The organism is Pseudotabrizicola sediminis (assembly GCF_004745575.1).
GTDB lineage: Bacteria > Pseudomonadota > Alphaproteobacteria > Rhodobacterales > Rhodobacteraceae > Pseudotabrizicola > Pseudotabrizicola sediminis.
Genome location: NZ_RPEM01000007.1, coordinates 57,072 through 270,073, shown reverse-complemented (window position 1 = coordinate 270,073; position 213,002 = coordinate 57,072). Strand labels below are relative to the sequence as shown.

The window sequence follows — 213,002 nt, the reverse complement described above, 5'->3', positions numbered from 1 at the left end:
AATTCTACAAATGCACCCCGTCAAAAATGGGGGGATTACCCAAATCGATGCGTGATCTCGCGAATGCTGATCTTGTCCGGTTCACCATTATCAGAGTGGACCAGTTGGAGGTGATTTTAGAACAACTGCTTGATGAAGTGTGACTGCATTTGGAACAGCACTGTAGCGCATAGAGGACCGGCAACTTCGGTCGAGCACCGCAGCTCTTAGAAAGTTTCAGCACCCATTGCTTTTTCGAAACACAAACTCCGGCAACACTGTTTCCCATTCACTTCTTTTTATATAGGCATGAAAGGCCTTGTCACTGTCTGCCTTGCGCCATCGGACGATGGCTCCAACTTTGCCGGAAACGAGGTATGTGCCTTCGGGCGGTGCCCAGTTTCCCGCCATCCGGCCCAGCACGCGGCCTTGCGCATCAAGGATCATCCATTTTCTCTCGCGCCGTTCCAGGGTGATCTTGTCGTCGATCTCGGCCTTGTTGATGGCGGCGCGGGATTCGCTCGTGTCGACGACGCGCCCGGCATAGGAAAGATCGACCGAACTCATATCTGGCAATTGGTATAGGTCAGGCTCGGGCAGGTCGGAAGGTTGGGGGGCCTCTACTTGTCGCAAAAGCTCACTGTCGCTGTCAGCGTGGACGAACGCGTGGGCACCGCGGGTCACCACAGAAAGGCTGCGGCGCGCGCGCGTCATTGCGACGTAGAACAGTCGCCGTGGAGCCTCGCCGTCCTCCCCCTTGGAAAGCGCTTGCCAGCCGCCGTTCAGGATCACCACATGGTCGAACTCCAGGCCCTTGGACCGATGCGCCGTGAGCAGCAAAAGGCCGCGTTGCGTTCCTCTGACGGCCTGCGCCCATTCGGCAAGCCATTCCAGCGCGTCGGGAACCGGGATCGTCTTGGGTCCGAGCTCGCGTGCCAGATCCGCGACGCCTTCCGCGATCAGGTCGACCCAGCGCGTCTGCCGCTGCTGATTGAGGACATCAAGGATGTCCTGGATCGTGAGCATCGCCGTGGGTTTCTGCCGCAAACCCGCCACCAGCTTTTGCATCTCTCGCAGCCGCCAGATGCTGGGGAGCTTTTCATTGGCCATCTCGATCTGCAGGCCCAGTTTTTCGGCATAGGCCCGCACCGGCCCAAGCCGCCGCCAGTCGCGCGAGATGATCGCCGTGCGCGACCAAGCAAAATCCGGGTCCAGACGCGAAAGCCGCACCAGCTCGTCCACCGTTGCGACCCCTTGGGCAACGTCATCGCCGGCCACGTCAAGAAATTGCACACGACCGCGCCCCACAGGATCGTATGTCGCCATCACCCCACCGCCGGGGTGGAGGCCGCGGACCTTGTCAACGGTGATCTGGTGACCGGCTTTCATGCGCTCCTGAGCAGCCTCGATCACCTGGTTTGCAGCGTCTATGATGTAGCGGGTCGAGCGGTAGTTTTCGGTCAGGAACTTGGGTTTGGCGCGATAATCCTCTTCGAAGCGGCGGATGAACGAGACCGAAGCTCCGGTGAATGCGTAGATGTTCTGGTCGTCGTCTCCGACGGCAAACAGGCTGAGCCGCTGGTCGGGATCATCGAGAGAGCGACCGGCCACGGCAGCAATCAGGGCATATTCCTCAGGTCCGATATCCTGATATTCGTCGACCAGAATCCACCGATAGCCTTGGATCAAAGCCTCGCGCTGCGCCTCGGCCTCGGCGCGGCTGAGCCCTTCACCTGTGATCAGCCGCACGGCATCCCGGAGGATGGCGTCAAAGTCGCGGGTTTCGGTGGTCCCGCCCGCAAAGCTTGCCCCCACCAGTCGCATGGCCAGGGCATGACAGGTCGAAACGGTAACCCAAGCGGCATCTTCGCCGACAAGATGGCGCAAGCGGGCACGGATCTCGGCTGCGGCGTGCCGGTTATAGGTCAGGACCAGAATGCCCTGTGGGTTTTCGCGCCGGACGCGCAGCAAATAGGCGATCCGGTGCACCAGCACCCTTGTTTTGCCCGATCCAGGTCCGGCCAGCACAAGGACGTTGGTCTCCTCGCGATCATCGGCCACAATGTCTTGCTGGGCGGGGTTGCCAAGATCGTCGACGATCTGCTTCCAGGCCCGTCCTGTGGTCTGTCGCCGGATCTCGACGCCGCGCCCGGGCATCCAGCGTCGCAGGAAACGATCTTGGTCCAGTGTAAAATAATCCCGAGCGAGCGCCTGCGCCTCGTCGATCCGGTCCAGCCCTTTTTCGGCATAGGCGGCCATGACATGGGTTTGCAGCGTCTGCTCGCGGTAATGCTCTTGTAGAGGCAAGAAATCCTTGGCCGAAAATGAGGCCCTGTCGGGTTTGAGATGTATCGTCATCGCCGAACGGAAGACCGTCAGCCCCTTGCCAAGCGTCATCACCTGCTGTTCATGCAGCCACAGAAGCGCGCGCTCCATCAGCTTAGTCATGTCCCTGACGCCTGACGTCTTGATGACCGCGTCCCCGTTCAGTTCGGCTATGAGATGTCCAAGTGTCGTCTCGACCTGAATGTCCTTGCCCCTCGTGCCGGTTGGCACCTTGGCGATCAGAAATTCGAGCAGGCGCTCAGCTGCTGTCCATCTTAAAGCCGCCGTCTGGTCCACAGCCCGCCATGAGCGCTGCAACACAACCTCAAGCGTTTTGGAAGAGAGCTTTCTCAGCCGGATGTTGCCTTGGCCGCCGTCTTCGTCGCGCCCGTCTCTCTCAATACTGCGCAGCAGGCGTTCAAGTATGTGCGGACCAGCACCCGCATTCCCCATCTCTCTCAGCTTCTGGCTGGCAACGGTGAGGTCAAGCTGGCCGCCGCCACCCGTATCGGCGTCTGGGGCCATCTCTCGCATTGTGCCGATCAATGCGCCTTCCAGGGACCGCGCCGCCGCGAAACGCTGGCGAGAGGCGTGCTCAATCCCGACATGTATCTGGACTGTGATGGCAATATCATTCCTAGCCAGTCCCAGCGTTTCGAGGTCTGCCATGGCCTTGGCAAGCGCACGATGAGTAAGACCTGCGACCCCGGTCAATTCATCGGTCGAAACGCCTTGATCCGGGGCGGTGTTCATCAGGTGGCACACGATATCCATAAGTTGCTTGCGACGAGCGTTGGTGATCTGCGCTTGTTCGAGCCGGGCCGCCGCCTCCTCCAGTGTGCGCACCATCAGGGACGACGCGAAGACCTGCACCCGGTTCTCTTCGCGAGAAACCAAGGTTGCCTCTTCCAGCCAAGAGACAGCGGTTTTGACCCGCGTGTCATCCGTTGCGCTGTCACGAAGAAATTCGCGGTCTTTCTCCTCGCGAACAATTTCTCCTGCGGTTGCGACCACCTTGCCACCATTTCGGCCATTCTCGTCGATGCGGCGCAGTGCCTTGTGGATCGCGCCGATCTCGTGCCGCTCAAGTCGCGAACGAGCGGTGAGAGTAAACTGCCGCTCGACGTCATCGGTGTGATACAAAAGCACGCAATCAGCAGGCATCCGGTCGCGCCCGGCCCGACCCGCCTCTTGCAGGTAATTTTCCAACGATCCGGGGATATCGGCATGGACAACCAAACGGATGTCCGGCTTGTCGATCCCCATGCCAAAAGCGTTCGTGGCCGCGATCACACGCAAGTCGCCCACACGGAAGGCTTCCTGCACGAACCGCTTATCATCGACCGTCAGCCCTGCGTGAAAATGTGCCGCCGCCAGGCCTTGTGCCTTGAGAAACGTCGCCACCCGCTCGGTCTCTGACCGCGTGGCACAATAGACAACCGCGCCAGAGCGCCCCTCGGGGAGGCGCTCCTGGATAACCGTCAGAATATCCCCAATCTTGCTTTCTTTCCCCGTCGCCAGCACTGAGAATGACAAGTTCGTCCGTGACGTGCCGCCGTCGAAGAGGACTAGTTCGACGCCAAGTTTCTGTTGGAAATGATCAATTATGTCGCGCACAACCTCGGGCTTGGCCGTGGCTGTCAGGCAGAGGATCGGAGCCGGCGGCGCGTCACCCGAGAATTCGCGGATAAAGCGACCGATGTAGCGATAATCGGGACGGAAATCGTGACCCCACTTTGAGACGCAATGCGCCTCGTCAAGCACCCAGAACCCTACTTCGCGCTGCTGCAGAACCGAACGCACCGAAACCGAGCGCAATTGTTCGGGCGATATCAAGAGGATTGCCGCCTGACCAAGCCTGACGCGGTCGAGGGCCTCTTGCCGTTCGGGCATCGAGAGCATGCCATTGATCGTCACTGCCGAAGAAATGCCCGACCGCTCCATCCCCTGGACCTGATCGGCCATCAGGGCAACGAGGGGCGAGATGACCACGGTAAGCGCGCCGGTCTTGTCGTAAAGGCTCAGGGCAGGGACCTGATAGCAGACTGACTTGCCTGTTCCAGTCGGCAGGATGCCAAGGACATGGGAATGGCCCATCGCCTTTTCGACGATGACCTCTTGCAGCGGCCGACCCTTGGCATCGGCAGGCTCGGGGCGGAAGGCAGGAAAGCCGAACCACTTCTGCAGCGCTCCTTTCGGGTCGTTCATCGCCGCGCACCAAGTGCAAGACGGCTTGCCACAGTTGGTGTCACGCAACTGGCGAACGATCAGCGCGGCCTGCGGAAAGGATGCCCGCACCCAAGGCGGCATGACAGATTCTCCGCCGGAGACCGAAATCCAAGCGAGGGCATAGGCCATCGGCCAAGCCATCTGCGCATCCTTCAGCGTGTCCAGCACAGGACCGACCTGGGCACCACAAGCCTGACCTTCCAGGATCTTGCGGATCGCAGCCAGGGCTACCTGCCGATCAGGCGCATTCGCGTTGCGAATCTCCTGAAAAACCGCATCGAAGCCATCGGAGCGATCCGTTCGCGTTACAAGGTGGTGCCACGCCAGAAGCATGTCGGGAGGCTGCCCTTGGAGGGCATCAATTTGGTTGGTGAGCACGTCGAAGACCATGCGGGCATCCAGCTCGGGGTCATTCACATGTCCGGCCTGCAAGCGCCCATCGTGGTGATGCTTTACGAGATGATGATAAGGATTGCGCGGAAAGGCCAACGGGTTGAGCCAAAGCGTATCGATGGGTGCCATCATCTTGCTACGAAGCGTCGGCCGTGAGGCCAGCAACTGCTCTATGTCATGGCGCAGGATATTGTGGCCTATGACATAGCTTGTCTTCTCAAGGGCCAATTCCAGCCTGTCGAGCGATTGCTGCAGCCTTCCTTTGCCCGCAACGACTGCCGGGCCAGAACCATAGCGAACGGCGGCCAGATCAAAGATTTTTGCAGTCCTGGGATCGACCTCCAGATCAACTGACAGGCACTGCTCCAGCAGGAGCGGTCTGGTCTCGGTTTTGGGACGCAGGAAGCTAAGAAAAGCCATGTGGTCCAGTCACATAATTGACGGTTAACACTTTGGTAAGGCAGACGTTAACACACGGCAACATAATTGCCCTCTGCACGTTACGAGAATGCAGCTAGCTATCGGACAACTTTTTCATGTCAGCATTGTGGTTGACACTTCAGTTGCGACCAAGAACGGCTGGTCTTGGAACTGGGGTGTGTGATTTCACCAGTTCTTTAATCAGGCCGGCCGTGTGTCGGTAAGGTCAATTAGTAAAAGACGGTTTGCGCTGAGATTAAGCTCCGGCAGCGCATCAATGACCTTCGCCTTGGCCGCAATCGTGACATCGCCATAGCCGTCACTCGCCGTCTTTCCGGGGTGGCCCTGGATTGCATCCAGCACCCGGACTGAAGCGCCCAGTTCAAGACCCTGCGTCTTGAAACGGTGGCGCATTCCATACGAGGGCTGAACGCCATCCGGAACCAGATCAAGCTCGTTCAGCCATTGCGACAACTTACCCGCAGTGCCACGTGCCCCAGCAAGATATCGACCGGGTGTTTTTGCATTGTGAAACAGAGGTCCATCTTTCGCTGTCCGCACGAAGTCAGAGAATCCACACGCGATGACCTGGCGATGAAGTGGCACGTCGCGGTATTGACCGGTCTTTACCGAACCTGCCTCGGGCGTAATGCGCAAGATCCATCGTCCACCTTCTTCGCGCACGTCCTCCTTTCGAAGTTGCGTAATTTCTGTGACTCGAGCGCCTGTGAAGGCACAGAGCAAAGGAACCCACCGCTTCGCCGCGGTTATGTGAGGACTTTCTCGGTTTGACGGGTTTGAGGTTTCTAAAGGCATGTGGCTGATGGAGGCGCGCAGAACCTGTTCGGCTTCAGCGCTCGTATAACCCTTTTCACGGGACTGCACCTTTCGTGGCACCTCTTGGCGCACGGTTTGGGCTTCATTGGTTGGCAGATGTTCGTTTTCAAAGGCCCACCGCAAAATCGCGCTAACAGCAGCGAGATGCTTGTCAGAGACCGTTTTCGGCGACTTCCCCGATTTCATCAACGCATCGCGCCAGTCTAGCAGATTGCGTCTTGTGATTTTGCGCGCGTCACCGTGTCCAAGAAACTTGATGAGCGCCACGATCACGCTTTCCCAGTTGGCACCGCCGTCCTTGTGCTTGCCGATGGCCTGGCGAGTCGCGATGTAATCTCTGAAAAGTTGCAAAAGCGGAATAGCGGCAACGGCTTGAAGCGGGTTTGCAGGTTGCTTTACGACCGGGTCGGTAGGGGTGTCACGGAAGTTCCCACGATCCCGATCCAATGTGCGTGCAAGCCCATCTATTTCGGCACGCATGAACTTGTGCGAGAGATCACGCCATTCGGACGAGCCAGGAACCACCGTCAACTCCTGGTCTGAAACGAACTTCTGGACCGCCAATTCGACAAGGCGTGTATCACCTGCATACAATCCGGCTTGAAGGGCTGCGAGCCGACGTGCCCGCAGCTGATGATCGAAATGTCGGGCACCAGCTTTGAGTTCAAAGTCTGTTGACACGTTGAAGACGGCGACCGGGCCCCGACTTGGATCACCCTCGCCGGCCTCGATACGTTTCATCGCGCGCTCGTGTTCAGCCTCAATTTCTTCAGGTGTCGGCATCGATGCGCGCTTTTGCTCGTCGTGCTCAAGCAAAATTGTATAGTGTTGCCAGACGGCATGCTCCTGAAGTTCCGGCGTCAGCGCGCGGAGAGGTGGCTCTAGCTCTATTGGTGCGGGAAGGGGCAACGACCCAGCAGCGCGGGCTATCTGAGCCTGAAGTCTTGCAACAGCAGCTGCGTGTTTTTGGTCTGCCACACGCAGGTCACCGCCGAGTGCCTTGGTCAATTGGGTCTTGCCGGAAAAGTAGGATCTGAGGACCTCAGGAATGGAAACTCGCGCCCAAAAGCGACCGTTTTTTCCTTCCAATGGCGACGTTTCGCAGCCATTCCAAAACCCCATTCTGGCACCTGTTCTGGCACTTAGAATGGCACCAAGGTCATGAAAGCAAGGGGTTTCTTTGAGATCAATGGGTTGAATGGTGCTGTGAGAGAGGATTGAACTCTCGACCTCTCCCTTACCAAGGGAGTGCTCTACCACTGAGCTACCACAGCATCGGCGCTTTCCAACCGGTTTGGTTGGTGCGTGGCGGGTGATTAGTCGCAAACGCGACAGGGTGCAAGCCCCTTTTCCGGGCTTCTCTGGACCAAGTCTGTCGCCTGCGCTATAGCGGCTGCGATGACTGAGAAAAACGCCAGAACCAAGAGCGGAACCGCGCCTTTGCGCGGGGCAGAGTTGCGCGCTGCGCGGCTCAAGGCTGCGCTAAAAGAGAATATGGCGCGGCGCAAGGCGCAGGCAAGGCAGCGCGGGGCCGGGGCCGGCGAAGGCACGGCGGATCTGCACGCAGAGCCGCAGGATGACGCAGACGTAGGTGCCCTTGCAAAAACGGCCGCAGGGCTCGGGGTGCAAGATCACACGGGGGCAGGCTCCGGCGTCGAATTCCGCCCGGATGCGCTGTCGGGCGACAAGTCACAGCCGGACACCGGTTCTGCCACCCTCAGACAGCCTGACACCAGGTCTGGCACATAAATTCGGCCGGGCATCCGCTCCGGCGCACAAACACAAAGGGGCGCAGGCCCCGGTACGTACAGAAAGTAGGACAGGCATGGATTCGATTCTGGTCAAGGGCAATGGCCCACTCAACGGGGTGATCCCGATTGCGGGGGCCAAGAATGCCTGTCTCACGCTGATGCCGGCCACGCTGTTGTCCGAGGAACCGCTGACGCTGACCAATGCGCCGCGCCTGTCCGACATCCGGACCATGACCCAACTGCTGGAATCGCTGGGATCAGAGGTGGCCAGCCTGCAAGGCGGTCAGGTGCTGGCGATGTCGAGCCATGCGATTTCGAACCACACCGCCGATTACGACATCGTGCGCAAGATGCGGGCGTCGATTCTGGTGCTGGGCCCGATGCTGGCCCGCGACGGCCATGCCATCGTGTCGCTTCCCGGGGGCTGCGCCATCGGCGCGCGGCCGGTGGACCTGCATCTGCAGGTGCTGGAGGCGATGGGGGCGGAGCTGGACCTGCGCGATGGCTATGTCCATGCCAAGGCCATCGGCGGGCGCCTGCGTGGCGCGGTGTTCGACTTTCCATTCGTCTCGGTCGGGGCCACCGAGAACGCCCTGCTGGCGGCCACGTTGGCCAAGGGCACCACGGTCCTGACCAATGCCGCGCGCGAGCCGGAGATCGTCGATCTGGCGCGCTGCCTGCGTAAGATGGGCGCGCAGATTGATGGCGAGGGCACCAGCACGATCACGATCCAAGGCGTCGACCGCCTGCATGGTGCCACCCACCCCGTGGTGACCGACCGGATCGAGCTTGGCACCTATATGCTGGTCCCCGCGATCTGCGGCGGCGAGGTGGAATGTCTGGGCGGCACGCTGGAGCTGGTTGGCGCGTTCGCCGAAAAGCTGGATGAGGCGGGCGTGTCGGTGACCGAAACGGCGCGCGGGCTGAAGGTCAGCCGCAAAAATGGCCGGGTGTCGGCGGTCAATGTCACCACCGAACCATTCCCGGGCTTTCCTACCGATCTGCAAGCGCAGATGATGGCACTGCTCTGCACCGCCGACGGCACCTCGGTGCTGGAAGAAAAGATCTTCGAGAACCGCTTCATGCATGCCCCCGAACTGATGCGCATGGGGGCCAAGATCGACGTGCACGGCGGCACCGCCACCGTGACCGGGGTCGAAAAACTGCGCGGCGCGCCGGTGATGGCCACCGATCTGCGGGCATCGGTCAGCCTGATCCTTGCGGGTCTGGCGGCGGAAGGCGAAACCGTGGTCAGCCGGGTTTACCATTTGGATCGCGGCTATGAACGGGTCGAAGAAAAGCTGATGGCCTGCGGTGCAAAAATCGAACGGATCAGTGACCGGCCATGACAGATGCCCGCTATGAGGACGGTGATGAAGTCCCCCTGCGTCTGATCGCGGCGGAAGCCGCCGATCTGCCGGTGATGGCCGCCCTGCTGCAGGATGCGGTGTTCCCGATCACCGAAATGCGCTTTGATCCCAAGGCGCGCCGTTTTGCCCTTCTGGTCAACCGCTTCCGCTGGGAAGACTGCCCCGCGGCGGAGGCGGCAAAGCGCCCCTACGAGCGGGTGCGCAGCCTGCTGGTGGTAGAGGATGTCCTGCGTGTACGTACATCCGGCATCGACCGGACGGACAAGGACACCATCCTGTCGCTCCTGACGCTCGACTTTGCGCCCGGTGCCGATGGCATGGGCACCATGACCCTGACGCTGGCCGGCGACGGGGCGATCGCCATCGAGGTCGAGGCGGTGAATCTGCGGCTGGACGATGTGACCCGCCCCTATGTCGCCCCCTCGGGCAAGATGCCCGATCACGGCTGACCCCGGCCCTGACACCTGCGCTGAGCCCCCCCGGGGCCGCACCCCCCGCGCCGGTTCTGCCCGGTTTCCGGGCGCCATGCTCTTGCAAACCCGCCCCGTCACCGCTTGCAGCCCGGCGAATCCCGCGCTGCGGGTTGGCAAACCGGCGGATTGCCGCTGAGGCAGCCATCGCGCTGGGCGCCCGCACCGCGCTGATGGAGGAACTGGCGGGCCTCGATGCACAGCGATCCAAACTGATGGCGCTCCGGGGCAGGGCGATCCTTGACGACGCCCAAGCCATCCTGACCCGCGCCGGTGTGGCCGAGATCACCACCCGCCTGCGCCATGGCGATATCGTGGACACCGTGGCCGAGGTGGAACAGGACGCCGGCATGATCCTGATCGGCAAACGCGGCGAGGCGGCTGATTTCGCCAAAGGTCACCTCGGCTCGAACCTCGAACGCATCGTGCGCGCCAGCCACAAGCCGGTGTTCGTGGCCTCCCGCGCGTTCAGGCCGATCGAAAAGGTGCTGGTTGCCTATGATGGCGGCGCATCCGCGATGAAGGCGGTGGATCACATCTCGCGCTCGGCGCTGTTTGCGGGGCTGTCGGTGGTCGTGGCCACCGTGGGCAGTCCTTCTGCCGAGGTGAAACACCGCCTTGAAAACGCCCATGCCCAGCTTCGTGCCGCCGGTCTGGCTGCGGAGACGAAGATTGTCGAAGGTCAGCCCGAAACCGCCCTTGGCAAGCTCGTCGATGCCGAAGGCTTCGACATGCTTGTAATGGGCGCCTATGGCCATTCGCGCATCCGCAGCCTTGTGATCGGCTCCACCACCACTGAAATGTTGCGCTCCTGCAAAGTGCCTGTCGTGCTGGTGAAATAATCCCCAGCTAAGCTCAGACTCCGGGCCGCAAGACCAAAGACCATTGGCCCAGCCAATGGTCTTTTCCTTTTCCGGTGTCCCGGCTGGCCGCCTGTCATCAAACCTTCACTGGACCGACCCTATCGCTTCCATTATTCCCGAATAATGGAATCAAACCGCGCCGCCCATGCCTTCGCCACCCTTGGCCATCCCGGTCGCCTCGCGGTGTTCCGGCTGTTGATGCGCTTTGCCCCGCGTGGCGTGCGCCCGACCGAGATTGCGCAGGCCCTGAACCTGCGCCCCAACACCCTGTCGCACCACCTTGCCGACCTCACCGCCTCGGGCCTGGCCACGGTCGAACGGCAGGGCCGGTCGCTGTTCTACGCGGTCGATCTTGAAACCGCCGAAGGCTTGATCGGCTATCTCGCGCTCGATGTTGCCCGCGCCCGCCCCGATCTGCTCGTCTCCCTCCGTCACGCACATGAGGATATCATGCCCATACTCGACACCGATTTTGACGTGCTCTTCATCTGTTCGGGCAACTCTGCCCGCTCGATCTTTGCCGAGGCGCTGCTGCGCGACCTGGGAAAGGGCAAGTTTCAGTCCTTCTCTGCCGGCACCCGCCCCAATTCGGAACTCAACCCCTTCGCGCTCGATGTCCTGCAGCGCAACGGCCATGATGTGTCCACCCTGCGCTCCAAACATATTTCGGAATTTCAGCAGCCCGACTCGATCGTGATGGATTTCGTCTTCACCGTCTGCGACTCCGCCGCTGCCGAAGAATGCCCGCCCTGGCCCGGCCAGCCGATCACTGGCCACTGGGGCCTGCCCGACCCGGTCAAGGCCACTGGCACCGACGCCGAAAAGGGGCTGGTCTTTGCCCAGACCTATGCCGCACTGCGCCGCCGCATCGCCGCCTTTGTCGAACTCCCGTTCGGGCAACTCAGCCGCATGTCGCTGCAAACCCGGGTCGATGCCATCGACGCCGATGACCTGACCTCACAGAAAGGCTGATCCCCATGCCCCGCATCGCCCTCAATGGCCTTGGCCGGATCGGCAAACTTGTCCTGCGCGACCTGATCGACACCGGTGCCGGGGGCGAGATCGTGCTGATCAACGACCCCACGGGCGACGCCGAACAGCACGCCCTGCTGATGGAATTCGATTCCGTCCACGGCCGCTGGCCCACGCCGGTCCGCCATGAGCCGGATGCGCTGATCCTGAACGGCCAGCGCATCCGCCTGACCCATGAAAAGACGATTCAAGACCTACCACTGGCGGAACTGGGCATCGATCTGGTGATCGACTGCACCGGCGTCTTCAAGACCGCCGCCAAAATCGCCCCCTATTACACCGCCGGGGTGAAAAAGGTTGTCGTCTCTGCCCCGGTCAAGGACGGCGGCGCGCTGAATCTGGTCTACGGCGTCAACCATCACCTCTACGATGGCAGCCAGACCCTGATCACGGCCGCCTCATGCACCACCAACTGCCTCGCCCCGGTGGTCAAGGTGATCCATGAAAATCTGGGGCTCAAGCACGGCTCGATCACCACCATCCATGATGTGACCAACACCCAAACCATCGTCGACCGCCCGGCCAAGGATATGCGCCGCGCCCGCTCGGCCCTGCTGAACCTGATCCCCACCACCACCGGCTCGGCCACCGCGATCACCCTGATCTACCCCGAGCTCAAAGGCCGGTTGAACGGCCACGCCGTCCGCGTGCCGCTGCTGAACGCCTCGCTCACCGACTGCGTCTTCGAGGTGGACCGCCCGACCACGGCGGAAGAGGTCAACGCCCTGTTCAAAACCGCTTCCGAGGGCGCGCTCAAAGGCATCCTCGGCTATGAGCCCCGCGCGCTGGTGTCGTCGGACTACACCAACGACCCACGCTCAGCGATCATCGACGCGCAATCGACCATGGTGATCAACGGCACGCAGGTGAAGATTTACGCATGGTATGACAACGAATGGGGCTATGCCTGCCGCTTGGCAGACATCACCCGCATGGTGGCCAACACGCTTTGACCCCATCGCCTCCGGCTGCTCCCTCAACGTCATCCACAGTGTCGGACAAGCTCTGTTTCATTCATCTGTTCAAAAATATCCCGGGGGTCCGGGGGCTGGCCCCCGGACCGACACCAACCGAAAGCACCACATGTCCGCCATAAACCCCCTGCGCGCCTACGCCTCCGTCACGGCGGCCTACTGGGCCTTCATGCTGTCGGATGGCGCGCTGCGCATGCTGGTGCTGCTGCACTTCAACGGGTTGGGCTTCTCGCCCGTGCAACTCGCCTGGCTGTTTCTGCTTTATGAACTGGCAGGCATTGTGACCAACCTTTGCGCGGGCTGGCTGGCCGCGCGCTTTGGCCTCGCGGCCACGCTTTATGCCGGGCTGGCGCTGCAGATCGGCGCGCTGGCGGTGCTGGCGCAGCTCGATCCGGCGTGGACCATCCCCGCCTCGGTCGCCTTTGTCATGGCGGTGCAGGGGGTGTCGGGGGTGGCCAAGGATCTGGCCAAGATGTCATCCAAATCCGCCGTCAAGCTGCTGGCCCCCACCACCGACGGCGGGTTGTTCCGCTGGGTGGCGGCGCTGACCGGGTCCAAGAACGCGGTCAAGGGGCTGGGCTTCTTCATCGGTGCCGCCCTTCTGGCGCTGGCCGGGTTTCAGGCGGCGGTCTGGGGCATGGCCGCCGTGCTCCTGGTGATCCTGATTGCAGTCGTCCTGTTCCTGCCCGCGGGTCTGCCGGGCCGGATGAAGGCTGCGGAAGGCTGGGGCGGCTGGCGGTCGAAAGACCCTCGCGTCAATCGCCTCAGCCTCGCCCGCCTGTTCCTGTTCGGCGCGCGCGATGTCTGGTTCGTGGTCGGCATCCCGATCTATTTTCAGGCCGTGCTGTCGGACGGCACCGCCGAGGGCCGGCGCGAGGCGTTTTTCCTCGTCGGTGGCTTCATGGCGTTGTGGATCATCGCTTACGGCGCGGTGCAGGCCTTTGCCCCGCGCATCCTTGGCGGCAAGGGCCAGTCAGAAGCACAGGTGACGCAAAAGGCGATCTTCTGGGCGGGCCTGTTGGTGCCGATCCCCTTTGCTCTGGCTGCTCTGGCCTATGTCGCGGGCGAACCCGCGCCGTGGCTGACCGCCACGCTGATCGCGGGCCTGCTGCTGTTCGGCTTTGTCTTCGCCATCAACTCTTCCGTCCATTCCTACCTGATCCTCGCCTTCGGCGCGGCCGAGCGGATCACGCGGGATGTGGGCTTTTACTACATGGCCAATGCGGCGGGACGGCTGACCGGCACCTTGCTGTCGGGCGTCAGCTACCAGATCGGCGGCCTGCCGCTGTGCCTTGCCACCGCCGGGGGGATGGCCGGGGCCGCCTGGATAGCCGCGCGCAGGCTCAGAACGGGCTGAACCTTCAGCCTCTTACACCAGCCGCTCCACCTCTTTCGCGGCGCGCACGAAGTCGGCGAACAGGGGGTGGGGGGAGAAGGGCTTTGATTTCAGCTCCGGGTGAAACTGAACCCCGATGAACCAGGGGTGGTCCTTGACTTCGACAATCTCGGGCAGCTTGCCGTCCGGCGACATGCCCGAGAACACCAGCCCGCAGGATTCCAGCTGCTCGCGGTACTGCACGTCCACCTCATAGCGGTGGCGGTGCCGTTCCTCGATCACCGTGCCGCCATAAACCTCGGCCACCTTCGACCCGACCTTCAGATTGGCAGTGTAGGCCCCCAGCCGCATGGTGCCGCCCTTGGCATCCCCGTGCTTGCGCCGCACCGTGTGGTTGCCCTGCACCCATTCTTTCAAATGATAGACCACCGGGGTAAACCGTTTCTTCCCGGCCTCATGGTCAAACTCTTCCGACCCGGCATTCGGCAACCCGGCCAGATTGCGGGCCGATTCAATCACCGCCATCTGCATGCCAAGACAGATGCCCAGATAGGGGATCTTCCGCTCGCGCGCGAATTGCGCCGCCTTGATCTTGCCTTCGGTCCCACGCTCGCCAAAGCCGCCGGGCACCAGAATGGCGTGGAAATCCTGCAGATAGGGGGCGGGGTCTTCGTTCTCGAAGATCTCGGCGTCGATCCATTCCGCCTTGACCCTTGTGCGGTTCGCCATGCCGCCATGGGTCAGCGCCTCGGCAATCGACTTATAGGCGTCTTCCAGCTGGGTGTATTTCCCGACAATCGCCACCCGAACCATGCCTTCGGCATTGTTCAGCCGGTCCATCACGTCTTCCCAACGGGTCAGGTTCGGCTTGGGCGCGGGAGAAATTCCAAACGCATCCAGTACCGCCTGATCAAGGCCCGCGCGGTGATAGGCCAGCGGGGCCTCGTAGATCGTTTTCAGATCATAGGCCGGGATCACATGCTCTTTGCGCACATTGCAGAACAGCGCGATCTTTTCACGCTCCTTGTCGGGGATCGGGTGTTCCGACCGGCAGACCAGCACATCAGGCGCCAGACCAATGCTCTGCAATTCCTTGACCGAATGTTGCGTCGGTTTCGTCTTCAGCTCGCCGCTGGCCGCCAGATAGGGCAGCAGCGTCAGGTGCATCAGGATCGACTGGCCACGCGGGCGTTCGTGGATGAACTGGCGGATGGCTTCAAAGAACGGCAGGCCCTCGATATCGCCCACCGTGCCGCCGATTTCGCACAGCATGAAATCAACCTCATCCGCGCCGATGCGCAGGAATTCCTTGATCTCGTTGGTGACGTGGGGGATGACCTGAATGGTCTTGCCCAGATAATCGCCGCGCCGTTCTTTCTCCAGCACGTTGGAGTAGATCCGTCCCGAGGAAATCGAGTCTGTCGCGCGGGCATGCACGCCGGTGAACCGCTCATAATGCCCAAGGTCCAGATCGGTTTCGGCACCATCATCGGTGACAAACACTTCGCCATGTTCAAACGGCGACATCGTTCCGGGGTCGACGTTCAGGTAGGGGTCCAGCTTGCGCAGGCGGACCGTGTAGCCCCGGGCCTGCAACAATGCCCCAAGGGCCGCCGAAGCCAGCCCCTTGCCAAGCGATGACACAACGCCGCCAGTGATGAAAATATAGCGTGCCATGTGCGGCCCCCGTGTTGTTCTTCGCTGTTATTCGCTGCGATTCGATGAATGGGAATCGCAGCACCACGGGACCAAAGCCTTATCCTAGGCAGCAGTCCTTTGCAACAGCACCGCTAGATGCTGTTTTGACAGGTCGGGCCGCGACAAGAGATGGTGGTATCAGTTGTCGGCGCGGGGCGGGGCCAGCGGCGCGTCGGTCGGTGCGGGGGGCAAAAGGTCGCTGCCCGCCGGTACTGCCGGCACATTGGGCCGCGCCGATGGTGCGCCGATCTGGTCCACCACCGAGTTCGATCCCGCCTTTTGCGCGGCCAGAACCGTGAGGGTGATCGAGGTGCAGATGAACAGAATGGCCAGAATCCACGTCACCTTGCCAAGGGCTGTCGCCGCAGCCCGGCCCGACATGGCACCACCGCCGCCACCACCCATGCCAAGGCCGCCGCCTTCGGACCTTTGCAGCAGAACCACGCCAACCAACAGGAGGGCGAGGACAAGGTGGATGGCAAGAATGACGTTTTCCATGGGCGTTCCCGAAGCTGACGCGCCTATCTAGGCTGATGGGGGGCGGCGCGCAACCCCTACACCGTTGGCGCAGGGTGATCCGTCGGATGCCTCTGGCGGGACCATTCCGGAAAAGCGGCAATGCAGCGCCGCGCGCAGGCGGCAGGGACGAAACGCCAGGGTCGGGCCATGACAGACGATTTCCCTGTTTCCCTGCGCGGCCCTTGCGTCTATAGCACAGACGGTTTTGGAACCGAGGAGATCAGCATGGCCAATGTGGTTGTCGTGGGCGCCCAATGGGGCGACGAGGGCAAGGGCAAGATTGTGGACTGGCTGTCCGAACGCGCCGACATCGTCGCGCGCTTTCAGGGTGGGCACAATGCGGGCCATACGCTGGTCATTGATGGCAAGGTCTACAAGCTGTCGTTGCTGCCAAGCGGCATCGTGCGCGGCGGCAAGCTGAGTGTCATCGGCAATGGCGTGGTGCTGGACCCTTGGCATCTGGTGATGGAAATTGCCAAGCTGCGCGATCAGGGCGTCGATATCTCGCCCGACAACCTGCTGGTGGCCGAAAATGCGCCGCTGATCCTGCCGCTGCATGGCGAGTTGGACCGGGCGCGCGAAGGCTCTGTCGGCGTGGCCAAGATCGGCACCACCGGGCGCGGCATTGGTCCCGCCTATGAAGACAAGGTGGGCCGCCGTGCCATCAGGGTGGCCGATCTGGCCGATGCGGCCACGCTGGAACTGCGGGTGGACCGCCTGCTGGCCCACCACGGCGCTCTGCGCCGCGGTCTGGGGATGGAGCCGGTGGATCGTGCCGCCCTGCTTGCCGCGCTGCAAGAGATTGCGCCGCAGGTGCTGCCCTATGCCGCCCCGGTCTGGAAGGTGATGAACGATTCGCGCCGCGCCGGAAAGCGCATCCTGTTCGAGGGGGCGCAGGGCGCGCTTTTGGACATCGACTTCGGCACCTATCCCTTTGTCACCTCGTCCAATGTGATCGCGGGGCAGGCGGCCACCGGCGTGGGCCTTGGCCCGACGGCGATCGATTTCGTGCTGGGCATCGTCAAGGCCTATACCACCCGCGTCGGCGAAGGCCCGTTCCCGGCGGAACTGTTCGACGCCGATGGCGAACGGCTGGGCGAGCGGGGCCATGAATTCGGCACCGTCACCGGGCGCAAGCGCCGCTGCGGCTGGTTTGACGCGGTGCTTGTGCGCCAGACCTGTGCCACCTCTGGCGTGTCGGGAATCGCGCTGACCAAGCTCGACGTGCTCGACGGGTTCAAGACGCTGAAAATCTGCACCGGCTATGAGCTGGACGGGATGCAGCTGGACTATCTGCCGACCGCAGCCGATCAGCAGGCCCGCTGCACCCCGATCTATGAAGAGATGGAAGGCTGGTCTGAATCGACCGCCGGGGCGCGGTCCTGGGCGCAGCTGCCCGGTGCTGCGATCAAATACGTGCGGCGGATCGAGGAATTGATCCAATGCCCGGTCGCACTACTTTCTACCTCACCCGAGCGGGACGACACCATTCTGGTGACCGATCCCTTTGCAGACTGACGGGCGCATCTAAACCGGATGAGGATGGCATGGCACTGAGTTACAAGGCGCGGCGGCGGTTGTCTTTGCTGGTTTTGCTGGTGGGCCTTCCGGCCTATGTGGTGGTGGCGGTCACGCTGGTGAACTGGATGGACCGGCCCTCGATTCTGGTAGAGCTTGGCATCTATGTCGGGCTTGGGCTGCTGTGGATCTTGCCCCTGCGCCCGGTGTTCATGGGGGTGGGGCAGCCCGACCCCGATGCCACCCCACCCACAAACGACCTGCGCGACTGAAACCGCCCCTAATGAACAGGCGGGCTGCACCCGGTGCAGCCCGCCTGTGGCTTAGTACCAGTCAGCTGCGCGGTCAGCCGGCGATCTTGCGGGCATGCGCCAGAAGCGGCGATGCATCGCTGATGGCGAACTGGCCACGGCGGCTGCGTTCGATCACGCCTTCGCGCAGCAGGATGCCAAAGCTGCGCAGCCCGTCTTCACGCGAGACGCCCTCGGTGGCGGCCCCGATGTGGCGCATCAGCTGGGGGCGGGTGAAACTGTCCAGCCCTTCGACACAGGCAATATAGGCCGCAGCGGCTTCCAGCAGCTCTGGCAGATCGGTCGCGCCAAGCCGTTCGGCGAAATCGGGAAACCCGATGTCTGCTTCAAACAGATTGTCGGCATCTTGATCGGCGTCATAAGCGTCATCCGCCACGGCCTCGATGGCAAGCGCTGCCGAAGACATCGGCCGCCGCGGCCGCACCGGAACAACCGCCGCCGCTGGCGCGCGCGACACGTCGGCAGGGCGGTCGATCCGCTGCGCCGAGACCAGAACCAGCGGGGCCGGACGCTCGCCCTGCGGGGCCGGGGCGGCGGCGGTGGGGCGCATGACCTTGGCCAGATCGTCGCGGTAGGCCCCCATGCGGGCGCGGCCGTTCTCGGCCAGCGTGCTGCCGGTGGCCCGACGCTCGGCGATCGTCGCGGCGACGGCGGCTTTCAGATGGGCAATGGCCGACCGGCGGCGCTTGGTGTCGGGCACTTCCATCTGGGTGCTGGCCTCTGCCATCAGACGGCTGACCGCCACTTCTTCGGCGGGGCGGTCAAGATGATGGCCGATTGCACCCGCCTGGGCGGGTCCGGCGGCAGCAGCATCCGACGCCTCGGCGTGCGGCTCCCGTTCCAGCGCGGCCAGTTCCGCCGTCAGGGCGGCTTCGGCCTCTTGCGACAGGGCGGCGCGTGCGGGTACCGCCGTAAGGCCTGCCACCGGCGCATCAACGCGGCGGATCTTGATCACACGGGCGCGGGCACGTTGCAGTTTTTCAACCGAGACCGGGGTGCGCGATTCGGCTTCGGCAGCAAAGTCTGACGCAAGCTCTGGCACCGCAGGGCGCGCCCCCACAGTGGGCCGCAGCGGGCGCACCGGACGGATCGGGCGCACGGGGGCCGCCACCGCAGGCGCGGTGTCAGGGGCCGCTGCGTCGGCCTGCGCGTCGTCATCCGCAAGGTCGGCCTCTGGTGCGTCAGCGCTGGTCAGATCTGTCGCCGCAGCCTCATCTGCCACGTCAGAAAGCGGCTGCAACAGGGCGTCGTCTTCTTCTGCCTCAAGCTCTGGCTCAAACGCTGTCTCATGCGTTGCCGCAGACTGTGCTTCAAACGCGGCCCCCGCCAGTGCGGCAACATCGTCTGTGTCGTCGTCATAAACATCGACCGTTGCGACAAGCTCCGTCACTGCGTCGTCCAGGTCGTCCTGCGACCCGGCATCTGCGACTGGCTCCGCCTCGGGCGCTGCCTCGGCTCTGGCCGCTTGCGCGTCGACCAGGGTGCCAAGGCTGGCAAGCAGCGCGTCATCCGCCTCGGCTTCTGCCATCGCCGAGCTGCGCGCCATATCCGGCGCCTCTAGCGTCACCGCCTCATCCGGGGCAGCTGTTTCGGCAAGCACGCTGGCGAAAATGTCTTCATCAAAAGACTCACCATCGGCGAACTCGGCGGGGGTTGCGGACCTCGCCACCTCATCGCTGGCCTCCACCATCTCTGGTTCGGACAGATCATCGGCACCATCCGGCAGCTCCGCTGGCGCGGCGTCCTGCGGACCGGCGTCCACATGGGCGACCGCATCCAGCGCCATCAGGTCGGCAAGGTCGTCTTCGTCCACCCAATCCTCTGCGTCATCCTCTGCCGGGACAGCAGGCGGCGCAGGTGCGATGGCTGCGTCAACGGGCAGATCGTCCGGCACCTCATCGGCTTCGATGCTCTGCTCTTCGGGCGGCAGGTCGTCGGTCAGGATCTGCGCATCCGCCGTCACCGCGTCCTCTGGCAAGACATCTTCGAAGGCTGCAAGGTCGGTCAGCGGTGTCGCGTCGGCGTGCTGGTCTTCGGTGAAATCATAGGTGAAATCATCCTGTGCAAGCGCCAGCGGGACGGCCAGCGTGACAACGGGGGTCGCCTCCCGGCTTTCCGCCGCGGCCTTGCGCAGGCGGGACAATTTTTCGGCCACCGTGCCCGCCGCAGGTTCTGCACCGGTCGAAGCTTCGGTCTCAACCCCGGCCAGCGTCGGCGTTGGGCGCGGCACCGGGGCTGTGCCACGCGCCGGCATTTCGACCACAGGCTGCGGCGCGACCTGCGCCGCGACAGACGCGCTGTGCGCGGGGGCTGCGGCAGTGCCAGGCTCTTCGGCGCGCAGGATCACGCCATTCTCCTGCACCTTCGCCTCAACCCGGCGCTGGATTTCACGTTCGGCAATCTTGTGCAGCATGGCGGCATCGGGCTGCGGCGGTTCGGCCCCGAAGTAACGATCTCCGGCGGCCAGATCGCGGAAATACTCCGCAATGGCCTTCATCGTGTTGAACGGGTCTTCAAAACCCTCCAATGTACAGGAGAAGGTTCCATAAGAAACCGTCAGGATTTTACTCGCACCCATCATCAGACACCGCCTCTCGCACATATCGACATGTCTTCTTGACCCTGCACTTGTTCGAATCCATGGACAGATCAGGGTGTTTTGAAGGATTGATTGTGGCACGCATCCCGGTGGTTTGCCTCAATTTGAAAGACAGTATCCGCATGAATCCAGTTATAGTGCAATCCTCGGGCGGTATCACGCTTGTGGGCGGTGCACCTGTTTCTGCCGCATTGTTTCGAATTTCGCAGCAAAGGGCGCCGGTGATTGTGGCGGCCGACGGGGGGGCGGACCGCTGTCTGGCCCATGGTGTGCAGCCGCAGGCGGTGATCGGCGACATGGATTCCCTTTCGGACTCGGCCCGCCTTGTGCTGGCGGACCGGCTGCACCCGATTGCGGAACAAGACACCACCGATTTTGACAAGGCGCTGCGGTCCATCGACGCGCCCTTCGTGATCGCCCTGGGCTTCATCGGGGCGCGGGTGGATCATGGGCTGGCGGTGCTGACCACGCTGGTCCGCCAGCGGCGCCCCTGTGTTCTGCTCGGCCCGCAGGATGTGGTATTTCATGCGCCAACGCGGCTGCGGCTTGCGCTGCGCCGGGGCGACCGGTTCAGCCTCTATCCGCTGGGCAGGGTCACCGGCACCAGCACCGGGCTGGACTGGCCGATCGACGGGCTGGACTTTGCGCCCGACGCGCGGGTCGGCACATCGAACCGGGTCAGCACCGGGCCGGTCAGCCTTGAACTGTCGGGGCCGGGGATGCTGTGTATCCTGCCGCGCGGCCGGCTGGATCAGGCCTTGGCGGCGCTGGCCGACACCGCACGCGCCGACAGCCGTTCGCGGTAGATGATGTACAGCCCCGATCCGGTGATCACCGCAATCCCCGCCCAGGTCAGCGCGTTGGGGAAATCGCCAAAGATCCAGTAGCCAAGCGCCACCGCCGCCACAATCTCCAGATAATGCAGGGGGGCCAATGTGGCCGAAGGCGCGAACTTCAGCGCATAGGTCATGCACATGTGGCTCAGCGCCGCCCAGAAGCCGACCCCGAACAGCCACAGCCAGGCGTTGCCCTGCGGCATCACCGGGTCAAGCTGCCACCAGCCAGTGCCATTGGCCAGAACCATCACCGGCAGGCACATCAACAGGCCGGTCCATGACGTGTGGAACTGCATCGCCACCGGATGCATGAATCCCGCCACCTGCCGCGTCGACAGCATGTAGAACGCAAAGAAAAACGCCGTCCCCAAAGGCCACAGCGCCACATAGCCAAACGCCGCCAGCGACGGCTGGATCACCAGGAGCGCCCCCGCAAAGCCCACGCAAGACGCCGCAATCCGGCGCGGTCCGACCTCATCGCCAAACAAAAGACGGCCCAGAATCAACAGGATGAACGGCTCGACAAAGGCAATCGCCAGCGCATCGGCGACCGGCATCACCGAAATGGCGGCGACAAAGCTGAAGGTCGACAGGATCAGAAACACCGACCGCAGACAGATCAACCCCAGCGCCCGCGGGGTCAGACGCAAGGTGATGCCCATGGCCAGGATGATGGGCGCCATCAACGCCCCCTGCACCACAAACCGCGCCGTCACGATCTGCCCCACCGGGATCGTGTCCGATGCCAGCTTGGCCGATACATCCAGCAGCGGCGCCAGCACGCAGAACGCCAGCATCAGCACAACGCCGGGAAGGATACGGTCGGGGTGTCGGGTCATCCCCATGGGCTAGCGCGCCCGTTGTGTGCCGTCCATGACAAAAGCGACACCGGGTCAGGGGTTTTTGTGCAGGTGGGACGGGAAGGGGTATCCGCCTCAGAACCCCGTCAACGCCGCCATACGGTCATGCGCGGGGATGGCGCGCATCTCAAGGCGTGTCACACTCACCGTATCCTTGCATACCAGCGTCAGCTTTTGCATCGCGGCCTCGGTCAGGGGCGGTGCAAACAGCGTGTCGCGGATCAGCATCTGTTCGGCTTCGGTCAGGTCGATGATTTCGGGCCTACCTCCGCCTTCGGCCCCTTCGCTTTGCACCGTGACAAAGGTCAGCGGGGCGACGCGGGCCAGTTCGGATTGTTCCACCACAAGAAACAATGCGCCGCCGGTCAGCCGCCGCCCGGCGCCGATGCGGGTCAGGAGTCCACGGGCGCGAAACGCCAGCAGGTCGGCCAGACGGTCGCGCGTGGCATCGTCCAGCAGGGTCGCGCGGGCAGCGGGTGTGAGTCGAAGAAACCGCATTTCGACCGCGTAAAGCACCAGCGCCATCAGGGCAGGGGCCTGCGCAATCGCCAGCGCCGAGTCGCGCCAGATCAGCGCCATCCCGGCAAAGGGCGCAAGCGCTGTCAGATAGCGCAGCAACTCGATCTCGAACACCACCCGCGCCTTCATCCGCCAGCCCGCGCCCCGTGGCCAGACAAAGCTGCGGCCCAGAAAGCGGCGCGGAATCTGGCGGAACTCAAGCGCTGCGCGGTTCTTCATGGTTTTCGGGGTGATGATGAACATGGCACAAGTCTAGCGCGCCCGTTTCGCGCGTCGAGCGGCGTCAGGGCGCCACATCGACAGTGCCGCTGGTGCGGATCACTTCGGCAATCTGTGCCAGCTGGCTGCCCAGCGGGTTGGTCTTGCGCCAGACGAGGCCAATCGTCCGCGTCGGGCGTGGGCTTGGCAGGCGCGCCACCGATACCGGGGCCAGGCGGGTTTCCACCGCCACCGCCATCTGCGGGATCAGCGTGACACCAATGCCTGCGCCCACCATCTGCACCAAGGTGGTCAGCGAACTGCCCTCCATCAGGTCGCGCGGCAGGGCTGATCCCAGCTTGCAAAAGGAAATCGCCTGTTCGCGAAAACAATGCCCTTCCTCCAGCAACAACAGCCGCATCTCGCGCAGGGTTTCCGGATTGGGCACGGGTTTATCGGCATCGCTTTGCGGGCGGACCAGAATGAACTCTTCATCAAACAGCGGGTATTCCGTCAGCCCCGGTTCCGACACCGGCAACGCCACCAGCGCCGCATCCAGCCGCCCCTCGACCAGATCCTCGACCAGCCGCTGCGTGATCGCCTCGCGCGGGCGCAGGTCAAGCCCCTCATAGCGCGCGGTCAGATCCTTCATGATGCGCGGCAGCAGGTAGGGGGCCACGGTCGGGATCACCCCGATCCGCAACCGCCCCGTCAACGGGCCAAAGGAGGCGCGGGCAAGATCGCCCAGCTCTTCCACCGCCTGCAAGATCACCCGCACCCGCAGCGCGAATTCCGTACCCAAGGGCGTCAGGCTGATCTGGCGCGGCCCGCGTTCGATCAGCGGTGCGCCCAGAATATCCTCCAGCTCTTTCATCTGGATCGACAGGGCGGGCTGCGAAATCGCACAGGCCTCGGCCGCGCGGCCGAAATGGCTGTGTTGCGACAGGGCGTCGAAATAGCGCAGATGTTTCATCGACAGGGCTTTCATAAGAAAAACATATAGGGATGATTAGAAAATGCAAATTCTAATTATGGAACCGCCATGTTAGAGAGATTCTAATCAGCGTGGGTTCGACCTTGGGGCGATTCGTCCCGCAGGTCCGCGGTCCGGCTGTGCCAGCGACACAAAAGCGGAGAAGCGACATGGATGGAAACGATATCAAGTCGGGCGGCAAATGCCCGGTGATGCACGGGTCTTTGACCACAACGGCAGCCACGATGACCGACTGGTGGCCAAAAGCGCTCAATCTCGACATCCTGCACCAGCACGACACCAAATATGACCCGATCAAGGGCTTCGACTACCGCGAAGAGGTGAAAAACCTCGACGTGGCAGCCCTCAAGGCCGATGTGCATGCGCTGATGACGGACAGCCAGGATTGGTGGCCGGCAGACTGGGGCCATTACGGCGGCTTGATGATCCGTCTGGCATGGCATTCGGCCGGAACCTACCGTCTGGCCGATGGCCGGGGCGGTGGTGGCACCGGCACCATCCGCTTTGCGCCGCTGAATTCGTGGCCTGACAACGCCAACCTCGACAAGGCCCGCCGCCTGCTCTGGCCGATCAAGAAGAAATACGGCAACCAGATCAGCTGGGCCGATCTGATCATTCTGTCGGGCACCATTGCGTATGAATCGATGGGTCTGAAAACCTATGGCTTCAGTTTTGGCCGCGCAGACGTCTGGCACCCCGAAAAAGACATCTACTGGGGCGCCGAAAAGGAATGGCTGGCCCCGTCCGAAACCCGCTACGACGATGTGAAAAATCCCGCCACCATGGAAAACCCGCTCGCCGCCGTGCAGATGGGGCTGATCTATGTGAACCCCGAAGGCGTGAACGGTGTGCCAGACCCGGCCATGACGGCGTTGCACGTGCGCGAAACCTTTGCCCGCATGGCGATGGATGACGAAGAAACCGCCGCACTGACCGCAGGTGGCCACACCGTCGGCAAGACCCATGGCAACGGCGACGCCGGTGCGCTGCAGGCCGCCCCCGAAGGCGCCGACATTGTCGAAGGTGGCCTTGGCTGGATGAACAACACCAGCCGTGGCGTGGGCCGCAACACCGTCACCTCCGGCATCGAAGGCGCATGGACCACGCACCCCACCAAATGGGACAACGGCTATTTCGACCTGCTGTTCGGTTATGAGTGGGAGCTGAAGAAATCTCCCGCCGGGGCCAACCAGTGGATGCCGATCAACATCCGCGAAGAAGACATGCCGGTTGATGTGGAAGATCCAAGCATCCGCGTGATGCCGATCATGACCGATGCCGACATGGCGATGAAGGTCGACCCGATCTACCGCGAGATCTGCGAGCGTTTTGCCGCCGACCACGCCTATTTCAGCGACACCTTCGCCCGCGCCTGGTTCAAGCTGACCCACCGCGACCTTGGCCCGCGCACCCGCTACATCGGGCCGGACGCGCCGCAGGAAGACCTGATCTGGCAAGACCCGGTCCCCGCAGGCACCACCGGCTATGACGTGGCGGCGGTAAAGGCTGCCATCGCAGCCTCTGGCCTCTCGGTGTCCGACATGGTCAGCACCGCATGGGATTCCGCCCGCACCTATCGCGGGTCAGACCTGCGCGGCGGGGCCAATGGCGCCCGCATCCGTCTGGCACCCCAGAAAGATTGGGAGGGCAACGAGCCCACCCGTCTGGCCCATGTGCTGTCGGTGCTGGAACCCATCGCGGCCCAGATCGGCGCAAGCGTGGCTGACGTGATCGTGCTGGCAGGTTCCTACGGTGTGGAACAGGCGGCGAAAGCGGCGGGCTTTGACGTGACGGTGCCCTTCACCCCCGGTCGTGGCGATGCCACGGCAGAGCAGACCGATGCCGCGTCCTTCGACGTGCTGGAACCTGTGGCCGATGGCTTCCGCAACTGGCAGAAGAAAGACTATGTCGTCAGCCCCGAAGAGCTGCTGCTCGACCGTGCCCAGCTGATGGGCCTGACCGCTTCGGAAATGACCTGCATCTTGGGCGGTATGCGGGTGATCGGCACCAACCACGGTGGCACCGCGCATGGCGTGTTCACCGACCGGGTGGGGGCGCTCACCACCGATTTCTTTGTCCACCTGACCGACATGGCGTGGAAGTGGAAACCGGCGGGCAACAACCTCTATCACATCACCGACCGCAAGACCGGCGATGTGAAGTTCACCGCCACCCGTGCCGATCTGGTGTTCGGCTCCAACTCCATGCTGCGCGCCTATGCCGAGGTCTATGCGCAGGACGACAACGCCGAAAAGTTCGTGCACGACTTCGTTGCGGCTTGGGTCAAGGTGATGAACGCCGACCGCTTCGATCTGGCCTGATTGGAAAACAGGCATCTGAACACCGGCCCCCCGCAGGCATCCGCCTGCGGGGGGCCTTTTTTCTTGCCCAAGGCTGCAAGGACTGTCACGCAAGCGCCCTATAGTCTCGGCAAGGAGTGCCCCCCATGCGTCTGGTCAACCGCACCTTCGACGAGCTTTCCCCCGGTGACACGGCGCAACTGCGCCGTCTGATCACGCCGGATGATCTGTATGTCTTTGCGGCGTCTTCGGGCAATTTCAACCCGATGAACCTGCCCAACGGCGATCTGGATGGCGACGGCAAGCCCGAACAGATGGCGGCGGGTATGTTCATTGCCTCGCTGGTTTCCGCCGTGCTGGGCACCCACCTGCCGGGTCCGGGCACACGGTTGCAGCACCAGACCCTGACCTTTCACGCCATCGCCCATGCCGGGGATGAGCTGCTGTGTCAGGTCACCGTGCTGGAAAAGATGGAAGGTGGCACCGTCCGCCTCAAAACCGAAGTGACCCGCCCGGCCGACGCCGCCCTGATCCTGACCGGAGAGGCCACCGTGCTGGCCCCGCAGATCCGGTTCGACCGCGACAACCAGCACATCCCCGGCCTGATCGTGCAGCGCCACCGCCATTTCGAAGCGCTGATCGACCGCGCAAGGCCCTTGCCCGCGCTGCCCACCGCCGTGGTCTGCCCCGATGATGACAATTCCCTTGGTGGCGCGATGCTGGCCGCCACGCAGGGCATCATCTCACCGATCCTGATCGGCCATGCCGAGGCCATCCAGGCCGCCGCCCGCGCCATCGGCGCCGACCTGACCGGGGTAGAGATCATTGACGTCCCCGGCGACGATGTCGCCGCAGCCGCCATGGCCTGCCAACTGGTGCACGAAGGCCGCGCTTTGGCGGTGATGAAAGGCCATCTGCACACCGATGACCTTTTGCGCCCCATGGTCGACCGCGATCATGGCCTGCGCATGGGCCGCAAATTCACCCACGTCTTCCTGATGGACGTGCCCGGCCTGCCAGAGCCGGTGATGGTCACCGACGCCGCCATCAACATCGCGCCCGACCTGATGACCAAGGTCGACATCATCCAGAACGCCATCACCCTTGCCCTGTCCCTGGGCATCGACCCGCGTGTCGGCGTGCTGTCGGCGGTGGAAACCATCAACCCCGCGATCCAGTCGTCGATCGACGCAGCGCTGCTGTCCAAAATGGCCGAACGCGGCCAGATCAAGGGCGGGCAGGTCGAAGGCCCGCTGGCCATGGACAATGCGGTGGACATGGCCGCCGCCCGCACCAAGGGGCTGACCGGCGGGGTGGCGGGCCGCGCCAACATTCTCGTGGTGCCCGGGATCGATGCGGGCAACATGCTGGCCAAACAGCTGGCCTATATCAGCCATGCCGAAGGTGCCGGGCTGGTGCTCGGGGCGCGCGTGCCCGTCATCCTGAACTCCCGGTCGGACAGTCCCATGGCGCGGCTCGCCTCCTGCGCGGTGGCGGCGCTGCACCATTTTGCGGGCAAGGCGTAGGCGGGGTTCACCCCGCCTTGGCCAGCCCGTGGCGCGGAATGCCCGCTTGTGACCTGCGCAGCAACGTCATGACGTTTGCCATACGCAAACCATACCCGCGCCAGCCGCGAAACATACGCCGCTGCAACCGGGTGCGGCCACTCCGGGGTAGGGCGGGGTTCACCCCGCCGCCCCGCCGCTTCACCCCGCCGCAGGGGTAAAATCAAACGCCATCAGATGCCGATAGCGCTGCCCCGGCTCCAGCCGGGCCGAGGGGAACTGCGGCCGGTTCGGGCTGTCGGGAAAGCGCTGGGTCTCCAGCGTGAACCCGGTAAACGGCGCAATTGGCGCACCGTCCTTGCCCGGCAACCCGCCTGCCAGAAATGCCCCGGTGTAGAACTGCACGCCCGGTTCCGTCGTCCAGACCTCCATCCGCCGGCCAGACTCTGCGTCCACCGCCTCGGCGCAAAACCGCAAAGCCTCGCCCCATTTCGGCTCCAGCGGACCGGTCAGACACCAGTTGTGGTCAAACCCCATATCCGACGGCAGCTTCGCCCCGATCTTGCGCAACGCATTGAAATCAAACGCAGTGCCAGCCACCGCCCGCACCTCGCCGGTGGGGATCAGATCGGCGTCCACCGGCGTGTAATGCGTGGCCCCCAGCCGCAAGTCCTGCCCCATGACCGACCCCGACCCGGCCATGTTGAAATAGCTGTGGTTCACCATGTTCACCACCGTGGGCGCGTCGGTCTGCGCCTCCATCGCGATCCACAGCCGGTCGGCGTCGTCCAGCCAGTAGCGCACCTGCATCGACAGCCGCCCCGGATAGCCCATGTCGCCATCCGGCGACTCGGCGGTCAGCGTGACCGCGCGGTCGGACAGATCCGCAAGCTCCCAGATCATGCGGTCAAACCCCGCGCGCCCGCCGTGCAGATGCTTGGCCCCCTCGTTCTGGTCCAGCTGCACCGCGCGCCCGTCCAGCACAAAGCTGCCGCCCGCAATCCGGTTGGCATAGCGCCCGCAGGTCGCGCCCAGATAGGCCTTGGTCGCGACATAGCCCGCCGCATCCGCGTGCCCCAGCACAATGTCGGCGCAGACTCCGGCGCGGTCCGGCACCCACAGCTCTGTCAGCCGCGCGCCGTAAGGCGTCACCCGTGCCTGCACGCCGCCCGCACGGCCCAGCACAACCGCCCCGACCTCGACCCCGTCCACCTGTCCGAAAGGTTCCATCGTCATCCCATTCCCCCAAGGTCCATCCGCTCATGCCTCTGGCAGATCCGCCATCAGCCGTGACAGGTGATGCGCCAGCACCGCCACATTCGGCGGCTGCAGGATTGACAGGTGATCGCCGGGCACGTCAATCACTTCAAAGCCCGATGCCGCGACCGGTGCCCAGCCAAGGCCGTCCTGCGCGCTTTCGGGGCTGTCGAAGATGTTCGCCTCGGCCCGGAAAATCGTCAGCGGGCGGGTGATCGGGGTGACCTCATAATCCTGCACCGCCAGTTCCGCCGCCACCATGAAGCGGTCCACCGACATCGGCGCGGCCTCGCCGTGTTGCTGCAACCGTAGTCGCAGCTTCTTGACCCGGTAAGCCACATCCGCCCAGCGGTTTGCCACAATCCCCGCCAGATGCGACGGCCCGCGCAGCAGCAACTGGCGCAGATGCACACCCGCCCGCGCCCGGCCCGAAAGCCGTGTCCGCCCGCCGGGACCGGCGCTGTCGAACATCGCGATCACCCGCACCTCGCGCCCGGCGCGGGTCAGCTGCTGTGCCAGTTCATAGGCGACATAGCTGGCAAGCGACACCGCCGCCAGACTGATCGGCCCGTGGGGGAATGTGTTCATGATTTCATCGGCATAGGCGCGCGCGGTTTCCTGCACACCAATCGGTGTATCTTGCGCCAGCAACCCCACCGTCAGCCCGAACACCGGCTGATCCGGCCCCAAAGCCTCGGCCAGCGGGCGGAAGTGTTCCTCATTCCGGCCCAGAACATGCACGCCGAACAGCGGAGGCTGGCTGCCCTCGGGCTGGATCGGGATCAGATAGCGAGGCCCCGACCGCGCCGCTGCCAGCGCAAGGGCAAGCGCGCGCGGCGTCGGGCGGCGGTGCAGATCGGCCACGCCAAGCCGATGGCCCAGTGCCGCCTCGATCCGGCCAATCAGCTGCACCGCCAGCAGGGAATGCCCACCCAGATCGTGAAAATCATCCTCCGGCCCCACAGCCTCCAGCCCAAGGGTCTGCGCCATCAGCTCGGCAATCTGTCGCGTCACCGGATCGTCGCTCGGCATGGCATCGGCGGTCAGCGCCACCGCTGGCACCGGCAGCGCGCTGATGTCGATCTTGCCGCCCGGCGTCCGCGGAAAATGCGCAACCGGCACAATCGCGGGCACCATATGCGGCGGCAGCCGCTTGGCCACCGCGGCCCGCAGTGCCACTGGATCGGGCAGGGGCTGGCCGTCTGCTCCCGCCACCCAGACCACCAGCCGCGCCGCTGGCGTGCCTGCCCCCAGCACATGCGCCAGCGCCCGGCCCACGCTGTCCTCCACCTCCAGCGCACGCTCCACATGGCGCAGGTCGATGCGAAAGCCGCGCAGCTTGACCTGCCGGTCGCGCCGCCCCAGAAAGGCCAGCGCCCCATCGGGTCGCCAGCGCGCCATATCTCCGGTGCGGTAGATTCGCCCGGCCCCCAGAAAGCGGTCCGGCCCAAACGCCTCGGCGGTCTGGGCCGCATGGCCGATATAGCCATCGCTGACCGCTGGCCCACCGATCCACAGCTCGCCCTGTGCGCCGCGCGGCGCCGGTGATCCGTCCGGGGCCAGCACATAGGCGCGGGCATGCGCTGTCGGGCGGCCGATGGGAATATCCTCGCCCGCCGTTGCCGGTCCGGGTTCGTGCAGGGTGCAGGTGATGGTGGCCTCGGTCGGGCCATAGCCGTTCATCCAGCGCGCCCCGCGTGTGATCCGCTGCCAGGTCGCCAGCGCGCGCGGGCTGATTTGCTCGCCCCCCACGATCACCAGCCGCACCGTTGGCGGCAGCTGCAACCCGTCGCGGGCCATTTCGTCCACCAGCACATGCCAGAACGCGGTCGGCAGGTTCAGTACGGTGATGTCACACCGCGCCACCTCTTCCAGAAACACCCCGACCGACCCGGCCATGGCATCTGTGCGCAGGACCAGCTTGGCCCCTGCCAGCAGGGTGGGGATGATTTCCTCGATCGACACATCAAAGGACAGGCTGGCAAACTGCAGCACCCTGTCCGACTGGGTCAGGCCGAAAGCGGCGATCATGGCGCTTGCATGGGCCGACAGCGCCCGCATCGGCACCTTTACCCCTTTGGGCACGCCGGTCGAGCCCGAGGTATAAATGACATAGGCCAGCCGGTCGGGGTCGGGCGGCAGGAAATCTGGCACCGGCGCGCGCACCTCCGGCGCATCTGGCGACAGCACCCGCACACCGGCAAAGACCGCCTCGGGACGCGCGATCATCAGGCGCGCACCGCTGTCGTGCAGCATATGGGCGATCAGGGCTTCTGGATAGGCCGGGTCCAGCGGCAGAAAGGCCGCCCCCGCCCGCAGCACCGCCAGCATGGCAATGATGAACTCAGGCCCGCGCGGCAGGCAGATCGCCACGATCTGCCCCGGTCCGGCCCCGGCCTGCGCCAGCCGCCCGGCCAGATCTTCCGCCCGGGCGTTGAGCGTCAGATAATCCATAATGTCATGCTGTCCCACCATCCGCAGGGCCGAGGCACAATGGCGCTGTCGCGCCATGTCGGCAAAGCGCAGGGCGACGCAAGGGTCAGCCGGGGCCAGCGCCCGGTCGGGCTGCGCCAGTGCCATCAGCGCCGCCTGTTCTGCGGGTGGCAGCATCTGCAAATCGGCCAGCGGCGTCGCAGGCCCCGCTGCAGCAAACGCCTCCAGCAGCCGCGCCATGTGGTCCAGCATGGCCTGCGCCTTGCTGTCCGGCACCACCGCCGGGTCATGTTCCAGCATCAGCAGCAACCCGGCATCTCCGTAGGCCGACAGCGTCAGGGGCAGGGCCCCTTCCTCGCGCAGCTCCACCCGCCGATGGGCCCAGTCCGGCCCCAGCCGCCGCATGGTTTCGTTCAGTGTGGCGCGTTCAAACATCACCATCGACTCGAACAGCTGCTCCGTGCCGGGCACGCCGCACCAGTGGCGGATGTCGGTCAGCGCCGCATGCGCGTGCCCGCGCAGTGCAAGGGCGTCCTGGCGCAACCCTGCCAGAAAGCCATCCGTCGCACGCGGCGGGCTGATCTGTACCTTCACCGGCAGGGTGTTGATCAGGCAGCCCACCGAACGCTCGGTGCCCGGCACGATCTGCCGGCCCGACCGTGTGGCCCCGAACACCGCCGTGCACTGCCCGGTCCAACGCGCCACCACCATGCCCCAGGCGGCGTGAACCACCGTGGCCAGCGTGGCCCCTGCCGCCCCGGCCCGTGCGGTCAGCGCCGTGGTCAGATCCGTTTCCAGCCGCCGCTCCAGCACGCGCTTGCGCGCCGTGCCGCTGTCGCAAACATCTTCGGTCAGCGGGTTTGGATGATCAAACCCATCCAGATAGCTGCCAAAGAACGCCTGCGCCGCGGCGGTGTCCTGCGCGGCAAGGCCCTTGGCATAGCCCAGAAACCCCACCGTTGGGGCAGGGGGCAGGGCGCGGCCCTTCAGCGCGGCAAACACCTCGTCCAGCACGATGGCCATGCTGCGCCCGTCGATCATGGCGTGATGCACGGTCCAGACCATCACCGCCTGCCGGGGCCCCAGTTGCGCCAGCAGCACCCTCCAGGCCGGAGCCGCCTCCAGATCGACGCCCGCTTCGCGGTCGGCCTCCAGAAATTGGTCCAGCATACCCGCCTTGCGCCGTGCAGGCAGGGCAGACCAGTCCTCAACCGTCAGCGCCACCTCGATCCTGTCGCGCAGCACCTGCACCGGCACCACCCGTCTGCGCCACAGAAACGACAGCCGCAGCGCCTCGTGCCGGGCCGCCACCTGTGCCCAGGCCGCGCGCAGGGCCCCGGCCTCCACCACCTCGTCGTCCAGGTGCACGACGATCTGTTCCAGATTGACCCAAGGCCGCCCCGCCAGCACGCTTTCATACACCATACCCAGCTGCAGCGGGGTCAGCGCATGTTCCAACTGTGCCGCTGCGGGCGAGAGCGGCCGTGTCATTCCACGCCCCCCCGGAACAGGGTCAGCAGTTCGGAAATCGCCACATGGTCCATCCCGATGGCCCCCGCCGCAATCAGCCCGCCCAGCAGCAGAAAGGTCAGGTCATGCGCCGCGTCCCAGGCCCCGTGCCGACGCGCCAGCCAGATCAGCAGCGGATAGACCGCAATCGCCGCCAGTGCCTGCCCCACCAGCGCGCCCACCAGCCCCAGCCATTCGGCGCCGATGATCAGCCCGCAGACCAGAAACAACGCCCGCGCCGCCGTCAGCAGGAAATAATTCCGGCTGTCCCCCGCCGCCAGCGCCGCCTGATCATAGGTCATCCCGATCACCGACGGTATCTGCACCACGGCGATCAGCACCAGAATGGCCCCTGCCGCCGCATAGCGCGGGTCGTAAAGCAGATCCACGATCCACTCGCCGCCAAACGCCATCGCTGTCAGCATCCCCATTGTCAGCGATGTCAGCCCAAAACGCAGCTGCCGCAACCGCGCGAAATTCGCAGCCGACGCCCCGGGCGGCCGTTCGCGGTACAACGGAATCAGGATGCGCCCGCCAATCGTCTGGCCCAGAAGCATCGGAAATGACGCCAGAAAAAACCCGATGTTATACAGCCCCAGCTGCTCCAGCGTCAGGTATTTGCCCAGAATCGCCTTGTCGCCCTGCGCCACCAGAAAGCCGCAGGCGGTGGACAGGAACAGCCAGAACCCGAAATGCAGCAGATCGCGCGCCGCCGCAGGCTCCCAGGCCAGCCGGCTTTTCGGGCCGGGCAAGGCAAAGCGCACCAGCGCCAGCCGCGTGCCCGATGACACGATCCACCCCGCCACCAGCGCCCAGACCGATTGCGTGGCCCAGGCCAGCGTCACCATGAACACCAGCCCCACGGCTTGCGAGATCAGATCCAGCGCCGTCAGCCGCCCCAGCCGCAGATGCCGCGCCGCAGTGTCCACCCGCGTCGGCTCCAGCCCTTGCAGCAGCAGCGAAAACCCGGCCACCGGCAGGATAAGTGCCAACTGCGGCTGGCCGTAGAACAGCGCGGCGGGGTAAGCTATGGCCGCCGAGGCCAGCCACAAAACCGCCCCCCGCACGACCTGTATGGTATAGGCGGTGTTCAGAAACGCCGGATCATCGCCACGCCGGTGCTGCAGAATTGCCGGATGGGTGCCCATGTCGGAAAACATCGTCAGCCCGACAATGAACACCGACACCAGCGCCATCAGGCCAAAGGCTTCGGGAAACAGCAGCCGCGTCAGGATCAGGTTCGACGCCAGCCGCAGCGCCTGACTGCCGCCATAGCCCAAGGCGGTCCAGGCCGAGCTGCGCATCGCGCGCGCCGACAGCCCGTCGCCGCGGAACCGTGTCATGACCGGGCTCATCACAGTGCAAACCTTGCGAAATGTCTGGTGGCGGCCCGCCCCCCGGCAACCACGCTCGATTTCGTTAACCTTGCCCTAAAGCAGTGCTCCGCTTCAAGCCCCCGATTTGGCAACGGTGTTTTGCCACATATGCCCCCGCAAGGCTTTGCCTTGCCTTAACCGATCCATTGGCCTGATTGCCCAACCGGTGCTGCGCAATGGACGGCCCGCAAGCCCTTCGGCTTTTTAGGCTTCAAACCGGCGTCACGGTGCGCACTGTCCTTTGCCCCATCACCTGTTCCCAAATATAGGGGGGGCCGCGAAGCGCGGTGGCAGAACCCCCCTCTTTCCTGGCAGCCCACTACATCCTAAAAGCCAACCCCCTGAAATCAAGCGACCTGCACCCTTGTAACTCAGGCGGAAGTCTCATCCCCGGCCCTTCCACGGCACCAGTTTTTTCTCGGCCATCCGCATCAGAATGTCGATGCCATAGCCGATGATTCCGATCAGGATGATCCCCATCACCACGATGTCGGTCAGTTGGAATTTCGAGGCTGCGATGATCATCATCCCCGCGCCCTTCTGCGCCGCCACCAGTTCGGCCGCCACCACCGTGCCCCAGCACACCCCCATCGCCACCCTTGCCCCGGTAAAGATATCGGGCAGGCTGTTGGGGATGATCACATGCCGCAGGATCTGCGCCTTGCTCGCCCCCAAGGAATAGGCCGCGTGGATCTTGGACAGCTTCACGCCCGAGACGCCAGACCGCGCCGCGATGGTCATGATCCACAGGGCGGCAAGGAACAGCAGCACCACCTTCCCGGTCTCCCAGATCCCGAACCAGATGATCACCAAGGGAATCAGCGCCAGCGGCGGCACCGGTCGCATGAACTCCACGATCGGGTCGAACCAGCCGCGGAACCAGCCCGACAGCCCCATCGCATAGCCCAGCGGAATGCCCACGATGGACCCCAGCACAAACCCCGCCATCACCCGCGCCAGCGACGCGCCCAGATGCCCCCAGAGCGAGGTGTTCTGATAGCCGTTGGTCGCGATTTCCACAAAGCGCGCCACCACCGCCTCGGGCGCGGGCAGCCAGATCGGTTCCATCTGCATGCCCTTGGCCGCCTGAAAGTTGAGCGATCCGCGCGGGGTCAGCGTGACCGTGCCGCCGGTCACGTTGACGCGGTCATCTATCGCAATCGGCTGGCCGTTGACGGCCACCACTACCGCGCCCTCACCGTCATTCTCGACAGGGCGCAGAAGCACCGACCGCCATTCCTGCACCACCGCTGAATCCCCTTGGGCAAAGCCGCTGCCCTGCGGCACCTGAGGCTCCACCGCTGTTTCGCCCGCCGCATGCACCGTTATCCGCACCTCGGCCTCGGCCTCGGCGCCGTCGGGCGCGCGGGCGGTGTAGGTGAACCCGGCCTCTCCGGAAAAAGGCCCCGGAACATGCAGGGGCACGATGCTGGACCCGGTGAATGCCCCCCAGATCAGGAATACCGACAGCACCGAAATCACGCTGGCCACCCGGTCGGGCTGGATGGCGGACTCGTCGCCGAAGGTCACGGTTTTGAGCGAGGTAAAGTCATGCCGGTTGCGGTGGCGTTTGATCCGGCCCCAGACCAGCATCGAGACCACGAAGATTGTCACATAGAACACCAGAACCATCATGCGGCGCTGTCCTTCTTGCCCATGATTTCCTCTTCCATGCCCCAGATCATCGACAGGATTTCCTCGCGCGTTTCCGAAAAACCGTCAGACTTCTTGACCTCACGCAGGTCCGTATGCACCCCGCGCTCGGCAAAGGGCAGTTTGTATTCGCGGAATATCCGGCCCGGTCGCGGGGCCATCACCAGCAGGCGTTCGCCCAGAAGCAGCGCCTCTTCAACCGAATGGGTGATCAGGACCACGGTCTTGCCGGTTTCCTTCCACAGCTTCAGCACAAGACCTTGCATCTTTTCCCGCGTCAGCGCGTCCAGCGCGCCAAGGGGTTCGTCCATCAGGATCACATCGGGATCATTGGCAAGGCAGCGGGCCAGCGCCACACGCTGCTGCATGCCTCCCGACAGTTCATACACCGCCTTTTCGCCGAAATCATGCAGGCCGACCGTTTCCAGCAGATGGTCTGTGATGCGGTCACGCTCGGGCTTGGCCATGCCCTTCATCCGTGGGCCAAAGTCGATGTTCTGACGCACGTTCATCCATTCGAACAGCGCACCTTGCTGGAACACCATGCCGCGTTCGGGGCTGGGGCCGGTCACCCGCTTGCCGCCCAGCACGATCTGGCCTTCGGTCGGGGCCAGAAAGCCCGCAAGGATGTTCAAGAGGGTGGTCTTGCCGCACCCCGATGGCCCGAGCACCGACAGAAGTTCACCCTGTTTCAGGTGCAGTGAGACGTTTTTCAAAGCCTGCACCGCCGCGCCACCCGGCAGGTCAAAGCGCATCGAGATGTTGTCGATGATCAGTCCGGACATAGGCCCTCCGGGAAAGTGACGGGCGGCCCGATCGGGGCCGCCCAAAGGGGCTTACATGCCGTTTGCGGCGGCCAGCGGTGCGGTGTTGACCGTGGTGTCATAGCTTGGCAGCGCCGCCGGGATCGAGCCTGCGCCGACAAAGACCTCGGCCACGCCTTGCATGAACGACTGAGCGCCGCCGCCCAGCCATTTTTCGGACAGTTGGTCTTCGACAGTGGGGAAGACAAAGGTGGCGATGGTCTCGGACGTGCCGGCTTCATCCATGCCGGAATCGCCTGCGATCACCGGCAGCATGGTGGCCTGATTGGCGCTGTCGGCCCACATGGCGTTGGCATCGGCGGTCACTTTCAGGAATTTTGCCACCAGATCAGGGTTTTCCGCGACAAAACCGGCGGGGGCCGAGGTCACGTCAAACACCAGAATGCCAAGTGCTTCCTTTTCCGCGCCGGTCAGCAGGACATTGCCCGACTCTTTGGCGCGGCGCAGGCTGCCACCCCACCCGCAAAACATGTCAACCGAGCCTTGGGTAAAGGCGGCCGCTCCATCCGGCGGGGCCATGTCGATGATCTCAAGGCTGGCCAGATCGACGCCGAAATGGTCCATCTGCTTGAGGAAGCCGTAATGCGCGGCGGTACCAAGCGGCAGGGCCACCTTTTTGCCCGCCAGATCAGCGGCGTTGTCCTTGTCGATTTCCAGCACATTCTGCACGACGCAATTGTCATTGTCGGCATAGGACACGGCCACGTCGAGGATCTGCAGATCCTGCCCTGCACTGGCCGCGACCACGAAGGGCGGCACGCCTTGGCTCACCGAAAAATGTACATCGCCCGCCGCCATCGCGGCCGACATGGCGGTGCCGGTATCAAAGGCGACCCAGTTCACCTTGACGCCCATTTCAGCATCATAGGTGCCCTGCACCTTGGCGTATTGGAACGGCATCGGCCATTCCATGAAATAGGCGACCGTCACTTCTTCCAGCGCCATGGCGCTGGTGGTGCCTGCCAACAGGGTCACTGTCGCGGCGGCGCTTGTCAGTGTCTTGCGGAATGTCATCCTTGGTTTCTCCATGTTGGGTTATAGTTTTTGTTGTCTTGCCCTCATTGGTCGGGGCGGCTTTGTGTCTGTCCAGCGGCTTGACCGGTGTTCAGGAAAACGGAAGGTCTGCTTCCACCATAGCCAAGTCATCGCTGTCATGATCTTTGCCCTGCTTTGGCCTTGGGCAAAACGATTCTGTAACTGGCGCTATCGGGGTGATGCGTCTGGCCCTACGATTGCCTGCGGCAAAGGCGGATGCTTGGGCAAAGGCCGGTCGCATCGCGGCCCGGCACGGGTATTGTCACAGAAAGGCACGGTCCATGGACAGCTACAGCAGCAATGATATCTCAGCGGTGGTCGAGGCGGACCGCGCCCATGTGTGGCACCATCTGAGCCAGCACAAGCCCTATGAAACCGTTGATCCACGCGTGATCATCGAAGGCAAAGGCATGCGGGTCTGGGATGCGCGCGGCAAAGAGCATCTGGATGCAGTGTCGGGCGGGGTCTGGACGGTGAACGTCGGCTATGGCCGCGAGAGCATTGCCAATGCGGTGCGCGATCAGCTGATCAAGATGAACTATTTCGCCGGGGCCGCAGGGTCGGTGCCAGGCGCGCGCTTTGCCCAAAGGCTGATCGAAAAGATGCCGGGGCTTTCGCGGGTTTATTACTCAAACTCCGGGTCCGAGGCGAACGAGAAGGTCTACAAGATGGTGCGCCAGATCGCGCACAAGCACCATGGCGGGCGGAAGTGGAAGATCCTGTACCGTGAGCGGGACTACCACGGCACCACCATCGGCACGCTGGCGACATCCGGGCAGGCGCAGCGGGCGGCGCAATACGGGCCTTATCCCGATGGCTTTGTGATGGTTCCGCATTGTCTGGAATACCGCAAGCAATGGGACGTGGAAAACTACGGGTTGCGCGCCGCCGAGGCGATCGAAGAGGTGATCCTGCGCGAAGGCCCCGATACGGTGGGCTGTCTGGTGCTGGAACCGGTGACGGCGGGGGGCGGGGTCATCGTGCCACCGGCGGGGTATTGGGAGAAGGTGCAGGAGATCTGCGCCAAGTATGACATCCTTTTGCACATCGACGAGGTGGTGTGCGGCGTGGGCCGGACGGGAACGTGGTTCGGCTATCAGCACTATGGCATCAAGCCCGATTTCGTGACGATGGCCAAGGGTGTCGCCTCTGGCTATGCCGCGATTTCCTGCACGGTGACGACAGAAGCGGTGTTCGAGTTGTTCAAGGACGACCCCACCGACACGATGAGCTATTTCCGCGATATCAGCACCTTTGGCGGCTGTACGGCGGGGCCTGCGGCGGCGCTGGAAAATATGCGGATCATCGAGGATGAGGGGTTGCTGGACAACACCACCGCCATGGGCGCGCGGCTGATGGGCAACCTGCGCGCTTTGATGGACAAGCATGCGGTGATCGGTGACGTGCGCGGCAAGGGGCTGTTCTGCGGGGCCGAGCTGGTGGCGGACCGGGGCAGCAAAGAGGCGCTGGATGAAAAGCGCGTGCAGGCGGTGGTGGCCGATTGTATGGCGCAGGGGGTAATCATCGGGGCGACCAACCGCTCGGTTCCGGGGCTGAACAACACGCTGTGCCTGTCGCCCGCGCTGATCGCGACCCCCGATGACATTGATCAGATCACCGATGCCATTGATCAGGCCCTGACGCGGGTGTGCGGCTGAGGCGTTTTCAAGAAAATTGACTCCTCTGCCCTGAAGAAGGGCAGAGGACACTGTTTTCATGTCGTTGTCGCCTTCGCTCCGCCTCCGGTCTGCGATCAGCGTGGGAAGCGTTTGTGAAGGCAGCAAATACGAGGGCGGGCTTGACCTTTGGATGGGCACGGCGTTTCTGGTCTTACCGTTATTAAGGCCAGATCATGCCCATTCCCGCCGAAGCGTTTTTCCTCCCGCCCGGAACGGCTGGCACCCTGCAAAGCCGCATCCGGTCCATGGTGGTGCAGGGCGTGCTGGCGGGGCGGTTGCGGCCCGGAGACAAGATGCCGTCGTCGCGCGGGCTGGCGCTGCATCTGGGGGTCAGCCGGATTACGGTGACCCTTGCCTACGCCGATCTGGTGTCTTCGGATTACCTGTCGGCGCGGGGGCGGTCGGGGTATTTTGTGTCGGACACAGCCCCCCGCGCGCCGGAGTTTCCGTCATCGCCAGCGCGGGATGAAGGGGTGGATTTTGCCGCCCTGACCGGGGCGCGGTACTCAAAGCTGGCGCGGCTGGCCAAGCCCGAGGACTGGGAGCGCTATCCGTTTCCCTTCATCTACGGTCAGGCCGACCCGGCGCTGTTTGATCATCAGAACTGGCGGGCCTGCGCCTTGCGCGCGTTGGGGCGGCGCGATTTCACGGCGCTGACCTCGGACTATTATGAACGCGATGACCCGATGTTGATCGAGCATGTCTTGCGCAGCATCCTGCCACGTCGGGGAATTGCGGCGCGGGCGGACGAGGTGCTGCTGACCATGGGCGCGCAGAACGCGCTTTGGATCGCGGCGCAGGTCTTGTTGGGGCCGGGCAGGCGCGCGGTGATGGAGAACCCCGGCTATCCCGGCCTGCGCGCCATTCTGGGGCCGTCGGGAACGGACGTGCTGGTCGTGGATGTGGATGAGGGCGGATTGCCGCCGGAGCGAGTGCCTGCGGGCGTGGATGTGGTGTTCACAACCGCCTCGCACCAATGCCCGACCAACGCCACCATGCCGGTCGCGCGGCGGGTGGCGCTGCTGGAGGCGGCAACGCGGCAGGGCTTCGTGATTGTAGAGGATGATTATGAATTCGAGATGTCCTACCTCAAACCCGTGGCCCCGGCGTTGAAGTCCTTGGACCGGGAAGGCCGGGTTGTTTATGCCGGGTCGTTTTCCAAGTCGATCTTTCCGGGCCTGCGGCTGGGGTATCTGGTGGCCTCGCCGAGTTTCATCGCCGAGGCGCGGGCGTTGCGGGCGATGGTGCTGCGCCATCCGCCGGGGCATATCCAGCGGACGGTGGCGTATTTTCTGGCTGATGGCCATTACGACGCGCTGATCAACCGGATGCGGGTGGCGTTCCGCCGCCGCCGACAGGTGATGGAAGACGCCTTGGCCGACCAGGGGTTGAACATGGTGGGGCAGGGCGGCTTTGGCGGGTCCAGCATCTGGATGCGGGCGGCGGACGGGGTGGATACCGAAGTTCTGGCCGCGCAGCTGCGGGGCGAGGGCGTGCTGATCGAACCGGGCCGGGCGTTTTTTCACCCCGACCGCGCCAGCCGCCAGCATTACCGGCTGGCCTATTCGTCCATTGCGCCATCCCGCATTCCCGAAGGCATTGCCCGGATTGCGCAGGCTTTGGGGCGGATGCGATAGGTGCGCGGTCTGGACTTAAAGGCGCAGACCCTCTGGCCCTAAGCCGGGTATGTCGGCCCCGCTAGACTGTCCCAAAGATCCCCCTGCAGGAGCCGGACCGATGCGCATGACCACAGAAGAAGCCTTTGTGAAAACCCTGCAGCGCCATGGCATCGAACATGCCTTCGGCATCATCGGCTCGGCTTTCATGCCGATTTCCGACCTGTTCCCGCGCGCCGGGATCACTTTCTGGGATTGCGCGCATGAGGGCAGCGGCGGGATGATGGCCGACGGCTACACCCGTGCGTCGGGCAAGATGAGCATGATGATCGCGCAGAACGGGCCGGGGATCACCAATTTCGTCACCGCCGTGAAGACCGCCTACTGGAACCACACGCCGCTGCTGCTGGTAACGCCACAGGCCGCAAACAAGACCATCGGGATGGGCGGCTTTCAGGAAGTCGAACAGATGGCACTGTTCAAGGATATGGTCTGCTATCAGGAAGAGGTGCGTGACCCCAGCCGCGTGGCCGAGGTGCTGAACCGCTGCATCCTGCAGGCCAAGCGCCAGTCAGCCCCGGCGCAGATCAACATGCCGCGCGATTTCTGGACTCAGGTGATTGATATCGACCTGCCCGAAGTGGTGGAGTTCGAGCGGCCCGCCGGGGGGGAAGCGGCAATTGCGCAGGCCGCGGCGCTGCTGTCAGAGGCGAAGTTTCCGGTGATCCTGAACGGGGCCGGTGTGGTGCTGGGTGGGGCCATTCCGGCCAGTATGGCGCTGGCCGAACGGCTGGATGCGCCGGTCTGCGTCGGCTACCAGCACAACGATGCTTTCCCGGGGTCGCACCCTCTGTTTGCCGGGCCGTTGGGCTACAACGGGTCCAAGGCCGCAATGGAGTTGATTTCTGAGGCAGATGTGGTATTCTGTTTGGGTACTCGGCTGAACCCGTTTTCAACGATCCCGGGATACGCGCTGGACTATTGGCCGAAAGCGGCCAGGATCATCCAAGTCGACATCAACCCGGATCGGATCGGGCTGACGAAACAGGTAACGGTCGGTATTGTCGGCGATTCCAAAAAGGTCGCCGAAGCGGTTTTGGCGCAATTGGCCATCACCGCCGGTGACCATGGGCGCATCGAACGCAAAGCGAAAATCGCACAGGTGAAATCGGCGTGGGCGCAGGCGCTGTCGTCGATGGATCATGAAGAGGATGATCCGGGAACGTCATGGAATCAGCGGGCCCGCGATGCCAAGCCTGACTGGATGAGCCCGCGCATGGCCTGGCGCGCGATTCAGTCTGCGCTGCCGCGCGAGGCGATCATCTCCAGCGACATCGGCAACAACTGCGCGATCGGCAACGCCTATCCCACATTCGAATCAGGGCGGAAATATCTGGCACCGGGGCTGTTCGGGCCTTGCGGTTATGGACTGCCCAGCATCGTTGGAGCCAAGATTGCCTGTCCCGATGTGCCGGTGGTCGGCTTTTCCGGCGACGGGGCCTTTGGCATCGCGGTGACGGAACTGACCGCGATTGGTCGGCCCGAATGGCCTGCGGTGACCATGGTGGTGTTCCGCAATTACCAATGGGGCGCGGAAAAGCGCAATTCGACCCTGTGGTATGAGGACAACTTCGTGGGCACCGAACTGGATGAAGGCGTGTCCTACGCCGGGATCGCGCGGGCCTGCGGGTTGCAAGGTGTGCAGGCGCGCACGATGGAGGAATTGCGCGACGCGCTGACGCAGGCTTTGGCGGATCAGAAGGTGGGCAAGACCACGTTGATTGAAGCGATGATCAATCAAGAGTTGGGCGAGCCGTTCCGCCGTGATGCGATGAAAAAGCCGGTAGAGGTGGCGGGGATTTCCAAGGATGACATGCGGCCGCAGGTCGCATGATCCCCTTTGGGCTGACCGGGGCCGAGGCGGCGCTGGTCGCCGCCGGCATGGTCGTGGCGGGCTATGTGCGCGGCTATTCCGGCTTTGGCTTTGCCGCTTTGGTGATGCTGTTTGCCGCCTTGGTGACCGACCCGTTCCCCTTTGTCCCGGTGGTGATCCTTGCCGATATCTTCATGACCGCCGGGCAGGCGCGCGGGATCTGGGCGCATATCGACTGGCGGCGTGTGGCGGGGTTGTTCGCGGGCTGTCTGGTGGGCGTGCCTTTGGGCGTGGCGGCGGTGCAATGGGCCGGTGCAGATCTGGGGCGGGCGGTGCTGTCGGTGTTCGTGCTGATGATGTGCGGGCTGCTGCTGGCGGGCTGGCGCATCGGGCGGCAAGGGGATGGCGCACATGTCGGTGTGGGGGCGGTGTCGGGCCTTGCCAATGGGATGGCGGTGGGGGGCTTGCCGGTGGCGGTGTTCTTCACCGCGCAAGGGGTGGCCCCGGTGGTGTTTCGGGCGACGGTCATCGCCTATTTCACCGTGCTGGATTTATGGTCGTTGCCGGTGCTGTGGCAGGCTGGTCAGATCACCCGCGACAGTTTCATCGCGACGGCCTTCGGTTTGCCGTTTATGCTGATCGGGTTATGGCTTGGCGGGCGGCGCTTTGCCAGCACCAGCCCGCAGGATTTCCGGCGCTTTGCCATCCTGCTGCTCACGGGGCTGTCGGTGGCAGGGCTTTTGAAATCGGTGATGTGATGCTTCTGGTGGTCAATTCGGGCTCGTCTTCAGTCAAGCTGGCGGTGTTTGCCGGCATGACGCTTTGCGCACAGGCGCAGGTGGAACAGATCGGCAGTGGCGGCCCGGCGGATCACGCGGCGGCCCTGACACTGGGGCTGCAGCGGCTGGCGGTGCCTGCGGCTGAGCTGCGGGCGGCCGCGCACCGGGTGGTGCATGGCGGGGCAGGGCTGACCCAGACCTGCCGCATCACGCCAGAGGTAGATGCAGAGATTGCGGCTTGCGCAGGGCTCGCCCCTTTGCACAACCCGCCCGCCTTGGCAGGCATGCGCGCCGTGGCGCGGCTGTGGCCCGCGATGCCGCAATATGCGGCGTTTGACACGGCATTCCATGCAACCAATCCGGAGGTGGCGACAGCCTATGCTTTGCCGCTGGCCGAGCGGCAAAAGGGGCTGCGGCGGTACGGATTTCATGGGTTGTCATACTCCGCAATTGTTCGAAATGTGCAAGAATTTACGGAAAAACCACAGCCAAAACGCATGCTTTCGTTCCATTTGGGCAATGGCGCATCTGCTTGCGCTATTGCCGACGGTCGGTCGGTCGCCTCCAGCATGGGGTTTTCGCCGCTGGATGGGCTGACCATGGGAACCCGTCCCGGCGGGCTTGATCCAGCGGTGGTGCTGGATCTGGCTGCACGCTACGGGATTGATGGCGCCGGGGAAATGCTCAACCGCGCCTCGGGGCTGAAAGCGCTGGGTGGCAGCAACGACATGCGCGCCCTGCACGCGGCCGGCACGCCGGAGGCGAGGTTTGCCATTGATCATTTCTGCTATTGGGCGGCGCGGCATGGGGCATCGCTGTGTGCCGCGCTTGGCGGTCTGGATGCGATCACCTTCACCGGCGGGATTGGCGAGAATGACGGTATCATCCGTTCCAAAATCGTGAACCAGCTTGCCTTTCTGGGGGCGGTGCTGGACGGTGAGGCCAATGCGCGAGGGGCTCCGGCCCTGCATGCGGCGACATCCGGCGTCGCGATCTGGACCGTTCCCGCCGATGAAGAACGCCAGATTGCCTTAGAAGCCGGGGCCGTCATGCGGCAAGAGGAGGGGCTGCGATGAACCAACCGCGTCTGAACACATCGCCCCATGTCTCTGATGAGGTTCGCAAAACCACCTGCTATATGTGCGCCTGCCGCTGCGGCATCAATGTGCATCTGAACAGCGGCAAGGTCACTTATATCGAAGGCAACCGCGACCACCCGATCAACAAGGGCGTGCTGTGCGCCAAGGGGGCTGCCGGGATCATGCAGGTCACCGCGCCCAGCCGCTTGCGCACGCCACTGCGCCGGGTTGGCCCACGCGGGTCGGGCGCGTTCGAGCCGATCAGCTGGGACGAGGCGCTGCAGACGGCGGTGGACTGGATGCGCCCGTTGCGCGAGACCGCGCCGGAAAAGCTGGCGTTCTTCACCGGGCGCGACCAGTCGCAGTCTTTCACCGGTTGGTGGGCGCAGGCTTTCGGCACGCCCAACTATGCCGCGCATGGCGGGTTCTGTTCGGTCAACATGGCGGCGGCGGGGATCTACACCCTTGGCGGCGCGTTCTGGGAGTTTGGCGCGCCGGATTGGGAGCGCAGCAAGCTGTTCGTGCTGTTCGGCGTGGCCGAAGACCATGACAGCAACCCGATCAAGATCGGCATCGGCCAGATGAAGGATCGCGGCGCGCGGGTGATCGGGGTCAACCCGATCCGCACCGGGTACAACGCGGTGGCCGATGACTGGATCGGCATCACGCCGGGCACCGATGGCTTGCTGATCCTGTCGCTGATCCATTGCCTGCTGGAGGCGGGCAAGGTGGATCTGGAATATCTGGCGCGCTTCACCAACGCGGCTTACCTGATCAATGAGGCGGCAGGCCCGGAGAAGGGCCTGTTCGTGCGCAACGCCGAAGCGCAGCCTTTCGTGATCGACCGCCGCACTGGCATGCCTGCCCCGTGGGAGGCCAAAGGCGTGCAGCCCGATCTGGGGGCGGTGTGGCAAGGCCATCGCACGGTGTTTCAGCACATGGCGGAACGCTATTTGTCGCCGGACTATGCGCCCGAGGCGGTTGCGGCGCGCTGTGGCGTGACCGCGCTGCGTATCAGGCAGCTGGCAGCGGAACTCGCAAGCGTGGCCTTTGATCAGGCCATTGAAATCAAACAGCCTTGGGTCGATTTCCGGGGCGATGCGCATGACACCATGATCGGCCGCCCGGTCAGTTTCCACGCCATGCGCGGCATTTCGGCCCATTCCAACGGGTTCCAGACCGCCCGCGCGCTGCATCTGTTGCAGATCCTGCTGGGCGCGGTGGAAACCCCCGGCAGCTGGCGGATGAAGCCGCCCTACCCGAAACCGATGGAGGCACATCCCACCCCGCATTTCGTGACCGTGCCCGGCAAGCCGCTGTCGGGCCCGCATCTGGGCTATGTGCGCGGGCCGGACCAGTTGGCGCTGCTGCCCGACGGCAGCCCGGCGCGGATCGACAAGGCGTTCTCGTGGGAAAACCCGTTTTCCGCCCATGGGCTGATGCATATGGTCATCCCCAATGCACATGCAGGCGATCCGTACCGGATAGATACGCTGTTCCTGTACATGGCGAACATGGCGTGGAATTCTTCGATGAACACCGCGCAGGTGATGGAAATGCTGACAGCGCAAGAGCCGGATGGCAGTTATACCATTCCGCGCATCATCTATTCCGATGCCTATGCGTCGGAAATGGTGGCCTATGCCGATCTGATCCTGCCCGATACGACCTATCTGGAACGCCACGACTGCATCAGCATGTTGGACCGCCCCGTGAGCGAGCCGGATGCGGCGGGCGATGCGATCCGCTGGCCGGTGGTGGAGCCCGACCGCGATGTGCGCGGGTTCCAATCGGTGCTGCTGGATCTGGGGGCAAGGCTGGGCCTGCCGGGGATGGTGAACGACGATGGCACGGCGAAGTTCAAGGATTACGCCGATTACATCGTGAACCACATCCGCCGCCCCGGTGTCGGCCCGCTGATGGGCTTTCGCGGCAGTGGCGATGGTGAAGGGCGGGGTGCGGCCAACCCTGACCAGATGGCGCGCTACATTGAAAACGGCGGGTTCTATCAGGCGCATGTGCCGGCGGAGGCTGCGTTTTTCAAGCCGTGGAACAGCGCCTATCAGGATTGGGCGGTGCAGGTCGGGCTGTTTGACACGCCGCAGCCCTATCTGTTCAACATCTGGTCCGAACCGATGCGCCGCTTTCAGCTTGCCGCCGAAGGCCATGGCGCGGTGCAGCCCCCGGATCATCTGCGGAACCGCCTGAAGCTGGCGATGGACCCTTTGCCGGTGTGGTATGAACCCTTTGGCGATGCGGCAGAACCATTTGGCTTTACCGTCCATGCCCTGACCCAACGCCCGATGGACATGTATCACAGCTGGGGCGGCCAGAATGCCTGGCTGCGGCAGATCCGGGGGCATAACCCGTTGTTTGTGCCGGCAAAGCTGTGGCAGCAGCATGGGTTTTCTGAGGGGGATTGGGCACGGGTGACTTCGCCCACCGGGCAGATCACGGTGCCGGTGGTGCAGATGGCGGCGCTGAACGAAAACACCGTCTGGACATGGAATGCGATCGGCAAACGCAAAGGGGCGTGGGCGTTGAGTGAGGGGGCGACAGAGGCCAAGCAGGGATTTCTGCTGAATCATCTGATCTCGGAACTCTTGCCAGCAAAGGGGGACGGCATGCGCTATTCGAATTCCGACCCGGTAACCGGGCAGGCGGCGTGGTTCGATCTGAGGGTGCGGATTGAGCGGGCAGAGCCGCCGCAGATGGGGGAAAGCCTGCCCGCCTTTGGTGCGGTACCGCGTGTGGTACCGGAAGGGAGCAAGCGATGACCTGTCTGCCGGGAAGATCCGAGCGTACGCTTGGGCTGGTGATCGATCTGGATACCTGTGTCGGCTGTCAGGCCTGCGTGACTGCCTGCAAGGGCTGGAACGATCAAGGGTATGGTGTGCCATTGTCGGACCAGAACCCTTATGGTTCAACACCTTCCGGCACGTTCCTCAACCGGGTGCACAGTTATCAGGTGCAGCCTGCCGACGCGGCCCCAATGATTGTGAACTTCCCGCGGTCCTGCCTGCATTGCACGGATGCTCCGTGTGTTACCGTCTGCCCCACGGGGGCCAGTTACAAGCGGGTCGAGGATGGGATCGTGCTGGTGAATGAGGACGCCTGCATCGGCTGCGGCTTGTGCGCCTGGGCTTGCCCTTACGGCGCGCGGGAAATGGATGCGGATGCCGGGGTGATGAAGAAATGCACGCTTTGCGTCGACCGGATCTACAACGAGAACCTGCCGGAGGAAGACCGCGAACCCGCCTGCGTACGCACCTGCCCGACCGGCGCGCGGCATTTCGGCGATCTGGCCGACCCGCAGAGCGCGGTCAGCCAGCTGGTGGCGGCGCGGGGGGGCTATGATCTGATGCCGGAACAGGGCACGCGGCCTGTGAACAAATACCTGGCCCCGCGCAAGAAGGACCGGCCTGATAAGGCCAGCCTGCTGGCACCCTTGCTGGACATTCAGGCGACTGGCTTTGCCGGATGGCTGGACCGGGTTTTGGGGAAAATCTGAATGAATCCGGCACCCTCTGTCATCATCTTCACCGTTCTGTCCGGCATGGGCTTTGGCTATCTGGCACTGCTGGCCACCGTGCATGACTACAGTGGCATCGCGGCGTTCTGGCACTGGTTTGTCGGCTACGCGCTGGCCAGTATCGGGCTTGCCGCGTCGGCCTTTCACCTTGGCAATCCGCAGCGGGCGTGGCGGGCGTTCACGCAGTGGCGGTCCAGCTGGCTGAGCCGCGAGGCGTGGGGGGCGGTGCTGACGCTGCTGGCGTTGGCCCCTGTCGCGCTGTCGGATTGGCTGCACCTAGGTCTGCCGGGCACCTTTGGCTGGCTAGGGGCGGGGCTGGCGGTTGTCACCATTGCCGCCACTGGCATGCTGTATGCCCAGATCCGTGCCGTGCCGCGCTGGCATCACTGGACCGTGCCGGTGCTGTTTTTGGCCTTTGGCGCTGCGGGTGGCTGCCTGCTGGCTGGGTTGCGGATGCCATCATTGCTGGCCCTGCTGGTGCTTGGCGGGATGATGGCGCTGCACTGGCGGGTGGGGGATGGCGCATTTGCCCGCGCAGGCAGCACGCTGGGCACGGCGACCGGGCTTGGAGGGCGGGGTCAGCTGAGCGTGTTTGAACCGGCCCATACCGCTGGCAGCTACCTGCTGCACGAGATGATCTTTGTGGTTGGCCGCCGGCATGTGCCAAAACTGCGCGCGCTGGCGCTTTTTCTGAGTGTGGTCTTGCCGTTTCTGGCCATGCTGCTTTTGCCGGGCAGATACGGGCCCTATGTTGCGGTGCCGCTGCATCTGCTGGGGGCATTTGCCCAACGCTGGCTGTTTTTTGCCCAAGCAGAGCACGTGGTCGGCCTGTACTACGGAAAACGATAAGCGCCCTTGCGCGGTGGCGGCGGGTAGACCATGCTGCGCCCGCAGTGAGTTCTGATGGAGGGCGCACTCTGAACGCTATGGATGGCACTGGTTTGGCTGAAAACACCGCCGAAGCATTGCTTCTGGCGCTTCCCGACATTGTCGCGGATCTGGCAGAGGCCGGTGTTCTGGGCCGTGGGCTGGAGCCCGCCCAAACCGCGATCCAGCAGGCTTTGTCCGGTATGTCAGCTGCGCTGTGCTGCGCGCTGCGGCTGACCATAGAAGACAGGGTCTGGGTTTCGGGCCAGACCAGCGATTTTTCAGCGGTCCAGATTTCCCATGGCAGCGTGCTTCTGGATGGGGTGCCGGAAACCCTGCCCGCGGCCTTGCGCCATGGGCTTGGTGCGGTCTTGCGCACGATTTCGGCGCTCTATCTTGCAGGTCAGCCCGGGGCCGAGCGGCAGATGGCAGCACAGCAGGCTACGACAAAGATCGCCCGGCGCGACAGATTGCTGCGCATCATGTTTGATCTGTCTCCGGTCGGGGTGGTGTTGATCGACTATGCGACGGGCACGATCATCGAGGCCAATGCTGCCTTCACCGGGTTCGGCAACTGGAACCGCGAGGCTTTGATCGGCACGACCATCCGGTCATTGGTGGTTGCCGAGCATGAGAGTGTCATCGACACTGCCGTTGCCGCGTTAGAGGAAGGCGGGCAGTTCGGGCCAATGGATCAGCAGTTTGTCCGGCCCGACGGATCAAGTTTCCCGTCGGTTCTGCGCGGTCTGATGCTGAGCGCAGGAAACGGAAAGAAAGCGGTCTGGTTGCTGGTCGAAGATGTGAGCGCGCTGCGGGCGCAGTTGGCAGAGGTGCAGGCGGTGCGGGACGAGGCCGTGCGCGCGCGGGCGGAGCTGCATACAGCGGTGGAGGCGCTGCCGCATGGGTTTATGCTTTTCGATGCCGATGACCGCATTGTCATGGTCAATTCCCAGATGTCGGAAGTCTATCCGGAACTGGCACCTATGCTGGTTCCCGGCGTGCGCTATGAAGATCTGCTTCGGGCTGGTCTTGCCCTGGGCCGGTGGCCCGAAGCCAAGGGTCGCGAGGATGACTTTACCAAAGATATCATGGCTGCACGGAATTTGCCGGTCTATGACGATACGGTCGAATTGCTGAATGGCCGCATGATGCGTGTGGTGGATCGCCGGACACCGTCCGGCGGGCGCGTTGGCCTTCGGATTGATGTGACGGCCGAGCGTGACAACCAGCGCCGGCTTTCACAGGTGATCGAGGGCTCGCAGGCAGGAACGTGGGAATCAGACTTTGCTACCGGGGAGAACCTGATCAACGAACGCTGGGCGGAAATGCTGGGCTGGACCTGCGCAGAGCTGGCACCGACCACCGTCACCTCTTGGCGGAACCTGCTGCACCCCGATGACAAGGAGATGGCCCTCGCAAATGTCGCCCGCGTCAGGCAGGGCAAGACGGACCGTTTCGACCAGGTGTTCCGGCTGCGGCATCGGACGGGCCATTGGGTCTGGGTGCAATCGCGCGGGCAAGTGTCCGTGCGCGATGAACGCGGGGTTGCGATGCGGATGTCTGGTGTGCATTTCGATGTCTCGGCGCTCAAGGCGGCTGAAAAGCGTCTTGAACAGATCATCGAAGGCGCAGAGGTCGGCACTTGGTACCATGACATGATTCAGGGCCTGTGCCATGTGAACGACCTCTGGGCCGAGATGCTGGGCTATACGCTGGAAGAGCTTGGGCCAGTGACCGATGCTGTCTGGAGAGGCCTGCTGCATCCGGATGACTGGGTCCGGCTGAACCAGAACATGCAGCGGCGTTTTGCGACCGAAACGACCAAGTTCACCGACGAGTTGCGGCTGCGCCACAAACACGGCCATTGGGTTTGGGTGGCATCGCGCGGGCATGTCACCGCCTGGGATGCGCAGGGAAACGCGACTGCCACATCCGGCGTGCATATGGATATCAGCGACCGCAAACGGCTTGAAGTTGATCTGGAGGCAGAGCGCGATTTTCTGTCGACCCTGATGGAAACCTCGGGTTCGGGGATTCTTGCGGTGGATGACACGTCGCGGATCGTGTTTTTCAACCGCGAAGTACAGCGCATCCTGGAAGTGCCGGGCGAGGCGTTGTTGAACCAGATTTGTGACCCGATCAGACTGCGGCTGCATGATATGTCTGGCAACGTCTTGCCGTTTTCCGGCCTGCCATGCCAGCTTGCGCTGAACTCGGGTGATATGGTCCGTGATCTTAGGCTGCGGGTAAGATTGGCGGACGGTCGCGCAAAGGTGCTTTCCGTGAACGCGGCGGTCTTGCCGGAGGCTGGGATCGAGGCCAGAGTGGTGTGTACGATCACCGATGTTTCGGCGGCGGCGCAGGCCGAAGACAATCTGCGCGCCGCGATCCATCGCGCCGAAGACGCAAGCCGGGCGAAATCGCAGTTTCTGGCCAATATGAGCCACGAGTTGCGCACGCCGTTGAATGGCGTGCTCGGCATGGCAGAACTGTTGGCCGAAGGTGTCCGCGACCCCAAACAGGGGGCGATGCTGGATGCAATCCGCGAATCCGGGGTGCATCTGCTGTCGGTGGTGAATGACATTCTGGATCTGGCAAAGATCGAAAGTGGAAAGCTGGTTCTTGACCTGGCCCCGCTGTCGCTGCGTGATCTGGCCACCCGGATCGAAGCGATGCACGGGGTGTCGGCGCGCGGCAAGGGGATTGGGCTGAAGGTCATCCTTGGCGCCGGAACCGGCAAGATGCGGATGGGGGATGCGACCCGACTGTTGCAGGTGCTGCACAATCTTGTCGGCAACGCGATCAAATTCACCGAGTCCGGGTCGGTGACGATCACGATCGAGGAAGTGGCGGCCCATGCCAGCGCGCTGCGCATCCTCATTTCCGACACCGGAATCGGCATGAGCGAAGACCAGACGGCGATTGTCTTTGATGAATTCACCCAAGGCGATGAATCCATCACGCGGCGGTTCGGGGGCACCGGGCTGGGGTTGCCCATCGTGCGGCGGCTGGTATCCTTGATGAAGGGTGAGGTTTCGCTGGTCAGCACCTATGGCAAAGGCACGACCGTGACGCTCACCCTGCCGATGCTGCCGGTTGAAAGCACGCCGCAGGGGGCCGGCCCGATGCAGGACTTGCCGGATGTCGCAGGGCTGCGTGCCCTGCTGGCCGAAGACAATTCTACCAACCGGCTGATCATGCGGGCCATGCTGAACCGACTGGGCATCGCCGTGACGCTGGTATGTGACGGGGATGAGGCGGTGGACGCCTGGGGGCCGGATCAGTTTGATCTGGTGTTGCTGGACATTTCCATGCCGCGCAAGGATGGGCTGACCGCCTTGTCAGAGCTGCGCACCAAGGCAGGCGACGCTGGCTTGCCGCCCATTCTGGCGGTAACAGCACATGCGATGGCGCAGAACGTGGCAGATTACCGGGCGGCTGGCTTTGCCGAGGTTGTGACCAAGCCTGTTTCGCTGCACGCTTTGGCCCACGCCATTCATCAGACGCGGCGACCGGTTGCAAACCTGCTCATTCCCGCGGCACGTTTGCACTGATCCCTGCCTCTTTGCCTATTCCTTTGGCGTTGGTCGACCTGCGAACGATTGCTTGTAGCGAATCGGCGTTGGGTTTTACCGTATGGTCAAACAACAAAACCAACAGGGGGTGACTATGATGATCGGCATGAAACGGGGTGTCTCGCGGCGCGGATTGATTTTGAGCGGCGGGGTACTTGGCCTTGGCGCGGCCTTCCTGCCGCGCGCAGTTCTGGCGCAGGAACCGATGAAGGTTGCAGGCATCTACACGGTGCCGGTCGAGCAGCAATGGGCCGGGCGCATTCATCAGGCCGCCGAGGCTGCCAAGGCGGCGGGCGTGGTTGATTACACCTATACCGAGAATGTGGCCAATACCGATTATCCGCGCGTGATGCGCGAATATGCTGAAAGCGGCGTCAAGCTGATCGTGGGCGAGATTTTCGGGGTGGAGGCCGAGGCGCGCGAAGTCGCGGCAGAATACCCCGAGGTGGCGTTCCTGATGGGGTCGTCCTTCATGCCAGATGCGGCGGCCAACCCCAATCTGGCGGTGTTTGACAATTATATTCAGGACGCAAGCTATCTGTCTGGCATCATCGCAGGGGCGATGACGACCTCGGGCAACATCGGTCTGGTCGGTGGTTTTCCGATTCCGGAAGTGAACCGACTGATGCATGCCTTCATGGCCGGTGTGCGCGAAACCCGGCCGGATGCCAGGTTCCAGGTGACCTTCATCGGATCATGGTTCGACCCGCCGAAAGCCAAGGAAACTGCCTTTGCGATGATCGAGGCCGGGGCCGACATGCTTTATGCCGAACGGTTTGGCGTGGCCGATGCGGCGATGGAGCGCGGCGTGCTGGCGATCGGCAACGTGATCGACACGCAGGCGGACTATCCGGAAACGGTTGTCGCGTCGGCTTTGTGGCATTTCGAGCCGACGTTCGAGGCGGCGATGGCGGCGGTGACTGCAGGCAGCTTTACGGCGGAAAACTACGGCGTTTACAGCTACATGCAGGCGGGGGGATGTTCGTTGGCACCGCTTGGCACGTTCGAGGGCAAGGTGCCTGCGGCGGCGATGGACCTGGTGGCGGCCCGGCAGACCGCGATCATGGATGGAAGCTATACCGTCGCAATTGACGACAGCGAGCCGAAATCATCGTGAGCCCAACCAAAACAGAGGCGGAGATTGTTCTCCGCCTTGACCAGATCACCAAGCGCTTTGGCAAGCTGGTGGCGAATGACGCCATCAGCCTGACGCTGCACCGGGGCGAAGTTCTGGCGCTTCTGGGGGAAAACGGCGCGGGCAAGACCACGCTGATGAACATCCTGTTTGGTCACTATCTGGCGGATGCGGGCAGCGTGACCGCCTTTGGTCAGCCCCTGCCTGCCGGGCAGCCCAAAGCGGCACTCGCAGCAGGCATCGGCATGGTGCACCAGCATTTCACGCTGGCAGACCAGCTTACGGTGCTGGAGAACATCACGCTGGGCACCGAAAGCCTTTGGTCGTTTGGGCGGGGGCGCGCGACTGCCTTGGCAAAGGTGCAGGCGCTGAGCCGCGATTTCGGGCTGGCGGTCGACCCGCACGCGCGGATTGCCGATCTGTCGGTGGGCGAGCGGCAGCGGGTGGAGATCCTGAAAGCCCTGTACCGCGAAGCGCGCATCCTGATTCTGGACGAGCCGACCGCGGTGCTGACCCCGCAAGAGGCCGAAGCGCTGTTCCAGACCCTGCGGTTGGCGACCGCGCGCGGGCTGTCGGTGATTTTCATCAGCCACAAGCTGCATGAGGTGATGGGGCATTCGGATACCTGCGTCGTGCTGCGCCATGGCTGCGTGGTGGGGCAGGTGGCCACCCGTGACACCGATCGCCACGCTTTGGCCGCGATGATGGTGGGGGCCGAGATGGCCGAGGCGACGGTGGCCCCGGGTGTGCCGGGGCCGGTAAGGCTGTCGCTCAGGAATGTGCGGGCGGGGCCCCTGCGCGAGGTGACGCTTGACCTGCGGGGCGGGACGATCACCGGGCTGGCGGGCGTTTCGGGCAACGGACAGGCGGCACTGGCCGATCTGATCGGCGGCGGGCTGCTGCCAGAGGCGGGGGTGATGCTGGTGGATGGCACGGCCTTGCCCAAATGGTCGCCGCGCGCGGCCATCGCGGCGGGCGTCGGGCGCATTCCCGAAGACCGCCACAAGACCGGCACGGTGGCCGATTTCACGCTGGCCGAAAACGCGGTTCTGGAAACCTATGCCACCCGCTTTGCCCGCGCGGGCTTTGTGGATTGGGCAGCTGTAAGGCGGCATACCGAAACCCTGATCGCAGGCTATGACGTGCGCTGCCCGGGGCCCGAGGCACGGATCAGGCTTCTGTCGGGCGGGAATATGCAAAAGCTGATCCTTGGCCGGGTGATGGAAGAAGCCCCCGGCATCCTGATCGCCAATCAGCCGGTGCGGGGCCTGGATGTGGGGGCGATTGCCTATGTGCACGGGCGGCTGGTGGCGGCGCGCGATGCGGGTGCTGCAGTGCTGCTGATTTCCGAGGATCTGGACGAGGTGATGGGATTGTCTGACGTGATCCATGTCATCAGCGAGGGGCGGCTGTCGCCCGCGTTCGCACGCGGGGCGCTGACGCAGGGCGAGCTTGGGTTGTGGATGGCGGGCCACGGGTTCGGGCAGGGGCTGACCGATGCGGCTTGAGCCTGTTGCGAACCCCACCCTGCTGCGCCAGCTGGGATTGCCTGCCCTTGCCTTGGCCGCGACGGTGCTGGTTGCAATGGGGCTGGCGTTGCTGGCCGGGGCAAATCCCTTTGCGGTGCTGGGCCAGATCCTGACCGGGGCGCTGGGCTCACGGCTGGCGGTGCTGGAAACGCTGAACCGCGCCACACCGCTGATCTTTACCGGGCTGGCGGTGGCGGTGGCCTTCCGGGCCAAGCTGTGGAACATCGGGGCCGAGGCGCAGCTTTACGCCGGGGCCATCATCGCGGTTTTGCTGGGGACGGGTGCCCTTGGTGCGCCTTTTGTGCTGCCGGTCAGCGCGGCTGTGGCGCTGCTGGCGGGGGCTATGCTGCTCTTGGTGCCGGTGCTGTTGAAGGTACGGCTGGGAGTGGATGAGGTGGTGACCACCTTGCTTTTGAACTTCATCATGGCGCTGTTTGTGAGCTACCTGCTGGAAGGCCCGCTGAAAGACCCGATGGGCATGGGCTGGCCCAAATCCCCCGCGCTGACCCCCGATGCCCGCCTGCCGCGCATCGTGGACGGGTTGCGGCTGCATTGGGGCTTTGGCATTGCGCTGATTGCGGCGGTTATCGTCTGGGTTGTTCAAACCCGCACCACACTGGGGTTCGAGATGCGGGCTGTCGGGTCCAACATCCGCGCCGCGCGCTTTGCAGGCATGCCGGTGAACGCGGTACTGGTGAAAACCGCGCTGCTGTCGGGTGGGTTGGCGGCCTTGGCCGGGTGGTCCGAGGTGGCGGGGGCCAAGGGGCACCTGTCTTTGGACCTCTCGCCGGGATTCGGCTATACCGGGATCATCGTCGCCATGCTGGCGCTGCTGCATCCGCTGGGGGTGGTGGTGACCGCGCTGTTCGTGGCTGGGGTATTTGTGGGGGCCGATGCCATGAGCCGGAGTGCGGGGGTGCCGACCTATATCGCTGATATGCTGCTGGCGGTGGCGCTGTTGTTCATGGTGCTGGGAATCGCGCTGACCAAGGTTCGGGTGGTGCGGGGATGATCAGCGGTCAGGGCTTTTGCAAACCGCCGGGGGGGGTTGGTGCCCCCCAAGGCAAGTGGTTTTTCGAACCGACGGCGAAACCACTGGGCTGCTTCCGCGGAGTATTTTTCAAGGGTGCAAGCCATCAGAGCCTTTCAGGAGAATGGGTGTGATTGAAATCCTGATCTCGGCCAGTTTCTGGGCGGCGGTGCTCCGCATCGCCTCACCGCTGATCTTTGCCACCATGGGCGAGCTTATCTGCGAGCGGGCCGGGGTTCTGAACCTTGGGATCGAGGGGATCATGGTGATCGGGGCCTTTGCCGGGTGGATGGCGGTCTATCTGGGTCTGCCGCTATGGGGCGGGGTGGCGGTGGCTTTCTGTGCTGGGGCGCTGTTCGGACTGCTGCACGGGGTGCTGGTGGTGCCCTTTGGCCTGAGCCAGCATGTGGTGGGGCTGGGGGTGACGATGCTGGCCACGGCAACCGCCTATTTCGCCTATCGGCTGGCCCTCCCACAGGTGACGACCCCGCCAAAGATCGTGCCGTTTCAAAGCTGGGAGGTGCCGGTCTTGTCGGACATTCCGCTGCTGGGGCCGGCGTTGTTTGCGCAGACGCCGCTGACCTATGCGGCTTTTGCGTGTGCCGGGCTGGTGGCCTTTGTGCTCTACCGCACGCCATTGGGGCTGGCGGTGCGGGCGGCGGGTGAGAACCCGGCGGCGCTGGAGGCGCAGGGCGTGTCGGTCACCGGTGTGCGCGTCGGGGCGGTGATGGTGGGATCGGGGCTGATGGCGGTGGGGGGCAGTTTCCTGACCCTGTCGGCGTTTTCGTCATTTTTCTTCGAAATGGTCAACGGGCGCGGCTGGATCTGCATTGCTCTGGTGGTGTTCGGGGCCTGGCGGCCCGGCAAGGCGGTGCTGGGCGCGCTGCTGTTTGCCGGGTTCGATGCCTTGCAGATCCGGTTGCAGCAGACGCCTATCGGCGCGGTGGTCCCCTATCAACTGTTCCTGATGTTGCCCTATGTCCTGTCCATTCTGGCGCTGGTGGCGATGTCGCGCCGCGCGCAGGTCCCTGCGGCGCTGATGGTGCCCTATGCCAAAGGAGAGCGCTGATGTTTGATCTGATCGTCAAGGGGGGCACCCTGCCGGATGGCACAGTGGCCGATATCGGCATCAAAGGCGACCGCATCGCCGAGGTGGGGCGGATCGAGGCAGAGGCTGGGACGGTGATCGACGCCACCGGCGATCTGGTCAGCCCGCCCTTTGTTGACCCCCATTTCCATATGGATGCCGTGCTGTCCTATGGCCTCCCCCGCGTGAATGCCTCGGGCACGCTGCTGGAGGGGATAAGCCTGTGGGGGGAGTTGCGGGCGCAGGCATCGGTGGACGAGATGGTGGCGCGTGCCCTGCGCTATTGCGACTGGGCGGTCAGCATGGGGTTGCTAGCGATCCGCACCCATGTCGACACAACGCCCGACCATCTGCGCGGGGTGGAAGCGATGCTGCAGGTGCAACGGACGGTCGCGCCATACCTCGATCTGCAACTCGTGGCCTTCCCGCAAGATGGCCTTTACCGCAGCCCGACGGGTCGGCAGAACCTGCTGCGCGCGCTGGATATGGGAGTGGGCGTGGTCGGCGGCATCCCGCATTTCGAACGCACGATGGAGGAAGGGGCCGACAGCTTGCGCGATCTGGCACGCATCGCGGCAGAGCGCGGGTTGATGTGGGACGTGCATTGCGATGAAACAGATGATCCGATGAGCCGTCATGTCGAGACCATGGCGCGCGAAGTGACGCGGCACGGCTTGGGCGCGCGGGCCGCGGGGTCGCATCTGACATCCATGCATTCGATGGACAATTATTATGTGTCCAAGCTGATTCCGCTGATTGCGGAAAGTGGCATGACGGCGATTCCGAACCCGTTGATCAACATCACCCTGCAGGGGCGGCACGACAGTTATCCCAAACGGCGCGGGCTGACGCGGGTGCGGGAGTTGCAGGCGGCGGGGGTGACTGTCGGCTGGGGGCAGGATTGTGTGCTGGACCCTTGGTACAGTCTTGGCACCGCAGACATGCTGGATGTCGCCTTCATGGGCCTGCACGTGGCCCAGATGACCCACCCCGAAGAGATGGCACGCTGTTTCCGCATGGTGACGCAGGACAATGCCAGAATCATGGGCTTGCACGATTACGGGCTGATGCCGGGCAGTCTGGCATCGCTGGTGGTGCTGGATGCCGGCACCCCGGTCGAGGCGCTGCGCCTGCGGCCCGACCGTCTGGCTGTGGTGTCCAAAGGCCAAATCGTCGCGCAAAAGCAGCGCAATGACACGCGGCTGGCGCTGCCGGGGCGGCCGGAACAGGTCCGGCGGCGGCATGATGGCACGCGGGCCTGACCGGCGAACGGGCAGAAGCGCCTAAAATGCCGTGTGAATTGCGGTGCAGCTAAACGGATCCTTTAGGCTTTCGGCGCTACCTCTGGGCTTGCAGAGGGTTGCAGCCGCCCCTCTTTCGCGGGTCAGAGGGTCAGGTAAAGATGCGCACGATCGAACTTGTCGCAAGAGTGACGCCGGATTCGGCGCAGGCCCTGTGGTACGACCTGGATAGCAGGTATGACCCAGCGGGGCCCAAGCCCGACATCACCATTGATGCCTCGGCGGTCCGGCATCTGAGCTCTGCCGCTTTGCAGGTGCTGCTTGTCGCCCAACAGCGCGCACAGCGCGATGGCGGCGCTCTGACACTCACTTCTGTTTCGCCCGAATGCCGCGATTGCCTTCGTGTCATGGGTGCACTTTCCCTGATCAAGGAGGATAAGGCATGAGCCTGCGCATTCTTGCGATTGATGACTCCCTCACCATGCGCGAGATGCTCCGGCAAACCCTGACGGAAGCCGGTTTTGACGTGGTGCTGGCGGAAGACGGCATTGACGGGCTGACGCAACTGCCGGATGTCGCGCCGGATCTGATTCTGACGGATCTGAACATGCCCAACATGGACGGATTTGGCCTGATCGAAGCTGTGCGCGCCGGGGATGTTGCGCCGCGCGTGCCGATTCTGGTGCTGACAACGGAAAGTGCGGCAACGCTGAAAGAGCGTGCGCGTCAGGCCGGGGCAACCGGCTGGATTACCAAGCCTTTCGACGAACACTCGCTGGTGTCAACCATCCGCCGCGTCGCGGCTGTGTGAGGGCATAATGGCGGGTGCGATTGATCTGAAGGATATTTTCTTTGTCGAGGCGGAAGAATTGCTGTCCGCCCTGGAAGAAGGGTTGCGTGCCATCCAGACCGGCGCGCAAGAGGCTGACACCGTAAATGCCGTGTTCCGGGCGGTGCATTCGATCAAGGGCGGGGCGGGTGCCTTCGATCTGAAGCCATTGGTCAACTTTGCACATCGGTTCGAAACGGTGCTGGATGCCCTGCGCGGCGGCCAGTTGCAGCCAGAACCTGCCTTGCTGGGGGCCTTGTTGCATTCCAGCGACCATCTGGCCGATATGATCAACGCGTCGCGCAACGGGACAGAGACCGACCCGGAGCTGGATCAGCGCGTGATTGTCGCGCTGGAAGCACAGGCGGGCATGGGCGGCCACAAGGAAGAAGAGGCGTTCGTCTTTGAACCTCTCGCGCTCGATGGTCCGTTCGGCATGGATCTGTCGGCCTTGCCTCTGACCAGTCTGTTGCGCAAGGTCACGCTGACCTTCCGTCCCCATTCCGGGGCCTTTGCCTCGGGCCATGATCCGGCCTTTTTGCTGCGCGACCTGTGCGGCACCGATGAGGTTGAGGTCGAACTGGATCAAAGCGCCTTGCCGGTACCGGGCGGATTTGACCCCGGTCAATCCTATCTGGGCTGGACCGTGACCTTGCAGACAGAACGGTCTGACAGAGAGATCCTTGCGATTTTCGATTTCATCGAAGGCAATTGTGATCTAACCCTTGAAGCTGAGGCGGAAACGCCGCCAGACCCTGATGGTCCCCTGCCAGAGACAAGCCTTGCACCGTCGGCACCGGTTGTCGTTGCAGCAGCGCCGGTGGCGGCTCCGCCAAAACCGGTGGCCCCGCCAAAATCACCTGACGCCCCAGCTGCAGCTTCACCGCAGCCGGCCTCTTCTGCACCAAGTGCTTCGACCGGCCCGCGGCCGACCATCCGCGTCGACATTGACCGTGTTGACAGGCTGGTCGATATCCTGGGCGAGTTGGTGATCCATCAGGCCATGCTGACGGAAGCCATCGAACAATCCCCCGGCTTTGGCTCTGTCGAAGTGGACCGCAGCCTCGATCAGCTGCGCCAGCTGTCGCGCCAGATCCAGGAATCTGTCATGGCGATCCGGGCCCAGCCGGTCAAGCCGCTGTTTGACCGGATGCACCGCATAGTGCGCGAAGCGTCGATGGCGGCGGGAAAATCCGCGCGTCTGGTGACCGAGGGCGAAAGCACCGAGGTGGATAAGACGATCATCGAGCGTCTGGCCGATCCGCTGACCCATATGATCCGCAATTCTGTGGATCACGGGTTGGAAAAGCCCGCGCGCCGGGATGAAATCGGCAAGCCGACCGAAGGTGTTGTAAAGCTGTCTGCCGCACACCGGTCTGGGCGGATTGTCATCACCGTTCAGGATGACGGGGCCGGCATCGACCGTGACAAGGTACGCCAGATCGCCATCGAAAAAGGGCTGGTTCCGCCCAATGCAGAGCTTTCGCCGCAGGAAATTGACGCCCTGCTGTTCCTGCCGGGGTTTTCAACGGCGACTGAAGTGTCCGCCCTGTCCGGTCGTGGCGTTGGCATGGATGTGGTCCGCTCCGAGATTGCCGGCCTTGGTGGCCGGGTGGGGATTGCGTCGGTGCGCGGCCAAGGCACGACGCTGACGATCAGCCTGCCGCTGACGCTTGCCGTGCTGGATGGCATGGTGTTCGAGGCGGCGGGGCAAACCCTCGTACTGCCCGTCTCGACCATCATCGAAACGCTGCGCCCCGACATAATGATGCGCCACACACTGGGCAGAACCGACTCTGTCCTTGATGTGCGTGGACGCTGCCTGCCGCTGATTGATGTCGGTGCCGCGCTTGGATTTCGGCGCACGCTCAAGCCGGGCGAGGGGGAAATCGTCGTCGTGGTCGAACGTGGTGATGATGGCGCGATCGCCCTGATGGTCGACGGCATCCGCGATCAAAGGCAGGTGGTCATCAAGGGGCTGGAGGCCAATTATGGCCAGATCCCCGGTATCGCGGCGGCCACTGTGCTTGGCGATGGGTCTGTCGCTCTGATTGTTGATCCCTCCGATCTTGCCGCCATCGGCCCGAACCCATCTCGCCCCAATGTTTTCCTAGCAGCGGAATAAGCTCATGCGCTCCTCCGGTTTCGCCACCGATCCCGATATCAGAGAACTGGTTGCCTTTCGGACAGCCGGGCAGGATTTCTGCATCGACATTCTTTCGGTCCGTGAAATCCGCGGTTGGAGCCGGCCGGCGCTGCTGCCACATGCGCCAAGCTATGTGCAGGGGGTGATCAACCTCCGGGGGGCCGTGGTGCCGATCCTGGATCTGGCCAGGCGGCTGGGTTTGGAGCCGATTGAAGACAAGGACCGCAATGTCATTATCGTGGCCGCAATCCAGAACAGGACGGTCGGTCTTCTGGTGGAAGCGGTGACCGATATCCTGGGGGTTCCCGCCTCTGGCATTCAGCCGACACCCGATCTTGCGTCCGAAGCCACCCGCAGCATGCTGCGCGGCGTGGTTGTGCAGGACAGCCGGTTGATCCGCTTGCTGGATGTCGCACAGCTGTTGCCGCCGGCCGATGACGCGGCGGCCTGAACCCATGGGGGCTTCCTTGCAAGCGGATGCAGATGTGCCACTGGATGATCGGGATTTCTCGCGCATTGCCCAGATTGTGCACTCGCTTGCCGGCATTGTTCTGGCCGATGCAAAGCGCCCTTTGGTCCATTCGCGGCTGATAAAACGGTTGCGTGCCCTGAACCTGTCGGATTTTTCAACCTATGCAGACTTCATCTCTGCCGATGGGAATGAAGCAGAACGTCAGGCGCTGATTTCAGCTGTCACCACCAATGTTACCTCCTTCTTTCGCGAACAGCATCATTTTGACGCTTTGGCATCAACCATTTTGCCGCCGCTGATCGCGAAGGCGCAGGCTGGCGCGCGGGTACGCCTGTGGTCCGCCGGCTGTTCCAGTGGTGAGGAGCCCTACAGCATCGCGGCCACGATCCTTGCGGCCTGCCCGGATGTGCACCGCTATGATGTGCGCATTCTGGCGACAGATATTGATCAGACGATGATTGAAAAGACCCGGCGCGCCATCTATGCGAGCGACTCTGTGCAGGGCCTCTCGGCCGAGCAGTCCCGCCGGCTTTTTGACCATCCCGCAGCTGGGGATGAACTGCGCATCGCTGAAAAGGCGCGTCGGCTGGTTTCCTGCAATCCTTTAAATTTGCAAGATAAATGGCCGATCAAGGGGCCGTTTCAGGTGATCTTTTGCCGCAATGTTGTGATCTATTTCAACCAGGTCACGCAAGAACGGCTGTGGCAGCGTTTTGCGGACCTACTGGCTCCGGGCGGGTTTCTGATGATCGGCCATTCTGAGCGCATCACCGGTCCTGCCCTGTCAGAATTCGAAACTGACGGCATGACAACCTATCGTCGCCGCTGAACAGCGGCATTGAATTGACCTGACAAGGGGGCTCAAATGAAGCGGGAAGATCTGAAAGTGATGGTGGTCGATGACACGGCGGTCAGTCGCGGTCTGATTACACAGGCGCTGGACTGGATGCAGATCGAGGGGTATCGCACCTGCGCTGACGGGGATGAGGCCTTGCGCTCGCTGGTGCAAAAGCCGGTTCATCTGGTCATTTCAGATTATCATATGCCCGGCCTTGACGGGCTGGGCCTGCTGGAAGGAATCCGGCGCACCCGGGGGATTGAGCGGCTTGGATTCATCCTCGTGACAGGCCGGGCCGATGCCACGGTCGTTGCCAAGGGGCGGGCCCTTGGCATGAATAACATGATCACAAAGCCCTTCACCCGAGAGGGGATGCGTGACTGCATTGAAAAGGTGGTAGGCCCCATTTGATGTCTGATCCAACCGGCATTGAGCCAGAGATCAATCCGGTCTTTGCCAGCGAGAGTTCTGCCCTGAGCGGACGGCTCGCGGTGCTGCGCAGTGGAAAGCATCTGCTGCGCATTACCGAAACCCTGCGGGCGATCGAAGCTGTGATGCTTTGCACAGATGGCATTGATGGCACTGTCGTGGCAGATCTGAAAGGAACCAACAGGTCTCGCCTGCAATCGCTGGATCTGATGATCCAGGAACTGACAGGCTTGTCTGATATCTTGGTCGGGATCGCATCGCGGCTGCCCGATGAGCCTGACCAGCACATCGATGTGCTGGTAGACCTGCCGCGTTTGCAGACCTTGACCCATGCTTTGCGCCATGGGCAGCAGCTGGCGACCACGCCACAGATCGTCCTGTTCTGATCGGCTCCGACTGTGTGCCGGCACCGTTTTGTAACGGTGCCGGTCGTCAAAACAGCACAATTTCGGTACGCGGAACAGGCACCACTGCCACCTCTTTCACCGCTGTCGTCGGCATCTTCATCTGCTGCACCTGGCCAGACACCGGCCAGACGCGGATCTTGCGCCCATGGTCACCGCCCAGGCTGCCGCCAAGGTAGCGAATGTTTTCCCGTCGCAGGAAATCTTCCGCAAAGCGCCCGTTCGCGGCACCGATATCAGTCAGCCCGGGAACCATACGCCCGCCGCCAAACAGCTTGCCTTCAAGCCGGTCACGCCGCGCGCCGCTGCTGATCAGGCTGTTGATCAGCAATTCCATGGCGTTGAGCCCATATTTCATGGCGTTGCGGTCATTCGGGTCATTTCCGGGCAATAGGAAATGGTTCAAGCCACCTACGCCCGCCACTGGGTCGCGCAGGAAGGCGGCGACACAGGACCCCAGGATGGTGGACAGCACATCCTGAGGGTCGGATGAGATGATGTATTCGCCTTGAATGACAATCCTAAGCCGTTCGCCGGTCTGCATCAACTGATCCCCCTGTTTGAAATGTGTGGCCCGGTCTGACCCGACAGCCGCAGGAGGGCGGCGGCGATTGCGGAAAGCGGGAGGATCTGATGGGCAGCCCCGAGTTCGCGCGCGGCACCGGGCATTCCGTAGACGACCGAACTTGCCTGATCCTGGGCAATGGTATGCCCCCCGGCACGGCGGATCTGCAGCAGCCCTTCTGCCCCATCGCGTCCCATTCCGGTCAGCAGAGCGGCAACCGGGGCAGGGCGCAGTTGGGCAGCTGACAGGAACAGCGGGTCAACCGCCGGGCGGTGCCCGTGCACCGGTGGGGCCTCTGTCAGCCGTATCGACACGACCGGGGTTGCGGCCAGGCACAGATGCATGTTGCCGGCGGGCGCGATGTAAATCTGGCCCTGGCGCAGCAATTGTCGGTCCTGCGCCTGAACGACGTCGGCAGCGCAGACACGGTTCAGCCCGGCGACAAAGCCTTCGACAAACCCCGGGCGCATATGTTGCACCACGAAGGTGGGCGGGCAATCACTGGGAAACTCTGACAGCAGCGTGTAAAGCGCTTCGACCCCCCCGGTCGACGCGCCAATGACGATGATGCGACCGCCGCTGTTGCGGGTGTTTCCCGTAGGACCATTTGCACTGGACGGATCAGGCAGCACGCATTACCTCCCGGCGCGACGGGGTGCCATTCAGGTTAAAACTGGACAGAAGGTCAGAAAGCTCATCGGCCTCCTGCTTCAAAAGAGCACTGGCCGCTGTGGATTCTTCAACCATGACGGCATTTTGCTGGGTCACCTTGTCAAGAACTGCAACCGCGGCGTTGATTTCCACCAGGCTGCTGGACTGATCTTGCGCGGCCTGCGAAATTTCCTGAACGATCGAGCTGATTTCTGCCACGTCGGAGACAATCGCCTCGACCGCGCGACCGCTGTGGCCGACCAGCTCGGCCCCGGTGCCTACCTGGGCTTCAGAGGTCGAGATCAGGGTTTTGATCTCTTTGGCGGCCTCGGATGAGCGTTGCGCCAGGGCCCGCACTTCGGCCGCGACGACGGCAAAGCCTCGTCCAGCCTCGCCCGCCCGCGCCGCCTCTACCCCGGCGTTGAGCGCCAGAAGGTTGGTCTGAAAGGCAATGTCGTCAATAACCGAAATAATCTTTGAAATCTGGTGTGACGACTGTTCGATGGCGGCCATAGCCCCGATCGCCTGCCGCACCACACCGCCGTTGTTATGCGCTTCGTCATGTGCCGATTTAACCTTGGTGCCGGCTTTCAGCGTGCCTTCGGTGGCAGAGCGCACATTGGTGGTCAGCGTGTCCAGCGCGGCAGCCGTTTGCTCCAACGTTGCCGCCTGGCTTTCGGTGCGGCGCGACAGGTCGGCTGCAGCGCTGGAAATGGTGTCGGCACCACCAAGGATCGAGGCCGCAACCTCGGCCACGCGCGACAAGGTGTCGGACAGGCTTTGGGCAGCCTGATTGCAGTTCAGCCGCAGGCTTTCGTAATCAGGCGGAAAGTCTGTATCTATCCGCGCTGTCAGATCACCTTGCGCCAAGGCACCCAGCGCATCCCGCAGCGCTTCGACCACGTTTTGCTGTTCGACGGCACGGGCCTGTGTCGACCGTTCGGTTGCGGTGCGGAACTGGGTTTCTGCGGTCTGATCCGTGCAGATGGCGACAACCCGCTGCGCTTCGCCGCGCCGGTTACGAATGACGTTCAGATTGCAGATCACGAAGCGGTCGCTGCCATCGCGCGCAACCCTGTGGTGGAATTCTGTAAGGTGACCCTGCGCGATCGTGCGGCTCAACACATCCTCGGCCTGTCGCCTCCCTGCCTTGAACAGCTGGCCGAGATGCTGACCGATGAGCGCGTTGCGGTCGTATTGATAGGTGGTTAGCCCCACATCATTCATGCTGAGAATATGGCCATCCAACCCGATTTCCAGCACGGTCTGGACCGAATTGACAGCGGCAATGATCGCGTCGGAGCGCCGCCGGTCACGCACGTTTTCCCAGGCCACCACATACCCTGCCCGCGAGCCGTCATCTTCCTCGACCGCAGAGACCGACAGGGCAAACACCTGTCCCCCTATCTGGATGTCCGAGTCCATCCTTGCAGCCGGGTTTGTCAACATGGACATGTTGGCGGCATGATTGCCATGGAACACCGAAATATTGCGCCCGATCAGCCGGTCCGGGTCAATGCCGGGGAAGCGGGCCTGAAGATCGGTGAGGTTGTCGCGAAACAGCGAGATCAGGGCGTCATTGATGTAAAGCAGCGTGCCTTGGGCATCCGCGATCATCATCGCTATGCTGGTTGTGGCAAAGGCCTTGCCTTTGAACAGCATTTCCACCCGGTTGGCATCGGCGGCGGCCTGATCCTGGCGAAAGACTTCCAGCCCGCGGGCCAGTTCGCCGACTTCATCCCGGCGGTTCAGAAAGCGGATTGCCACAGGTTCGCGTGCCATCATCGACAAGGTTGCTTGGGTCAAGAGAGACAGCGGTCGTGCGATCCAGTGGCCAATGGCCAGTCCGACACCGAGCGCGGCAAGCCCAAGCACTCCCAGAGCCAGCAGCGTGCGCAAGCTGGCCTGTCTGACCGGGGCCGCGACCCGCGCCTCTTCGAATTCGGTTATCACGGCCCAACCTGCGCCAAAAGCGGAGACGGGCCGGTATGCTGCGAGCACGGTTTCTCCGGAACTGTCGGCGGTGCTTTCCATCACCCCGGTCTCGCCACGCTGTGCCGCCAAGATCTGTGGGGTTTGAGGGGGCTGCCGACCTTGCACAAGCTCGTCCCCGCGCTTCATCCAGTAAGTGCCATTGGTGCCAAGCAACGTGAACCGGTAGGTCTCAGCATCCTGACCATCATTGCTGACCAGCCCGGCCAGCAGGTCGGACGGAATCTGGATCGCCAGGACACCGATCTTGCGTCCGGCACTGTCGACCACGACATGGGCCAGAAACCCGGCGGGCGCCCCGTCGGCATAGGCATAGGGGGCCAAATCCTCGAACACGAGACTTGGCCGCGCTGCATCCGATGCGCGGCGGAAGGCCGCGCCGAGCGGCGTATTGGCCAGATCACCGCTCAGCGCATTCAGGCCAAGGTCGCCCGCTTTAGTTGCTGAATATACCAGCGTTCCCTCGGCATCAAAAAGGTATACGTCGTAGAATCCATGTTCGCGGCGCAGGCTGCGGTAATAATCGTGTACTTTGGCATGGGTCTGGCCGTAGGCGCTGCGGTCCATCCTGTAGTCGAAGGTGTCGCGAGCGGTGCCTGATGCGCGGTTCGGATCTGTATAGGCGCGTTTGAGAAAACCCGCGGCGTCGGGCTCTGCGGCGCGCAGTGTGACCGACAGCTGCTGGATACTGTCACGGGTCTGTCTGGTATCGGCCACCGAACTGACGGTCCGCCCGGCCGCGTCAAACCACGTATCGACCCGTTGCGCAGCCCGTGCCGTCGCCGCCTCCATCCCTGTGATGGCCTGAGTGATCAGGGCCTTGCGCATGTCGGTCAGGACAAAGCTGGCGTAGCCTGCCAGAAGCGCCAGCATTGACAGGAAAAAAACTGCCGGAAGAAGGATCGTGAGACGGGTTCTTTTCATGTGGTCACTCCGGCCAGACAAGACCCCTGCATCCGGCTGATGCAGGGTCCCGCTGTCGGGCAGAGTGGCCTATGGCCTCCTAAGCCTTCCCTAACGCCGAAACTTCTAACGATTATCCGGAGAGAAGAGCTGCAGGGCCGCCTTGGCGATCTGGCTGGCCGAGGGCAGGGTCGCCGCATAGGCCGGGCCGGTGGCGATGAAACTGTCTTCCGCCGTCACCCGAATCAAAGAGGGGTGGCCGGCCAGCAGGGTCATCACCGCCTCGGAGAGGTTGCCCGACCGGCGGCACTCATCCACCACAAGAATGCGCCTCGCCCCCTGCACCGCTGCCAGCAGCGCCGCTTCGGGCAGGGGGGAAATCCACCGCAGGTCAATGATCCTGCACGACACTCCTTCTGCCATCAGGATCTTGCGGGCCTGATGCGACAGCATCACGCCATTGCCATAGGTCACGATGGCAAGCTCTGTGCTGTCCCCATCCACCCCGACTTCGCCAAATGTCAGACGCTGGCCGGGTGCGGGATAGGTCTGCATCCACAGCCCGTCGCCGGGGGCATGCAGATCGCGCGCGGGGTAAAGGGCTATGGGTTCGACAAACACCACCACGCGCTGCTCTTCGGCGGCAAGGCGCGCGCATTCGCGCAGCATCAAGACCGCCTCGTCGCCGCGCGACGGGCAGGCGACGATCAGGCCGGGAATGTCGCGCAGAACTGACAGCGAATTGTCATTGTGGAAATGCCCGCCAAACCCCTTTTGATAGCCCAGACCGGCGATCCGCAGCACCATCGGGTTGGTGAACTGACCGTTGGAAAAGAACGGCAGGGTGGCGGCTTCGCCCCGGATCTGGTCTTCTGCATTGTGGAGATAGGCGAGGAACTGGATTTCGGGGATCGGCACGAACCCGTTCTGCCCCATCCCGATGGCCAGGCCAAGGATGGATTGTTCATCCAGCAGCGTGTCGATCACCCGCTGGCTGCCAAAGCGCGCCTGCAGCTTTTGCGTAACCCCATAAACCCCGCCCTTGCGGCCCACGTCCTCGCCCATCAGCACCGTCTCGGGCCGGTCGAGCATCAGGTCTGTCAGCGCCCAGTTGATCAGGCGGCTCATCGGTTGGGGGTCGGCCATGGCTTTCACGTCATTGCCAAACGCCTCCACTCTGGCCTCGGGGCTAGGGCCGTTGCGGGGCGCGCGCAGGCGCGAGGGCGGAGTGATGCTGGCCATCACCTGCGCTGCGGTGTGCAGCCGGGGACGCAGGATGGCCTCCTCTGCGCGCCGTACCACCTCATCATTGGCCGATTGATACAGGGACAGGGCTTGATCCGGCGTCATCACCCCGGCCTGATCCAGCAGACGCACCGCGTGCAGCAGCGGGTCGTTCGCCTCATCCGACTCGACCTCGGCGCGGGGCAGGTAGGTGGTTGGCACATCGGCCCCGGCATGACCGTAAAGCCGCACGGTGCGCAGGTGCAGGATGGCAGGCTTTTTCGTGCGGCGGATGGTGTCTGCGACCGCCTTGGTGACGGCATAGGTATCGTACAGGTCCAGCCCGTCTGCCGCGTGATAGGCGAGGCCCGGGCGGGCGCGCAGCACAGCCTCCACCCAGCCGGGTGGGGATTTGGTGGAAATGCCGATGCCATTGTCTTCGCAGACAAACAACAGCGGCAGCGGCGCGCCCTGCCACGCCGCCCAACCGGCGGCGTTCAGGGCCCCTTGCGCCGTCGAATGGTTCAGCGAGGCATCGCCGAAGCTGCACATCACTACAGACTCCGGGTCCATGATAGCATGCTCGGGCCGGTGTTTGCGCATCAACCCGAGCGAATAGGCTGCACCCACCGCTTTCGGCAGATGGCTGGCGATGGTCGAGGTTTGCGGGGGGATCATCAGCGCACGGCTGCCAAGCACCTTGTGTCGCCCGCCGGAAATCGGGTCATCGCTGGAGGCTGCGAAGGACAGCAGCATGTCCCACACCGGGTCTTGCCCCGGCACGGTCAGCGCGCGGGCAATCTGAAAGGCGGCGTCGCGGTAATGCAGCAGCGCCATGTCGCCTGCGCGCAGGCCAAGGGCGACGGCGGCCATGCCCTCATGCCCGGACGAGCCGATGGTGTAGAACCCCTGACCCGCCCGCTGCATCACCCGCGCCTGCCGGTCCAGCGCCCGGCTGAGGCAGGCCGCGCGGTACGCAATCCTGGCCTGATCTGGCGAAAGTGGCCCCTGTGGTGCGCGGCCCGTAGGCAGATCGCCCGCCGCGACCCGCCGCAGGAAATTGTCGTGTACGATGTCAGCGCGGTCCATGCTTTTCCCAGGTATCAGCGTGTCACGCCCTTGGGGCGCAGTGTGTAACGAGGGGTGGGGTCAGAAAAACGCCTGCAACCCGGTGATGGCGCGGCCCAGGATCAGGGCATGCACATCATGCGTGCCCTCATAGGTGTTGACCGTCTCAAGGTTCACCATGTGGCGCATGATCTGGTAATCTTCCTGAATGCCGTTGCCGCCGTGCATGTCGCGCGCCCAGCGGGCGGCGTCCAGCGCCTTGCCGCAGTTGTTGCGCTTGATGATCGAGATCATCTCGGGCGCGGCATTGGCCTGATCCAGAAGCCGCCCGACCTGCAGACAGCCCTGCAGGCCAAGACTGATCTCGGTCATCATATTGGCCAGCTTCAGCTGAAACAGCTGGGTCTGCGCCAGCGGCTTGCCGAATTGCTTGCGGTCCAGACCATAGCTGCGCGCGGCATGCATACAGAACTCGGCCGAACCCATCACCCCCCACGCGATACCATAGCGCGCGCGGTTGAGGCAGCCGAACGGGCCTTTCAGCCCCTCGACGTGGGGCAGCAGGGCATCCTCGCCGACCTCCACATCCTTCATCACGATCTCGCCGGTGATGCTGGCCCGCAGCGACAGCTTGCCGCCGACCTTTGGCGCGCTCAGACCCTTGGTACCGCGGTCCAGCACAAAGCCCTTGATCTTGCCGCCATGCGCCTCGGACTTGGCCCAGACCACAAATACATCGGCAATCGGCGCGTTCGAAATCCACATCTTGGCGCCATTGAGCACGTAGCCGTTGGCGGTTTTCTTTGCCACGGTCTTCATGCCCGCAGGATCAGACCCGGCATCAGGTTCGGTAAGGCCAAAGCAGCCGATCCACGCGCCGCTGGCCAGTTTTGGCAGATACTTCTGCCGCTGCGCTTCGGTTCCGTAGGCATAGATCGGGTACATCACCAGGCTCGACTGGACGCTCATCATGCTGCGATAACCGGAATCCACCCGCTCCACCTCGCGCGCCACGAGGCCGTAAGCAACGTAAGAGGCCCCCAGCCCGCCATATTCCTCGGGCACAGTGACGCCCAACAGGCCCATCTCCCCCATCTCGCGGAAGATCTCGGGGTCGGTGGATTCTTCGCGATAGGCTTTGATCACCCGCGGCTGCAGCTTTTCCTGCGCGTAAGACCGGGCGGCGTCGCGCAGCATGCGCTCTTCCTCGGACAGCTGATCATTCAGGCGGAAGGGATCTTCCCAGTCGAACCGGCCCAGTTCAGGGGCATCTTTGGCTTTCAGCTTCGGGGTATCAAGGCTCATGGCATCCTCCGGTTCGGGGCAGTGTGGCACGGGTTGCGGTGGGGCGAAAGGTATTGGGTTTGTGCATGACCCGGTGGTGTGCTGCAACGCTTTCTGGGGCGCTGCCCTCCACGCCAGCTGGTCTCTCGGACCAATGGCGAAATCAATTGGCTAACCCCGGAGCAGTTTTGAAAGCTGCAATTTCTAGACAGCCTGCCGGGGCAGTGCGCCTCTTATTGCTCAGATCGGCAACGAATGCTATCGAAGCATTGTCACTGGTTCATGAGGAAAACGCATGATCGGCCCGCGTCGTCTGTTGCCGTCAATGCCTGCCCTTCTGGCGCTGGAGGCGGTGGACCGGCTTGGCACCGCATCTGCGGCGGCGGCAGAGCTGTCGCTGACCCAAGGGGCGGTCAGTCGGGCGCTGCAGGGGCTGGAGGGGCAGTTGGGCGTGGCGCTGTTCATCCGGGAACGGCAGCGGCTGCGGCTGACACCGGCGGCACAGGATTATGTGCGGCATGTGCGGGTGCATCTGACGGCGCTGTCGCAGGCATCGTTGCGGCTGCGCGCCAATCCGGGTGGCGGCGGGTTGTCGCTGGCGATCCTGCCGGCGTTCGGGGTGCAATGGCTGGCACCCCGCTTGCCGGACTTTGCCCGCAGGCACCCCGGGGTGACGGTTAACCTGTCCACCCGGCTGCGCCCGTTCGATTTTGCCGCTGAGGGGTTTGACGCCGCCATCCATTTCGGACGTGCCGACTGGCCTGGGGCCGACCATTTGCTTTTGCTGGAGGAAGAGGTGCTGCCGGTCTGCGCCCCGTCGGTCATGGCCGAACCTGTTGCGGCGGTCGAGGCGCTGTTGACCCTGCCCCTGCTGCAACTGGAAAGCCGCCCCGGAGCCTGGGGGCGCTATCTGGCGCAACAACGTGTGCCGGGACAACGCCCCGTGGGGATGGTGTTCGATCAGTTCGCCACCATGACACAGGCGGCAATTCACGGCATGGGCGTTGCCCTGTTGCCGCTGTTCCTGATCAGCGACGCGCTGCAAGAGGGCAGGCTGGTGCCCGTATGGCCCGCGCGCGGGCATGGTTTGGGCAGCTATTATCTGGTCTGGCCAAAGGATGTGCCCCCGCGCCCGCCGCTGCTTGCCTTTCGGGAATGGATTGCGTGTCAGATCGGGTGAACTTGTGCAATTGCGCACAGACTCCGTGTTTAAATCTGGCTTATCTGAAGACGCCTTCGGGCTAATATATTCCCCAAGCCCCGCGTCGGGGCAACAGGAGGCCAAGATGACCACCATTCCCGGACTTCACCACGTCACTGCCATTTCTGGCGCACCGCAACCCAATGTCGATTTCTTTACCGGAACGCTTGGCCAGAAGCTGGTCAAGAAGACCGTCAACTTTGATGATCCCGGCACCTATCATCTGTACTACGGCGACGGGGCCGGCAGCCCCGGCACCATTCTGACCTTTTTTCCCTTTGCCGATTCCGGTCCGGGGCGGGCAGGGCCGGGCATGGCCTCGGCCTATGCCTATGCCATCCCGACGGCTCAGTTTGACCGGATTACCGATGACCTCGCCGTGGCGGGACACACCTCCGCCGGTGCCGGGTTGCGCTTCGGTGAACGGTTCGTCACCCTGCGCGACCCGGATGGCGCGCCGGTCGAGCTGATCGAGAGCACCGAGGCAACGGATATGCATGGGTTCCACTCCGTTACCCTGTGGGAGCGCGATCCGGAGCGGACACTGCGCCTGCTGACCGATGTGTTCGGCTATCAGCACGTCGGCACCGAACAGGATGGCACCACCGAGCGCCACCGGCTGATCGTGCCGGGGGCTGAGCGTGGACGGGTTCTGGATGTGATCCGGGTTGCCGGGGCGCAACCCGGGCGGCAGGGCGCGGGCACCATCCACCATGTGGCCTTTCGCGCGCGCGATGATGCGGAACAGCTGGACTGGATGGAACGGCTGGCCCGTGCCGGTCACCGGACCACCCCTGTGACCGACCGGCAGTATTTCAATGCCATCTACTTCCGGGAACCGGGCGGGGTGCTGTTCGAGATTGCTACCGACCCGCCGGGGTTCGCGATTGATGAGCCTGCGGACAGTCTGGGCCAACAGCTGAAACTGCCGCCGCAATACGAACCCATGCGCGCGCGGATCGAACGGGTGCTGCCGCCTCTGCGGGTGCGCGCGTGATCGCGCATCTGCCGATCGGCGCCGCACAGGGGCTGGTCATGCTGCACGGGCGTGGCGGGTCGGCGGCGGATATCCTGTCGCTGCTTGACCACGCCGCCTTGCCGGGCGTGGCCGCCGTTGCGCCAGAGGCACCGGGAAACAGCTGGTGGCCCAGCAGTTTTCTGGCCCCTGCCGCCCAGATGCAGCCCTTTGTGCAGCGTGGGCTGGCCGAGGTTTCGGCAGGCGTGGCGCGGCTGGAACAGGCGGGCCTTGCCCGCGCGTCGATCTGGCTGTGCGGGTTCAGCCAAGGGGCGTGCCTTGCGCTGGAGGCTTATGCCCGTGAGGGCGCGGGGCTTGCAGGCGTGTTCGCCTTTTCCGGCGGGCTGGTCGGATTGGCGGATCAGGGTGATACTGATCCGGCGCTTTCCGGCCATACAGGCAAGCAGCTGGAATACACCGGCCAGCGAGAGGGGCAGGTCTGGCTGTCGGTGCATCAGCGTGACCCGCATATCCCGCTGAAACGCGCCGAGGACAGCGCCGCTGCCCTGCGCCGCATGGGGGCGGCGGTGAAGCTGCAGATCTATCCCGGTGCCGGTCATGCCGTGATGCGCGAAGACATTGCCGCTCTGCGCAGGCATCTGAACGGCTAAGGGGCCAACCTGCCCCTTTTACTTTGTCAAAATCAGCTTGCCCTGCCGCGTGATGCGCAGAGAATAGACCATGCCGTTCAACAAGATACGCGCCTCGCGCCCGCCTTCGGTCAGGACCGTGGCGTCATGCAGCGGGATCGCCTCGGCAATTCGGGTCAGATCTGTCATCGCGTTCATGCGCGTCCCTCCAGCCGGTCAAGCATCGTGCCGATCAGATCGTTGGGCACAAAACCGGCCAGAGACTGGCGCAGAAGTTCAGCAAGATCCGGCGCAACCGGGGCTTTTTGGGCAAGGTGTGGTGTCATGATGGGGCTTCCTTCGGACAGGGATCAATCTTTGCGATCATGGTCATGGCTGGCCCGTCCGGACTGGCTGTTTGAATACCTTACTAAAATACTTTGAAATGTAAAGCCTCGTCCCGAAGATTTTTCAAATCGGCTGTTGAACCGGGTCCCAACCTGCTACATTCCAACCTGACACCGCGAAAAGGATCGTGCCATGGCCGAGCGCAAACTGAAACTGTCGCCCCTTGATCCGGTCTGGACCCGGGTGTGTGATGAGGCCGAGATGGCGATCAAGGATGACCCGCTGCTCGGCGGGTTGATCCATTCGTCCTTGCTGCACCACCCGACGATGGAACAGGCGCTGGCCTACCGTTTTTCGTTCAAGCTCGCCTCGCCCGAAATGGGTGAACAGATTCTGCGTGAGATTGCCGATCAGGCCTACCGCGATGACCCCGATCTTGGGGCTGCCGCGCGGGCTGACCTTATGGCGGTTGTCGACCGCGACCCGGCCTGCCACCGCTATCTGCAACCGATCCTGTTCTTCAAGGGATATCAGGCGGTGCAAGCCTACCGCATTGGCCACTGGCTCTGGACCCATGGGCGGCGCGATCTGGCCTATTTCGTCCAGATGCGGGTGAGTGAGGTGTTTGGCGTCGACATCCACCCGGCGGCAAAGGTCGGGCGCGGCATCATGATCGACCATGCCCATTCCATCGTCATCGGCGAAACGGCTGTTGTGGGCGACAATGTGTCAATGCTGCATTCGGTCACCCTGGGCGGCACCGGGAAAGAGGATGGCGACCGCCACCCCAAAATCGGCAATGGCGTGCTGATTGGCGCAGGCGCGAAAGTTCTGGGCAATATATCTGTCGGTGACTGCTCGCGCATCGCCGCAGGCTCGGTGGTGCTGCAGGATATTCCGCGCAACAAGACGGTTGCCGGTGTTCCCGCCAAGATCGTCGGTGAAGCAGGGTGCTCGCAGCCTTCGGTGTCGATGGATCACAATCTGACGGGCTGCCTCGACTGCGGTTGACGATGGCGCACATGAAAAAGCCCCCGGATGCAGCAGCATCCGGGGGCTTTTTGTTGCGACATCGTCAGGCCAGCATGGTCATCGGGTTTTCCAGCGCCTCGATCACCGCTTTCAGGAAAGCGGCCCCAAGCGCGCCATCGATCACCCGGTGATCGACCGACAGGGTCATCGACATGACGGTGGCAACGCCAATCGTGCCATCCGCCTTGACCACCGGCTTTTTCACTCCGGCACCGACCGCAAGAATCGAGCCGTGCGGCGGGTTGATGACGGCATCGAAGTTGTCGATCCCCATCATCCCGAGGTTCGAGATCGCAAAACTGCCGCCCTGATATTCATGCGGGGCCAGCTTTTTGGTCTTGGCCCGTCCGGCCAGATCCTTCATCTCGGCGGACAGGGCCGAGAGCGACTTCTTGTCGGCATCGCGCAGAACCGGGGTGAACAACCCGCCCTCAATCGCAACCGCAACCGCCACATCCGATGGTTTCAGCTTCAGGATCCGGTCACCGGCCCAGACTGCGTTGCAGTCTGGCACAGCTTGCAGCGCCTGCGCGCAGGCCTTGATGATGAAGTCATTGACCGACAGCTTCACCCCGCGCGATTCGAGCGATTTGTTCAGCGTGGCCCGGAACTCCATCAGCGCATCCAGCTGCACCTCGCGGCGCAGGTAGAAATGCGGGATGGTCTGCTTGGCCTCGGTCAGCCGGGCGGCGATGGTGCGGCGCATGCCGTCCAGCGCCACTTCGGTGAACTCGCGGTCAGCGTACATTTTCAGCACGGTTTCCGTCGACGGGCCGGTAGGCATTGCACCCTTGGCCGGGACTGCCGCAGGGGCCGCTGCCGGGGCAGGGGCCGCGGTGGCGGCTTTGGGGGCCGCCTGCACGCCTTCGACATCGGCGCGCACGATGCGGCCATGCGGGCCAGAGCCCTGGACCGCGCTCAGGTCCAGACCCTTTTCCTTGGCGATCCGCCGCGCCAGCGGTGAGGCGAAGACCCGCGCGCCCGAGGCCGGAGCGGGAGCCGGTGCTGCAGCGGCGGCCGGTGCCGCAGCGGCGGGAGCCGCTGCCGGGGCAGCCTCTGCCGGTTTGGCCGCAGATGGTGCCGCTACGGTGGCAGAGGCATCCTCTCCCTCTTCCAGCAGCACGGCGATGGCGGCGTTTACCTTCACCCCCGCCGTGCCTTCGGCCACCAGCAGCTTGCCGATGGTGCCCTCATCCGTGGCCTCGAACTCCATCGTCGCCTTATCGGTTTCGATCTCGGCCAGGATCTGGCCGGATTTCACCACATCGCCCTCTTTCACCAGCCATTTGGCCAGCGTGCCCTCTTCCATCGTCGGGGACAGCGCGGGCATCAGAATTTCGGTTGCCATGTTGCGCCCTCCTTACCGGTAGCAGACAGATTTCGCCGCGGCAGCGATTTCCGCCGGGGTGATCAGCGCAAACTTTTCAAGGTTCGCGGCATAAGGCATCGGCACATCCTTGCCGGTGCAGGTGATGACGGGGGCATCCAGATAGTCGAACGCGCGCTGCATGATCGTCGATGCCATGTGGTCGCCGATCGACCCCACAGGGAAGCCTTCCTCGACCGTGATGCAGCGGTTGGTCTTCTGCACCGATGCCAGCACCGTGTCGTAATCAATCGGGCGCAGGGTGCGCAGGTTGATGATCTCGGCCTCGATCCCGTCCTTTGCCAGAACCTCGGCGGCAAGCAGCGAATGCGCCACACCGATGCCGAAGCTGACGATGGTCACGTCGCGGCCCTCACGGATGATCGACGCCTTGCCGAACGGAATGGTGAAATCTGGGTCGGTCGGCACATCAAAGCTGCGACCGTACAGAATTTCATTCTCAAGGAAGATCACAGGGTTCGGATCGCGGATGGCCGATTTCAGCAGGCCTTTGGCATCGGCGGCGGAATAGGGCATGCAGACACGCAGGCCCGGAATGGCGGCATACCAGGCCGCGTAGTCCTGAGAGTGCTGCGCGCCCACGCGGGCGGCGGCCCCGTTCGGGCCACGAAACACCATCGGGCTGCCCATCTGGCCGCCCGACATGTACAGCGTCTTAGCGGCAGAGTTGATGATATGGTCAATCGCCTGCATGGCGAAATTGAAGGTCATGAATTCGACAATCGGGCGCAAGCCGCCCCAGCTGGCACCGACCGCGATGCCGGCAAAGCCGTGTTCAGTGATCGGGGTATCGACCACGCGCTTGGCACCGAATTCATCCAGCAACCCCTGGGAAATCTTGTAGGCCCCCTGATATTCGCCGACCTCTTCCCCCATCAGGAAGACGTTGGGATCACGGCGCATTTCTTCGGCCATCGCTTCGCGCAGGGCTTCACGGACGGTCATGGTCTTGGTCGGGCCTTCGGGCAGGTCGGTGTGCGGCCAGCCCTTTGCGGCCACCACCGGCGCGGGTGCCGGATCTGCCGCTTTTGCAGGCACCGAAGCCGGAGCTTCGGCAGCGGGGGCCACAGCCTCTGCCACCTTCGGCGCGGGCGAGTCGCTGACGGTTTCACCGTCTTCCACCATGATCGCAATCGGCGTGTTCACCTTCACACCGGCTGTGCCTTCGGCGATCAAGAGCTTGCCGATGATCCCTTCATCGGTTGCCTCAAACTCCATCGTGGCCTTGTCGGTTTCGATCTCGGCCAGAATCTGGCCTGATTTCACCGCATCGCCTTCTTTCACCAGCCATTTGGCCAGAGTGCCTTCTTCCATCGTCGGGGAAAGCGCGGGCATCAGTACTTCGGTTGCCATGTCGTGTTCCCCCTCAGGCGTAGATGTCGGTCCAGAGTTCCTCAACCGGAGGCTCTGGGCTGTCTTTGGCAAATTCGGCGGACTCGTTGACCTGCGCCTTGATCTCTTTGTCGATGGCCTTCAGGTCTTCGTCGCTGGCAAGGCCGCCTTGCAGCAGCAGGTCGCGCACGTGCTCGATGGCATCCTTTTCACTGCGCATTTTCTCCACCTCTTCGCGGGTCCGGTATTTGGCCGGGTCGGACATCGAGTGGCCGCGGTAGCGATAGGTCATCATCTCAAGGATATAGGGGCCTTGGCCCGCGCGGCAGGCGGCAACCGCCTTTTCGCCGGCCGCCTTCACGGCCAGCACATCCATGCCATCCACGGCTTCGCCCTTGATGCCATAAGCCGCACCGCGTTCCCACAGCGATGGTGACTTGGTGGAGCGTTTGACCGACGTGCCCATGGCGTAGCCGTTGTTTTCGATCACGAAAATCACCGGCAGGTTCCACAGCTCGGCCATGTTGTAGGTCTCATAGACCTGGCCTTGGTTGGCCGCGCCATCGCCGAAATAGGTGAAGGTCACGTTGTCATTGCCCAGATACTTGTCGGCAAAGGCCAGACCAGCGCCCAGAGGCACCTGCGCCCCCACGATGCCGTGGCCGCCGTAGAAATGCTTCTCTTTCGAGAACATGTGCATCGAGCCGCCCTTGCCCTTGGAATAGCCGCCGATGCGCCCGGTCAGTTCGGCCATGACACCCTTGGGGTCCATGCCGCAGGCCAGCATGTGGCCGTGGTCGCGGTAGCTGGTGACGCGCTTGTCACCCTCTTTGGCCGCCGCTTCCAGCCCGACCACAACCGCCTCTTGCCCGATGTACAGGTGGCAGAATCCGCCGATCAGGCCCATGCCATACAGTTGACCGGCCTTTTCTTCGAACCGGCGGATCAACAGCATCTCGCGGTAGTATTTCAGCAACTCTTCCTTCGAGGCGTTCGGCCTCTCGGCTGGTTTCTTGGCGGCCATATGCGGCACCCTCCCGTCAGTGGCTAGGATAGTTTAGTGTTAAACCATCCATAGCCTATCGGGTTTTGTTGGGCAAAACAAAAAATGCGCGCCGAACGGCGCGCTGGGCTGGGCGTGTCTGAGGATCAGTCCTTAAATCAGCGGATCACGATTTCATCGGCGCGCACGTAACCCAGCACATCGCGCACCTGTTCATCAAGCAGATCGACATCCAGATAGCGGTCCGACAGGCGCGCGGTCAGGTTGCTGATCTTGGCCAGATCCTGATACAGACGGTCCCGTTCCACCCGCAGCACCTCGGCCTCGGCGCGGATCTGCACCTGACGCAACACCCCGTAATCGCCCTGCACGGCGGCAAAGGTGAAATAGGCCCCCAACATGAAGGCCATCAACAGATAAAGAATGCCGCCAATCGGCAGGCGGGTGCCCTGTGCCGTCATGTCTCTGCCCCTTCAGGCCGTGTTTTCCGGCCTTGCCTCAGACATGGCACATCTGATTCGCAAAAGGAATCCCCCAAGAGGGGAATTCCGATCACGTTTGCCGCAAGCGCAATCAGCCCGCGACCGATGCCGCGTGGATGCTGGCAATGGCGTTGCCAAGTGCGGCGTCGAAATCGGCGTCAGATTGCTGCGCCGACAGGCCTTCGGTCAGCGCCCGGCTGAAGCTGGCGATGATGCCATGGTTGCGCGCCAGAATGGCATTGGCGGCCTCGCGGCTGTGGCCACCGGACAGGGCGACGACTTTCAGCACGCGCGGATGATCGACCAACGGCGCATAGAAATTGTCTACCGACGGCAGCGACAGTTTCAGCATCACCTTGCGATCCGCCGGCAGGGCGTCGAGGTGTTTCAGGATTTCGTCTTGCAGCATCGCCTCGGCCTCCGGCTTGTCGGCGATGGAAATTGTCACCTCCGGCTCGAGGATCGGCATCATGCCTGCTGCCGCAACCTGATCGCCCACAGCAAACTGCTGCGTCACGATGGCCGCGATTCCCTTGGCATTGGCGGCATTCACCACCGACCGTTCCTTGGTGCCAAACACGCCCAGCCCCTTGGCGCGTGCCAGAAGCGCATCGAGCCCCGGCATCGGTTTCATCAGTTGCACGCCGTCGGCTTCCGCCTCCAGCCCTTTGTCGATCTTCAGGAAAGGCACCACGCCGCGCTTGTCCCACAGGAACTCGGCGGTCGGGATGCCGTCGATGTCGCGGTCCATGGTCTGTTCGAACAGGATGGCCCCCACCACCTTGTCGCCGGTGAACGCAGGCGATTTGATGATGCGCGACCGCATGGCGTGGATCATGTCATACATCGCCGCCTCGCCAGAATAAGCGTCCTCGGCCACGCCGTACAGCTTCAGCGCCTTTGGCGTTGACCCCCCGGACTGGTCCAGTGCGGCGATAAACCCGTTTCCCTTGCCGATCTGGTCAGCAGCCTGCGCGAATGTCATGTCAATGATCCTTTGAAAACGCCATTGGGCTTTGGATAGCCGCAAGCCATACGTCCCGCAATCATGGTGGCGCTAACAGCTTGAACTCCGGTCAGAAACGGCGCCGTTCACGACATCAGCGCCGCCACACCGGGCAAGGCCTTGCCCTCCATCCACTCAAGGAAAGCCCCGCCTGCGGTGGAGATGAAGGTAAAATCCTCCGCCGCCCCGGCCTGATTAAGCGCCGAGACCGTATCACCGCCGCCCGCCACCGAGATCAGCTTGCCCTCACGCGTCAGCGCCGCCGCCGATTTCGCCGCTGCATTGGTGGCCGCATCGAATGGTTTCAGCTCGAACGCACCCAGCGGGCCGTTCCAGATCAGGGTTTCGGACGCCTCGAACACCTTCACAATGGCCGCCACACTCATCGGCCCGGCGTCAAGGATCATCGCGTCGTCAGGGCAGGCATCGGCCGCCACCACATCATGCGCGGCATCGGCCTTGAACTCCCGCGCCACCACCACATCCACCGGCAGGTGGATGGTGCAGCCTGCAGCCTTTGCCTTTTCCAGAATCTCCAATGCAGTTTCGGCCATGTCGCGCTCGGCCAGCGATTTTCCAACTTCGATCCCTTGCGCCACCAGAAAGGTGTTCGCCATGCCGCCGCCGATCACCAGATGATCGACCTTGCTCACCAGATTGCCCAACAGGTCCAGCTTGGTCGAAACCTTGGCCCCGCCGACCACCGCCACGACCGGGCGTTTCGGCGTGCCAAGGGCTGCTTCCAGCGCCTTCAGTTCCGCCTCCATCAACCGGCCCGCTGCCGAAGGCAGCAGGCGGGCAAGCGCCTCGGTCGAAGCATGGGCGCGATGCGCAGCCGAAAACGCGTCATTGACAAAGATATCACCCAAGGCCGCCAATTCAGCCGCAAAGGCCGGATCGTTCTTTTCCTCACCGGGGTGAAAGCGGGTATTTTCCAGCAGCACCACATCGGCCGGACCAGCACCGGCGATGGCCTCTGCCGCCACAGCACCGGTGCTCTCGGCGCTGAACACCACCTTGCGGCCAAGGCTTTCCTGCAGCGCGCCCGCGATGTGCGACAGGCTCATCCCCGGCACCACCTTGCCCTTGGGCCGGTCGAAATGCGCCAGCAGAACCACCCGGCCACCGCGCGCGATAATATCCTCGACCGTGGGCCGGATTTTGTCGATCCGGGTGGTGTCGGTCACGCGACCGGCCTCCATCGGCACGTTGATGTCAACGCGGACCAGCACCGTCTTGCCCGCAAGACCGATGTCGTCGAGTGTTTTCCAGCCCATGTGGGACTCCCTGTCGAAATGTCGCCCCCTGTTTCCGCCGGAAAGCCGCGCAGGTCAACCGATCTGCGCACGCCCCCCTTTCCATATGCGGCCCCGGCGATTAGGTTCCGGGCCAGACAACAGCAAGGAGCCAAATCCGATGGCCGAGATCAAAGACCCCGAAAACACCATCATCCTGACCCTGAAAGACGGCGAAGTGGTGATCGAACTGCTGGCCGACGTGGCCCCCAAGCATACCGCGCGGATGAAAGAGCTTGCCCGTGCGAAAGCCTATGACAACGTGTGCTTCCACCGCGTCATCAACGGCTTCATGGCGCAGACTGGTGATGTGGCCAATGGCAACATGGAGGCCAATTTCAATCTGCGCCGGGCTGGCACGGGCGGGTCTGATCTGCCGGACCTGCCGGCGGAGTTTTCCAAACTGCCGCATGACCGGGGCACTTTGGGCGCGGCCCGCAGCCAGAGCCCGAATTCGGCCAACAGCCAGTTCTTCATCAACTTTGCCGACAATCATTTCCTGAACAACCAGTACACGGTCTATGGCCGGGTGATCTCTGGCATGGAACATGTGGACAAGATCGCCAAGGGTGAGCCGCCGGCGAACCCTGACCGGATGATCACCGTGCGGGTGGCTGCCGATGTCGCGTGATCGTTTCATCGCGGGCGGGCTCTTCGCCCTGGGCCTTGCGGTTGTCGGCGGCTATGCCGTCAGCCAGATGGCAACGCCGGTGATGGCGCAGGCCGAAGACGGACCGGGGCCGAACCTGGTGATCGAGGTTGCAGGCAGCACCAGCGGGCAGATCGTGATCGACATGCTGCCGGACGTGGCTCCACAGCATGTGGCGCAGATCACGGCGCTGGCGGCCGAAGGGGCCTATGACGGCGTGGTGTTCCACCGCGTCATTGATGGCTTCATGGCGCAGACCGGCGACGTGGAGAACGGCAAGGCCGGTGGCGATCTGTCGATGGCGGGGATGGGCGGGTCGTCGCGCCCAGACCTTCCGGCGGAGTTTTCCGACCTCAGCTTTGAACGCGGCGTGGTCGGCATGGCCCGCAGCCAGAGTCCGGATTCGGCCAACAGCCAGTTCTTCATCATGTTCGCCCCCGGCGAGTTTCTGAACGGCCAGTATACGGTTGTGGGCCGGGTGATCGAAGGCATGGAGGTCGTTGATGCCATCAAGAAGGGCGATGGCGGCAATGGTGAAGTGTCCGACCCCGACCGGATGGAACGTGTGACCGTCGCGCAGTAAAGGCCCGTCGGTGCTTTGGTGTAACACGGGGTTTCCCCTGTGTTACACACCCCGCTCTTGTGGATTATCAAGGGCTTGAGATTTCGATTTCATGAATTTTTAACGGTTGGCCCGCACCGGGTCGCGCGGGCCGCTTGTCTTTCCCAACAGGCTGCCCGATGATCCGCCCCGATCAACAAAGGGGCTTTTCCAGTGGACACCGACATGCAGCGCCGTCTGGCGCAGATGCTTCATCACCGCTCTGCGGGGTTGCAAAAGGGCGATCCGGTGTCGCTGCCGCTGACCACATCCACCAGCTATCACCTGCCAGAGGTGCAGGGCGCGGCCTTTATTTATGGCCGCAACGGCACGCCGACCTGGGAGGCGGTGGAGGCGCAGCTGGCACTGCTGGAGGATGCCGAAACGGTGACCTTCCCCAGCGGGATGGGGGCGATTTCAGCGGCGCTGTTTGCCAGTCTGCGCGCGGGCGAGCGGGTGATCCTGCCATCGGATGGGTATTACGTGACGCGGGTGTTGTCCGAAGGGTTCCTGACGCCTCTGGGTGTTGACGTGGTGCAGATCCCGACGCTGGACTATGCATCGGCCGATTTCACCGGGGCGGCGGTGGTGTACCTTGAAACCCCGTCAAACCCCGGTCTGGATGTGGTGGACATTGCCGATGTCTGCGCCCGCGCCCATGCGGCGGGGGCCATTGTGATCGTGGACAACACCACGATGACCCCGCTGCTCCAACGCCCGCTGGACCTTGGGGCCGATCTGGTGGTCGCCGCCGATACCAAGGCCCCGGCGGGGCATTCCGATGCGTTGTTCGGGCATGTGTCCGGGCGCGATGCGACCCGCATGGCGCGGGTGCGCGACTGGCGGCGGCTGTCGGGGTCGGTGCCCGGCAGCATGGAGGCTTGGCTGGTGCACCGGGGGCTGGAAACGCTGGAGGTGCGGTTGGAGCGGATGTGCGCATCTGCCGCCGTGATTGCCGGGCGACTGGCGGAGCATGACGCGGTGCAGGCGCTGCGCTATCCGGGGCTGCCGCAGGACCCGTCCTATGCGCTGTCCGCGCACCAGATGCAGGGGTTTGGATTCCTGATCGGCATGACGCTTGAAAACGCCACCGTGGCCGAACGGTTTCTGGAACGCTGCCTTTATCTGGTGCGGTCCACCAGCTTTGGCGGCACCCATTCGGCGGGGGAACGCCGGGCGCGTTGGGGCGACAAGGTGCCCGAAGGCTTTGTCCGCCTGTCGATCGGGGTGGAGCCGGTGGAGGCGCTGTGGAGCGCCATGGCAGAGGCGCTCAGATAAGTGCGATCAGCCGCGCCGCCTCGTCACGCGGGGCGGTGAGGGGCGCGCGGTCCTCGCCGGGGTAGAAGCGCGCGCGCACAGCCGTAGGCATCGGGCGCGGGGTCTCCACCAGCACGCGCGGGCCGATGCGCTGTGCTTCGGCCTGCCAGTTGCGCGCAAGCGCGATCTGCCCGGCCTTGCTGGCCCCGTAAGCCGCGCCGAATTTCTGGCCTGCCACCGGATCGTCGAAAAACATCGCCGTGCCGGTTTTGGCGCGCAGCAGCGGATCGACCATGGTGATGAGGAAAGCCGTGGCGCGCAGGTTTGCGGCGATGGATTTATCCAGATCCTTCATGTCGATGGAAGGTGCCGGCGCAAGTGCGGTGGCATGCACCGCCGTATGCGCCCAGAACTGCAAGCCACCCCAGCGGTCATGCAAGGACCGGCACAGGTGGCGCATCGCGTCCTCATTGGTCACATCCATCGGCGCGAGGGTCAGGCTGCCCGCGCCGGGCAGGCGGGCCTGCTTGACCCGGTCATCCAGCTCTTCGAGGCCCCCCACGGTGCGCGCGACCGCCACCACATGCCAGCCGCGCAGGGCAAGCTGTTCGGCCATAGCCGCGCCAAGGCCGCGCGAGGCACCGGTGATGAGGGCGAGTTTTTCGGTCATGTGCGGTCTCTGTTGGCTATTGTCGGAGCGGGGGTTTCACACCCCCGCACCCCCGTGGGATATTTACGAACAGATGAAGGGAGGAGGCAGAGGTGCAGTCTACTCGGCGGCTTTCATCTCGAACCCTTCGGCGATCTTGTCTGACGGGGTGACGGGGTAGTCACCGGAGAAGCAGGCGTCGCAGAATTTGGGGGCGGCGGGGTCGCGGCCCGCAGCCTCTCCGGCGGCGCGGTATAGGCCGTCGAGCGAGATGAATTTCAGGCTGTCGACGCCGATCCAATCGCGCATCTCGTCCTCGGACATGGTGGCGGCGAGGAGCTTGCCGCGTTCGGGCGTGTCGACGCCGTAAAAGCAGGGCCAGGCGGTGGGCGGCGAGGCAATGCGGAAGTGGACCTCTGCTGCACCGGCATCAAGGATCATGTCCTTGATCTTGCGGCTGGTGGTGCCGCGCACGACCGAGTCGTCGACCAGGATCACCCGCTTGCCCTTGATCAGGGCCCGGTTGACGTTGAGTTTCAGGCGCACGCCCATGTTGCGGATGGATTCGGTGGGCTCGATGAAGGTGCGGCCCATGTATTGGTTGCGGATGATGCCCATGGCATAGGGGATGCCCGACTGTTGGGAATAGCCGATGGCGGCGGGGGTGCCGGAATCGGGGACCGGGCAGACCAGATCGGCGTCAACGGGGGCTTCGATCGCCAGTTCCATGCCGATGCGGTGGCGGGTTTCATACACCGACTGGCCACCGAGGATGCTGTCGGGGCGGGAGAAATAGACCTTCTCGAAGATGCAAAAGCGCGAGGGGGCGGGGTGGAAGGGGCGCGAGGAGTCGATCTTGTTGCCTTCGATCACCACCATCTCGCCGGGGTCGATCTCGCGCACGAAATCGGCACCGATGATGTCGAGCGCGCAGGTTTCCGAGCTGAGCGCCCAGCCGGAATCCCCGATGCGGCCGAGGACCAGCGGGCGTACGCCAAGCGGATCGCGGACGCCGATCAGCTTGGTGCGGGTCATGGCGACGACCGAAAAGGCGCCTTCGCAGGCGCGCAGCGCGTCCTTGATGCGCTCGGACAGGTTCTTCTGAATCGAGCGCGCCATCAGGTGGATGATGCATTCGGAGTCGGACGAGGATTGGAAGATCGAACCACGCTCGATCAGCTCGCGGCGCAGGGCGGCGGCGTTGGTAAGGTTGCCGTTATGCGCAATGGCGCAGCCGCCCATCGAGAACTCACCAAAGAACGGCTGTACGTCGCGGATGGCGGTGGCCCCCTTGGACCCGGCAGTGGAATAGCGGACATGGCCGATGGCAAGCTGGCCGGGCAGGGTGTCCATCACATCGGCTTTGGTGAAGTTGTCACGGACATAGCCGAAGCGGCGGGCGGAGTTGAAACCGTGGTCGGGGTGGTAGGCGACGATGCCGCCCGCCTCTTGCCCGCGATGTTGCAGGGCGTGCAGGCCAAGGGCGGTGAAGTTGGCCGCATCCGAGACGCCGATGACGCCGAAGATCCCGCATTCCTCCTTCAACTTGTCATCATCGAAGGGGTGGGACAGGAAGGGGCGCATGGGGGCTGCTCCATCTATGTGTGATGGGCCACCCTTTACGGCATGGTTACGCCAGTGTCACGTGCATTGCAGCAGAATGGCGTTGCCAATTTGCTGCAATGCAGCGGGTCAGTTGCCGGTGGGGGCGGCTGGCGGCGTGGTGGCCGGGGCTGCGGCCGGGAGAGCGCAGGCGGCTGTCAGGTCGGTGTAGCGCTGCACGATCCAGCCCGGCGCATCTTCGGGAATGGAATTGTCGATATTGGTCTGAAAGCTGGCGAAAACCCGTGCAGAGCGCGAGTCGTCGACCATGGGAATGGTGTTGGCCGCCACCGCGCGATCGTAGACGATGAAGGCCACCGCCACCAGCACAACGCCGCGCGCGACGCCGAACAGGAAGCCCAAGGCCTGATCGATGCCGCCGATGGCGGAGCGCTGGACGAAGCTGGAAAACAAAGGTGTGAACAGGGCGGCGATCACCAGACCGATGGCAAAGACGGCGGCGAAGGCCCCGATGATCGACAATTCGCAGCTGTCGCCCAGAAACTCGCCGACAACGGGAAGTTCGCGGATCAGTGGCTGGGCGGCGGGGGCGAAGATGAAGGCCAGAACGGCGGCCCCGATCCAGCCCGCGATGGCCATCGCCTCGCGCACAAGGCCGCGGGAATAGGCAAGGATCGCTGACAGGACGATGACGCCCGCCACGATGCCATCAACCAGGGTAAAGCCTTCCATCATCCGCTCCTTTGTGCGCGTCAGCCTGCGCCGAACATCTCGCCGACAAAGGCGGTCAGATCGGGCATCTCGCGCAGACGCATATCTGTTCCGCCCGCGGTTTTCGACCCCGTGGGCAGGGTGGCTTGCTGAAAACCAAGTTTCGAGGCCTCTTTCAACCTGTTTTCGGTCTGCCCCACCGGGCGCAGTGCACCCGATAGCGAGATTTCTCCGAAAAGCACCATGTCTGGCGGAATTGCCACATCCTCGCGCGCGGAAAGCAGCGCCGCTGCCACCGCCAGATCGGCGGCGGGTTCGTTGACGCGCAGGCCCCCGGCCACGTTCAGGAACACATCCAGCCCGGTGAAGGGGATGCCGCAGCGTGCCTCCAGCACCGCGAGAATCGTCGAGAGGCGCCCTGAGTCGAGGCCGACCACGGTGCGCCGGGGCGTGCCGAGGGTAGAGGGGGCGACGAGGGCCTGAATTTCTGTCAGCACCGGGCGGGTGCCTTCGATGCCCGCAAAGACCGCTGATCCGGGGGCGGGGCGGTCGCGGTCCGACAGGAACAGGGCTGAGGGGTTGGTGACTTGGGCCAACCCATTTCCGGTCATCTCGAACACGCCGATTTCATCCGCTGGGCCGAAGCGGTTCTTTACAGCGCGCAGGATTCGGAACTGGTGGCCGCGCTCGCCTTCAAAATACAGCACGGTATCGACCATGTGTTCGACCACGCGCGGGCCTGCGATCTGGCCCTCTTTGGTGACATGGCCGACCAGCACCACCGCGACGCCGCGTTTCTTGGCGAAAGTCACCAGCTCATGCGCCGCGGCACGGACCTGAGAGACGGAGCCGGGCGCGGCCTCGACCGTGTCCAGCCACATGGTCTGGATCGAATCGATGATGGCAAGCGCCGGGCGTTCGGCGTCCAGCGTGGTGAGGATATCGCGCAGGTTGGTTTCGGCCCCAAGGCCCACGGGCGCATCCTGCAAGCCCAGACGCTGGGCGCGCATGCGGACCTGCGCTGCCGCCTCTTCGCCGGAAATATACAGGATTTTCAATCCGGTGCGGGCGAAACTTGCAGCGGCCTGCAACAGAAGGGTGGATTTGCCGATGCCGGGGTCGCCGCCGACAAGGATGGCCGAGGCGGGCACAAGGCCACCCCCCAGCACGCGGTCCAGCTCGTCAATGCCCGATGAGGCGCGGGGCGGCGGGTCTTCCTCGGTGGCGAGGTCGGTCAGCGGAATGGTGCGGCCCTTGTGCCCCAGCGATTTGGGGCCGGCCGACAACGGGGCCTCTTCAACAATGGTATTCCATGCGCCGCAGGCGTCGCAGCGGCCCTGCCATTTCTTGTGGGCAGCGCCACAGGCGGTGCAGGTGAAGCTGGGGGAGGATTTGCTCATGGCCTTGCCTAGCGCGGAAGCGGGGGGCGCTTCAAGCCTTGCGCTTGGTGAGGGGCAAGGGCCATCAGCGCGCGCGATGCGACAGGATCAGGCTGAGCAGGATGCAGGCGGTGAACAGATAAAGCCCCCATGCGACCTCGACCGTCGCCAGCCCGACGCCCTTGACCACCACGACATAGAGCGCGATCAGGAACACATCTGCCATGGCGAGTTTGCCCAAAATCCGCAGCGCAGGCAGGGCGCGGGGCGACAGCAAGCCGAAGTCCAGCAGCGCCAGCCCCGCCGTCTTGGCCATCGGCGCAAACACCGCCATGACCGTCACCAGCAGCGCAAGCGCCACATCGCTGGCCCAGAGCGATTGCAGCCCTGTGATGACCGAAATCTCATCCAGCCCGAACAGGGGCAGCAGCCCCGCGCGCAAGAGCGGGGCGAACCACGAGACCGGAAACAGGACCAGCAGGGCAAGGTTAAGCCATTTCATAATGCTCTTGGTCGCGCTCTGGTCCTGCCGGGTCAAGTGCGGTTGTGCTGGATAGGCTGGGGCCCGCGCGCGTTGCCCGGGTCATAGCGGCAGGTCATAGCCCAGCAGATCGCGCAAAACGGCCACGCCGGTGGTCAGCGTCAGGGTGATCAGCATGGTCACCACGATGCTGTTGGTGATCAGCAGCAGCGGTTCGTGCCATTTCGCCTGCCGCCCCCAGGACGACACCAGCCAGAACCAGCCGATGACTGACACCACCCGCCCCGGCAGCACCAGCGCGGGCGCAAGCGGTGCGGGCCACAGCATCCAGACCAAATAGAGCGCCACGCCGCCCATCAGCACCAGCCCCCGGCGGTCACCGATGCGCCAGGTGGTGTAGGCAGACAGGGCGATGGCCAGCGGGGTGATGGTGATCAGGGTCTGGACGAGGCTGCGCCAGACCGAGGGCTGATCAAACAGAAAGGAGAGATCCGCCTGAAACACGGTGCCCATCTAGCGGATGGCGTTGATCGGGCCGGTGGCGCGGCCATGGATGAACTGTTGCACGTAAGGGTCTGTGCATGCGTCCATTTCCGACACGGGGCCGGTCCATTTGATGCGGCCATCATGCAGCATTGCAACATCATCAGCGATGGCGCGGACCGAAGACATGTCATGCGTGATGGTCATCGCCGTTGCCCCCATTTCCACCACGATTTCGCGGATCAGATCATTGATCACCCCGGCCATGATCGGGTCAAGCCCGGTGGTGGGTTCGTCAAAGAAGATGATTTCAGGCTCGGCGGCGATGGCACGGGCAAGGCCCACGCGTTTCTGCATGCCGCCCGACAACTCGCCGGGGTAAAGGTCGGCCACTTGCGGACCAAGGCCAACGCGGCGCAGTTTCTCAAGGGCGATGGCGCGGGCCTCATCCTTGGGGCGGCGGGTGGCACCGCGCATCAGGCGGAAGGCGACGTTTTCCCAGACGCGCAAGCTGTCGAACAACGCACCGCCCTGAAACAACATGCCAAAGCGGGCAAGGAAAGCGTCGCGTTCCGCGCGGCGCACATCCTGCCCGTCAAGCGTGATGCTGCCGCTGTCATGGGGCACCAGCCCAAGGATGCATTTCAAGAGCACCGATTTGCCGGTGCCCGACCCGCCGATGATGACCATGCTTTTGCCCGACGCAAGCGTCAGGTCAACGCCGCGCAGCACGTGGTTGGTTGTAAAGGACTTTGTGACGCCGGACAGGGTGATCATGAGGTGAAGAACATCTCTGTCAGCAGGTAATTGGCGGCGAGGATCAACACGCTTGCGGCGACCACTGCCGCCTTGGTGGCGCGGCCCACGCCTTGCGCGCCGCGACCCGAGGTCATGCCATGATAGCAGCCCATCAGCGCGATGATGAAGCCGAACACCGCACCTTTGACGAGGCTGGAACCGATATCCCACGGCTCGAGAAAGTCGACGGTGTTTTTCAGATAGGTGACGGAGGTGAAATCCAGCCGCGTCACGCCGACCAGCCAGCCGCCCATGATACCGATGGCATCGCCGACGCCAACCAGCACCGGCACTGTCAGCGTGGCGGCCAGCACGCGCGGCACCACAAGGTATTTCATCGGGTTGGTCGATAGGGTGGTCAGGGCGTCGATCTGCTCGGTCACCTTCATGGTGCCAAGTTCCGCCGCGACGGACGAGGCGACGCGGGCCGCGACCATCAGGCCGCCAAGCACGGGCCCAAGCTCGCGCACCATGCCGATGGCGACGATGGAGGGCACAACGCTTTCCGCATTGAACCGCGCGCCGCCGGAATAGATCTGCAGGGCCAGCGCTCCGCCGGTGAACAGAGCGGTCAGGCCGACGACAGGCAGGCTGAACCAGCCGATCTGCAGCATCTGGGTACCGAGTTCGCGCCAGTAGACCGGCGGTCGCAGCAGGTGGCCAAGGATGCTGGCGGCAAACAGCGCCACGCGGCCGATGGCGGCAAGGGCAGCGAGACTGGGCCGACCGATACCGCGCAGCAGTCCGGTGGCTGGGTTCACGCCCCGCCCTCCTGATAGCGGCGGGTGTAGCGGGGGCCGAGCGAGGTCAGGATCTCATAGCCGATGGTGCCGGCGATGTCAGCCAGATCATCGACCGTCTGGTGCGGGCCGAGGATGTCGAGGCTGCGTGGCACATAGGACAGATGGCTGATGTCGACCGTGATCAGGTCCATCGAAACGCGGCCCACCAGCGGGCAGGGCGTGTCGCCATCCCAGAGCACGGCGTTGTTCGACAGCGCGCGCAGCAGCCCGTCGGCATAGCCGCCCGAGACGGTGGCGATCATGGCGGGGGCATCGGCAACCCACCCGCAGGCATAGCCCACCGACTCGCCGGGCTGAACGATACGGGTCTGGATCACCGGCAAGGACAGGGTGACGACGCGGCTTGCCCCTTCATAGGGGCGCCCGCCGTAAAGGCCGATGCCGGGGCGGGTGAGGTCGAAATGGTATTTCGGGCCGAGCAGAATGCCCCCCGTGGCCGCGAGCGAGCGCGGCACGCCGGTGCCATCGGTCATGGCGTGGAAGGTGGAGAGCTGCAGGTCGTTGAGCGCATGATCCGGCTCATCTGCGCAGGCCAGATGCGACATGATCAGCTCTGGCCCGGCTTCGAGCAGGTAGGGGGCCACCGCCTCCCACTCCGCCTCTTCCATGCCGAGGCGGTTCATGCCGGTATCCAGCTGAACGCCGAAGGGCAGGCCGGGCAGCGATTCCAGATGCCGGGTGACCTGATCAATGCTGTTGAGCATCGGGCAAAGATCAAGGTCGTGCACCATTTCGGTGTCGCCGGCCATATGGCCCGACATCACGCAGATCTGCGGCCCGGGGCCAAGCGCCTGACGCAGGGCGGCACCTTCTTCCGAGACGGCAACGAAAAACCGCCGCGCCCCGGCCTGCGCCAATGCGCGGGCCACACGGGTGATGCCAAGGCCGTAAGCGTCGGCCTTGACCACGGCAGCGGTCTGCACGCCAGAGGAAGAGGCACGGTCCAGCGCGCGCCAGTTGGCGGCGATGGCGTCAAGGTCGATGGAGAGTGTCGCTGTTGTCATGGGGGTTTGTTGTCGGATCAGGGGTTACGGTCAAGCGGAAAAGGCGGTTCCGGCGGAAAGGCGGCGGGCTTGGGGGGCATCGAGCCCCCCGCGCCCGCTGCTGCCGCGGGGCGGGTCTGATACGGGGTGCGGGCGGGGAGGGCGGGAGCCTCCGGCGGGAGTATTTGGGAAAGGTGCAACCCTGAGAGACAGGGGGCTGGTCCGGGGATCAGTAACCGGGGCCGTCGCCCTGCCAGGGTTTGGCAAGGTTGCCAAAGCGGGTGAAGCGGCCTTCAAAACTGAGGTCGACCGAGCCGATCGGGCCGTGGCGTTGTTTGCCGATGATGACCTCGGCCTTGCCATGGACCTGTTCCATGATTTGCTGCCAGGCGGCCATCTTTTCAAGCTCGTGGTCGCCGGGCTTTTCGCGCTCTTTATAATATTCGTCGCGGTAGACGAACATCACCACATCGGCATCCTGTTCGATCGAGCCGGATTCGCGCAGGTCTGACAGTTGCGGGCGTTTGTCTTCGCGGCTCTCGACCTGGCGCGACAGCTGCGACAGGGCGATGACGGGGATGTTGAGCTCCTTGGCGATGGCCTTGAGCCCTTGGGTGATTTCCGAAACTTCCTGCACCCGATTGCCTTCGGAGCTTTTGGCCGAGCCTTTCAGCAGTTGCAGGTAGTCGATCATCAGCACATCCAGCCCATGGGTGCGCTTGAGGCGCCGCGCGCGGGCGGCGACCTGGCTGATCGGCAGGGCCGGGGTGTCGTCGATATAAAGCGGGCAGGATTCCAGCTGCTTGGCGGCCTCGACGAAGCGGCGGAATTCGTCTTCGCGCATGTCTCCGCGGCGGATCTGCTCAGATGGCACTTCGGAGGCCTCGGACAGAATCCGGGCGGCAAGCTGTTCGGCGCTCATTTCCAGGCTGAAGAAGCCGACCACGCCGCCTTCGACAGCACCTTCATGGCCATCGGGTTTGCGGCCGCGCTTGTAGGCCTTGGCGATGTTGAAGGCGATGTTGGTGGCGAGCGAGGTCTTGCCCATCGACGGGCGGCCGGCGAGGATCAGAAGGTCGGATTCGTGCAGGCCGCCCAATTTCTTGTCCAGATCGGTGAGGCCGGTGGAAATGCCCGCCAGGCCGCCGCCGCGCTGATAGGCGGCGTTGGCCACGTTCACCGCATCGGTGACGGCCTTGAGGAAAGACTGGAACCCGCGTTCGGCCACGCCCTGTTCGCCCAGCTTGTACAGCCGCTGTTCGGCCTCGACGATCTGTTCGCGCGGTTCCGACGCCATGTCGACCTTGGCAGCCTTAGCGGAAATGTCTTTGCCCAAAGCGATGAGTTCGCGGCGCACGGCAAGATCATAGATCATTTGCGCGTAGTCGCGCGCCGCATAGGCGCTGATGGCTGCCCCGGCCAGACGCACAAGGTAGGCGGGCCCGCCAAGTTCTTTCAGCCCGTCATCATCCTCGAAGAACGGCTTTAGTGTAACCGGGCTGGCCAGTGCGTTCTTCTGGATGCGGGCGGCAGATTTCTCGAAGATGCGCTGGTGGACAGGATCGTAGAAATGCTCGGCCTTCACGGTGCTGGCGATGCGGTCGTAAACATCGTTGTTGGTCAGGATGGCACCCAGAAGCTGTTGTTCGGCTTCGGTATTATGCGGCAGGGTGTCGGTGGTGATGTCGGGGGCGGCGGGGGAAAGATCGGTTCTGATCTTGGCGACTTCGTTCATGTGTTGCCTCGTGCCCCCCGGATGAAGCCTGCGGTGTAGCCTGCCCGGTGGTGTGGGGGCAAGCCGGGATAAGAGTGTGGACAACCCCGTCTGCCGCCACGAGTGTCCGCAACAGGTGGTGGGGGCAAGCGCTGTTGCCACGCTATGTAGCATGACTCCGGGGGCGCTGTCACCGGGCCACGATTCGGACGCCAGGTTGTGCGCAAATCATCCCCCGTTTGTGCACGGGGTTATCCACAGCGGGTTTCCGCTTCGGCAAAAACCCGCCGGAGATGAGGCGTGCACAACCGGTGGGGCGCGCCTCAGGTCTTGCGGGCGTCCTGCCAGGCGCGGGGGGCTTTCAGGAACGCCTCCACCTCGGTCAGGTTGTTGGTGTCGAAGGTGCCCTGATCGCGGGCCTCAGCCAGCACATCCCACCAGGTGCACAGATGGTGCAGGGCCACCCCATGCTCGGCCAGACGCTCCTCGGTGCCGTCAAAAATGCCGTAGTAGAAGATCACCGCGGTGTGGGCACAGGTGGCCCCGGTGTCGCGGATGGCATCGACGAACGACAGTTTCGATCCACCATCGGTGGTCAGATCTTCAACCAGCAGCACGCGCTGGCCCTCAGACATGACGCCTTCGATCCGGGCGTTGCGGCCATAGCCTTTGGGTTTCTTGCGCACATAGGTCATTGGGAGCGCCAAGCGTTCCGCGACCAGTGCGGCGAAGGGAATGCCGGCGGTCTCGCCCCCGGCGATGTTGTCAAACGCCTCGAAGCCTGCGGCGCGCATCACGGTGACGGCCATGAAATCCATCAGCATCGACCGGATGCGCGGATAAGAGATCAGCTTGCGACAGTCGATATAGGTGGGGGACGGCAGGCCTGAGGCCAGCGTGAAAGGCGTGTCGGTGTTGAAATGCACCGCCTTGATCTCCAGCAGGGCGCGGGCGGTCAGGCGGGCGATTTCGTCGCGCGGGGGGAAGCTGGTGGGAATCATGGCGGCAGTCCTTGCTATGGCACGTCAGGCTTCCACGGCCCAGTGGACGGGGAAGCCGGGGTTGAACACGGTGACGGGGCCGGCCTCGGTATATATCTTCTCGGGCCAGGTTTGGGGGGCATCGTGGCGCGCTAGGCGCAGGGATGTGTCGTTCACCGGCAGGCCGTAGAAGGCGGGGCCATTGCGGCTGGTGAAGGCCTCCAGCCGGTCCAGCGCGCCCTCTTCCTCGAACACATGGGCGAGGAGCGGCATGGTATTGGTGGCCGTAAAGCAGCCCGCGCAGCCGCAGCCGGTTTCTTTTGCGGCATCGACATGCGGGGCGGAATCGGTGCCGAGGAAGAAGCGACCAAGTCCGGAGGTAGCGGCGGCGCGCAGGGCGAGGCGGTGCTTTTCACGCTTGGCCACCGGCAGGCAGTAGTAGTGTGGGCGGATGCCGCCGACCAGCAGGTGGTTGCGGTTCAGGATCAGGTGATGGGTGGTGATGGTGGCACCCAGATTGGGGCCGCCCTCGCGCGCATAGGCCACGCCTTCCTCGGTGGTGATGTGTTCCATCACCACGCGCAAATCTGGCAGGCGGCGGCGCAGCGGGTCGAGCACGGTGTCGATGAACACGGCTTCGCGGTCGAAGATGTCAACGTCATGCGTTGTCACCTCGCCATGCACACAAAGCGGCAAGCCGATCTGCGCCATTTTTTCCAGCACCGGCATGACCTTGTCGATATTATGCACGCCACCGTGGGAATTGGTGGTGGCCCCGGCGGGATAGAGCTTCACCGCCTTTACCAGACCCGAGGCATGGGCGGCGGCGACATCGCCTGCGTCGGTGCTCTCGGTTAGATACAGCGTCATCAGCGGCTGGAAGGCAGCGCCTTCGGGCAGGGCCGCAAGGATGCGGTCGCGGTAGGCGCTCGCCTGTGCGCCGGTGACGACCGGGGGCACGAGGTTGGGCATGATGATGGCGCGGGCGAAGTGGCGCGCAGATTCGGGCAGCACCCCTTGCAGCATCGCGCCATCGCGCAGGTGCAGGTGCCAGTCATCGGGGCGTATGAGCGTCAGGGTCTGGGTCATGCTGTCCGGTTACCGCAAAGGCAGCATGGTTTCCAGAGGGCAGTTGCCGGTGCGGCAGCCGCCCTCTGCGAGAGCAGGATCAGAAATCCCAGTCGTCATCCGTGGTCGCCACGGCCTTGCCGATCACATAGCTGGAGCCCGATCCCGAGAAGAAATCGTGGTTTTCGCTGTCAGGCGACAGGGCGGCGAGGATGGCGGGGTTCACCTGTGCGGTCTGTTCGGGGAACAGTGGCTCGAACCCGAGGTTCATCAGCGCCTTGTTGGCGTTGTAATGCAGGAACGTCTTCACATCCTCGGTCAGGCCCACCTCGTCATAAAGCTCCGCCGTGTAGCGTTCCTCGATGGCATAAAGGTCGAACATCAGCGAGAAGGCGAAATCCTTGGCCTCATCCCGTTCGGCTTGGGAAACGCGTTCCAGCGCGCGCTGGAACTTGTAGCCGATGTAATAGCCGTGCACGGCCTCGTCCCGGATGATCAGGCGGATCAGGTCGGCGGTGTTGGTCAGCTTGGCGCGGCTGGACCAGTACATCGGCAGGTAGAAGCCCGAATAGAACAGGAAGCTTTCCAGGAATACCGACGCCACCTTGCGTTTGAGCGGGTTGGCCCCGGCGGCGTATTCGTCCAGGATCAGCCGCGACTTGGCCGCCAGATGCGGGTTGTCTTCCGACCAGCGGAACGCCTCGTCCACTTCCGCCGTCGAGCACAGCGTCGAGAAGATCGACGAATAGGACCGTGCATGCACCGCTTCCATGAAGGCGATGTTGGTCAGCACCGCCTCTTCATGCGGGGTGGCGGCGTCCTGCATCAGGGCGGGGGCGCCGACTGTGTTCTGGATGGTGTCGAGCAGCGTGAGGCCGGTGAACACCCGGATCGTCAGTTGCTGTTCCATCGGGCGGAGCGTCGCCCAGCTTTGGATGTCATTCGACAGCGGCACCTTTTCCGGCAGCCAGAAGTTCGACGTCAGGCGGTTCCAGATCTCTAGATCCTTGTCGTCCTGCAGGCGGTTCCAATTTACGGCGCGGGGGGTGGCGCGCAGGGTGGTTTGCATGTTCATGGTTTTGGTCCTTTCACAAGCTGCATGAGACGCAGCCCTGCACTTCTGTCCCTTCAAGGGCCATCTGGCGCAGGCGGATGTAATAGATGGTCTTGATGCCCTTTTTCCACGCGGCAATCTGCGCACGGTTGATGTCGCGCGTGGTGGCGGTGTCGCGGAAGAACAGGGTCAGCGACAGACCTTGGTCAACGTGCTGGGTCGCTGCGGCATAGGTGTCGATGATCTTGTCGGGGCCGATTTCATAGGCGTCCTGATAGAATTCGAGGTTTTCGTTGGTCATGAAGGGTGCGGGGTAATAGACGCGGCCCAGCTTGCCCTCTTTGCGAATCTCGATCTTCGATGCGATCGGGTGGATCGAGGAGGTGGAGTTGTTGATATAGCTGATCGATCCGGTGGGCGGCACTGCCTGCAGGTTGCGGTTGTAAAGCCCGTGTTCCATCACATCGGCCTTGAGCGCTGCCCAGTCGGCGCGGGTAGGAATGGTGATGCCGGCTGCGTCAAACAGGGCGCGGACGCGATCCGTTGCGGGCAGCCAGTCGGCAGAGGTGTATTTGTCGAAGAAGGTGCCCGAGGCATAGGTCGAGTTCTCGAACCCCTTGAAGCTGGCCCCCCGTTCGCGCGCGATCAGGTTCGACGCCCGCAGCGCGTGGAACAGCACGGTGCAGAAATAGATGTTGGTGAAGTCGATACCTTCTTCCGACCCGTAATGGATACGCTCGCGGGCGAGATAGCCGTGCAGGTTCATCTGGCCCAGACCGATGGCATGGCCTTCGTCATTGCCGCGCCGCACCGAGGGCACCGCGTCGATGGCCGACATGTCGGACACCGCGGTCAGCGCACGGATCGCGACTTCGACCGTTGTGCAGATATCGCCGCCATCCATCGTGGTGGCGATGTTCAACGACCCGAGGTTGCACGAAATGTCGGTGCCCAGGTGGTCATAGGACAGGTCTTCATGGAAGGTGCTGGCCTCGTTTACCTGCAGGATTTCGGAACACAGGTTCGACATGCTGATCCGCCCGGCAATCGGGTTGGCGCGGTTCACGGTGTCTTCAAACACGATATAGGGATAGCCGGATTCGAACTGGATTTCCGCCAGGATCTGGAAGAAATCGCGCGCCTTGATCTTGCGCTTCTTGATGCGCGGGTTGTCGACCATTTCGCGGTACTTCTCGGTGACCGAGATTTCCGAAAACGCACAGCCATAGACGCGCTCCACATCGTGGGGCGAGAACAGGTACATATCCTCGTTCGCCTTGGCCAGATCAAAGGTGATGTCGGGGATCACCACGCCAAGGGACAGCGTCTTGATGCGGATCTTCTCGTCGGCATTCTCGCGCTTGGTGTCGAGGAATTTCAGGATGTCGGGGTGGTGGGCGTTGAGGTACACCGCGCCGGCACCCTGCCGTGCGCCAAGCTGATTGGCGTAGGAGAAGCTGTCTTCGAGCAGTTTCATCACCGGGATCACGCCCGACGACTGGTTCTCGATGCCCTTGATGGGCGCCCCCGCCTCGCGCAGGTTGGTCAGCATCAGCGCGACACCGCCGCCGCGCTTGGACAGTTGCAGCGCCGAATTGATGCTGCGCCCGATGGATTCCATGTTGTCTTCCAGCCGCAAGAGGAAGCACGAAATCAACTCGCCGCGCTGGGCCTTGCCGGCGTTGAGGAAGGTGGGCGTGGCGGGCTGGAAGCGGCCAGCGATCATTTCCTCCATGAAGCGCATGGCCAGCGCCTGATCGCCCTTGGCCAGCGTCAGGGCGACCATCACCACCCGGTCCTCGAACCGTTCGAGATAGCGCTGCCCGTCGCGGGTTTTGAGCGTGTAGGAGGTGTAGTATTTCAGCGCGCCCAGGAAACTGGGGAAGCGGAACTTTTTCGCATAGGCCGCGTCGAAAATCTGACGCAGGAAGGCGGCCGGATAGGCATCGAGCACCGGGGCCTCGTAATAGCCCTCAGTGACAAGGTAGCCCAGCTTTTCCTCAAGGCTGTGAAAGAACACGGTGTTCTGGTTCACATGCTGCAGGAAATACTGGCGCGCCGCCATCTTGTCGGCGTCAAACTGGATGCGGCCATTTGCGTCATACAGGTTCAGCGTCGCGTTCAGCGCGTGGTAATCAAGTGTGGCGGGGGCGGCGGTCAGGACGCGGTCAAGCATTGGTCTCTCCAGAATGTGGCAAGCCCGGACCTGATCTGGGCAATTTCGGTGTCGGTTCCGGCCAGTTCGAACCGGTAAAGGCAAGGGACGCCGCATTTGGCGGCAATGACGGGGCCGGCATGGCCAAAATAAGTGCCGAAGTTGCGGTTGCCCGCACCGATCACCCCGCGCAGATGGGTGCGCGCGGAAGGATTGTTCAGAAAGCGGATGACCTGCTTTGGCACCGCGCCCCGCCCCGTGCCGTCCGAATAGGTCGGGCAGATCAGGACGAAGGGTGCATCAGGCGCAGGCATCGGGTCAGACGGGCTGGTGGGGATGCGCAGGGCGGGCAGGCCCAGCCGGTCGATCATCCGCGCGGTGTTGCCCGAGCCGGAGGAATAATAGACCAATTCTGCGGGTCGCGCCGCCATGGGTTCAGCAGAGTGCGCTGATCTTGTCGGGGCGGAAGCCCGCCCAATGATCGCCGCCCGCCATCACCACCGGCACCTGACGGTAGCCAAGGGCCGACACGCGCTCCAGCGCGTCGGCATCCTGCGACAGGTCGATGATGGTGTAATCGACGCCCAGATTGTCGAGCGCCCGGTAAGTTGCCACGCATTGCACGCAAGCCGGTTTTGAATAGACGGTGATGGTCATTGCCTGTCCCTTTTTTGCCTGTTTGAGGCGGGGGCAGGGGCGACACCAAAGCTTGACCCAAAGGCCCTGCGAGGTGCACGCCACCGGGCCCACCGCCCGTGTGTCTGTTCCTGTTCAGGCAGGTCTCCTGGCTTACGGCCCGGCCCTTTGCCCCGCCTTCCCGGCCATGAGGGCCAGTGACATCTGGGGCAGGCTTGCCGCCTACAGTTGCGGGGGCAGCGCCGGCATGGACCGGCTTCCCTTTTCATCCCTTTCTCGTTGCCGAGTCGGGGACACCTGAACATCTGCATATAGGGGCTAGGGGTGCTGGGCTGTCAATATCTTGTTTATGGTTGACAGCTATTCTATTCCGCCGCCAGCGCGGGTGTGGCTTGGGGAACATAGTTGAGGATTGGCCCCAGCCAGCGTTCCACCTGGTCCACCGGCATCTGCTTACGGGCAGCATAGTCCAGAACCTGATCCTGTTCCACCTTTGCCACGCCGAAATAATAGGCCTGCGGATGGCCGATATAAAGGCCGGACACGGAAGACCCGGGCCACATCGCCATGCTTTCGGTCAGCCGGACGCCGGTGGCGGCTTCGGCATCCAGCAGGTGGAACAGCGTGGTTTTCTCAGTATGGTCAGGCTGCGCCGGATAGCCTGGGGCCGGGCGGATGCCGCGATAGGGCTCGCCGATCAGCTCGGCAGGGGCGAGAGATTCGTCCGGTGCATAGCCCCAAAGCTCGCGCCGGACCATCTCATGCATCCGCTCGGCAAAGGCCTCGGCAAAGCGGTCGGCAAGGGCCTTGACCAGAATCGCGTTGAAGTCGTCATTGGCGCGTTCAAAGCGTTCGGCGATGGTAATCTCCTCGATGCCTGCGGTCACCACGAAGCCACCAACATAGTCGGGCGTGCCCATGGGGGCCACGAAATCGGACAGCGCCACATTGGGGCGGTCGTCGCGCTTGGTGACCTGCTGGCGCAGGGTGTGCAGGGTGGCAAGATCGGTGCTGCGCGACTCGTCGGTGAACAGCCGCATGTCATCGCCCACCGCATTGGCGGGCCAGAAGCCCACCACGGCGCGGGGGCGGAACCATTTTTCCGCGATGATCTGCGCCAGCATGGTTTGCGCATCGGCAAACAGCGCCCGGGCAGCGGTGCCCTGCGCCGGATCGTCAAGGATCTTGGGGTACACGCCCTTCAACTCCCATGTCTGGAAGAACGGTGTCCAGTCGATGTAGCGCGCAAGGTCGGCCAGATCCCAGTCCTCAAAGACCTTGGTGCCGAGGAAAGATGGCGCGGGCACATGATAGCCGTTCCAGTCCAGCCTCAAAGCATTGGCACGGGCGGCGGCCAGCGGCAGGCGCTTCTTGGCCAGTTCCGCCCGCGCATGGCTTTCGGCCACCTTTTCATATTCCGCGCGCAGGGTTTCCACGTAAGACACGGTCTGATCGGGCGACAGCAAGGCCGACACCACCCCCACCGCCCGGCTGGCATCGGTGACATAGACGGTCTGGCCGCGCGCGTATTTCGGGTGGATTTTGACCGCCGTATGCACGCGGGATGTGGTCGCCCCGCCGATCAGCAGCGGGATATCGAACCCCTCCCGCTCCATCTCGCTCGCCACATGCACCATTTCGTCAAGGGATGGCGTGATCAGGCCGGACAGGCCGATGATGTCGACCTTTTCCTCGCGCGCGACCTGCAGGATCTTGGCCGCAGGCACCATCACGCCAAGGTCAATGATGTCGTAATTGTTGCACGCCAGCACGACGCCCACGATGTTCTTGCCGATGTCATGCACATCACCTTTCACCGTGGCCATCAGCACCTTGCCAGCACTTTCGCGCCCGGTGCCGCCGTTCAGGCGCTTTTCTTCCTCCATATAGGGCAGCAGCACGGCCACGGCCTGCTTCATCACGCGGGCGGATTTCACCACCTGCGGCAGGAACATCTTGCCCGCGCCAAACAGGTCGCCCACCACATTCATCCCCGCCATCAGCGGGCCTTCGATCACATGCAGCGGGCGGGCGGCTGCCAACCGCGCCTCTTCGGTATCGGCGTCGATGAATTCGGTGATGCCGTTGACCAGCGCATGTTCCAGCCGCTTTTCCACCGACCAGTCGCGCCATTTCAGATCGCGTTCCTTGGCCTCGCGCGCGCCGGTAGATTTGAAGCGTTCGGCAATCTCTAGCATCTGCTCGGTGGCTTCCGGCGTGCGGTTCAGCACCACATCTTCGCAAGCGGCGCGCAGATCGGGGTCGATGCTGTCATAGACCGCCAACTGCCCTGCGTTGACGATACCCATGTCCATCCCCGCCTGAATGGCGTGGTAGAGGAACACGGCATGCATCGCCTCGCGCACCGGGTCGTTGCCGCGAAAGCTGAACGACAGGTTCGACACGCCGCCCGAGACATGGACATGCGGCAGATCGGTGATGATCCGCCGGGTGGCATTGATGAAATCGACGCCGTAATTGTTGTGCTCCTCGATCCCGGTTGCCACGGCGAACACGTTGGGGTCGAAGATGATGTCTTCGGGCGGAAAGCCGATGCCGGTCAGCAAGGCATAGGCGCGGGTGCAGATCTCGACCTTGCGGTCTTCGGTATCGGCCTGACCCTGTTCGTCAAAGGCCATCACCACCACGGCGGCCCCATATGCGCGGCACAGGCGGGCCTGATGCAGAAAGGCCGCCTCGCCCTCTTTCATGCTGATCGAGTTCACGATGGGTTTGCCCTGCACGCATTGCAACCCGGCCTCGATCACCTCCCATTTCGAGGAGTCGATCATCACCGGCACGCGGGCGATGTCGGGTTCCGCCGCGATCAGGTTCAGGAAGTCGATCATCGCCTGACGCGAGTCGATCAGCCCTTCATCCATGTTCACGTCGATGATCTGCGCGCCGTTCTCCACCTGATCCCGCGCAATATCCAGTGCGGCAGTATAATCGCGGTTGGTGATCAGCTTGCGGAACTTGGCGGACCCGGTGACATTGGTGCGTTCGCCCACGTTCACGAAGGCGATGTCGCGGGTAAGCGTGAACGGCTCCAGCCCCGACAGGCGCATCAGGGGCGGCTGTTCAGGGATGGCGCGGGGTGGATATTTGGCCACGGCTTGGGCAATGGCGCGGATATGCTCGGGCGTTGATCCGCAGCAGCCGCCGACGATGTTGAGAAGGCCGTCGCGGGCAAATTCTTCGATCTGGGCCGCCATGAACTCGGGCGATTCGTCGTATTGGCCGAATTCATTGGGCAGCCCGGCATTGGGATAGGCGCAGATCAGCGTGTCGGCGGCGGATGAGAGTTCCGCCAGATGCGCGCGCATCTCTGCGGCCCCCAGCGCGCAGTTCAGCCCGATGGTCAGGGGGGATGCATGGCGCACCGAATGCCAGAAAGCGCTTGGCGTCTGGCCCGAAAGCGTGCGGCCCGACCGGTCGGTGATGGTGCCCGAGATCATCACCGGCAGGCGCACCCCGCGCTGCGCAAACGCCTCTTCACAGGCAAAGATCGCGGCCTTGGCGTTCAGCGTGTCAAAGATCGTCTCGATCAGGATCAGATCGGCCCCGCCATCGATCAGCCCGCGCAATTGCTCGGCATAGGCCATCCGCAATTGGTCAAAGGTAACAGCGCGGTAGCCGGGGTTGTTCACATCCGGGCTCATCGACGCGGTGCGGTTGGTGGGGCCAAGGGCACCCGCGACAAAGCGCGTGCGGCCATCGGTCGCCGTGGCGCGGTTCAGCGCTTGCCGCACCAGTCGCGCGCCGTGGAAGTTCAGGTCGTAAACCAGATGCTCCAGCCCATAATCCGCCTGCGCGATGGAGGTGGAGGAAAAGGTGTTGGTCTCGACGATATCCGCTCCGGCCATGGCATAGGCGTAATGGATATCCTCGATCGCCTGTGCTTGCGTCAGGATCAGCAGGTCGTTGTTGCCCTGTTGCGGATGGGGTTTTTCCCCGAACATCGGCGGGTGGCAGGCGCAGCCCGCACCATGCGCCGTGAACTCGGCCTCGGCAAAGCCAAGGCCCTGAATTTGCGTGCCCATCGCGCCGTCAAGGATCAGGATCTTGTCCCGCGACAGGGCGGTGATCTGGTCGAAGACGGGGGATCTGACGGGCGTGGCGGTGGGCATGGCGTTCCGATCGAATGGCAAAGGGCACGTCAGGGATGCCATCCGACACTTTATGCCGCGCTGCTGCGTGACGCCAATTCATATTCCGTTGGAAGATTATGCACCGCGTTCATATTCCTGCCCGTGCGCCTACCGATCCGCTCAGGTCTTGTGCGGCAGGGTCGACGGTGCCCCCCCTTCAAACCGGTTGCCGTTGGTATAGTCGCACGGCGCTTCCTGCATCTGCAGATGCAGGCCGGTGCCGGTGTAGGGGTGGGCGCGGGCGACATCCTCATCAAAGTCGATCCCCAGACCGGGGGCCTCGGGCGGCAGAATGTAACCGTTTTCCCAAGTGATGGAATTGCGGATCAGCTTTTGATGAAAGGCCCCGCCGGTTTCAATCGTTTCGGCCATCAGCAGGTTGGGAATGGAGGCCGCCAGATGCACATTCGCCGCCCATTCGACCGGCCCGGCATAAAGATGCGGGGCCATTTCGGCGTTGAAGACCTCGGCTATGGCGGAGATCTTCTTGGCCTCCCAGATGCCGCCCACACGCCCCAATGCGGGTTGCAGGATCTTCACCCCGCCGTGGCGCAGCAGGGCACCGAATTCGGCCTTGGTGGTCAGCCGTTCGCCGGTGGCGAGCGGGATGCGCACAGCGCGCGCCACTTCGGCAAATTCCAGCAGGTTGTCTGGCGGGATTGGTTCTTCGTACCAGAGCGGATTGTACGGCTCCAGTTCACGCCCCAGCCGGATCGCGCCCGCCGTGGTGAACTGGCCGTGGGTGCCGAATAACAGGTCCACCCGGTCGCCCACCGCTTGCCGGATCGCGCGGCAGAAGGCAACGGAACGCGAGATGTCGGACATTGCGGGCTGATGCCCGCCGCGCAGAGTATAGGGTCCGGCGGGGTCGAATTTGACGGCTGTGAACCCCATCTCGATGAATCGCACGGCAGCCCCTGCGGCGGCGTCGGGGTCGACCCAGAAGTCGGGGTTTTCATTGCCCGGTTCAGGGTAAAGATAGGTATAGCTGCGGATGCGCTGGTTTATCCTTCCCCCCAGAAGCGCCCAGACCGGGCGGTTGCGGGCTTTGCCGAGGATATCCCAGCAGGCAATCTCCAGCCCCGAAAACGCGCCCATCACCGTGGGGTCGGGGCGCTGCGTGAAGCCTGAGGAATAGGCGCGGCGAAACATCAGTTCGATGTCTTCGGGGGAGGAGCCTTCCATGTGGCGGGCGAACACATCCTCGATCACCGCGATCATCGCCTTGGGGCCGACGGTGGAGGCGTAGCACTCGCCGTAGCCTGTGATGCCGCAGGCGGTGGTGAGTTTCGGAAAGATCCAGTAGCGCCCACCCCAGCCCGGGAAGGGTGGGGCCACGACGAAGATTTCAAGGTCAGCGAGTTTCATGCAAGCGATCCTTTTGCGGCAAGCGCCGGGGGGTTTCACACCCCCCGGACCCCCCGTGGGATATTTGTGAACAGATGAAGGGTACGGGCAGGACTGGGGCAGGGCAAAGGCGTTTGCGACATGTTATGCCGCAAACGGGCGATCTGGCGGCTGCGGGCGGCGCAGGCGCGGGCCGAGGACGTGCAGCGCGATGCAGGCCAGCATCAAGGTGGCGGCCAGCAGGAAGGGGGCACCGGGGGCGAAGACCGGAGCACCGGGTGCGGTGAAGGCGCTGAAGGTGGCGGTCATGATCAAAGGTGAGGTGATCATGGCGATGGCATTCAGGCTGGCCAGCACGCCCTGCACCTCGCCTTGCGCGTCCGCAGGGGCGGCGCGGCTGGCGATGGCCTGCAACGCCGGGGTGACGGCGCCGCCAAGGGCGGTCACGGGCGTGATCATCAGGGCGATGACGGGCGAGGTGACGAGGCCGAGGCCGGTCAGCGTGACCACATCGACCCACATGCCGTAATGCGCGGCCCGGTGCTCGCCAAAGCGGCGGATCATCGGGCCGACCAGCAGGGCCTGACCCAAGGCATAGCTGATACCGTAGACAGCCAGCGACACGCCGACCATCTGCGTGCTCCAGCCAAAGCGGGCCTGGCCGTAATAGGCCCAGATCGCCGGGTAGACATTCATTGAGATGCCGAGGATCAGGAAGCACGCAAGGGTCAGGCGCAGGCCGGGCAGGCGGCTGACGGCGCGCAGCGCGCCCAGCGGGTTGGCGCGGCGCAAGGAGAACGGGCGGCGGGTGGCGTCGGTCACGGTTTCGGGCAGGACCAGCAGGCCGAAGATCAGGTTGGCGAAGGCAAGCCCTGCTGCGGCATAGAACGGCGCGCGGGTATCCACCCCCGCCAATAGCCCGCCGATCAGCGGCCCCAGCACGAAGCCCACACCAAAGCCCGCGCCGATCAGCCCAAAGCGCGCGCCGCGCTGATCCGGCGGGGTGATGTCGGCGATATAGGCGGTGGCGGTCGAATAGGTGGCCGCCGTGATCCCCGCCACCAGCCGCGCGATCAGCAGCAGCCAGATCGTGGGGGCCACCGCCATCACAAGATAGTCGATGCCCATGATCAGAAGCGAGACCAGCAGCACCGGGCGGCGGCCGAACCGGTCGGACAGCGAGCCCAGGATCGGCCCGAACAGGAACTGCATCACCGCGTAAGATGTGGCCAGCACCCCGCCCCAGAGCGCTGCGTGGGCAAGATCCTGCCCGGTGACCGCGCGGATCAGGTCGGGCATCACCGGAAAGATCAACCCGATCCCGATGGCATCGAGCGTCACCGTGGCGAGGATGAAGGTGAGCGCGAGCCTTGGGGCGGGGGTCACGGGGTGGCCCCGGTGGACAGGGCGATCTGGTGCAGGCGCTGGGCCAGCGCCTCGGGGCAGGCGAAGAACGGCGAATGCGAGGCGGCCAGAGTTGTGCGCTGCGCCTGCGGCACCGACAGCTCCATCACCGCCTGATACTCGGGTGGGATGGCGCGGTCATCCGTGCAGCGGATGTAGTGGCGGGGCAGGGACTGGCTGCGCGGGGTTAGGGTGAGCGCGGTTTCCTGCGGCGCAATAGGTTGCGGCGTCAGGCACAGGCTGGCCAGTGCCTGCGCCTGCGCGTCGCAATCGTGGTAGAACAGCGCATCGGTCTGGGCGGGGTCGAAGCTGAAGGTGCCAGCGGCTTTGTCGATGCGGATCGCCGGGGCCAGCGGCTGGCGCGGGCCTGCGCGGCGCATGTCGCCCAGCGTCATCCCCGACACGGGCGCATAGGCGCAGAGGTAGACCAGCGCGGCAATATGGGTCGGGTCGGCTTCGGCGGCTGCGGTGATCGGGTAACCGGCCATGGAATGGCCGACCACAATCGTCGGGCCGGTCAACGCGGCGCAGATCGCCTGCGCATAGGCGTCCAGCGTTACCGCGCTTGCGGGCGTGTGGTCGCGGCCATGGCCGGGCAGGTCGATGGCGCGGGCGTTATGGCCAAGTGCCGCAAGCGCCGGGATCACCCGGTGCCAGCACCACGCCCCGTGGCAGGAACCGTGGATCAGCAGGAAGTCAGACATGGCCGATACTCTCCAGAAACGCGCTCAGGGCGGTGGCATAGCTGTCAGGCTGGTCCAGCATCGGCAGATGACCCGCGCCACGAATCAGCTGGAACCGGCTGCCAAGGATCAGATCGGCGGTTTCCTTGACCAGATCGGGCGGGGTGGCACCGTCACTGATCCCGGCAATGGCAAGGGTCGGCAGGGTCAGCCCCGCAGTCGGCGTGTAGAAATCGGTGCCCGCAATCGCCGCCGCCACGCCCATCCAGCCTTCGGGCGGGGTGGCCAGCAGCATGGCACGACGCTGCGCAAGGTCGGGCAGATCTCGCCAGTTCCGGCCTGACCAGCGCGCCATGGTGGCATCGGCGATACCCTCCATCCCGCCTGCGCGCACCGCATCAATCCGCGCCTGCCATTGTGAGGCAATCCCGATCCGCGCGGCGGTGTTGCACAGCACCATGCCGCGTACCAGATCCAGCCGCTTGACCGCCAGCCCCTGCGCGATCATCCCGCCGACCGAATGGCCGACCACCACCGCGTCGCGCAGGCCCACCTGCGCCATCACCCGTTCAACATCATGGATCAGCGCACCCATGGCATAGGGGCCCTGCGGCACATCCGACAAACCATGCCCGCGCATGTCCAGCCGCAGGATGCGATGCCGGGGCAGCCGCGCCACGACGCCATCCCAAAGCCGCAGATGGGTGCCAAGCCCGTGCAGCAGCACGACCGGGGCCGCACTTTCCGGCCCGGAAAGCTCCATGTTCAGCCGCAGGTCGGGAAAGAACACCAGCGCCATGGCTCAGCCGAACCGCGCCAGCGCGTCGCGGAACAGCGAAGGATCAGCATTGCCGCCGCTGGCCACGCAGATCACCGGACCCTCCGTGTCCGCAACCAGCGCCGCCGCCAGTGCCACAGCCCCGCCGGGTTCGAGCACGATGCGCAGATGGGTGAAGGCAAGGGCCATCGCCTGCAACGCCTGATCATCGGTTACGGCGATCCCCGGCCCGGCCAAGCGCTGCAACACCGGGAATGTCAGCTCTCCCGGGCTGGGCGTCAGGATCGCATCGCAGACCGAGCCGGATGTGCTTGCGTTGCGCAGGCGCGACCCCGCCACCAGCGACCGGGCCATGTCGTCAAACCCGACCGGTTCCACCGTGCGCAGCCGCAGGCCCGGAGCCTGCGCCTCCAGCGCCAGCGCGATCCCCGCCGAAAGCCCGCCCCCGCCACAGCAGACCAGCACATCGGCGGCGTCAATGCCCACAGCGCGGGCCTGATCTGCAATCTCCAGCCCTACCGTGCCTTGCCCCGCAATCACCTGTTCATTGTCAAACGGCTTGATCAGCACCAGACCGCGTTCGGCACACAGCGCGGCGCCTATAGCATCGCGGTCCTCGGTCGCGCGGTCATAGAGCACCACCTCTGCCCCGTAAGCCTTTGTATTGGCAACCTTCACCTCTGGGGCATCGGATGGCATCACCACCACCGCCGTCAGTCCATGCTTTGCTGCGGCCAAGGCCACGCCCTGCCCGTGGTTGCCCGAGGAATAGGCCAGCACACCGCGCGTCGCCGCAGGCAGCGCCGACACCGCCGACCATGCGCCGCGGAATTTGAACGAGCCGGTCACCTGCAGGCACTCCGCCTTAACAAAAATCCGCTTGCCAAAAGCAGCATCGAGCAACGGCGCGTTCAGCAGGGGCGTCAACCGCGCATGCCCTGCCAACCGTGCCGCCGCCGCCTCGATCATCGCAAAATTCATGCGCAGGCTCCCAGAAAATCGTGGATCACCGCCACCGCCTCGGGTTCATCCAGAAACGGAATATGCGCGCGGTCCGGCACTTCGGCAAAGATCATGTCAGGGCGGCGACGGCGCATTTCTGCCGCCGTTTCCATCGACAGCAAGTCAGAATTCGCCCCCCGGATCAGTGCCAGCGGCAATCCGGCGCAGGCGTCGAACAGCGGCCACAAGTCCACCGCTGGCCCCTGAAACGCCGCCAGAAACGCGTCGCGCAATGCAGGGTCATAGGTGATGCGCAGGCCATCTGGCGTCTCAACGTAATGCAGCTTTGCCTCTTCCAGCCAGCGGCTGGCTGGCACAGCCGCAAATCCCGGCATCACGCCGGGCAAGGCTGCTGCCAGCGCCGCATGGGTCCGCGGTGCCGGATTGCGCCCGACATAGTCGAAAATCCGCGCAAGCCCCGGCTGGTGAATCTCTGGCCCCACATCGTTGAGCAACAGTCCCGCCACACGCGGTCGGGCCACCGCCGCCAGCATCATCCCGATCAGCCCGCCGCGTGAGGTGCCGATGACCGCCGCCCGATTTACCCCCAGATGGTCGAGCAACGCCAGTGCATCAGTCGCCTCCACCGGCACGGTATAGGTGCCCACCCCGGTCCAGGCGCTTTCCCCGCGCCCCCGGTAATCCATCCGGATCACCCTGCAGGGCGGCAGGTGCGGCAGCATGTAGTCGAAATCCCCCATGGTCCGGGTCAACCCGGGCAGGCAAAGCACCGGCATGCCCTCGCCCCGGTCATCATAGGCCAGACGCGCGCCATCCGGTGCAGTGAAAAACGCGGTCATGGGCAGGCTCCTTGGGTCCATCGGGGCAGGCAAATCCCCCGCAGCAGATAAAGCCCAAGCGCGCCTTGCCTGCAAGTTCCCATCCACCGCGCACCCCCCCACGCCCTTCATTGCACCTTTCCCAAATACTCCCGCCGGAGGCCAATACAGATGCCGCCAGCACCCCCGGCCGTCGCCGCGCGCCGCCGGACCGCACAAGGCGCGGCAAATGGGGTGCTTGCCCCGGTGGCCCCGGTTGCCTAAACCCGCAGCACAACAAGGCAGGACAATATGGCACGCACACCCATTGTGACCGAGGACCGCGCAAAATCGAAACAGGTCAGCGCCCTTGGCGGGCTGCTGCCGTTTCTGCACCCCTACCGGCCCCTTCTGGTATTGGCGCTGCTCGCGCTGATCCTGACAGCCGCTGTCAGTCTTGTGTTGCCGTTGGCGGTGCGCCGGGTGGTCGACAATTTCAACGCCGATGTGGTGATCCTTGACCAGTATTTCGGGGCGGCCATCATCATCGCCGGACTGTTCGCCTTTGGCTCTGGCATGCGCTACTACCTTGTCACCCGGTTGGGTGAGCGGGTGGTGGCCGACATCCGCCGTGCGCTTTTCGACCGCGTGCTGATGCTGTCCCCCGCGTTTTTCGAACGCATCATGACGGGCGAGGTGCTCAGCCGTATCACCACCGACACCACGCTGATCCTGTCGCTGCTCGGATCATCGGTCTCGATTGCGCTGCGCAACAGCCTGATCCTGCTGGGCGGGCTGGTCTTGATGCTGCTGACCTCGGCCAAGCTGGCGGGGCTGGTGTTGCTGATCGTGCCGGTGGTTGTGGTGCCGATCATCATTCTGGGCCGCCGGTTGCGCACCTTGGGGCGCGAGAATCAGGACTGGATCGCCAATTCCTCCGGTTCCGCCTCCGAGGCGCTGTCTTCGGTGCAGACGGTGCAGGCCTTCACCCATGAAAGCCAGACCCGCGCCGCTTTTGCCGAAGTGACGGAGAAAAGCTTTGCCTCGGCCAAGACCCGCATCGGCACCCGTGCCGTGCTGACGATCTTTGTGATCTTTCTGGTATTCACCGGCATTGTGGGCGTGCTGTGGATGGGTGCGCGCGATGTGCGCGCCGGGGCCATGACAGCGGGGGAACTGATCCAGTTCGTGATCTACGCCATCATGGTGGCCGGATCGGTCGGCGCGCTGTCTGAAATCTGGGGTGAACTGCAGCGCGCTGCCGGTGCCACCGAACGTTTGGTGGAACTCTTGCACGCCACCGATCCGGTGAAAGACCCGGCCCAGCCAAAGGCGCTGCCGCGCCCGGTGCGGGGCGACATCCGGTTTGATGCGGTAACCTTCCGCTATCCGGCCCGGCCAGACACCTCGGCGCTGGACGGCATCTCCCTGCATGTCCGCCCCGGCGAGACGGTGGCGCTGGTCGGCCCCTCGGGCGCGGGCAAGACCACGATCCTGCAACTGCTGCTGCGGTTCTATGATCCGCAACAGGGTGCCGTGCTGCTGGACGGGGTCGATCTGCGCGATCTTGACCGCACCGATTTCCGCCAGTCGCTGTCGCTGGTGCCGCAGGACCCGGTGATCTTTGCCACCTCGGCCCGCGACAACATCCGCTTTGGCAAACCGGACGCCACCGATGCGCAGGTAGAGTCCGCCGCCCGCGCCGCCGCCGCGCATGAGTTCATAAGCCTGCTGCCGCAGGGGTATGACACTTACCTTGGCGAACGCGGCGTCATGCTGTCAGGCGGGCAAAAGCAGCGCATTGCCATCGCCCGCGCCATCCTGCGTGACGCGCCGGTGCTGCTGCTGGATGAAGCCACCTCCGCGCTCGACGCCGAATCCGAACGGCTGGTGCAATCGGCGGTCGAAACGCTGGCGATAGGCCGCACGACTTTGGTGGTGGCGCACCGGCTTGCCACCGTCAAACGCGCCGACCGGATCGTGGTCTTCGATCAGGGGCGCATCGTGGCGCAGGGCAAGCATGACGATCTGGTCGCCGAGGGCGGCCTTTACGCCCGCCTCGCGCGCCTGCAGTTCACGGACGGCGCGGCCTGAGGGGGAAAGCCCGCAGACATTTTCCCGCCGATGGCGCGCCACCGTCATTGTGCTTTGATCTGAACCCGCCATAGGGTTGCCCCAACGGTCGCGGCACCCGCCGCGCGGACCGCAACAGGATGACAGGAGATACCGATGGGTGTGTGGAGTTTCGTAAAGGACGCGGGCAAATCGCTGTTCGGCGGCAAGGCCGAAGCGGCCGAAATGCCGGAGCCAGAGGCGCTGAAAGCCGAGATCAAGGATCTGGGTCTTGACACCACCGGGCTTGATATCAAGGTCGATGGCGACAAGGTCACCGTCGAAGGCAAGGCCGTATCGGCAGAGATGAAGGAAAAGGTCATCCTCGCCGTCGGTAATGTCGCCGGTGTTGCCTCGGTCGAGGCAGAAGACGAGGATGACGGCGCAGAGCCTGTGTTCCACACCGTGACAAAAGGCGAAAACCTGTCGGTCATCGCAAAAGCCCATCTTGGCAATGCCAACCGCTACATGGAGATTTTCGAGGCCAACAAGCCGATGCTCCAGCACCCCGACAAGATCTATCCCGGTCAGATGCTGCGCATCCCTGCCTGATCCGGCCCGAGGCCGATGGCACAAGGCGGCCCCGGTGGGGCCGCCTTTTTCCTGCCCTCTGTCGGTTGCCGACAGCGCTTTGACGTTGCGTTTTCACCGCCCGCCAGCGCTTGGCAAACCGCCCGTTTGCCCACATTGTAGGCCACAGGGAAAACAGGCCCCCCATCAACGGGGCTGCAGAGGGACCACAGGGGAGGGGACCAATGGAAAAATTCGTCACGCGCGAGGATATCGCCGCGACCGAGGCCGAGATGTCATGGGCAGACCGCCCGGTGGCACGCACGATGTATGACTGTATCAGCACAACAAAGGCCGCGCATGGTGCCCACCCCGCCATCAGCTATCAGCTGCTGTCGGGGGCCGATACCAAACGCGAAACCCTCAGCTGGGCCGAATTGCACGGCCAGGTCACCCAGGCCGCCAACCTGTTCCGCAGCCTTGGCATCGGCCCAACCGATGTGGTGGCCTATGTGCTGCCCAATGCGCTCGAAACCGCCGTCACCCTGATCGGCGGCGCGGTGGCGGGCATCGTCAACCCGATCAACCCGCTGCTGGAACCCGAACAGATCAGCGCCATCCTGCGCGAAACCAAGGCCAAGGTCGTCGTCACCCTGCGTCCGTTCCCCAAGACCGATCTGGCGCAGAAGGTGGCGCAGGCCGTGCGCCATGCGCCAACGGTGAAAACCGTGCTCGAGGTCGATCTGGTGCGCTACCTGTCGGGTGCCAAGAAATACATCGTGCCGCTGATCCGGCCCAAGAATCCCACCAGCCATTCCGCCAATGTGCGCAATTTCACCACCGAACTGGCCCGCCAGCCCGCCGACCGCCTGACCTTCGCCGATGAGAAGCATGACCGCGTCGCCGCCTATTTCCACACCGGCGGCACCACCGGCATGCCAAAGGTGGCGCAGCACAAGGTGTCGGGCATGGTCTACAACGGCTGGCTGGGGGCAGAGCTGTTGTTCAAGCCCGATGATGTGGTGATGTGCCCGCTGCCGCTGTTTCACGTCTTCGCCGCCTATCCGATCCTGATGAGCATGATCACATCAGGCGCGCATGTGGTGTTCCCGACGCCCGCAGGCTATCGCGGTGACGGCGTGTTCGACAACTTCTGGAAGCTGATCGAACGCTACAAGGCCACCTACATGATCACGGTGCCCACCGCCCTGTCGGCGCTGATGCAGCGCCCGGTGGATGCCGATATTTCCAGCTTGCGCAGTGCGTTTTCCGGCTCGTCGCCGCTGCCGGTAGAGCTTTACAACCGCTTCAAGAAGGAAACGGGGATCGAGATTGTCGAAGGCTACGGGCTGACCGAATGCACCTGCCTTGTGTCGATCAACCCACCGGGCGGGGTGAAAAAGATCGGCTCGGTCGGGCTGCCGTTTCCCTACAGCCATGTCCGCATCCTGATCCAGACGGCCGAAGGCTTCCGCGAATGCAACGTGGATGAGGTCGGCGAGATCTGTGTCGCCAACCCCGGCGTGTTCGAAGGCTCGACCTACACCGAGGTTGACAAGAACAAGGATCTGTTCGCCGAAGGCCGCTTTCTGCGCACCGGCGACCTGGGGCGGATCGACGCCGATGGGTACCTGTTCATCACCGGCCGCGCCAAGGATCTGATCATCCGTGGCGGCCACAACATCGACCCTGCGATCATCGAGGAAGCGCTGATGGGGCATGAGGCGGTGGCCGTGGTCGGTGCCATCGGCCAGCCCGACGCGCATTCCGGTGAATTGCCGGCGGCCTATGTCGAGCTGGTCAAAGGCTCCACCGCCACCGTGGCCGACTTGATGGAGTATGCCACCAACCACATCCACGAACGCGCGGCGCTGCCTAAACACATCGAGATCCTGTCCGAGGTACCCAAAACCGCTGTGGGCAAGGTCTTCAAACCCGACCTGCGCCGCATGGCCATCACCCGCGTCTATGACGAGGCGCTGGCCAAGGCCGGTATCCCCGCCACCGTCGCCATGGTGGCCGAAGACAAGAAGCGCGGTCTGGTCGCCAAGCTGAGCAAGACGGGCGAGGTCGAGAACGCAAAGGTCACCGAGGCGCTGGGCGGGTTCACCAGCCCGTGGGACTGGGCGGCGTAAGGCACCGGTGCTGTCGGCGCGCATCCGTCAAGGGCGCGCGCCGGATCCCTTCAGTGCGACAGGACGCAAACAGAAATCGCTGCCCGAAAGCGGGTATTGGGCGAACCCCGCACCCCAGCCCATTTTCAGTCCCATAATATCCCGGCAGGACCGGGGGGCAGACTTTGGAACAAACCACGCGCGGGAAAAACCCCTCGCGCGGACCCTATCAGACCCCCCGGTTCAGCCGGTGGAACAGATGGGTAAAGGTGGCCGCCCCCAGCACCGGGATCAGCAGGTTGACCAGTGGCACCGACAAGGGCGCCGCCATCAGCGTGCCCGCCAGCCAGACCTTGCCCCAATGCTGCTTGCGCAGCGCCTTCGCCCTCTCCCGCCCCAGCCGCCGCATGGCGACCAGCGTGAAATATTCTCGCCCCAGCAGCAGCCCGTTGACCGCCCAGAACACCACCGGAATGAACGGCCCGGCAAAGGCATAAAGGATCAGCGCCAGTGCATTGACCGCGATCAGCAGGGCAAAGAAATTCGCTGCATCCACCAGCGCGTCGCCCAGCGGAATGCGGGGGGCGGGCGGCAGGGCGGGGTAGTGCCGGTCTTCCACCGCTTGCGCCACATCTTCCAGAAACAGCCCGGTGAAGGCCGAAGCCACCGGCATCATCAGAAACACCGACAGCCCGATCATCAGCAAAGCCGACCCCCAGGACAGCAGCGTATCCAGCCCCTCGACCGGGCCGACAAAGGGGATGGCGATGCTGTCGGGGATGAAAGTCTGGATCAGCACCAGAAATCCTGCATAGACCGCCACCAGCAGCGCCAGCGACAGCAGCACGCCAAGCACCATCACGCGCCGGAAGCGGGGATCGGACAACTGCCGCAGCGCCTTGAGGAAATCGCCGATGATCATCTCAACCCCAGCTGACCAGCCGCGACAGGTCTGGCCGGGGCCGGTCTGGCCCCAGTGGCCCAGGGGTGGCGATGTGGATGATGCCCGCGACGGTTTCATCGGGCGTGCAGCCAAAGGCCTGCGCCCGGAAGGTGGCGTCATGCGACGGCCAACCCGACAGCCAGCACGCCCCCCAGCCGGCGGCGGTTGCCACATGGACGATGTTCATGCACAAGGCCCCCGCCGACAGCAACTGTTCGGCCAGCGGCACCTTCTCGGCCAGTTTGGGTGCCGAAATCACCACCACCGCCAGCTGCCCGCGATCGAACTGGCCCCGGCCTTTCTCGATCTTTTCGGCATCGCCGTCTAGCGCGAGCGCCCGCGCCTCGGCCAGATCGGCCAGACGCGCCATGGCGGCGCGGTCCAGCACGATCATTCGCCAGGGTTCCAGCTTGCCATGATCTGGCACCCGGGTGGCAAGGGTCAGGATCTGCACCAGCGCGTCGTGGTCGGGGACCGGAGCGGTGAAGGTCTTGGCCCCCGGTGACCGGCGGTTGGCCAGATAATCGAGAACGGCGGGGTTCGGGTCTGGCATGGGGCGCTCCGGTCTTTGGTCGGATGCAAGCTATGCGGTGGCGCGGGGAAATTCCAGTGCCCGCGGGCAGGTTGCATCCGACGCGCGGCTGGGTCAGGGTCGCACGAAACGGGGGCCGGACATGACCAAAGGCGCATGGAGCCATCTGGCGCATGAAGGGGCCGAAATCCGGGTGCGGGTGACGCCCCGCGCCCGCCAGCCGGGCGTGACCCATACTGCCGAAGGCTTCCGCATCAGCGTGACCGCCCCGGCGGATGAGGGGCGCGCCAATGCCGCCGTGGTCGAGGCGCTGGCCCATGCTTTGGGCGTGGCAAAGACGCGGCTGACCCTTGTGCGCGGGGCTGCGGCGCGCGACAAGACATTCCGGCTTGAGTGACCCAACCCGAAAGGCCCGCCCATGTCTCAGCTTCCCGCGCTTCTGGCCATTCTACTGGGCGGGATCGCCATTGCGGTGCAGGCCCCGCTGAACGGCGCGTTGGGGCGCACGCTTGGCGCGGCGCTGCCTGCGGCGGCGGTGTCCTTTGCGGTCGGGTTCGCAGCCCTGATGGTGCTGAGCTATGCGACGGTCAGCCATCCGTTCGGCAAGCTGGCGGCGGTGCCGCTGTGGCAATGGGCGGGCGGTTTGCTGGGGGCCTATTACGTGTGGTCGGTGATCTCGGGCGTGCCCACGCTGGGGGTGGTGACCGCGATGGCGGCTCTGATCCTGGGGCAGATGGCGGGGGCGCTGGTGCTGGATGCCATCGGGGCCTTCGGGGTGCCGGTACAGCCGGTCAGCCTGACGCGGGTGTTGGCGGTCATTCTGGTGGCGGCAGGGGTGGTTTTGTCTCGGCTTTAGGGCTGGGGTTTGGTCGGGCCCGATGTGGCGGAACGCTCCAGCCGGTAGCTGCCTTCGGGCAGGTCAAGTGCGGCGGCCAGGTCGGCCAACTGTCCCATTGACAGTGTCACCCGCACGATATCGCCCGACAGCGGGTCTTCCTGTTCCAGCACGACGCATTCCTCAAACGCAAGGATGGTGACGTCCTCTTCCAGACCATCGGCCCCTTCGTCGATCAGGGTGATCACGGTCACGTCAAAGTCGTGTTCAATGGTAAACATGGTGCAGAGTAGCGCCGGGGCCATGGCAAGCGCAACGGGATAGTCGGGGGACAGGGCGGCATTTTTGCCGAGGGTCGCGGCGCGGATGCTGGGATCTGGCGGCGGACCCGTGCAACTTGGCGTGAAGGGGGATACGGGGTCTTTTGTCTGCCGGGGCACCTGCTATCTTGCCCGGCAACCAAAAGAAAAATCCGAAGAAGATTCCATGAGGCGGCAGATGGTCTTTAAGCGATCCGCGATGATGGTGGCCGTGGCGGGCTTGCTTGCCGCCTGCCAGCCGGTGGCCTATCCGGCCAACGGTCCGGTGGTGCAACCCCTGCCCTTGCCGGTGGGGGCGGTGCCGATGACCGGCGACCGGTTGACGGAAGAGCAGGCGGCGCGCAATTTCGTGGCCGTGGTGTCGCGGGTGGAACCGGTGGCCGAGGCGATGTGCCGTGAGCGTAACCCGCGCAGCAATTGCGATTTCCAGATTGTGGTCGATGACCGCCCCGATCAGCCACCGAATGCGTTTCAGACGCTGGACCGGTCGGGTCGCCCGATCATCGGGTTCACGCTGGCGCTGATCGCAGATGCCCGCAACGCCGATGAAATCGCCTTTGTCGTCGGGCATGAGGCGGCGCATCATGTGGCGGGGCACATCCCGCAGGTGCAGCGGACCGCCACCACCGGGGCCGTGCTGGCCGGGGTGCTGGCGCAAGCCTCGGGCGCGCCGCCAGAGGCGGTGCGGGCGGCGCAGCAGATGGGTGCCACGATGGGCGCCCGGACCTATGCACGTGATTTTGAGCTTGAGGCTGACGCCTTGGGGGCCGAGATCGCCTTCCGCGCCGGGTTTGATCCGGTGCGGGGGGCAGCCTTCTTTACCCGTCTGCCGGACCCGGGGGACCAGTTTCTGGGCAGCCACCCCCCGAATGCGCAGCGCCAGGAAACCGTGCGTCGCGTGGTTGCGGGCTTGCGGTGACACGGGGCAGGGATGATCCAGCTTGAGGCAGTCGTCAGCGACCGGGGCTCGCGCTATGCGGTATCGGGCGGGGCAGTGGTGGGACGCGCCGGGGTGGACGTCTTTCTGCGCGATCTGAAGCGGCAAAAGAAATACGCCAAGGCCACGCACAACACCTGGGCCGTCATCCTGAGCGAAGAGGGGCCGGTGCGCCACGATGACGGCGAATCCGGCGCTGGGGCGGTGATCCTGAAAATGCTGGAGCGCGAGGGGCTGACTGACTGCGTGGTGGTGGTCACGCGCTGGTATGGCGGGGTGCATCTGGGCGGCGACCGCTTTGCCCATGTGGTTACCTGCGTGCGCGCCTTTCTGGAGGCGTGGCGCAAGGCGGGCTAATGGTGCCGCCGCAAATGTGCGCGGTAGAGGAGCGGGGCGAGGATGTGGTCATAGGTCCGGTCGGCAACCCAGTGCACGCCGGGCAGGCCGGTCAGCCGCGCCAGCCAGCGCAGATGCGGCATCTGCGCCCAAAGCGCGCGGAATGCTGCCAGACCGGACAGCACCTGCCCCTGATGCCAGACATGCAGCCGGCGCGCGGCCTGATCCGGGGTCAGGCCCCAGTCTGCGGCGTGGTCCATCGTGTCAAAGCGGATCGGCAGGCCGTCGCGCAATGCACGGCGCTGATAGGCGGTGATCTCGGCCCGGCAGATCGGGCAGGTCTGGTTGTAAAGCACGCGGGTCTGGTCATTCATTTAAAAGAAATAGCCCGTGCCGCGGGACCGGACAGTGTGACAGCACGGCGCAGGGCCCGGGCGCGGTAGGACGCGCGCCCGGGCCTTGGCATCAGGCGCTTTTGCGCGCTGGTTGTGCGGGTGCCAGCTGCGCGGTGAGGGTCAGGATCTGCCGCACCGCCTCAACCGCCTCGGCACCCTTTTTCACGAAGTGATCGGCGAAGAAGGCGGTCAGCACCTCGGTCGGCTGATAGTTGTGCGGCGTCAGCGAGACCGAGAACACCGGGATGCCGGTGGTCATCTGCGCCTGCATCAGCCCGTCGATCACGGCACCGGCCACAAAATCATGGCGGTAGATGCCACCATCGACGACAAAGGCGATGGCCACTACGGCATCATAGCGCCCGGTTTCGGCAAGCTTTTTTGCCAGCAGCGGCATTTCGAACGCGCCGGGTACGTCGAAGGTGTCAACATTTGTCTGCGGCAACAGGCTGGCTGCGGTGGCGACAAAGCTGTCATGCGCACGGTCGACGATATCGGCGTGCCAGCGGGCACGGATGACGGCGACACGGGCCGGAGAGGTGTAGGGGGAAGGGTGGGTCATTTTGGAACCTTTGCGTTTCTGCGTCAGGTCCCAGAGCATCAAACGGACAGCGCTGCCGGGAACCCGGCAGGCACAGACCATTCTCTTTCATCCGGACTATACCGTCGGCCCCGGAGTTTCACCGGATCTGCTGACCCAAGTGCCCCAAGGGGGTGCTTGGCGCTCGCGGGCTATACCGCCGGTGGGGAATTGCACCCCGCCCTGAGAACACAGAATTGCTACGGCTTTCGGCCACGCAGGGCAAGACAGGATTTCGCGCAGCAACTGTGCACAAAGGGGTTACCCCAATGCATAGCCCGCACCGCGCACGGTGCGCAGCGGGTCCATCCCGCCGTTCTGCATCAAGGATTTGCGCAACCGGCCGATATGGACGTCAACCGTGCGGCTGTCGACATAGATGTCGCGGCCCCAGACCCGGTCCAGCAGCTGTTCGCGCGACCAGACCCGGCCTGGCTTTTCCATGAAGGTGGACAGCAGGCGAAACTCGGTCGGCCCCAGCTTCAGCACGGAATTGCCCCGGTAGACCCGGTGGGTTTCGGGGTCGAGCCGGATGTCGTCCCATTCCAGCACCACACCGATGGTCGATGGCCGCACGCGGCGCAACTGCACCCGGGCGCGGGCCATCAGTTCCAGCACGGAATAGGGCTTGATCACATAGTCATCGGCGCCCGTTTCCAGACCGCGGATGCGGTCCACCTCTTCGGCGCGGGCCGACAGCATGATGATCGGGATGGAGCGGGTTTCGGGCCGGATCTTGAGGCGTCGGCACACCTCGATCCCCGACAGTTCCGGCATCATCCAATCGAGGATGATGATGTCGGGCGTGTCTTCATCGACCATCATCAGCGCGTCTTCGCCATTGGCGGCCTGCACCACCCGAAAGCCTTCTGACTCCAGATTGTAAGCCAGAACTTCACGCTGTGCCGGCTCGTCTTCGACAAGCAGCACGACGGGTTGCGAGGTATGGGCCATCAGGTGCCTCAGATCGTCGTCGTGGCGGAATCGGTCAGTGACGTGACATCGCTTTTGGGTCTGTCATCATCGGGCATGACACCGGTGACCAGATACAGCACCTGTTCTGCGATGCCCGTGGCATGGTCGCCGACACGTTCTATGTTTTTGGCAATAAAGTGCAGGTGCATGCAGGCGGTGATGTTGCGCGGGTCTTCCATCATGTGGGTCAGGAATTCGCGGAACACCGAATTGTACATCTGGTCCACCTCGGCATCGCGTTTGCGCACATCCTCGGCCAGAGTGGCATCACGCGTGACATAGGCATCAAGCGCGTCTTTCAGCAGTCCGACCACCGAGCGCGCCATGCGCGAAATCGACCCGGACGATCCGCCCACGGGGCGCATCTGGCTCAGCACCAGCGAGCGTTTGGCAAGGTTCTTGGCATAGTCACCCGAACGCTCCAGCGAACCGACAATCCGCATCACCGTCAGCACGGTGCGCAGATCGGTAGCGGTGGGAGAGCGCAGCGCGATGATGCGGGCGCATTCGGTGTGGATCAGGTCTTCCAGATCGTCGATGGCCTTGTCCCCGGCGCGGACTTCGGCGGCAAGCGCCTCGTCGCGGGTTTCCAGCGCCTGAGCGGCCTGCAGAAGGGCATGTTCGACCAGCCCCCCCATCTTCATGACAAGAGCCTGAACACCTTCAAGGTCACGGTCGAAGGCCGAACGGATATGCGGTTCCATATTCATCATTCCTTAGCCGATCCGGCCACTGATATAGCTTTCGGTGCGGGGGTCTTTGGGCGAAGTGAAGATTTGCCCGGTTTCCCCGTATTCGACCAGATTTCCCAAGTGGAAAAAGGCGGTGCGCTGGCTGACACGGGCGGCCTGCTGCATCGAATGGGTGACGATCACTACTGAGAACTGGCTGCGCAATTCATCGATCAGTTCCTCGACCTGTGCCGTGGCAATCGGGTCCAGTGCCGAACAAGGTTCGTCCATCAACAGCACCTCGGGCGAGGTGGCAATGGCACGCGCGATGCACAGACGCTGCTGCTGCCCACCGGAAAGGCCAGTACCGGGAGAGGCCAGGCGATCCTTGACCTCGTTCCACAGGGCAGCCTTGCGCAGGCAGGATTCGACGATTCCGTCCAGTTCGGCCTTGCTGGTGCTGAGCCCGTGGATCTTGGGGCCGTAGGCCACGTTGTCATAAATCGACTTCGGGAATGGGTTCGGCTTTTGGAACACCATGCCGACCTTGGCACGCAGCTGGACCGGGTCCACGCTGCGGTCATAGATGTTTTCGCCATCCAGCAGGATTTCGCCGGCGATCCGGGCCGAGGCCACGGTGTCGTTCATCCGGTTCAGACAGCGCAGGAAGGTGGATTTGCCGCACCCCGACGGGCCGATGAAGGCGGTGACGGTGTGGTCCAGAATATCGACATCGACATCTTTCAAAGCATGCGTGGTTCCGTAATGCACCTGAACGCCGCGCGCTGTGATCTTGTTCTTGTGGTCGGACACGACCCTCTCCTCAAGCTGAATGTCTTTCATGGCGTCCCGCCTTCCCTTCGTCTGCGCGCCACGCATGCGTGAGGCGACTCGATTGCACGTGCAGTACCGCAGCGGCATGACGGTCGTGCATCGGTTTTGTAACATGATCATGACATGACGCGCGATGGATTTCGCCCTCGGGTTGCGCGGGCTCTGGCCCTTTGCGCGCTTGGGGGATAGCCTTTGCTGCAGACAGGGCCCCGGAAGGCAGGACATGGACAGGCAGATGACGGCGCGGGCGGTGTTGACTGGCATGGGCATTGCGGCTGGGGTGGGGCTGTATGGTCTGTCGCAACTTGCAGAGGCGGGCAGTCTTGCCGGGCGGCCTCTGTTGGCGGTGGCGAGTTTTGTGTTCTGCTTTTTCACCGCCCTCATGCTGATGACCGGACCCCTTTCCGCAGCGCGGGCCGCCCTTGGCGCGCTGCTGATAGCGGCGGGGGTGACCGTGATGTCGGGCTTTGCCGCACTTGGCTTTGTCCGGGCCGAAGATGTGCTGGACAGTCCGCATGCGGTGCTGGGCAGCGTGATCCTGGCCTTGCTTCCTCTTCCGTTCTGGATCGCGTCGCATCGGGGTGGTTGGCGGAATTATGCGGCATTGTTCGGGGAAAGTTGGGCGATGGTGGTGCGTGCCCTTGCGGCCTGGGCCTTTGTGGGGCTGGTCTGGGCGGTCATCCTGTTGTCGGATGCGCTGCTGAAAGGGGTCGGGATCGGCCTGATCGACCGGGTGATGGACCTTGGCCCAACCAGCTGGCTGGTGACCGGGGGGGCCCTGGGGCTTGGGCTGGCGGTGGTGCAGGAACTGTCCGATGTTGTCAGCCCCAGCCTGATCTTGCGGTTTTTACGGCTGTTGCTGCCGGTGGTGTTTGTGGTGTCGGGCGTGTTTCTACTGGCCCTGCCGGTCAGGGGCGTGTCCGGCCTGTTCGGCGGCTGGTCCTTTGCCCTGACTTTGCTTGCCATGGCGGGGGCGTCCACGGCGCTGGTGACGGTGGTGGTGGATCAGGATGACACGGAGGCGGCGCGAGGGCGGGTACTGACCGGAATGGCGCAGGCCATGGCGGTGATGTTGCCGGTAATGGCGGGGCTGGGGGCCTGGGCGGTCTGGGTTCGGGTGGTGCAATACGGCTGGACGCCGGAACGGGTGTTTGCGGCCCAGGTCGCAGCCCTTGGTGTCGGCTATGGCGCGCTTTACGCCTTGGCGGTGCTGCGGGGGGCAGGGTGGATGGCACGGGTGCGGCAGGCGAATGTGGGGATGGCCATGGTCGTCATGGCGATGGCCCTGCTGGCGCTGACCCCGGTGCTGAGCGCCGAGCGGCTGTCGGCGCGCAGTCTGATGGCGCGGCTGGAGGACGGGCGTCTGCCGGTCGCCGCGCTGGAGCCCGGGTTGCTGGACCGCTGGGGCATTCCGGGCGCGCGGGCACGGGAAATGCTGGAGGCGCGGGCGGCGGAACCGGGGCAGGAGGATCTGGCCCGGCGGCTGGCGTTGGCCGCCCCGCAGGGCGGTGCCGCCGACCGTGACACAGTGCTGGGCGCATTGGTCGGCTTGCTGCCGTTGCAGCCCGAAGGGGCGACGGCGACGCGCGACATGTATTTGGGCGCGCTTGACGACTACCGGCTGACAGCCCTGCGCGAAAGCTGTGCCCGACAGATGCCCGGCGGGGGCGCGGGCTGTGTGATGGTGGTGGCCGACCTTGTGCCCGGTCTGCCCGGCGAAGAGGCGCTGCTGCTGGATTACGGTCCCGGCGGCTTTGTGCAGTTCACCGGCTTTCGCAATGATCCGGTTTCGGGACCGACGATCCGCGACGTCATGCCGGCAAATGGCGTTCTGCCGCAGCATGAAGACGGCGCGGCGCTGATCCGCGCCTGGCAGGCCGCCCCACCCGCGACCATGCCGCTGGCGGTGAACCAGCTGAGCTTGCCGGGTGGAGGGGGGCTGATCCTGGCTCCGTAAGATGGCGGGGTCTGAGGCCAAGACTTTGTTAACGTCTGTGGCCTAGCCTGAGGGTCGTTGTAATGCATACGACAGGGGCGCACCAGTGTATGGGCTGATCAATCGCGCACTGGAAAACTTCCTGAAAGAACGCCATGGCGCGGCGCTTTGGCAGCGCGTGGTACAGCGGGCGCAATCGCCGTTCGATGGTTTTGAACCGTTGCTGACCTATGATCCTGCTCTGACCGATGCCTTGGTCAGTGCAGCCTCTGACCTGCTTGGCCAGACCCGGGAAACTGTGCTGGAAGATCTGGGCACGGAATTGGTGTCGCATCGTGACCGCGATGGGTTGCGGCGGCTGTTGCGGTTCGGCGGGGTCAGCTTTCGTGACTTCCTGCATTCACTGGAAGAGTTGCCGGACCGCGCGCGGCTGGCCTTGCCCTATCTGGAACTGCCGGCGCTTACGCTGCAGGATCATGGGGCGGGGCGGTTTACCCTGAAGGCGCTGCCCTATGTTGCGGGCGCGGGCTATATTCTTATGGGTCTGCTGCGGGCGATGGCCGATGACTATGGCGCGCTGGTCGTGCTGGAACTGGCCCCGCCGCTTGCCGGGGTCGATGTGATCCAGATTTTTGTGCTGGACGAAGCCTTTGCCGAAGGCCGCCCTTTCGATCTGGCGGCAGGCACGGTATGACCTGTGGATGTCCGGATGGATGACCGGCGCAGACCGGATGAAGGCCACTGCATCCCCCCGGTTGGATTGGGAATTGCGGCGATGGACCGGCTGATGCCGATGCACCTGCACCTGTCGGCCCATGGCAGGATCACGGCCCGTGGCCCGACGCTGGCCAAGATCGGGGCAGGGCTGGAATTGGTCGGCCGAAATTTCTTTGACCTGTTCGAGGTGCGTCGCCCGGGCGGAGTCGAGGTCATGGCAGACCTTGTGGCGCGACAGGGCCAAAGGCTGCATCTGTGCCTGCGACACGCAGGGGCGGAATTCCGCGGTCTTGCGATGACGGATGAGGCGGGCGGCATCGTGCTGAACCTGTCGTTCGGGATTGGCGTGGTCGATGCTGTCCGCACCCACGGCCTGACCGATGCCGATTTCGCGGCCACCGACCTGACGGTAGAGCTGCTGTACCTGGTTGAGGTGAAGCGTGCCGTGATGGGGGAATTGCAGCGGCTGAACCAGCGACTGCAGGGGGCCAAGTCGCATGCCGAAGAACTGGCGCTGACCGATACGCTGACCGGGCTGCGCAACCGCCGCGCGCTGGATCTGGCGCTTGCGCGGACGGTTGCCGCAGACAAGCCCTTTGCATTGATGCATCTGGATCTGGATCATTTCAAGGCGGTGAACGACAGGCTGGGCCATGCGGCGGGCGATCATGTGCTGCGGGTGGTTGCCAAGGTGCTGTCAAATGAAACCCGTGCGGGCGATCTGGTTGCCCGGGTGGGCGGGGATGAGTTTGTCATCCTGCTTCCACGCCTGACAAACCTGTCCCGTCTGACTGTGGTGGCTGATCGTATCATCGCAGGCATTGCGCAGCCGATGGTGTTTGATGGGCAGACCTGCCAGATCGGGGCCAGTGCGGGGCTGACGGTGTCGACATTGTACCGCCTGCGCAACGCGCAGGTGATGCAGAACGATGCAGACACAGCGCTTTACGCGGCCAAACGTGCCGGACGCGGGCGTGTCATGGCCTTCACGCCGGATCCGGGGCCGAAATAGGGAACTGCGCCTGTCACCCGAACGTTCTTTTGCCATGAGGGGGCCATGTCCGGCTGCCCGTATTTCGAAAGGACCACTTATGTCTGAAGCACTGAAGGCCGTGCCCGGCTCTGACAAGATCGACACCGGTATCACTGGCGTGACAGCAATCGCCAAGGGGCTGAGCGATTCGCTGGCTGACACATACCGTCTTTTGTTCAAATCCCATGCGGTTCACTGGAATGTCGAAGGCCCGATGTTCCATTCCATCCATGTGCTGACCGAAGCCCAGTACACCGACCTGTTTCAGGCGGCTGACGATCTTGCAGAGCGGATCCGCGCCCTTGGGCGGATTGCCCCGTTTCAGATGTCTGAAATCACGCGGATGTCTTGCGTGAAAGACCCGGCCAAACTGGGCTCGGCGCAGGATATGGTGGAAGATCTGGCAAGCGACCACGAAGCCGTGGTGCGCCGGATGCGCGATGTGATCGAAAAGGCCGAAGAGGGGAAAGACGTGGCGACCGCAGATTTGCTGACCGCCCGCTGCGCCTTTCACGAAAAGGCTGCCTGGATGCTGCGCGCGACTGCCAAGTAACCGACGAACGCAAAAGGCCCCCGGATGCTTTCCGGGGGCCCTTCCAAAGCAGCGAGATGGTTCAGTCCAGACGGCTTACAACGCCATCGGCAAAGGCCGCGATCAGGGCAGCATAATATTCCGGGGTATCGGTAAATGCGCCTTCCAGGACCGTGCCATCGGCGGCAAAAGCCTGTGCATTCAGGGCAGTGACCGTCAACTCGTAGTTGTCAAACTTGGAATTGTCGGTTTCGCTAGTGATGTTGACCGACCCGACCAATACAGCATCTTCCAGGCCAAGCTGGTTTTGAAACGAGTTGGCCAGCGACAGTTCGTCGATGTCGATCAGGATCTTCGATCCTTCCTCACCGGTACGGTCAACCAGTCGCGCCAGAATGGCGTTTTCCAGATCGTCGGCGGCATTCGTCCAGTAGGCTGCGGCCTCCGCGTTTGAAATTGCGGTAATGTCGGCCTCGACGGACACTTCTTTAATCAATGTACCCTGAGCAAACGCGGCATTTGCGAGGAACAAGGCGGTGGTCGTCATCAGAATTTTGCGGAACATGAGTAGATCCTTTCGTGCAATGGCCGCGCAGGCTATTACCTGCGCTTGGATGACAAACGCACGTTTGATCAAAAGGTTCCCAGAGATTTTCATTCAGCAAGAAATAAGCGCCAGCCGGAACCGGCAGGCGCTTATGTTTTCGTTCCAACGGCGCACATCCTGTTCGCTGGTGTGACCTGTCTCAGGCGTGCAGTGTTTGGGTCGATGAAAAGAACATCGCCTGGCTGACGGCCGAGCGCACCTGCTCTTCGGAAAACGGTTTGGTGATCAGGAATGCCGGTTCCGGTTTGTCGCCGGTCAGCAGCCGTTCGGGGAAGGCGGTGATGAAGATAACCGGAATATCGTCGAACTGAGCCAGAATATCGTTGACCGCATCAATGCCCGAGGAATCATCAGCCAGCTGGATATCCGACAGGATCAGGTCAGGCCGCTCGCGTGCCGCCAGTTCCACCGCTTCACGGCGGGTGCGTGCGACGCCGGTGACCTTGTGACCGATCTGGCCGACGATATCGACGATATCCATCGCGATGATCGCCTCATCCTCGATCACCATCACCTTGCCGGTCACCGACGCTTCCATCTCGCGGATGGCGGCGTCCAGAAGCGCCTGCACATCACTTTCGTCATGCGCCATGATTTCTGCGATGGCGGGGCGATCAAAGCCTTCGATCGCATGCAGCAAAAGCGCCTCACGCGAATTTGGCGTCAGGCCCGACATATGAACCTGCGCGCGCCTGGCCAGAATGTCGTCTTCGACATCCAGCGGAGCACCCGCACTTGCCCAGACCCGGTGAAAGCAGTGGAACAGGCCAATCCTTGGGGTCGTTGCTTCACGCACCGGTGTGTCTTCGATCAGGATGCTTTCCAGCGTGGCGGCAGCATATCGGTCGCCACTGTCCTGGCTGCCGGTGAGGGCACGGGCGTAGCGGCGCAAAAAGGGAAGGTCGGCCGCGATTGCCGAAGTCAGATCGAAGGTCGCAGAGGCATTCATTATTTTCTCCCCAGTTTCGTTTTCTACGGAACCAAACGCACTGGATTAGCGTTCGGTTCCATGAATATATGCGGGATCAGTAGCACAGCATGATGATGGAACATATGGCAGGTGACAACCAGAAGTCCAGTTTGCGAAAGGACATCGACGAAAACCTGAAGCGTGTCTATGAAGATGCGTTGAAAGAGGATGTACCTGATCGGTTCAAGCTGTTGCTTGAACAGTTGAAGGCCAAGGAGTCAAAAAAATGACTTCCGCTTCCGCTGTTCAGGCTGATCCGCGTGACGAAATGGCGAACCACATCCCATCGCTGCGCGCCTTTGCGATCTCGCTGACCCGCAATGTAAGCGAGGCGGATGATCTTGTGCAGGAAACAATCCTGAAAGCATGGTCGAATATCGAGAAGTTCACGGTTGGCACCGACCTTCGTGCCTGGTTATTTACCATCCTGCGCAACACATTTTTCTCGTCAAAGCGCAAGACCCGCCGCGAAGTGCAGGACACCGATGGCGTTCATGCCGCGACGATGTTCGAAAAACCGCATCATGATGGCCGGCTTGCCTTCACCGATTTCAGCCGCGCTTTTGACAAACTGTCGCCAGAGCACCGTGAGGTTCTGATCTTGGTCGGTGCAAACGGCTATTCCTATGAAGAAGCAGCCCAGATGATGGGTGTCGCAATCGGCACGGCGAAAAGCCGCGCCAACCGTGCGCGGGCCCGGCTATGCGACATGCTGGGTCTGGCCGAGGGCGAGGATATTCTGGCGGAACAGTCCGGCGCGACCCTTGCCGTGATGGGCCGGTCAGGATTCCAGGCCGCATGACAACGAAAAGTGCCGCCGTGCGGCGGCGGTTTTCAGGGCTGGGCTTTCGCTTGATGGCGGTGATGGGCGTGGCACTGCTGCCGCTTGCCATGTTAAGCTATGTTCAGGGTCTGAAAACCGCGCAGCTGGCCGAGGCACGCGTGACCAATGTGATCAGGGGGGAAACCCTGATGGCGGCCAACCCGCTGATTGCAGAAATCGTCAAGGCCCAGACCAAGACCGCCACGCTTGCCGTGGTTCTGCGGGCAGTGCTGCGCGGCGGTGTGGCGGCCAATCTGGAAGCTTGCCGGGAAGTCATGGACAACGTGGTCGAGGCGGATATCGGCCTGATCACCTTTGCCGGCTATGTTGACGTGAACGGCCAGATGCTGTGCGGTGCCCGGAATGAACAGCGCGATCTTTCTGGCACCGATGCTATGGCTCAGCTGTTGACGGACCCCGGCCCGAAAATTGCGGTAAACCCACATGGGCCGGTGTCGAAGACTTCGGTTCTTATTGCGTCGCATCCGGTGCGGGACCGGTCTGGTGCCTTGATGGGCTTTGCCTTTGTGTCCTTGCCACATGAAGCCCTTGACCGGCGCGTGCTGGTGAATGTACGTGATGAAGCACAGCCGTTGTCCCTGATGACATTTGACGGAAAAGGCGTGTTGTTGACATCCTCGATCGGGATGGATGCCGCGCGTGACAACCTGCCGGTGAAACGTCCACTGGAAAGTTTTGTCGACGGCACTGGCACCAGCTTTGTCGCCAGAACTGCAACGGGAGAGCGACGCGCCTTTGCCATCGTACCCTTGCAGGCGGGCACGTTGTATTTGCTGGGGTCGTGGCCCGCGAACCGGTTGGATAACACGGTTTTCGAAGGGGCGTTTCCGGCCTTTCTGTTCCCGATGATGATGTGGGCGGCAAGTTTGCTGGTGGCCCTGCTTGCGTCAGAAAGTCAGGTCCTGCGGCATGTGCGGCAATTGCGCGACCGGATCACGGCCTTCGCCGCCGGAGAGCGGCAGTTGCCGCGACTGGATATGGCAGGTGCCGCGCTGGAACTGCGCTCGGTCGGGCGGGCCTATGAACGGATGACCGAGGCAGTGGTGCGCAACGAGGCGGATCTGGAAAACACGATCCATCAGAAGGAAGTGCTGCTGCGGGAAGTTCACCACCGGGTGAAGAACAACCTGCAACTTATCGCATCCATTCTGAATATGCAGCTGCGCGGTGCCCGCACCGCCGAGGCGAAAGAGGCGATGCGTACGGTTCAGGACCGGGTGATCAGCCTCGCCACCGTGCACCGCGAGCTGTACCAGACCAGCGGGCTGACCGATGTGCGCGCCGATGAATTGTTGCCGCGTGTCGCCACCGATCTGCTGCGGATCGGGTCCGCCCCCGGGCGGCGGTTTGCGCTGGACGCGCAGGTGGATGATATCCGCCTGACACCCGATCAAGCCGTGCCGCTGGCGCTGTTCCTGACCGAGGGCATGGCGAATGTGATCAAGCATTCCCCGACCGCCGCCGTCGGCAAGGCGCGGGTCGAGCTGACGCTGCGGCGGCTGGAAAACAGCACTGCGCGGTTCACCTTGAAAAATAGCCTGATGCCGTCAGGGGGCGACGGCAAGGACAGTCCGGATGCCGACGGCAAGGATGGTTTCGGATCACAGTTGTTGACGGCTTTTTCCCAGCAGCTGAGCGGCAAGATCACCCGCGGCCGCAGCGGAGACGCTTACGTGCTGAACATGGATTTCCCCATGCGTCCCCTGTCGGAAGGGGAAGAACGGGTGGCCCCCAAGGTGGTTGCCCGTCCCGAGGCGGATGATGAGGATGACCTGTCCTGATCCGGGGCAGGGTGCGACACCGGAACAATGGGCGATACGATGCGCGACAACGGCTCATCCGGGGGCGAGTCCCCGCAGGTTTTCATCACGGCGGCAGAGGCCTATCCGGCCCTTGAGCGCGCGTTTCTGGACGCGAAATCCGAGATCATCGGCAGCTTTCTGGTGTTCGATCCCGAAACCCGCCTGCGGTCGCCCGAAGGGCAGGCGGTGGGAAAGCGGTGGTTCGATCTGATCGTGCATTGCCTGCAGCGGGGGGTGAGCATCACGCTGACCCTGTCGGATTTCGACCCGATTGCCCGCGCTGTGATGCATCGCGGTACATGGCGCAGCCTGCGCCTGTTGCAGGCGGCGGCCGAGGTGGCTGGCCCCGGGGCCGCACGGCTGACTGCCAGGGCCGCGCGGCATCCGGCGCAAACGGGGTCGGTGCCGCGGTTTGTCATCTCCCCCATGATCATGGCGAGGGTCTTGAAAAGCACGCGTTGGCTGAACCGGCAATCGCCACAGATCCGCGCGACGGCCTTGCGTGACATGCCGGGGGCACGGGCCTTGATGGTGGTGCGCGATGATGGCACCGTGCGGCCCCGGCTCTGGCCCTTGCCACGCCTGTTTCCGGGGACGCATCACCAGAAGATTGCGGTGTTTGACCGCAAGGCGCTCTATGTTGGTGGGCTGGATCTGAACGAGCGGCGCTATGATGATCAGGATCACGAACAGGCGGCGGAGCAGACCTGGCACGATGTGCAGGCTTTGGTCCGTGGTCCGGTGGCCGCCGATGCCGCCCGGCATCTGGAGACGTTTCAGGCGGTCACTGCGGGACAGGTCGCACCGATCAACACGGGCGATCTGCTTGTGACTTTGTCCCGGCAACGCCATGTGCCGCTGATCAGATTTGGCCCCAAACCCGTGGTGCAGGGGATTTTCAACGCCCATTGTACGGCCATTGCAGGCGCGCGCGGTCTAATCTATCTGGAAACCCAGTATTTCCGCGATGGCAAGCTGACCAAGGCGCTGTGCCGGGCCGCGCGGCAGCAGCCTGATATGCGCCTGATCCTGATGCTGCCCGGAGCGCCCGAAGAGTTGGCGTTCGGCGAGCATGACGGGCTCGATGCCCAGGTGGGGGAATGGCATCAGGCCCGATGCCTGCGCCACCTGCAACGCGCCTTCGGGGCGCGTCTGTTCATCGGCAGTGCGGCGCAGCAAAGGCGGGTCAAGCCCAAGCAAAAGCATGGGCGCGATCTGCTGGCCAAGGCCCCGCTCATCTATATCCACGCCAAGGTATCGGTGTTCGATCACGTGGCCATCATCTCGTCGGCCAACCTGAACGGGCGGTCGATGCGCTGGGATACCGAGGCTGGGGTGGCGTTCTCCCAACCCGAGGTGGTGGATGATATCAGGCACCGCTGTATGACCAACTGGTTGCCCGAGCATGCCGATGCCAGTTTTCATGACCCAAAGACGGCAGTTGCCGCATGGCGGGGGCTAGCGTTGTCCAATGCGGCACGGGCGCCCGAGGACCGTCAGGGCTTTGTGCTGCCTTACGATATCCGGGCCGCCGAAAAGTTCGGCACAGCGGTGCCGTTCCTGCCGCCGGAAATGGTCTGAACCCAAAAAAAGACCCATGGCATCAGCCATGGGTCAGTCGGGGTTGCCTTGAAGAGGCAGGGGCAGACAGGAATGGCGTCAGTCCGCGCGGCTGCCGGTCAGCTTGTCGGCAAGCTTTTGTGTGGCAGTACGGCGGGTGCGGGTCTGCGCGCTGACGCGCTTTGCCGCCCCGTTGATCTTTGATGCGGCGCGGCGCGATGTTTTGCGCAGCGAGTTTTCCACATCCTCCGCCACGTCTTCGACAGCTTCGGCAGCGTGGCGGCCGGTGTCGCGGGCTTTGTCGCGGGCACCTTCCAGAATGTCGGTCAGATCAGAGACCATGGCCAGCGCTGCCTCGGTCCCACGGGCGCGCACGGCGCTTGCGGCTTCGCCAAGCGCTCGCCCGGCGGCGGTGCGCTCGGTGTCAAAGGTCTTGCGGGCCTTGGCCAGCAGCGCCTCGGCAGAGTCTGCCAGCGAGTCACCTTCGCGGCGATTGGCCTGCAGCGCCGTGGCAAGTGCCGCGCCAAGGGCCAGGGCAACTGCCGCCGAGGCAACCGGATGACGCCGCAGGATGTTGCGGTCATCCTCGGGTTCGGCCAGATCTTCGATCTGATCCTCGATCGCTTCGGCCCCAGAGGCAAAGGCCGCATAGGCCCGTTCGCGCGCGGCGATGATCCGATCAGCGGCATCCGCGCTCATATCCGACAGGCCATGCCCAAAGGCAGATGCCAGATCTGCGGCCAGATCGGCGGTGACCGTGGCTTTTTCGCGGGCGAAGGCCGCAGCATCGGTCCCCCGGTCGGACATGTCTTCATAAAGCGCCGTCAGGCGTTCGCGGGCGGCTTCGCGCGCATCATCGGCGCGGGCCTGCCAGTCTTCGATGGTGTCGGCCATGCGGTCGGTCAGGCTTTCGTCACGCCGGGTGCCAAAGGTCAACCAGGCCAGCCCGGCCCCGACCAGAACGGTCGCCAACGGATAGCTGCGCAGGGCGCGGGCGGCCGCACCAGCCAGAACGGTCTGACCCAAGGGCCCGGTCGCGAGGCCGATCAGATCATCCGTGGCTGTGTCACGCATGTCGCGGCGTCCGGTCAACCGGCCCGACAGGCGGCCAATGGCCGCGCGCAATGCGTCTTCGGTGGCGCGTGCTTCATCATACAGCGCCTCGGATTTACGGGAGCGTGCCATGTCAGTCTCCTATGCAAGGTTTGTCAGGGGCGGGTGGTCGGCAAGGTGTCACCGCTGCCCGCGAGTGAGGTCAGGGGAAGCGTCGCCCTGCGCAGGCAAGAGCGCGCAACGAAAACAAAAAGCAGCGCCAGCGCGGCACAAGCAAAGGCCGCCGTCAACACAGCCTGCAGTGGCGTCAGGCCAAGCAGCGCCAGACCCAGCAAACCCGCCTGCACCAGCAGAACCATCAGGATCACCACAAGGATCAGCGCCAGAAGCAACAGAACCAGCGCTGTCACCAAAGACGAGGTCCGCGTCCGGATCTCAACCTTCGCAAGCGCGAGCCGCAAGGCCACGGCCCGCCGTCCCAGCATCAAAAGATCCATGAGCGGGACAATCAGGCCTTCAAGTCCAGAGCGCGACATTACGGTTTTCCTGTCAGTCGTGGGTCAGCCAGCCAAGGGTCAGACCCGGCTTGTCGCCGAGCGCGGACCCATGATCAGCCACAGGATGAACCCGATGATCGGCAGGAACAAGATCAACAACGTCCACAGCACCTTTTTCCCGGTGCTGGCAGAAGAGCCAATGACAGAAATAATGGCCCAAAGATCAAGGGCCAGGATCAGAAGTCCGCCGAAACCTGATAATTCAAACATGCTCAGTTCATTCATTCTGCACATCCTTTGCGGATCGTCTGAAATCTTTCGCGGTCAAGCAGTGCGATGCCTGTCCGCTACGGTGTGATCCTACAACGCGATAACCGCCATCCGGTTCCGTCGAAAACCCAAGAGGCAGCGCAATTTTTGACTGTGACGGTCTTTGCGCGAAATCAAAGGATAGACCCGTCAGGTTGACCGGCGGATCGAGGATGCAGGAACAATCCGTCCGGCACCAGGACCGCATTTCCAACGCTGCAGCCTGAAGCCTGATTTTCGGGGGCATGTTTAAATTCGCTGGGAACCCGACCTCAGCGGCCACGTTGATTTGCCATAAGCGCTGCGGCGCATTGACCTGAACTTGAACCAGAATGAAGGAGATCACCATGCTTGGTTGGGCATTGACGTTTCTGGTCGTGGCACTGATTGCAGCGGCCTTGGGCTTTGGCGGAATTGCAGGCGCATCGGCCTCGATTGCGCAAATCCTTTTCTTTGTCTTTATCGTCTTGTTCGTTGTGGCGATGATTGCTCGTGCCGTGCGCGGCAAGCCCCCGGTCTGACCGCACCCCTTGCGGACATCGCACACGAAGAAAGGTCGCCCCTCGGGGCGGCCTTTTTTTGCTGTATGGGTGACGCTAAAAGGAATGTTGGCAAACACCAGACTAACCGCGACCTGACTACATTTGTCTCGCATCACAAAACCCCGCAGCACAAATCTGCGGGGCCTCACCGGCAATTATCAGTTTTGTCAGTCAGCCTGCTGCTGGGTGACAGGAACAACCACGAATTCTGTGGGCCGGGCGGGCAGGGCGCGGCCGGCGTGACGCGAAAAGCTGATCAGGGAATGCCGCAGAGCGCAATCAGGTGTATTTTCGGTGGTCAGAAAGACGATCCGCCGGGCACCGTTGGCCACCAGCTTCCGGGCGCGGGACACTGCTGTCAGAAAGTCGTTGCCAGTCCCCATGCATCCCGGGCCGCCACCGCATCGAATATAGTGCACGGCGTTACTGGCCTGACCCGTGGCGGAGTCTTCGTTGCCGTCAGGGTCTGCCACGCCGGCACCCGCCGCGATCAGCGCCTGCATCCATGGCAGGTCCAGACGTGGCGGAACAGAAGGCGAACCAGAAGGAAGATGTGGCTGGGGCGGATCGGTGGCGGTCATGCTGCGCTCCTGTCGTCACATGGTCGCACGCTCAATGGGCGCGATGCAGCCTTAACGTCGCAGGGGCAGGGTTTGGTTCCCGCTCTCTTGCAGATCGGCGAAGAATTGCCCATCTGAAGCGACACTCGGAAGCCCATTGGCTGGAACCAGAGGAGGCAGCGCCGCATTGAGCCATATTGAGCAAAGGTGCGGAGACTGTGGCGGCGCAAAGGAACCGATCTGATCATGTCGATCATGCAAGACAAGCAGGGCCTGCCACCCGAGGGGCCAAAGGCAGGGTCTGGACCATCCGGCGCCGATCGGCCTGCCAATTCAGTGTCTGACCTGAAGGGGGTCGTGTCGCGCCTGCACAGCGCTGCGCGTGGGGCAGAGCGTGTGGCGCTTGGCGATCTGGTGGACGCCATGGGGCAATCCTCTATGGCCGCCGTGTTGCTTGTGCCTGCGCTGCTGCTGGTGTCACCGCTGAGCGGTGTGCCGGGGGCGTCGATCGTGGGCGGTCTGGTGATTGCCCTGGTCTCGGCGCAGATTTTGCTGCGCCGCCCGAAAGTCTGGCTGCCCGAATTCATCCGTACGCGCAGGCTTCCCGGCCCCGCCTTGCGCCGCGCCCTGGCCTGGCTGCGCACTCCGGCGCGACGGTTTGACGGGCTGGCACCGGCAAAGCCCGGCGGGGGTGCGCATGCGTGGTGGACCCCGGCTTTGGCGCTGGTGTGTCTGGCTCTGGGAATGGCGATGCCGATGATGGAGCTGATCCCGTTTTCCTCCAGCATCGCGGCTTCGCTGATTGCAGCATTTGCGATGACCATGTTGACGGGACGCGTCCGGATTGCGATGGTGGCCATGGTGCTGGCCGGTCTTGCGGTCGGGGGCGTGCTATGGCTGCTGTGACGCCGGAGTGCTGACGACAGGTTATCTGCTGTCACTGTCCAGCGGAATTGTCAGGGTGACGCGGGTGCCGTTGATGGTTTCAAATACCAGCCGGCCTGCAAGCTGTTCGGTGAACTGCAAGGCCACCCGCAGCCCCAGACTGCGGGATTTCTCCGGCACGAAATCGGGCGGCAGACCGTTGCCATCATCTTGCACGATGACAATCGCTTCATTGCCGCGGCTGCGCATGGTCAGCAGAAGGTGGGTCTTGCCGACATCACGCGCCGCATGTTCAACCGCATTCGACACCAGTTCGACAATGATCAACGCAAGCGGCGTGGCCTGGTCGCCGGTGACGACCACCGGTTCGATATCGAAATCAAGCGTGAACCGCTCGGATTGGGAAGAGCTGCTGACCACCTCGGGCAGCAGTTCGCGCATCATCTGCCCCATATCGGTGGTTTGTCGTTTGGGGTTGTGCAGCTGGCGCTGAATGCTGGCAACCACCTGCAGCCGGGCCGAGGCCGCATCCAGCGCCGCCCGCGCGCTTTCATCCACAACATTGCGGCGCTGCATTTTCAACAGCGAGGCCACGACCTGCAAATTGTTCGAAACCCGATGCTGCAATTCGTGAAACATCGTCTTGTTGGCCTGTGCCAGCGTGTTCGACCGGTTTTTTTCATCTTCCAGTGTGATGAGCGCATTGCGCATCGCATGAAGCAGCACCAATTCCGTCCCGCTGATGAAAAGATAAAACACAAGCGTCAGAATGATCTGGGGCGATATCGCAAAACTGTTTTCCGGCGCAAGAAACCAGTACCAAGATGCCAGACCGCAGACGGCGGCAACCGCAATCCCGGCTTTGGTTCCGGCAAAATATCCGGTCAGAATAATGGCCGGAAAAAACGTCACATAGGGAAAACCCGGCGGCAGGGCCGAGTGAAGATAATGGCGCAAGGCAACAGAAATAACAATTGCAGAACAGGCAAACGCAATCTGATAGACTGGGCTCCGCTCAGCGACGGCCCAAAGTCGCAATTGTTTCATTCCGTTACCCTATGTCCGGTCCCGCCCCGGCGGCAGGCAGACGTTATCCAAAGCCAATCGCATTGCAACGGTTTTCCCTGCGGACTTCGGGGTCCGGGCAGGCGTCATGCAGGGCATGTCGCACTTGCGCCGCAGAAAACGGCATGTCAAGCGCGTGCCACCCGAGTGCGGCAATTTCCGCGGCGTCATCGTCATCGGCCCCTGTCAAAAGCATCTTTGCACGGGAGTGCCGCACCAGACTGGTCAACCCGTACCCACGCACACTGCGCAGCGACTGGTTTAAAATCAGCAGGTCGGGGCGTTGCCCGTTGGTCAGTACTGCCAAAATCTGCGGCACATCGCGGCACAGGATTACGCTGGCGTCGGGCCAGGCTTCCATCACGGTTTGCGCCAGATCGAGGCTGATCAGCACGTCAGGGTCCTGGACCAGGATCGTCTTTGGCATGTTACCCTCCTGGGAAATCTAAGGAGTGTCATGGAACCAAAGGCGGCTTTGTGCATTTAACTGTGACATAGTCGCGGAGGAAAAATTGAAAACACCTTGCCGGTCTTGCCCTTTGCGCCAATGCGAAGCGTTTCTGCCCATGACCGAAGATGAAATCCGTTTCATGGAACGTTTCAAGAAGGGAGAGCTTTCGGTCGAGCGTGGTGCCACCATACTGTCTGAAGGTCAGTCCAGCGCGCAGCTTTACACCGTGCTGAGCGGACTCGGCCTGCGTCACAAGACATTGGAAGACGGCAGGCGGCAGGTCTTGAACCTGATTTTCCCCGGCGACTTTCTGGGGCTTCAGGCCGGCCTGATGGGTGAGATGGGGCATTCTGTCGAAGCTGTCACGCCAATGGTTCTGTGCGTCTTTGACCGCAATACGCTGTGGTCCCTGTTCCAGACCAATCCGGCGCGGGCCTATGATCTGACATGGATCGCCGCAGTCGAAGAGCATTTTCTGGGCGAAACCGTTGCCACCATCGGTCAGCGCGATGCCTCTGCCGCACTGGCTTGGGCGTTTTTGCGGATTTTCCGGCGCGGGGAAAGTCTTGGCTTGGTCAGCGATGGCAAAATGTCGTTGCCCTACCGCCAGCAGGATATGGCCGATGCGCTTGGGCTGTCATTGGTGCACACCAACAAGCGGTTGCAGAAGTTCCGCGCGGCGGGGCTGATGGACTGGTCGCGCGGCATTTTGCACATTCCCGATCGCAACGCATTGGCCGAGCTGGCCAATCTGGGCGACGGCCCGGCAGAAAAGCGGCCCATCCTCTAGCGGTCCGATGTGCCTGCCCCTCTTGCAGCGCGCTGCCCATCAGGGCAATGTGCAGTCAAAAAGGTGCTCTGTGCGCGCCGCAGCGAGAGGGACGACGATGCTGAAGGGGATTGATCACCGGCTCAACGCCGATGTTCTGGGCGCGCTGCGGGCGATGGGGCATGGCGACTATGTCGTTGTGGTCGATACCAATTTCCCGGCAGACAGTATTGCGCGCGGCACCGTCACGGGCCGTCTGTTGCGGATGGAGAATCTGAGTGCTGCACAGGCAGTTCAGGCGATCCTGACCGTGCTGCCGCTGGACACCTTTGTGCCCGATTTTGCCGGGCGCATGCAGGTGGTGGGTGAACCCGACACGGTGCCCGAAGTACAGGCTGAAGTTCAGGCCGAGGTCGACCGCGCCGAAGGCATGCCCCGGGCCTTGCCGGGGATCGAACGGTTTGCTTTCTACGATCTGGCCAAAGGGGCCTATGCGGTGATCCAGACCGGCGAGCGGCGGTTTTATGGCTGCATCATGCTGCGCAAGGGCGTGATCGGGCCGGAGGTCTGAGTCATGTCACACAAGATCGTCGTTCTTGGAATTTTCGTGGCAGATGCCGCCTACCGCGCCGACCGTCTGCCGCGTCTGGGAGAGACCATTCTGGGCCAGCATTTCATGCTGGGGCCGGGGGGCAAGGGCTCGAACCAGTCGGTTGCTGCGGCTCGGGCGGGGGGGGATGTGCACATCATCACCCGGCTGGGGCAGGATGCCTTTGCCGCCATGGCGCGCGATCTGTGGAAAGATGCGGGTGTCGTGCCAGAGGTGACCGAAGACCCCGACAGCTACACCGGGTCGGCCTTCATCTTTTTGGAAGCGGCGACCGGGCAGAATGCGATCATCGTCGCGCAAGGGGCGGCCGCGCGGATTTCTGTCGCCGATGTCGAGGCGCGGCGCCCCCTGATCGAAGGCGCTGCCGTGTTCATGACCCAGCTGGAACAGCCGCTTGATGCGGCGCAACACGGGCTTGAAATCGCGCGCAATGCCGGGGTGCGCACCATTCTGAACCCGGCCCCTGCCGCCGCGCTGACCGATCAGATGCTGGCTTTGTGTGATCTGATCACCCCCAACGAGTCCGAGGCAGAGGGGCTGACCGGCGTGACCGTCACCACCTTCACCGATGCCGAGGCTGCGGCTGACCGGCTGATCGAACGCGGTGTCGGGGCGGCGATCATCACTCTGGGGGCCAAGGGGGTTCTGTACCGCAAGGACGGGCACAGTCTGCACGTGCCCGCCCGCGCGCCGGGGCCGGTGGTCGATACCACCGGGGCCGGGGATGCGTTCAACGGCGGCCTTGCCGTCGCCCTGTCGCAAGGGGCCAGCATGCAGGACGCGTTGGGCTTTGGCGCTGCGGTGGCAGGCATCTCGGTTACCCGCCATGGTGCCGCCAGTTCGATGCCGTCCCGGGCCGAGGTCGATGCGTTTTTGCGCGGGCACTAAGACCCCGGGGCGGTTGACGGTCTTGTCAAAGATTTGCGGGTGGTAACGCCGTTTTTTGTGATGGGGCCCTAAACATTGCTTAAAAATTGACACAGTTGTAAGCATTTTGGGTATGAAAGCGGGTGTCGGGGCCGTCCGATGCGCGTTCTAAAGGATGTTTGCCATGTCGCCGCTGTCATTTTCAAAGTCACAAACTCTGCCATCCTTGGCACCCGCACGGCATAAGCGCCTGCTGGACATTGGTTTGATCGTGCTGGCCTTGCCGGTGATCTTGCCGCTGATTGTCGTGCTGATCCTGGCGGTCAGGTTGTCTTCTTCCGGCCCGGTGCTGTTTTTTCAAACCCGGGTCGGGCGCGACGGTCGCCGGTTTCGTATGGTGAAATTTCGCAGCATGTATCCCGATGCCGAAGGCAGGCGCGCCGCCCTTTTGGGAGAGTCAGACCGCGCCGGGGTGTGTTTCAAGCACAAGGACGACCCGCGCGTCACCCCGGTGGGGCGCTTTCTGCGCCGGTCATCGCTCGATGAGTTGCCGCAACTGTGGAACGTGCTGAAGGGCGAGATGTCGCTGGTCGGCCCGCGTCCGGCCTTACCGGAAGAGGTGGCGGTCTATCCGCCCGTTGCCATGCAACGGCTGGCGGGGCTGCCGGGTCTGACCGGGGTGTGGCAGGTGTCGGGGCGGGCGGATATCAGCTTTGACGAGATGGTGGAAATGGATGTGGCCTACCTGCGAACCGCCAGCTTGCGCGGCGATCTGGCGCTGATCTTCCGTACCTTTGGCGCTGTCGCTTTGGCACGTGGTGCGTATTGATCGGGCAGTTGCTCCGCCCGTTTTTTCCAAGAGTCTAATTTTTAAGCCTTGCGCCTTGTATTTTAGCTTATGTGCTGTGCCCCCCCCCTCTTCCCGGCCTTCGCACCCTGTCACGCATTGAGCCTGCCCGTGCCGCGCCGCAGCGTGTCGCAAAGCGGGGTGCCATGCTGACGATACCCATCAACCAGCCGATGCAGCGCAGCCGGGGTGAAGCCTCGGTGGCGCTGGAGCATGGCACTGCCGGCATGCGGCTGACAGGCCTGCGCCAGCAGGGATCGGCCAAATGCATTTTGCCGTATGGGGCCGTGGGGCGGGGCGGAGCACCCGAGGTGGTGTTTCTGAACACATCCGGTGGGCTGACCGGGGGCGATGCGCTGTCATATGCGATGACACTGGGGCCGCGGGCACGGGCTGTTGCCACCACCCAGACGGCAGAGCGGGCCTACCGCTCGTCGGGCGGGGCTGCGCGGGTGCGGGTTGCGATGACCGTTGGCGCAGATGGCTGGCTGGACTGGGTGCCGCAGGAAACCATTCTGTTTGACGGCAGCTGCCTTGACCGTCGCACCACGCTTGATCTGGCCCCCGGTGCCGGTTGCCTGCTGCTGGAAAGCGTGGTGCTGGGCCGGGCCGCGATGGGTGAGACAGTGGCGCGTGTCGCCTTGCGCGACTGGCGCGAGATCCGCGAGTCGGGCCGCCCGGTGATGGTGGAACCGCTGGTGCTGACGGATCGGGCCTTGCAGACCGGGGCGGCGGGGCTGGCGGGCGCGCGCGTCTTTGCCTCGGTGGCGATGGTGGGGCAGGGCGTGGCCGATCTGTTGGACCCTGTCCGCGCCGTGCTGGATGAGGCAGGGGTGACAGCCGCTGCCTCGGCCCCGGATGGTCGCCTGATGCTGCGGATGATGGCGGCTGATGGCTGGCCGCTGCGCCGCCAGGTGGCCCGTTGCCTTGCCGTGTTGCGCCGGGGTCAGCCCCTGCCGCGTGTCTGGCAGATGTGAAGGAGAGCCCATGAACCTGACCCCCCGAGAAAAAGACAAGCTGCTGATCAGCCTGGCCGCCATGGTCGCGCGCGGCAGGCTGGCGCGCGGCGTCAAGCTGAACCACCCCGAGGCGATTGCCCTGATCACCGATTACGTGGTCGAAGGCGCGCGCGACGGCCGCCGTGTCGCCGACCTGATGGAGGCGGGGGCAACCGTGATCACCGCCGATCAATGCATGCCCGGCGTGCCCGAGATGATCCATTCGGTGCAGGTCGAGGCCACGTTTCCCGATGGTACCAAACTTGTCACCGTCCACCACCCGATCCGCTGAGAAAGGCCCTGATATGAAACGATTTTCACTCCTGCTCGCTGCCGCTGCTCTGGTGCCGCAAATAGCCTTGGCGCATGTGGGCGACCATGGCGGATCGCCTTTCCTGTCGGGGGTAATGCACCCGGTTAGTGGGGCGGACCATGTGCTGGCAATGGTGGCTGTGGGCCTTTGGGCTGCGGTGACCGGCGGGCGGGCGCTGCTGGCCCTGCCTCTGGCCTTTGTGGCTGCGATGCTGGCGGGGGGCGGGCTGGGGGCAACGGGCATCGGCCTGCCGGGGGTAGAGCCGATGATTCTGGCGTCGATTGTGCTGATCGGCCTGCTGGCGGCGCTGGCATGGCGCGCACCGCTGGCCCTTGGGGTGGGCATCGTGACGGTTTTCGGCCTGTTCCACGGCCACGCGCATGGCACCGAAGGCCCGGCTGCCGGGCTGATGGTCTATGGCGCAGGATTTGCCCTTGCCACCATGGCACTTCACCTCGCCGGGCTTGGCCTTGGGCTGGCGCTGAACGCGCTGTCCGCACGCGGGGCCACGCGGGCGCTTGGGGCTGGCACAGCCGTTGCGGGCCTTGCGCTCGCCTTTTCATAGGGACATCGCGATGATCCCCGGAGAGATCTTTCCCGTCGATGGCGATGTGATCCTGAACGCGCAGGCGCCGGTCACCGTCCTGATGGTCGCCAACACCGGTGACCGGCCGGTGCAGGTTGGCAGCCACTACCACTTCGCCGAAGCCAACCCCGGTCTGTCTTTTGACCGGGACGCCGCGCGCGGGCAGCGACTCGACATTCCTGCAGGGACGGCTGTGCGTTTCGAGCCGGGTCAAACCCGAGAGGTGCGCCTTGTGCCGCTGTCCGGCACGCGGCATGTGTATGGCTTCAACGCCCATGTCATGGGCGCATTATAGGAGCCTGTGCCATGCCCCCGTTTTCCCCCTTCGATCTGATGCGCCTGTCGATGAACACTGCAACCATGCTGGTGCAGGCGCAAAGCGTGATTGCCATGCGAATGATGGGAATGGCCGGGGTCTGGACTGTCTCGCCCAGTGAAAATGCCCGGATGGTGTCTGAAAAGATGCGCGCCACGGTGAAGGCCGGGGCTGCTGCCCAGAAATCCGCCCTGTCCGGCGGCTCTGCCACCGATATCGCCGAGGCAGCCCTTGCCCCGGTCAAGCGCGCCACTGCCGCCAATGCCCGCCGCCTCACCCGCAGCGGGCCAAAAAACCCGTTCTGACAGAAAGGTTTCCCCCATGCCGTATCTGCTTTCCCGTGCCGCCTATGCCGATATGTACGGGCCGACCGTGGGCGACAGGGTGCGTTTGGGCGACACTGACCTGATCATCGAGGTTGAACGCGACCTGATCGCCGAACGCAGCGGTACCGCGAGTTTTGGCGCAAACGGCATGATGTATGGCGAAGAGGTCAAGTTCGGCGGTGGCAAGGTCATCCGCGACGGGATGGGCCAAAGCCAGACCACCCGTGCGGCGGGGGCGATGGATACCGTGATCACCAATGCGCTGATCGTGGACTATACCGGCATCTACAAAGCCGACGTCGGCCTGCGCGATGGCAAGATCGCGGTGATCGGCAAGGCCGGCAACCCCGACACGCAACCGGGGGTGGATGTGATCATCGGGCCGGGAACCGAGATCATCGCGGGGGAAGGGCGCATCCTGACCGCTGGCGGCTTTGATGCCCATATCCATTTCATCTGCCCGCAACAGATCGACGATGCGCTGCATTCGGGGCTGACAACCATGCTTGGCGGTGGCACCGGGCCCGCGCATGGCACGCTGGCCACCACCTGCACGCCGGGGCCATGGCATCTGGGCCGGATGATGCAGGCCGCCGATGCTCTGCCGATGAACCTGGCCTTTGCCGGAAAGGGCAACGCGTCGCTGCCTGCAGCGCTGGAAGAACAGGTGTGGGCGGGCGCGTCGTGCCTGAAGCTGCACGAAGACTGGGGCACGACGCCCGCAGCGATTGATTGCTGCCTGACAGTGGCCGATGCGATGGATGTGCAGGTGATGATCCACACCGACACGCTGAACGAGTCGGGCTTTGTTGAAAACACGCTCAAGGCCATCGCGGGCCGCACCATCCACGCCTTTCATACCGAAGGCGCAGGTGGCGGGCACGCGCCTGATATCATCAAGGTGGTCAGTTCGCAGAACATCTTGCCATCCTCGACCAACCCGACGATGCCCTATACGGTCAACACCATCGAAGAGCATCTGGATATGCTGATGGTCTGCCACCATCTGGACCGCAAGGTGCCCGAGGATGTGGCCTTTGCGGAATCGCGCATCCGCCGCGAGACCATTGCTGCCGAAGATATCCTGCACGACCTGGGCGCGTTTTCGGTGATGGCCTCCGACAGTCAGGCGATGGGCCGGGTCGGCGAGGTGATCACCCGCACCTGGCAGACCGCGCACAAGATGAAGCTGCAACGCGGCCGGCTGGAGGGTGAGCAAGGGGCCAATGACAACCTGCGTGTCCGTCGCTACATCGCGAAATACACCATCAACCCGGCGATCATCCACGGCATCGCTGCCCATATCGGCAGCATCGAGGTCGGCAAGCGCGCCGATCTGGCTTTGTGGAGCCCGGCCTTTTTCGGGGCCAAGCCCGAAATGGTGCTGATGGGCGGCGTGATCGTTCTGGCACAGATGGGCGACCCCAATGCCAGCATCCCCACCCCGCAGCCGGTGCATAGCCGGTTGATGTTCGGCGCTTATGGCCGTTCGGTGGAGCGAAATGCGGTGATCTTCGTGAGCGAGGCCGCACAGGAAGACGGCATCGGCACGCGGCTTGGGCTGGCCAAGGAGACCCTTGCCGTCAAAGGCACGCGCGGGGTGCAGAAATCCGACATGAAGCTGAATTCCGCCACACCCTCCATCGAGGTGGACCCGGAAACCTATGAGGTGCGGGCGGATGGCGTGCTTTTGACCTGCGAACCGGCGGAGGAGTTGCCGCTGGCACAGCGCTATTTCCTGTACTGAAGATCCGTCACTGCAGGGTGCTGCTCAGGGCGGGTCGATTGCGCCGGATGGGCCAGCCGGGGCGCACCGCAGACTCCGCACCGTCCGCTGCCAGCAATTCCTTTTGCAGCTGGAGTTCACGCCGTTTCAGCTTCAGAATCTGGGCGCGCACATCTGCCAGTTCTTTTGATAGGTCCAATGATTGCATCCAACCCTCCCTCAGCGGTTGCCTTGCCCAAGATTGCTCTGAAGGGGTTAAAGACTTCCTACCACTTCCCGGCCGCCCCGTTTTCTTTCGAACCGAGGATAAGACATGACCGATCTGCCTGCCGCCCGCCATCTGCTGAAAGACGCCCCCGCCACCTGCCATGACGAGGTGGTGCTGAGCTATGACGAGCGTCTGATCCGCCGCAAGCGGCTGGTTACCGCGCGGGGGGATGGCTTTCTGGTCGATCTGCCGGAAGTGACCAATCTGGATGCGGTCTGGGGTTTTGAGCTGGAAGATGGCCGCACAGTGCGCGTGACTGCCGCGCAAGAGGCGGTGCTGGAAATCACCGGGCCAGACCTTGCCCGCTACGCCTGGCACATCGGCAACCGCCACACCCCCTGTCAGGTGGAGCCTGCGCGACTGGTGATCCGCGCTGATCATGTGCTCGAGGCGATGCTGCGTCAGCTGGGGGCCGGAGTGCAGGCCTTGTCCGCCCCCTTTACGCCGGAAGTTGGCGCCTATGGCATGGGGCGCCCGATGGGGCATGACCACGGGCCGGAAGGCGGGCACAGCCATGCGTCTGCGCACAGTCATTCGCATGGCCACAGCCATGGCCATGATGATCATCATGATCATGACCATGCCGATCATCATCATCCGCACGACAAAGTCTGATTTGCAGCATGACCCAGGACTTGTTGAGCCTTGTGCAATGGCTGTCCCCGGCGTTTCCGACCGGCGGCTTTGCCTATTCGCACGGGCTGGAGTCGGCGATTTCATCCGGGCAGGTGACCGATGCCGCCAGCTTGCGGCAATGGCTGACCGAGGTGTTGCAGTTCGGCGCAGGCCGGCAGGATGCGATCCTGTTGGTGCAGGCTTTGCGGTCAGACGCGGATTACGGCGCGCTGGACGATCTTGCCCGCGCCCTGCAACCGTCGTCCGAGCGGCTGTCTGAAACGCTGGAGCAGGGCACCGCCTTTGCCCGCACGGTCGCGGCCCTGACGACGCGCGTTTTACCCGCCCGCTGCCTGCCGGTCGCGGTGGGAGAGGCGGCGGCACCCCTGTCTCTGCCCCCCGCACAGGTGGCTGCCTTGTATCTGCACGCGTTTGCCAGCAACCTGACCTCGATCGCAATGCGCTTCATGCCCTTGGGGCAAGAGGCGGGGCAGGGGGTGCTGGCATCGCTGCACCAGGTGATCGACGCGCTGTCGGCAGAGGCCACCCTGTTGACGCTTGAGGATCTGGCGTCGTCTGCACTGGGGGCGGATCTTTCGGCACTGGCACATGAAACGATGGACGTAAGGATTTTCAGGACATGAGCGTGAATGGCCCCCTGCGGGTAGGGATCGGCGGCCCGGTGGGCGCGGGCAAGACCACTCTGACCGAACATCTGGCGCGCGCGCTTGGCGCGCGCTGTTCGATGGCGGTGATCACAAATGACATCTACACGCGTGAGGATGCCGATTACCTGCTGCGTGCGCAGGTACTGCCCGCCGATCGCATAAGGGGGGTGGAAACCGGCGGTTGCCCGCACACGGCCATCCGCGAGGATGCCAGCATCAACCTGGCCGCCGTCGCCGATCTGCGCCGTCTGCACCCTGATCTGGACCTGATCCTGATCGAATCCGGGGGCGACAATCTGGCCGCGACCTACAGCCCCGAGCTTGCCGACATCACCATCTATGTGATCGACACCGCCGCCGGGCAGGACATTCCGCGCAAACGCGGGCCGGGGGTGACGCGGTCGGACATGCTGATCGTGAACAAGACCGACCTTGCGCCTTACGTCGGTGTCGACCCGGTTTTGCTCGAATCCGACACCGCCCGCGCGCGGGGCACTCGCCCCTACATCATGGCCCGCCTGCGCGATGGCCATGGCGTGGCCGAGGTGGTCGCCTTTCTGGAACGCGAGGGCGGTCTGACGCTGCGACCCCTGGCTGACAGCGCAAAAGTGACCTGACAGCACCCTTTGCGGCGCACCCTGAGTGAAAGCCCCGGCCCGTCCGGGGTTTTTCACGGCATGATCACTTATTGATCAAATTCCACGCCTGAGTCGCCTGCATTTGCTGCAGTCCGCCTGATTTTGTCGCGATTGCCCGCGCATCTGCCCAATCCGATAGCAAAACCTGTGACCTGCCAGAGCCTTGCGCGCCGGACGCGCCCCACACCTTGCCGCACCGCGGCAATGACGCTTTCGTGGCAGGGCCGTCCGGGTCCGGACGGCACAAGAACAATGAATGTGCTGTGGCGGCGGCGAAGGGTCGAATCGCCACCACGGCGCGGGGTGCAACAACGTTGCCGCATCAGGACAGGCCGTTCCGGAAGAACGGAAGGCCCCGGGCTTTGTGCGGCCCAATGAGGGAAAACCATGTCGAATTTCAAGGGAGCGCTGCTGGCCTCTGCCATTGCCATGACGGCAGGGCAGGCCATCGCACAGGATGAGACGATCAAGATAGGTGTGCTGCATTCGCTGTCAGGCTCGATGGCGATTTCGGAAACCACGCTGAAGGACGTGATGCTGATGCTGATCGCCGAACAGAATGCCAAGGGCGGCGTGCTGGGCAAACAGTTGGAGGCGGTGGTGGTCGACCCCGCATCCGACTGGCCGCTGTTCGCCGAAAAGGCGCGCGAGCTGATGACGGTGTCGAATGTCGATGTGATGTTCGGCTGCTGGACGAGCGTGTCGCGCAAATCGGTGCTGCCGGTGATTGAAGAGCTGAACGGGTTGCTGTTCTACCCCGTGCAGTATGAAGGCGAGGAATCCTCAAAGAACGTATTCTACACGGGTGCCGCGCCAAACCAGCAGGCCATTCCGGCCACCGACTATTTCCTTGAGGAACTGGGCGTCGAGAAATTCGCCCTGCTCGGCACTGATTATGTCTATCCGCGCACCACGAACAACATTCTCGACAGCTATCTGAAGTCCAAGGGCATTGCCGAGGCCGATATCTTCGTGAACTACACGCCCTTTGGCCATTCCGACTGGTCCAAGATCGTGGCCGATGTGGTCGCTCTGGGCGCTGATGGCAAAAAGGTCGGTGTGATCTCCACCATCAACGGCGATGCCAACATCGGGTTCTACAAGGAACTGGCCGCGGCGGGCATTTCCGCCGATGACATTCCGGTCGTGGCCTTCTCGGTTGGCGAAGAGGAACTGTCGGGCCTTGATACCTCCAACCTCGTCGGACATCTGGCGGCATGGAACTACTTCCAGTCGGCGGAATCGGAACTCAACACCGAATGGATCGCCAAGTGGAAGACCTTTGCCGATGAAAACCGCGTGTTCAACGACCCGATGGAAGCGCATGTGATCGGCTTCAACCTCTGGGTTCAGGCGGTCGAGGCGGCAGGCACCACCGATGTCGATGCGGTGCGCAGCGCGATGTACGGTCTGGAAACCCCGAACCTGACCGGCGGCATCGCCAAAATGTTGCCGAACCACCACCTGACCAAGCCGGTGCTGATCGGCGAGATCCGCGCCGATGGCCAGTTTGATATCGTGTCGTCCACCGATCCGGTCCCGGGCGATGCCTGGACCGACTTCCTGCCGGAATCCGCCGTGCTGGAGGCTGACTGGGCCGAGCTTGACTGCGGTATGTACAACACCGAGACCAAGACCTGCGTGCAGATCAAATCCAATTACTGATCGCATTCGGGCGGGGGGCAAAACGCTTCCCGCCCGATCCACACGACCTCTCCTTCCCAAAACAAGGCCCACCCATGCGCGCCGCCTTTGCTGCCGTCCTTTTTGCGCTGCTGTCGCTCATCCCGTTTGGCAGTCTTGCCCAGACCGGCCCGGTGGTGGCCGACGTCCCCTTTGCCGCCGCAATTGTCGAAGAAAACCGCGCCCAGATCGAAAAGCCGTCGCGCCAGACCATTGGCCCGGTGATCGCGGCGCTTGCCGCCAGCGGCGACCCGCAGGCGCTGGTGATCCTGTCGGCCTGGGCCAACCGGGGTCTTGGTATCCGCAAGTCCGACGGCGCCTTCGTGCTGATTGCCGAGGCCGAGGGTGGCTATGCCCTGCGCACGCTTGACGGAACCGATGCGGGCATCGCGCCCCGCGCCGACATCACCGAACTGCGCCCGAATGCCGGCGTGCGCGGGGTGATCGCCACGGCACTGGTCCAGTTCCAGCTGAACGACCCCGACCGTGCCCGCCGCGCCGATGCGCTGACCACCATCGCCCGCGATCCTGCCCCAGAACTGCTGGCCCCCCTTCGTGCATCGATCGAGGCCGAGACCGACCCCGCCCTGCGCGCCCAGAAAGACCGTCTGAACCGCCTGCTGACCCTGCGTTTTGACCCCGACAGCGCCACCCGCATTGCCGCGATTGAAAGCTTCGCGGGCGATCTGGGGCTGGACCTGCGGGGCGCGTTGAACCCGCTTCTGGCCGTCACCCGCCGCGCCGCACCGCTTGGCACGGAAATCGAGGGCAACATCGCCCGTGATCTGCAGCCCGGCAGCGACCTGACCGAGACCGAAGCCTATGATCTGCTGGTCGCAGCCAACCTTGCACCCGCACGCCTCACCACGGCCGAATTGAAAGCGTCGCTGGCGGCCAACATCGTTGACGGCGCCGTCGCGGGCATTCCGCTGGCCGATCTGAACACCCAAAGCGCGCGCAACCGCGCCTATACCGCGCTGGAGGTGGTAGGCTCGGTGCCGGTTGCGGCCACCGATGAAGAGGTGACGCAGATCGTCGCCGACCATCATTTTGTGGAAACCTATTCGGAACCCGACACCGCCGTAACGTCCGCCGCTCAGGACGTGCTGACCGGGATCGAGGTCAAGCTCGCCGCAATGCAGATGGCCGATCTGGCACTCGATGCGCTGTCGCTGGCCTCGATCTACTTTCTGGCCGCCATCGGTCTTGCCATCACCTTTGGCGTGATGCGGGTGATCAACATGGCGCATGGCGAATTCATCATGATGGGGGCCTATACCGGTTATGTGGTGCAGCTGTTCATCCCGAACTACACCCTGTCGCTGATTGTGGCCCTGCCACTGGCCTTTCTGGTGACCTTCCTCGCCGGAGTCGCAATGGAGCGGCTGGTGATCCGGCATCTGTACAAGCGCCCGTTGGAAACGCTGCTTGCCACCTTCGGCATCTCGATCGCGCTGCAACAGCTGGCCAAGAACATCTTCGGCACGCAGGCCCGACCGCTGACCTCGCCCGCGTGGCTGGATGGCGCGCTCAGCTTCAACGACATTGTGTCGATCAGCTATATCCGGGTGGCGATTTTCGTGCTGGCCATCCTGTTCCTGTTGTTCTTCCTCTGGCTGATGAACCGCACTCGTCTGGGGCTGGAGGTGCGGGCGGTGACCCAAAACCCGTCGATGGCGGCATCGATGGGCATCAACCCCGACCGGATCAACATGCTGACCTTTGGCCTTGGCTCCGGCATCGCGGGCATCGCGGGCATCGCCATCGGGTTGTTTGCGCAGGTCACCTCCGAGATCGGCCAGGCCTATATCGTGCAAAGCTTCATGACCGTGGTGGTCGGCGGGGTTGGCAACATATGGGGCACGCTGGCGGGCGCGCTGATGATCGGCACGCTGCAAAAGGGGATCGAGTTCCTCAACCCCTCCAACACCCTCGCAGCCCAAACCTACATGATCCTGTTCATCATCCTGTTCATCCAGTTCCGCCCAAGGGGCATCATCGCCCTCAAGGGCCGCGCGGCGGGGGATTGAACGTCATGCTCCCGCTTTCATCTGTTCAAAAATATCCCGGGGTAGTCCATTGGCTTCGCCATTGGTTCAAGAAACCAATGTACTGGGGGGCTGGCCCCCGGTTCGACGGCAGGAGCGTGCAATGACCCGAACATTTCTGGCCCGCAACCCCTCCGTCCTGATCTTCCTGCTGATCCTGTCGCTCTTCACTTTGGGCGTCACCGTCCTGTCCGAGGCTTACGGCGTGGCCTTCTTGTCCACGTCTTTCATCAAGACGTTGGGCAAAACGCTCTGCCTGTGCCTCGCCGCCCTCGCGATGGATCTGATCTGGGGCTATGCGGGCATCCTGTCGCTGGGCCACATGGCGTTTTTTGCGCTTGGCGGGTACATGATCGGCATGTGGCTGATGTATGCCCGCACCGAAGGCATCGTCATCACCGCCCTGTCGAATGAGGCGCTGCCTGCCACTGCGCAGGAAATCCAGAACGGCATCGCGGCACAGATCTTCGGTGTGGTCGGCGCGTCCGAATTGCCCCCGGTCTGGCTCTTTGCCCATTCCCTGCCGCTGCAACTGATGCTGGTGGTGCTGGTGCCGGGCCTGCTGGCGTTGATCTTCGGCTGGCTGGCCTTCCGCAGCCGGGTGACAGGGGTGTATCTGTCGATCCTGACGCAGGCGATGACCCTCGCCCTCGCGCTCTACCTGTTCCAGAACGACTCCGGCCTGCGCGGCAACAACGGGCTGTCGGGGTTGCAGAACATTCCGGGGCTCGACGGGGTGTCGCAGGATCGCGTCTCGGTCTGGTTCCTCTGGGCCTCGGCCGCGGCCCTTGGGCTTGGCTATCTGCTGGTGGCCTGGGTGGTTTCGGGCAAGTTTGGCTCTGTGATCCGCGCCATCCGCGATGACGAGGCGCGGGTGCGCTTCCTTGGCTATTCGGTGGAGGGCTACAAGCTGTTCGTTTTCACCCTGACCGCCATCATCGCGGCCATTGCCGGCGCGCTTTATTACCCGCAGGCGGGCATCATCAACCCGGCAGAACTGGCCCCGATTGCCAGCATCTACCTTGCGGTCTGGGTCGCCATCGGCGGGCGTGGGCGCCTGTATGGGGCGGTGATTGGTGCTGCCTTTGTCTCGCTCTTGTCATCGTGGTTCACCGGCGGTCGAGCACCGTCGATCAACCTGGGTTTTTACACCATCAACTGGGTCGACTGGTGGCTGATCCTGCTGGGCCTGTCGTTTGTCGGCGTCACCCTGTTTGCGCCCAAGGGCATCGGCGGCTTGGTCGATCTGTGGCAGGGCCTGCGCAGCCCTGACCGCAAGGGGGCGGACCTTGGGCCAGGTGACGGGGCGCTGTTGGAAAAGGAGGCCAAGAAATGACGCAGCTTCTGGAAGTCTCTGGCGTGTCGGTCACCTTTGACGGGTTTCGCGCCATCAACAACCTGTCCTTTTCCATCGGCCCGGCAGAGCTGCGCGCGATCATCGGGCCGAACGGCGCGGGCAAGACGACGTTCATGGATATTGTCACAGGCAAGACCCGCCCCGATGAGGGCAAGGTGCTGTGGGGGGATCGGTTGCAATCGCTGCTGTCGATGTCCGAGGCGCAGATCGCGCGCGCGGGTGTAGGCCGCAAGTTTCAGCGGCCTACGGTGTTCGAGGATCAGACGGTCGCCGACAATCTGATGATGGCGCTGAAAGCGCAGCGCGGGCCGCTGGCGGTGCTGTTCTGGTCGCCCAAACCTGCTGATCATGCTCGCGTGGCGGAACTGGCCGAAGAGGTGGGTCTGGGTGACGCGCTTGCCCGCAAGTCAGGCGAGCTGAGTCACGGGCAAAAGCAATGGCTGGAAATCGGCATGCTGCTGGCGCAGGAGCCGCAGCTCTTGCTGGTCGATGAACCCGCAGCCGGCATGACGCTGGCAGAGCGGGAGCATACCACGCGGCTGCTGGTGGACCTTGCGCGCACCCGCGCGGTGGTGGTGGTGGAGCATGACATGGAATTCGTGCGCCGCCTGAACTGCAAGGTCACCGTGCTGCACGAAGGGTCTGTGCTGGCCGAGGGCAGTCTGGACCATGTCACCCGCAACCCGCAGGTGATCGACGTTTATCTGGGGCGGTCCGAGCGATGATCAGAACCGAAAACCTGACCCTGCACTATGGCGGCAGCCAGATCCTGCATGGCATCTCGATGGAGGCGCGGGCCGGGGAGGTGACCTGCGTGATGGGGACCAACGGGGTCGGCAAGACCTCGCTGCTGAAAGCGCTTGCGGGGACGCATCCGCGATCAGGTGGAAAGCTGTGGCTGGCGGATGAGCCGGTGCCGGTGGTGCCGCCACAGGCGATGGCGCGGCGCGGCCTGGCGGTCGTGCCGCAGGGGCGGATGATCTTTCCGCTGCTGACGGTGCGCGAGAATATGGAAACCGCCTATGCGCTGCTGCCGCGGGTGGAGCATCGCATTCCGGATGAGATCTTCGAGCTGTTTCCCATCCTGAAAGAATTCCTGCATCGGCGCGGCGGCGATCTGTCGGGCGGGCAGCAGCAGCAGCTTGCGATTGCCCGGGCCATGATCATGAAGCCGCGTGTGCTGCTGCTGGACGAGCCGACGGAAGGCATCCAGCCCAACATCATCCAGCAGATCGGGCGGGTGATCGAGTATCTGAAGGGCAAAGGCGATATGGCGATCATTCTGGTCGAGCAGTATTTCGACTTTGCCTATGGTCTGGCCGACCGCTTCTATGTGCTCAAACGCGGCGAGGTGGCGCTGGAAGGGGACAAGGCGACCCTGTCAAAAGAGGTGCTGAAGGCCACGGTTTCAGTGTGAGCCGGGGCGTGTAACACTGGGGGAATGCTTCGAAAAAAAGCGAACGTTAAGGATTTGTGAATTCATTTGGCCGTGGTGCAGTGACCTGACGGGCACGCGCCACAGTGAGTTGATCCATAGCGGCGCACACCAGTCGATAAACCAAAAGGCCCCGGATCGCGCCGGGGCCTTTGACTTGATGCCGGCGTCAGATCAGTTCGTGGCAGCCGGTGCAGCTTCGCCTTCAGCTGCTGGTTCCACGGCGGGCGACAGCGAGGCGATATAGGCCCAGACGTCGGCCTGCTCTTTGGCGTTGCCGAGCTTGAAGCTCATTTTCGAGCGGGCGCTGTTGTCTAGCTTGGCTTTCAGGAACTTGGCCGGGTCAGCGACGTATTCGACAAAGCTTGCCTCATCCCAGGTAAAGCCGGTTTCGCCAAGCGCCACGAGCGACGGGCCGTAGCCCTTGAAATCGGCCTGGTTACCGGCAGCGCGGCCCGGCAGGCCGTAGAGGTTTGGCCCGGTTTTGGCATTGCGGCCACCAAGGACGGTGCCATCGGCATCTGCGATGACATGGCAGGTCTGGCACTTGTTGAACACACGTTCCCCGGCAGCCGCATCCCCGGTCGCATCCTGGGCCATGGCGGGCACAGCAAAGGCGAGCGAGGCGAAAGTCAGGGCAGTCATAGCGAGTTTCATAAGGGATCCTCCGAAGTGAATTCTATGGGATACAAATGCATCCCGATTGCGAAAAGGCAAGTCACGCGCGCGTGCTGGCGTCGAGTATCTTTTTGCAGACCGATGAAACCGCAAGCAGGGGCACTGCGTTTCAGACGCGGTTTCAGGCAACGGCAAGGGCAAGGGCACATTGCCGCCAGAGCGAGGCCAGAGCCGTGACCAGATGATCGATATCGGCGTCGGAATGCAGCGGTCCGGGGGTGATGCGCAGCCGTTCAGTGCCCTTTGGCACGGTGGGATAGTTGATCGGCTGCACATAGATGCCCCAGTCGTTCATCAGGATGTCGCTGATCATCTTGCACTTGACCGGATCGCCGATCATCACCGGGATGATGTGGCTGTCGTTTTCCAGATGCGGGATGCCTGCGGCATCAAGGCGGGCGCGCAGCAGGGCCACTCGGTCGGCCTGTGCGGCACGCTCGGACGATGACGTCTTGAGGTGCTTGATCGACGCGGTGGCCGCAGCGGCAACCGCCGGGGGCAGGGCGGTGGTGAAGATGAACCCGCTGGAAAAGCTGCGGATGAAATCGACCAGCGGGGCCGATCCGGTGATATAGCCGCCGACGCAGCCAAAGGCCTTGCCCAATGTGCCCTCGATCAGGTCGATGCGGTGGGCGAGCCCCTCACGCTCTGTCACGCCGCCACCGCGCGGGCCGTACATGCCGACGGCATGGACTTCGTCGATATAGGACAGCGCGCCATGGGCCTCGCAAACCTCGACAATCTCGCGGATCGGCGCGACATCGCCATCCATGGAATAGACGCTCTCGAACGCCACGATCTTGGGCCGGTCGCCCACGGCATGCAGCTTGCGGTCCAGGTCACGCCAATCGTTGTGGCGCCACAGCACCTTGTCGGCGCGGGAATGGCGGATGCCTTCGATCATCGACGCGTGGTTTTTCTCATCCGACAGGATCACAGCACCCGGAATTCGCGCGCCAAGGGTGCCAAGCGCGGCCCAGTTCGACACATAGCCAGAGGTGAACAGAAGCGCCGCGTCCTTGCCGTGCAGATCGGCCAGTTCGGATTCCAGCAAGATATGGTGGTGGTTGGTGCCGCCGATGTTGCGGGTGCCGCCGGCACCCGTGCCACAGGCGCGCACGGCATCGACCATCGCATTCACCACTTTCGGGTTCTGGCCCATGCCCAGATAGTCGTTGGAACACCAGACGGTCACATCGCGCAGCGCCCCGTCCTTGTGGTTGTCGGCGCGCGGAAAATTGCCGCAGCGGCGTTCCAGATCGGCAAAGACGCGGTAATTGCCTTCAGCTTTCAGGATATCCAGATGGCTGGTGAAGAGGGCGTCAAAGTCCATGGGTCTTCTCTTTCAACGTCGGGTGCAGGGTCTGCATCGCCTGCGGTTGCGATTTGCGCTCGGGCAGCATCCAGCGCCAGAGCTTCTGGTCAGGAAGCGGGATGACCATGAACCAATGCTCCAGAAGCGCGAGCAGGGTCAGGGCGGACAGAAGGGTAAAGCCGATCAGCGTGCCATCGGTGCTGGCGGTCATGGCGCGCTCCAGAAAGCAGTAGGAGGCGTAGCTGAGCGCGGTAATCGACAGCGGGAACACCCAGTTCATCGGCGCGCGACGGAAATGGCTGGCCAGATGTGCCAGCGGGCGGGGCAGGAATTCGGTATGGATGCGCGGCACGCCGAAGAACAGGTTCAGCTTGGCCGAGATCCGGGCGAAGAACAGGATGGCAAAGGTCCACAGGCCAAAGATATTGGCGGCGTCACGGGTCAGGATCAGGATGGCGATCAGCAGGGCGATCAGCAGCAACTCGTGCCACAGGATTGTGCCGATGGCGCGAAAGAAGCGGTCCGCAAGCGGCGCATCTGCGGGGCAAGCCCGGATGTTCGGCCCGGCGATGATGCCGGACAGGAAGGCCAGCTCAACCCAGCCCCAGACCGCCAGCGCCGAAAGAAAGGCAAGATAGGCCCCGATGGCCGAGGTGTCGGCCCGCGTCTCGTTCAGCCCGATGATCCCCGCCAGCAGCAGCGGCAGGCCCAGCAGAACCGACCACAGATGCGCGTCCTGGCCGGAATTGTCCGCCCGGCGCACGCGCCACAGGATGATGCCGGTCGAAAACCACCACAGGAAGATGGCCGAAAGTGCTGCAATCCACGGGTTGGTCAGGGTCCATGCGTCAGTCATGCGTGGCCCCCCTGTGTCCAGAGGGGCCACACGCTGCGACAGGACGCGCCCATCCTGTCGCCGCAATCACCGCTGTCGCGGCGATATGATGGCGATCGGTCAATACGCCGGCTCCAGCCGCACCGATACGGGCGGCGTCGTCTTGATGACCGGGATCGTGTAGAGCGAGACAAAGGCCGCAAGGGCGCGCGCCGTGCCCCAGGCATTGGTCATCCGGCCCGAAAGCCCGCCCTGCTTGCGCCCGCGCTCCATATCCAGCATGGCCGCGTTCATGCGGCGCAGGCCCGGAATCCAGCGCGGGTGGTTGATGTCGATTTCCACCGGGAACACCTGCCGCGCAATGGCCGACGTTTTGCGGAACACTTCCTGGTCATACCAGTCGATGTCCACCCCCAGCGCCTCGTGGAAATCCTTGCGGGCATGGTCGCGCACCCACATGGTGGAATAGACGGCAGTCAGGAAGAACCGGATCCACAGCTTGTTCTGCCATGTGGTGGTCAGCTTGGGGTCGGTGCGCATCAGCAAGGCGAAGGCTTCGCCATGGCTGAATTCGTCGTTGCACCATTCCTTGAACCATTTGAAGATCGGGTGGAAGCGCTGTTCGGGATGCGCCTCCAGATGCCGGTAGATGGTGATGTAGCGGGCATAGCCGATCTTTTCCGACAGGTAGGTGGCGTAATAGATGAACTTGGGCCGGAAATAGGTGTATTTCTTGGCCTTGGTCAGAAAGCCGAGGTTCACCGCCACACCGGCTTCGCGCAGGGCATCGTTGATGAAGCCTGCATGCCGCGCCTCGTCGCGCGCCATGTAGTTGAACAGCTCGCAGATGTCGGGGTTGTTGCCGCGGCGCTTCATTTCCTTGTAGAGCACGCAGCCCGAAAACTCGGCTGTGCAGGACGACACAAGGAAGTCGATGAATTCGGCGCGCAGATGCGGCTCCATCCCGGCCCAGTCCACGTGGTCCCAGTCGGCGTTTTTCTTGAAATGGCCCTTGTTGGGGTCTGACTTCATCTGCGCGATCAGCACATCCCATTCCGCGCGCACCGGAGTGACATCGATGCGGTCCATCTCGTCGAAATCGGTGGTGTAAAAGCGCGGGTTGAGCAAGGTGGCGTCGGTCGCCATCGCGGTGGTGTCGAACTTGCCCGCGAGCTCGGCGTGCAATTCGCCATGTGTGGTGTCGTGTGCGGCTTCCAGTGTTGCGTCTTTCATACCGTCAGCTCCTCTGAAAACGAAAACTCGCACAGTTCCATGAAATCCAGATCGCCGGTCAGCTTGACCCACTGGCGTTCCAACCAGGTTGCGCGGGTGATGGTGGCGACGCGGTCCTCGATGATCAGCTCACCATAAGCGGCCAGCACCGGTGCACCATGCACCAGCACCTCGTCGCCCGGATGGATGACGGCGCCGTTGTTGAACCTGACATGCGCATGCAGTGCTTCAAACCGGTGACTGACCTCGACGGTGCAGGGCACCTGTTCCTTTATTTTATTGAAGATTCCCATTGGTCTGGTTCCCTTATTTTGTTTGATCGAGCAGCCGTTCGAACGCGGCTTTGTTGTCGCCGCCAAAGGCATAAAGCTCTGCGCTCCAGCCCGTGGTCGGATCTTCGGCCACAAGGCGGCCGTTGTCATAGCGCACAACCCGCATGGGTGGGTTGCCTTCGACCTTGGCCACCAGACGCGCGCGCGCCATGGCAGACTGGATCACCGTGATAAAACCACCATGCGGCAGATCCATCAACAGGGTGCCGTCAGCATCGCGGACCACAACCGCCTGTGCTGACTGGCCTTCAAGAACCAGCCACCGTTCTTGTACGACGGTAGCGGCTGGCGGAACACCCACATGCGGGTGGTCGGTCAGGACCGACAGGCTGACGATGGTCAGCGTGATCATCGCAAGCCCGAACATCGCCCAGAGAAGAACCCGCGGGATCATCTCGCGTTCGGGCGAAGGGCGGTCGGCGAGGGTGCGGAATTGTGCCATGTCTGCGCCCCCCTTATTCGGCGGCCAGCATGGCACCCGACGGGGCCACGGTGACAACGGGTTCATTCAGCTTGGCCTGCGCGGCATCGGCCAGCAGACGCGCCACGTTCTGCGCATCGGGGATGCAGCGGAAGGCGGGCTGGGTCACACGCGCAAAGCCGGGGCGCAGGTGCGGCCACAGCACGGCATAGGACAGCCGGACACCATCGGTGATCTCGATGGCAATCGTGCCGGTGCCGCCGGGTTTCAGGTCCAGCCGAGCGGTGGCGATGCGCACAAAGGGAATCGTATAAGTTACGGGCAGCGCTGCCCCGATCCGCATGATGACGCGGGCGGATGTGATAGTGTAGATCGAGGCGCGGGCCTGTGCCCATGCCAGCAGGTAGATCACGCCGTAAGCCGCAACCGCCAGCACCAGATAGGGCAGGCCAGTGGCCAGCATCAGCGCGGTGCCGCCATCGGCATAGGCCCCGCCCGCGCGCCAGAGCACGACGATCAGCATGTAGCCTGCGATCCAGTTGATCTTGTAGGCTTCCCGCGCAAGGGCCATGGCCTGCGCCTTGCCCTGCCACAGGATCTCTTCGCCTTTTGGCAGACCGGCGGGGACGCCGGGCATCAGTTCGAAATCAAAATCTTTGTTATGGTCCGACATCTCGAACCCTCCGTATCTGCTAGGTTAAGACGGGGCGGCGCGGGCGCGCGCCGCCCCCCTTCTTGATCAGAGCCCGTGCTTGCGGTTCGTGGCATACATCCAGCCCGAGGCGACATAGGCCGAGATCTTGTCTTCCTCGAGCTTGGTCACCGTGGTCAGCGATTTGGTGGCCGGAATGTTCGCGAAATGGTCCGAGGTGATCGAGCGCACGCGCACCCGGTCGGCCCAGATCCGCGCCATCGTCATCGGGATCAGGCGGCGTTCGCCGGTGTTGAGCTCGACTTCCAGATAGCGGACCAGCTGTTCGGGGGCATCGACCCACATGTCGCTGACGCGGCCCACCACTTCCAGATCGGCTGCCTGCACCGGCAGACCGCGCGGGTCACGCCCGGCGCTGACGGCAAAGCCCTTGGCCTGTGCCATCGGCACGATCTTGGCATGGCCATGGGCATCCAGTTCCGGCTCATCCCGGCGCGGGGTCCACGAGGCAGGACCGACGCCATCGAGCATCGGGTTGCCGGTGGGCGCATGCGGAAAACCTTCGGACACCGCGGTGCGGGCCAGAGCCAGATCGGTGCGGCGATGCGCATCCTCATTCTCGGCCGATGGCATCAGCAGGGTGCCTTTGCCATTCGGCAACAGGAAGGTTTTCGGCTTGGGCACCGGGAAGGGCCCCTGATTGGGGGCGGGCAAGCCATCTTCGGTTTCCAGCGGATAGCCTTCGCGCATGTTTTCAGTTTGCAGGTAATAGATCAGCAGGGCAAAAAAGCCCCAGAACAGCCAGATCGACAGGCTTGCCAGGTCGAAATTGCCAAAGAAGTTTACGCCAACCATGGAATGGTCCTCCGCGTCAGGTTGGGAAGTCGGCGAGGGCAAGTTTGCCCGCGTCGGCCTCCGGTTTCGGTGAGGTCAGGATGCCAAGCTTGACCAAGGGGCCAAGCACGACAAGGGTCGCAAAAAGTAGTACGATTTCAAGATGATAAACGGCTGAATAGCCGATGCTCGGGTCGGTGAGCGCCCCCAGTTTGCCGCTGGTGGCCAGATGGCTGACCAGATCACGCAGGGTGCCGCCGATCAGGATGGCAAGGCCCGCAGCCGTCGCCTGCGCCGCGCCCCAGGCGCCAAGCGCCAGACCAGCCCCCGCCAGCCCGCGCGCGGGCATGGTCATCGCGGCGGTCAAGGTCGAGATGCCGAACAGCCCGCCGCCAAAGCCGATGCCGAAAGCGCCGGTATAGAAGATCAGCGTGCTGTCCAGCGGGGCTGCAAAGATGATGCAGGAAAACGCGGCCACTCCGGCCAGAATGCCGCGTGCCGCCATCCGGTAGGGGTCCAGCCCGCGCGTCAGCCAGCGCGCCGCCAGCAGAAAGCCGATCAGCGCCCCCGCCGCCCAGGCGGCGGTCAGCAGTGTGGTGGCCCCGACCGACAGGCCAAGGATCTCGCCGCCGTAGGGTTCCAGCAGCACGTCCTGCATCTGGAACGCCAGCGTTCCCAGCATGACCACCGCCAGAAGCCGCCCGGCGGTGCCGCCGGCCATCAGGTCCGCCCATGCATCGCGGAACTGCGGGCGTGGTTCCTCGCGCTGCGCCTTCGTCATCGGCGCGACCTTTTCCTGCTTCCACAGGGCGATGATGTTCAGAACCAGCGTCGCCGCACCACAACCCTGCACCACACGGACCAGCGTGATCGGGTCGTAATCGCGCAAAAGCCAGCCGACGATCACCGCCGACACGCCCATGCCGACAAGGAACATGATGTACAAAAGCGCCACGACACGCGGCCGCGTCTCATCACTCGCGCGGTCGGCGGCCAGCGCCAGCCCGGCGGTCTGGGTCATGTGCATGCCAACGCCTGTCATCAGAAACGCCAGTGCGGCCAGCACCTCACCCGCCCAACGCGGGCCAAGATATTGGTCGCCCGACAGCACGATCAGCGCAAAGGGCATCACCGCAAGGCCGCCCATCTGCCACAGGCTGCCGAACCACAGGTAAGGCACCCGCTTCCACCCGATGGCAGAGCGGTGGGTGTCGCTGCGGTGGCCGAGGAACGCGCGGAATGGGGCCACCAGCACCGGAATGGCGATCATCAGTGCCACCAGCATCGCAGGCAGCGACAGCTCGACAATCATCACCCGGTTCAGCGTGCCCAAAAGCAGCACCGTCGCCATCCCGACCGAAATCTGGAACAGCGACAGCCGCAACAGCTGCCCCAACGGCAGCCCCTCAGAGGCGGCATCGGCAAAGGGCATCCAGCCAGACCCAAGCTTTGCGATGTCCTTCTTGCGCAGGATCATGGCCGGTACTCCAGACATTCGCTGATGTAGAACCCACTGCTGATCCGCCCCACGCGCGCCAGCCCCGGGCCAGTGGATTTTGCAAGCGCGTCAAAGGCATGCGGGATCATGATGGGTGAGCGGTCGGCGCGCGGGAACACCTTGCCAAGCGTGAAGAAGGTCATCAGGAACGGCGTGCGCGGGGCCACGGTGAACACGATGCCCCCCCGTGTGCGCCGCGCCAGCTGGTGCAGGATCGCGGCAATGTCGGTACCGTTGTAATAGATCAGGCTGTCCATCGCGATGACATGGTCAAAGCTGCCCAAGCCCTCGTCCGTCATGTCCCCGGCGGCAAAGGTCACCTGATCCGCAAAGCGCGGCTCCAGCCGGTCTTGCGCAATGGCAATCAGCTGCGGCGAAATATCCACCGCCACCACCTGCGCCCCGCGCGCCGCCAGTTCAGCCGTCATCAGCCCGGTGCCACACCCGGCATCCAGCACACGCGCGCCTGTCAGGTCGGCAGGCAGTTGCGCCAGCATGGTCGCGCGCATCGCATCGCGGCCTGCGCGCACGGTCTGCCGGATACGGCTGACCGGCGCGTCAGAGCACAGACGCTCCCACACTTTGGTGGCGCTGCGGTCGAAGTAGTCTTCGACCCTGGCACGGGTGGTGGAATAGTCGGACATTCTCAATCGAATCCCAGCAGTTCAAAGATCTCGCGGTCAGGCAGCGGGGCGGGGGTCGATCCCTTGCCCTGAACCGAGCGCCAGAGCGTGTCGGCCAGCTTCATGTATTCGGCCCGCGCCATCACCACGTCTTCGGCGTCGTCCATCTCGAACAGGGTCTTTTTCTTCAGGCGCGACCGGCGGATGGCGTCGATGTCGGGCATATGGGCCAGCCGGTTGAAGCCGACACGGGCACAATAGCGGTCCACCTCGTCGGTCTCGCGCGACCGGTTGGCGACGCAACCCGCAAGCTGCACCTTGTAATTGCTGGATTTTGCCTGCACCGCCGCGATGATCCGGTTCATCGCATAGATGCTGTCAAAATCATTGGCGGTGATGATCACCGCGCGGTCGGCGTGCTGCAAGGGGGCCGCAAAGCCACCGCACACCACATCGCCCAGCACGTCAAAGATCACCACATCGGTGTCTTCCAGCAGATGGTGCTGCTTGAGCAGTTTCACCGTCTGCCCGACGACATAGCCGCCGCAGCCGGTGCCGGCAGGCGGGCCGCCGGCCTCCACGCATTTCACGCCGTTGAAACCGACGGCGACATAATCTTCGGGCCGCAATTCCTCGGCATGGAAATCGACTTCCTTGAGGATGTCGATCACCGTCGATTGCAGCCGCCCGGTCAGGGTGAAAGTGCTGTCATGCTTGGGGTCGCAGCCGATCTGCAGCACCCGTTTGCCCATCATGGAAAACGCGGCCGACAGGTTCGAACTGGTGGTCGATTTCCCGATCCCGCCCTTGCCATAGACCGAGAACACCTTGGCCCCCTCGATCTTCACATCGCTGTCCTGATGCACCTGCACCGACCCGTCGCCATCAAGGCCTTTCAGGTTTGGGATCTCATCACGTGGGCTCATTGTGCCCTCCTTTCCAGAGGCGGGCGCGCCCCNGTGCCCTCCTTTCCAGAGGCGGGCGCGCCCCTTTCATCTGTTCACAAATATCCCGGGGTCCGGGGCAGAGCCCCGGTCCGAAAGCGAAATCAAGGAACCACATCGTCATTCTGCCGCGATCCCTTCCAAACGGTCTTCCATCTCATCCGCAGCACGTTGAAGTGCTGCCAATGTCTCGGCATCTGGCTGCCAGTAGTTGCGGTCGGATGCTTCCAGCAGGCGCTGCGCCATCTTGTTGCTGGCTTCGGGGTTCAGGTTTGCCAGACGCTTGCGCATCACCTCGTCGAGCACAAAGGTTTCCGACAGGCGCTGATAGACCCAAGGGTCGACATGGCCGGTGGTGGCCGACCAGCCAAAGGTGTTCGATACTTGTGCCTCGATCTGGCGCACGCCCTCGGCCCCGTGCTTCAACAGCCCCTCATAGAACTTGGGGTTCAGGCTGCGCGAGCGGGTTTCCAGCGCGATCTGGTCTTTCAGCGTGCGCACCGTGCCAGCCCCACGGGTCTGATCGCCGATGAACACCGGGGTCTCTTGCCCGCCGCGCGCGCGCTTTACCGCGCGGGCGATGCCGCCCAGCGTGTCGAAATAATGGTCCACCGTGGTGACGCCCAGTTCGACCGATTCCAGGTTCTGATAGGCCAGATCGACATCCTTCAGCGCCTTTTGCAGCAGCTGGCCGTTCTGCATGGGTTTGCCCGACCGGCCATAGGCGAATGATTTGCGCGACTCGTAGGCATCGGCCAACTCGTCCTCGGCCCCGAAGGCCGACGACCCGACCAGCACATTGACGTTCGACCCATAGGCACCCTCGGCGTTTGAGAACACCCGCAGCGCCGCCACATCCATCTCGACGCCCATCTCGGCGGCATAGGTCAGCGCATGGGCGCGGACGAAGTTCTGCGACACTGGCTCGTCGGCGGTGGCGGCCTTCCACGCCGCCTCGGCCAGCATCCGGGTCTGCAAAGGCAGCAGATCGCGGAAGATGCCCGACAGCGTCATCACCACGTCAATGCGCGGGCGGCCCAGTTCGGCCAGCGGGATCAGATCGGCCCCGCACAACCGGCCATAATGGTCAAAGCGCGGGCGCGCGCCCATCAGGGCCAGCGCTTGCGCAATCGGCCCGCCATCGGATTTGATGTTGTCGCTGCCCCACAGCACCAGCGCCACCGTGCGTGGCAACTTGTCGGCGGCGGCGAGCAGGCGGCCGGCCTGTGCCGCACCGTCCTGCATCGCGAAAGCGGTTGGCATGCGGAACGGGTCGAAGGCATGGATGTTGCGGCCCGTGGGCAGGATCTCCGGCGCGCGGATCAGATCGCCGCCCGGCACCGGGCTGATGAAGCGGCCAGACAGCGCGCGCAGCAGGGCGGGGATCTCATGCTCTTCACACAGCAGGCGCTCGGCCTCTGCCTTGTCGGCGGTATCGGGCATCAGGTCCAGCATGGCGGCGCGGTTTGCGTCGCTCATCTTGCGGCCCAGCACGTGGAAGCCATCGGTGATCAGCGCGCCTTCGGTCTCCAGCAGCTTGATCCACAGCGTGTCCAGATCGCTGGCGTCCAGATCGACGGCAAGCGCCTGCACCAGCAAGAGATCAATCAGCTCCAGCCGCTCCGGCGCATCCATCGGCAGGGCGCGCAGGCGGGTCAGCGTGTCCTTGACGTCCGCCAAGCCCTTGTAGAGTCCCGATTGCGCCAAAGGCGGCGTCAGGTGGGTGATGGTGATCGCGTTCGACCGGCGCTTGGCCAGCGTCGCCTCGGACGGGTTGTTGGCGGCATACAGATAGATGTTGGGCAGGTTGCCGATCAGCCGGTCGGGCCAGCAGGTTTCCGACATGCCCGCCTGCTTGCCCGGCATGAATTCCAGAGCGCCATGCATCCCGAAATGCAGCAGTACATCTGCCCGGAAATCTTCGCGCATCCAGCGGTAGAAGGTGGTGAAGGCATGCGTGGGCGCAAAGCCCTTTTCAAACAGCAGGCGCATCGGGTCGCCTTCATAGCCAAACACCGGCTGCAGGCCCACGAAGACATTGCCCATCTCGCGGCCCAGCACGAAGACACCGCGCCCGTCGGTCTGGATCCGGCCGGGGGCAGGGCCCCAGGCCGCCTCGACATCGCGCAGCCAGCGGGTTTTGGCGACCACCTCGGCGGCGGGCACGATGGCGGCGACATTGGCAGGCTGGCCATACATCCGGGCCGATCCGCCCAGCACCGCCTCGCGCAGATCATCCAAGCTCTCGGGCGGGTCGACGCGGTAGCCGGCGGCCTTCATGGCGTGCAGCGTGTTGTGCAGCGATTCAAACACCGACAGATAGGCTGCAGTGCCCGCAGCCCCGGCGTTGGGCGGAAAGCCGTACAGCACGATGGCCACCTTGCGGTTTGCCACATCCGACCGGCGCAGGTGGGCCAGACGTGCGACCTTGTCGGACAAAGCCTCGATCCGCTCAAAGCAGGGGGCCATGGCGCGGGTGGTCAGCGCCTCGGCGCTTTGCGGCTGGCAATTCTTGCCGCAGCCCTTGCAGCCATCGGCGTCGTGGCGGCCGGCAAAGACGGTGGGGTTGGTCGCCCCGTCAATCTCGGGCAAGGCGATCAGCATGGTGGTTTCCACCGGCCCAAGGCCGCCACCCGACGCGCCCCATTGTCCCAGCGTCTGAAACTCCAGCGGGTGGGCCGCGATATAGGGCACATCCAGCGCCGCAAGGGCCGTCACAGCCGCAGGGCTGTCGTTATAGGCCGGGCCGCCCACAAGGCTGAACCCGGTCAGCGACACCAGCGCATCGACCTTTGCCCCAGCAGGCCCTTTGAAGAACATGTCTATCGCCGGACGGCCATCAAGCCCACCGGCAAAGGCTGGCAACACGGCGATGCCCTTGGCCTCGAAGGCGCGGATCACGGCGTCATAATGCGCGGTATCGCCGGCAAGGATGTAGCTGCGCAGCATCAGCATGCCGATGGTGGCCACGGCCCCTTCGGGCCGGGGCATCAGGCTGGCATCGGTGGTGATGCGACTGGCAAGATCGGGGTGGTAGAGGCCCACATCCGCATAATCGATCGGGGCCGCCGCCTTGATCCGCGCCCAGTCGCGCTTGCCCGAATAGCGGCTGACCAGAAAGCGCACCATGGCTTCCAGATTGTCATCCGACCCACCCAGCCAGTATTGCATCGACAAGAACCAGGCCCGCAGATCCTGCGCCTTGCCGGGAAAATACTTCAATATCTTCGGCAGACGCCGCAGCATCGCCATCTGCTTCTGGCCCGACCCGGACGACGGGGCCTTGGTGCCGCGCAGTTTTTTGAGCAGCGCCATCGGGCCCGAGGCCTCGACACTCATGTCCAGATCGCCCATTTTCGTCAGCTTGACGACCGCCGGGTCGGCAATCACGCCGACAAAGCCATCGCAGCGCGCGCGGGCAGCCTGCAATTCGGGCAGGATGGCGGTGATGTGCTCCTCGATGAACAACAGGTTCGCCACGACGAAATTGGCGCTGTTCACCGCCGCCTTGGCCGCCGCCAGTGCGGCCGGATTTTCCGCCCATTCGGCGGCCGCATGAACCGAAACCTCGATCCCGGGAAAGTCATGTGCCAGCCGTGGCGCGATGCGTGCCGCAGGACCTGCCGCATGGGCATCCAGCGTCACGATCACGAAACGGTAAACCCCGGCGTCAGCGGACGCAGTCATTCCCGGCGATGGAGAGCGGTCATCGCGCATAATGGGCCTTTGCCTCGTACAGTGTTTCGACAGAAATTTCGGCCACGCCCTTTTCGCGGGCATAGCCTTCGGTGTTGCGCTTGGCCTTGCCGCGCACAAAGAACGGGATCTTCTTCAACTCGCGCTCGGCAGCCGCCAGCCAGACCGGCTCACCCAAAAGCGGCGCGGTTGCTTCTGGCTTCATCTGTTCGGAAATATCCCGGGGGGCGGCGAAGCCGGGGGGCAGAGCCCCCCCAGCCACACTGGCCAGGGGTGCCTCGTCGGGCACCTCGCGCAGGTCGGCCTTGCCACCATGATGGCTTGGGCCGGCATCGGAGTGAAATTCGAAATCCTCGCGGAACATGGTCAGCAGATGTTCTTCCAGACCCATCACCAACGGATGGATCCAGGTGTCAAAGATCACATTCGCGCCCTCGAACCCCATCTGGGGCGAGTAGCGCGCGGGGAAGTCCTGCACATGAACCGGCGAGGAAATCACCGCGCACGGAATACCAAGGCGCTTGCCGATGTGGCGCTCCTGCTGGGTGCCGAGGATCAGTTCGGGGGCAGCTGCGGCGATGGCATCCTCGACCTCAAGGTAATCATCGGTGATCAGCGCCTCCAGCCCGTAGGCCTTGGCGGCGGCGCGCATGGGGCGGGCAAATTCGCGGTTGTAGCAACCCATGCCGACCACCTCGAACCCGATTTCGGTCGCGGCGATGCGGGCGGCGGCGATGACATGGGTTGCATCGCCGAACAGGAAAACGCGCTTGCCGGTGAGGTAGGTGCTGTCCACGCTTGCCGACCACCACGGCAGGCGCAGGGCGGATTCGTCGACCTTTGGCGACAGGCCGGTGAGGCTTGCTACTTCATGCAGGAAATCGCGGGTGGCACCAACGCCCAAGGGGACCACCTTGGTATAAGGCTGTCCGCAGGTTTTCTCCAGACAGCGGGCCGCGCCTTCGCCGGTTTCGGGGTAGAGCAGCACGTTGAAATGCGCCTGACCCATGCGGACGATGTCGGCGGGGGTGGACCCCAAAGGGGCGGCCACATTGACGGTGATGCCCATCAGGCCCAGCAGTTTGGTGACCTCGGCCACGTCATCGCGGTGGCGAAAGCCAAGGGCGGTGGCACCAAGGATGTTGCAGGTGATGGAGTCGGTCCGTGGCATCGGCTTTGACAGCGCGCGGCACAGCTGATGAAACGTCTCGTCCGCGCCGAAGTTTTCCTTGCGCTGGTAGCTGGGCAGGTCCAGCGGGATGACCGGGCAAGGCAGGTCAAGTGCCCCTGCCAGACCGCCCGGATCATCCTGGATCAGCTCTGCGGTGCAGCTTGCCCCCACGATCATCGCCTGCGGCTTGAAGCGGGCATAAGCGTCGCGCGCGGCATCCTTGAACAGGTTGGCGGTATCGGCCCCCAGATCGCGGGCCTGAAAGGTGGTATAGGTGACCGGCGGGCGATGGTTGCGCCGTTCGATCATCGTGAACAGCAGGTCAGCATAGGTGTCGCCCTGCGGCGCGTGCAGCACATAGTGCAGGCCGGTCATGCCGGTGGCGACGCGCATGGCCCCCACATGGGGCGGGCCTTCATAGGTCCACAAGGTGAGCTTCATGCCGCAACCCCCTTTGACAAAAGCGCTTTGCGGCGCAGGGGGCGGCTGAACAGGGCGGCGAGATCGCCCGCCTGTTCGTAGAAATGCACTGGGGTAAACACCAGCTCGATGGCCCATTTGGTGGTATGGCCCTGTGCCTCCAGCGGGTTGGCAAGGCCAAGGCCGCAGACGGTAAGGTCGGGCGCCGCTGCGTGCTGGCGGTCAAGTTGGCGGTCGACATCCTGACCCTCGCTGATCACCGGGCCTTCGGGCAGCAGGTCTAGGTCGGGGCCGGTGATGGCGGCGTGCAGGAAGGGGGTGCCAACCTCCAGCGGGGTCATGCCGCATTCGCGGGCCAGAAAGCGGGCGAGCGGGATTTCCAGCTGGCTGTCGGGGAAGAAGAACACCGACTTGCCGTTCAGCGTTGCCGCATGCGCCGCGACGGCCTTCGCCGCGCGGGCACGGGGGGCGGCGGTGACGGCGTCGAAATGGTCGCGGCTGATGCCGAATTCCTGTGCCACGGCCCAGAGCCAGAGCGTGGTGCCTTCCTCGCCAAAGGGGAAGGCGGCGGGCAGGTGCCGCGCCCCGCGCCGGATCAGGGCGGCATGGGTGTCGCCGAGAAAAGGCTGCACCAGCGCAAAGACGGTTTCGGGGCCAACAGCGGGCAGATCGGCAGCGCGGCGGGCGGGCAGCATGCGCACCGGGCCGATGCCCAGTTGCGCCAGAAGCGACAGGCACTGGTCTTCGACCACATCGGGCAGGGCACCAACCACCAGCAGTTCGCGCGCCGTGGTGCTGGCAAGGGTGGGCACCATGGCGGCAAGGCAGGCGTCTTCGCCTTGGGTAAAGGTCGTCTCGATGCCAGAACCGGAATAGTTGTAGACCCGCACATGCGGGGCGTGCAGCCCCGACAGCCGTTCTGCCGCGCGGGCCAGATCCAGCTTGATCACTTCCGACGGGCAAGAGCCCACAAGGAACAGCTGCTTGATATCGGGGCGGCGGGTAAGCAGGCGGGCGACTTCACGGTCAAGCTCGGTATTGGCATCGGCGAGGCCCGCCAGATCCTTTTCCTCCAGGATCGCGGTGCCGAAACGGGGTTCGGCAAAGATCATTACCCCGGCCGCCGATTGCAGCAGATGGGCGCAGGTGCGCGATCCGACCACCAGAAAGAACGCATCCTGCATCTTGCGGTGCAGCCAGATGATTCCGGTCAACCCGCAGAACACCTCGCGCTGGCCGCGCTCCTTGAGCACGGGGGTGTCGCGGCAGCCGCGGTTCGGGGCGAGGGCGGGGGAATCAAGGCTCATGCGGCCACTCCTTTGGTCGGGGCGGCGGCCACACCGGCATCAAGCCGGGCCATCCGCAGTTTCCACAGGAACTGACCGGCGTTCACGACGTAAGTCGCGTAGGCCGCCAGAGCGACGGTCATCTGGGCTGCTGGCGACAACGCGCCGGTGATCAGCCCGTACAGATAGAAGGTGTGCAGCGCGATCACGACAAAGCTGATCACGTCTTCCCAGAAGAAGGCGGGCGCAAAGAGATACTGGCCAAAGACCACCTTTTCCCAGATCGCGCCGGTCACCATGATGCCATAGAGAAGCGCGGTCTTGATCAGGATCGACACGGTGGCAGCGGTATAGCCGTCGCCTGTCCAGACAAAGCGCAACACCAGCACCAGCGACACCGCGAAGGCCAGAAACTGGACCGGTGCCAGAATACCCTGCACCAGCGTCCACCGCGTCGCGTCGCGACGGGCCCGCTCGGCCGGGGTGTAAAGCTGCTTGCGCGGTGAATGTGTTGGCTTTGGCTGCATGTGCCGCGGCCCCTCCCTTTGGTCTTTTCCTGCTTACAGGTTAGACTTGGGGGCGAAAGTGTCAACATAAACTTACACACGGGGCGCAGCTTATATCAGGGCCACCTGAGCGCGGAAAACAGGAAATATTCCGATTAGTGTCATGTAATTTCAGGATTAAAAGGCAGATGCGGTGGGGTGATCCAAAATGCTACAGTTGAAAAGTGTCAATTTGATTTGACAACTCTTTCCTCATTTGGGAGAGTCGACACAATGGCGCCTGCATGCCCGGACTGCATTTGCGGTTTTGCTGTTGACGCGCGACCTTCAAGGTGGTCTCGGAGTTCGGCATGCAGGATGGCAACTTTTCAGTGGATGGGCTGCGCGGTTTGAACGGAGCGGGCATTTCGCAATTTGCGGCGGATGTGATGGCACGGGTGGCGTCGCGTGAGGATTTACCCCGCGCTGCGCTGAAAGAGCCGTTGCTGGCGGCGATGATGGCAGCGCTCCGGTCGCCGGATCTGGCGGCGCTGGGCAGATTGCGGCCCGATTTCAGGCGGTTGCGGGTCAGCAATGACCTGCTGGCCGATCACTACATTCCCGAACTGGCCCGCAGGCTGGGCCGGGAATGGGAGGATGACACGGCCACGTTTTCGCAGGTGAGCATCGGGTGCTCGCGGTTGCAGGTGTTGCTGCACGAGGTCGGCAAGGGCTGGTCTGCGGATGGCACCGATGCCCCGGAGGCTGCGACGGTTCTGCTGATCGTGCCGGGGAACGAGCAGCACATGCTGGGGGCGCTGGCGGTGGCGGGTTGGCTGCGGCGCAAGGGGATTTCAGTCTGCCTGCGGATTGCGCCGACAGAGACGGAACTTGCGACAATTCTGGCCCAACGGCGATTTGATGCGGCAATGATTTCAGTTGCCTGCGACGAAATGCTTGAAATTTGTACTGGCTTGGTGAAAACGCTCAAGCAAGAGACTTCTGCTAGACTGCGCATCGCCTTGGGAGGGGCGGTTCTGGAACGCGGGGGGAACGTTGCGGTTGTATCACAGGTGGATATCGTCACGAACGATCTGTCAAAAGCGGTTGAAGTGCTGGGTCTGACCTGCCGACGACCTGCGATGACAGTGATAACATAAAGCGCCCGGCTTTGTCAGGCGCAGCAAAAGAACGGATAGTCTGGTGACAACGGATGGACGGCACCTTTTGAGCAGTGGAAAGCTGCCGCTGATTGCGCCGGAGGTGTTGGGCGAAATCATTGCCTCTGCCAGTGACCTTGCCCTGCTGATCTCCCCCACACATAGGGTTGTCTCGGTGCTGGTCAACCCCGCGCATGGCATTCAGGCGCGGGTGGCAGACTGGGAAGGCGCCAGCCTGCAAAGCATTCTGGCCGGCGAAAGCTGGCGCAAGCTGGAAGCGCGGCTGGCCGATCTGGGCAGCCGGCGCGTCCCCCCGGTGATCGAGCTGAACCATGCCGACCGGACCGCCTGGGAATTTCCGGTGCGTTACAGCCTGCATCGCATCGGGTCGGACGATTCGGTGCTGATGGTCGGCCGCGATCTGCGCCCCATTGCCGAAGTGCAGCAGCAGCTGATCTCGGCGCAACTGGCGCTGGAACGTGACTACGAAGCGCAGCGTGAGGCGGACACTCGCTACCGCGTACTGATGGAGGTCGGGCGCGACCCGATTGTCATCGTCTCGATGTCGACCGGGCGGATCACCGACCTGAACCCGGCGGCGGCGGTTTTGCTGGGCGGCAGCCGGGCCGAGATGGTTGGCGCGGCCATCGCGCAAGAGTTTGAAGGCCGCAGGCGTGGCGAGTTTCTGGAAAGCATGGCCAATCTTGCGGTGGCCGAAAGCGGTGGCCCGATCGAGCTGTCGGCCCGCCGGTCGCAAAAGCGGCTGCTGGTCACCCCGACCATGTTCCGCGCCGCCGGGGAGCGGCTTTTGATGTGCCAGATCGACCTGGCCGATTCTGTAACGCCGCAGGGCGATGATCTGACCGACAATCTGGCGCATATGTATCAGGATGGCGTGGACGGGATCGTGTTTACCGATGCCGAAGGTCTGATCGTTTCCGCCAATGAGGCGTTTCTCAACCTGACCGACAGTGCGAACACCGCCGCGGTCCGTGGCCGGTCTCTGGCCGATTATCTGGTGCGCGGCGCGGTGGACCTGCGGGTGCTGATGGACAATGTCAAACGTACCGGGCAGCTGCGTCTTTATGCGACCAGGCTGACCACCGATTTTTCCGGGCAGACGGCGGTGGAATTGTCCGCCAGCTGGCTGAACGACCGTCCCAATCCGGTGCTGGCGCTGGTGGTGCGTGATGTCAGCCGGGCCGACTCGTTGCGCCGACCCTCGGGCGTGCCCAATGAAGAGGGGATGCGCAACGTGATGGATCTGGTGGGATCTTCCACGCTCAAGGATATCGTGGCCGAAACCACCGATGTGATCGAAAAGATGTGCATCGAAACCGCCTTGGAACTGACCCGCAACAACCGCGTGGCGGCGGCGGATATGCTCAGCCTGTCGCGGCAATCGCTGTATGTGAAGCTGCGCAAATACGGGCTGATCAACAAGGACGGCGACTGATCGCTGCCCTTGGCTGACGGGATTGCAATCGCCGGGCCGCGCGCCCGGCTTTCATCTTGGCAAAATGCTCTTTGAGGGGTCGGGACAAAGCGCCCCGGGGGTGCCGTGGGGGCCTAATTTGCCCCCGCCAGAGCGTGACAGCAGAATCTGTCAGGATTAATTTACACTATTTGCCCGGCAACCCCTTGCCCGACTCTCAATTGTAAGGTGTAGTTGACAGATGACTGTCAGTATCGCCTCACACCCCCGCACGACCCCACAGCCCCGCGCCATGCTGGAGTTGATCAAACCGATCACCTGGTTTCCGCCGATCTGGGCCTATCTGTGCGGCGCTGTGTCATCGGGCGTGGCGCTGACCGGCAACTGGGGAATCGTGATCCTTGGCATGGTGCTGGCGGGGCCGATTGTCTGCGGCATGAGCCAGGCCGCGAATGACTGGTGCGACCGCCATGTCGATGCGGTGAATGAGCCGAACCGCCCAATCCCGTCAGGCCGGATACCGGGCCGCTGGGGGCTGTATATCGCGCTGGCAATGACGGTGCTGAGCCTTGCCATTGGCTGGCTGCTGGGGCCATGGGGCTTTGGCGCGACCGTGGTGGGGGTGATTGCCGCTTGGGCCTATTCGGCGGAACCGGTGCGCCTTAAGCGCTCGGGCTGGTGGGGGCCGGGGCTGGTGGGGCTGTCCTATGAAGGGCTGCCGTGGTTCACCGGGGCGGCGGTGCTGCTGTCGGCGGCCCCGCGGTTCGAAGTGGTGATCATTGCCCTCCTGTATGCGCTCGGCGCGCACGGCATCATGACGCTGAATGATTTCAAGGCGCTGGAAGGCGACCGCCAGCATGGCGTGCGCTCGCTTCCGGTGGTGCTGGGGCCAGAGGTTGCGGCCCGGATCGCCTGCACCACGATGGCCATGGCGCAGGCCGTGGTGATCGCACTGCTGTTCCTCTGGAGTGCGCCCTACCACGCGATGGCGGTGATCGTGCTGCTGCTGGCGCAGATTCTGGCCATGCGGCGGTTGTTCCGCGACCCCAAGAAATATGCGCCCTGGTACAACGGCACGGGGATCGTGTTCTACGTCTCTGGCATGATGATCGCGGCCTTTGCCCTGCGTAACCTGGGGGTTGCGGGATGAAGCTCAACTGGGTCCAGATCGCCCGCCTTGGTCTGGTGCAGATGTGCCTTGGCGCGGTGGTGGTACTGACCACCAGCACGCTGAACCGGCTGATGGTGGTTGAACTGGCCTTGCCTGCGCTGGTGCCCGGGCTGCTGGTGGCGCTGCACTATGGCATCCAGATCACCCGGCCCAACTGGGGCTTCCGGTCCGACACGCGCGGCAACCGGACGATGTTCATCATTCTGGGCATGGCGGCGCTGTCGGCGGGGGCGTTTCTAGCGGCGCTTGGGGTGGTGATCATTCCGGCGCAGCCGCAGGCGGGGCTGGCACTGTCGGTCGCGGCCTATGCGCTGATCGGGGTGGGGGTCGGGGCGTCAGGCACCTCGCTTCTGGCGCTGCTGGCAACGGCCACCGCGCCGCACCGGCGCGCGGCGGCGGCGACGATCACCTGGCTGATGATGATTTTTGGCATTGCCGTCACGGCAGGCACTGTCGGCCATTTCCTGAACCCCTATACGCCCACGCTGCTGCTGGAAATCGTCGGGATCGTCACCCTTGGTGCCGTATTGCTGACCATTCTTGCGGTCTGGGGCATTGAATCGCGGGTGATTGCGGAACGCGAGGCCGATCCGGCCCCGTTCCGGCAGGGCCTCGCGCAGATCTGGGCCGAGCCGCAGTCGCGGGCCTTCACGCTGTTCGTCTTCCTGTCGATGAGCGCCTATTTCATGCAGGAGTTGATCCTTGAACCCTATGCCGGCTTGGTGTTCGGCTTTGACGTGGGCCAGAGCACTCAGCTGTCGGGTGCGCAGAATGGCGGGGTTTTCCTTGGCATGCTGGCAGTGGGCATCGCCGCCACGGGCCTGCGCGTCGGCAGCCTGCGGCAGTGGGTGGTTGCGGGCTGTATCGGATCGGCCGGGGCGTTGTGCGTGATTGCGGGGCTGGGGCAACTGGGCCTTGCGCTTCTGGTGCCCGCCGTGATCACGCTTGGCTTTTTCAACGGCATGTTTGCGGTGGCCGCCATCGGGTCGATGATGGCGCTCGCCGGTCAGGGGCGCGGCGCGCGCGAAGGCACGCGCATGGGCTTGTGGGGCGCGGCACAAGCGCTTGCCGCCGGGTTCGGTGGCCTGCTCGGGGCCGCAGGAGTTGACCTGCTGCGCCTGTGGCTGCCTGCACCCTCTGCCTTTGGCCTCGTCTTCGTTGCCGAAGCCGTCCTGTTTCTCATTGCCGCGCTGATCGCGCTTCGTGTGATCGGTGCCACCCGGGGTGGCCGCGATCCGCACCCTTCCGCCTTTGCCATTCCGGGAGAATGACCATGCAATATGATGTTTTCGTTGTGGGTGGCGGGCCATCGGGGGCGACCGCCGCCGAGGATCTGGCACGCGCGGGCTATCGTGTCGCGATGCTGGACCGGGCAGGGCGGATCAAGCCTTGTGGCGGGGCCATCCCGCCACGCGCGATCCGCGATTTCGACATTCCCGATGCGATGATCGTGGCCAAGATCAACACCGCCCGCATGATCAGCCCCACGGGCCGCGCGGTCGATATCCATATCGAGGGCGGCTATGTCGGCATGGTCGACCGTGAGGAGTTCGACGAATTCCTGCGCGACCGCGCCGCGATGAACGGGGCCGACCGGCTGACCGGCACCTTCCTGCGCATTGAGCGTGATACCGCCGGCACCCATGTGATCTGGCGCGACAAGGCCTCGGGGGCCGAGCGGCGCAGCCGCACGCGTCTGGTGATCGGGGCCGATGGCGCGCGCTCTGCTGTCGCGCGGGCCGAGGTGCCGGGCGGCGACAAGATTCCTTACGTCATCGCTTACCACGAAATCCTCAAGGCCCCCGAAGGCGGCCTTGCCGCCAATGCCGACTACGACCCAAAACGCTGCGACGTGATCTATGACGGCAAGATCAGCCCCGATTTCTATGGCTGGGTCTTTCCGCATGGCAAGCACGTGAGCGTCGGCATGGGCACCGAGGTGGATGGCGTCGATCTGAAGGTCGCCACCGCCGCCTTGCGCGCTATGTCTGGGTTGACAGGGTGCGAAACGGTGCGCAAGGAAGGCGCGCCGATCCCGCTCAAACCGCTGGACCGCTGGGACAATGGCCGCGACGTGGTGCTGGCGGGCGATGCGGCGGGGGTTGTTGCGCCCTCATCGGGCGAAGGCATCTTCTACGCTATGGCCGGGGGCCGCGTGGCCGCCACGGCGGCGCAGGCGGCGCTGATGTCGGGGCGGGCCAAGGATCTGAAACTGGCGCGCAAGATGTTCATGCGTGAACATGGCACGGTGTTCCGCGTCTTGCGCTCGATGCAGGATGCCTATTACCGCAGCGACGACCGGCGTGAGCGGTTTGTCAGCCTGTGCCATGACATTGATGTTCAAAAGCTGACGTTCGAGGCCTATATGAACAAATCTCTGGTGAAGGCGCGCCCGATGGCGCACATCAAGATCGGAATAAAGAACATGGCGCATCTGTTGGGATTGGTATCGCCGAAGTGGTCATGAACGCACAAACCGAAGAGCTGATCCCGGCCTGGGTGGATGGGGCGCTTGCCCCCGTGGGCAAGCTGGAGGTGCATCAGCGCGGGCTGCGGCACAAGGCGGTGTCGGTGTTTGTGATCGAAGCAGGTCGCGTGCTGATCCAGCGCCGCGCCCTGTCGAAATACCATACACCGGGGCTTTGGGCCAACACCTGCTGCACCCATCCGCGCTGGAACGAAGACCCCGCCACCTGCGCCGTGCGCCGGTTGCGTGAAGAACTGGGCATCACCGGCCTGTTCCCGGCCTTTGCCGACCGGGTGGAATACCGCGCTGACGTGGGCGGCGGGCTGACCGAACACGAGCTGGTTGACATTTTCGTGGCTGACGCCGGACCGTCGATGACCGTCGCCCCCAACCCGGACGAGGTGATGGAAACCCGCTGGGTCGACCTTTACGATCTGTCGGCCGAGGTGCTGCGCTCCCCCGCAAAATTCACCCCCTGGCTGAAAATCTACATGACCGAGCACATGGCGCGCATCTTCGGTGCCACGGTTGGCGTCGGTCGCTGACCGCTCCCAGCGCCCGATCCGAGATCAGAGCCGCGCGGCCAGCCAGGGCAACAGCGCTTCCGCCACCCGATCCGCCGCTTCTTCATGCACCAGATGGCCGAAACCGGTGATTTCGGCATAGGTGGCGTTGGGCATGTGCTGCACCGCGTCGCGCGAGACCTTTGGCGGCACGGCATTGTCGCGGTCTGATGCGATCAGCAGCACGGGTTCCGCGAGGGATGGCAGCCGCGCCATCAACCCCTCCAGCCGCCATTGCGACATCATGCCCAGCGTGCCGTTCACATGGGCAGAATCGCGCACCAAGGTCAGGTATTGCGCCTGACCCGCCGCATCCAGCGGCGATCCGGTGCCGGACAGCAGTTTGCTCACGCTGGCCGCATTGCCCCAAAGCCGCGCCACCGCCGAGCCGACAAAGGGGGCGGCGGCCAAGGCGCGGGCCATCAGCGGGAACATAACGCCTGCGGCTCCGTCAAAGGTGCCAAGGGCTGCGTTGATGCCGACAATGGCCTTGAGCGGGGTCAGGTCGGCCATGCGCAAGGCAATTGCCGCCCCTGCCGAATGACCGATTGCCGCCTGCGGGGCAAAGCCTGCGGTCACGCATAGGCGGGTCAGGTCCTCGGCCATTGCGTCCAGCCCCAAGCGGCGCATGCCACCGGCGCGGGTACAGCCCTGACCGGGCAGATCCGGCACGATCACCCGGTAATTGTCCGAAAGATACGGGATCAGCGCGCGAAAACTGTGGCCAGACCCGCCCGCGCCATGCAGGAGCAAAACGACCGGCCCGTCGCGTGGCCCGGTATCAATCACCCACCAGTCATGCGGGCTGAGGCGGATATGGCGTGCTGCCGCGCGATACGGCCAGTCGGCGGGCAGGCGGGCGCTGTCCATGGCGTCAGTCCCCCAGCGCCGCAGAAAGCACGCCCGACAGCCGCCGCGCATCGGCGCGGGGCAGGGCGAGGTAGGGGGCATCCATCGCCCGCGCCATCGCCGCAAGGCCGGGTTGCGGGCGATTGGCGGTATCAATCACGATCGACGGCATCCCTGTGGCGCGGATCGCGCGGGCCAGCCGTGTCGCATCTTCCTCGGCCAGTGCACGGTTGGCGCTGCCATCCAGCGCGATATTGCCGCGCCCGTCGGTTAGCAGCGCAATCGTCGGGGTCAGCCCGTGGGCGCGGGCCTGCGTGGCGGTGGCCAGTGCGAGGCGCATGCCCGCGGCAAGGGGCGTGCCGCCGCCACCGGGCAGGCCGGCAAGGCGGCGCTTGGTCTGCACCAGGCTGCGGGTGGGGGGCAGGATCACTTCGGCTGTGGTGCCGCGAAACGCCACCAGCGCCACATGGTCGCGCCGCGCATAGGCGGCGGCCAGCAGCAATTCCACCGCGCCCTTGGCCTCGGCCAGACGGGCGAAGGCTGATGAGCCGGAGGCATCGACGGCAAAGATCAGCACCCGGTCGGATGTCTCAACGAAGCGCTTGATGCGGATGTCAGAGGTGCGGACCAACAGAACGGCATCTGACTGGGCAGCCTTCCGCCTCAGCGGTTGCCACGGGGCAGCCGCGCGCAAGGTGGCCACCAGATCGATCCGCGCGCCAGACCCCAGCCTGCCGGGGCGTGAGGGCAGGGGACGACCGCGCCGGTTGCCGCCGCGCTCTGCCCCGGTGCCGCTGGCCCCTTTGGCGGCACGCGCGGCGCGGCCTGCGGCCAGTTGCGCCAAAAGGTCAGCGGGCAGGGCGGCGCGGGCGGCCTCAATCAGCATGTCCTCGGGGATCGACTGGCTTTGGCTTTCAGACTCCGACGGCGCATCGTCGCCGGGATCGGGGGGGGGCGGTTCGGCCTCGTCTTGCGGAGCAGACTCGGGCAGGGGCAGGGCCCGGTGGCCGTAGATCAGCTCTGCCGCCTGCCGCAGGTCCGCGTCTTCCACGACCTCGCGGCCCCACAGCGCCGCATGGGCGCGGGCGGCGGCCAGCGCCAGCAGCGGCGCGCGCAGGGAACCGATCCCCAGTTCCGCCGCCGCGCGGGTGAGTGCGGCAGCGGCATCGGCGGGCAGGGTCACCATAGCCAACAGACTGCGGGCGCGCGACAGGGCATCGGCGTCCATCACGATCTCATCGGTCTCGGACCATGCGATGCCATCGAGATCCAGAAACAGACCCAAGCGGTCCGTCAGGGCAGACGGCAGGCCCTCGCCATCCTCCGCCGCCTCATCCAGCGCAATCAGGCAGTGGCGCGGCCCGTCCAGCGCCTGGGCCAGCCGTGCCGACAGGCCCGGCGGCACCCGTTCGGCCATGGTCAGCACCAAAGCGGCAGGCTGGCTCAGCACCCCCGGCGTGGTGATCTGCCGACCCGTCGCAAGCGTGGCCGACAGGTCCAGCCCGCCATAAAGCGCGTCATCGGCAATGCCGGGATGCAGCCGCACCAGCGGCAAGGGCAGCGCACTCAGCGCCGCCGTCACCCGGTCGCGCACGGCGGAACTGCGCGCGCGCAGCCACAGCCCCTTGAGCCCTTGAGGGTCAACGGCCAGCAGCTGCAGGGCAAGGGTGATCCGGGTCCAGTCCATGATCGCCCTACGGCAGAACCTCTTCCACCATGCGCGCGACCCGCACGCCTGATCCCGCCTCATCCAGCGGGTCGCGGCGCAGGCGGTGCGACAGGGCCATGGCGGCAACCGCCTTCAGGTGGCTGCGGGTCACGGTGTCCGCCCCGTCAAACGCCGCCTGTGCCCTTGCGGCGCGCAGCAGCGTCAACTCGCCCCGCAACCCGTCAGAGCCAAGTGCAATACAAAGTGACGCACAGTCATGCAGCACAATATTGGGCGTCTTCATCGCGGCCAGCGTCACACGCGCGGCCAGAATGCGGTCGCGCAAAGCGGCATCCGCTGCCTGCCAACCGGGCATGAAGGCGTCATAGCCGGTCTCGTAGGCATCGCGGCGCAGGATCACCTCTACCCGGGTTTCCACGTCACGCGGGCTGGTCACCTCGACCGACAGGCCGAAACGGTCCAGAAGCTGCGGGCGCAGCTCGCCCTCTTCGGGGTTGCCGGAGCCGACCAGCACAAAGCGCGCGGCGTGGCGGATCGACAGGCCTTCGCGTTCCACCACATTCTCGCCCGATTGTGCCACATCCAGCAGCAGATCGACAATATGGTCCTCCAGCAGGTTGACCTCGTCGATATACAGGTATCCCCGGTTGGCGCGGGCCAGCAGCCCCGGTTCAAACGCCTTTTCGCCACGCGTGAGCGCACGTTCGATATCCAGCGCGCCGACCACGCGGTCCTCTGTCACCCCCAGCGGCAGATCGACCACCGGCGTGGGCTTGCGGATGATCTGGGTGCCGGTCACCTGCGCCCAGTCGGGGCATTGGTCGGGGCGGGCAGAGTTGACGGGGCAGCCTTCGACCGCCTCGATCTCCGGCAGCAACGCCGCCAAAGCACGGACAGCGGTGGATTTTCCGGTGCCCCGGTCACCGAACACCAGCACGCCGCCGATGGCCGGGTCGATGGCGGTCAGCACCATGGCCTGCTTCATCGCCTCTTGCCCGACGATGGCCGAGAACGGGAACGGCTGGCGCGCGGTGCTGCGTTTGGGCAGGGCGTGGATCTTTGGTGCGGTATCGGCGGGCATCAGGCAGCGTCCTTCTGTGTTCTGTACCGGGCCAGCGGATCGCCGCCTTCCCAGCTTCCCACCGTGCCCAACAGGGCAAAGCGGGCGTAAAGTTCTTCGGCAAACCAGTTGCCGTCGCGCACGGCGTCGATGGCGCGGCCATGCGGGCCGTTGCCGCGCGCAAACATTGCCATGCTGGCGGCATCTGGCCAAACCGAAAAGGTGACCTGATGCAACAGTGGCATCTCGCCGATGCCGATCTTGAAGATCACGTTCGGGTCGGCGCCGATGACGGCGGAAATATCGGGCACCCGGTTCCAGAAGCGCAGCGCGCGGGCGGGGCGGATGGTGGCGCGGGTCAGCGCGATGATCGGGCCGCTTGTCTGGGTGGGGGGTTGGCTTTGGCCGGTGGTGGCAAAGGGGTTCACCCCCGCCCACGCGCCGCGCGCCGAGGTGGGGTTCAAAAACAGGGTCCAGCTTTCCGCAGCCTTTGCGCGCCAACGGCTGTGGACGGCGCTGGTGGCCACCGCATCGCGCGCCGTCGCCTCATCCGGCCAGGTCGCCAGGATCGCCCAGACGCCCCAGTTGGGCCGGGGGGTAAAGCCTTGCCCGGTGCCCGATCCGCAAAGTTTCCAGAATGCAGCCCGCCGCTCTTGCGCCAGCCCGAACCGCGCCGCCCCCATCTGACCGATCACCCAAAGGCGCGGACCAAGACCGTCGAACCGGAACAGGCTGAGCGTGGCGACGGAAATGGATTGGTCCTCCAGAGTGGCAAGTGTAAACTTAGTCTGACATTTTTTGACTGCAAGGGGAAGCTGTAAGGTTGGCTTTTCGCAGGCAAAGCCTATTGTTGTAAATTGAACTAGACAGGTTATCATCCCGATATGCGCGATTCATCAAACACACCCGCCCCGCCGCCTGCTGCCGATCAGGCCATCGTTATCGGTGCGGGGCTTGGCGGTCTCGCCTCGGCCATGCGGCTTGGGGCAAAGGGGTACAGGGTCACGGTGCTCGACCGGTTGGACCGTGCAGGCGGGCGCGGGTCGTCGATCACCCAAGGCGGCCACCGATTCGACCTTGGGCCGACCATCGTGACGGTGCCGCAGGGCCTGCGCGATCTTTGGGCGGTGTGCGGGCGAGATTTCGATGCCGCTGTGGCGCTGAAACCGATGGACCCATTCTACGAGATTCGCTTTGCCGATGGCGAGACCTTTACCGCGCGGCAAGACGACGCTGCGATCAAGGCAGAGGTCGCGCGGATTTCCTCCTCCGACTCAAAGGGGTATGCGAAGTTCCTCAAGGATTCCGAGGCGCGCTATTGGTTTGGCTATGAAGACATGGGCCGCAAGCCGATGCACAAGCTGTGGCAAACGGCCAAGGCGATCCCGACCTTCATCCGCATGCGGGCAGACCGGTCGGTCTATGGTCATGCCGCGTCGCGGGTGAAGGATGAACACCTGCGCTTTGCGCTGTCCTTCCATCCGCTGTTCATTGGCGGTGACCCGTTCAACGTGACGTCAATGTATATCCTTGTCAGCCATCTGGAAAAGGCATTCGGCGTCCACTACGCCATGGGCGGGGTGCAGGCCATTGCCGACGCGATGGTTGGTGTCATCCAGTCGCAGGGCGGCGAGGTGGTGCAGGGGGCGGAAGTTGACGAGATCACCATCGCAGGTGGTCGCGCATCGGGCGTGCGGATGGTGTCAGGGGAGACATTGGCGGCTTCGGTGGTCGTGTCGAACGCCGATGCGGGCCACACCTATGACCGGCTGCTGCGCAACGCGCCCAAGAAGCGCTGGACGCCGGCCAAGCTGAAGCGCGCGCGCTGGTCGATGGGGCTTTATGTCTGGTATTTCGGAACCAAGGGCACCAGGGAGATGTGGAAGGACGTGGGCCACCACTCCATCGTCGTTGGGCCCCGTTACCGCGAGCATATCAAGGACATCTTCATCCGCGGCAAACTGGCCGATGACATGAGCCTCTATGTCCACCGTCCTTCAGTCACTGACCCAAGCTGCGCGCCAGCGGGGGATGACACCTTCTATGTCCTGTCGCCGGTGCCGCATCTGGGCCACGACAATGGCGTCGACTGGGCGGCAGAGGAAGAACCCTACCGCGCCAAGATGCTGAAAGTGCTGGAAGAGCGTCTGCTGCCGGGTGTGACCGACCGCATTACCGAAAGCGTCACCTTCACCCCCGAAACCTTCCGCGACCGGTATCTGTCGCCCTTTGGGGCCGGGTTCTCGATCGAGCCGCGCATCCTGCAATCGGCCTGGTTCCGCCCGCACAATGTGAGCGAGGAACTGCCGGGCCTGTATCTGGCGGGGGCGGGCACGCATCCCGGCGCGGGCATGCCCGGCGTGATCGGCACGGCAGAGGTGCTGGGCAAGCTGGTGCCCGACCCCTTGGTGCGGCATGAGTCACCGGCGCAATATGCGCTGCGGATGGCCGCAGAATGATCGCGCCCGCAGACATGGCGGCCTGCCGCGCCGCGATCCGTACCGGGTCTTTGTCGTTTCACGCGGCATCCCGCGTGCTGCCCGCACGGGTGCGCGACCCGGCCTTGGCACTGTACGCCTTCTGCCGGGTGGCGGATGACGAGGTGGATGAGGGCACCGACAAGGCGGGGGCAGTCCTGCGGCTGCGCGACCGGCTGGATCTGGTGTATCAGGGCCGTCCGCGCGACGGCTTTGCCGACCGGGCCTTTGCATCGGTGGTCGAGGAATTCGACATGCCCCGCGTGTTGCCCGAGGCGTTGCTGGAAGGCCTTGCCTGGGATGCGATGGGGCGGCGCTATGACACGCTGTCGGGTGTTCTTGACTATTCCGCCCGGGTTGCGGCGGCGGTTGGCGCGATGATGTGCGTGCTGATGCGGGTACGCGAGGCCGATGCGCTGGCACGGGCCTGCGATCTGGGGCTGGCGATGCAGCTGACCAATATCAGCCGCGATGTTGGCGAGGATGCGCGGGCGGGGCGGGTGTTTCTGCCGCTGGACTGGCTGGAAGAAGAGGGCGTCGATCTGCAGCCGTTTCTGGCCGACCCCGCCGCCTGCAACGGCGTGCGCCGGGTGACGGCGCGGCTTTTGCGTGAGGCGGACCGGCTGTATCAGCGGTCCGAGGCCGGGGTGGCGGCGCTGCCGCTGGCCTGCCGTCCGGGGATCTTTGCTGCGCGGCATATCTATGCCGGGATCGGCACACAGGTGGCGCGGGCGGGGCATGATTCTGTGACGCAGCGGGCGCGCACCGGCAAGGGGCAAAAGCTGGGCTGGCTGATGCTGGCCGGCTTTCGCGCCGCCGCCTCGCCGCTGTTGCCGCGTGCGGCGGTGCTGCATGCCAAACCTGCGCCGGAGGTGGCCTTTCTGGTCGATGCCGCCGCCCGCAAGGCCGGCGCGCGGGGCCGGTCGGACGCGCTGTTCGAGGTGCTGAACCAGCTGGAGGCCCGCTCGCGCGGCATTGCCTGAAAAGGGGGCTGCGGCTGCCCACGATGTTCCCCTGTGTTGCAGCCTGTGGTTTCACTTGAAACCAACGGTTTGGCATGGCGAATTCATCCCGTATTCTACACGTCGCACAACCGGTCGGTCTTTTTGGCAGCTCCAACACCGTATCAGAGGGACCGATAACGCGCTTGCGCGAAGGCGCTTTGGGCGCGCAGAGCAGGTGAGCCGAGCGGGGCGCGGCACCCGTCTTGCGTGTGGCCCCCACCCGCTTTGGCTTGCGCTTTGGCCGATCCGGGTTAGATAGAGGGCACATCACCTTAGGGGCTCCACCATGGATTTCGCGCTGTTTTTCACCTTTCTGGCCGCCTGTGGTGCTGCGGCAGCGACCGGGGCGATGTTCCAGCCCGGCGACTGGTACAAGGGTCTGTCAAAGCCGTGGTGGACCCCGAAGGACTGGATGTTCCCGGTGGCCTGGACGATCCTGTATATCTGCATCGCGGTGGCGGCGATGCGGGTGGCGATGCAGGCCGGGTTTGATCCGCTGGTGGGGCAGGGGCTGGCGCTCTGGGCGGTGCAGATCGCGCTGAACACGCTGTGGACCCCGGTGTTTTTCGGGCTGCGGCGGATTCGGGCCGGGTTGGTGGTGCTGGGCCTGTTGTGGCTGGCGGTCGCGGCGACTCTGCTGGTGTTCTGGCGGATCGACCCGCTGGCAGGCTGGCTGTTCGCGCCCTATTTGCTGTGGGTCACGATTGCCGGGGCGCTGAACGCTTCGGTCTGGCTGCGCAATCCGGGCGTGGCGGCGGGCTGATCGCCCTTACCCTGTTGCCATCATCTGTCCTGACATAGCCTCGGGGCGGGCCGATAGCCTTGGGGGGCGGACAGCCGCCGGCAATGGCCACAGGGAACAGGTGGCTGTGGCTCAGTCTGTGAACGTCCATCCCGCGCGGCGTGGCACGCGCACCGCCAGCATGGGTTTCAGCAGCGGCTGGCGGAAGCGGCGCAGGTCAAGCGCCTCGTGCACGCCGGTGGTTGCCTCGCCGTTGATGCGGGTTTCCACAAGGCTGCGGCTGTAGAACGGCGCATCCAGCATGTTCAGGCGCTGGCGTGGCATCGTGCCCGCATCGGCCCGGGTTTCGCGTTTCACCTGCCACAGGCTGCGGGCAAAGCGGGTGCGGGGCGGGGCTGTGGTCTCGCGCACTTCCCCCGCGCTGTCGATCTCCACCGCCAGATCCAGCGTGGTGCCGTCGCGGCGGGTGGCATCATAGATGCACAGGGCGCGGTCCTGCATTGGATAGCGGCCCCAGGTCCAGAAATCGAAATCCTGTTCCAGCGCGCGTGTCCCGAAATTGGCGTCGAAATAGCCGTGGCCTTCCCATTGGTGGCCTTGGGTCAGGTTCACCGCGATATGGCAGGTGGGCGCAAAGGGGCGCCAGATGTGGGCGGCGTCAGGGGTCAGCATGACCTCCATGCCCGTCACCGCCTGCGGGGTCAGGATGATCTGGCCACGCACCGGGGTCACCATGGGCGGCGCGCCCCATTCATTGATGTCGATGATTAGCTGGGTGCCGGTCCAGTGCAGGCGGCTTGGCCCGACCTCGAACGTGTCGGCGCTGCGGCGGAGCGCTGGGCGGCCCCGATCAGTCATGGTGAACCGGCTGCCAGGGCCATAGGTGGCCACGTTGATGCAGCAGTGGTTTTCCGGGTCGCGGCGGCCAGACCAGCCGTACCACGGAGAAAACACCGAGCCTATGAAGGCGATGACCGAGACGGCGCGGGTGCCGTCAAGGCTGACCCCGTCGATGTACCACCAGGCATAGCCATTGGCATCGACCTCGACCCGGAAATCCGGTCCTGCCTGATCGCTTCGGCCGCGTGCCGCGCGGAGAGGGCTGCCATCGGCACCCCCGCTCCCGGATGCGCCCCGCCCCCCGCCAGCACCAGCCCCGGCAGGCGGGTCTGCGCTGTCGGGCGCTGGAACGCCGCCAGCAGCCCCTCGGGCGAGCGGCCGTAGATCGCGCCCTGTGACGCCGGATACATCTGCGCCAGATGGCTGGGCGTGGTCAGGGCCGTGGCGTCCGGGTCGGGCGAGAAGGTCAGGCCGAAGGACCGGAGCCGGGGAAAGGTGCGCTGGCGGCATCGGGGTTCCTCATCTGGGGTGGGGGCAAGGTTGGGGGGCGCGTTCAGGATGATCTCGAACCGCTCTGGCCCCGGGGGGGCGGTGGGGGTGCGATCCTGCGCGCAGACGTAAAGCGTGGGCTGCTCGGCAGGCTGGCCGCGCCCGATAGGGCCGAATTCGGCCTTCGGGTCATCGGTGAAAAAGACGTTGTGATGGGTGAGGTCGGCACCTTGCGGCGTGGCGGCAAAGGCCCAGACCTGGGCTGACAGGCTGCGGGGGGTGGTCTTTGCCGTGGCAATCGCGGTCTGGGCGGCGGGCCCCAGCAGACCATCGGTCAGGGCGGCAGGGTCGCCGTTGAAGATGCAATACCGGCAGCGCAGGGTGTGGCCGCCTTCAACCTCGACCGCAGTGACGCGGCCCTGTTGGGTGACGATGCGGCGGGCGCGGGTGGCATACTGGAACCGGACGCCCATGGCGGTCGCCAGCCTTGCGAGGGCGGCGGCCAAGCTGTGCATTCCGCCCTCCACCGCCCAGACGCCTTGCGCCTCGGCCCGCCAGATCAGCGCGAGCACGCCCGGCGCATGGCGGGGCCTGCCGCCGACATAGGTGGCATAGCGGGCAAACAGCTGGATCAGGCGCGGGTCGCGGAAGTGCAGCCGCAGCAGGCGTTCGAGCGAGATGCCGGGCAGCAGCGCGGGCCAGATCCGGGGTCGGGCAGCGGCTGCCTTGGCGATCTGCATCAGGTTCGGTCTGGCCGCCCGCATCACGGGGGCGTCGAAGGCCGCCAACAGGTCTTGCGCCATGCGGTCAAAGCGGGCGAAGGCCGCCGCCTCACGCGGACCAGCGAAGGCGTGGATCGCGTCGATGTTCGCCTCGGTCTCGGGGAACAGATCCAGCGTCGGGCTGCCCTGCCACCAGTGCCGCGCAAGGATGGGCTGCGGGATCAGGCGTATGTGGTCGTCAAGGCTCTGGCCCGCCAATGCAAACAGGTCGTCGAATTCGCCGCGCATGGTCAGCACCGTGGGGCCGGTATCAACCGGACCAGCGGGTGAGGCAATGGCGCGGGCCTTGCCGCCGGGGGTGTCGGCTGATTCGATGACGGTAACCGCCAGCCCCATCGCGGCGAGTCGGATCGCAGCGGCAAGGCCGCCCATGCCCGCGCCGATCACGATGGCGGTGTCGTTGTCAAGAGGGGCATGCTGTTTGGCCATAGGGCTATTCTGGCTGGACGGGGGCCATTGTCCATAGGGAATTACAGGAATGTGTAAGTTTTAGTTTACACATGCGCCGCAGACTGCCACGATGGGCAGGTAAAACGTCGGGAAAAGGGCGGCACATGGCACTGGACGGACGGATTGAAGCGGCAATGCTGCAGGCGATGTCTTTGACGCAATCGGGGGCGGCCCCGGCGCGGCTGGGGGCGGCGCTGCCCTATGCGGTGTTTCCGGGTGGCGCGCGGATCCGGCCCACCATTCTGATGTCGGTGGCGCTGGCCTGCGGCGATGACCGGCCCGGGCTGACCGATGCGGCGGCGGTGGCGCTGGAGCTGATCCATTGCGCCAGCCTTGTGCATGATGACCTGCCCGCCTTTGACAATGCCGATGTGCGGCGCGGCAAGGCCACCGTGCACCGCGCCTTCGGCGAGCCGCTGGCGGTGCTGGCGGGGGATAGCCTGATCGTGCTGGCGTTCGAGGTTCTGGCGAGTGCCGGGGCCAATGCGCCCGGGCGCGCGTTGCAGCTGGTGCGGCATCTGGCGCAGCGCACAGGCATGCCGATGGGCATCTGTGCAGGCCAGGGCTGGGAGAGCGAGGCGCAGATCAACCTCGACGCTTATCACCGCGCCAAGACCGGCGCGCTGTTCATCGCCGCCACCCAGATGGGGGCGCTTGCGGCGGGGCAGGATGCGGAACCCTGGGAGGAACTGGGCGCGCGGATCGGGTCGGCCTTTCAGGTCGCCGATGATCTGAAAGATGCACTGATGGGGGCCGACGAGATGGGCAAACCGGCGGGGCAGGATGCCGCGCATGGCCGCCCGTCCGCCGTGGCCGAACTGGGAATCTCCGGCGCGGTGGCCCACCTGCGCGACATTCTGGGCGGGGCGATCGCCTCGATCCCGGCCTGCCCCGGCGAGGCGATGCTGGCGCAGATGGTACGGGCCTATGCCGAAAAGATGACCCCGGCGCGGCTGACCGCCGCCAGGGGATAGGGCGTGGCCGATGTGCCGGTGGCCGGGCCAGAGCGAATGCGCAGGCCGGGGCCGGGGTGGCTGGTGCGGGCGGCGATGTCGCCGCGCTTTCATGCCGTTATTGAACGTATTCCGGGCCTTAGACTGAAATCGCGCGCCGAGGGGCGGGCGCTTTTCGATGTGGTGTCGGGCTTTGTGCAGTCACAGGCGCTGCTGGCGCTGGTGGAATTGCGGGTGCTGAACCGGCTGGCTGACGGGCCGCTGAGCACGTCGGCACTGGCGCTGGGGGCTGATGTGCCGCCCGAACGGATGGCCATTCTGTTGCAGTCCGGGGCAGCGCTGAAACTGCTGCGCCATGCGCGCGGTCTTTGGCATCTGACCCCGCGCGGCGGGGCCTTCCTGACCGTGCCGGGGCTGGAGGCAATGGTGCGCCACCATGATGTGCTCTACCGCGACCTGTCTGATCCGGTGGCGTTTTTCCGCGGCCAGACCCAGCCGGAACTGGCCAGGTTCTGGCCCTATGTCTTCGGGGCGGGCGGGGCTGCTGACCCCGCGCTCGCCGCGCGTTACAGCCGGTTGATGACCGACAGTCAGGGGCTGGTGGCGGCAGATACGCTGCGGCTGGTCAGCCTTGGCGGCACAAACCATCTGATGGATGTGGGCGGCGGCACGGGGGCGTTTCTGCGCGCGGTGGCGGCAGAGTACCCGGGCCTGCGCCTGACCCTGTTCGACCTGCCCGCCGTGGTGGCGGGGGCCGCCCCGCTGCCCAACCTGACGGTCCACGCGGGCAGTTTCCGCGATGACCCACTGCCCGAAGGCGCGGATATGATCAGTCTGATCCGGGTGCTTTATGACCATACGGACGCCACGGTGGCGGCGTTGCTGGCCTCTGCCTTGCGCGCCTTGCCCCCCGGCGGGCGGCTGCTGATCTCGGAACCGATGTCGGGCGGGGCTGTGCCAGACCCGGCGACGGATGTTTATTTCGCCATCTATACACTGGCGATGCAAACCGGGCGAACCCGGTCGGCGGCCGAGATTGCCGCGCTGCTGGCCGCGGCAGGCTTCACCGCGATCCGGCCGCTGCCGGGGCCAAGGCCCTATGTCACCTCGGCGATCACGGCGCAAAAGCCTGCGGGCTAAGGGCGCGTCCGATTTTTCGGACAGTTTGCCGACTTATCTTGCGCAAATGTGTCCATTTAAATTGACACTTCCGATTGTAAGTCTAAACTTACACTCAGAGCAAAGACCCCGATGACCTGCGACTCTGTGTCGCGACTTTCGGGAAAGGGAGGAAGACCACGTGAGAACAACTGCCGTCATTCTGTCTGGCCCGCGCGATCTGGGGCTTGGGACATTGGGCCTGAACGCCCCGGCGGTTGGCGATCTGGTGGTCGAGGTGTCGCATTCAGGGATCTCTACCGGCACGGAAAAGCTGTTCTGGACCGGCACGATGCCACCGTTCCCGGGCATGGGCTATCCGCTGGTTCCGGGCTACGAATCGTTTGGCGAGGTGGTGGAAGCCGCCCCCGAAAGCGGCTTCCGGGTGGGCGAGCATGTGTTCGTGCCCGGCGCCAACTGTTTTGAGGGCAACGTGCGCGGGCTGTTCGGTGGTGCCTCGCGCCATCTGGTCACCCCCGCCGCCCGTGTGGCCCGGATGGACCGCAGCATGGGGGCCGAAGGCGCGCTGCTTGCCCTCGCTGCCACCGCCCGCCACGCGCTGGCCGGGTTCAATACCGCGCTGCCCGACCTCATCATCGGCCACGGCACGCTGGGCCGGTTGCTGGCACGCCTGACCATCGCCGCCGGTGCGCCCGCGCCGACCGTGTGGGAGGTCAACCCCGCCCGCCGCGAAGGCGCTGTCGGCTATGACGTGATCGATCCGGAAACGGACACCCGCCGCGATTACAAGGCCATCTACGATGCCAGCGGCGCCAAGGGCTTGCTCGATCAGCTGGTCATGCGTCTGGCGCGTGGTGGCGAGATCGTGCTGGCCGGGTTCTACACCGAACCCGTCGCCTTCGCCTTTCCACCCGCCTTCATGAAAGAGGCGCGGTTCCGGATTGCCGCCGAATGGAACGCCGATGACCTGACCGCCACCCGGGCCCTGATCGAAAGCGGCGCGTTGTCGCTGTCGGGCCTGATCACCCACACCCGTCCGGCAGCGGATGCGACAGGGGCCTACAGAGAGGCCTTTGAAGACGCCACCTGCCTGAAGATGATCCTAGACTGGAGCGGCCACGCATGACCTTGGATATTCCGAACCTCAAAGATTTTGACGCCCGTCTGCGCGATGAAGCGCATGAAGAGCCGACCTTGGAAATCCCGCAGGGCGCGCCGACCAAGAAGACGCAGATCATCGCGATCTACGGCAAGGGCGGCATCGGCAAATCCTTCACGCTGGCCAACCTGAGCCACATGATGGCCGAAATGGGCCAGCGCGTGCTGCTGATCGGCTGCGACCCGAAATCGGATACGACTTCGCTGCTCTTTGGCGGCAAGGCCTGCCCGACCATCATCGAAACCTCCACCCGCAAGAAGCTGGCGGGCGAAGAGGTGAAAATCGGCGATGTCTGCTTCAAGCGCGGCGGCGTCTTCGCGATGGAACTGGGTGGGCCAGAGGTTGGCCGCGGCTGCGGCGGGCGCGGGATCATCCACGGGTTCGAGCTGCTGGAAAAACTGGGGTTCCACGACTGGGACTTTGACTATGTGCTGCTGGACTTCCTTGGTGATGTGGTTTGCGGCGGATTCGGTCTGCCGATCGCCCGCGACATGGCGCAAAAGGTGATCCTGGTTGCCTCGAACGACCTGCAATCCCTGTATGTCGCCAACAACGTCTGCTCGGCGGTGGAATACTTCCGCCGGATGGGCGGCAATGTCGGTGTGGCGGGGCTGGTTATCAACAAGGATGACGGCACCGGCGAAGCGGCGGCCTTTGCCGAAGCGGTCAAGATCCCGGTGCTGGCGGCCATTCCGCAAGACGACGACCTGCGCAAGAAATCGGCCAATTATCAGATCGTTGGCAGCTATGAGAGCCAATGGGGCCCGATGTTTGCCGATCTTGCCACCGCCGTGGGCCTGGCGCCCCCGGTGCGCCCGGCACCGCTGTCGCAGGACGCGCTGCTCGGCCTGTTCAGCGCCGAACACACAGGGGCCGATTTTGTGCTGACCCCGGCCACAGATGCCGACATGCGCGGCAAATACGCCACCACCAAAGCCTCGTTGGAAGTGGTGTATGACAATGTTTGATCTGGAAACCCTTGCCCGTCTGGAAGCAGCATTGCGCGCGCTGCAGCGCAAGGCAGGCCAACAATGACCGGCCTGCGCCATGTCATCGCCGACCAGACCCCGGAGGGCGGGGCAGCCCTGCCATCGGTGGATGGCACGGGATGCCATGCCGGGGCAGGCCAGATGCAGGCCGCAGCGCGGGCTGCGGGCAATTCCGAACTGTTGGACCGCTACGCCGCCGATTACCCGCAAGGCCCGCACGACAAGCCGCAATCCATGTGCCCGGCCTTTGGCAGCTTGCGCGTCGGCTTGCGGATGCGGCGGGTGGCCACGGTGCTGTCAGGCTCGGCCTGCTGCGTCTATGGGCTGACGTTTGTCTCGCATTTCTACGGCGCGCGCCGGTCTGTCGGCTATGTGCCGTTCAACTCGGAATCGCTGGTGACCGGCAAGCTGTTCGAAGACATCCGCGATGCAGTGCACGAACTGGCCGATCCCGAGCGCTATGATGCGGTGGTGGTCACCAACCTGTGCGTGCCCACCGCCAGCGGCGTGCCGCTGCGGCTGCTGCCGTCTGAAATCAACGGTGTGCGCATCGTGGGCATTGACGTGCCGGGCTTTGGCGTGCCGACCCATGCGGAAGCCAAGGATGTGCTGGCCGGTGCCATGCTCGCCTATGCCCGCAATGAGATCATGGCTGGCCCCGTCGCCGCCCCCGCCTCGGGCCGGTCCGACCGTCCTGCCGTTGCCCTGCTGGGCGAAATGTTCCCCGCCGACCCGATGATGATCGGCGCGATGCTGGCCCCGATGGGTCTGGCCGCTGGCCCCGTGGTGCCCTGCCGCGAATGGCGCGAATTGTACGCAGCCCTCGACTGCAAGGTCGTCGCCGCGATCCACCCGTTCTACACGGCATCGGTGCGCGAATTCCAATCGGCAGGCCGCACCATCGTGGGTTCTGGCCCTGTGGGCTATGACGGCACGCTTGAGTGGTTGAAGAACATCGGCGAAGCCTATGATGTCTCGCCCGAAAAGATCATCGCCGCCCAGAATGCCTTTGGCGCTGCCATCAAGGGCGCTCTGGCCGCGAACCCGATCAAGGGCCGGATCACGCTGTCGGGCTATGAAGGGTCCGAACTGCTGGTCGCCCGCCTGCTGATCGAAAGCGGTGCCGATGTGCCATACGTCGGCACCGCCTGCGCCCGCAGCGAGTGGAGCGAGGCGGACCGTGCCTGGCTGGCCGACAAGGGCGTGTCGGTGAAGTTCCGCGCGAGCCTGGAAGACGATTGCGCCGCGATGGAAGGCTTCCAGCCTGACCTCGCCATCGGCACCACGCCCGTGGTTCAAAAGGCAAAAGAGCTTGGTATTCCCTCGCTTTACTTCACGAACCTCATCTCGGCGCGGCCCTTGATGGGCCCTGCCGGTGCTGGCTCGCTGGCGCAAGTGATCAACGCGGCCATGGGCAACAAGGCCCGGATGATCGGCATGAAAGCCTTCTTTGAAGGTGTGGGCAAAGCCGACACCGCCGGCATCTGGGAAGGCGCGCCGAACCTGCGCCCCGATTTCCGCGCCGCGCACCAGAAAAAGATCGACAAGCTGGCCCGCGCCGCCAAGGCGGAGGAAATGATCTGATGCTTATTCAGGATCATGACCGGGCTGGCGGCTACTGGGGCGCCATTTACGCCTTCTGCGCTGTCAAGGGTTTGCAAGTGGTGATCGACGGTCCCGTGGGCTGCGAGAACCTGCCGGTGACGTCGGTGCTGCACTACACCGACGCGCTGCCGCCGCATGAGCTTCCCATCGTCGTCACCGGTCTGGGTGAGGATGAGATGACATCGGGCACCGAGGCCTCGATGGCCCGCGCCTGGAAAACGCTCGACCCCGCACTGCCTGCGGTCGTCGTCACCGGCAGCATTGCCGAGATGATCGGCGGCGGGGTCACGCCTGCGGGCACCAATATCCAGCGCTTTTTGCCTCGCACCATCGATGAGGATCAATGGCAATGCGCCGACAGGGCGATGACCTGGATCTTCACCGAGTTCGGCATGACCAAGGGCAGGATGCCGCTGGAGAAAAAGCGCGAAGAAGGGGCCAAGCCCCGCGTCAACATCCTTGGCCCGATGTACGGCACCTTCAACATGGCGTCGGACCTGTTTGAAATCCGCCGCCTGATTGAGGGCATCGGGGCAGAGGTCAACATGGTGATGCCGCTTGGCGCCCATCTGGCCGAAATGCGCAATCTGGTGAATGCTGATGTCAACATCGTCATGTACCGCGAATTTGGCCGGGGTCTGGCCGAGGTGCTGGGCAAACCCTATCTGCAAGCGCCCTTCGGCCTTGAATCCACCACCAAGTTCCTGCGCACGCTGGGAGAGCTGCTGAACCTTGATGTGGAACCCTTCATCGAGCGGGAAAAGCACTCCACGCTGAAGCCGGTCTGGGATCTGTGGCGCTCGGTCACGCAGGATTTCTTTGCCACGGCCAGCTTTGCCATCGTCGCCAATGAAACCTATGCGCGCGGCGTGCGGGCGTATCTTGAGGATGATCTGGGCCTGCCTTGCGCCTTTGCGGTATCCCGCGTGGCCGGGAAAAAGACCAACAACGAGGCGATCCGCGCCGATCTGAAGGCCCACCGGCCGCTGATCGTGATGGGGTCGATCAACGAGAAGATGTATCTGGCGGAATTGAAGGGCGGTCACGGACCGGCCCCTAGCTTCATCGCCGCCAGCTTTCCGGGCGCTGCGATCCGGCGCCACACCGGCACGCCCTTCATGGGCTATGCGGGCGCGGTCTGGATCTTGCAGGAAGTGTGCAACGGGCTGTTCGAGGCGTTGTTCCACATCCTGCCGCTGGGCACCGAAATGGACAGTGCGGCGGCCACGCCCACCACGCTGCGCCGCGATTTTCCATGGGATCTGGATGCTCAGGCAGCCCTTGATCGCATCGTTTCCGAACATCCGGTTCTGACCCGGATCTCTGCCGCCAAGTCCTTGCGGGATGCGGCGGAAAAGGCCGCGCTCGACCAAGGGGCCGAGCGGGTGATTGTCGAATTTGTCGAAGGACTGACCGGGGATGCCCGACCGCCTTCGAGCCAGAAAACCAAGGGAGGCACGACATGAGTGACCAGACCGCGAACGGGCATGCCCACCGCACGCCCAAAGCCGAATTCTACATCTATTTCTCGCTGATCTTCATGGTCGCCGTGCCCCTGTCGCTTGTCGCCTGGGTCTGGACCACGCTGCGCGATCAGCGGTTCCCGAAATATGGCCCCTTTGCCCGCGCCTGGCGCGAAGCAGGAGCCATCACCCCGGCGATTTTCCGGACCTGACCGGTCCGGTGCGTCTGCCACCCCGGCCCTGACGGGCCGGACAGAATTTCCTTCCGCCGCGCCCGTCGGAAGTCAACGCTTCGCCCCAACCGCCGTTTCACGCGAGGGGGGTGAAAAACCCGGAAAGGCACTCCGCCGATCCGTGACCCACGCCGCAGGGTATGCGGCGCAGTCTTCATATCCGGAGGATATAACATGGCTGATAGAACCGACCTGAGTTTCACAGGTCTGACCGACGAGCAGGCGCAAGAATTGCATTCTGTTTACATGAGCGGCCTTTGGCTTTTCACGGCGATTGCCGTGGTTGCTCATCTGGCAGTCTACATCTGGCGCCCTTGGTTCTGAGGAGGACACACAATGTCGAAATTCTATAAAATCTGGCTGATCTTCGATCCCCGTCGCGTTTTCGTGGCACAGGGCGTGTTCCTGTTCCTGCTTGCCGCGATGATCCACCTCGTCCTGCTGTCGACCCCGTCCTACAACTGGCTCGACATCGCAGCGGTGAAGTACGACCGCGTTGTGGTTGCGGAATAATCTGTGACCCCCTCGCGGGCGGCCTGCAGGTCAGGCCGCCCGCGAAAATATCCTAATATTTAAAGTCGGCTCCACATGGCGCATTCCGCCCATGAAGGGACCGCCTCCATAAACGCGGAGAGGGAAGCATGGCACTGCTCAGCTTCGAACGAAAATACCGCGTGCCAGGCGGCACGCTTGTTGGCGGGAATCTGTTCGACTTCTGGGTCGGCCCTTTCTACGTCGGCTTCTTTGGAGTCCTGGGCTTCTTCTTTGCAGCCCTCGGCACGATTCTGATATTTTACGGCGCGAGCCTGCAGGGGACATGGAACCCCTGGCTGATCTCGATCGCGCCACCCCCGGTGGAAATGGGTCTGGCCGCAGCACCGCTGCGCGAGGGCGGGTTGTGGCAGATCATCACCATCTGCGCGACCGGTGCCTTCGTGGCCTGGGCGCTGCGCGAGGTGGAAATCTGCCGCAAGCTGGGCATGGGCTTTCATGTGCCGGTGGCCTTTGGGGTGGCAATCTTTGCGTACCTCACGCTGGTGGTGATCCGCCCGGTCATGATGGGCGCCTGGGGCTATGCCTTTCCCTACGGGATCTGGACGCACCTCGACTGGGTGTCGAACACCGGCTACCAATATGGCAACTTCCACTACAACCCGGCGCATATGATCGCGGTGAGCTTCTTCTTCACCACGGCGCTGGCACTGTCCTTGCACGGCGCGCTGATCCTGTCGGCGGCCAACCCTGAAAAGGGCAAGGAAATGCGGACCCCTGATCACGAGGATACCTATTTCCGCGATCTGATCGGGTATTCGGTCGGCACGCTTGGCATCCACCGTGTGGGTCTGCTTCTTGCGCTGAATGCCGGGTTCTGGTCGGCAATCTGTATCGTGATTTCCGGCACCATCTGGTTCGATCAATGGATCGTCTGGTGGGACTGGTGGCTGAACCTGCCCTGGTGGGCCGGTATGGAGGGAGGCATCAATGGCTGAGTATCAAAACATCTTCACTCAGGTCCAGGTCCGCGCCGAGCCCGAGATGGGTCTTGTCGAAGGGGTGGAACTGCACAACCGCAGCAATGGTGCCACGTTCTCAAATCTGGCAGGCTGGATCGGCAATGCGCAGCTGGGGCCGATCTATCTGGGCACCATGGGCGTGATCTCGCTGGTGTCGGGGGCGATCTGGTTCTTCACCGTCGGCGCCTGGTACTGGTATCAGGCGGGTCTGAACCCGGCTGTGTTCCTGCGCGACCTGTTCTGGTTCAGTCTTGAGCCACCGGCAGAAGAATACGGTCTGGGCTTTGCCCCGATTGCCGAAGGCGGGCTGTGGATCATTGCCAGCTTCTTCTTGCTGGTCAGTGTCTGTGCCTGGTGGGTGCGCACTTACCTTCGGGCGCAGGCCCTGGGGATGGGCAAACATGTGTCATGGGCTTTCGCCTCGGCCATCTGGTTGTTCCTGGTGCTGGGCCTGTTCCGTCCGATCCTGATGGGATCGTGGAGCCACGCCGTGCCCTATGGCATCTTCAGCCATCTGGACTGGACCAACCTGTTCAGCCTGACCTATGGCAACCTGTTCTACAATCCGTTCCACGCGCTTTCGATCGTGTTCCTGTATGGGTCAGCCCTGCTGTTCGCCATGCACGGGGCGACCATTCTTGCTGTCTCCCGTTTCGGCGGCGACCGCGAGCTGGAGCAGATCGTCGACCGCGGCACGGCATCGGAACGGGCGGCGCTGTTCTGGCGCTGGACCATGGGCTTCAACGCCACGATGGAGGGGATTCACCGCTGGGCCTGGTGGTTTGCCGTGCTGGTCACGCTGACCGGCGGCATTGGTATCCTGCTGACCGGCACTGTGGTGGACAACTGGTTTGTCTGGGCACAGGAACACGGCTACGCGCCGCTAGATTAAGGGGAAAGCCATGTCTGACCATCCATTCTACCGGGACGAAAACCCCAAAAGCCGCCTGCGGATCTGGATCTTTGGCCAGATGATGTACGGGGCCATGCTGGCTGCGGCTGTCTTTGTCGCCTGCCTGCTGTTCTTTGCGGTGTTCTACGGCATCGGGCTTCTGTTGCCCGAAGAAAGCCGCCAGACGCCCGATCCGATGCCACGCTCAAGCCTTGAGCAGCCGCTGGCACCGGCCGGGCACGATCTGGCCTGACACTTGCGCCCGGGCGGTGTGCCGCCCGTGCCAACCTTATTCGGGCCATCAATGCCGGTCCGGATCCGGGGCATAACCACAGCCCGGTTCCCTTCCTGTTGGCGACAGGGACCTGGTGCCGTGTGGAGACGATCCATACGGCACTTTTTTCTTTTCTGCGGGGAGGGAAAGATCATGCTTTGGAGGAGGCACCCATGAACGATCCCATCAGTCACACCCCCACGCTGGACAAAGTCTCCGGCCCCGCCGATCTGAAGGCGCTGACCGATGCCGAGCTGACGGCTCTGGCGGGCGAGTTGCGACGCGAAACGATTGATGTGGTCAGCAAGACCGGCGGGCATCTGGGGTCATCCCTGGGCGTGGTCGAGCTGACGGTGGCCATCCATGCGGTGTTCAACACGCCCTTGGACAAGCTGATCTGGGATGTCGGGCACCAATGCTATCCGCACAAGATACTCACCGGGCGGCGCGACCGGATGCTGACCCTGCGGCAGGCCGGGGGCCTGAGCGGGTTCACCAAGCGCGCCGAGTCCGAGTACGACCCCTTTGGCGCCGCGCATTCCAGCACCTCGATCTCTGCCGCACTGGGCTTTGCCGTCGGGCGCGAAATGGGCATGCCGGTGGGCGATACCATCGCGGTGATCGGTGACGGTGCCATCACTGCCGGCATGGCCTATGAGGCGATGAACCACGCGGGCCACCTGAAAACCCGGATGTTCGTGATCCTGAACGACAATGACATGAGCATTGCCCCCCCCGTGGGTGCCTTGCAGCGGTACTTCAACGATATCGCGGTCAAGGGGCCGCTGGCCACGCTGAAAGCGGTGGCCGAGGGTGTCGAGGCGCATCTGCCCGGTGCGGTGCGCGACGGCGCGCGGCGGGCGCGGCAAATGGTGACGGGCATGCCGGGCGGGGCGACCTTGTTCGAAGAATTCGGTTTCACCTATATCGGGCCGGTAGACGGGCATGACATGCCGCAACTGCTGGCCACCTTGCGCGCCGCGCGGGCGCGGGCCACCGGACCGGTGCTGATCCATGCGGTGACGGTCAAGGGCAAGGGCTATGCCCCCGCCGAAGGCGCCGATGACAAATACCACGGTGTCGCAAAATTCGACGTGGCCACCGGCGCGCAGGTCAAATCAAAGTCGAACGCCCCCAGCTATACAGCCGTGTTCGGGCAAAAGCTGACCGAAGAGGCGGCGCGCGATCCGCGCATCGTGGGCATCACCGCCGCCATGCCGGGGGGCACCGGGCTTGACGTGATGGCGCGGCGCTTTCCGGCGCGGGTGTTTGATGTGGGCATTGCCGAACAGCATGGCGTGACCTTTGCCGCAGGGCTTGCCGCCAGTGGCATGAAACCGTTCTGCGCGATCTATTCCAGTTTCCTGCAGCGCGGCTATGACCAGATCGTGCATGATGTGGCCCTGCAGAACCTGCCGGTGCGCTTTGCCATCGACCGGGCCGGGCTGGTGGGGCAGGACGGCGCGACCCATGCCGGGGCGTTTGACGTGGCCTTCCTTGCCAACCTGCCCAACATGACCGTCATGGCCTGCGGTGACGAGGCGGAGTTGTGCCACATGATCGCCACCGCCGTGGCCCACGACTCTGGCCCCATCGCCTTTCGCTATCCGCGCGGCGAAGGCAGGGGGGTCGAGATGCCCGAACGCGGCACCGCCCTGCCCATCGGCAAGGGGCGCGTGCTCAAACAGGGGTCCGACGTGGCGCTGCTGTCCTTTGGTGCGCATCTGTCCGAGGTGCTGGCGGCAGCTGACCTGCTGGAGGCCGAGGGCATCAGCGTGACCGTGGCCGATGCCCGCTTTGCCAAACCGCTGGACCATGCGCTGATCGACACGCTGATCGCGGACCATCAGGCGCTGATCACGGTCGAGCAGGGCAGCACCGGGGGCTTTGGGGCCTTGGTGCTGCATTATCTGGCCGGGTCGGGTCAGCTGGAACTGGGCCGCGCGATCCGCACCATGGTGCTGCCGGACCAGTTCATCGATCAGGCGGCCCCTGCGCAGATGTATGACTGGGCGGGCCTGTCCGCCCGCGATATTGCGACCACGGCGCAGGGTGCTTTGCGGCGCGAGGCGGCGGGCAAGGGGCTGCGGCTGGTTTGAGGGCTGCGCGGGCGGCGGATGACGGCGCCTCTGGCGGGCGTATTTTTGAAAGGCGCACTCTGCCAAGCGCGCGACGGGGCCGCTGCGGGCTTGTCTTCCGCGCGGGCGCGGCGCAGTCTGGCACCTAGGGTGTGGCATTGCGGGACCGGGCGGATGTTGGGTATGGGAAGCGTCAGGGCCTTTGGTCTGGCGGTGATGTTTGCGGCGTTGCCGGCCAGTGCGCAGGCTGAGCCGGTTCTGGTCAGCGTGACCGCGCTGCTGCCCGAGGGAGCCGCGCCGCGCCCGGTGTCTTGGTCGGCGGTGCCGCTGAACCTGCCCGAGACCGCAGATGTGCTCAAGGCGATGATCGTGACGCCCGAACCGGTCGCCGGGCCCTGGCAGGTGCTGCTGGTGCCGGGGGAATATGTGATTTCAGGCTTTACCGAAGCAGAGCTTTTTGAGGCCACGACACTGGTGACCGCGCAGACCACGCTGATCGCGGTGCCGGTGCTGGCGATTGAACCGCAGGTTGCTCTGCGCTGCACCGAACCGCGCTGCGACTATGCCGATGCGGCGACCGGGCTGCGCCTGACCCTGCCACAGGGCTGGGTGGTGGATGTGCCTTATCACGCCGATCTGGGCGGCGGCGCACTGGCCCCCGAGGTGTCGACGGTGTTCTATGAGGATGTCGAAGGCGATGGCGGCGCGGTCTGGTTTCTCAATCCGATGGACTGGATCACCAATGATACCGGCCCCTGCCGTGCGGTGGCGCAGGGCAGCCTGTGCACCTTTGAGATAACTCCGGCGGCAGAATCGGGGTTTGCGATCATTGCGCCCTCATTGCAAAGGCTTGATGTGCCAACAGAATAGGCGGCTCGGCGCAGAAGCCGCAGGTGCATAAAAATCGCACGGCTCTGTGGGGCGTGGTCTGACTGCGGCGTTGCCCCCGCCGGGCAGATGTGGCAAGACGAAACTCAGCCGATCCAGACCGATGAGTTCAGCCAATGACCGATTTCTCTGCCCGCCGCGTGATGATGGTTGACACCCAGGTGCGCCCTTCGGATGTGACCAAGTTTCCCATCATCGACGCCATGCTGAGCGTGCCGCGCGAAACCTTTGTGCCGCGCGACAAGCGCGAGGCGGCCTATATGGGCGAAAATCTGGTGCTGCAACAGGACCGTGTGATGCTGGAACCGCGCACGCTGGCCAAACTGCTGGACGCGCTGGACATTCAGCCTGACGAAATGGTGCTCGATCTGGGCTGCGGGCTTGGCTATTCGGCGGCGGTGCTGGCGCGGCTGGCCGATGCGGTGGTCGCGGTCGAGGAAGATGAAGCGATGGCGGTCGAGGCGCAGCATCTGCTGTCGCAGGCGTCGGTCGACAATGCGGCGGTGATCGTCGGGCCGCTGGCCGAAGGGGCCGCAAAGCATGGCCCCTATGACGTGATCACGGTGCAGGGCGGGGTGGAGGTTATTCCACCCGCGCTGCTGGACCAGCTGAAGGATGGCGGCCGGATTGCCGCCGTGTTCATGGAAGGCGCGCTTGGCGTGGCCCGGGTCGGCTATAAATCCGACGGCAAGGTCAGCTGGCGCTTTGTGTTCAACGCCGCAGCCCCGGTTTTGCCGGGCTTTGGCGCATCGGGCGGGTTCCAATTCTGACAGGCTGTTGTGACCCAGTGTTTATGGTACAATGGTGCGTTGGGTAAGATGACGGAAAGCAGACCCCGGAGCGTGTAACCGGGGCGACATTCTTTGGAGCAGTCTGAACATGCGTGGATTTTTTGCAGCAACGGCGATGGCGGTCAGTGTTCTGGCGGCACCCGTCGCCCAGGCGGAAACGCTGACAGACGCGTTCATCGCGGCCTACCGCACCTCCAACCTGCTCGACAGCGAGGCCGCGACCTTGCGTGCCGCGGATGAGGATGTGGCGCAGGCGATGTCGACCCTGCGCCCGGTGGTGGATTTCGTGCTCTCCAGCGGCTATTCCCGCAGCCAGACAACATCCAGCGCACGCTTCGTAGAAGGTGTCCGCACCACGTTTGACCTTTCGGCATCCCTGACCCTGCTGGATTTCGGGCGTCGCGCCCTGCGGATCGAAATCGCCAAGGAATCCGTGCTGGCCACCCGCGAATTGCTGCGCGGGGTTGAACAGGATGTGCTGTTTGCCGCCGTCAATGCCTATGTCAGCGTGCAGGTCAACCAGCAGCTGTTGTCGCTGCGCGAGTCCAACGTACGGCTGGTGACGCAGGAACTGCGCGCGGCGGGTGACAGGTTCGAGGTCGGAGAAATCACCCGGACCGATGTCTCAATCGCCGAGGCGCGGCTGGCGGCGGCGCGGGCCGGTCTGGCGTCAGCGGAAGGCAACCTGATGGTCGCGCGCGAAGCCTACAAGGCGGCGGTCGGGGCCTATCCGCGCAATCTGGCGGCACTGCCGCGCTCGCCCGGCCTGCCATCCTCGATGGAGGCGGCGCGTGCGGTAGCTCTGCGGACACATCCGACAATTCTGGGCGCGCAGCGCCGCGTGACCATCAACGAATTGGGGGTCGAGCTGCAAAAGGCCGGGTTCCGGCCAACGGTCTCGGCCCGGGCCGAGGTTGGCATCAATGACGCCGGGGGGGAAAGCCAGACCTTTGGCCTGACCCTGAACCAGCGGGTCTATTCCGGCGGCAATCAATCTTCGCTGCTGCGCCAGTCGATTGCGGCGCGCGATGCGGCGCGGGCCGATCTGGGGCAGGCCGGGGTGCTGATCGCCGAAGCGGTGGGCAATGCCTGGGCCGGCCTTGCGATTGCCAATGCACAGGTGCAGGCGGGGGATCAGCAGATCCGCGCGGCGCAAACCGCGTTTGACGGCGTGCGCGAAGAGGCCAACCTTGGCGCGCGCACCACGCTGGATGTGCTGAACGCCGAACAGGAACTGCTTGACGCCCGCGTGACCCGCATTCAGGCCGATGCAGAGCGCTATCTGGGGGTCTACCGCGTGTTGCAGGCCATGGGGCTGCTGTCGGTCGAGCATTTGCAACTGGGCATCCCCACCTATGATCCGGCGGGCTATTACAATGCGGTCAAGAACGCCCCGGTGCATTCGGCGCAGGGCAAAAAGCTGGACCGGATTCTGGAAAAACTGAAATAGGGCCGAAACGGGCAGGGGCTTTGTCGGCGATCAGGCGCGCAGATAGTCCACCGCACGTGAATCAGCGGCGCCATATTCTTGTACTCTGGGCACAGCGCGACTAAAGTCATTAACAGAACCGGTTGGCTGCGGGCCAATGGCGCTGCGGAAAAAGCCGGAAACGCGGCAGCATGACAGGCAGGGTACGCAATGTCGGAACCGATGAGCACACATGAAATCGAGGATGTCTTGTCCTCTATCCGCCGCCTGGTGTCAGAAGATCTGCGCCCGTCGGTCGGCCGTGCGCCCGAAGGGCAGGCACAGGCCGGGGTGGCGGAAAAGCTGATGCTGACGCCCGCGCTGCGGGTGGTCGCGGCGATGGAAGCGCCGGTGCCAACCGGGGATGAGGCGGCATGGCGCGCCCGCAGCTTTGACGCGGCAGCCCCGGTGGGGGTCAGCGCTGTTGCCCCGGTCGAAGAGGTGGTGGCCCGTCTGGGCGCGTCCGTGCCCGAAGAGGAATGGGAATCGCCCTTTGGCGACCCCGAAATCTGGGCCGGGCCCGATGCGCCGCCTGTGACAGATACCACAGCGGCGACGACCCCGAGCTTTGTCGCGCGCCCCCGCATGACGCTGAATGCGGCAGAGGCAGAGTTTGAAGCAGAGTCTGAGGCAGAGTCGGAGGCTGAAGAGGTGCCGGTCGGATTCCACGCCGCGCCGATGTCCGGCTTTGCGGATGCCGGGGATGCAGAGCCTGAGGTGATGCCGGGCCTATCGTCGGGCGACGAACCGGCCACGGCCCCGCGCCGGGTGCTGCGCCGCGAGATTGCACCGCCGCAGGACGACGGCGATTGGGCCGATGCCGCCGAAGCAGCGGTGCGCGCCGATCTGGAACAGGGCACCGAAGATGAGGTGATTGCGGAACTCTATGACTCGCAGGCCGATGGTATGGCCTTCGACGAAGAGGTGTTGCGCGATCTGGTCCGCGACCTGATCCGCGAGGAACTGGCCGGAGCACTGGGCGAACGGATCACCCGCAATGTGCGCAAGCTGGTGCGGACGGAAATCGCCCGCGCCATGTCGCTGCGGGATTTCGAATAGCCCGCACCCCCGCGCGTGCGGTGGGCGGCTGGTCTGATACGCAAAACGCGCCCCCCGGGGCGCGTTTTGGCATTCTGCGGCTGAATAAAATCAGGCGGCTTCGCCCATTTCCGATTCCAGCGCATGGCGACGTTCGGATTCTTCGCGGCTGAGCGCGACCGACGTGCGCACGCCTTTGGACACGAATTCCATCAGACCCTTGACGACACGTTCATTCGGGTCGATCCCGGCACAGGACAACACTTCGCGCCCGTCGCGCGACCGTGCCCAACGTGCAATCTGTTCAGGCCCGTTGCCGTATTTTTTGTCATCTGCGATGGCATCGTCCAGCGCAGCAAGCACAACGGCGGCAAAAAGCTTGCGCGCGCGCTGGCCCTGTTCGTAATTGAAAGCGGTGCTGTCAACGAAACCAGTCATTCGGGTGGTCCTTTATTCTTGCTCTTGTCTTTCTGTGCGTCGGGCGAACCTAAACGTTTCGAAGTGATTCGGCACCACCTGTTTTGCATTCCTGTCATGCGTCTGACGCATAGCTGACGCAAAGGAATACCGTATCTAGTCGGCTTGCCCCCTCAGGGCTACCCAGATATAGGTGTGGCGTTTTCGACTTCAACCTTTTGTCAAGGTTTGGCCACAAATGCCCAAGATCAACGGTAATGAAATCAAGCCCGGAATGGTGCTGGAACATGACGGCGGCCTGTGGGCTGCGGTCAAGGCCAACCATGTAAAGCCCGGCAAAGGCGGGGCTTTTGCCCAGGTCGAGCTGAAAAACCTGCGCGACGGCCGCAAACTGAACGAGCGCTTCCGGTCAGAAGATAAAATTGAAGAGGTCCGGCTGGAAAACAAAGACCAGCAGTTCCTGTATGAAACCGACGGGCGGCTGGTGTTCATGGATTCCGAAACCTATGAGCAGATCGAACTGGATGCCGACCTGCTGGGCGAGCGGCGCCCCTTTTTGCAGGACGGGATGACGGCAACCATCCGCTATTACGGCGATGAAGCTCTGGCCGTGACCCTGCCGCAAAAGGTGAAATGCCGGATCGTGGAAACCGAACCGGTGGTGAAGGGCCAGACGGCGGCGAACAGCTTCAAGCCCGCTATTCTGGACAATGGCGTGCGGATCATGATCCCGCCGTTCATCGGCCAGGATGAAGAGATCATCGTGCATACCGAATTCATGGAATATTCCGAACGGGCCTAGGCCTCAGGGCAGGGCGGCCAGCCGGGCCGTGCCTGCCACCATATCCTGCATCCGGTCAAAGCGCAGCCAGGCAATCGCCTTGCCGCCCGACTGGGTGAACAGCGTGCCCGCCTCTTTTTCCCCCGACATCACAGGCGTGCCGACCGGTGCGGCCCCGTCGATGGCCACGGTGATCAGACCCTTTTTCAGCTCGGTCTTGTGCTTCATCCGGGCGGTCACCTCTTGCCCCACATAGCAGCCCTTGCGGAAATCGACGCCATGCAGCCGGTCAAACCCGGTTTCCAGCAGATAGCTGTCATTGGCGATCAGCTCGATCCCGGTTTCCGGGATGCAATGGGCCACGCGGATGGCATCCCAGTCGATCACCGGGGCCTGACCGGGCAGGCCATGCCCGCGCCATCCCAGCGCCGGGTGGCGCGGGTCGGCAAAGGTGCCCGGTGGCGGGCTGTCCAGACCGCGGGTCACGGCCAGATCGGTGCGGGCGATCTGCACATCGGCGCGCAGGCGGTACATCGACAGGCGGCGCAGCGTCTCGGCGGCGATGTTGCTTTGGATGTCGATCAGCAGATGGTCACCGTCCAAGGGCCGGATCACGAAGAAATCGGCCAGATACTTGCCCTGCGCGGTCAACAGCGCCGCCCAGATCATGCCGGGGGCTTTTTCCAGCGGCAGCATGTCATTGCTGATCAGCCCTTGCAGAAAGCTGAACCGGTCTTGGCCGGTGACGGTCCAGACCTGACGGTCAGGCGCGGTTTCGCCACGGCTCATTGCGCGGTCCCCTCATCTTTGAACTGCAGCGCATAAAGGTTGGCATAAAGCCCGCCCTGCGCCAGCAGTTCGGCATGTGTTCCGGTTTCCACCGCGCGGCCCTGATCCATGACGATGATGCGATGCGCAGATCGCACCGTGGCCAGACGGTGGGCGATGACCAGCGTGGTGCGGCCCTGTGCGGCCTGCGCCATGGCGGTCGCAAGGGCGGCTTCGGACGCCGCATCCAGTGCGCTGGTCGCCTCATCCAGCAGCAGCACGGGCGTGTCGCGCAGCAGGGCGCGGGCGATGGCGATGCGCTGGCGCTGACCGCCCGACAGGTTGCTGCCGCGCGGGCCTGCGGGGGTGTCCGCGCCCTGCGGCAGGGTTCCGACAAACCCGGCTGCTTGCGCAGTGGCAAGGACGGCGTCGATCTGCCCGGCGCTGATGCCCTGCCGGCCAAGGGTCAGGTTGTCGCGCAGGCTTTCGTCGAACAGCGCCGCATCCTGGCTGACGGCGGCAAACAGCGCGCGCTGATCATCAAGGCCCATGTCGGTGGTGGCAATGCCATCGATGGCCACCACGCCGCTTGCCGGGTCTGACAGGCCCGTAAGCAGGTGAAACACGGTGGATTTGCCCGCGCCCGACGGGCCGACCAGCGCGGTCAGCTTGCCCGCCTCGGCGGTAAAGCTCAGGCCGCGCAGCACCGGCTGATCGCCATAGCCGAAATGCACATCGGCAAAGCTGAGCGCAGGTGGCAGCGTGGCAGGCATCTGGCCCACGGCAGGGCGGCAGTGCGATGGCTGCAGGCCAAACAGCGCCGCAATGCGGTGCAGGCTGGCCGCCCCGATCTGCCACAGCCCCGCCATGTCGCCCAGACGCCGGATCGGCTGAAACGTCAGCACCATGGCGGAAAAGAACGCCATGAACTCGCCGGTGCTGCGGGTGCCCGCCGCCACCTCGCGTCCGCCAAGCATCAGCACCGCCAGAAAACCGAAGCCGGTGATCAGATCCACCAGTGACGGCAGCACGGCGCGGCCAAAGGCGGCCTTGGTCTCGGCGGAAACGATGCGCGACAGGATCGCGTCAAAGCGCGCGGTCTGATGCGCCTCCATCCGGTTCAGCTTCACCGCCTGAATGCCGTGAAAGATCTCGTCCAGCCTTGTGGCCCGTTCCCCCGCCTGATTGCGCAGATGAATGGCTTTGCGGCGCAGATAGCGGCGCAAGACCGCTGCGGGCAAAATCAGCAGCGGCGTGCCGATCAGCGCGGCAAGCGTCCACCACGGGTCGATGCTTACCGCCACCGCAAACAACCCGATCAGCGCCACCATGTCGCGGCCAATGCCAGACACCAGCGATATCCAGATGCCCTGCACCGCCATGGTGTCGCCCTGCACCCGTTCAATCAGCGCGCCTGGGGAATTGTCCTGAAAAAACCGCATGTCCAGCCGCAAGAGATGCGCGAGCAACTGGCCTTGCATCCGGGCCGCCACCCGCTGCGACACGCGGGCCAGCAGGGTTTTGGACGTAAGCGAGGTAATGGCACGCACCGCAAACAGGCCAAAGATCGCCCCGCCCACCAGCCACAGCGCCCCGGTGCTGCCGCTGCCGAACACGCGGTCAAACAACGGCTCCAGCATATAGGACAGTGCGCCCAGCGTGCTGCCCTCGATCACCATGATCAGAAAGGCCAGCGCCAGCAGCCCGGACTCTGGTCGCAGATACCGCGCCCAGAACCAGCGCACCAAGGGGCCATCACCGGCATCGGTGTCGGGTGGCGGCAGGTCGCGGGCAGGGGTGTCCGGCAGCGTCATGCGCGTGATGTAATGGCAAAGCCGGTGCAGCCGCAAGGACTGGCCCGCAAATCAGCGCAGGCCCGATTGACCTTGGCGAAGACTGGCCATAGCCATTGGCGAATTGACAGCCAGAGGCGCATGATGACGCAACCCAATTCCACCCGGCCTGACCTTTCGCGCGGACGCAGTTATCTGGCCATCCCCGGCCCCTCGGTGATGCCCGACCGGGTGCTGAACGCGATGCACCGGGCCGCGCCCAACATCTATGCGGGCGATCTGACCGAAATGGTTGCCGCGATGTGGCCCGATCTGCGCGCGGTGGCGGGCACCACGCAGCATGTGGCGGCCTATATCGGCAATGGCCATGCCGCGTGGGAGGCGGCGAATGCCAACCTGTTCAGCCGGGGCGATCTGGCGCTGGTGCTGGCCACCGGGCGGTTTGGCATCGGTTGGGCGGAAAGTGCGCGGGCGATGGGGGTCGAGGTCGAGGTGATGGATTTCGGCACCCGTGATCCGGTCGACATGGCCCGGGTCGAGGCGCGGCTGCGCGAAGATCGTGCAGGCCGGATCAAGGCGGTGATGACCACGCATGTCGATACGTCCAGTTCCATCCTGACCGATATTCCGGCCCTGCGCGCGGCGATGGATGCGGCGGGGCACCCGGCGCTTCTGTGCGTCGATTGCATCGCGTCCTTGGGCTGCGATGAATACCATATGGACGCCTGGGGCATCGATCTGACGGTGGCCGCCAGCCAGAAGGGGTTGATGACCCCGCCCGGCATGTCTTTTCTGTGGTTTTCGGAAAAAGCCCGCGCCGCAGGGGTCGATGCCGATCTGCGCACCCCCTATTGGGACTGGCGCAAACGGTCGGAACCGGAAGAGTTCTGGCAATACTGGGCGGGCACGGCCCCCACGCATCACCTATTTGGCCTGCGCGAGGCGCTGGCCATGCTGCACGAAGAGGGGATGGCCCGCGTCTGGGCACGGCATGAGGTGCTGGCCCGCACGGTCTGGGCTGCGTTTGATGCCTGGGGTATGGGCCATCCGCGCATCGGGCTGAATGTGGCCGAGCCCAAATACCGCTCGCGCGCGGTCACGGCGGCGCGGCTGGGCGCACCGGATGCCACGCGGCTGCGCGACTGGACGGAAGCGCAGGGCGGGGTGACCCTGGGCATCGGCCTTGGCATGGCGCTGCCGTCGGACCCGGCCTGGCACGGCTTCCTGCGGGTGGCGCATATGGGGCATGTGAATGCGCATATGACGCTGGGGGCCCTTGCGGTAATGGAGGCGGGGATGTGCGCGCTGGATATCCCGCACGGCCCGGGCGCGCTGGACGCCGCCGCCAAGGTCATCGCGGCGGGCTAAGGCGCAGGGTCTGCTGCGAAAAACCACCCGCGCCCCCACCATCTGCCCGCTTTGCTGCCAGATGCGGCCGAAACCGCCCCTGCCGCAGGGTGCGGATGCGCTGTGCGCGGGTGCAGACTTGGCCCGGCCCGGATTTGCGCCTATTGTGAAGGCATGGAACATGAACATGGCTGCACGTCTATGACTCCTCCGGCCTCGCGGCGCCCTGTCGTGGGCATCATCGGCAACATGAGCCTGCTCAATGAAAGCTATCCGGTACATGCCGGGGGCACGATGAATTCCGAAGCGGTTGCCGAGGTCTCGGGCTGCCTGCCCATCATCATCCCTTCCGACCCGCGCCTTGTGGTGGTCGAAGAGCTGCTGGACCTGTGCGACGGCTTTCTGCTGACCGGGGGCCGCCCGAATGTGCACCCAAGTGAATATGGCGAGGATGAAACCCCCGCGCATGGCAGCTTTGACCGTTGCCGCGATGCGATCACCCTGCCGCTGGTGCGGGCCTGTGTCGAACGTGGCCAGCCGGTGTTCGGCATCTGCCGCGGGTTTCAAGAGGTGAACGTGGCCATGGGCGGCACGCTCTATCCCGAAATCCGCGATCTGCCGGGCCGGATGAACCACCGTATGCCCCCCGATGGCACGCTGGAGGAAAAGTTCGCCCTGCGCCACACGGTGAAATTCAACCCCGGCGGGGTGTTTCATCAGCTGATGGGCGCGCAAGAGGTGATGACCAACACGCTGCACGGCCAAGGCATCAACCGCCCCGGCAGCCGCATCGTGATCGACGGCACCGCCCCCGATGGCACGCCCGAGGCGATCTATGTGCAGGGCGCGCCGGGGTTCACCCTTTCGGTCCAGTGGCACCCGGAATGGAACGCTGCGGGCGATCCGGTCTCGCGGCCGCTGTTCGCCGCCTTTGGCCGCGCCGTGGCCGATTGGGCCGCTGGCCGTCGCCCGGTGGCCTTGCGCAGCGCCTGAGGCCTTGTTCGCGCTAACAAGGCGGATATAGTCGGGGCCGGTTCCAAAGGGGAGGCTGCCGTGACCCATTCCATGACCCGCTCGCGCATCAATGACATCATGGCGCAGGCCGATGACATGATCCGCCAGTATGGCTTTGTCCTGCCGCCCTTTGCCTATTGGACGCCCGACCAGTTCGTAATGCACAAGGCGCAGGCTGGCCGGATCATCGCCTCGCGCATGGGCTGGGACATCACCGATTACGGGCAGGGCCGGTTTGACCAGATGGGCCTGTTCCTGTTCACCCTGCGCAATGGTGATCTGGCCGATCTGCAGCGTGGCGGCGGCATGTGCTATGCCGAAAAACTGCTGATTTCCCGGCAGGATCAGCTGTCACCCATGCACACCCATGTCATCAAGGCCGAAGATATCATCAACCGGGGCGGGGCCACGCTGGTGATCGAACTGCATGGCAGCGATGATCAGGGCCGTTTTGCCCGCGACCGTGGCGGCGTGGTGCGCTGCGACGGGCTGGAGCGGGCCTATGCCCCCGGCGAGAAACTGAAGCTCGCCCCCGGCGAAAGCGTCACGCTGATGCCCGGCGACTGGCATGCCTTCTGGGGCGAGGGCGGCGATGTGCTGATCGGCGAGGTGTCGACCGTGAATGACGACCTGACCGACAACGTCTTTGTCGAACCGATTGGCCGTTTTGCCGACATCGAGGAAGACGTGGCCCCGACCCATTTGCTGGTCAGTGATTATGATCGCTGGTTGGCCTGAACAGTCCACACGCGAGGCATGAAAAAACGCGCGCACCGGGGGGTGCGCGCGTTTTGCTTTATCTCCGGTCGTCTCAGCCCTGCGGGCACAGGCCGTTTACCAGCGCCACAGCGCAAGCCGGGGCGGCGGGTGTCACGGCGGCGGGGGCTGCTGGCGGGGTCGGGGCCAGGGGGGCCGGTGCCGCCGCAGGGGTTGCCGGGGCAGGTGCCGCAGGCACAGCCGGGGTAACCAGCGCCGGGGGCATGGCGGCGGGCGTCGGCAGGCTGGGCCATGCCGTCGGTGCCGTGGACATCGGCCCTGTCACCGCCGCAGGTGTCACGCTGCCATCGGCGTCCGCCGTGGTTGCAACTGCTGGTTCGGGCGCTTTCTTCTTCGGCGCGGGCGGCGGCAGGGTCAGCCCCTTGGGCATCTGGCCGCTTGCGGTCAGCACGATGACCTTGGCCCCGTCCGGCACGCGGTTGTACAGATCAATCACATCCTGATTGATCATGCGGATACAGCCCGAAGACGCATTGCGCCCGATCGACCACCATTCCGGCGTGCCATGGATGCGGTAGCCGTAATCGACGCCATTGGTGGTCAGGTACAGCGCGCGCGACCCCAGCGGGTTGGTCGGCCCGCCGGGCTGACCCTTTTCCCATTTCGACAGCTCTGGCTTGCGCTCGATCATCTCTTTCGGCGGGGTCCAGGTTGGCCACTGGCGGCGGTTGGTCACCAGCGCCTGACCCGACCACTGAAAGCCAGCAGCCCCGACCGCGATGCCATAGCGGATCGCCTTGTTCTTGCCGGTGATGAAGTACAGATGCTTGGTCGCCGGGTTGATGATCACGGTGCCCGGCACTTCTTCCGACGGGAAATCGACAACCTGTCGCTGGAACTGCGCAGGCACCCGTGCCGGATCAATCGCCGGAATGTCGATGCCATTGTCCTTGGTGGCCAGATACATCGCTTCTGCCGGCACCACGACAGCGGGCGCAGAGGTGGTGGCGGGCACACAGGCGGCAAGGCCTGCCGACACGGTAATGGCAAGCAAGGCCCGGAGTGCGAAAGAAGACATATGGAAATCCCGTCAGAAATTCAACAAAGCTGCAAGCGTCGCCCGCGACAGTATCAGCCCAAACTTAACCGAGGTGTTAACAGAGGTCAAAGCCCTTGCGCGGACAGGCGCGCATTCCCCCATTCGCTCGCGGAACTGTGATTTCAGTCGTGCCGAAGGGCAGGCCATCAGCACGCCGCTGCCTCAGAAACTGTCCGATCACAGGGGCTTAACCGCGCCCGCGGATCATGTCACCTTGGCGCGGGCCTTGAATTCCGGCCGGTCCCAGCTGCGGCTGGCCATGATCTGCGCCAGAACAGCCACTGCGCCCTGCACATCGGCGTCCGAGGTATACAGCGGGGTAAAGCCAAAGCGCAGAATATCGGGCGCGCGGAAATCGCCGACGACACCTTGGGCAATCAGCGCCTGCATGATGGCATAGCCGTCCGGGTGGCGGAAACTGACCTGTGACCCGCGTTGTGTGGCATCCCGCGGCGAGGCAAGGGTCAGATCGGGGCAGGCCGCCTCGACCCCCGCAATGAACGCCTCGCACAGATCAACCGACCGCGCCCGCAGATCGGCCATGTCGACATCGTCCCAGATGTCCAGACTGGCCTCCAGCGCGGCAAGTTGCAGAACAGGCGGGGTGCCCACCCGCATCCGCTCAATCCCGGTGCCGGGGCGGTAGTGCAGATCAAAGGCAAAGGGCGCTTCATGCCCCAGCCAGCCCGACAGGGCAGGGCGCACCACATCCTGATGCCGGGGGGCCACATAGATGAAGGCCGGGCCGCCGGGGCCGGAGTTCAGGTATTTATAGGTGCAGCCGACCGCAAAATCGGCGCCGCACCCGGCCAGATCCACCGGTAGCGCCCCCGCCGAATGCGCCAGATCCCAGACCGTGACCACACCCTTGTCGCGCGCCAGCGCGGTAAGGGCCGCCATGTCATGTTTGGCACCCGTGCGGTAATCCACTTGCGTCAGCATCAGCACCGCCACCTCATCGGTGATCGCCGCCGCCACATCTTCGGG

199 protein-coding genes, 1 tRNA gene and 2 riboswitches (1 of these 202 only partly in view) are annotated in these 213,002 nt (G+C 63.9%); of the genes, 105 read left to right on the top strand and 95 right to left on the bottom strand.

What is annotated here, in order from left to right; genetic code table 11:
• Positions 1–216: 216 nt before the first annotated feature.
• From EEB11_RS12355 to EEB11_RS12345, 3 genes are all read right to left on the bottom strand, one after another.
• Positions 217–5,235: a RecQ family ATP-dependent DNA helicase gene (locus tag EEB11_RS12355; RefSeq protein ID WP_167852729.1), complete on the bottom strand. Its 5,019-nt coding sequence runs from the start codon at positions 5,233–5,235 to the stop codon at positions 217–219.
• A gap of 312 nt (positions 5,236–5,547) precedes the next feature.
• A complete protein-coding gene (locus tag EEB11_RS12350) occupies positions 5,548–7,305 on the bottom strand; it encodes an integrase (RefSeq protein ID WP_135431759.1) in 1,758 nt (585 codons plus the stop codon).
• Positions 7,306–7,382: 77 nt separating this feature from the next.
• Positions 7,383–7,457 (bottom strand) — tRNA-Thr (locus tag EEB11_RS12345).
• Between the two features lie 124 nt (positions 7,458–7,581).
• Between EEB11_RS12345 and EEB11_RS12340 the strand changes: the two genes are divergently transcribed.
• The 7 genes from EEB11_RS12340 (at position 7,582) to arsJ (ending at position 14,000) form a co-directional block, all read left to right on the top strand.
• Positions 7,582–7,932, top strand: coding sequence for a hypothetical protein (locus EEB11_RS12340; RefSeq protein WP_135431757.1), 351 nt, complete (start codon positions 7,582–7,584; stop codon positions 7,930–7,932).
• A gap of 76 nt (positions 7,933–8,008) precedes the next feature.
• A complete protein-coding gene (gene murA / locus EEB11_RS12335) occupies positions 8,009–9,283 on the top strand; it encodes a UDP-N-acetylglucosamine 1-carboxyvinyltransferase (RefSeq protein WP_135431755.1) in 1,275 nt (424 codons plus the stop codon).
• On the top strand, positions 9,280–9,753 hold the full coding sequence (locus tag EEB11_RS12330; protein WP_135431753.1) for a DUF2948 family protein: 474 nt from the start codon (positions 9,280–9,282) through the stop codon (positions 9,751–9,753). The genes murA and EEB11_RS12330 overlap by 4 nt, the downstream gene beginning before the upstream one ends.
• Before the next feature lie 194 nt (positions 9,754–9,947).
• The gene (locus EEB11_RS12325) at positions 9,948–10,616 is read left to right on the top strand and encodes a universal stress protein (protein ID WP_135431805.1); all 669 of its coding nucleotides are present in this window, start codon (positions 9,948–9,950) and stop codon (positions 10,614–10,616) included.
• A gap of 144 nt (positions 10,617–10,760) precedes the next feature.
• Positions 10,761–11,609, top strand: coding sequence for an arsenate reductase/protein-tyrosine-phosphatase family protein (locus EEB11_RS12320; protein WP_135431751.1), 849 nt, complete (start codon positions 10,761–10,763; stop codon positions 11,607–11,609).
• A 5-nt stretch (positions 11,610–11,614) separates the two neighbouring features.
• Complete coding sequence (locus EEB11_RS12315; RefSeq protein ID WP_135431748.1) at positions 11,615–12,622, top strand: ArsJ-associated glyceraldehyde-3-phosphate dehydrogenase; 1,008 nt, start codon at positions 11,615–11,617, stop codon at positions 12,620–12,622.
• Positions 12,623–12,752: 130 nt separating this feature from the next.
• Positions 12,753–14,000 (top strand): organoarsenical effux MFS transporter ArsJ, encoded by a 1,248-nt coding sequence (gene arsJ, locus EEB11_RS12310; protein ID WP_135431746.1) that lies wholly within the window; start codon positions 12,753–12,755, stop codon positions 13,998–14,000.
• Between the two features lie 12 nt (positions 14,001–14,012).
• Here the strand turns inward: arsJ and pyrG are convergent, their stop codons facing one another.
• Positions 14,013–15,656, bottom strand: coding sequence for a CTP synthase (gene pyrG, locus EEB11_RS12305; RefSeq protein ID WP_135431744.1), 1,644 nt, complete (start codon positions 15,654–15,656; stop codon positions 14,013–14,015).
• 159 nt (positions 15,657–15,815) lie between these two features.
• On the bottom strand, positions 15,816–16,175 hold the full coding sequence (secG, locus tag EEB11_RS12300) for a preprotein translocase subunit SecG (RefSeq protein ID WP_135431742.1): 360 nt from the start codon (positions 16,173–16,175) through the stop codon (positions 15,816–15,818).
• Between the two features lie 246 nt (positions 16,176–16,421).
• On the opposite strand from secG, the gene EEB11_RS12295 reads away from it, so the two are divergent.
• Together EEB11_RS12295 and EEB11_RS12290 are read left to right on the top strand one after the other, a co-directional pair.
• Positions 16,422–17,714, top strand: coding sequence for an adenylosuccinate synthase (locus EEB11_RS12295; RefSeq protein ID WP_135431803.1), 1,293 nt, complete (start codon positions 16,422–16,424; stop codon positions 17,712–17,714).
• A gap of 29 nt (positions 17,715–17,743) precedes the next feature.
• The gene (locus tag EEB11_RS12290; RefSeq protein ID WP_135431739.1) at positions 17,744–17,986 is read left to right on the top strand and encodes a DUF2842 domain-containing protein; all 243 of its coding nucleotides are present in this window, start codon (positions 17,744–17,746) and stop codon (positions 17,984–17,986) included.
• Positions 17,987–18,059: 73 nt separating this feature from the next.
• Here EEB11_RS12290 and EEB11_RS12285 read toward each other — a convergent pair whose 3' ends face one another.
• Positions 18,060–20,606 carry a hypothetical protein gene (locus EEB11_RS12285; protein WP_135431737.1) on the bottom strand — a complete coding sequence of 849 codons (2,547 nt, stop codon included), beginning with the start codon at positions 20,604–20,606 and terminating at the stop codon, positions 18,060–18,062.
• A 140-nt stretch (positions 20,607–20,746) separates the two neighbouring features.
• Here EEB11_RS12285 and EEB11_RS12280 point away from each other — a divergent pair, with 140 nt between their 5' ends.
• Positions 20,747–21,430 carry a thiamine diphosphokinase gene (locus EEB11_RS12280; RefSeq protein WP_135431735.1) on the top strand — a complete coding sequence of 228 codons (684 nt, stop codon included), beginning with the start codon at positions 20,747–20,749 and terminating at the stop codon, positions 21,428–21,430.
• On the opposite strand, the gene EEB11_RS12275 is transcribed toward EEB11_RS12280, so the two are convergent.
• The 3 genes from EEB11_RS12275 to EEB11_RS12265 form a co-directional block, all read right to left on the bottom strand.
• Entirely contained in the window at positions 21,376–22,299 is a 924-nt protein-coding gene (locus tag EEB11_RS12275) for a DMT family transporter (RefSeq protein WP_135431733.1), read from the bottom strand. The two genes, EEB11_RS12280 and EEB11_RS12275, sit on opposite strands and share 55 nt — an antisense overlap.
• A 96-nt stretch (positions 22,300–22,395) precedes the next feature.
• Positions 22,396–23,082, bottom strand: coding sequence for a hypothetical protein (locus EEB11_RS12270; protein ID WP_135431731.1), 687 nt, complete (start codon positions 23,080–23,082; stop codon positions 22,396–22,398).
• A gap of 40 nt (positions 23,083–23,122) precedes the next feature.
• The gene (locus tag EEB11_RS12265) at positions 23,123–24,025 is read right to left on the bottom strand and encodes a hydrogen peroxide-inducible genes activator (protein WP_135431729.1); all 903 of its coding nucleotides are present in this window, start codon (positions 24,023–24,025) and stop codon (positions 23,123–23,125) included.
• A gap of 155 nt (positions 24,026–24,180) precedes the next feature.
• On the opposite strand from EEB11_RS12265, the gene katG reads away from it, so the two are divergent.
• Complete coding sequence (gene katG, locus EEB11_RS12260) at positions 24,181–26,352, top strand: catalase/peroxidase HPI (protein WP_135431727.1); 2,172 nt, start codon at positions 24,181–24,183, stop codon at positions 26,350–26,352.
• A 125-nt stretch (positions 26,353–26,477) separates the two neighbouring features.
• Positions 26,478–27,857, top strand: coding sequence for a bifunctional enoyl-CoA hydratase/phosphate acetyltransferase (locus tag EEB11_RS12255; protein ID WP_135431725.1), 1,380 nt, complete (start codon positions 26,478–26,480; stop codon positions 27,855–27,857).
• 180 nt (positions 27,858–28,037) lie between these two features.
• Here the strand turns inward: EEB11_RS12255 and EEB11_RS12250 are convergent, their stop codons facing one another.
• The 6 genes from EEB11_RS12250 to EEB11_RS12225 all read right to left on the bottom strand — a co-directional run bounded on the left by EEB11_RS12250 (position 28,038) and on the right by EEB11_RS12225 (position 37,902).
• Complete coding sequence (locus EEB11_RS12250; protein WP_210134418.1) at positions 28,038–29,066, bottom strand: aldose epimerase family protein; 1,029 nt, start codon at positions 29,064–29,066, stop codon at positions 28,038–28,040.
• Positions 29,067–29,096: 30 nt separating this feature from the next.
• On the bottom strand, positions 29,097–33,017 hold the full coding sequence (locus EEB11_RS12245; protein ID WP_135431721.1) for a non-ribosomal peptide synthetase: 3,921 nt from the start codon (positions 33,015–33,017) through the stop codon (positions 29,097–29,099).
• A complete protein-coding gene (locus tag EEB11_RS12240; RefSeq protein ID WP_245298887.1) occupies positions 33,014–34,378 on the bottom strand; it encodes an oligosaccharide flippase family protein in 1,365 nt (454 codons plus the stop codon). The genes EEB11_RS12245 and EEB11_RS12240 overlap by 4 nt, the downstream gene beginning before the upstream one ends.
• A gap of 417 nt (positions 34,379–34,795) precedes the next feature.
• On the bottom strand, positions 34,796–36,046 hold the full coding sequence (locus EEB11_RS12235; RefSeq protein ID WP_135431717.1) for an ABC transporter permease: 1,251 nt from the start codon (positions 36,044–36,046) through the stop codon (positions 34,796–34,798).
• A complete protein-coding gene (locus tag EEB11_RS12230) occupies positions 36,043–36,849 on the bottom strand; it encodes a taurine ABC transporter ATP-binding protein (protein ID WP_135431715.1) in 807 nt (268 codons plus the stop codon). Before EEB11_RS12230 ends, EEB11_RS12235 begins: the two co-directional genes overlap by 4 nt.
• Before the next feature lie 51 nt (positions 36,850–36,900).
• A complete protein-coding gene (locus tag EEB11_RS12225) occupies positions 36,901–37,902 on the bottom strand; it encodes a taurine ABC transporter substrate-binding protein (RefSeq protein ID WP_135431713.1) in 1,002 nt (333 codons plus the stop codon).
• A gap of 302 nt (positions 37,903–38,204) precedes the next feature.
• On the opposite strand from EEB11_RS12225, the gene tpa reads away from it, so the two are divergent.
• The 21 genes from tpa (at position 38,205) to EEB11_RS12120 (ending at position 64,045) form a co-directional block, all read left to right on the top strand.
• On the top strand, positions 38,205–39,581 hold the full coding sequence (gene tpa / locus EEB11_RS12220; protein WP_135431711.1) for a hypotaurine--pyruvate aminotransferase Tpa: 1,377 nt from the start codon (positions 38,205–38,207) through the stop codon (positions 39,579–39,581).
• Between the two features lie 194 nt (positions 39,582–39,775).
• Positions 39,776–41,239: a MocR-like pyridoxine biosynthesis transcription factor PdxR gene (gene pdxR, locus EEB11_RS12215; protein WP_135431709.1), complete on the top strand. Its 1,464-nt coding sequence runs from the start codon at positions 39,776–39,778 to the stop codon at positions 41,237–41,239.
• Between the two features lie 100 nt (positions 41,240–41,339).
• On the top strand, positions 41,340–43,112 hold the full coding sequence (gene xsc / locus EEB11_RS12210) for a sulfoacetaldehyde acetyltransferase (protein WP_135431707.1): 1,773 nt from the start codon (positions 41,340–41,342) through the stop codon (positions 43,110–43,112).
• Positions 43,109–43,849: a sulfite exporter TauE/SafE family protein gene (locus EEB11_RS12205; RefSeq protein ID WP_135431705.1), complete on the top strand. Its 741-nt coding sequence runs from the start codon at positions 43,109–43,111 to the stop codon at positions 43,847–43,849. The genes xsc and EEB11_RS12205 overlap by 4 nt, the downstream gene beginning before the upstream one ends.
• The gene (locus EEB11_RS12200) at positions 43,849–44,946 is read left to right on the top strand and encodes an acetate/propionate family kinase (protein ID WP_135431703.1); all 1,098 of its coding nucleotides are present in this window, start codon (positions 43,849–43,851) and stop codon (positions 44,944–44,946) included. The genes EEB11_RS12205 and EEB11_RS12200 overlap by 1 nt, the downstream gene beginning before the upstream one ends.
• Positions 44,943–47,726, top strand: a complete 2,784-nt coding sequence (locus tag EEB11_RS12195; RefSeq protein WP_135431701.1) for a molybdopterin oxidoreductase family protein — start codon at positions 44,943–44,945, stop codon at positions 47,724–47,726. The genes EEB11_RS12200 and EEB11_RS12195 overlap by 4 nt, the downstream gene beginning before the upstream one ends.
• A complete protein-coding gene (locus EEB11_RS12190) occupies positions 47,723–48,460 on the top strand; it encodes a 4Fe-4S dicluster domain-containing protein (RefSeq protein WP_135431699.1) in 738 nt (245 codons plus the stop codon). Before EEB11_RS12195 ends, EEB11_RS12190 begins: the two co-directional genes overlap by 4 nt.
• Positions 48,461–49,330 carry a dimethyl sulfoxide reductase anchor subunit family protein gene (locus EEB11_RS12185; protein WP_135431697.1) on the top strand — a complete coding sequence of 290 codons (870 nt, stop codon included), beginning with the start codon at positions 48,461–48,463 and terminating at the stop codon, positions 49,328–49,330.
• Between the two features lie 92 nt (positions 49,331–49,422).
• Positions 49,423–52,902 (top strand): PAS domain S-box protein, encoded by a 3,480-nt coding sequence (locus tag EEB11_RS12180; RefSeq protein WP_167852727.1) that lies wholly within the window; start codon positions 49,423–49,425, stop codon positions 52,900–52,902.
• A gap of 115 nt (positions 52,903–53,017) precedes the next feature.
• Positions 53,018–54,040, top strand: coding sequence for a BMP family protein (locus tag EEB11_RS12175; protein WP_245298886.1), 1,023 nt, complete (start codon positions 53,018–53,020; stop codon positions 54,038–54,040).
• Entirely contained in the window at positions 54,034–55,566 is a 1,533-nt protein-coding gene (locus tag EEB11_RS12170; RefSeq protein ID WP_435531109.1) for an ABC transporter ATP-binding protein, read from the top strand. The genes EEB11_RS12175 and EEB11_RS12170 overlap by 7 nt, the downstream gene beginning before the upstream one ends.
• Positions 55,556–56,599, top strand: coding sequence for an ABC transporter permease (locus EEB11_RS12165; RefSeq protein ID WP_135431689.1), 1,044 nt, complete (start codon positions 55,556–55,558; stop codon positions 56,597–56,599). The genes EEB11_RS12170 and EEB11_RS12165 overlap by 11 nt, the downstream gene beginning before the upstream one ends.
• A gap of 142 nt (positions 56,600–56,741) precedes the next feature.
• Positions 56,742–57,686: an ABC transporter permease gene (locus EEB11_RS12160; RefSeq protein WP_135431687.1), complete on the top strand. Its 945-nt coding sequence runs from the start codon at positions 56,742–56,744 to the stop codon at positions 57,684–57,686.
• Positions 57,686–58,966 (top strand): amidohydrolase family protein, encoded by a 1,281-nt coding sequence (locus EEB11_RS12155; protein WP_135431685.1) that lies wholly within the window; start codon positions 57,686–57,688, stop codon positions 58,964–58,966. Before EEB11_RS12160 ends, EEB11_RS12155 begins: the two co-directional genes overlap by 1 nt.
• Before the next feature lie 98 nt (positions 58,967–59,064).
• Complete coding sequence (locus EEB11_RS12150) at positions 59,065–59,391, top strand: STAS domain-containing protein (protein WP_256370712.1); 327 nt, start codon at positions 59,065–59,067, stop codon at positions 59,389–59,391.
• Positions 59,388–59,756, top strand: a complete 369-nt coding sequence (locus EEB11_RS12145; protein ID WP_103333029.1) for a response regulator — start codon at positions 59,388–59,390, stop codon at positions 59,754–59,756. Before EEB11_RS12150 ends, EEB11_RS12145 begins: the two co-directional genes overlap by 4 nt.
• 7 nt (positions 59,757–59,763) lie before the next feature.
• The gene (locus EEB11_RS12140) at positions 59,764–61,899 is read left to right on the top strand and encodes a chemotaxis protein CheA (RefSeq protein ID WP_135431681.1); all 2,136 of its coding nucleotides are present in this window, start codon (positions 59,764–59,766) and stop codon (positions 61,897–61,899) included.
• Between the two features lie 4 nt (positions 61,900–61,903).
• On the top strand, positions 61,904–62,371 hold the full coding sequence (locus EEB11_RS12135) for a chemotaxis protein CheW (RefSeq protein ID WP_135431679.1): 468 nt from the start codon (positions 61,904–61,906) through the stop codon (positions 62,369–62,371).
• 16 nt (positions 62,372–62,387) lie between these two features.
• Entirely contained in the window at positions 62,388–63,221 is an 834-nt protein-coding gene (locus EEB11_RS12130; RefSeq protein WP_245298885.1) for a CheR family methyltransferase, read from the top strand.
• A 36-nt stretch (positions 63,222–63,257) separates the two neighbouring features.
• Complete coding sequence (locus EEB11_RS12125; protein ID WP_103333032.1) at positions 63,258–63,641, top strand: response regulator; 384 nt, start codon at positions 63,258–63,260, stop codon at positions 63,639–63,641.
• On the top strand, positions 63,641–64,045 hold the full coding sequence (locus EEB11_RS12120) for a hypothetical protein (RefSeq protein WP_135431677.1): 405 nt from the start codon (positions 63,641–63,643) through the stop codon (positions 64,043–64,045). Before EEB11_RS12125 ends, EEB11_RS12120 begins: the two co-directional genes overlap by 1 nt.
• A 46-nt stretch (positions 64,046–64,091) precedes the next feature.
• Here the strand turns inward: EEB11_RS12120 and EEB11_RS12115 are convergent, their stop codons facing one another.
• The 5 genes from EEB11_RS12115 to EEB11_RS12095 form a co-directional block, all read right to left on the bottom strand.
• Entirely contained in the window at positions 64,092–64,607 is a 516-nt protein-coding gene (locus EEB11_RS12115; protein WP_135431797.1) for a chemotaxis protein CheD, read from the bottom strand.
• On the bottom strand, positions 64,607–65,260 hold the full coding sequence (locus EEB11_RS12110; protein WP_135431675.1) for a CheB methylesterase domain-containing protein: 654 nt from the start codon (positions 65,258–65,260) through the stop codon (positions 64,607–64,609). The genes EEB11_RS12115 and EEB11_RS12110 overlap by 1 nt, the downstream gene beginning before the upstream one ends.
• The gene (locus tag EEB11_RS12105; protein WP_135431673.1) at positions 65,250–68,195 is read right to left on the bottom strand and encodes a methyl-accepting chemotaxis protein; all 2,946 of its coding nucleotides are present in this window, start codon (positions 68,193–68,195) and stop codon (positions 65,250–65,252) included. The genes EEB11_RS12110 and EEB11_RS12105 overlap by 11 nt, the downstream gene beginning before the upstream one ends.
• Before the next feature lie 105 nt (positions 68,196–68,300).
• Positions 68,301–70,487: a thiamine pyrophosphate-dependent enzyme gene (locus EEB11_RS12100; protein ID WP_135431671.1), complete on the bottom strand. Its 2,187-nt coding sequence runs from the start codon at positions 70,485–70,487 to the stop codon at positions 68,301–68,303.
• A gap of 60 nt (positions 70,488–70,547) precedes the next feature.
• Positions 70,548–71,771 carry an acyl-CoA dehydrogenase gene (locus EEB11_RS12095; RefSeq protein ID WP_135431669.1) on the bottom strand — a complete coding sequence of 408 codons (1,224 nt, stop codon included), beginning with the start codon at positions 71,769–71,771 and terminating at the stop codon, positions 70,548–70,550.
• 274 nt (positions 71,772–72,045) lie between these two features.
• Here EEB11_RS12095 and EEB11_RS12090 point away from each other — a divergent pair, with 274 nt between their 5' ends.
• From EEB11_RS12090 to EEB11_RS12080, 3 genes are all read left to right on the top strand, one after another.
• Entirely contained in the window at positions 72,046–72,930 is an 885-nt protein-coding gene (locus tag EEB11_RS12090) for a LysR family transcriptional regulator (protein WP_135431667.1), read from the top strand.
• A 106-nt stretch (positions 72,931–73,036) separates the two neighbouring features.
• Positions 73,037–73,948, top strand: coding sequence for a ring-cleaving dioxygenase (locus tag EEB11_RS12085; protein WP_135431665.1), 912 nt, complete (start codon positions 73,037–73,039; stop codon positions 73,946–73,948).
• Entirely contained in the window at positions 73,945–74,577 is a 633-nt protein-coding gene (locus EEB11_RS12080) for an alpha/beta hydrolase (RefSeq protein WP_245298884.1), read from the top strand. Before EEB11_RS12085 ends, EEB11_RS12080 begins: the two co-directional genes overlap by 4 nt.
• A gap of 18 nt (positions 74,578–74,595) precedes the next feature.
• Here EEB11_RS12080 and hemP read toward each other — a convergent pair whose 3' ends face one another.
• Together hemP and EEB11_RS20245 are read right to left on the bottom strand one after the other, a co-directional pair.
• On the bottom strand, positions 74,596–74,754 hold the full coding sequence (gene hemP, locus EEB11_RS12075) for a hemin uptake protein HemP (RefSeq protein WP_135431663.1): 159 nt from the start codon (positions 74,752–74,754) through the stop codon (positions 74,596–74,598).
• Positions 74,751–74,882, bottom strand: a complete 132-nt coding sequence (locus EEB11_RS20245; protein WP_280950274.1) for a hypothetical protein — start codon at positions 74,880–74,882, stop codon at positions 74,751–74,753. The genes hemP and EEB11_RS20245 overlap by 4 nt, the downstream gene beginning before the upstream one ends.
• A 193-nt stretch (positions 74,883–75,075) precedes the next feature.
• Between EEB11_RS20245 and cysE the strand changes: the two genes are divergently transcribed.
• Positions 75,076–75,894: a serine O-acetyltransferase gene (gene cysE / locus EEB11_RS12070; protein WP_135431661.1), complete on the top strand. Its 819-nt coding sequence runs from the start codon at positions 75,076–75,078 to the stop codon at positions 75,892–75,894.
• 64 nt (positions 75,895–75,958) lie between these two features.
• Here the strand turns inward: cysE and EEB11_RS12065 are convergent, their stop codons facing one another.
• From EEB11_RS12065 to EEB11_RS12040, 6 genes are all read right to left on the bottom strand, one after another.
• Entirely contained in the window at positions 75,959–77,263 is a 1,305-nt protein-coding gene (locus tag EEB11_RS12065; RefSeq protein ID WP_135431659.1) for a pyruvate dehydrogenase complex dihydrolipoamide acetyltransferase, read from the bottom strand.
• Positions 77,264–77,275: 12 nt separating this feature from the next.
• Complete coding sequence (locus EEB11_RS12060) at positions 77,276–78,655, bottom strand: pyruvate dehydrogenase complex E1 component subunit beta (RefSeq protein ID WP_135431657.1); 1,380 nt, start codon at positions 78,653–78,655, stop codon at positions 77,276–77,278.
• A gap of 13 nt (positions 78,656–78,668) precedes the next feature.
• Positions 78,669–79,658 carry a pyruvate dehydrogenase (acetyl-transferring) E1 component subunit alpha gene (gene pdhA, locus EEB11_RS12055; RefSeq protein ID WP_103333046.1) on the bottom strand — a complete coding sequence of 330 codons (990 nt, stop codon included), beginning with the start codon at positions 79,656–79,658 and terminating at the stop codon, positions 78,669–78,671.
• Between the two features lie 137 nt (positions 79,659–79,795).
• Positions 79,796–80,098, bottom strand: a complete 303-nt coding sequence (locus tag EEB11_RS12050) for an FtsB family cell division protein (protein ID WP_135431655.1) — start codon at positions 80,096–80,098, stop codon at positions 79,796–79,798.
• A gap of 112 nt (positions 80,099–80,210) precedes the next feature.
• Positions 80,211–81,104 (bottom strand): fructose bisphosphate aldolase, encoded by an 894-nt coding sequence (locus EEB11_RS12045; protein ID WP_135431653.1) that lies wholly within the window; start codon positions 81,102–81,104, stop codon positions 80,211–80,213.
• 107 nt (positions 81,105–81,211) lie between these two features.
• The gene (locus EEB11_RS12040) at positions 81,212–82,402 is read right to left on the bottom strand and encodes a phosphoglycerate kinase (RefSeq protein ID WP_135431651.1); all 1,191 of its coding nucleotides are present in this window, start codon (positions 82,400–82,402) and stop codon (positions 81,212–81,214) included.
• 139 nt (positions 82,403–82,541) lie between these two features.
• Here EEB11_RS12040 and EEB11_RS12035 point away from each other — a divergent pair, with 139 nt between their 5' ends.
• From EEB11_RS12035 to EEB11_RS12025, 3 genes are all read left to right on the top strand, one after another.
• Positions 82,542–83,051: a peptidylprolyl isomerase gene (locus EEB11_RS12035; RefSeq protein ID WP_135431649.1), complete on the top strand. Its 510-nt coding sequence runs from the start codon at positions 82,542–82,544 to the stop codon at positions 83,049–83,051.
• The gene (locus EEB11_RS12030) at positions 83,041–83,652 is read left to right on the top strand and encodes a peptidylprolyl isomerase (RefSeq protein WP_135431647.1); all 612 of its coding nucleotides are present in this window, start codon (positions 83,041–83,043) and stop codon (positions 83,650–83,652) included. The genes EEB11_RS12035 and EEB11_RS12030 overlap by 11 nt, the downstream gene beginning before the upstream one ends.
• 192 nt (positions 83,653–83,844) lie before the next feature.
• Positions 83,845–84,948 carry a cystathionine gamma-lyase gene (locus EEB11_RS12025; protein ID WP_354002096.1) on the top strand — a complete coding sequence of 368 codons (1,104 nt, stop codon included), beginning with the start codon at positions 83,845–83,847 and terminating at the stop codon, positions 84,946–84,948.
• Here EEB11_RS12025 and EEB11_RS12020 read toward each other — a convergent pair.
• From EEB11_RS12020 to EEB11_RS11910, 23 genes are all read right to left on the bottom strand, one after another.
• Positions 84,941–85,597, bottom strand: a complete 657-nt coding sequence (locus EEB11_RS12020) for an SDR family NAD(P)-dependent oxidoreductase (RefSeq protein WP_135431645.1) — start codon at positions 85,595–85,597, stop codon at positions 84,941–84,943. The two genes, EEB11_RS12025 and EEB11_RS12020, sit on opposite strands and share 8 nt — an antisense overlap.
• Before the next feature lie 99 nt (positions 85,598–85,696).
• Entirely contained in the window at positions 85,697–87,160 is a 1,464-nt protein-coding gene (gene purF, locus EEB11_RS12015) for an amidophosphoribosyltransferase (RefSeq protein WP_135431643.1), read from the bottom strand.
• 108 nt (positions 87,161–87,268) lie between these two features.
• Positions 87,269–87,871: a CvpA family protein gene (locus EEB11_RS12010; RefSeq protein WP_135431641.1), complete on the bottom strand. Its 603-nt coding sequence runs from the start codon at positions 87,869–87,871 to the stop codon at positions 87,269–87,271.
• Positions 87,872–87,891: 20 nt separating this feature from the next.
• Positions 87,892–89,250 (bottom strand): DNA repair protein RadA, encoded by a 1,359-nt coding sequence (gene radA, locus EEB11_RS12005; protein WP_135431639.1) that lies wholly within the window; start codon positions 89,248–89,250, stop codon positions 87,892–87,894.
• A 64-nt stretch (positions 89,251–89,314) separates the two neighbouring features.
• Positions 89,315–89,731, bottom strand: a complete 417-nt coding sequence (locus tag EEB11_RS12000; protein ID WP_435531108.1) for a paraquat-inducible protein A — start codon at positions 89,729–89,731, stop codon at positions 89,315–89,317.
• Between the two features lie 81 nt (positions 89,732–89,812).
• The gene (locus EEB11_RS11995) at positions 89,813–90,223 is read right to left on the bottom strand and encodes a hypothetical protein (RefSeq protein WP_135431637.1); all 411 of its coding nucleotides are present in this window, start codon (positions 90,221–90,223) and stop codon (positions 89,813–89,815) included.
• Positions 90,224–90,970, bottom strand: a complete 747-nt coding sequence (locus EEB11_RS11990) for an ABC transporter ATP-binding protein (RefSeq protein WP_135431635.1) — start codon at positions 90,968–90,970, stop codon at positions 90,224–90,226.
• On the bottom strand, positions 90,967–91,752 hold the full coding sequence (locus EEB11_RS11985; RefSeq protein ID WP_210134417.1) for an MlaE family ABC transporter permease: 786 nt from the start codon (positions 91,750–91,752) through the stop codon (positions 90,967–90,969). Before EEB11_RS11985 ends, EEB11_RS11990 begins: the two co-directional genes overlap by 4 nt.
• Positions 91,749–92,798, bottom strand: a complete 1,050-nt coding sequence (gene alr, locus EEB11_RS11980) for an alanine racemase (RefSeq protein WP_135431633.1) — start codon at positions 92,796–92,798, stop codon at positions 91,749–91,751. Before alr ends, EEB11_RS11985 begins: the two co-directional genes overlap by 4 nt.
• Before the next feature lie 208 nt (positions 92,799–93,006).
• Complete coding sequence (locus tag EEB11_RS11975) at positions 93,007–94,512, bottom strand: replicative DNA helicase (RefSeq protein ID WP_135431631.1); 1,506 nt, start codon at positions 94,510–94,512, stop codon at positions 93,007–93,009.
• Positions 94,513–94,814: 302 nt separating this feature from the next.
• A complete protein-coding gene (locus EEB11_RS11970; RefSeq protein ID WP_135431629.1) occupies positions 94,815–95,492 on the bottom strand; it encodes an orotate phosphoribosyltransferase in 678 nt (225 codons plus the stop codon).
• Between the two features lie 24 nt (positions 95,493–95,516).
• Positions 95,517–96,560 (bottom strand): dihydroorotase, encoded by a 1,044-nt coding sequence (pyrC, locus tag EEB11_RS11965; protein ID WP_135431627.1) that lies wholly within the window; start codon positions 96,558–96,560, stop codon positions 95,517–95,519.
• A gap of 79 nt (positions 96,561–96,639) precedes the next feature.
• Positions 96,640–97,614, bottom strand: coding sequence for a class 1b ribonucleoside-diphosphate reductase subunit beta (gene nrdF / locus EEB11_RS11960; RefSeq protein ID WP_435531107.1), 975 nt, complete (start codon positions 97,612–97,614; stop codon positions 96,640–96,642).
• Between the two features lie 13 nt (positions 97,615–97,627).
• Positions 97,628–99,769 carry a class 1b ribonucleoside-diphosphate reductase subunit alpha gene (nrdE, locus tag EEB11_RS11955; RefSeq protein ID WP_135431625.1) on the bottom strand — a complete coding sequence of 714 codons (2,142 nt, stop codon included), beginning with the start codon at positions 99,767–99,769 and terminating at the stop codon, positions 97,628–97,630.
• The gene (nrdI, locus tag EEB11_RS11950; RefSeq protein WP_135431623.1) at positions 99,751–100,179 is read right to left on the bottom strand and encodes a class Ib ribonucleoside-diphosphate reductase assembly flavoprotein NrdI; all 429 of its coding nucleotides are present in this window, start codon (positions 100,177–100,179) and stop codon (positions 99,751–99,753) included. Before nrdI ends, nrdE begins: the two co-directional genes overlap by 19 nt.
• A 4-nt stretch (positions 100,180–100,183) precedes the next feature.
• Positions 100,184–100,405 carry a glutaredoxin-like protein NrdH gene (nrdH, locus tag EEB11_RS11945; RefSeq protein WP_135431621.1) on the bottom strand — a complete coding sequence of 74 codons (222 nt, stop codon included), beginning with the start codon at positions 100,403–100,405 and terminating at the stop codon, positions 100,184–100,186.
• 100 nt (positions 100,406–100,505) lie between these two features.
• Positions 100,506–100,700: riboswitch (cobalamin riboswitch) on the bottom strand.
• Between the two features lie 49 nt (positions 100,701–100,749).
• The gene (gene metH / locus EEB11_RS11940) at positions 100,750–104,514 is read right to left on the bottom strand and encodes a methionine synthase (protein WP_135431619.1); all 3,765 of its coding nucleotides are present in this window, start codon (positions 104,512–104,514) and stop codon (positions 100,750–100,752) included.
• A gap of 141 nt (positions 104,515–104,655) precedes the next feature.
• Positions 104,656–105,903 (bottom strand): mandelate racemase/muconate lactonizing enzyme family protein, encoded by a 1,248-nt coding sequence (locus EEB11_RS11935; protein WP_135431617.1) that lies wholly within the window; start codon positions 105,901–105,903, stop codon positions 104,656–104,658.
• Positions 105,904–106,026: 123 nt separating this feature from the next.
• Positions 106,027–107,268 carry a TCR/Tet family MFS transporter gene (locus EEB11_RS11930; RefSeq protein ID WP_135431615.1) on the bottom strand — a complete coding sequence of 414 codons (1,242 nt, stop codon included), beginning with the start codon at positions 107,266–107,268 and terminating at the stop codon, positions 106,027–106,029.
• Complete coding sequence (locus EEB11_RS11925; protein ID WP_135431613.1) at positions 107,265–107,990, bottom strand: alpha/beta fold hydrolase; 726 nt, start codon at positions 107,988–107,990, stop codon at positions 107,265–107,267. Before EEB11_RS11925 ends, EEB11_RS11930 begins: the two co-directional genes overlap by 4 nt.
• Positions 107,983–108,768: a 3-oxoadipate enol-lactonase gene (gene pcaD, locus EEB11_RS11920; RefSeq protein ID WP_135431611.1), complete on the bottom strand. Its 786-nt coding sequence runs from the start codon at positions 108,766–108,768 to the stop codon at positions 107,983–107,985. The genes EEB11_RS11925 and pcaD overlap by 8 nt, the downstream gene beginning before the upstream one ends.
• A gap of 3 nt (positions 108,769–108,771) precedes the next feature.
• Positions 108,772–109,728, bottom strand: a complete 957-nt coding sequence (locus EEB11_RS11915) for a threonine ammonia-lyase (RefSeq protein WP_135431609.1) — start codon at positions 109,726–109,728, stop codon at positions 108,772–108,774.
• Entirely contained in the window at positions 109,725–110,549 is an 825-nt protein-coding gene (locus EEB11_RS11910) for an alpha/beta fold hydrolase (protein WP_135431607.1), read from the bottom strand. Before EEB11_RS11910 ends, EEB11_RS11915 begins: the two co-directional genes overlap by 4 nt.
• A gap of 270 nt (positions 110,550–110,819) precedes the next feature.
• Here EEB11_RS11910 and EEB11_RS11905 point away from each other — a divergent pair, with 270 nt between their 5' ends.
• The 3 genes from EEB11_RS11905 (at position 110,820) to EEB11_RS11895 (ending at position 115,264) form a co-directional block, all read left to right on the top strand.
• Positions 110,820–112,601, top strand: coding sequence for an ABC transporter transmembrane domain-containing protein (locus EEB11_RS11905; RefSeq protein WP_135431605.1), 1,782 nt, complete (start codon positions 110,820–110,822; stop codon positions 112,599–112,601).
• A 135-nt stretch (positions 112,602–112,736) separates the two neighbouring features.
• On the top strand, positions 112,737–113,171 hold the full coding sequence (lysM, locus tag EEB11_RS11900) for a peptidoglycan-binding protein LysM (RefSeq protein WP_135431603.1): 435 nt from the start codon (positions 112,737–112,739) through the stop codon (positions 113,169–113,171).
• A 203-nt stretch (positions 113,172–113,374) separates the two neighbouring features.
• The gene (locus tag EEB11_RS11895) at positions 113,375–115,264 is read left to right on the top strand and encodes an acyl-CoA synthetase (RefSeq protein WP_135431601.1); all 1,890 of its coding nucleotides are present in this window, start codon (positions 113,375–113,377) and stop codon (positions 115,262–115,264) included.
• Between the two features lie 208 nt (positions 115,265–115,472).
• Here the strand turns inward: EEB11_RS11895 and EEB11_RS11890 are convergent, their stop codons facing one another.
• Together EEB11_RS11890 and EEB11_RS11885 are read right to left on the bottom strand one after the other, a co-directional pair.
• Complete coding sequence (locus EEB11_RS11890) at positions 115,473–116,162, bottom strand: EI24 domain-containing protein (RefSeq protein WP_210114858.1); 690 nt, start codon at positions 116,160–116,162, stop codon at positions 115,473–115,475.
• A 4-nt stretch (positions 116,163–116,166) separates the two neighbouring features.
• Positions 116,167–116,739 carry a nitroreductase family protein gene (locus EEB11_RS11885; RefSeq protein WP_135431597.1) on the bottom strand — a complete coding sequence of 191 codons (573 nt, stop codon included), beginning with the start codon at positions 116,737–116,739 and terminating at the stop codon, positions 116,167–116,169.
• A 121-nt stretch (positions 116,740–116,860) separates the two neighbouring features.
• Between EEB11_RS11885 and EEB11_RS11880 the strand changes: the two genes are divergently transcribed.
• Positions 116,861–117,115 carry a DUF167 domain-containing protein gene (locus tag EEB11_RS11880; RefSeq protein ID WP_135431595.1) on the top strand — a complete coding sequence of 85 codons (255 nt, stop codon included), beginning with the start codon at positions 116,861–116,863 and terminating at the stop codon, positions 117,113–117,115.
• A gap of 21 nt (positions 117,116–117,136) precedes the next feature.
• A complete protein-coding gene (locus EEB11_RS11875) occupies positions 117,137–117,574 on the top strand; it encodes a DMT family transporter (protein ID WP_135431593.1) in 438 nt (145 codons plus the stop codon).
• Here EEB11_RS11875 and EEB11_RS11870 read toward each other — a convergent pair.
• The gene (locus EEB11_RS11870; protein ID WP_135431591.1) at positions 117,571–117,834 is read right to left on the bottom strand and encodes a DUF8831 family protein; all 264 of its coding nucleotides are present in this window, start codon (positions 117,832–117,834) and stop codon (positions 117,571–117,573) included. The two genes, EEB11_RS11875 and EEB11_RS11870, sit on opposite strands and share 4 nt — an antisense overlap.
• A gap of 217 nt (positions 117,835–118,051) precedes the next feature.
• Between EEB11_RS11870 and EEB11_RS11865 the strand changes: the two genes are divergently transcribed.
• Positions 118,052–118,792 (top strand): M48 family metallopeptidase, encoded by a 741-nt coding sequence (locus tag EEB11_RS11865; RefSeq protein ID WP_435531106.1) that lies wholly within the window; start codon positions 118,052–118,054, stop codon positions 118,790–118,792.
• 12 nt (positions 118,793–118,804) lie between these two features.
• Positions 118,805–119,167 carry a YigZ family protein gene (locus tag EEB11_RS11860; RefSeq protein ID WP_135431587.1) on the top strand — a complete coding sequence of 121 codons (363 nt, stop codon included), beginning with the start codon at positions 118,805–118,807 and terminating at the stop codon, positions 119,165–119,167.
• On the opposite strand, the gene EEB11_RS11855 is transcribed toward EEB11_RS11860, so the two are convergent.
• The 5 genes from EEB11_RS11855 to pstB form a co-directional block, all read right to left on the bottom strand.
• Complete coding sequence (locus EEB11_RS11855; protein ID WP_135431585.1) at positions 119,164–119,520, bottom strand: thiol-disulfide oxidoreductase DCC family protein; 357 nt, start codon at positions 119,518–119,520, stop codon at positions 119,164–119,166. The genes EEB11_RS11860 and EEB11_RS11855 overlap by 4 nt on opposite strands.
• A gap of 91 nt (positions 119,521–119,611) precedes the next feature.
• Positions 119,612–120,103 (bottom strand): 6,7-dimethyl-8-ribityllumazine synthase, encoded by a 492-nt coding sequence (locus EEB11_RS11850; protein ID WP_135431583.1) that lies wholly within the window; start codon positions 120,101–120,103, stop codon positions 119,612–119,614.
• Positions 120,104–120,178: 75 nt separating this feature from the next.
• Positions 120,179–120,316, bottom strand: a riboswitch (FMN riboswitch).
• A 66-nt stretch (positions 120,317–120,382) separates the two neighbouring features.
• Positions 120,383–121,075, bottom strand: a complete 693-nt coding sequence (gene phoB, locus EEB11_RS11845) for a phosphate regulon transcriptional regulator PhoB (protein ID WP_135431581.1) — start codon at positions 121,073–121,075, stop codon at positions 120,383–120,385.
• A gap of 8 nt (positions 121,076–121,083) precedes the next feature.
• Positions 121,084–121,806 carry a phosphate signaling complex protein PhoU gene (gene phoU / locus EEB11_RS11840; RefSeq protein WP_135431785.1) on the bottom strand — a complete coding sequence of 241 codons (723 nt, stop codon included), beginning with the start codon at positions 121,804–121,806 and terminating at the stop codon, positions 121,084–121,086.
• Positions 121,807–121,812: 6 nt separating this feature from the next.
• Complete coding sequence (gene pstB, locus EEB11_RS11835) at positions 121,813–122,610, bottom strand: phosphate ABC transporter ATP-binding protein PstB (protein WP_135431579.1); 798 nt, start codon at positions 122,608–122,610, stop codon at positions 121,813–121,815.
• Between the two features lie 214 nt (positions 122,611–122,824).
• Between pstB and EEB11_RS11830 the strand changes: the two genes are divergently transcribed.
• From EEB11_RS11830 to EEB11_RS11815, 4 genes are all read left to right on the top strand, one after another.
• Positions 122,825–124,558 carry a DUF4153 domain-containing protein gene (locus tag EEB11_RS11830; RefSeq protein WP_167852725.1) on the top strand — a complete coding sequence of 578 codons (1,734 nt, stop codon included), beginning with the start codon at positions 122,825–122,827 and terminating at the stop codon, positions 124,556–124,558.
• Between the two features lie 85 nt (positions 124,559–124,643).
• Complete coding sequence (locus EEB11_RS11825; protein ID WP_135431575.1) at positions 124,644–125,231, top strand: heme NO-binding domain-containing protein; 588 nt, start codon at positions 124,644–124,646, stop codon at positions 125,229–125,231.
• 15 nt (positions 125,232–125,246) lie between these two features.
• Positions 125,247–126,266 (top strand): GGDEF domain-containing protein, encoded by a 1,020-nt coding sequence (locus EEB11_RS11820; protein ID WP_135431573.1) that lies wholly within the window; start codon positions 125,247–125,249, stop codon positions 126,264–126,266.
• Between the two features lie 79 nt (positions 126,267–126,345).
• Positions 126,346–126,840: a Dps family protein gene (locus EEB11_RS11815; RefSeq protein ID WP_135431571.1), complete on the top strand. Its 495-nt coding sequence runs from the start codon at positions 126,346–126,348 to the stop codon at positions 126,838–126,840.
• 61 nt (positions 126,841–126,901) lie between these two features.
• Here EEB11_RS11815 and EEB11_RS11810 read toward each other — a convergent pair whose 3' ends face one another.
• Both EEB11_RS11810 and EEB11_RS11805 read right to left on the bottom strand, forming a co-directional pair.
• On the bottom strand, positions 126,902–127,384 hold the full coding sequence (locus EEB11_RS11810; RefSeq protein ID WP_135431569.1) for a hypothetical protein: 483 nt from the start codon (positions 127,382–127,384) through the stop codon (positions 126,902–126,904).
• Between the two features lie 181 nt (positions 127,385–127,565).
• Entirely contained in the window at positions 127,566–128,375 is an 810-nt protein-coding gene (locus EEB11_RS11805; RefSeq protein ID WP_135431567.1) for a response regulator, read from the bottom strand.
• Between the two features lie 89 nt (positions 128,376–128,464).
• Here EEB11_RS11805 and EEB11_RS11800 point away from each other — a divergent pair, with 89 nt between their 5' ends.
• Genes EEB11_RS11800 through EEB11_RS11785 form a run of 4 tightly spaced genes read left to right on the top strand, consistent with a single transcriptional unit; the run spans position 128,465 to position 132,623 of the window.
• The gene (locus EEB11_RS11800) at positions 128,465–128,626 is read left to right on the top strand and encodes a NepR family anti-sigma factor (RefSeq protein WP_245298883.1); all 162 of its coding nucleotides are present in this window, start codon (positions 128,465–128,467) and stop codon (positions 128,624–128,626) included.
• Complete coding sequence (locus EEB11_RS11795; RefSeq protein WP_135431565.1) at positions 128,623–129,198, top strand: RNA polymerase sigma factor; 576 nt, start codon at positions 128,623–128,625, stop codon at positions 129,196–129,198. The genes EEB11_RS11800 and EEB11_RS11795 overlap by 4 nt, the downstream gene beginning before the upstream one ends.
• A complete protein-coding gene (locus tag EEB11_RS11790) occupies positions 129,195–131,021 on the top strand; it encodes a sensor histidine kinase (protein WP_167852724.1) in 1,827 nt (608 codons plus the stop codon). Before EEB11_RS11795 ends, EEB11_RS11790 begins: the two co-directional genes overlap by 4 nt.
• Before the next feature lie 39 nt (positions 131,022–131,060).
• Positions 131,061–132,623, top strand: coding sequence for a phospholipase D-like domain-containing protein (locus EEB11_RS11785; protein ID WP_245298882.1), 1,563 nt, complete (start codon positions 131,061–131,063; stop codon positions 132,621–132,623).
• 78 nt (positions 132,624–132,701) lie between these two features.
• Here EEB11_RS11785 and EEB11_RS11780 read toward each other — a convergent pair whose 3' ends face one another.
• Genes EEB11_RS11780 through EEB11_RS11765 form a run of 4 tightly spaced genes read right to left on the bottom strand, consistent with a single transcriptional unit; the run spans position 132,702 to position 134,810 of the window.
• Positions 132,702–133,787 carry a hypothetical protein gene (locus EEB11_RS11780; RefSeq protein ID WP_135431559.1) on the bottom strand — a complete coding sequence of 362 codons (1,086 nt, stop codon included), beginning with the start codon at positions 133,785–133,787 and terminating at the stop codon, positions 132,702–132,704.
• 23 nt (positions 133,788–133,810) lie between these two features.
• Positions 133,811–134,191 (bottom strand): phage holin family protein, encoded by a 381-nt coding sequence (locus EEB11_RS11775; protein WP_135431558.1) that lies wholly within the window; start codon positions 134,189–134,191, stop codon positions 133,811–133,813.
• Between the two features lie 39 nt (positions 134,192–134,230).
• Positions 134,231–134,422, bottom strand: a complete 192-nt coding sequence (locus EEB11_RS11770) for a PLD nuclease N-terminal domain-containing protein (protein ID WP_135431781.1) — start codon at positions 134,420–134,422, stop codon at positions 134,231–134,233.
• 7 nt (positions 134,423–134,429) lie between these two features.
• Positions 134,430–134,810 (bottom strand): hypothetical protein, encoded by a 381-nt coding sequence (locus EEB11_RS11765; RefSeq protein WP_135431556.1) that lies wholly within the window; start codon positions 134,808–134,810, stop codon positions 134,430–134,432.
• On the opposite strand from EEB11_RS11765, the gene EEB11_RS11760 reads away from it, so the two are divergent.
• Complete coding sequence (locus EEB11_RS11760) at positions 134,809–134,982, top strand: DUF1328 domain-containing protein (protein WP_103333097.1); 174 nt, start codon at positions 134,809–134,811, stop codon at positions 134,980–134,982. The two genes, EEB11_RS11765 and EEB11_RS11760, sit on opposite strands and share 2 nt — an antisense overlap.
• Before the next feature lie 188 nt (positions 134,983–135,170).
• On the opposite strand, the gene EEB11_RS11755 is transcribed toward EEB11_RS11760, so the two are convergent.
• Positions 135,171–135,584 carry a hypothetical protein gene (locus EEB11_RS11755; RefSeq protein WP_135431554.1) on the bottom strand — a complete coding sequence of 138 codons (414 nt, stop codon included), beginning with the start codon at positions 135,582–135,584 and terminating at the stop codon, positions 135,171–135,173.
• 225 nt (positions 135,585–135,809) lie between these two features.
• On the opposite strand from EEB11_RS11755, the gene EEB11_RS11750 reads away from it, so the two are divergent.
• Positions 135,810–136,469 carry an exopolysaccharide biosynthesis protein gene (locus tag EEB11_RS11750; RefSeq protein WP_135431551.1) on the top strand — a complete coding sequence of 220 codons (660 nt, stop codon included), beginning with the start codon at positions 135,810–135,812 and terminating at the stop codon, positions 136,467–136,469.
• 21 nt (positions 136,470–136,490) lie between these two features.
• On the opposite strand, the gene EEB11_RS11745 is transcribed toward EEB11_RS11750, so the two are convergent.
• Entirely contained in the window at positions 136,491–137,495 is a 1,005-nt protein-coding gene (locus tag EEB11_RS11745; protein ID WP_135431549.1) for a sensor histidine kinase, read from the bottom strand.
• Between the two features lie 43 nt (positions 137,496–137,538).
• Positions 137,539–137,940, bottom strand: a complete 402-nt coding sequence (locus tag EEB11_RS11740) for a hypothetical protein (protein WP_135431547.1) — start codon at positions 137,938–137,940, stop codon at positions 137,539–137,541.
• 139 nt (positions 137,941–138,079) lie between these two features.
• On the opposite strand from EEB11_RS11740, the gene EEB11_RS11735 reads away from it, so the two are divergent.
• The 10 genes from EEB11_RS11735 to ureC all read left to right on the top strand — a co-directional run bounded on the left by EEB11_RS11735 (position 138,080) and on the right by ureC (position 145,343).
• Positions 138,080–138,754, top strand: coding sequence for a Crp/Fnr family transcriptional regulator (locus EEB11_RS11735; protein ID WP_135431545.1), 675 nt, complete (start codon positions 138,080–138,082; stop codon positions 138,752–138,754).
• A 97-nt stretch (positions 138,755–138,851) separates the two neighbouring features.
• Positions 138,852–139,304: an RbsD/FucU family protein gene (locus EEB11_RS11730; protein WP_135431543.1), complete on the top strand. Its 453-nt coding sequence runs from the start codon at positions 138,852–138,854 to the stop codon at positions 139,302–139,304.
• A 3-nt stretch (positions 139,305–139,307) separates the two neighbouring features.
• A complete protein-coding gene (gene rbsK, locus EEB11_RS11725; protein WP_135431541.1) occupies positions 139,308–140,231 on the top strand; it encodes a ribokinase in 924 nt (307 codons plus the stop codon).
• A 163-nt stretch (positions 140,232–140,394) separates the two neighbouring features.
• On the top strand, positions 140,395–141,039 hold the full coding sequence (locus tag EEB11_RS11720; protein ID WP_245298881.1) for a sugar transferase: 645 nt from the start codon (positions 140,395–140,397) through the stop codon (positions 141,037–141,039).
• Positions 141,040–141,203: 164 nt separating this feature from the next.
• Positions 141,204–142,034 carry an urease accessory protein UreD gene (locus EEB11_RS11715; protein WP_135431537.1) on the top strand — a complete coding sequence of 277 codons (831 nt, stop codon included), beginning with the start codon at positions 141,204–141,206 and terminating at the stop codon, positions 142,032–142,034.
• Between the two features lie 10 nt (positions 142,035–142,044).
• The gene (locus EEB11_RS11710; RefSeq protein WP_103333107.1) at positions 142,045–142,347 is read left to right on the top strand and encodes an urease subunit gamma; all 303 of its coding nucleotides are present in this window, start codon (positions 142,045–142,047) and stop codon (positions 142,345–142,347) included.
• A gap of 13 nt (positions 142,348–142,360) precedes the next feature.
• Positions 142,361–142,933 (top strand): HupE/UreJ family protein, encoded by a 573-nt coding sequence (locus EEB11_RS11705; protein ID WP_135431535.1) that lies wholly within the window; start codon positions 142,361–142,363, stop codon positions 142,931–142,933.
• A gap of 10 nt (positions 142,934–142,943) precedes the next feature.
• Positions 142,944–143,249: an urease subunit beta gene (locus EEB11_RS11700; RefSeq protein ID WP_135431533.1), complete on the top strand. Its 306-nt coding sequence runs from the start codon at positions 142,944–142,946 to the stop codon at positions 143,247–143,249.
• Positions 143,250–143,260: 11 nt separating this feature from the next.
• Positions 143,261–143,575 (top strand): antifreeze protein, encoded by a 315-nt coding sequence (locus tag EEB11_RS11695; protein ID WP_135431531.1) that lies wholly within the window; start codon positions 143,261–143,263, stop codon positions 143,573–143,575.
• 16 nt (positions 143,576–143,591) lie between these two features.
• Positions 143,592–145,343 (top strand): urease subunit alpha, encoded by a 1,752-nt coding sequence (gene ureC, locus EEB11_RS11690; protein WP_135431529.1) that lies wholly within the window; start codon positions 143,592–143,594, stop codon positions 145,341–145,343.
• 7 nt (positions 145,344–145,350) lie between these two features.
• Here the strand turns inward: ureC and EEB11_RS11685 are convergent, their stop codons facing one another.
• A complete protein-coding gene (locus EEB11_RS11685; protein WP_135431527.1) occupies positions 145,351–145,530 on the bottom strand; it encodes a hypothetical protein in 180 nt (59 codons plus the stop codon).
• A gap of 105 nt (positions 145,531–145,635) precedes the next feature.
• Between EEB11_RS11685 and EEB11_RS11680 the strand changes: the two genes are divergently transcribed.
• The 8 genes from EEB11_RS11680 to urtE all read left to right on the top strand — a co-directional run bounded on the left by EEB11_RS11680 (position 145,636) and on the right by urtE (position 154,016).
• A complete protein-coding gene (locus EEB11_RS11680; RefSeq protein WP_135431525.1) occupies positions 145,636–146,205 on the top strand; it encodes an urease accessory protein UreE in 570 nt (189 codons plus the stop codon).
• Positions 146,206–146,213: 8 nt separating this feature from the next.
• On the top strand, positions 146,214–146,849 hold the full coding sequence (locus EEB11_RS11675; protein ID WP_135431523.1) for an urease accessory protein UreF: 636 nt from the start codon (positions 146,214–146,216) through the stop codon (positions 146,847–146,849).
• A complete protein-coding gene (gene ureG, locus EEB11_RS11670) occupies positions 146,846–147,490 on the top strand; it encodes an urease accessory protein UreG (protein ID WP_135431521.1) in 645 nt (214 codons plus the stop codon). The genes EEB11_RS11675 and ureG overlap by 4 nt, the downstream gene beginning before the upstream one ends.
• Positions 147,491–147,898: 408 nt before the next feature.
• Positions 147,899–149,176, top strand: a complete 1,278-nt coding sequence (gene urtA, locus EEB11_RS11665) for an urea ABC transporter substrate-binding protein (protein WP_135431519.1) — start codon at positions 147,899–147,901, stop codon at positions 149,174–149,176.
• Between the two features lie 74 nt (positions 149,177–149,250).
• Positions 149,251–151,224: an urea ABC transporter permease subunit UrtB gene (urtB, locus tag EEB11_RS11660; RefSeq protein WP_135431517.1), complete on the top strand. Its 1,974-nt coding sequence runs from the start codon at positions 149,251–149,253 to the stop codon at positions 151,222–151,224.
• Between the two features lie 121 nt (positions 151,225–151,345).
• Positions 151,346–152,578, top strand: coding sequence for an urea ABC transporter permease subunit UrtC (gene urtC, locus EEB11_RS11655; RefSeq protein WP_135431515.1), 1,233 nt, complete (start codon positions 151,346–151,348; stop codon positions 152,576–152,578).
• Positions 152,575–153,324, top strand: coding sequence for an urea ABC transporter ATP-binding protein UrtD (gene urtD / locus EEB11_RS11650; RefSeq protein ID WP_135431512.1), 750 nt, complete (start codon positions 152,575–152,577; stop codon positions 153,322–153,324). The genes urtC and urtD overlap by 4 nt, the downstream gene beginning before the upstream one ends.
• Positions 153,321–154,016 (top strand): urea ABC transporter ATP-binding subunit UrtE, encoded by a 696-nt coding sequence (urtE, locus tag EEB11_RS11645; RefSeq protein ID WP_135431510.1) that lies wholly within the window; start codon positions 153,321–153,323, stop codon positions 154,014–154,016. The genes urtD and urtE overlap by 4 nt, the downstream gene beginning before the upstream one ends.
• Positions 154,017–154,208: 192 nt before the next feature.
• Here the strand turns inward: urtE and EEB11_RS11640 are convergent, their stop codons facing one another.
• From EEB11_RS11640 to bchF, 15 genes are all read right to left on the bottom strand, one after another.
• Positions 154,209–154,691, bottom strand: coding sequence for a c-type cytochrome (locus tag EEB11_RS11640; RefSeq protein WP_135431508.1), 483 nt, complete (start codon positions 154,689–154,691; stop codon positions 154,209–154,211).
• Between the two features lie 142 nt (positions 154,692–154,833).
• On the bottom strand, positions 154,834–156,045 hold the full coding sequence (gene hemA / locus EEB11_RS11635) for a 5-aminolevulinate synthase (RefSeq protein WP_135431506.1): 1,212 nt from the start codon (positions 156,043–156,045) through the stop codon (positions 154,834–154,836).
• Positions 156,035–156,883, bottom strand: a complete 849-nt coding sequence (gene puhE, locus EEB11_RS11630) for a putative photosynthetic complex assembly protein PuhE (protein WP_135431504.1) — start codon at positions 156,881–156,883, stop codon at positions 156,035–156,037. The genes hemA and puhE overlap by 11 nt, the downstream gene beginning before the upstream one ends.
• Positions 156,884–156,982: 99 nt before the next feature.
• Positions 156,983–158,095, bottom strand: a complete 1,113-nt coding sequence (acsF, locus tag EEB11_RS11625) for a magnesium-protoporphyrin IX monomethyl ester (oxidative) cyclase (protein ID WP_135431502.1) — start codon at positions 158,093–158,095, stop codon at positions 156,983–156,985.
• Positions 158,092–158,388, bottom strand: a complete 297-nt coding sequence (locus EEB11_RS11620) for a hypothetical protein (RefSeq protein ID WP_135431500.1) — start codon at positions 158,386–158,388, stop codon at positions 158,092–158,094. Before EEB11_RS11620 ends, acsF begins: the two co-directional genes overlap by 4 nt.
• 13 nt (positions 158,389–158,401) lie before the next feature.
• Entirely contained in the window at positions 158,402–158,869 is a 468-nt protein-coding gene (puhC, locus tag EEB11_RS11615) for a photosynthetic complex assembly protein PuhC (protein ID WP_135431498.1), read from the bottom strand.
• 13 nt (positions 158,870–158,882) lie between these two features.
• A complete protein-coding gene (puhB, locus tag EEB11_RS11610; RefSeq protein WP_135431496.1) occupies positions 158,883–159,521 on the bottom strand; it encodes a photosynthetic complex putative assembly protein PuhB in 639 nt (212 codons plus the stop codon).
• Positions 159,522–159,587: 66 nt separating this feature from the next.
• Positions 159,588–160,355, bottom strand: coding sequence for a photosynthetic reaction center subunit H (gene puhA, locus EEB11_RS11605; protein WP_135431494.1), 768 nt, complete (start codon positions 160,353–160,355; stop codon positions 159,588–159,590).
• 16 nt (positions 160,356–160,371) lie between these two features.
• On the bottom strand, positions 160,372–161,811 hold the full coding sequence (locus EEB11_RS11600) for a PucC family protein (protein WP_135431492.1): 1,440 nt from the start codon (positions 161,809–161,811) through the stop codon (positions 160,372–160,374).
• Entirely contained in the window at positions 161,808–162,476 is a 669-nt protein-coding gene (gene bchM, locus EEB11_RS11595) for a magnesium protoporphyrin IX methyltransferase (RefSeq protein ID WP_135431490.1), read from the bottom strand. The genes EEB11_RS11600 and bchM overlap by 4 nt, the downstream gene beginning before the upstream one ends.
• Before the next feature lie 2 nt (positions 162,477–162,478).
• A complete protein-coding gene (bchL, locus tag EEB11_RS11590; RefSeq protein ID WP_135431488.1) occupies positions 162,479–163,381 on the bottom strand; it encodes a ferredoxin:protochlorophyllide reductase (ATP-dependent) iron-sulfur ATP-binding protein in 903 nt (300 codons plus the stop codon).
• Positions 163,382–163,519: 138 nt separating this feature from the next.
• Positions 163,520–167,086 carry a magnesium chelatase subunit H gene (locus tag EEB11_RS11585; protein ID WP_245298880.1) on the bottom strand — a complete coding sequence of 1,189 codons (3,567 nt, stop codon included), beginning with the start codon at positions 167,084–167,086 and terminating at the stop codon, positions 163,520–163,522.
• 19 nt (positions 167,087–167,105) lie between these two features.
• Positions 167,106–168,707, bottom strand: coding sequence for a ferredoxin:protochlorophyllide reductase (ATP-dependent) subunit B (gene bchB, locus EEB11_RS11580; RefSeq protein ID WP_135431483.1), 1,602 nt, complete (start codon positions 168,705–168,707; stop codon positions 167,106–167,108).
• Positions 168,704–169,993, bottom strand: coding sequence for a ferredoxin:protochlorophyllide reductase (ATP-dependent) subunit N (locus tag EEB11_RS11575; RefSeq protein WP_135431481.1), 1,290 nt, complete (start codon positions 169,991–169,993; stop codon positions 168,704–168,706). Before EEB11_RS11575 ends, bchB begins: the two co-directional genes overlap by 4 nt.
• Positions 169,990–170,499 carry a 2-vinyl bacteriochlorophyllide hydratase gene (gene bchF, locus EEB11_RS11570; RefSeq protein WP_135431479.1) on the bottom strand — a complete coding sequence of 170 codons (510 nt, stop codon included), beginning with the start codon at positions 170,497–170,499 and terminating at the stop codon, positions 169,990–169,992. Before bchF ends, EEB11_RS11575 begins: the two co-directional genes overlap by 4 nt.
• Positions 170,500–170,828: 329 nt before the next feature.
• On the opposite strand from bchF, the gene EEB11_RS11565 reads away from it, so the two are divergent.
• The 6 genes from EEB11_RS11565 (at position 170,829) to idi (ending at position 177,235) form a co-directional block, all read left to right on the top strand.
• On the top strand, positions 170,829–171,617 hold the full coding sequence (locus EEB11_RS11565) for a cobalamin-dependent protein (protein WP_135431477.1): 789 nt from the start codon (positions 170,829–170,831) through the stop codon (positions 171,615–171,617).
• 67 nt (positions 171,618–171,684) lie between these two features.
• Positions 171,685–173,073: a transcriptional regulator PpsR gene (ppsR, locus tag EEB11_RS11560; RefSeq protein ID WP_245298879.1), complete on the top strand. Its 1,389-nt coding sequence runs from the start codon at positions 171,685–171,687 to the stop codon at positions 173,071–173,073.
• 220 nt (positions 173,074–173,293) lie between these two features.
• Entirely contained in the window at positions 173,294–174,202 is a 909-nt protein-coding gene (chlG, locus tag EEB11_RS11555) for a chlorophyll synthase ChlG (RefSeq protein WP_135431473.1), read from the top strand.
• Positions 174,199–175,494: a BCD family MFS transporter gene (locus EEB11_RS11550; RefSeq protein ID WP_135431472.1), complete on the top strand. Its 1,296-nt coding sequence runs from the start codon at positions 174,199–174,201 to the stop codon at positions 175,492–175,494. The genes chlG and EEB11_RS11550 overlap by 4 nt, the downstream gene beginning before the upstream one ends.
• A gap of 2 nt (positions 175,495–175,496) precedes the next feature.
• Positions 175,497–176,690: a geranylgeranyl diphosphate reductase gene (locus tag EEB11_RS11545; RefSeq protein WP_135431470.1), complete on the top strand. Its 1,194-nt coding sequence runs from the start codon at positions 175,497–175,499 to the stop codon at positions 176,688–176,690.
• A complete protein-coding gene (gene idi, locus EEB11_RS11540; RefSeq protein ID WP_135431469.1) occupies positions 176,687–177,235 on the top strand; it encodes an isopentenyl-diphosphate Delta-isomerase in 549 nt (182 codons plus the stop codon). The genes EEB11_RS11545 and idi overlap by 4 nt, the downstream gene beginning before the upstream one ends.
• Positions 177,236–177,259: 24 nt before the next feature.
• Here the strand turns inward: idi and bchO are convergent, their stop codons facing one another.
• Genes bchO through crtA form a run of 4 tightly spaced genes read right to left on the bottom strand, consistent with a single transcriptional unit; the run spans position 177,260 to position 181,583 of the window.
• Entirely contained in the window at positions 177,260–178,123 is an 864-nt protein-coding gene (gene bchO / locus EEB11_RS11535; protein ID WP_135431468.1) for an alpha/beta fold hydrolase BchO, read from the bottom strand.
• Between the two features lie 4 nt (positions 178,124–178,127).
• Positions 178,128–179,789 carry a magnesium chelatase subunit D gene (locus tag EEB11_RS11530; RefSeq protein WP_135431467.1) on the bottom strand — a complete coding sequence of 554 codons (1,662 nt, stop codon included), beginning with the start codon at positions 179,787–179,789 and terminating at the stop codon, positions 178,128–178,130.
• 7 nt (positions 179,790–179,796) lie between these two features.
• On the bottom strand, positions 179,797–180,852 hold the full coding sequence (bchI, locus tag EEB11_RS11525; RefSeq protein ID WP_135431466.1) for a magnesium chelatase ATPase subunit I: 1,056 nt from the start codon (positions 180,850–180,852) through the stop codon (positions 179,797–179,799).
• Complete coding sequence (gene crtA / locus EEB11_RS11520; protein WP_135431779.1) at positions 180,852–181,583, bottom strand: spheroidene monooxygenase; 732 nt, start codon at positions 181,581–181,583, stop codon at positions 180,852–180,854. The genes bchI and crtA overlap by 1 nt, the downstream gene beginning before the upstream one ends.
• Positions 181,584–181,715: 132 nt before the next feature.
• Between crtA and EEB11_RS11515 the strand changes: the two genes are divergently transcribed.
• From EEB11_RS11515 to tspO, 3 genes are all read left to right on the top strand, one after another.
• Positions 181,716–183,290 carry a phytoene desaturase gene (locus tag EEB11_RS11515; RefSeq protein ID WP_135431465.1) on the top strand — a complete coding sequence of 525 codons (1,575 nt, stop codon included), beginning with the start codon at positions 181,716–181,718 and terminating at the stop codon, positions 183,288–183,290.
• Positions 183,287–184,291: a 15-cis-phytoene synthase gene (crtB, locus tag EEB11_RS11510; RefSeq protein WP_135431464.1), complete on the top strand. Its 1,005-nt coding sequence runs from the start codon at positions 183,287–183,289 to the stop codon at positions 184,289–184,291. The genes EEB11_RS11515 and crtB overlap by 4 nt, the downstream gene beginning before the upstream one ends.
• A gap of 307 nt (positions 184,292–184,598) precedes the next feature.
• A complete protein-coding gene (tspO, locus tag EEB11_RS11505; protein ID WP_135431463.1) occupies positions 184,599–185,075 on the top strand; it encodes a tryptophan-rich sensory protein TspO in 477 nt (158 codons plus the stop codon).
• A 111-nt stretch (positions 185,076–185,186) separates the two neighbouring features.
• On the opposite strand, the gene crtC is transcribed toward tspO, so the two are convergent.
• Complete coding sequence (gene crtC, locus EEB11_RS11500; RefSeq protein ID WP_135431777.1) at positions 185,187–186,068, bottom strand: carotenoid 1,2-hydratase; 882 nt, start codon at positions 186,066–186,068, stop codon at positions 185,187–185,189.
• On the bottom strand, positions 186,014–187,594 hold the full coding sequence (gene crtD, locus EEB11_RS11495; RefSeq protein ID WP_135431462.1) for a 1-hydroxycarotenoid 3,4-desaturase CrtD: 1,581 nt from the start codon (positions 187,592–187,594) through the stop codon (positions 186,014–186,016). The genes crtC and crtD overlap by 55 nt, the downstream gene beginning before the upstream one ends.
• 125 nt (positions 187,595–187,719) lie before the next feature.
• On the opposite strand from crtD, the gene EEB11_RS11490 reads away from it, so the two are divergent.
• From EEB11_RS11490 to EEB11_RS11410, 17 genes are all read left to right on the top strand, one after another.
• Entirely contained in the window at positions 187,720–188,589 is an 870-nt protein-coding gene (locus EEB11_RS11490; RefSeq protein WP_135431461.1) for a polyprenyl synthetase family protein, read from the top strand.
• 36 nt (positions 188,590–188,625) lie between these two features.
• Entirely contained in the window at positions 188,626–189,708 is a 1,083-nt protein-coding gene (locus EEB11_RS11485) for a methyltransferase (protein ID WP_135431775.1), read from the top strand.
• A gap of 160 nt (positions 189,709–189,868) precedes the next feature.
• A complete protein-coding gene (gene bchC, locus EEB11_RS11480) occupies positions 189,869–190,813 on the top strand; it encodes a chlorophyll synthesis pathway protein BchC (RefSeq protein WP_135431460.1) in 945 nt (314 codons plus the stop codon).
• Positions 190,810–191,814, top strand: coding sequence for a chlorophyllide a reductase iron protein subunit X (locus tag EEB11_RS11475; protein ID WP_135431459.1), 1,005 nt, complete (start codon positions 190,810–190,812; stop codon positions 191,812–191,814). The genes bchC and EEB11_RS11475 overlap by 4 nt, the downstream gene beginning before the upstream one ends.
• 63 nt (positions 191,815–191,877) lie before the next feature.
• A complete protein-coding gene (bchY, locus tag EEB11_RS11470) occupies positions 191,878–193,419 on the top strand; it encodes a chlorophyllide a reductase subunit Y (RefSeq protein ID WP_135431458.1) in 1,542 nt (513 codons plus the stop codon).
• Positions 193,419–194,906 (top strand): chlorophyllide a reductase subunit Z, encoded by a 1,488-nt coding sequence (gene bchZ, locus EEB11_RS11465; protein ID WP_135431457.1) that lies wholly within the window; start codon positions 193,419–193,421, stop codon positions 194,904–194,906. Before bchY ends, bchZ begins: the two co-directional genes overlap by 1 nt.
• On the top strand, positions 194,903–195,115 hold the full coding sequence (gene pufQ / locus EEB11_RS11460; RefSeq protein WP_135431456.1) for a cytochrome PufQ: 213 nt from the start codon (positions 194,903–194,905) through the stop codon (positions 195,113–195,115). The genes bchZ and pufQ overlap by 4 nt, the downstream gene beginning before the upstream one ends.
• A 195-nt stretch (positions 195,116–195,310) precedes the next feature.
• A complete protein-coding gene (gene pufB / locus EEB11_RS11455; RefSeq protein WP_100198094.1) occupies positions 195,311–195,460 on the top strand; it encodes a light-harvesting antenna LH1, beta subunit in 150 nt (49 codons plus the stop codon).
• A gap of 12 nt (positions 195,461–195,472) precedes the next feature.
• Positions 195,473–195,649 carry a light-harvesting antenna LH1, alpha subunit gene (gene pufA / locus EEB11_RS11450; protein WP_103333155.1) on the top strand — a complete coding sequence of 59 codons (177 nt, stop codon included), beginning with the start codon at positions 195,473–195,475 and terminating at the stop codon, positions 195,647–195,649.
• A 128-nt stretch (positions 195,650–195,777) separates the two neighbouring features.
• A complete protein-coding gene (pufL, locus tag EEB11_RS11445; RefSeq protein WP_135431455.1) occupies positions 195,778–196,626 on the top strand; it encodes a photosynthetic reaction center subunit L in 849 nt (282 codons plus the stop codon).
• On the top strand, positions 196,619–197,542 hold the full coding sequence (gene pufM / locus EEB11_RS11440) for a photosynthetic reaction center subunit M (RefSeq protein ID WP_135431454.1): 924 nt from the start codon (positions 196,619–196,621) through the stop codon (positions 197,540–197,542). Before pufL ends, pufM begins: the two co-directional genes overlap by 8 nt.
• Before the next feature lie 10 nt (positions 197,543–197,552).
• On the top strand, positions 197,553–197,795 hold the full coding sequence (gene pufX, locus EEB11_RS11435; protein WP_135431453.1) for an RC-LH1 core complex protein PufX: 243 nt from the start codon (positions 197,553–197,555) through the stop codon (positions 197,793–197,795).
• 194 nt (positions 197,796–197,989) lie between these two features.
• Positions 197,990–199,915 carry a 1-deoxy-D-xylulose-5-phosphate synthase gene (dxs, locus tag EEB11_RS11430; RefSeq protein WP_135431452.1) on the top strand — a complete coding sequence of 642 codons (1,926 nt, stop codon included), beginning with the start codon at positions 197,990–197,992 and terminating at the stop codon, positions 199,913–199,915.
• A 162-nt stretch (positions 199,916–200,077) separates the two neighbouring features.
• Positions 200,078–200,764, top strand: a complete 687-nt coding sequence (locus EEB11_RS11425) for a hypothetical protein (protein WP_135431451.1) — start codon at positions 200,078–200,080, stop codon at positions 200,762–200,764.
• A 134-nt stretch (positions 200,765–200,898) separates the two neighbouring features.
• Positions 200,899–201,552: a protein-L-isoaspartate O-methyltransferase family protein gene (locus tag EEB11_RS11420; RefSeq protein ID WP_135431450.1), complete on the top strand. Its 654-nt coding sequence runs from the start codon at positions 200,899–200,901 to the stop codon at positions 201,550–201,552.
• Between the two features lie 109 nt (positions 201,553–201,661).
• Entirely contained in the window at positions 201,662–203,023 is a 1,362-nt protein-coding gene (locus EEB11_RS11415; RefSeq protein ID WP_135431449.1) for a TolC family outer membrane protein, read from the top strand.
• Positions 203,024–203,224: 201 nt separating this feature from the next.
• Positions 203,225–204,100 (top strand): hypothetical protein, encoded by an 876-nt coding sequence (locus tag EEB11_RS11410; protein WP_135431448.1) that lies wholly within the window; start codon positions 203,225–203,227, stop codon positions 204,098–204,100.
• A gap of 90 nt (positions 204,101–204,190) precedes the next feature.
• Here the strand turns inward: EEB11_RS11410 and EEB11_RS11405 are convergent, their stop codons facing one another.
• Positions 204,191–204,517 carry a DUF6280 family protein gene (locus tag EEB11_RS11405; RefSeq protein ID WP_103333163.1) on the bottom strand — a complete coding sequence of 109 codons (327 nt, stop codon included), beginning with the start codon at positions 204,515–204,517 and terminating at the stop codon, positions 204,191–204,193.
• A gap of 217 nt (positions 204,518–204,734) precedes the next feature.
• Between EEB11_RS11405 and efp the strand changes: the two genes are divergently transcribed.
• Positions 204,735–205,298, top strand: a complete 564-nt coding sequence (gene efp, locus EEB11_RS11400) for an elongation factor P (protein ID WP_135431447.1) — start codon at positions 204,735–204,737, stop codon at positions 205,296–205,298.
• A gap of 3 nt (positions 205,299–205,301) precedes the next feature.
• On the opposite strand, the gene ygfZ is transcribed toward efp, so the two are convergent.
• Positions 205,302–206,066 (bottom strand): CAF17-like 4Fe-4S cluster assembly/insertion protein YgfZ, encoded by a 765-nt coding sequence (ygfZ, locus tag EEB11_RS11395; RefSeq protein ID WP_135431446.1) that lies wholly within the window; start codon positions 206,064–206,066, stop codon positions 205,302–205,304.
• The gene (locus EEB11_RS11390; protein WP_135431445.1) at positions 206,063–207,859 is read right to left on the bottom strand and encodes an ABC transporter ATP-binding protein; all 1,797 of its coding nucleotides are present in this window, start codon (positions 207,857–207,859) and stop codon (positions 206,063–206,065) included. The genes ygfZ and EEB11_RS11390 overlap by 4 nt, the downstream gene beginning before the upstream one ends.
• Positions 207,860–207,982: 123 nt before the next feature.
• Here EEB11_RS11390 and EEB11_RS11385 point away from each other — a divergent pair, with 123 nt between their 5' ends.
• The 3 genes from EEB11_RS11385 to EEB11_RS11375 all read left to right on the top strand — a co-directional run bounded on the left by EEB11_RS11385 (position 207,983) and on the right by EEB11_RS11375 (position 210,937).
• Positions 207,983–209,206, top strand: a complete 1,224-nt coding sequence (locus EEB11_RS11385; protein WP_135431773.1) for a pyridoxal-phosphate-dependent aminotransferase family protein — start codon at positions 207,983–207,985, stop codon at positions 209,204–209,206.
• 180 nt (positions 209,207–209,386) lie between these two features.
• Complete coding sequence (locus tag EEB11_RS11380; protein ID WP_167852723.1) at positions 209,387–210,178, top strand: gamma-glutamyl-gamma-aminobutyrate hydrolase family protein; 792 nt, start codon at positions 209,387–209,389, stop codon at positions 210,176–210,178.
• 72 nt (positions 210,179–210,250) lie between these two features.
• The gene (locus tag EEB11_RS11375) at positions 210,251–210,937 is read left to right on the top strand and encodes a D-lyxose/D-mannose family sugar isomerase (protein ID WP_135431771.1); all 687 of its coding nucleotides are present in this window, start codon (positions 210,251–210,253) and stop codon (positions 210,935–210,937) included.
• 73 nt (positions 210,938–211,010) lie between these two features.
• Here the strand turns inward: EEB11_RS11375 and EEB11_RS11370 are convergent, their stop codons facing one another.
• Complete coding sequence (locus EEB11_RS11370; RefSeq protein ID WP_135431443.1) at positions 211,011–211,994, bottom strand: L,D-transpeptidase; 984 nt, start codon at positions 211,992–211,994, stop codon at positions 211,011–211,013.
• Between the two features lie 225 nt (positions 211,995–212,219).
• On the bottom strand, positions 212,220–213,002 hold the 3' portion of the coding sequence (gene kynU, locus EEB11_RS11365; protein WP_135431442.1) for a kynureninase. It continues 414 nt past the right edge of the window; only the last 783 of its 1,197 coding nucleotides appear in the window; its start codon lies beyond the right edge, outside the window — the gene reads right to left on this strand; its stop codon occupies positions 212,220–212,222.

Coding starts and splice junctions, on each gene's coding strand:
- EEB11_RS12350 (WP_135431759.1), bottom strand. CDS start 7,305: ATGGGGTTTTGGAATGGCTGCGAAACGTCGCCATTGGAAGGAAAAAAC.
- EEB11_RS12340 (WP_135431757.1), top strand. CDS start 7,582: ATGACTGAGAAAAACGCCAGAACCAAGAGCGGAACCGCGCCTTTGCGC.
- murA (WP_135431755.1), top strand. CDS start 8,009: ATGGATTCGATTCTGGTCAAGGGCAATGGCCCACTCAACGGGGTGATC.
- EEB11_RS12330 (WP_135431753.1), top strand. CDS start 9,280: ATGACAGATGCCCGCTATGAGGACGGTGATGAAGTCCCCCTGCGTCTG.
- EEB11_RS12325 (WP_135431805.1), top strand. CDS start 9,948: ATGGAGGAACTGGCGGGCCTCGATGCACAGCGATCCAAACTGATGGCG.
- EEB11_RS12320 (WP_135431751.1), top strand. CDS start 10,761: ATGGAATCAAACCGCGCCGCCCATGCCTTCGCCACCCTTGGCCATCCC.
- EEB11_RS12315 (WP_135431748.1), top strand. CDS start 11,615: ATGCCCCGCATCGCCCTCAATGGCCTTGGCCGGATCGGCAAACTTGTC.
- arsJ (WP_135431746.1), top strand. CDS start 12,753: ATGTCCGCCATAAACCCCCTGCGCGCCTACGCCTCCGTCACGGCGGCC.
- pyrG (WP_135431744.1), bottom strand. CDS start 15,656: ATGGCACGCTATATTTTCATCACTGGCGGCGTTGTGTCATCGCTTGGC.
- secG (WP_135431742.1), bottom strand. CDS start 16,175: ATGGAAAACGTCATTCTTGCCATCCACCTTGTCCTCGCCCTCCTGTTG.
- EEB11_RS12295 (WP_135431803.1), top strand. CDS start 16,422: ATGGCCAATGTGGTTGTCGTGGGCGCCCAATGGGGCGACGAGGGCAAG.
- EEB11_RS12290 (WP_135431739.1), top strand. CDS start 17,744: ATGGCACTGAGTTACAAGGCGCGGCGGCGGTTGTCTTTGCTGGTTTTG.
- EEB11_RS12285 (WP_135431737.1), bottom strand. CDS start 20,606: ATGATGGGTGCGAGTAAAATCCTGACGGTTTCTTATGGAACCTTCTCC.
- EEB11_RS12280 (WP_135431735.1), top strand. CDS start 20,747: ATGAATCCAGTTATAGTGCAATCCTCGGGCGGTATCACGCTTGTGGGC.
- EEB11_RS12275 (WP_135431733.1), bottom strand. CDS start 22,299: ATGACCCGACACCCCGACCGTATCCTTCCCGGCGTTGTGCTGATGCTG.
- EEB11_RS12270 (WP_135431731.1), bottom strand. CDS start 23,082: ATGTTCATCATCACCCCGAAAACCATGAAGAACCGCGCAGCGCTTGAG.
- EEB11_RS12265 (WP_135431729.1), bottom strand. CDS start 24,025: ATGAAAGCCCTGTCGATGAAACATCTGCGCTATTTCGACGCCCTGTCG.
- katG (WP_135431727.1), top strand. CDS start 24,181: ATGGATGGAAACGATATCAAGTCGGGCGGCAAATGCCCGGTGATGCAC.
- EEB11_RS12255 (WP_135431725.1), top strand. CDS start 26,478: ATGCGTCTGGTCAACCGCACCTTCGACGAGCTTTCCCCCGGTGACACG.
- EEB11_RS12250 (WP_210134418.1), bottom strand. CDS start 29,066: ATGGAACCTTTCGGACAGGTGGACGGGGTCGAGGTCGGGGCGGTTGTG.
- EEB11_RS12245 (WP_135431721.1), bottom strand. CDS start 33,017: ATGACACGGCCGCTCTCGCCCGCAGCGGCACAGTTGGAACATGCGCTG.
- EEB11_RS12240 (WP_245298887.1), bottom strand. CDS start 34,378: ATGACACGGTTCCGCGGCGACGGGCTGTCGGCGCGCGCGATGCGCAGC.
- EEB11_RS12235 (WP_135431717.1), bottom strand. CDS start 36,046: ATGATGGTTCTGGTGTTCTATGTGACAATCTTCGTGGTCTCGATGCTG.
- EEB11_RS12230 (WP_135431715.1), bottom strand. CDS start 36,849: ATGTCCGGACTGATCATCGACAACATCTCGATGCGCTTTGACCTGCCG.
- EEB11_RS12225 (WP_135431713.1), bottom strand. CDS start 37,902: ATGACATTCCGCAAGACACTGACAAGCGCCGCCGCGACAGTGACCCTG.
- tpa (WP_135431711.1), top strand. CDS start 38,205: ATGGACAGCTACAGCAGCAATGATATCTCAGCGGTGGTCGAGGCGGAC.
- pdxR (WP_135431709.1), top strand. CDS start 39,776: ATGCCCATTCCCGCCGAAGCGTTTTTCCTCCCGCCCGGAACGGCTGGC.
- xsc (WP_135431707.1), top strand. CDS start 41,340: ATGCGCATGACCACAGAAGAAGCCTTTGTGAAAACCCTGCAGCGCCAT.
- EEB11_RS12205 (WP_135431705.1), top strand. CDS start 43,109: ATGATCCCCTTTGGGCTGACCGGGGCCGAGGCGGCGCTGGTCGCCGCC.
- EEB11_RS12200 (WP_135431703.1), top strand. CDS start 43,849: ATGCTTCTGGTGGTCAATTCGGGCTCGTCTTCAGTCAAGCTGGCGGTG.
- EEB11_RS12195 (WP_135431701.1), top strand. CDS start 44,943: ATGAACCAACCGCGTCTGAACACATCGCCCCATGTCTCTGATGAGGTT.
- EEB11_RS12190 (WP_135431699.1), top strand. CDS start 47,723: ATGACCTGTCTGCCGGGAAGATCCGAGCGTACGCTTGGGCTGGTGATC.
- EEB11_RS12185 (WP_135431697.1), top strand. CDS start 48,461: ATGAATCCGGCACCCTCTGTCATCATCTTCACCGTTCTGTCCGGCATG.
- EEB11_RS12175 (WP_245298886.1), top strand. CDS start 53,018: ATGATGATCGGCATGAAACGGGGTGTCTCGCGGCGCGGATTGATTTTG.
- EEB11_RS12165 (WP_135431689.1), top strand. CDS start 55,556: ATGCGGCTTGAGCCTGTTGCGAACCCCACCCTGCTGCGCCAGCTGGGA.
- EEB11_RS12160 (WP_135431687.1), top strand. CDS start 56,742: ATGGGTGTGATTGAAATCCTGATCTCGGCCAGTTTCTGGGCGGCGGTG.
- EEB11_RS12155 (WP_135431685.1), top strand. CDS start 57,686: ATGTTTGATCTGATCGTCAAGGGGGGCACCCTGCCGGATGGCACAGTG.
- EEB11_RS12145 (WP_103333029.1), top strand. CDS start 59,388: ATGAGCCTGCGCATTCTTGCGATTGATGACTCCCTCACCATGCGCGAG.
- EEB11_RS12140 (WP_135431681.1), top strand. CDS start 59,764: ATGGCGGGTGCGATTGATCTGAAGGATATTTTCTTTGTCGAGGCGGAA.
- EEB11_RS12135 (WP_135431679.1), top strand. CDS start 61,904: ATGCGCTCCTCCGGTTTCGCCACCGATCCCGATATCAGAGAACTGGTT.
- EEB11_RS12125 (WP_103333032.1), top strand. CDS start 63,258: ATGAAGCGGGAAGATCTGAAAGTGATGGTGGTCGATGACACGGCGGTC.
- EEB11_RS12120 (WP_135431677.1), top strand. CDS start 63,641: ATGTCTGATCCAACCGGCATTGAGCCAGAGATCAATCCGGTCTTTGCC.
- EEB11_RS12115 (WP_135431797.1), bottom strand. CDS start 64,607: ATGCAGACCGGCGAACGGCTTAGGATTGTCATTCAAGGCGAATACATC.
- EEB11_RS12105 (WP_135431673.1), bottom strand. CDS start 68,195: ATGAAAAGAACCCGTCTCACGATCCTTCTTCCGGCAGTTTTTTTCCTG.
- EEB11_RS12100 (WP_135431671.1), bottom strand. CDS start 70,487: ATGGACCGCGCTGACATCGTACACGACAATTTCCTGCGGCGGGTCGCG.
- EEB11_RS12095 (WP_135431669.1), bottom strand. CDS start 71,771: ATGAGCCTTGATACCCCGAAGCTGAAAGCCAAAGATGCCCCTGAACTG.
- EEB11_RS12090 (WP_135431667.1), top strand. CDS start 72,046: ATGATCGGCCCGCGTCGTCTGTTGCCGTCAATGCCTGCCCTTCTGGCG.
- EEB11_RS12085 (WP_135431665.1), top strand. CDS start 73,037: ATGACCACCATTCCCGGACTTCACCACGTCACTGCCATTTCTGGCGCA.
- hemP (WP_135431663.1), bottom strand. CDS start 74,754: ATGAACGCGATGACAGATCTGACCCGAATTGCCGAGGCGATCCCGCTG.
- EEB11_RS20245 (WP_280950274.1), bottom strand. CDS start 74,882: ATGACACCACACCTTGCCCAAAAAGCCCCGGTTGCGCCGGATCTTGCT.
- cysE (WP_135431661.1), top strand. CDS start 75,076: ATGGCCGAGCGCAAACTGAAACTGTCGCCCCTTGATCCGGTCTGGACC.
- EEB11_RS12065 (WP_135431659.1), bottom strand. CDS start 77,263: ATGGCAACCGAAATTCTGATGCCCGCGCTGTCCCCGACGATGGAAGAG.
- EEB11_RS12060 (WP_135431657.1), bottom strand. CDS start 78,655: ATGGCAACCGAAGTACTGATGCCCGCGCTTTCCCCGACGATGGAAGAA.
- pdhA (WP_103333046.1), bottom strand. CDS start 79,658: ATGGCCGCCAAGAAACCAGCCGAGAGGCCGAACGCCTCGAAGGAAGAG.
- EEB11_RS12050 (WP_135431655.1), bottom strand. CDS start 80,098: ATGACGGCACAGGGCACCCGCCTGCCGATTGGCGGCATTCTTTATCTG.
- EEB11_RS12045 (WP_135431653.1), bottom strand. CDS start 81,104: ATGACATTCGCGCAGGCTGCTGACCAGATCGGCAAGGGAAACGGGTTT.
- EEB11_RS12040 (WP_135431651.1), bottom strand. CDS start 82,402: ATGGGCTGGAAAACACTCGACGACATCGGTCTTGCGGGCAAGACGGTG.
- EEB11_RS12035 (WP_135431649.1), top strand. CDS start 82,542: ATGGCCGAGATCAAAGACCCCGAAAACACCATCATCCTGACCCTGAAA.
- EEB11_RS12030 (WP_135431647.1), top strand. CDS start 83,041: ATGTCGCGTGATCGTTTCATCGCGGGCGGGCTCTTCGCCCTGGGCCTT.
- EEB11_RS12020 (WP_135431645.1), bottom strand. CDS start 85,597: ATGACCGAAAAACTCGCCCTCATCACCGGTGCCTCGCGCGGCCTTGGC.
- purF (WP_135431643.1), bottom strand. CDS start 87,160: ATGCGCCCCTTCCTGTCCCACCCCTTCGATGATGACAAGTTGAAGGAG.
- EEB11_RS12010 (WP_135431641.1), bottom strand. CDS start 87,871: ATGGAAGGCTTTACCCTGGTTGATGGCATCGTGGCGGGCGTCATCGTC.
- radA (WP_135431639.1), bottom strand. CDS start 89,250: ATGAGCAAATCCTCCCCCAGCTTCACCTGCACCGCCTGTGGCGCTGCC.
- EEB11_RS12000 (WP_435531108.1), bottom strand. CDS start 89,731: ATGAAATGGCTTAACCTTGCCCTGCTGGTCCTGTTTCCGGTCTCGTGG.
- EEB11_RS11995 (WP_135431637.1), bottom strand. CDS start 90,223: ATGGGCACCGTGTTTCAGGCGGATCTCTCCTTTCTGTTTGATCAGCCC.
- EEB11_RS11990 (WP_135431635.1), bottom strand. CDS start 90,970: ATGATCACCCTGTCCGGCGTCACAAAGTCCTTTACAACCAACCACGTG.
- alr (WP_135431633.1), bottom strand. CDS start 92,798: ATGACAACAGCGACACTCTCCATCGACCTTGACGCCATCGCCGCCAAC.
- EEB11_RS11975 (WP_135431631.1), bottom strand. CDS start 94,512: ATGAACGAAGTCGCCAAGATCAGAACCGATCTTTCCCCCGCCGCCCCC.
- EEB11_RS11970 (WP_135431629.1), bottom strand. CDS start 95,492: ATGATTCCCACCAGCTTCCCCCCGCGCGACGAAATCGCCCGCCTGACC.
- pyrC (WP_135431627.1), bottom strand. CDS start 96,560: ATGACCCAGACCCTGACGCTCATACGCCCCGATGACTGGCACCTGCAC.
- nrdF (WP_435531107.1), bottom strand. CDS start 97,614: ATGAACATGCAAACCACCCTGCGCGCCACCCCCCGCGCCGTAAATTGG.
- nrdE (WP_135431625.1), bottom strand. CDS start 99,769: ATGCTTGACCGCGTCCTGACCGCCGCCCCCGCCACACTTGATTACCAC.
- nrdI (WP_135431623.1), bottom strand. CDS start 100,179: ATGGCGGCGCGACCCGCAGAATTGGTCTATTATTCCTCCGGCTCGGGC.
- nrdH (WP_135431621.1), bottom strand. CDS start 100,405: ATGACCATCACCGTCTATTCAAAACCGGCTTGCGTGCAATGCGTGGCA.
- metH (WP_135431619.1), bottom strand. CDS start 104,514: ATGCCCACCGCCACGCCCGTCAGATCCCCCGTCTTCGACCAGATCACC.
- EEB11_RS11935 (WP_135431617.1), bottom strand. CDS start 105,903: ATGAAACTCGCTGACCTTGAAATCTTCGTCGTGGCCCCACCCTTCCCG.
- EEB11_RS11925 (WP_135431613.1), bottom strand. CDS start 107,990: ATGTCTGACTTCCTGCTGATCCACGGTTCCTGCCACGGGGCGTGGTGC.
- pcaD (WP_135431611.1), bottom strand. CDS start 108,768: ATGGCGCTGGTGTTCTTTCCCGACCTGCGGCTGAACATGGAGCTTTCC.
- EEB11_RS11915 (WP_135431609.1), bottom strand. CDS start 109,728: ATGAATTTTGCGATGATCGAGGCGGCGGCGGCACGGTTGGCAGGGCAT.
- EEB11_RS11910 (WP_135431607.1), bottom strand. CDS start 110,549: ATGACCGCGTTTTTCACTGCACCGGATGGCGCGCGTCTGGCCTATGAT.
- EEB11_RS11905 (WP_135431605.1), top strand. CDS start 110,820: ATGGCACGCACACCCATTGTGACCGAGGACCGCGCAAAATCGAAACAG.
- lysM (WP_135431603.1), top strand. CDS start 112,737: ATGGGTGTGTGGAGTTTCGTAAAGGACGCGGGCAAATCGCTGTTCGGC.
- EEB11_RS11895 (WP_135431601.1), top strand. CDS start 113,375: ATGGAAAAATTCGTCACGCGCGAGGATATCGCCGCGACCGAGGCCGAG.
- EEB11_RS11885 (WP_135431597.1), bottom strand. CDS start 116,739: ATGCCAGACCCGAACCCCGCCGTTCTCGATTATCTGGCCAACCGCCGG.
- EEB11_RS11880 (WP_135431595.1), top strand. CDS start 116,861: ATGACCAAAGGCGCATGGAGCCATCTGGCGCATGAAGGGGCCGAAATC.
- EEB11_RS11875 (WP_135431593.1), top strand. CDS start 117,137: ATGTCTCAGCTTCCCGCGCTTCTGGCCATTCTACTGGGCGGGATCGCC.
- EEB11_RS11870 (WP_135431591.1), bottom strand. CDS start 117,834: ATGTTTACCATTGAACACGACTTTGACGTGACCGTGATCACCCTGATC.
- EEB11_RS11865 (WP_435531106.1), top strand. CDS start 118,052: ATGGTCTTTAAGCGATCCGCGATGATGGTGGCCGTGGCGGGCTTGCTT.
- EEB11_RS11860 (WP_135431587.1), top strand. CDS start 118,805: ATGATCCAGCTTGAGGCAGTCGTCAGCGACCGGGGCTCGCGCTATGCG.
- EEB11_RS11855 (WP_135431585.1), bottom strand. CDS start 119,520: ATGAATGACCAGACCCGCGTGCTTTACAACCAGACCTGCCCGATCTGC.
- EEB11_RS11850 (WP_135431583.1), bottom strand. CDS start 120,103: ATGACCCACCCTTCCCCCTACACCTCTCCGGCCCGTGTCGCCGTCATC.
- phoB (WP_135431581.1), bottom strand. CDS start 121,075: ATGGCCCATACCTCGCAACCCGTCGTGCTGCTTGTCGAAGACGAGCCG.
- phoU (WP_135431785.1), bottom strand. CDS start 121,806: ATGAATATGGAACCGCATATCCGTTCGGCCTTCGACCGTGACCTTGAA.
- pstB (WP_135431579.1), bottom strand. CDS start 122,610: ATGAAAGACATTCAGCTTGAGGAGAGGGTCGTGTCCGACCACAAGAAC.
- EEB11_RS11830 (WP_167852725.1), top strand. CDS start 122,825: ATGGACAGGCAGATGACGGCGCGGGCGGTGTTGACTGGCATGGGCATT.
- EEB11_RS11820 (WP_135431573.1), top strand. CDS start 125,247: ATGGATGACCGGCGCAGACCGGATGAAGGCCACTGCATCCCCCCGGTT.
- EEB11_RS11815 (WP_135431571.1), top strand. CDS start 126,346: ATGTCTGAAGCACTGAAGGCCGTGCCCGGCTCTGACAAGATCGACACC.
- EEB11_RS11810 (WP_135431569.1), bottom strand. CDS start 127,384: ATGTTCCGCAAAATTCTGATGACGACCACCGCCTTGTTCCTCGCAAAT.
- EEB11_RS11805 (WP_135431567.1), bottom strand. CDS start 128,375: ATGAATGCCTCTGCGACCTTCGATCTGACTTCGGCAATCGCGGCCGAC.
- EEB11_RS11800 (WP_245298883.1), top strand. CDS start 128,465: ATGATGATGGAACATATGGCAGGTGACAACCAGAAGTCCAGTTTGCGA.
- EEB11_RS11795 (WP_135431565.1), top strand. CDS start 128,623: ATGACTTCCGCTTCCGCTGTTCAGGCTGATCCGCGTGACGAAATGGCG.
- EEB11_RS11790 (WP_167852724.1), top strand. CDS start 129,195: ATGACAACGAAAAGTGCCGCCGTGCGGCGGCGGTTTTCAGGGCTGGGC.
- EEB11_RS11785 (WP_245298882.1), top strand. CDS start 131,061: ATGCGCGACAACGGCTCATCCGGGGGCGAGTCCCCGCAGGTTTTCATC.
- EEB11_RS11780 (WP_135431559.1), bottom strand. CDS start 133,787: ATGGCACGCTCCCGTAAATCCGAGGCGCTGTATGATGAAGCACGCGCC.
- EEB11_RS11775 (WP_135431558.1), bottom strand. CDS start 134,191: ATGTCGCGCTCTGGACTTGAAGGCCTGATTGTCCCGCTCATGGATCTT.
- EEB11_RS11770 (WP_135431781.1), bottom strand. CDS start 134,422: ATGTTTGAATTATCAGGTTTCGGCGGACTTCTGATCCTGGCCCTTGAT.
- EEB11_RS11760 (WP_103333097.1), top strand. CDS start 134,809: ATGCTTGGTTGGGCATTGACGTTTCTGGTCGTGGCACTGATTGCAGCG.
- EEB11_RS11765 (WP_135431556.1), bottom strand. CDS start 134,810: ATGGTGATCTCCTTCATTCTGGTTCAAGTTCAGGTCAATGCGCCGCAG.
- EEB11_RS11755 (WP_135431554.1), bottom strand. CDS start 135,584: ATGACCGCCACCGATCCGCCCCAGCCACATCTTCCTTCTGGTTCGCCT.
- EEB11_RS11750 (WP_135431551.1), top strand. CDS start 135,810: ATGTCGATCATGCAAGACAAGCAGGGCCTGCCACCCGAGGGGCCAAAG.
- EEB11_RS11745 (WP_135431549.1), bottom strand. CDS start 137,495: ATGAAACAATTGCGACTTTGGGCCGTCGCTGAGCGGAGCCCAGTCTAT.
- EEB11_RS11740 (WP_135431547.1), bottom strand. CDS start 137,940: ATGCCAAAGACGATCCTGGTCCAGGACCCTGACGTGCTGATCAGCCTC.
- EEB11_RS11735 (WP_135431545.1), top strand. CDS start 138,080: ATGACCGAAGATGAAATCCGTTTCATGGAACGTTTCAAGAAGGGAGAG.
- EEB11_RS11730 (WP_135431543.1), top strand. CDS start 138,852: ATGCTGAAGGGGATTGATCACCGGCTCAACGCCGATGTTCTGGGCGCG.
- rbsK (WP_135431541.1), top strand. CDS start 139,308: ATGTCACACAAGATCGTCGTTCTTGGAATTTTCGTGGCAGATGCCGCC.
- EEB11_RS11720 (WP_245298881.1), top strand. CDS start 140,395: ATGTCGCCGCTGTCATTTTCAAAGTCACAAACTCTGCCATCCTTGGCA.
- EEB11_RS11715 (WP_135431537.1), top strand. CDS start 141,204: ATGCTGACGATACCCATCAACCAGCCGATGCAGCGCAGCCGGGGTGAA.
- EEB11_RS11710 (WP_103333107.1), top strand. CDS start 142,045: ATGAACCTGACCCCCCGAGAAAAAGACAAGCTGCTGATCAGCCTGGCC.
- EEB11_RS11705 (WP_135431535.1), top strand. CDS start 142,361: ATGAAACGATTTTCACTCCTGCTCGCTGCCGCTGCTCTGGTGCCGCAA.
- EEB11_RS11700 (WP_135431533.1), top strand. CDS start 142,944: ATGATCCCCGGAGAGATCTTTCCCGTCGATGGCGATGTGATCCTGAAC.
- EEB11_RS11695 (WP_135431531.1), top strand. CDS start 143,261: ATGCCCCCGTTTTCCCCCTTCGATCTGATGCGCCTGTCGATGAACACT.
- ureC (WP_135431529.1), top strand. CDS start 143,592: ATGCCGTATCTGCTTTCCCGTGCCGCCTATGCCGATATGTACGGGCCG.
- EEB11_RS11685 (WP_135431527.1), bottom strand. CDS start 145,530: ATGCAATCATTGGACCTATCAAAAGAACTGGCAGATGTGCGCGCCCAG.
- EEB11_RS11680 (WP_135431525.1), top strand. CDS start 145,636: ATGACCGATCTGCCTGCCGCCCGCCATCTGCTGAAAGACGCCCCCGCC.
- EEB11_RS11675 (WP_135431523.1), top strand. CDS start 146,214: ATGACCCAGGACTTGTTGAGCCTTGTGCAATGGCTGTCCCCGGCGTTT.
- ureG (WP_135431521.1), top strand. CDS start 146,846: ATGAGCGTGAATGGCCCCCTGCGGGTAGGGATCGGCGGCCCGGTGGGC.
- urtA (WP_135431519.1), top strand. CDS start 147,899: ATGTCGAATTTCAAGGGAGCGCTGCTGGCCTCTGCCATTGCCATGACG.
- urtB (WP_135431517.1), top strand. CDS start 149,251: ATGCGCGCCGCCTTTGCTGCCGTCCTTTTTGCGCTGCTGTCGCTCATC.
- urtC (WP_135431515.1), top strand. CDS start 151,346: ATGACCCGAACATTTCTGGCCCGCAACCCCTCCGTCCTGATCTTCCTG.
- urtD (WP_135431512.1), top strand. CDS start 152,575: ATGACGCAGCTTCTGGAAGTCTCTGGCGTGTCGGTCACCTTTGACGGG.
- urtE (WP_135431510.1), top strand. CDS start 153,321: ATGATCAGAACCGAAAACCTGACCCTGCACTATGGCGGCAGCCAGATC.
- EEB11_RS11640 (WP_135431508.1), bottom strand. CDS start 154,691: ATGAAACTCGCTATGACTGCCCTGACTTTCGCCTCGCTCGCCTTTGCT.
- hemA (WP_135431506.1), bottom strand. CDS start 156,045: ATGGACTTTGACGCCCTCTTCACCAGCCATCTGGATATCCTGAAAGCT.
- puhE (WP_135431504.1), bottom strand. CDS start 156,883: ATGACTGACGCATGGACCCTGACCAACCCGTGGATTGCAGCACTTTCG.
- acsF (WP_135431502.1), bottom strand. CDS start 158,095: ATGAAAGACGCAACACTGGAAGCCGCACACGACACCACACATGGCGAA.
- EEB11_RS11620 (WP_135431500.1), bottom strand. CDS start 158,388: ATGGGAATCTTCAATAAAATAAAGGAACAGGTGCCCTGCACCGTCGAG.
- puhC (WP_135431498.1), bottom strand. CDS start 158,869: ATGGCACAATTCCGCACCCTCGCCGACCGCCCTTCGCCCGAACGCGAG.
- puhB (WP_135431496.1), bottom strand. CDS start 159,521: ATGTCGGACCATAACAAAGATTTTGATTTCGAACTGATGCCCGGCGTC.
- puhA (WP_135431494.1), bottom strand. CDS start 160,355: ATGGTTGGCGTAAACTTCTTTGGCAATTTCGACCTGGCAAGCCTGTCG.
- EEB11_RS11600 (WP_135431492.1), bottom strand. CDS start 161,811: ATGATCCTGCGCAAGAAGGACATCGCAAAGCTTGGGTCTGGCTGGATG.
- bchM (WP_135431490.1), bottom strand. CDS start 162,476: ATGTCCGACTATTCCACCACCCGTGCCAGGGTCGAAGACTACTTCGAC.
- bchL (WP_135431488.1), bottom strand. CDS start 163,381: ATGAGCCCACGTGATGAGATCCCAAACCTGAAAGGCCTTGATGGCGAC.
- EEB11_RS11585 (WP_245298880.1), bottom strand. CDS start 167,086: ATGACTGCGTCCGCTGACGCCGGGGTTTACCGTTTCGTGATCGTGACG.
- bchB (WP_135431483.1), bottom strand. CDS start 168,707: ATGAAGCTCACCTTGTGGACCTATGAAGGCCCGCCCCATGTGGGGGCC.
- EEB11_RS11575 (WP_135431481.1), bottom strand. CDS start 169,993: ATGAGCCTTGATTCCCCCGCCCTCGCCCCGAACCGCGGCTGCCGCGAC.
- bchF (WP_135431479.1), bottom strand. CDS start 170,499: ATGCAGCCAAAGCCAACACATTCACCGCGCAAGCAGCTTTACACCCCG.
- EEB11_RS11565 (WP_135431477.1), top strand. CDS start 170,829: ATGCAGGATGGCAACTTTTCAGTGGATGGGCTGCGCGGTTTGAACGGA.
- chlG (WP_135431473.1), top strand. CDS start 173,294: ATGACTGTCAGTATCGCCTCACACCCCCGCACGACCCCACAGCCCCGC.
- EEB11_RS11550 (WP_135431472.1), top strand. CDS start 174,199: ATGAAGCTCAACTGGGTCCAGATCGCCCGCCTTGGTCTGGTGCAGATG.
- EEB11_RS11545 (WP_135431470.1), top strand. CDS start 175,497: ATGCAATATGATGTTTTCGTTGTGGGTGGCGGGCCATCGGGGGCGACC.
- idi (WP_135431469.1), top strand. CDS start 176,687: ATGAACGCACAAACCGAAGAGCTGATCCCGGCCTGGGTGGATGGGGCG.
- bchO (WP_135431468.1), bottom strand. CDS start 178,123: ATGGACAGCGCCCGCCTGCCCGCCGACTGGCCGTATCGCGCGGCAGCA.
- EEB11_RS11530 (WP_135431467.1), bottom strand. CDS start 179,789: ATGGACTGGACCCGGATCACCCTTGCCCTGCAGCTGCTGGCCGTTGAC.
- bchI (WP_135431466.1), bottom strand. CDS start 180,852: ATGCCCGCCGATACCGCACCAAAGATCCACGCCCTGCCCAAACGCAGC.
- EEB11_RS11515 (WP_135431465.1), top strand. CDS start 181,716: ATGCGCGATTCATCAAACACACCCGCCCCGCCGCCTGCTGCCGATCAG.
- crtB (WP_135431464.1), top strand. CDS start 183,287: ATGATCGCGCCCGCAGACATGGCGGCCTGCCGCGCCGCGATCCGTACC.
- tspO (WP_135431463.1), top strand. CDS start 184,599: ATGGATTTCGCGCTGTTTTTCACCTTTCTGGCCGCCTGTGGTGCTGCG.
- crtD (WP_135431462.1), bottom strand. CDS start 187,594: ATGGCCAAACAGCATGCCCCTCTTGACAACGACACCGCCATCGTGATC.
- EEB11_RS11490 (WP_135431461.1), top strand. CDS start 187,720: ATGGCACTGGACGGACGGATTGAAGCGGCAATGCTGCAGGCGATGTCT.
- EEB11_RS11485 (WP_135431775.1), top strand. CDS start 188,626: ATGCGCAGGCCGGGGCCGGGGTGGCTGGTGCGGGCGGCGATGTCGCCG.
- EEB11_RS11475 (WP_135431459.1), top strand. CDS start 190,810: ATGACCTTGGATATTCCGAACCTCAAAGATTTTGACGCCCGTCTGCGC.
- bchY (WP_135431458.1), top strand. CDS start 191,878: ATGACCGGCCTGCGCCATGTCATCGCCGACCAGACCCCGGAGGGCGGG.
- bchZ (WP_135431457.1), top strand. CDS start 193,419: ATGCTTATTCAGGATCATGACCGGGCTGGCGGCTACTGGGGCGCCATT.
- pufQ (WP_135431456.1), top strand. CDS start 194,903: ATGAGTGACCAGACCGCGAACGGGCATGCCCACCGCACGCCCAAAGCC.
- pufB (WP_100198094.1), top strand. CDS start 195,311: ATGGCTGATAGAACCGACCTGAGTTTCACAGGTCTGACCGACGAGCAG.
- pufA (WP_103333155.1), top strand. CDS start 195,473: ATGTCGAAATTCTATAAAATCTGGCTGATCTTCGATCCCCGTCGCGTT.
- pufL (WP_135431455.1), top strand. CDS start 195,778: ATGGCACTGCTCAGCTTCGAACGAAAATACCGCGTGCCAGGCGGCACG.
- pufM (WP_135431454.1), top strand. CDS start 196,619: ATGGCTGAGTATCAAAACATCTTCACTCAGGTCCAGGTCCGCGCCGAG.
- pufX (WP_135431453.1), top strand. CDS start 197,553: ATGTCTGACCATCCATTCTACCGGGACGAAAACCCCAAAAGCCGCCTG.
- dxs (WP_135431452.1), top strand. CDS start 197,990: ATGAACGATCCCATCAGTCACACCCCCACGCTGGACAAAGTCTCCGGC.
- EEB11_RS11425 (WP_135431451.1), top strand. CDS start 200,078: ATGGGAAGCGTCAGGGCCTTTGGTCTGGCGGTGATGTTTGCGGCGTTG.
- EEB11_RS11420 (WP_135431450.1), top strand. CDS start 200,899: ATGACCGATTTCTCTGCCCGCCGCGTGATGATGGTTGACACCCAGGTG.
- EEB11_RS11415 (WP_135431449.1), top strand. CDS start 201,662: ATGCGTGGATTTTTTGCAGCAACGGCGATGGCGGTCAGTGTTCTGGCG.
- EEB11_RS11410 (WP_135431448.1), top strand. CDS start 203,225: ATGAGCACACATGAAATCGAGGATGTCTTGTCCTCTATCCGCCGCCTG.
- EEB11_RS11405 (WP_103333163.1), bottom strand. CDS start 204,517: ATGACTGGTTTCGTTGACAGCACCGCTTTCAATTACGAACAGGGCCAG.
- efp (WP_135431447.1), top strand. CDS start 204,735: ATGCCCAAGATCAACGGTAATGAAATCAAGCCCGGAATGGTGCTGGAA.
- ygfZ (WP_135431446.1), bottom strand. CDS start 206,066: ATGAGCCGTGGCGAAACCGCGCCTGACCGTCAGGTCTGGACCGTCACC.
- EEB11_RS11390 (WP_135431445.1), bottom strand. CDS start 207,859: ATGACGCTGCCGGACACCCCTGCCCGCGACCTGCCGCCACCCGACACC.
- EEB11_RS11385 (WP_135431773.1), top strand. CDS start 207,983: ATGACGCAACCCAATTCCACCCGGCCTGACCTTTCGCGCGGACGCAGT.
- EEB11_RS11380 (WP_167852723.1), top strand. CDS start 209,387: ATGACTCCTCCGGCCTCGCGGCGCCCTGTCGTGGGCATCATCGGCAAC.
- EEB11_RS11375 (WP_135431771.1), top strand. CDS start 210,251: ATGACCCGCTCGCGCATCAATGACATCATGGCGCAGGCCGATGACATG.
- EEB11_RS11370 (WP_135431443.1), bottom strand. CDS start 211,994: ATGTCTTCTTTCGCACTCCGGGCCTTGCTTGCCATTACCGTGTCGGCA.